The 226,413-nt window shown below is 73.2% G+C and carries 185 protein-coding genes, 1 tRNA gene and 3 pseudogenes (1 of these 189 cut by a window edge); 99 read left to right on the plus strand and 90 right to left on the minus strand.

What is annotated here, in order from left to right; translation table 11 throughout:
* The 4 genes from D3A60_RS00250 to D3A60_RS00265 all read right to left on the minus strand — a co-directional run.
* Positions 1–1,098 carry the 5' portion of a DUF4129 domain-containing protein gene (locus D3A60_RS00250; RefSeq protein WP_119716731.1) on the minus strand. 477 nt of this gene lie to the left of the window's left edge, so only the first 1,098 of its 1,575 coding nucleotides appear in the window; it begins with the start codon at positions 1,096–1,098; its stop codon lies beyond the left edge, outside the window.
* On the minus strand, positions 1,088–2,128 hold the full coding sequence (locus D3A60_RS00255; protein WP_119716732.1) for a stage II sporulation protein M: 1,041 nt from the start codon (positions 2,126–2,128) through the stop codon (positions 1,088–1,090). Before D3A60_RS00255 ends, D3A60_RS00250 begins: the two co-directional genes overlap by 11 nt.
* On the minus strand, positions 2,125–2,805 hold the full coding sequence (locus D3A60_RS00260; RefSeq protein ID WP_119717462.1) for an RDD family protein: 681 nt from the start codon (positions 2,803–2,805) through the stop codon (positions 2,125–2,127). The genes D3A60_RS00255 and D3A60_RS00260 overlap by 4 nt, the downstream gene beginning before the upstream one ends.
* Before the next feature lie 145 nt (positions 2,806–2,950).
* Entirely contained in the window at positions 2,951–3,490 is a 540-nt protein-coding gene (locus tag D3A60_RS00265) for a gamma carbonic anhydrase family protein (RefSeq protein WP_119716733.1), read from the minus strand.
* 101 nt (positions 3,491–3,591) lie between these two features.
* Here D3A60_RS00265 and D3A60_RS00270 point away from each other — a divergent pair, with 101 nt between their 5' ends.
* From D3A60_RS00270 to yfcC, 3 genes are all read left to right on the plus strand, one after another.
* Complete coding sequence (locus D3A60_RS00270) at positions 3,592–5,028, plus strand: coniferyl aldehyde dehydrogenase (RefSeq protein WP_119716734.1); 1,437 nt, start codon at positions 3,592–3,594, stop codon at positions 5,026–5,028.
* 373 nt (positions 5,029–5,401) lie between these two features.
* Positions 5,402–6,853 carry a pre-peptidase C-terminal domain-containing protein gene (locus D3A60_RS00280; RefSeq protein ID WP_119716736.1) on the plus strand — a complete coding sequence of 484 codons (1,452 nt, stop codon included), beginning with the start codon at positions 5,402–5,404 and terminating at the stop codon, positions 6,851–6,853.
* Between the two features lie 286 nt (positions 6,854–7,139).
* A complete protein-coding gene (gene yfcC, locus D3A60_RS00285; protein ID WP_119716737.1) occupies positions 7,140–8,606 on the plus strand; it encodes a putative basic amino acid antiporter YfcC in 1,467 nt (488 codons plus the stop codon).
* A 10-nt stretch (positions 8,607–8,616) separates the two neighbouring features.
* Here the strand turns inward: yfcC and ltaE are convergent, their stop codons facing one another.
* The gene (gene ltaE, locus D3A60_RS00290; protein ID WP_119716738.1) at positions 8,617–9,675 is read right to left on the minus strand and encodes a low-specificity L-threonine aldolase; all 1,059 of its coding nucleotides are present in this window, start codon (positions 9,673–9,675) and stop codon (positions 8,617–8,619) included.
* 117 nt (positions 9,676–9,792) lie between these two features.
* On the opposite strand from ltaE, the gene xth reads away from it, so the two are divergent.
* Complete coding sequence (gene xth / locus D3A60_RS00295; RefSeq protein ID WP_119716739.1) at positions 9,793–10,578, plus strand: exodeoxyribonuclease III; 786 nt, start codon at positions 9,793–9,795, stop codon at positions 10,576–10,578.
* Positions 10,579–10,663: 85 nt separating this feature from the next.
* On the opposite strand, the gene D3A60_RS00300 is transcribed toward xth, so the two are convergent.
* A complete protein-coding gene (locus D3A60_RS00300) occupies positions 10,664–10,936 on the minus strand; it encodes a GlsB/YeaQ/YmgE family stress response membrane protein (protein WP_119717463.1) in 273 nt (90 codons plus the stop codon).
* 114 nt (positions 10,937–11,050) lie between these two features.
* Complete coding sequence (locus D3A60_RS00305; protein WP_231120391.1) at positions 11,051–12,391, minus strand: AMP-binding protein; 1,341 nt, start codon at positions 12,389–12,391, stop codon at positions 11,051–11,053.
* 113 nt (positions 12,392–12,504) lie between these two features.
* Here D3A60_RS00305 and D3A60_RS00310 point away from each other — a divergent pair, with 113 nt between their 5' ends.
* The 10 genes from D3A60_RS00310 to D3A60_RS00355 all read left to right on the plus strand — a co-directional run bounded on the left by D3A60_RS00310 (position 12,505) and on the right by D3A60_RS00355 (position 23,585).
* A complete protein-coding gene (locus D3A60_RS00310; RefSeq protein WP_119716741.1) occupies positions 12,505–13,098 on the plus strand; it encodes a 4'-phosphopantetheinyl transferase family protein in 594 nt (197 codons plus the stop codon).
* A 34-nt stretch (positions 13,099–13,132) separates the two neighbouring features.
* Entirely contained in the window at positions 13,133–13,807 is a 675-nt protein-coding gene (rsmG, locus tag D3A60_RS00315) for a 16S rRNA (guanine(527)-N(7))-methyltransferase RsmG (RefSeq protein ID WP_119716742.1), read from the plus strand.
* 131 nt (positions 13,808–13,938) lie between these two features.
* Positions 13,939–14,757, plus strand: coding sequence for a ParA family protein (locus tag D3A60_RS00320; RefSeq protein ID WP_119716743.1), 819 nt, complete (start codon positions 13,939–13,941; stop codon positions 14,755–14,757).
* Complete coding sequence (locus D3A60_RS00325) at positions 14,754–15,653, plus strand: ParB/RepB/Spo0J family partition protein (protein ID WP_119716744.1); 900 nt, start codon at positions 14,754–14,756, stop codon at positions 15,651–15,653. The genes D3A60_RS00320 and D3A60_RS00325 overlap by 4 nt, the downstream gene beginning before the upstream one ends.
* 145 nt (positions 15,654–15,798) lie before the next feature.
* The gene (locus D3A60_RS00330) at positions 15,799–16,539 is read left to right on the plus strand and encodes a glycosyltransferase family 2 protein (RefSeq protein WP_119716745.1); all 741 of its coding nucleotides are present in this window, start codon (positions 15,799–15,801) and stop codon (positions 16,537–16,539) included.
* A 13-nt stretch (positions 16,540–16,552) separates the two neighbouring features.
* Positions 16,553–16,894, plus strand: a complete 342-nt coding sequence (locus D3A60_RS00335) for a lipid-A-disaccharide synthase N-terminal domain-containing protein (RefSeq protein ID WP_119716746.1) — start codon at positions 16,553–16,555, stop codon at positions 16,892–16,894.
* 352 nt (positions 16,895–17,246) lie between these two features.
* Positions 17,247–17,483 carry a 50S ribosomal protein L28 gene (rpmB, locus tag D3A60_RS00340; RefSeq protein WP_119716747.1) on the plus strand — a complete coding sequence of 79 codons (237 nt, stop codon included), beginning with the start codon at positions 17,247–17,249 and terminating at the stop codon, positions 17,481–17,483.
* Between the two features lie 13 nt (positions 17,484–17,496).
* Positions 17,497–17,661: a 50S ribosomal protein L33 gene (gene rpmG, locus D3A60_RS00345; RefSeq protein WP_119716748.1), complete on the plus strand. Its 165-nt coding sequence runs from the start codon at positions 17,497–17,499 to the stop codon at positions 17,659–17,661.
* Positions 17,662–17,866: 205 nt separating this feature from the next.
* Positions 17,867–21,340, plus strand: coding sequence for a PAS domain-containing hybrid sensor histidine kinase/response regulator (locus tag D3A60_RS00350; RefSeq protein ID WP_119716749.1), 3,474 nt, complete (start codon positions 17,867–17,869; stop codon positions 21,338–21,340).
* Positions 21,341–21,401: 61 nt separating this feature from the next.
* Positions 21,402–23,585 carry a prolyl oligopeptidase family serine peptidase gene (locus tag D3A60_RS00355; RefSeq protein ID WP_119716750.1) on the plus strand — a complete coding sequence of 728 codons (2,184 nt, stop codon included), beginning with the start codon at positions 21,402–21,404 and terminating at the stop codon, positions 23,583–23,585.
* Positions 23,586–23,606: 21 nt separating this feature from the next.
* Here the strand turns inward: D3A60_RS00355 and D3A60_RS00360 are convergent, their stop codons facing one another.
* From D3A60_RS00360 to acs, 3 genes are all read right to left on the minus strand, one after another.
* Complete coding sequence (locus D3A60_RS00360; RefSeq protein WP_119716751.1) at positions 23,607–24,851, minus strand: alpha/beta fold hydrolase; 1,245 nt, start codon at positions 24,849–24,851, stop codon at positions 23,607–23,609.
* Positions 24,852–25,021: 170 nt separating this feature from the next.
* Positions 25,022–25,699 (minus strand): response regulator transcription factor, encoded by a 678-nt coding sequence (locus D3A60_RS00365; protein WP_119717464.1) that lies wholly within the window; start codon positions 25,697–25,699, stop codon positions 25,022–25,024.
* Between the two features lie 16 nt (positions 25,700–25,715).
* Complete coding sequence (gene acs / locus D3A60_RS00370; RefSeq protein ID WP_119716752.1) at positions 25,716–27,668, minus strand: acetate--CoA ligase; 1,953 nt, start codon at positions 27,666–27,668, stop codon at positions 25,716–25,718.
* 228 nt (positions 27,669–27,896) lie between these two features.
* On the opposite strand from acs, the gene D3A60_RS00375 reads away from it, so the two are divergent.
* Both D3A60_RS00375 and D3A60_RS00380 read left to right on the plus strand, forming a co-directional pair.
* Positions 27,897–29,327: a DcaP family trimeric outer membrane transporter gene (locus D3A60_RS00375; protein ID WP_231120343.1), complete on the plus strand. Its 1,431-nt coding sequence runs from the start codon at positions 27,897–27,899 to the stop codon at positions 29,325–29,327.
* A 12-nt stretch (positions 29,328–29,339) separates the two neighbouring features.
* Positions 29,340–31,001 (plus strand): MFS transporter, encoded by a 1,662-nt coding sequence (locus D3A60_RS00380; protein WP_119716753.1) that lies wholly within the window; start codon positions 29,340–29,342, stop codon positions 30,999–31,001.
* A 102-nt stretch (positions 31,002–31,103) separates the two neighbouring features.
* On the opposite strand, the gene D3A60_RS00385 is transcribed toward D3A60_RS00380, so the two are convergent.
* The 4 genes from D3A60_RS00385 to D3A60_RS00400 form a co-directional block, all read right to left on the minus strand.
* Positions 31,104–32,087 (minus strand): diguanylate cyclase domain-containing protein, encoded by a 984-nt coding sequence (locus D3A60_RS00385; protein WP_231120344.1) that lies wholly within the window; start codon positions 32,085–32,087, stop codon positions 31,104–31,106.
* Positions 32,084–36,589 (minus strand): PAS domain S-box protein, encoded by a 4,506-nt coding sequence (locus D3A60_RS00390; RefSeq protein ID WP_196778597.1) that lies wholly within the window; start codon positions 36,587–36,589, stop codon positions 32,084–32,086. Before D3A60_RS00390 ends, D3A60_RS00385 begins: the two co-directional genes overlap by 4 nt.
* 108 nt (positions 36,590–36,697) lie before the next feature.
* Positions 36,698–37,075 (minus strand): EF-hand domain-containing protein, encoded by a 378-nt coding sequence (locus D3A60_RS00395; protein WP_119716756.1) that lies wholly within the window; start codon positions 37,073–37,075, stop codon positions 36,698–36,700.
* Between the two features lie 10 nt (positions 37,076–37,085).
* Positions 37,086–38,309, minus strand: coding sequence for a DesA family fatty acid desaturase (locus D3A60_RS00400; protein ID WP_119716757.1), 1,224 nt, complete (start codon positions 38,307–38,309; stop codon positions 37,086–37,088).
* Between the two features lie 226 nt (positions 38,310–38,535).
* Here D3A60_RS00400 and mutM point away from each other — a divergent pair, with 226 nt between their 5' ends.
* The 3 genes from mutM (at position 38,536) to D3A60_RS00415 (ending at position 43,000) form a co-directional block, all read left to right on the plus strand.
* On the plus strand, positions 38,536–39,363 hold the full coding sequence (gene mutM, locus D3A60_RS00405) for a bifunctional DNA-formamidopyrimidine glycosylase/DNA-(apurinic or apyrimidinic site) lyase (protein ID WP_119716758.1): 828 nt from the start codon (positions 38,536–38,538) through the stop codon (positions 39,361–39,363).
* Positions 39,364–39,478: 115 nt separating this feature from the next.
* Positions 39,479–40,042, plus strand: a complete 564-nt coding sequence (locus D3A60_RS00410; protein WP_119716759.1) for an ECF-type sigma factor — start codon at positions 39,479–39,481, stop codon at positions 40,040–40,042.
* 150 nt (positions 40,043–40,192) lie between these two features.
* The gene (locus D3A60_RS00415) at positions 40,193–43,000 is read left to right on the plus strand and encodes a serine/threonine-protein kinase (RefSeq protein ID WP_119716760.1); all 2,808 of its coding nucleotides are present in this window, start codon (positions 40,193–40,195) and stop codon (positions 42,998–43,000) included.
* A gap of 15 nt (positions 43,001–43,015) precedes the next feature.
* Here D3A60_RS00415 and D3A60_RS00420 read toward each other — a convergent pair whose 3' ends face one another.
* The 3 genes from D3A60_RS00420 to D3A60_RS00430 are packed head-to-tail and all read right to left on the minus strand — an operon-like array spanning position 43,016 to position 45,270.
* Complete coding sequence (locus D3A60_RS00420) at positions 43,016–43,636, minus strand: thymidine kinase (protein WP_119716761.1); 621 nt, start codon at positions 43,634–43,636, stop codon at positions 43,016–43,018.
* Positions 43,637–43,667: 31 nt separating this feature from the next.
* On the minus strand, positions 43,668–44,432 hold the full coding sequence (locus tag D3A60_RS00425; protein ID WP_157981359.1) for an SEL1-like repeat protein: 765 nt from the start codon (positions 44,430–44,432) through the stop codon (positions 43,668–43,670).
* A 4-nt stretch (positions 44,433–44,436) separates the two neighbouring features.
* Positions 44,437–45,270, minus strand: coding sequence for an SEL1-like repeat protein (locus D3A60_RS00430; RefSeq protein ID WP_119716763.1), 834 nt, complete (start codon positions 45,268–45,270; stop codon positions 44,437–44,439).
* An 89-nt stretch (positions 45,271–45,359) separates the two neighbouring features.
* Here D3A60_RS00430 and D3A60_RS00435 point away from each other — a divergent pair, with 89 nt between their 5' ends.
* The gene (locus D3A60_RS00435) at positions 45,360–47,339 is read left to right on the plus strand and encodes a UvrD-helicase domain-containing protein (RefSeq protein ID WP_119716764.1); all 1,980 of its coding nucleotides are present in this window, start codon (positions 45,360–45,362) and stop codon (positions 47,337–47,339) included.
* A gap of 109 nt (positions 47,340–47,448) precedes the next feature.
* Positions 47,449–48,378 (plus strand): 5'-nucleotidase, lipoprotein e(P4) family, encoded by a 930-nt coding sequence (locus D3A60_RS00440; protein ID WP_119716765.1) that lies wholly within the window; start codon positions 47,449–47,451, stop codon positions 48,376–48,378.
* A gap of 205 nt (positions 48,379–48,583) precedes the next feature.
* Here D3A60_RS00440 and D3A60_RS00445 read toward each other — a convergent pair whose 3' ends face one another.
* The 5 genes from D3A60_RS00445 to D3A60_RS00465 form a co-directional block, all read right to left on the minus strand.
* A complete protein-coding gene (locus D3A60_RS00445; protein WP_119716766.1) occupies positions 48,584–50,569 on the minus strand; it encodes a carboxypeptidase-like regulatory domain-containing protein in 1,986 nt (661 codons plus the stop codon).
* Entirely contained in the window at positions 50,566–51,366 is an 801-nt protein-coding gene (locus D3A60_RS00450; protein ID WP_119716767.1) for a hypothetical protein, read from the minus strand. Before D3A60_RS00450 ends, D3A60_RS00445 begins: the two co-directional genes overlap by 4 nt.
* Positions 51,363–51,836, minus strand: coding sequence for a hypothetical protein (locus tag D3A60_RS00455; protein ID WP_119716768.1), 474 nt, complete (start codon positions 51,834–51,836; stop codon positions 51,363–51,365). The genes D3A60_RS00450 and D3A60_RS00455 overlap by 4 nt, the downstream gene beginning before the upstream one ends.
* On the minus strand, positions 51,833–52,462 hold the full coding sequence (locus tag D3A60_RS00460; RefSeq protein WP_157981360.1) for a hypothetical protein: 630 nt from the start codon (positions 52,460–52,462) through the stop codon (positions 51,833–51,835). Before D3A60_RS00460 ends, D3A60_RS00455 begins: the two co-directional genes overlap by 4 nt.
* A gap of 64 nt (positions 52,463–52,526) precedes the next feature.
* The gene (locus D3A60_RS00465; protein ID WP_119716770.1) at positions 52,527–53,135 is read right to left on the minus strand and encodes a hypothetical protein; all 609 of its coding nucleotides are present in this window, start codon (positions 53,133–53,135) and stop codon (positions 52,527–52,529) included.
* Positions 53,136–53,505: 370 nt separating this feature from the next.
* On the opposite strand from D3A60_RS00465, the gene D3A60_RS00470 reads away from it, so the two are divergent.
* From D3A60_RS00470 to D3A60_RS00480, 3 genes are all read left to right on the plus strand, one after another.
* On the plus strand, positions 53,506–54,486 hold the full coding sequence (locus D3A60_RS00470) for a hypothetical protein (RefSeq protein ID WP_119716771.1): 981 nt from the start codon (positions 53,506–53,508) through the stop codon (positions 54,484–54,486).
* A gap of 38 nt (positions 54,487–54,524) precedes the next feature.
* Positions 54,525–57,293, plus strand: coding sequence for a glycerol-3-phosphate 1-O-acyltransferase PlsB (gene plsB, locus D3A60_RS00475; RefSeq protein WP_196778598.1), 2,769 nt, complete (start codon positions 54,525–54,527; stop codon positions 57,291–57,293).
* Between the two features lie 146 nt (positions 57,294–57,439).
* Positions 57,440–58,918 carry a tetratricopeptide repeat protein gene (locus tag D3A60_RS00480; protein WP_119716772.1) on the plus strand — a complete coding sequence of 493 codons (1,479 nt, stop codon included), beginning with the start codon at positions 57,440–57,442 and terminating at the stop codon, positions 58,916–58,918.
* 8 nt (positions 58,919–58,926) lie between these two features.
* Here D3A60_RS00480 and D3A60_RS00485 read toward each other — a convergent pair whose 3' ends face one another.
* Positions 58,927–59,136 carry a YdcH family protein gene (locus tag D3A60_RS00485; protein WP_196778599.1) on the minus strand — a complete coding sequence of 70 codons (210 nt, stop codon included), beginning with the start codon at positions 59,134–59,136 and terminating at the stop codon, positions 58,927–58,929.
* Between the two features lie 66 nt (positions 59,137–59,202).
* Here D3A60_RS00485 and ttcA point away from each other — a divergent pair, with 66 nt between their 5' ends.
* The 3 genes from ttcA (at position 59,203) to D3A60_RS00500 (ending at position 61,966) form a co-directional block, all read left to right on the plus strand.
* Positions 59,203–60,126 (plus strand): tRNA 2-thiocytidine(32) synthetase TtcA, encoded by a 924-nt coding sequence (gene ttcA, locus D3A60_RS00490; protein ID WP_119716773.1) that lies wholly within the window; start codon positions 59,203–59,205, stop codon positions 60,124–60,126.
* Between the two features lie 102 nt (positions 60,127–60,228).
* On the plus strand, positions 60,229–61,134 hold the full coding sequence (locus D3A60_RS00495) for a recombination-associated protein RdgC (protein WP_119716774.1): 906 nt from the start codon (positions 60,229–60,231) through the stop codon (positions 61,132–61,134).
* 49 nt (positions 61,135–61,183) lie between these two features.
* The gene (locus tag D3A60_RS00500) at positions 61,184–61,966 is read left to right on the plus strand and encodes a YgjP family zinc-dependent metalloprotease (RefSeq protein ID WP_119716775.1); all 783 of its coding nucleotides are present in this window, start codon (positions 61,184–61,186) and stop codon (positions 61,964–61,966) included.
* A 24-nt stretch (positions 61,967–61,990) separates the two neighbouring features.
* Here the strand turns inward: D3A60_RS00500 and D3A60_RS00505 are convergent, their stop codons facing one another.
* Positions 61,991–62,875 (minus strand): alpha/beta fold hydrolase, encoded by an 885-nt coding sequence (locus D3A60_RS00505; protein WP_119717468.1) that lies wholly within the window; start codon positions 62,873–62,875, stop codon positions 61,991–61,993.
* A 23-nt stretch (positions 62,876–62,898) separates the two neighbouring features.
* Positions 62,899–63,915 carry a ferrochelatase gene (gene hemH / locus D3A60_RS00510; protein WP_119717469.1) on the minus strand — a complete coding sequence of 339 codons (1,017 nt, stop codon included), beginning with the start codon at positions 63,913–63,915 and terminating at the stop codon, positions 62,899–62,901.
* 236 nt (positions 63,916–64,151) lie between these two features.
* On the opposite strand from hemH, the gene D3A60_RS00515 reads away from it, so the two are divergent.
* The 5 genes from D3A60_RS00515 to D3A60_RS00535 all read left to right on the plus strand — a co-directional run bounded on the left by D3A60_RS00515 (position 64,152) and on the right by D3A60_RS00535 (position 67,316).
* Positions 64,152–65,018: a lipid-binding SYLF domain-containing protein gene (locus D3A60_RS00515; RefSeq protein ID WP_119716776.1), complete on the plus strand. Its 867-nt coding sequence runs from the start codon at positions 64,152–64,154 to the stop codon at positions 65,016–65,018.
* Positions 65,019–65,111: 93 nt separating this feature from the next.
* Complete coding sequence (tatA, locus tag D3A60_RS00520) at positions 65,112–65,342, plus strand: Sec-independent protein translocase subunit TatA (protein ID WP_119716777.1); 231 nt, start codon at positions 65,112–65,114, stop codon at positions 65,340–65,342.
* A 27-nt stretch (positions 65,343–65,369) separates the two neighbouring features.
* Positions 65,370–65,843, plus strand: a complete 474-nt coding sequence (tatB, locus tag D3A60_RS00525) for a Sec-independent protein translocase protein TatB (protein ID WP_119716778.1) — start codon at positions 65,370–65,372, stop codon at positions 65,841–65,843.
* Positions 65,830–66,603 (plus strand): twin-arginine translocase subunit TatC, encoded by a 774-nt coding sequence (tatC, locus tag D3A60_RS00530; protein WP_119716779.1) that lies wholly within the window; start codon positions 65,830–65,832, stop codon positions 66,601–66,603. Before tatB ends, tatC begins: the two co-directional genes overlap by 14 nt.
* Complete coding sequence (locus D3A60_RS00535; protein WP_119716780.1) at positions 66,600–67,316, plus strand: RDD family protein; 717 nt, start codon at positions 66,600–66,602, stop codon at positions 67,314–67,316. The genes tatC and D3A60_RS00535 overlap by 4 nt, the downstream gene beginning before the upstream one ends.
* Before the next feature lie 19 nt (positions 67,317–67,335).
* Here the strand turns inward: D3A60_RS00535 and D3A60_RS00540 are convergent, their stop codons facing one another.
* Both D3A60_RS00540 and D3A60_RS00545 read right to left on the minus strand, forming a co-directional pair.
* Complete coding sequence (locus D3A60_RS00540) at positions 67,336–68,241, minus strand: hypothetical protein (RefSeq protein ID WP_119716781.1); 906 nt, start codon at positions 68,239–68,241, stop codon at positions 67,336–67,338.
* Between the two features lie 67 nt (positions 68,242–68,308).
* Positions 68,309–69,002 (minus strand): annotated as a pseudogene (locus D3A60_RS00545) (glutamine amidotransferase); the annotation flags it as partial.
* 178 nt (positions 69,003–69,180) lie between these two features.
* Between D3A60_RS00545 and glyQ the strand changes: the two are divergent.
* The 4 genes from glyQ to D3A60_RS00565 all read left to right on the plus strand — a co-directional run bounded on the left by glyQ (position 69,181) and on the right by D3A60_RS00565 (position 78,170).
* Positions 69,181–70,110, plus strand: a complete 930-nt coding sequence (gene glyQ / locus D3A60_RS00550) for a glycine--tRNA ligase subunit alpha (RefSeq protein WP_119716782.1) — start codon at positions 69,181–69,183, stop codon at positions 70,108–70,110.
* The gene (gene glyS / locus D3A60_RS00555; RefSeq protein ID WP_119716783.1) at positions 70,110–72,242 is read left to right on the plus strand and encodes a glycine--tRNA ligase subunit beta; all 2,133 of its coding nucleotides are present in this window, start codon (positions 70,110–70,112) and stop codon (positions 72,240–72,242) included. Before glyQ ends, glyS begins: the two co-directional genes overlap by 1 nt.
* Positions 72,243–72,372: 130 nt before the next feature.
* A complete protein-coding gene (locus tag D3A60_RS00560; RefSeq protein ID WP_157981361.1) occupies positions 72,373–74,286 on the plus strand; it encodes an autotransporter assembly complex protein TamA in 1,914 nt (637 codons plus the stop codon).
* A 29-nt stretch (positions 74,287–74,315) separates the two neighbouring features.
* Positions 74,316–78,170 carry a translocation/assembly module TamB domain-containing protein gene (locus D3A60_RS00565; RefSeq protein ID WP_407062751.1) on the plus strand — a complete coding sequence of 1,285 codons (3,855 nt, stop codon included), beginning with the start codon at positions 74,316–74,318 and terminating at the stop codon, positions 78,168–78,170.
* Positions 78,171–78,234: 64 nt separating this feature from the next.
* Here the strand turns inward: D3A60_RS00565 and D3A60_RS00570 are convergent, their stop codons facing one another.
* The gene (locus D3A60_RS00570) at positions 78,235–79,179 is read right to left on the minus strand and encodes an integron integrase (RefSeq protein ID WP_231120392.1); all 945 of its coding nucleotides are present in this window, start codon (positions 79,177–79,179) and stop codon (positions 78,235–78,237) included.
* Between the two features lie 493 nt (positions 79,180–79,672).
* On the opposite strand from D3A60_RS00570, the gene D3A60_RS00575 reads away from it, so the two are divergent.
* Entirely contained in the window at positions 79,673–79,987 is a 315-nt protein-coding gene (locus tag D3A60_RS00575; protein WP_119716786.1) for a DUF5076 domain-containing protein, read from the plus strand.
* A 494-nt stretch (positions 79,988–80,481) separates the two neighbouring features.
* Positions 80,482–80,886, plus strand: a complete 405-nt coding sequence (locus D3A60_RS00585) for a hypothetical protein (protein WP_119716788.1) — start codon at positions 80,482–80,484, stop codon at positions 80,884–80,886.
* A 3,361-nt stretch (positions 80,887–84,247) separates the two neighbouring features.
* On the opposite strand, the gene D3A60_RS00600 is transcribed toward D3A60_RS00585, so the two are convergent.
* From D3A60_RS00600 to D3A60_RS00610, 3 genes are all read right to left on the minus strand, one after another.
* Positions 84,248–85,609: a sialidase family protein gene (locus D3A60_RS00600; RefSeq protein ID WP_119716791.1), complete on the minus strand. Its 1,362-nt coding sequence runs from the start codon at positions 85,607–85,609 to the stop codon at positions 84,248–84,250.
* Between the two features lie 202 nt (positions 85,610–85,811).
* A complete protein-coding gene (gene mnmG, locus D3A60_RS00605) occupies positions 85,812–87,716 on the minus strand; it encodes a tRNA uridine-5-carboxymethylaminomethyl(34) synthesis enzyme MnmG (RefSeq protein WP_119716792.1) in 1,905 nt (634 codons plus the stop codon).
* Between the two features lie 562 nt (positions 87,717–88,278).
* A complete protein-coding gene (locus D3A60_RS00610) occupies positions 88,279–88,842 on the minus strand; it encodes a hypothetical protein (RefSeq protein ID WP_119716793.1) in 564 nt (187 codons plus the stop codon).
* A 180-nt stretch (positions 88,843–89,022) separates the two neighbouring features.
* Between D3A60_RS00610 and D3A60_RS00615 the strand changes: the two genes are divergently transcribed.
* The 4 genes from D3A60_RS00615 (at position 89,023) to D3A60_RS00630 (ending at position 93,141) form a co-directional block, all read left to right on the plus strand.
* Positions 89,023–90,000: a DMT family transporter gene (locus D3A60_RS00615; protein ID WP_119716794.1), complete on the plus strand. Its 978-nt coding sequence runs from the start codon at positions 89,023–89,025 to the stop codon at positions 89,998–90,000.
* Between the two features lie 49 nt (positions 90,001–90,049).
* Positions 90,050–91,093 carry a pyridoxal-phosphate dependent enzyme gene (locus tag D3A60_RS00620; protein ID WP_119716795.1) on the plus strand — a complete coding sequence of 348 codons (1,044 nt, stop codon included), beginning with the start codon at positions 90,050–90,052 and terminating at the stop codon, positions 91,091–91,093.
* The gene (locus D3A60_RS00625) at positions 91,090–91,515 is read left to right on the plus strand and encodes a ketosteroid isomerase-related protein (protein ID WP_119716796.1); all 426 of its coding nucleotides are present in this window, start codon (positions 91,090–91,092) and stop codon (positions 91,513–91,515) included. Before D3A60_RS00620 ends, D3A60_RS00625 begins: the two co-directional genes overlap by 4 nt.
* A gap of 111 nt (positions 91,516–91,626) precedes the next feature.
* Positions 91,627–93,141, plus strand: coding sequence for an ArnT family glycosyltransferase (locus tag D3A60_RS00630; RefSeq protein WP_119716797.1), 1,515 nt, complete (start codon positions 91,627–91,629; stop codon positions 93,139–93,141).
* 9 nt (positions 93,142–93,150) lie between these two features.
* Here the strand turns inward: D3A60_RS00630 and D3A60_RS00635 are convergent, their stop codons facing one another.
* The 5 genes from D3A60_RS00635 to bioB all read right to left on the minus strand — a co-directional run bounded on the left by D3A60_RS00635 (position 93,151) and on the right by bioB (position 98,323).
* Positions 93,151–94,164, minus strand: coding sequence for a multidrug resistance efflux transporter family protein (locus D3A60_RS00635; RefSeq protein ID WP_119717472.1), 1,014 nt, complete (start codon positions 94,162–94,164; stop codon positions 93,151–93,153).
* Between the two features lie 8 nt (positions 94,165–94,172).
* Entirely contained in the window at positions 94,173–95,111 is a 939-nt protein-coding gene (bioC, locus tag D3A60_RS00640; RefSeq protein ID WP_119716798.1) for a malonyl-ACP O-methyltransferase BioC, read from the minus strand.
* On the minus strand, positions 95,108–95,914 hold the full coding sequence (gene bioH, locus D3A60_RS00645) for a pimeloyl-ACP methyl ester esterase BioH (protein WP_119716799.1): 807 nt from the start codon (positions 95,912–95,914) through the stop codon (positions 95,108–95,110). Before bioH ends, bioC begins: the two co-directional genes overlap by 4 nt.
* Positions 95,915–95,981: 67 nt before the next feature.
* The gene (gene bioF / locus D3A60_RS00650; protein ID WP_119716800.1) at positions 95,982–97,202 is read right to left on the minus strand and encodes an 8-amino-7-oxononanoate synthase; all 1,221 of its coding nucleotides are present in this window, start codon (positions 97,200–97,202) and stop codon (positions 95,982–95,984) included.
* Between the two features lie 2 nt (positions 97,203–97,204).
* A complete protein-coding gene (bioB, locus tag D3A60_RS00655; RefSeq protein ID WP_119716801.1) occupies positions 97,205–98,323 on the minus strand; it encodes a biotin synthase BioB in 1,119 nt (372 codons plus the stop codon).
* Here bioB and D3A60_RS00660 point away from each other — a divergent pair.
* Positions 98,322–99,149 carry a ComF family protein gene (locus D3A60_RS00660; RefSeq protein WP_231120345.1) on the plus strand — a complete coding sequence of 276 codons (828 nt, stop codon included), beginning with the start codon at positions 98,322–98,324 and terminating at the stop codon, positions 99,147–99,149. The genes bioB and D3A60_RS00660 overlap by 2 nt on opposite strands.
* A gap of 3 nt (positions 99,150–99,152) precedes the next feature.
* Here D3A60_RS00660 and D3A60_RS00665 read toward each other — a convergent pair whose 3' ends face one another.
* Both D3A60_RS00665 and ubiA read right to left on the minus strand, forming a co-directional pair.
* Positions 99,153–99,725: a Rid family hydrolase gene (locus D3A60_RS00665; RefSeq protein ID WP_196778600.1), complete on the minus strand. Its 573-nt coding sequence runs from the start codon at positions 99,723–99,725 to the stop codon at positions 99,153–99,155.
* Between the two features lie 161 nt (positions 99,726–99,886).
* On the minus strand, positions 99,887–100,792 hold the full coding sequence (gene ubiA, locus D3A60_RS00670; protein ID WP_119716802.1) for a 4-hydroxybenzoate octaprenyltransferase: 906 nt from the start codon (positions 100,790–100,792) through the stop codon (positions 99,887–99,889).
* A 127-nt stretch (positions 100,793–100,919) separates the two neighbouring features.
* Between ubiA and D3A60_RS00675 the strand changes: the two genes are divergently transcribed.
* The 4 genes from D3A60_RS00675 (at position 100,920) to zapE (ending at position 103,654) form a co-directional block, all read left to right on the plus strand.
* Positions 100,920–100,996 (plus strand) — tRNA-Arg (locus tag D3A60_RS00675).
* A 120-nt stretch (positions 100,997–101,116) separates the two neighbouring features.
* Positions 101,117–101,632: a c-type cytochrome gene (locus D3A60_RS00680; RefSeq protein ID WP_119716803.1), complete on the plus strand. Its 516-nt coding sequence runs from the start codon at positions 101,117–101,119 to the stop codon at positions 101,630–101,632.
* Between the two features lie 128 nt (positions 101,633–101,760).
* Entirely contained in the window at positions 101,761–102,432 is a 672-nt protein-coding gene (locus D3A60_RS00685; RefSeq protein ID WP_119716804.1) for an alpha/beta hydrolase, read from the plus strand.
* Positions 102,433–102,481: 49 nt separating this feature from the next.
* On the plus strand, positions 102,482–103,654 hold the full coding sequence (gene zapE, locus D3A60_RS00690; protein WP_119716805.1) for a cell division protein ZapE: 1,173 nt from the start codon (positions 102,482–102,484) through the stop codon (positions 103,652–103,654).
* 34 nt (positions 103,655–103,688) lie between these two features.
* Here zapE and D3A60_RS00695 read toward each other — a convergent pair whose 3' ends face one another.
* On the minus strand, positions 103,689–105,020 hold the full coding sequence (locus D3A60_RS00695; protein WP_157981363.1) for an APC family permease: 1,332 nt from the start codon (positions 105,018–105,020) through the stop codon (positions 103,689–103,691).
* 97 nt (positions 105,021–105,117) lie between these two features.
* Here D3A60_RS00695 and D3A60_RS00700 point away from each other — a divergent pair, with 97 nt between their 5' ends.
* The 4 genes from D3A60_RS00700 to D3A60_RS00715 all read left to right on the plus strand — a co-directional run bounded on the left by D3A60_RS00700 (position 105,118) and on the right by D3A60_RS00715 (position 108,292).
* Entirely contained in the window at positions 105,118–106,440 is a 1,323-nt protein-coding gene (locus tag D3A60_RS00700; protein ID WP_119716807.1) for an amidohydrolase, read from the plus strand.
* A gap of 49 nt (positions 106,441–106,489) precedes the next feature.
* A complete protein-coding gene (gene queF / locus D3A60_RS00705) occupies positions 106,490–107,311 on the plus strand; it encodes an NADPH-dependent 7-cyano-7-deazaguanine reductase QueF (protein WP_119716808.1) in 822 nt (273 codons plus the stop codon).
* Between the two features lie 111 nt (positions 107,312–107,422).
* Positions 107,423–107,743 (plus strand): LysM peptidoglycan-binding domain-containing protein, encoded by a 321-nt coding sequence (locus tag D3A60_RS00710; protein ID WP_119716809.1) that lies wholly within the window; start codon positions 107,423–107,425, stop codon positions 107,741–107,743.
* 45 nt (positions 107,744–107,788) lie between these two features.
* A complete protein-coding gene (locus D3A60_RS00715) occupies positions 107,789–108,292 on the plus strand; it encodes a hypothetical protein (RefSeq protein ID WP_119716810.1) in 504 nt (167 codons plus the stop codon).
* A 117-nt stretch (positions 108,293–108,409) separates the two neighbouring features.
* Here D3A60_RS00715 and D3A60_RS00720 read toward each other — a convergent pair whose 3' ends face one another.
* On the minus strand, positions 108,410–108,823 hold the full coding sequence (locus tag D3A60_RS00720; RefSeq protein WP_119716811.1) for a YchJ family protein: 414 nt from the start codon (positions 108,821–108,823) through the stop codon (positions 108,410–108,412).
* A 74-nt stretch (positions 108,824–108,897) separates the two neighbouring features.
* Here D3A60_RS00720 and D3A60_RS00725 point away from each other — a divergent pair, with 74 nt between their 5' ends.
* Positions 108,898–109,605, plus strand: a complete 708-nt coding sequence (locus D3A60_RS00725; RefSeq protein ID WP_119716812.1) for a UPF0149 family protein — start codon at positions 108,898–108,900, stop codon at positions 109,603–109,605.
* A 55-nt stretch (positions 109,606–109,660) separates the two neighbouring features.
* Positions 109,661–110,047, plus strand: coding sequence for a YkgJ family cysteine cluster protein (locus D3A60_RS00730; protein ID WP_119716813.1), 387 nt, complete (start codon positions 109,661–109,663; stop codon positions 110,045–110,047).
* An 18-nt stretch (positions 110,048–110,065) separates the two neighbouring features.
* Here D3A60_RS00730 and D3A60_RS00735 read toward each other — a convergent pair whose 3' ends face one another.
* Positions 110,066–111,154, minus strand: a complete 1,089-nt coding sequence (locus tag D3A60_RS00735) for a COG3904 family protein (RefSeq protein WP_196778601.1) — start codon at positions 111,152–111,154, stop codon at positions 110,066–110,068.
* A gap of 353 nt (positions 111,155–111,507) precedes the next feature.
* Here D3A60_RS00735 and D3A60_RS00740 point away from each other — a divergent pair, with 353 nt between their 5' ends.
* On the plus strand, positions 111,508–113,739 hold the full coding sequence (locus D3A60_RS00740; RefSeq protein WP_119716814.1) for an NADP-dependent isocitrate dehydrogenase: 2,232 nt from the start codon (positions 111,508–111,510) through the stop codon (positions 113,737–113,739).
* Positions 113,740–113,879: 140 nt separating this feature from the next.
* A complete protein-coding gene (locus D3A60_RS00745) occupies positions 113,880–115,484 on the plus strand; it encodes a TolB-like translocation protein (protein WP_196778602.1) in 1,605 nt (534 codons plus the stop codon).
* 12 nt (positions 115,485–115,496) lie between these two features.
* Here the strand turns inward: D3A60_RS00745 and D3A60_RS00750 are convergent, their stop codons facing one another.
* Together D3A60_RS00750 and D3A60_RS00755 are read right to left on the minus strand one after the other, a co-directional pair.
* Positions 115,497–116,537: a DUF4344 domain-containing metallopeptidase gene (locus D3A60_RS00750; protein ID WP_231120346.1), complete on the minus strand. Its 1,041-nt coding sequence runs from the start codon at positions 116,535–116,537 to the stop codon at positions 115,497–115,499.
* A 150-nt stretch (positions 116,538–116,687) separates the two neighbouring features.
* Complete coding sequence (locus D3A60_RS00755; RefSeq protein ID WP_119716816.1) at positions 116,688–117,065, minus strand: hypothetical protein; 378 nt, start codon at positions 117,063–117,065, stop codon at positions 116,688–116,690.
* Between the two features lie 138 nt (positions 117,066–117,203).
* Here D3A60_RS00755 and D3A60_RS00760 point away from each other — a divergent pair, with 138 nt between their 5' ends.
* The 4 genes from D3A60_RS00760 (at position 117,204) to D3A60_RS00775 (ending at position 120,465) form a co-directional block, all read left to right on the plus strand.
* A complete protein-coding gene (locus D3A60_RS00760; protein WP_119716817.1) occupies positions 117,204–118,181 on the plus strand; it encodes a LysR substrate-binding domain-containing protein in 978 nt (325 codons plus the stop codon).
* On the plus strand, positions 118,178–118,738 hold the full coding sequence (locus D3A60_RS00765; RefSeq protein ID WP_119716818.1) for a DUF7010 family protein: 561 nt from the start codon (positions 118,178–118,180) through the stop codon (positions 118,736–118,738). The genes D3A60_RS00760 and D3A60_RS00765 overlap by 4 nt, the downstream gene beginning before the upstream one ends.
* 72 nt (positions 118,739–118,810) lie before the next feature.
* Positions 118,811–119,671 carry a class I SAM-dependent methyltransferase gene (locus D3A60_RS00770; protein WP_119716819.1) on the plus strand — a complete coding sequence of 287 codons (861 nt, stop codon included), beginning with the start codon at positions 118,811–118,813 and terminating at the stop codon, positions 119,669–119,671.
* 254 nt (positions 119,672–119,925) lie between these two features.
* The gene (locus D3A60_RS00775) at positions 119,926–120,465 is read left to right on the plus strand and encodes a pseudouridine synthase (RefSeq protein ID WP_119716820.1); all 540 of its coding nucleotides are present in this window, start codon (positions 119,926–119,928) and stop codon (positions 120,463–120,465) included.
* Positions 120,466–120,553: 88 nt separating this feature from the next.
* Here the strand turns inward: D3A60_RS00775 and D3A60_RS00780 are convergent, their stop codons facing one another.
* The 4 genes from D3A60_RS00780 to D3A60_RS00795 form a co-directional block, all read right to left on the minus strand.
* Positions 120,554–121,741: an ABC transporter permease gene (locus D3A60_RS00780; protein WP_119716821.1), complete on the minus strand. Its 1,188-nt coding sequence runs from the start codon at positions 121,739–121,741 to the stop codon at positions 120,554–120,556.
* On the minus strand, positions 121,738–122,484 hold the full coding sequence (locus D3A60_RS00785) for an ABC transporter ATP-binding protein (protein ID WP_119716822.1): 747 nt from the start codon (positions 122,482–122,484) through the stop codon (positions 121,738–121,740). Before D3A60_RS00785 ends, D3A60_RS00780 begins: the two co-directional genes overlap by 4 nt.
* 25 nt (positions 122,485–122,509) lie before the next feature.
* Complete coding sequence (locus D3A60_RS00790; RefSeq protein WP_119716823.1) at positions 122,510–124,054, minus strand: alpha/beta hydrolase; 1,545 nt, start codon at positions 124,052–124,054, stop codon at positions 122,510–122,512.
* A gap of 113 nt (positions 124,055–124,167) precedes the next feature.
* Positions 124,168–124,932 carry a ferredoxin--NADP reductase gene (locus tag D3A60_RS00795; RefSeq protein ID WP_119716824.1) on the minus strand — a complete coding sequence of 255 codons (765 nt, stop codon included), beginning with the start codon at positions 124,930–124,932 and terminating at the stop codon, positions 124,168–124,170.
* 150 nt (positions 124,933–125,082) lie between these two features.
* Here D3A60_RS00795 and D3A60_RS00800 point away from each other — a divergent pair, with 150 nt between their 5' ends.
* The 3 genes from D3A60_RS00800 (at position 125,083) to D3A60_RS00810 (ending at position 130,309) form a co-directional block, all read left to right on the plus strand.
* Positions 125,083–126,084 carry an ABC transporter ATP-binding protein gene (locus D3A60_RS00800; RefSeq protein WP_119716825.1) on the plus strand — a complete coding sequence of 334 codons (1,002 nt, stop codon included), beginning with the start codon at positions 125,083–125,085 and terminating at the stop codon, positions 126,082–126,084.
* A 50-nt stretch (positions 126,085–126,134) separates the two neighbouring features.
* Positions 126,135–126,917, plus strand: a complete 783-nt coding sequence (locus D3A60_RS00805; protein WP_407062752.1) for an ABC transporter permease — start codon at positions 126,135–126,137, stop codon at positions 126,915–126,917.
* 281 nt (positions 126,918–127,198) lie between these two features.
* Positions 127,199–130,309 (plus strand): TonB-dependent receptor domain-containing protein, encoded by a 3,111-nt coding sequence (locus D3A60_RS00810; RefSeq protein ID WP_231120347.1) that lies wholly within the window; start codon positions 127,199–127,201, stop codon positions 130,307–130,309.
* Between the two features lie 78 nt (positions 130,310–130,387).
* Here the strand turns inward: D3A60_RS00810 and D3A60_RS00815 are convergent, their stop codons facing one another.
* The gene (locus D3A60_RS00815; RefSeq protein WP_119716827.1) at positions 130,388–132,460 is read right to left on the minus strand and encodes a winged helix-turn-helix domain-containing protein; all 2,073 of its coding nucleotides are present in this window, start codon (positions 132,458–132,460) and stop codon (positions 130,388–130,390) included.
* A gap of 187 nt (positions 132,461–132,647) precedes the next feature.
* Between D3A60_RS00815 and D3A60_RS00820 the strand changes: the two genes are divergently transcribed.
* Positions 132,648–132,989, plus strand: a complete 342-nt coding sequence (locus D3A60_RS00820; protein ID WP_119716828.1) for a hypothetical protein — start codon at positions 132,648–132,650, stop codon at positions 132,987–132,989.
* 172 nt (positions 132,990–133,161) lie between these two features.
* Positions 133,162–133,509: a hypothetical protein gene (locus D3A60_RS00825; RefSeq protein ID WP_119716829.1), complete on the plus strand. Its 348-nt coding sequence runs from the start codon at positions 133,162–133,164 to the stop codon at positions 133,507–133,509.
* Positions 133,510–133,539: 30 nt separating this feature from the next.
* Here D3A60_RS00825 and D3A60_RS00830 read toward each other — a convergent pair whose 3' ends face one another.
* From D3A60_RS00830 to D3A60_RS14750, 4 genes are all read right to left on the minus strand, one after another.
* Positions 133,540–136,614, minus strand: a complete 3,075-nt coding sequence (locus D3A60_RS00830) for an efflux RND transporter permease subunit (protein ID WP_119716830.1) — start codon at positions 136,612–136,614, stop codon at positions 133,540–133,542.
* Positions 136,611–137,777, minus strand: coding sequence for an efflux RND transporter periplasmic adaptor subunit (locus D3A60_RS00835; protein WP_231120348.1), 1,167 nt, complete (start codon positions 137,775–137,777; stop codon positions 136,611–136,613). The genes D3A60_RS00830 and D3A60_RS00835 overlap by 4 nt, the downstream gene beginning before the upstream one ends.
* Positions 137,778–137,842: 65 nt before the next feature.
* The gene (locus D3A60_RS00840) at positions 137,843–138,652 is read right to left on the minus strand and encodes a TatD family hydrolase (RefSeq protein WP_119716831.1); all 810 of its coding nucleotides are present in this window, start codon (positions 138,650–138,652) and stop codon (positions 137,843–137,845) included.
* Positions 138,643–138,771: a hypothetical protein gene (locus D3A60_RS14750; protein WP_269203654.1), complete on the minus strand. Its 129-nt coding sequence runs from the start codon at positions 138,769–138,771 to the stop codon at positions 138,643–138,645. Before D3A60_RS14750 ends, D3A60_RS00840 begins: the two co-directional genes overlap by 10 nt.
* A gap of 70 nt (positions 138,772–138,841) precedes the next feature.
* Here D3A60_RS14750 and hrpB point away from each other — a divergent pair, with 70 nt between their 5' ends.
* Complete coding sequence (gene hrpB, locus D3A60_RS00845) at positions 138,842–141,376, plus strand: ATP-dependent helicase HrpB (RefSeq protein WP_119716832.1); 2,535 nt, start codon at positions 138,842–138,844, stop codon at positions 141,374–141,376.
* Between the two features lie 145 nt (positions 141,377–141,521).
* Complete coding sequence (locus D3A60_RS00850) at positions 141,522–142,550, plus strand: hypothetical protein (RefSeq protein ID WP_119716833.1); 1,029 nt, start codon at positions 141,522–141,524, stop codon at positions 142,548–142,550.
* A 66-nt stretch (positions 142,551–142,616) separates the two neighbouring features.
* Here the strand turns inward: D3A60_RS00850 and D3A60_RS00855 are convergent, their stop codons facing one another.
* A complete protein-coding gene (locus D3A60_RS00855) occupies positions 142,617–143,282 on the minus strand; it encodes a Fe2+-dependent dioxygenase (RefSeq protein ID WP_119716834.1) in 666 nt (221 codons plus the stop codon).
* Between the two features lie 133 nt (positions 143,283–143,415).
* Between D3A60_RS00855 and D3A60_RS00860 the strand changes: the two genes are divergently transcribed.
* Positions 143,416–143,799 carry a hypothetical protein gene (locus tag D3A60_RS00860; RefSeq protein WP_231120349.1) on the plus strand — a complete coding sequence of 128 codons (384 nt, stop codon included), beginning with the start codon at positions 143,416–143,418 and terminating at the stop codon, positions 143,797–143,799.
* 127 nt (positions 143,800–143,926) lie between these two features.
* Here D3A60_RS00860 and D3A60_RS00865 read toward each other — a convergent pair whose 3' ends face one another.
* Positions 143,927–145,024: a hybrid sensor histidine kinase/response regulator gene (locus D3A60_RS00865; protein WP_196778603.1), complete on the minus strand. Its 1,098-nt coding sequence runs from the start codon at positions 145,022–145,024 to the stop codon at positions 143,927–143,929.
* A gap of 225 nt (positions 145,025–145,249) precedes the next feature.
* On the opposite strand from D3A60_RS00865, the gene D3A60_RS00870 reads away from it, so the two are divergent.
* Positions 145,250–146,182 (plus strand): DMT family transporter, encoded by a 933-nt coding sequence (locus D3A60_RS00870; RefSeq protein ID WP_119716836.1) that lies wholly within the window; start codon positions 145,250–145,252, stop codon positions 146,180–146,182.
* Positions 146,183–146,271: 89 nt separating this feature from the next.
* Here D3A60_RS00870 and D3A60_RS00875 read toward each other — a convergent pair whose 3' ends face one another.
* The 5 genes from D3A60_RS00875 to rpmH form a co-directional block, all read right to left on the minus strand.
* Positions 146,272–147,303: an energy transducer TonB gene (locus D3A60_RS00875; RefSeq protein ID WP_119716837.1), complete on the minus strand. Its 1,032-nt coding sequence runs from the start codon at positions 147,301–147,303 to the stop codon at positions 146,272–146,274.
* 132 nt (positions 147,304–147,435) lie between these two features.
* A complete protein-coding gene (gene mnmE / locus D3A60_RS00880) occupies positions 147,436–148,776 on the minus strand; it encodes a tRNA uridine-5-carboxymethylaminomethyl(34) synthesis GTPase MnmE (RefSeq protein WP_407062753.1) in 1,341 nt (446 codons plus the stop codon).
* A gap of 111 nt (positions 148,777–148,887) precedes the next feature.
* Complete coding sequence (gene yidC / locus D3A60_RS00885) at positions 148,888–150,573, minus strand: membrane protein insertase YidC (protein WP_119716839.1); 1,686 nt, start codon at positions 150,571–150,573, stop codon at positions 148,888–148,890.
* Positions 150,574–150,618: 45 nt separating this feature from the next.
* Positions 150,619–151,044 (minus strand): ribonuclease P protein component, encoded by a 426-nt coding sequence (gene rnpA / locus D3A60_RS00890; protein ID WP_119716840.1) that lies wholly within the window; start codon positions 151,042–151,044, stop codon positions 150,619–150,621.
* A 73-nt stretch (positions 151,045–151,117) separates the two neighbouring features.
* Entirely contained in the window at positions 151,118–151,258 is a 141-nt protein-coding gene (rpmH, locus tag D3A60_RS00895) for a 50S ribosomal protein L34 (protein ID WP_031374044.1), read from the minus strand.
* Positions 151,259–151,628: 370 nt separating this feature from the next.
* On the opposite strand from rpmH, the gene dnaA reads away from it, so the two are divergent.
* The 11 genes from dnaA (at position 151,629) to D3A60_RS00950 (ending at position 163,532) form a co-directional block, all read left to right on the plus strand.
* Entirely contained in the window at positions 151,629–152,978 is a 1,350-nt protein-coding gene (gene dnaA, locus D3A60_RS00900) for a chromosomal replication initiator protein DnaA (protein WP_119716841.1), read from the plus strand.
* A 264-nt stretch (positions 152,979–153,242) separates the two neighbouring features.
* A complete protein-coding gene (dnaN, locus tag D3A60_RS00905; protein WP_119716842.1) occupies positions 153,243–154,343 on the plus strand; it encodes a DNA polymerase III subunit beta in 1,101 nt (366 codons plus the stop codon).
* Between the two features lie 96 nt (positions 154,344–154,439).
* Positions 154,440–155,543, plus strand: a complete 1,104-nt coding sequence (gene recF, locus D3A60_RS00910) for a DNA replication/repair protein RecF (protein WP_119716843.1) — start codon at positions 154,440–154,442, stop codon at positions 155,541–155,543.
* Positions 155,544–155,673: 130 nt separating this feature from the next.
* Complete coding sequence (gyrB, locus tag D3A60_RS00915) at positions 155,674–158,154, plus strand: DNA topoisomerase (ATP-hydrolyzing) subunit B (protein ID WP_119716844.1); 2,481 nt, start codon at positions 155,674–155,676, stop codon at positions 158,152–158,154.
* Positions 158,155–158,321: 167 nt separating this feature from the next.
* Entirely contained in the window at positions 158,322–159,128 is an 807-nt protein-coding gene (locus tag D3A60_RS00920) for a M48 family metallopeptidase (RefSeq protein WP_119716845.1), read from the plus strand.
* 103 nt (positions 159,129–159,231) lie between these two features.
* Complete coding sequence (locus tag D3A60_RS00925) at positions 159,232–160,446, plus strand: tetratricopeptide repeat protein (RefSeq protein ID WP_119716846.1); 1,215 nt, start codon at positions 159,232–159,234, stop codon at positions 160,444–160,446.
* Positions 160,447–160,602: 156 nt separating this feature from the next.
* Positions 160,603–161,268, plus strand: coding sequence for an energy transducer TonB (locus D3A60_RS00930; protein WP_119716847.1), 666 nt, complete (start codon positions 160,603–160,605; stop codon positions 161,266–161,268).
* 82 nt (positions 161,269–161,350) lie between these two features.
* Positions 161,351–162,115, plus strand: coding sequence for a MotA/TolQ/ExbB proton channel family protein (locus tag D3A60_RS00935; protein WP_119716848.1), 765 nt, complete (start codon positions 161,351–161,353; stop codon positions 162,113–162,115).
* Positions 162,116–162,142: 27 nt separating this feature from the next.
* On the plus strand, positions 162,143–162,562 hold the full coding sequence (locus D3A60_RS00940; RefSeq protein ID WP_119716849.1) for an ExbD/TolR family protein: 420 nt from the start codon (positions 162,143–162,145) through the stop codon (positions 162,560–162,562).
* Positions 162,563–162,572: 10 nt separating this feature from the next.
* On the plus strand, positions 162,573–162,992 hold the full coding sequence (locus D3A60_RS00945; RefSeq protein WP_119716850.1) for an ExbD/TolR family protein: 420 nt from the start codon (positions 162,573–162,575) through the stop codon (positions 162,990–162,992).
* A 138-nt stretch (positions 162,993–163,130) separates the two neighbouring features.
* Positions 163,131–163,532 carry an ExbD/TolR family protein gene (locus D3A60_RS00950; RefSeq protein ID WP_119716851.1) on the plus strand — a complete coding sequence of 134 codons (402 nt, stop codon included), beginning with the start codon at positions 163,131–163,133 and terminating at the stop codon, positions 163,530–163,532.
* A gap of 125 nt (positions 163,533–163,657) precedes the next feature.
* Here the strand turns inward: D3A60_RS00950 and D3A60_RS00955 are convergent, their stop codons facing one another.
* The 3 genes from D3A60_RS00955 to cls all read right to left on the minus strand — a co-directional run bounded on the left by D3A60_RS00955 (position 163,658) and on the right by cls (position 166,298).
* Positions 163,658–164,431 (minus strand): pyridoxine 5'-phosphate synthase, encoded by a 774-nt coding sequence (locus D3A60_RS00955; RefSeq protein WP_119716852.1) that lies wholly within the window; start codon positions 164,429–164,431, stop codon positions 163,658–163,660.
* Positions 164,432–164,462: 31 nt separating this feature from the next.
* The gene (locus D3A60_RS00960; RefSeq protein WP_119716853.1) at positions 164,463–164,732 is read right to left on the minus strand and encodes a hypothetical protein; all 270 of its coding nucleotides are present in this window, start codon (positions 164,730–164,732) and stop codon (positions 164,463–164,465) included.
* A 132-nt stretch (positions 164,733–164,864) separates the two neighbouring features.
* On the minus strand, positions 164,865–166,298 hold the full coding sequence (gene cls, locus D3A60_RS00965; protein WP_119716854.1) for a cardiolipin synthase: 1,434 nt from the start codon (positions 166,296–166,298) through the stop codon (positions 164,865–164,867).
* Between cls and D3A60_RS00970 the strand changes: the two genes are divergently transcribed.
* Complete coding sequence (locus D3A60_RS00970; protein ID WP_407062754.1) at positions 166,281–167,495, plus strand: PA0069 family radical SAM protein; 1,215 nt, start codon at positions 166,281–166,283, stop codon at positions 167,493–167,495. The two genes, cls and D3A60_RS00970, sit on opposite strands and share 18 nt — an antisense overlap.
* Before the next feature lie 25 nt (positions 167,496–167,520).
* Here D3A60_RS00970 and D3A60_RS00975 read toward each other — a convergent pair whose 3' ends face one another.
* A complete protein-coding gene (locus D3A60_RS00975) occupies positions 167,521–169,311 on the minus strand; it encodes an SLC13 family permease (protein ID WP_119716856.1) in 1,791 nt (596 codons plus the stop codon).
* Positions 169,312–169,405: 94 nt separating this feature from the next.
* On the opposite strand from D3A60_RS00975, the gene D3A60_RS00980 reads away from it, so the two are divergent.
* The 3 genes and pseudogenes from D3A60_RS00980 to D3A60_RS00990 form a co-directional block, all read left to right on the plus strand.
* Positions 169,406–170,548, plus strand: a complete 1,143-nt coding sequence (locus tag D3A60_RS00980) for a sensor histidine kinase (protein ID WP_196778604.1) — start codon at positions 169,406–169,408, stop codon at positions 170,546–170,548.
* The gene (locus D3A60_RS00985; protein ID WP_119716858.1) at positions 170,541–170,975 is read left to right on the plus strand and encodes a response regulator; all 435 of its coding nucleotides are present in this window, start codon (positions 170,541–170,543) and stop codon (positions 170,973–170,975) included. Before D3A60_RS00980 ends, D3A60_RS00985 begins: the two co-directional genes overlap by 8 nt.
* A 5-nt stretch (positions 170,976–170,980) precedes the next feature.
* Positions 170,981–171,514 (plus strand): annotated as a pseudogene (locus D3A60_RS00990) (HAD-IB family phosphatase); the annotation flags it as partial.
* A gap of 111 nt (positions 171,515–171,625) precedes the next feature.
* Here the strand turns inward: D3A60_RS00990 and D3A60_RS00995 are convergent.
* From D3A60_RS00995 to D3A60_RS01020, 6 genes are all read right to left on the minus strand, one after another.
* Complete coding sequence (locus tag D3A60_RS00995; RefSeq protein WP_119717478.1) at positions 171,626–172,354, minus strand: 2OG-Fe(II) oxygenase; 729 nt, start codon at positions 172,352–172,354, stop codon at positions 171,626–171,628.
* 590 nt (positions 172,355–172,944) lie between these two features.
* Entirely contained in the window at positions 172,945–174,345 is a 1,401-nt protein-coding gene (locus D3A60_RS01000) for a sigma-54 dependent transcriptional regulator (protein ID WP_119716859.1), read from the minus strand.
* Positions 174,346–174,467: 122 nt separating this feature from the next.
* Positions 174,468–175,508 (minus strand): class 1 fructose-bisphosphatase, encoded by a 1,041-nt coding sequence (locus D3A60_RS01005; protein ID WP_119716860.1) that lies wholly within the window; start codon positions 175,506–175,508, stop codon positions 174,468–174,470.
* A 125-nt stretch (positions 175,509–175,633) separates the two neighbouring features.
* Positions 175,634–175,951, minus strand: a complete 318-nt coding sequence (locus D3A60_RS01010) for a hypothetical protein (RefSeq protein WP_119716861.1) — start codon at positions 175,949–175,951, stop codon at positions 175,634–175,636.
* Positions 175,952–176,140: 189 nt separating this feature from the next.
* Positions 176,141–176,788, minus strand: a complete 648-nt coding sequence (locus D3A60_RS01015; RefSeq protein ID WP_119717479.1) for a response regulator — start codon at positions 176,786–176,788, stop codon at positions 176,141–176,143.
* Positions 176,785–177,927 (minus strand): sensor histidine kinase, encoded by a 1,143-nt coding sequence (locus tag D3A60_RS01020; protein WP_119716862.1) that lies wholly within the window; start codon positions 177,925–177,927, stop codon positions 176,785–176,787. The genes D3A60_RS01015 and D3A60_RS01020 overlap by 4 nt, the downstream gene beginning before the upstream one ends.
* A gap of 144 nt (positions 177,928–178,071) precedes the next feature.
* Here D3A60_RS01020 and D3A60_RS01025 point away from each other — a divergent pair, with 144 nt between their 5' ends.
* A complete protein-coding gene (locus D3A60_RS01025; RefSeq protein ID WP_119716863.1) occupies positions 178,072–178,785 on the plus strand; it encodes a hypothetical protein in 714 nt (237 codons plus the stop codon).
* Positions 178,786–178,797: 12 nt separating this feature from the next.
* Here D3A60_RS01025 and phhA read toward each other — a convergent pair whose 3' ends face one another.
* Positions 178,798–179,691 carry a phenylalanine 4-monooxygenase gene (gene phhA, locus D3A60_RS01030; protein WP_119716864.1) on the minus strand — a complete coding sequence of 298 codons (894 nt, stop codon included), beginning with the start codon at positions 179,689–179,691 and terminating at the stop codon, positions 178,798–178,800.
* Positions 179,692–179,825: 134 nt separating this feature from the next.
* On the opposite strand from phhA, the gene D3A60_RS01035 reads away from it, so the two are divergent.
* A complete protein-coding gene (locus D3A60_RS01035) occupies positions 179,826–180,302 on the plus strand; it encodes an Lrp/AsnC family transcriptional regulator (protein ID WP_119716865.1) in 477 nt (158 codons plus the stop codon).
* A gap of 11 nt (positions 180,303–180,313) precedes the next feature.
* Here the strand turns inward: D3A60_RS01035 and D3A60_RS01040 are convergent, their stop codons facing one another.
* Positions 180,314–181,354, minus strand: coding sequence for a patatin-like phospholipase family protein (locus tag D3A60_RS01040; RefSeq protein ID WP_119716866.1), 1,041 nt, complete (start codon positions 181,352–181,354; stop codon positions 180,314–180,316).
* 135 nt (positions 181,355–181,489) lie between these two features.
* Here D3A60_RS01040 and D3A60_RS01045 point away from each other — a divergent pair, with 135 nt between their 5' ends.
* Positions 181,490–181,723, plus strand: a complete 234-nt coding sequence (locus D3A60_RS01045) for a hypothetical protein (protein ID WP_119716867.1) — start codon at positions 181,490–181,492, stop codon at positions 181,721–181,723.
* Positions 181,724–181,736: 13 nt separating this feature from the next.
* On the opposite strand, the gene D3A60_RS01050 is transcribed toward D3A60_RS01045, so the two are convergent.
* The 5 genes from D3A60_RS01050 to D3A60_RS01070 form a co-directional block, all read right to left on the minus strand.
* Entirely contained in the window at positions 181,737–182,756 is a 1,020-nt protein-coding gene (locus tag D3A60_RS01050; RefSeq protein ID WP_119716868.1) for a TIGR00266 family protein, read from the minus strand.
* A 108-nt stretch (positions 182,757–182,864) separates the two neighbouring features.
* Complete coding sequence (locus D3A60_RS01055; RefSeq protein ID WP_119716869.1) at positions 182,865–183,560, minus strand: aspartate/glutamate racemase family protein; 696 nt, start codon at positions 183,558–183,560, stop codon at positions 182,865–182,867.
* Complete coding sequence (locus tag D3A60_RS01060; protein WP_119716870.1) at positions 183,557–185,314, minus strand: M28 family metallopeptidase; 1,758 nt, start codon at positions 185,312–185,314, stop codon at positions 183,557–183,559. Before D3A60_RS01060 ends, D3A60_RS01055 begins: the two co-directional genes overlap by 4 nt.
* Positions 185,315–185,416: 102 nt before the next feature.
* Positions 185,417–186,196 (minus strand): rhomboid family intramembrane serine protease, encoded by a 780-nt coding sequence (locus tag D3A60_RS01065; protein ID WP_407062744.1) that lies wholly within the window; start codon positions 186,194–186,196, stop codon positions 185,417–185,419.
* A 73-nt stretch (positions 186,197–186,269) separates the two neighbouring features.
* Complete coding sequence (locus D3A60_RS01070) at positions 186,270–187,232, minus strand: TerC family protein (RefSeq protein WP_119716872.1); 963 nt, start codon at positions 187,230–187,232, stop codon at positions 186,270–186,272.
* A 333-nt stretch (positions 187,233–187,565) separates the two neighbouring features.
* On the opposite strand from D3A60_RS01070, the gene D3A60_RS01075 reads away from it, so the two are divergent.
* The 3 genes from D3A60_RS01075 (at position 187,566) to rmuC (ending at position 191,535) form a co-directional block, all read left to right on the plus strand.
* A complete protein-coding gene (locus D3A60_RS01075; RefSeq protein WP_119716873.1) occupies positions 187,566–188,765 on the plus strand; it encodes a GGDEF domain-containing protein in 1,200 nt (399 codons plus the stop codon).
* A 64-nt stretch (positions 188,766–188,829) separates the two neighbouring features.
* The gene (locus D3A60_RS01080; protein WP_119716874.1) at positions 188,830–190,002 is read left to right on the plus strand and encodes a class I SAM-dependent rRNA methyltransferase; all 1,173 of its coding nucleotides are present in this window, start codon (positions 188,830–188,832) and stop codon (positions 190,000–190,002) included.
* A gap of 108 nt (positions 190,003–190,110) precedes the next feature.
* Complete coding sequence (rmuC, locus tag D3A60_RS01085; protein ID WP_119716875.1) at positions 190,111–191,535, plus strand: DNA recombination protein RmuC; 1,425 nt, start codon at positions 190,111–190,113, stop codon at positions 191,533–191,535.
* A 122-nt stretch (positions 191,536–191,657) separates the two neighbouring features.
* On the opposite strand, the gene D3A60_RS01090 is transcribed toward rmuC, so the two are convergent.
* The 6 genes from D3A60_RS01090 to D3A60_RS01115 form a co-directional block, all read right to left on the minus strand.
* Complete coding sequence (locus D3A60_RS01090) at positions 191,658–192,740, minus strand: MlaA family lipoprotein (protein WP_119717480.1); 1,083 nt, start codon at positions 192,738–192,740, stop codon at positions 191,658–191,660.
* A 212-nt stretch (positions 192,741–192,952) separates the two neighbouring features.
* Entirely contained in the window at positions 192,953–193,231 is a 279-nt protein-coding gene (locus tag D3A60_RS01095) for an STAS domain-containing protein (protein ID WP_119716876.1), read from the minus strand.
* Between the two features lies 1 nt (position 193,232).
* On the minus strand, positions 193,233–193,880 hold the full coding sequence (locus D3A60_RS01100; RefSeq protein WP_119716877.1) for an MlaC/ttg2D family ABC transporter substrate-binding protein: 648 nt from the start codon (positions 193,878–193,880) through the stop codon (positions 193,233–193,235).
* Positions 193,881–193,914: 34 nt separating this feature from the next.
* Positions 193,915–194,475 (minus strand): outer membrane lipid asymmetry maintenance protein MlaD, encoded by a 561-nt coding sequence (mlaD, locus tag D3A60_RS01105; protein ID WP_119716878.1) that lies wholly within the window; start codon positions 194,473–194,475, stop codon positions 193,915–193,917.
* 85 nt (positions 194,476–194,560) lie between these two features.
* On the minus strand, positions 194,561–195,310 hold the full coding sequence (locus D3A60_RS01110) for an MlaE family lipid ABC transporter permease subunit (protein WP_119716879.1): 750 nt from the start codon (positions 195,308–195,310) through the stop codon (positions 194,561–194,563).
* Positions 195,310–196,113 (minus strand): ABC transporter ATP-binding protein, encoded by an 804-nt coding sequence (locus D3A60_RS01115; RefSeq protein ID WP_119716880.1) that lies wholly within the window; start codon positions 196,111–196,113, stop codon positions 195,310–195,312. Before D3A60_RS01115 ends, D3A60_RS01110 begins: the two co-directional genes overlap by 1 nt.
* 179 nt (positions 196,114–196,292) lie before the next feature.
* On the opposite strand from D3A60_RS01115, the gene recC reads away from it, so the two are divergent.
* From recC to folE, 4 genes are all read left to right on the plus strand, one after another.
* The gene (recC, locus tag D3A60_RS01120) at positions 196,293–199,760 is read left to right on the plus strand and encodes an exodeoxyribonuclease V subunit gamma (RefSeq protein ID WP_119717481.1); all 3,468 of its coding nucleotides are present in this window, start codon (positions 196,293–196,295) and stop codon (positions 199,758–199,760) included.
* Positions 199,757–203,380, plus strand: a complete 3,624-nt coding sequence (locus tag D3A60_RS01125) for a UvrD-helicase domain-containing protein (RefSeq protein ID WP_119716881.1) — start codon at positions 199,757–199,759, stop codon at positions 203,378–203,380. The genes recC and D3A60_RS01125 overlap by 4 nt, the downstream gene beginning before the upstream one ends.
* Entirely contained in the window at positions 203,377–205,299 is a 1,923-nt protein-coding gene (recD, locus tag D3A60_RS01130; RefSeq protein WP_119716882.1) for an exodeoxyribonuclease V subunit alpha, read from the plus strand. The genes D3A60_RS01125 and recD overlap by 4 nt, the downstream gene beginning before the upstream one ends.
* Before the next feature lie 137 nt (positions 205,300–205,436).
* Entirely contained in the window at positions 205,437–206,027 is a 591-nt protein-coding gene (gene folE, locus D3A60_RS01135) for a GTP cyclohydrolase I FolE (protein ID WP_119716883.1), read from the plus strand.
* Between the two features lie 76 nt (positions 206,028–206,103).
* Here folE and D3A60_RS01140 read toward each other — a convergent pair whose 3' ends face one another.
* Positions 206,104–207,633 (minus strand): FAD-dependent oxidoreductase, encoded by a 1,530-nt coding sequence (locus D3A60_RS01140; RefSeq protein WP_119716884.1) that lies wholly within the window; start codon positions 207,631–207,633, stop codon positions 206,104–206,106.
* Positions 207,634–207,790: 157 nt separating this feature from the next.
* A complete protein-coding gene (gltB, locus tag D3A60_RS01145) occupies positions 207,791–212,272 on the minus strand; it encodes a glutamate synthase large subunit (RefSeq protein ID WP_119716885.1) in 4,482 nt (1,493 codons plus the stop codon).
* A gap of 333 nt (positions 212,273–212,605) precedes the next feature.
* On the opposite strand from gltB, the gene D3A60_RS01150 reads away from it, so the two are divergent.
* A complete protein-coding gene (locus D3A60_RS01150) occupies positions 212,606–213,892 on the plus strand; it encodes a TCR/Tet family MFS transporter (RefSeq protein WP_119716886.1) in 1,287 nt (428 codons plus the stop codon).
* A gap of 56 nt (positions 213,893–213,948) precedes the next feature.
* A complete protein-coding gene (locus D3A60_RS01155; protein WP_119716887.1) occupies positions 213,949–215,046 on the plus strand; it encodes a DNA topoisomerase IB in 1,098 nt (365 codons plus the stop codon).
* A gap of 10 nt (positions 215,047–215,056) precedes the next feature.
* Here the strand turns inward: D3A60_RS01155 and D3A60_RS01160 are convergent, their stop codons facing one another.
* The 6 genes and pseudogenes from D3A60_RS01160 to D3A60_RS01185 all read right to left on the minus strand — a co-directional run bounded on the left by D3A60_RS01160 (position 215,057) and on the right by D3A60_RS01185 (position 220,353).
* Positions 215,057–215,509, minus strand: coding sequence for a barstar family protein (locus tag D3A60_RS01160; RefSeq protein WP_119716888.1), 453 nt, complete (start codon positions 215,507–215,509; stop codon positions 215,057–215,059).
* On the minus strand, positions 215,506–215,982 hold the full coding sequence (locus D3A60_RS01165) for a guanyl-specific ribonuclease (RefSeq protein WP_119716889.1): 477 nt from the start codon (positions 215,980–215,982) through the stop codon (positions 215,506–215,508). Before D3A60_RS01165 ends, D3A60_RS01160 begins: the two co-directional genes overlap by 4 nt.
* A 52-nt stretch (positions 215,983–216,034) precedes the next feature.
* Complete coding sequence (locus D3A60_RS01170) at positions 216,035–216,382, minus strand: I78 family peptidase inhibitor (protein ID WP_119716890.1); 348 nt, start codon at positions 216,380–216,382, stop codon at positions 216,035–216,037.
* Positions 216,382–216,681 carry an I78 family peptidase inhibitor gene (locus D3A60_RS01175; RefSeq protein ID WP_119716891.1) on the minus strand — a complete coding sequence of 100 codons (300 nt, stop codon included), beginning with the start codon at positions 216,679–216,681 and terminating at the stop codon, positions 216,382–216,384. The genes D3A60_RS01170 and D3A60_RS01175 overlap by 1 nt, the downstream gene beginning before the upstream one ends.
* 91 nt (positions 216,682–216,772) lie before the next feature.
* Positions 216,773–217,573, minus strand: a pseudogene (locus D3A60_RS01180) (ribonuclease H-like domain-containing protein); the annotation flags it as partial.
* A 128-nt stretch (positions 217,574–217,701) separates the two neighbouring features.
* Positions 217,702–220,353, minus strand: a complete 2,652-nt coding sequence (locus D3A60_RS01185; RefSeq protein ID WP_119716893.1) for a DEAD/DEAH box helicase — start codon at positions 220,351–220,353, stop codon at positions 217,702–217,704.
* 216 nt (positions 220,354–220,569) lie between these two features.
* On the opposite strand from D3A60_RS01185, the gene D3A60_RS01190 reads away from it, so the two are divergent.
* From D3A60_RS01190 to ligD, 4 genes are all read left to right on the plus strand, one after another.
* Complete coding sequence (locus tag D3A60_RS01190) at positions 220,570–223,002, plus strand: heavy metal translocating P-type ATPase (protein ID WP_119716894.1); 2,433 nt, start codon at positions 220,570–220,572, stop codon at positions 223,000–223,002.
* Between the two features lie 27 nt (positions 223,003–223,029).
* A complete protein-coding gene (gene cueR / locus D3A60_RS01195; RefSeq protein ID WP_119716895.1) occupies positions 223,030–223,506 on the plus strand; it encodes a Cu(I)-responsive transcriptional regulator in 477 nt (158 codons plus the stop codon).
* A 76-nt stretch (positions 223,507–223,582) separates the two neighbouring features.
* Complete coding sequence (gene ku / locus D3A60_RS01200) at positions 223,583–224,512, plus strand: non-homologous end joining protein Ku (RefSeq protein ID WP_119716896.1); 930 nt, start codon at positions 223,583–223,585, stop codon at positions 224,510–224,512.
* A gap of 71 nt (positions 224,513–224,583) precedes the next feature.
* Positions 224,584–226,413 (plus strand): non-homologous end-joining DNA ligase (gene ligD, locus D3A60_RS01205; protein ID WP_196778606.1); only part of this gene is annotated, 1,830 nt, incomplete at its 3' end.

The following is a 226,413-nucleotide window of genomic DNA, read 5'->3' on the forward strand; positions in this document are numbered from 1 at the left end:
CGCCTTGGCGATCGCCTCGAGGAAGGGCGGCGGCTTGGACTCCGACGGCTTGTCCGGGTTGCGTTCCTTCCAGCGCACGACCTTGCGCGTCGGCTTCAGCGCGGGGCCGGCGTAGGCCTCGCCGACCGCACGTTCGAAGTCCGCGGTCGGCGCGCGCTCGGGGCCGAACACGTCGTCGGGCGTGACCGCGGGCTGGCCGTCGCGGAGGTCCTCGGTCGCCCGGCCCGCGCGTTCGGCCGCGCGCTGCGCGCGTGCGGCCTCGTCGGCGTCCTGCGCCTGCGCGACCGGCGCGGCCGTCCACGCCAGCGCGCACAGCAGCGCGAGGGCGAGCGGCCGCGCCTGCTCGAGCAGCCGCGTGCGCAGCCGCCGCAGGCCCAGCTCGATGTCCCAGCCTTCGATCTCGGTGCGCCGGTTGAGGTACAGGCCGAAGCCGGCGGCGACGAAGAACGGCTCGATCACCGCGGTCGCCAGGTACGCGATCGCGTTGTAGCTGAACTGGATCCACGGCGGCTGCGCGACCAGCAGCTCCCACAGCCCGCGCGCGGCGTCGACGAAATGCTCCGGCGGGATGAACACGAACGCCAGCGACCCGAGGCCGGCCATCAGCGCCAGTTCGAAGTTGACGCACACCAGCGTCAGCAGCGCGGCCACGCCGTAGACCGGTCCGCCGAGCGCGCCGCGCCGCGCGCGGGCCGCGGCCGCGTCGGCGCCCTCGAGCAGGTCGACCGGCAGGTACAGCGAGCGCACCGGGCTCAGGCGTCGCCAGGTCAGGCCCGCCAGCAGCGATGGCCGGGCGAAGCGCGGCAGCGCGCGCAGCGTCGCGCGCGGCGCCGGCACGTCGCCGAACACCGCGCGCGACAGCACGTATAGCGGCACGCGGTCGAACAGCGGCTTCAGCCACCACATCAGCGGCGCCGCCAGCCACAGCAGGTCGACCGCCCACAGGGCGAGGTTCAGCAGCGCGAACAGCGGCAGCGTCAGCGCCAGCCACGGCCGCCACACCGCGCCGGCGTGCGCGCGCAGCAGCGCGCCGCCGAGCTCGACCGCCTCCCACGCGCTGCGCGGGCGCAGCGCCACCGTCAGCGCGTCAATGCGCATCGGCGCGCCCCGGGGCGGTGCCGTCGACGTCGACCCCGCCGGCGTGGCCGCGGCCGCCGAGCAGCAGCCAGCCCAGCACCAGCGCCCACAGCGCGCCGCCGACGCTGTACTTGATCCACGCCGGCATCCACGCGATCGACGACCAGAACGCCTCGACGAACGCGGCGAACACCAGCATCGCGAAGATGCCCGCGCACAGCAGCGCGCCGCGGCGGCCGCCCTCGACCAGCGCGTCGATGCGCCGGCGCCGGCCCGGGGCGACGAGCCGCAGCCCGAGCTGCAGGCCGGCGCCGCCGGCGATGACGATCGCGGTCAGCTCCGGCGCGCCGTGGCCGACGACGAAGCGCCAGAACGGGTCGCCGTGGCCGACCGCCTGCAGGTGCCCGGCGACGCCGCCGATGGTGACGCCGTTGAACAGCAGCACGACGATCGTGCCGACGCCGGCCAGCAGGCCGCTGGCGAACGTGCGGAAGCCGATGCTGACGTTGTTCCACACGTAGTGGCCGAACATCGCCAGATCGGTGCCGCTCTCGCGGCCAAGCTTGCGCGCCGGGTCGTCGGGGTCGTACATCGCCTCGAACTGCGCGAGCTGGCCCGGGTCGAACAGCGCCGACGACAGCTCCGGATCGAACTGGATCGCGGCGAAGATGACGGCCAGCGGCAGCGCGAACAGCGCCAGCGACGCGAGCATGCAGCCGCGCTCGGCGCGCACCAGCCGCGGGAACCCCGCCAGCAGGAACTCCGCCGCGCGGCGCCAGCGCGGCGGCGGCGTGCGGTACAGCACCGCGTGGCCGCGCTCCATCAGCACCTGCAGCCGGTCGGTGACGACCGGGCTGTAGCCGCGCCGGCGCGCCAGCGCCAGCTGCTGGCACAGCCGGCGGTAGCGTTCGGGCATTTCGGGGTCGGCCAGCCCGCGCCAGCCGCGGCGCTCGGCGCGCGCGCGTCGCGCGCTGCCACCGCGCGCGTCGAGCCACTGCTCGAGCGCCTGCCATTCGGCCTGGTGGCGCTGGACGAAATGCTCCTGCTTCATCGCCGCCCCAGCAGCCAGTTCGCCACGCCGTGCAGGCGGCGCACGGCGGGCTCGCCGCGTGCGCCCACCAGCGGCTCGGCCAGCTCGGCCAGTTCGACCTGGCGCGCCGGCGTCAGCAATGGCGCGCGCTCGCCGAACGCGATCACCGCGGCCTGCTCGCCCGGACGCAGCGGCACCGGCGGCGCCAGCGCGTCGCCGATGCCGGCGGCGTGCACGGGGTTCGGCCGGTCGGCGTGGACCACCAGCGTGCCGGCGACCAGGTCGCCGAGCCGGCGGCCCCACGGGTCGGCGAGGCTGGTCAGCAGCCCCGCCGCGTAGCCGAACGGCAGCATGTCGACGACGCGCAGCAGGTTGCGGGTGAACGCGGCCAGCCAGCCGACCGGCGCGCCGTTGCCGGCGACCACGCGCAGGCCGAGCGCGCGCTTGCCGGGCGTCTGCCCGCGCCACGCGGCCTCGAACACCACCGGGTACAGCCAGAACACCGCGAACAGCACGACCAGGTACAGCCCCTGCCCGCCCGTGCCGAGCAGCGCCAGCACCATGCCGAGCACCGACAGAAGCGCGAACCGGATCGCGAAATCGATCGCCCACGCCAGCGCGCGCGGCACCGGGCCGGCCGCCGGCAGCCGCAGCGCCACGCCCTCGGGCGTGACCACCTCGCGCCGCGTGTCGAGCATCAGCGGCGGTTCCCCGCCCGCCACGCACTGCGTGGCGCGCGGCCGTCGTTCCCGGTCGCATCCGTGTGCACTGGTCCCTCGAATCGTCGTGCGTCCCCGCCGCCGAGCGTACGCGCAAGGCGCCGGGGCTGGCCAGCCGCGGGCGTCACGCGTCGGCGTCGAGGTAGTGGTCCTTCAGGCGCACGTAGTGACCGGCGCTGTACTGCAGCTGCTCGATCTCGCGGTCGGTCAGCCGGCGCACGAACTTCGCCGGGCTGCCGAGCCACAGCTCGGCCTCGCCGACGACCTTGCCCGGCGCGACGACCGCGCCGGCGCCGACGAAGCCGTAGCGCGACACGCGCGCGCCGTCGAGGATCTTCGCGCCCATGCCGACCAGGCAGAACTCGTCGAGCGTGCACGCGTGCAGGATCGCCGCGTGGCCGACGGTGACGTCGTTGGCGATCACCGTCGGCAGCCCGCCGGGCCGGGTGAACGGGCCCTCGTGGGTGACGTGGACGATGGTCCCGTCCTGCACGTTGGTGCGCGCGCCGATGTGGATTGAATTGACGTCGCCGCGGACCACGCAGCCGGGCCAGATCGAGACGTCGTCGCCGAGGCTCACTGCGCCGATCACGGTCGCGGCGGGATCGACGTAGACGCGTTCGCCGAGGGTCGGGGCGATGCCGAGGTAGCTGCGCAGGGTCATGGCGGCAGTTTAGGCGCTCGCCGCCGGGTCGCGGCCGGTCGGTGCGCTCGCGTCGGCGTCCCGAAACGTGGAGGCGCGCAACGCGCCGTAGACTCGGACGCATGGATGCCCTCGCCGACACCCCCATCGACGACCTCGCCGGCACGCGCGAACGACTGCGCATCGCCTGGCAGGCCCGCAAGCCCGACCTCGCCCAGCGCCGCGCCGACCTCGAGCGCCTGCGCGACGCGTTCCGCGCCGCCATCCCGGCGATGGACGCGGCGATCCGCGCCGACTTCGGCCACCGCTCCAGCCACGAGAACCTGATTTCCGAGGCGATGGTGACGCTGGCCGAGATCGACCACGCGCTGGACAACCTGCGCCGCTGGATGCGGCCGCGACGGGTCGGGGTCGGCTGGAAGCTGTGGCCGGCGACCGCCGAGCTGCGCTGCGAGCCGGTCGGCGTGGTCGGGATCATCGCGCCGTGGAACTACCCGGTGAACCTGGCGCTGGTGCCGCTGGCCTCGGCGATCGCCGCCGGCAACCACGTCTTCCTCAAGCCGTCCGAACACACCCCGCGCACCAGCGCCTGGCTGCGCCAGCTGCTGGCGTCGGTGTTCCCCGCCGACCGCGTCGCCGTCGCGCTCGGCGGCGCCGACGTCGGCGCGGCGTTCTCGGCGCTGCCGTTCGACCACCTGCTGTTCACCGGCTCGACCGCGGTCGGCCGCAAGGTCATGGCCGCAGCGGCGCCGAACCTCACGCCGGTCACGCTCGAACTCGGCGGCAAGGCCCCGGCGCTGGTGTGCGACGACTTCCCGCTCGACGTCGCCGCCGCGCGCATCGCCAGCGGCAAGTGGTTCAACGCCGGGCAGACCTGCATCGGCGTCGACTACGTGCTGGTCGACGCCGCGCGCCGCGACGCGCTCGTCGACGCGCTCGTGGCCGAGCTGCGCCGCCGCTACGGCGACGACTTCACCCAGGTCGAGGATTACACCCGGGTCATCAACGACAGCCAGTACCGCCGGCTGCAGGGCTACGTCCGCGACGCGCGCGAGCGCGGCCACCGGGTCATCGAGCCGTTCGCCGGCGCGGCCGACCGGCACGCGCGGCTGATCGACGAGGAGCACCTGTTCCCGCCGGTGCTGGTGGTCGAACCGGCGGCCGACGCCGAGGTCATGCGCCACGAGATCTTCGGTCCGATCCTGCCGGTGCTCGCCTACGCCGACCTCGACGACGCGATCGCGCGGATCAACGCGCTCGAGCGGCCGCTGGCGCTGTACCCCTTCAGCCACGACCGCGCGCGCGTCGACCACATCCTCGCCAACACGCTGGCCGGCGGCGTCACCGTCAACGACACGCTGCTGCACTTCGGAGCGCACAACCTGCCCTTCGGCGGAATCGGCGCCAGCGGCATCGGCGCGATCCACGGCCGCCACGGCTTCGAAACCTTCAGCAAGCAGCTGCCCGTGCTGCGGCAGCGCCGCTTCGCCGCCAGCGACTGGCTGAAGCCGCCGTACACCGGGCCGATCGACCGGATGATCCGCTGGCTGGCGCGCTGAGCGGCGTGCCGCGCGCGGCGGTGATGCGGCGCGGCACGGACGCCGCCGGGACCACGACGCACGTCACGCCGACGCGCCCATCCGCACCCGTCCGCGCCGCTTCGCTGCAGCGCAGCTTGACGCCGCGTTCGTCGGGGGCGTACTCACGGCGCACCGTCGAACCCGGCTGCGTGATGCCCAAGCCGCGCTTCCATGTCCGCCACCTGTGCCGGACCTACTACCTGAGCGAATGGTGGGACGAATAGCGTCCCGCTGAGCCCTCCCGGCCGCGCCGGGCACGCCGGCGACGCCGCCGGCCGATCGCTGCATCGCATCCAGACCCCACGCCCCGCGGCGCCATGCGCCGTGGCGGCGACCGCATCGGAGACCGTCCATGTCCGGTTTGCTTCCGCGCGCCGCGTCGCGCGCCGTTTCGCCGACCCGCCGCTTCGCACCGCTCCAGCGCACCGCCGTCGCCGCCGCCCTGTGCGGCGCCCTGCTCGCCCCCGCGTGGGCGTCGATCACCACCGAGTCCGAGGACAACAACACCGAAGGCCGCGCCGACGGGCCGATCGCGTCGGGCGTGCCGGTGGCCGGCAGCCTGTCGACCCGCCGCGACGTCGACTGGTTCTACGCCGACGTGCCGGCGCCCGGCACGGTCTCGGTGAGCCTCGGCCACGCAAGCGGCCGCGACTTCGACTGGGCGCTGTACCCGGCGAGCGGGTCGGCGGTCGCGACCGGCGCGAGCAGCTCGATCCCGGAGACCGGCAGCTACACCGCGCCGGCGGCGGGCCGCTACTTCGTCAAGGTCACCGCGTACAGCGGCAGCGGCGCGTACTCGCTGTCGATGAGCCTGCCCAACGGCAGCGGCGGCGGCGGCACCGACCCGCGACCGACCAAGCCCGGCAACCTGCAGAACTGGCTCACCGGCAGCGCCGCCGACTCCGGCCGGCAGCCGGTCAACGGCCCGGCGCTGCTGCTGATGGGCGGCGGCGTCGAGAACGACGAGGCGTTCACGCTGCGCGCGTTCCCGGTCGCCAACGGCGGCGACGTGGTGATCCTGCGCACCAGCGGCAGCAACGGCTACAACGACTACCTGTACAACCTGACGACCGGCGCGACCCGGCCCGACTCGGTCGAGACGCTGCTGCTCGACACCCGCGACAAGGCCAACTCCGACTACGCCGAGTGGGTCATCCGCAACGCCGAGCTGGTGTTCATCGCCGGCGGCGACCAGTCCGACTACCTCAACCAGTGGCAGGGCACGCGCGCGCAGACCGCGCTGCAGGCGGCGTACGACCGCGGCGCGGTGGTCGGCGGCACGTCGGCGGGCCTGGCGGTGCAGGGCGAGTTCGTCTACGACCCCGACGGCGTCACCGCGGTCACCAGCGCCGAGGCGATCGCCAACCCGTATCGCGGCAGCATCCTGTTCAACAGCGGCTTCCTCGACACGCCGCTGATGGAGGACGTGATCACCGACAGCCATTTCGCCCAGCGCGACCGCATGGGCCGGCTGCTGGCGTTCATGGCGCGCCTGCGGCAGGACAACACCACCGGCCGCATCGTCGGCGTCGGCATCGACGAGACCACGTCGCTGTTCGTCGACCGCACGGGGCTGGCGCGCGCCGACGGCGACGGCGCGGTCTACGTGGTCGAGGAAGACGCCGCGACCCTGCGGACCCAGGTGGTGTCCGGCCAGCCGCTGGTCTATCGCGACCTGCAGCGCACCAAGCTGGTCGAGGGGCAGACGTTCCACTTTTTCACCGGCGCGCACACCGGCACCCGCGCGGTGATCGGGGTCGACGGCCGCAACGCGACGCCGTTCACCCCGCCCAACCCGTACTGACCCGCCGCGCGTCGCGCGCGGTCCGGCACCGCCGGGTCGCGCGCGGGACGTCCGATTCGCGCAACTTAACGGCCGCTGGCCGCAATCGCGCCGCTGCCGTCGGCGCGCCGGGCCTGCGATGCTTGCCGCTGGCGCGCGGCGGCCCCCGGTCGCCGCCGACACCGACCGAACCCACGTGCCACGCGGCTGCCGCGAGAACCTCCCGCCATGATCCGTCCCTGCCGCTGTCACGATCACGATTCCGCCGCGCCGCGCGCGCGCCGCCGCGCTGCAGGGGCCTGAGCCCGTGTCGTCGGCCGAAGACGCCCTCGCCGCCGGACGCGCCGGCGCCCCCGCCCGCAGCCCCGACACGCTGCTGATCCTGCTCGCGGCCGCACTGCTCGCCGCGGCGATCGTGCCGTTCGTCCCGGCCGGCTACTTCACCCCGGGCGCGGCGGTCGCGCTCGACACCTTCCACTACGCCGACGCGCGGGTGCCGCTGCAGCTGTTTGCCAGCGGCGACGGAGAGGTCGGCCTGCTGAACCTGCTGTTCGACGGGCTGACCTCGGGCAACCGCAGCGCGGCCGCGGTCGGCGTGATCGCGTTCGTGCTGATCGTCGGCGGCGCGTTCGGACTGGTCCAGGCCAGCGGCGCGGTCGACCGCGGCCTGACCCAGCTGGTCACCGCCACCGGCGACCGCCCGACGCTGCTGCTGTCGGTGCTGTTCGTCGCGTTCTCGCTCGGCGGCGCGGTGTTCGGCATGGGCGAGGAAACGATCGCGTTCCTGGCGCTGCTGCTGCCGCTGGTGCGCAAGCTCGGCTACCCGCCCGAGGTCGGGGTGATGGTCACCTACCTCGCCAGCCAGGTCGGCTTCGGCACGTCGTGGATGAACCCTTTCAGCGTCGCGGTCGCGCAGAACCTCGCCGGCCTGCCGCTGCTGTCCGGCGCCGGCCTGCGCATGGCGATGTGGGCGACGTTCACCGTGGTCGGAATCGCCTACACGCTGCACTACGCGCGCCGCCACCGCGCGCCGCCGGCCCTGCGCGGCGAGGCATCCGCGCCGGTCGCGTCGACGGTCGAGTCGACAGTCGCGGCGGCGCCGCTCGAGCGCGCCGACTGGCTGGTGCTGGCGGCGACGCTCGCCACGGTGGCGTGGATCGTCTGGGGCGTGGTCGCCGGCGGCTACTACATCGCCGAGATCGCCAGCCAGTTCTTCGCGCTGGGACTGTTCGCCGGCGTGGTCGCGGTCGCGTCGGGCCGCATCACCGCCAACGGCGCCGCCGAGGCTTTCGTCAACGGCGTGCGCCAGCTGGTGCCGTGCGCGCTGGTGATCGCGCTGGCCAAGGGCATCCTCGGCCTGCTCGGCGGCTCGGACCCGCACGCGCCGTCGGTGCTGAACACGCTGCTGTTCTCGCTCGGCAGCAGCCTGCAGGGCACGCCGGAGCTGCTCGCCGCGCAGGGCATGCTGGTCGCGCAGAGCGTGTTCAACCTGTTCGTGACGTCGGGCTCGGCGCAGGCAGCGATCACGATGCCGCTGATGGCCGGCCTTGGCGACCTCGTCGGCGTCACCCGGCAGACCAGCGTGCTCGCGTTCCAGCTCGGCGACGGCCTGACCAACGTGCTGATCCCGACCTCGGCGGCGATGATGGGCGCGATCGGCGTGGCCGGGCTCGGCTACACCCAGTGGCTGCGCATCGTGTGGCGGCTGGCGCTGCTGATGGGGCTGCTGGCGATGGCGTTCGTCGCGCTCGCGGTGCTGACCGGCTACCGCTGAGCGGCCCCGCTCAGCCGGCGGCGAATGCGCGCAGCATCGCGACGGTGCGCGCGATGCCGTCGTCGTCGACGTCCAGGTGCGTGACCAGCCGGATCGACGGCGTGTAGCCGATCGACAGCCGCACGCGCGCGGCGTCGGCATGGGCGCGCAGCGCGTCCAGGCGCGCCGGGTCGACCTCGATGAACACCATGTTGGTGTGCTGCGACGCGACGCGCACGCCGTCGAGGCCGGCCAGCCCCGCCGCGAGCGCGGCTGCGTGCGCGTGGTCGTCGGCCAGCCGCGCGACGTGGTGGTCGAGCGCGTGCAGCGCGCCGGCCGCGAGCAGCCCGGCCTGGCGCATGCCCCCGCCGCAGACCTTGCGCCAGCGGCGCGCGCTTTCGATCAATGCGGCCGAACCGAGCAGCACCGACCCGACCGGTGCGCCGAGCCCCTTCGACAGGCACACCGACACGCTGTCGAAGTGCCGCGCGATCTCGCGCACCGGCACGCCGCATGCGACCGCGGCGTTGAACACGCGTGCGCCATCGAGGTGCAGCGCCAGCCCGCGCCGGTCGCACAGCGCGCGCGCGGCGGCGAGGTAGTCCAGCGGCAGCGGCCGCCCGTGCCAGGTGTTCTCCAGGCACAGCAGCCGGGTGCGGGCGAAGTGCGGGTCGATCGGCTTGATCGCGCGCTCCACCGCATCGAGCGGCAGCGTGCCATCGGCCGCGTGCACGATCGGCTGCGGCTGGATCGAGCCGAGCACCGCCGCGCCGCCGCCCTCGTACTTGTAGGTGTGCGCGTCCATGCCGACCAGGTACTCGTCGCCGCGCGCGCAGTGCGCGATCAGCGCGAGCAGGTTCGACTGGGTGCCGGTCGGCACGAACAGCGCGGCGTCGAAGCCGAGCTCGTCGGCCAGCCGCGCCTGCAGCGCGTTGACGGTCGGGTCCTCGCCGTAGACGTCGTCGCCGACCGCCGCGCGCGCGATCGCCTCGCGCATCGGCGCGGTCGGCCGGGTGACCGTGTCGCTGCGCAGGTCGACCCAGCCGTCGCCGGCGTCGCGGTCAGCGGAAGCGATGGAGGTTGCGGGCATCGGGCGGGCTCGGTCGGGCGCGGGCCGACAGCATGCCATCCCGCCTGCCGGCGACGGCGCGGAGCGCCTGCGCGCCAGAGCGCCAGAGCGCGAGGGGGCTGCCTTAGACTGCGCGGCATGAAGATCGCCAGCTGGAACGTCAACTCCCTCAACGTGCGCCTGCCGCACCTGCAGCAGTGGCTGGGCACGTTCGCGCCGGACATCGTTGGGCTGCAGGAAACCAAGCTCGACGACGAGCGCTTCCCCGACGACGTGCTGCTCGAGGCCGGCTACCGCAGCGTATTCGCCGGGCAGAAGACCTACAACGGCGTGGCGATCCTGTCGCGCGAGCCGATCAGCGACGTGCAGGTCGGCATCCCCGGGTTCGAGGACGAGCAGAAGCGGGTCATCGCCGCGACCGTCGGCGCGCCCGGATCGCCGCAGGCGCTGCGCATCGTCAACCTGTACGTCGTCAACGGCCAGGACGTCGGCACCGACAAGTACGCGTACAAGCTGCGCTGGCTCGAGGCCGTGCGCGGCTGGCTGGCCGACGAGCTGCAGCGGCATCCGCGCACGGTGGTGATGGGCGACTTCAACATCGCGCCCGACGAGCGCGACGTGCACGATCCGGCGGTGTGGAACGACGCGCACATCCTGACCTCGCGCGCCGAGCGCGACGCGCTGCTGGCGCTGCAGGGCCTCGGCCTGCACGACGGCTTCCGCCTGCACCACGACGACGCCGGCGTGTTCAGCTGGTGGGACTACCGGCAGGCCGCGTTCCGCCGCGACCTCGGCCTGCGCATCGACCTGACGCTGCTGTCGGACGCGCTGCGCGCCGAGTGCCGCGCCGCCGGCATCGACCGCGAGCCGCGCACCTGGGAGCGGCCGAGCGACCACGCGCCGGCGTGGGTCGCGCTGGGCTGACGCGCGGACCGGCGCGTCCGCCTGGAGCCCGCAACGAAGAAGGCCCGGCGATGCCGGGCCTTCTTCTGTCCGTTCGGATCGCGTCTTAGCGGACGCGGCCGCGACGGAACAGGTTGACGATCGCGAGCAGCACGATCGCGCCGACCAGCGACATCAGCAGGCCAGCGATGCTGAAGTTGCCGTCGTTGATGTCGCCGCCGCCCAGACCCAGCATGCCGCCGATCCAGCCGCCGAGGAAGGCGCCGATGATGCCGACGATGATGTTGAGGAAGATGCCCTGCTGGCCATCGGTCTTCATGATCATGCTGGCGATCCAGCCAATGATGCCGCCGACGATCAGCCAAATGATGAAACCAATCATGTCGCTCTCTCCTGTCCTGGGGTGAAATTCCGCTCCCGTTGTTGGGAGGCGGGACGGAGTGTGTATAGGGCCCCGTGACGGAGACGTGCCCGGGACGTGAGCACTACGTGATCAGGCGCCGAGCAGCGCCAGCAGGGCCTGGCGCGGCAGCTTGCCGGTCTCGTTGCGCGGCAATTGCGCTACGCAGCGCACCCGGCGCGGCAGGAATACCGGGTCGACGTGCGGGCGCAGGCCGCTGACGATCGCCGCCGCGTCGAGCCCCGGGGCGACGGCCAGCGCGGCGATCCGGCGCACGCCGCGGTCGTCGGGCTCGAGCTGCACCACCACCCCGTCGACGACGCCGGGCACCGCCAGCAGCCGGCGGGTCAGGTCGCCGAGCGACGCGCGCTTGCCGGCGATCTCGAGCAGGTCGGCGCTGCGGCCGCGCAGCGCGAACCGGCCCAGGGGGTCGAGTTCGACAAGGTCCGCCAGCACCACCGGCGCGGCCAAGTGCGGCGCGTGCACCGCGGTGCCGTCCGGCTGCGGCGCGATGCGCACGCCCGGCAGCGGCGTCCACGCCGCGTCGCGCGCGGTGCGGCGGATCGCGAACACGCAGGTTTCGGTCGAGCCGAACATCTCGCGCACCTCGCAGCCGTAGCGCACCTCGGCCTCGGCGGCCAGTTCGCTCGACAGCGGCGCGGTCGCCGAGACGATGCCCGCCAGCGGCGGCAGCGCGACGCCCGACCCGAGCAGCGCGCGCAGGTGCATCGGCGTGGTCACCAGCAGCGGCGGCCGCGTCGCGTCGCGCAGCGCGGCGGCGATGTCCTCGGGGAAGAACGGCCGCGCGGCGTGCACGGCCACGTCGGCCAGCAGCGGCAGCAGCACCGACAGCTCCATGCCGTACATGTGCTGCGGCGGCACGGTCGCGACCACTTCGGTGCCGCCGTCGTGCAGCAGGCCGGCCAGCGCCGCCACGTTCTGCGCGGTGCTCGCGCGGAAGCTGGCCCAGGTCTTCGGGTTCGGCTTCGGCTGGCCGGTGCTGCCGGACGTAAAGCCGATCGCGACCAGCGCGTCGTCGCCGATGCGCGGCGACACGCCGTCGGCCTGCGGCAGCGCATCGGGCAGCTCGTGGTAGCGCGGCGGCTTCGGCGCGTCCGGCGCGTGCGCGGTGTCGCCGAGGCAGTAGCTGTCCGGGTAGTGGTCGACCACGTGGCTGACCTCGGCCGGCGCGCGCGACGCCGGCAGCAGCGTGGTCTGCCCGCGCATCGCCGCCGCGCAGAACCCGACCAGGAAGTCGTAGCGGTTCTCGCACAGGTTGATCGCGTGGCCGGCCGCCGGCAGCCCGGCGGCGACGGCGCGGACCTCGCGGACGAAGCGCTCCAGCGTGACCGGGCCGTCGGGGCCGAACGCGACCGCGCGCGCCGGCGCGCCGGCGACCAGCGCACTGCAGCCCGACGCGCCTGCGCCGGACATGAGCTGCGCCGTTTCGATCACTGCCGACATGGACTGCGTTTCCCCGGCCGGACTGCGGCCGCTCCCCCAACCGGTAGCTTACGCTGGGGTGCCGGACCGAGACCAAGCGCAGCATGCCCGCGAACCCGTCGAGCCACCGTCACGGCCCCGTCGCGTGGGGCTGGCTGCCACACGCGCCGCGCGCGCCGGGCGAGGCGCTGGCGCGCGTCTGGCTGGCGGCGCAGCTCGGCCTCGACGACCCCGCTGCGCTGGCGCTCGTCCGCGACGCACGCGGCAAGCCGCGGCTGGCCGGACCGCACGCCGGCCTCGACTGCAACTGGAGCCACAGCGGCGACGGGCTGGTCGTCGCGCTGGCCGATGGCGTCGACGTCGGCGTCGACCTCGAGCGCGTGCGCCCGCGGCCGCGCGCACTGGAGCTCGCCGGCCGCTTCTTCACCGCGACCGAACGCGACTGGCTCGCGGCGCAGCCCGATGCCGGCGCGCGCGAACGCAGCTTCGTGCGGCTGTGGTGCGCGAAGGAGGCGGTGCTGAAGGCGCACGGGCACGGGCTCGCGTTCGGCCTGCACCGGCTGCGCTTCGCCGAGCGCGACGGCGCGCTGGCACTGGTCGAATGCGATGCCGCACTCGGCCCGGTGGCGCGCTGGACCCTGCACGAACTGCGCCCGGCCGACGGCTACGTCGGCGCGCTGGCCTGGCGCGCGCGCTGAGCCCCGCGGCGGCATCGGCGATACTGCGCGCCGCATGAGCACGCCGACCTCCGCCGCCGCCCTTCCCGCCGACCTGCGCCCGACCCTGGAGGCCGGCCTGCGCGAGCTGGCGCTCGACCCGACGCTGGCCGCGCCGCTGCTCGACTACCTCGCGCTGCTGGCGCGCTGGAACGCCACCTACAACCTGACCGCGATCCGCGACCTGCGCGAGATGGTCGGCAAGCACCTGCTCGACTCGCTGGCGATGCACCCGTTCGTCGACGGACTCGTCGCCACCGGCGGCGCGCTGGCCGACCTCGGCACCGGCCCGGGCCTGCCCGGCATCCCGCTGGCGATCGTCAAGCCGGGCCTGAAGGTCACGCTGGTCGAGAGCAACGGCAAGAAGGCGCGGTTCCTGCGCGAGGCGGTGCGCCAGCTCGGCCTGCGCGACGTGCGCGTGGCCGAGTCGCGGATCGAGGCGCTCGACGAGCCCGGCGCGTTTGCGGCGATCACCGCGCGCGCGCTGGCGACGCTGCCGCTGATCGTCGAGCTCGGCGGCCATTTGCTCGCCCCCGGCGGCCGGCTGCTGGCGATGAAGGGCGTGCACCCGGCCGACGAGATCGCCGCGCTGCCGGCCGGCTGGGCGGCGACCGGATCGAACCCGCTGCGGGTTCCGGGGCTGGCCGCCGAGCGGCACCTGGTCGTGGTCGAGCGCCGCGACGGCGCCTGAGCGCGGCACGGCGTTTACGCGACCCCCCGTTCGGACACCGCGGCGACCCAGCGGGCATAATCCCCGGTCCGGCCCCGGCCGGCACCCGCCTTTTTCCGCACCGCCCGCTCAACTTCAGGGGATCGCGCCGCATGGCCCGCATCATCGCCGTCGCCAACCAGAAAGGCGGGGTCGGCAAGACCACCACCGCGGTCAACCTGGCCGCCGCGCTCGCCCGCGCGCCCAAGCGCGTGCTGCTGGTCGACCTCGACCCGCAGGGCAACGCCACGATGGGCAGCGGCGTCGACAAGCGCGAGATCGGCAACTCGATCACCGAGGTGCTGATGGGCGAGGCGACGGTCGCCGACGCGATCGTGCGCACCGGCGAGGAGTTCGACCTGCTGCCGGGCAACATCGACCTGACCGCGGCCGAGATCCGGCTGATGGGCGAGGACGCGCGCGAGCAGCGGCTCAAGGACGCGCTGGCACCGCTGCACCGCAACTACGACTTCATCCTGATCGACTGCCCGCCGGCGCTGTCGCTGCTGACCCTCAACGCGCTGACCGCGGCCGACTCGGTGATCGTGCCGATGCAGTGCGAGTACTACGCACTGGAGGGCATCAGCGCGCTGGTCGACACGATCGAGGCGATCAAGGGCCGGCTGAACCCCGCGCTGGAAATCGAGGGCGTGCTGCGGACCATGTTCGACGTGCGCAACAACCTCGCCAACGCGGTGTCGGCCGAGCTGACCAACCACTTCGGCGAGCGCGTGTTCCGCACGATCGTGCCGCGCAACGTGCGCCTGGCCGAGGCGCCGAGCCACGGCCAGAGCATCGTCGGCTACGACCGCGCCAGCCGCGGCGGCATCGCCTACCTCGGGCTTGCCGGCGAGGTGCTGCGCCGCCAGCGCGAGCGCGAGCAGGCGGCGAAGGCCGCCGCCAAACCGGCGACGTCGGAGACCGCGGCATGAGCACGGCGAAGAAGCGCGGCCTCGGCCGCGGGCTGGAAGCGCTGCTCGGCCCCAAGGCCGCCGCCGAGGCGCCGGTGTTGGAAGCCACCGAGCACGACAGCCTGCGCGTGCTGCCGGTCGACGCGCTGTCGGCCGGCAAGTACCAGCCGCGCAAGCACTGGGACGACGAGAAGCTCGCCGAGCTGGCCGAGTCGATCAAGGCGCAGGGCGTGATCCAGCCGATCGTCGTGCGCGACGTCGGTGGCAAGCGCTACGAGATCATCGCCGGCGAGCGTCGCTGGCGCGCCAGCAAGCTGGCCGGGCTGGCGGACATCCCGGTGGTCATCCGCGAGGTCGACGACCGCACGGTCGTGGCGATGGCGCTGATCGAGAACATCCAGCGCGAGGACCTCAACCCGCTGGAAGAGGCCACCGCGCTGCAGCGGCTGATCGACGAGTTCGACCTGACCCACGCGCAGGCCGCCGAGGCGGTAGGGCGTTCGCGCGCGGCGGTGTCGAACCTGCTGCGCCTGCTCGAGCTGCCGCCGGAGATCCGCACGCTGGTGGAGACCCGCGCGATCGAGATGGGCCACGCCCGCGCGCTGCTGGCGCTGGCGCCGCAGGCCGCGATCGCGCTGGCGCGCCAGGCCGCCGAGTTCGGCTGGTCGGTGCGTGAGGTCGAGCACCGCGTGCAGCAGCTCAGCGCCGGCGTGATCCCGACCAACGGCAAGGCCAAGCCGGCCAAGGCCAAGCCGCAGGCCGACATCGTCACCCTCGAGCGCGAGCTGGCCGAGACGCTTGGCACCAAGGTCAACGTGCTGCACGGGCGCGGCGGCAAGGGCCGGCTGGTCATCCATTACAGCGACCTCGACTCGCTCGAGGGCGTGCTCGAGCGGCTGCGCAACCGCGCCGAATAAGCGGCTCCGCCCGCGCCGGCTGAGCGGAACCCAACGCCGCGCGCGCCGGCCGTCGCCGAAGCGCGCGCGTCGGCGCACAATGCGCCCCCATGACGAACCCGCACACCGGCGTCGCTGACGCCTCTGCCGCCACTGGCCACCGCGCATGACGGCACTGCCGCAGCTGTCGGTCGTCGTGCCGGTGTTCAACGAGCGCGACAACGTCGCCCCGCTGGTGCACGAGATCACCGCCGCGCTGCGCGGCCGCGCGCCCGGCGACGGCGGCGCGTTCGAGATCGTCTACATCGACGACCGCTCGCGCGACGACACGCTCGCGGTGCTCCGGCAGCTGCAGGCCGAGGTGCCCGAGCTGCGCGTGCTGCACCACGAGCGCCAGAGCGGCCAGAGCACCGCGATCCGCAACGGCGTCAAGGCCGCGCGCGGCGCGTGGATCGCCACGCTCGACGGCGACGGCCAGAACGACCCGGCCGACATCCCGAAGCTACTGGCCGAACGCGCCAGGTCCCCGGACGCGGTCAAGCTGTTCGCCGGCTGGCGCGTGCAGCGCCAGGACTCGGGCAGCAAGCGCTGGGCATCGAAGTGGGCCAACGCGATCCGCGCGCGGATGCTGCGCGACGACACGCCCGACACCGGCTGCGGGATCAAGCTTTTCGAGCGCGAGGCGTTCCTCGACCTGCCGTACTTCGACCACATGCACCGCTACTTGCCGGCGCTGATGCAGCGCGCCGGCTGGACGACGGTCAGCGTGCCGGTCAACCACCGCCACCGCACCTCCGGCGTGTCGAAGTACAACAACCTCAACCGCGCGCTGGTCGGACTGCGCGACCTGCGCGGGGTCGCATGGCTGATCGCGCGGTCGCGGCGCACCGCGGTGCGCGAGCTCTGACGCGGAGGCGCCGATGGCCGTCGACTTCATGAACACCCCGATCGCCTGGCTCGAATGGACCGGCCTGCACATGTCGCCGTGGAAGGTGATCGGCCTGACCGGCGCGCTGATGTTCGGCGGCCGCTGGCTGGTGCAGTTCGTCGCCTCGCGCCGGCAGGGCAAGCCGGTGATCCCGCGCCTGTTCTGGTACATGAGCCTGGTCGGCAGCGCGATGACGCTGAGCTACTTCGTGTTCTCGCAGAAGCAGGACTCGGTCGGGGTGATCCAAAACCTGTTCCCGGCGTTCACCGCGGCCTACAGCCTGTACCTGGACATCAAGCACCGCGGCTGGCACCGGGACCGGGCCACGCACTGACGGCGCACCGGGTCCGACGACCTCGGCTTCGACCTGCGGGCTGCAGGGTCGGGCCGCCGGCGGGAGCCGCATCCGTCGCACGGGCCGCCGACCCCGGCAAGGCGCCGCGCGGGCCCGCCCGCCCCTGTGGATAAGTGCTTGCCCGGCTCGCGGCCGGCGTGCATAATGCGCGGCTCGCTGCGTCCGGCCTGCCTGTGAGGGCACCGCCGGGCGGACCCGGAAGCGCGATTCCGGCCCGCCTCGTGCAGCGAGGGACGTCCACCCGCATCGCGCATCGCCACGTGCACCCGCACCGGCGCTGGGGCCGCCGCCTCCCAGGCCATGGGAAGCCCAACTACCTTTCGAGGTGCGTATGTCCCGAGTTTGCCAAGTAACCGGCAAGCGTACGACGACCGGCAACAACGTCTCGCACGCCATGAACAAGACCCGCCGCCGTTTCCTCCCGAACCTGCACGAGCGCCGGTTCTGGGTTGCCAGCGAGAACCGCTGGGTGAAGCTGCGCGTTTCCACCGCTGCCCTGCGCACCATCGACAAGAACGGCATCGACGCCGTGCTCGCCGAGCTCCGTGCCCGCGGCGAGAAGATCTGAGGAGGACTGAACGATGGCTTCCAAGCGCGACAAGATCCGCCTCATCTCGACGGCCGGCACCGGTCACTTCTACACGACCGACAAGAACAAGAAGAACACGCCGAACAAGATGGAGGTCAAGAAGTACGACCCCGTCGTGCGCAAGCACGTGCCGTACAAGGAAGGCAAGATCAAGTAAGCCGCCCGCGGCTCGCCTGATCGCTGCATCCCCGAAGCCCGCCGCAAGGCGGGCTTCGTCGTTTCCGGGTTCCGCGCACCGGCGGCGGGCCGTCGCGCCCGACGCGCGCGCCGCCTGCGACCTTGGTCGACCCGCGCCCCCGCCGGACCCGTGCGCGGCCGGCCCGGCCGTACACTCGGGCCATCGTGACGCGGCGGGGGCCGACGTGATCCCAGGCTGGGTGCTGCTGCTGGTGTCGGCCGGCTACGTCGGCGTGCTGTTCGCGGTCGCCTACTACGGCGACCTGCGCGCCGCTTCGCCGCGCTGGCCGTGGATGCGCCCGGCGATCTACTCGCTGGCGCTGGCCGTGTACTGCTCGTCGTGGACGTTCTACGGCGCGGTCGGCACCGCCGCGCGAACCGGGCTGGGCTTCCTGCCGATCTACCTCGGCCCGATGCTGCTGCTGCTGTTCGCCTGGCGCATCCTCGAGCGGCTGGTGCTGATCTCAGGTGAGCAGCGCATCGTGTCGATCGCCGACTTCCTGTCGTCGCGCTACGGCCGCGCGCCCGGGCTGGCCGCCCTGGTCGCGGCGGTCGCGCTGACCGCGGCAGTGCCGTACGTCGCGCTGCAGTTCAAGGCGGTGGCGATGAGCGTGCAGGTGCTGGCCGGCGCGCCGGCCGACCCCAGCGTGCTGTCGGACCCGGCGCTGTACGTGGCGCTGCTGCTGGCGGTGTTCGCGATCCTGTTCGGCACGCGCCAGATCGACGCGACCGAGCACCACCGCGGCATGGTGCTGGCGGTGGCGCTGGAGTCGCTGGTCAAGCTGCTGGCGTTCGTCGCGATCGGCGTGTTCGCGCTGTTCCACCTGCCCGGCACCGGCGGCATGGTCGACCGCGTCGTGCAGGCCGCGCAGGTCGTCACCGCGCCGGGGCTGCCGGCCGGCTTCCTCGCCCAGACCCTGCTCGCGTTCGCGGCGATCGTGTGCCTGCCGCGGCAGTTCCACGTCGCGGTGGTCGAATGCCAAGACGCCGGCGACCTGCGCCCGGCGCGCTGGCTGTTCGGCGGCTACCTGGCGCTGATCTGCGTGTTCGTCGTGCCGATCACGCTGGCCGGGCAGACCGTGCTGGCCGGCACCGGCGCCTCGCCCGACACCTACGTGCTGGCGCTGCCGCTGGCGCTGGACCGCGACCTGCTCGCGCTGATGGTCTACATCGGCGGCTTCTCGGCGGCGACCGGCATGGTGATCGTCGCCAGCGTGGCGCTGTCGACGATGGTCAGCAACGACCTGGTCGTGCCGGTGCTGCTGCGCGGCGGCGCGCTGAAGGACGGCGTCGGGCTCGACCGCCGCGTCGTGTGGGTGCGCCGGGCGACCATCGTCGCGCTGGCGCTGATGGCCTACGCGTGGCACCGCGGCTCCGGCGGCGACACCCTCGCCCAGCACGGCCTGCTGGCGTTCGCGGCGGTCGCGCAGTTCGCGCCGGGGCTGATCGGCGGGCTGTACTGGCGCGGCGCCAGCCGTGCCGGCGCGTTCGCCGGGCTGTTCGCCGGCGCGTCGGTGTGGCTGTACACGCTGCTGCTGCCGGCGCTGGCGCGCAGCGCCGGGCTGGCCACGCAGTGGATCGACGACGGCCCGCTCGGCATCGTGTGGCTGCGCCCGGAGCAGCTGTTCGGCCTGACCGGCTGGGACGCGCTGACCCACGGCGTGTTCTGGTCGCTGCTGTGCAACGTCGGCGCGTTCCTGTTCTTCTCGGTGCGCCAGCGCCCGCGCATGCAGGACCAGCTGCTGGCGGCGCCGTTCCTCGACCCGTACGTGCGCCGGCCGCCGCTGGGCCCGGGCGGCTGGGCCGGCAGCGTGCGCGGCGGCGAGCTGCTGGCGCTGGCCGAGCGCATCGTCGGCGAGCGCCACGCGCGCCGCGCGTTCGAGGACTACGCCCAGCAGCAGGGCGGCGCATGGCAGCCCGATCAGCCGGCCGACCGCGCGATGGCGCAGTTCACCGAGCGCCTGCTGGCGTCGGCGATCGGCGCGGCGTCCGCACGCTTGACTCTCACCAGCGCGCTGCGCGGCTCGGGCATGGAGCTCGGCGAGGTCGTCGCCCTGCTCGACGAGGCCAACCAGGAGCTGCGCTTCAACCGGCAGATCCTGTCGACGACGCTGGAGAACATCAGCCAGGGCGTCAGCGTGGTCGACCCGGAGATGCGGCTGGTCGCGTGGAACCGCCGCTACCAGGAGCTGTTCGGCTACCCCGACGGCATGCTCTACGTCGGCCGGCCGGCCAGCGACCTGATCCGCTGGAACGCCGAGCGCGGCGAGCTGTCGGCCGCGGCCGGCGGCGGCGCGCTGAGCGAGCGCGAGATCGACGAGCAGGTGCGCCGGCGGCTGGGCCACATGCGCGCCGGCACGCCGCACGTGTTCGAACGCATCCGCCCGAGCGGCCAGGTGATCGAGATGCGCGGGCAGGCGCTGCCCGGCGGCGGCTACGTGACCAGCTACAGCGACGTCACCGACTACAAGCGCGCCGAGCAGGCGCTGCGCGACGTCAACGAGACGCTCGAGCAGCGCGTCGAGCAGCGCACGCGCGAGGCCGAGGCCGCGCAGCAGTCGAAGACGCGCTTCCTCGCGGCGGTGTCGCACGACGTACTGCAGCCGCTCAACGCCGCGCGGCTGTTCACCTCGGCGCTGCGCGAGAGCGACAGCGCGACCGAGCAGTCGCACCTGGGCGAGCGCATCGACGCCTCGCTGCGCGCGGCCGAGGACCTGCTCGACGGCCTGCTCGACATCTCGCGCCTCGACGCCGGCGCGCTGCAGCCGGAGGTCAGCGACTTCGACGCGGTCGAGCTGCTGCGCGAGCTGGCCGCGCAGTACGCGCCGACCGCGTCCGGCCGCGGCCTGCAGCTGCGCGTGCGCACGCCGCACCCGACCCTGCCGGTGCGCAGCGACCGCCGGCTGCTGCGCCGCGCGCTGCAGAACTTCCTCGCCAACGCGCTGCGCTACACCCGCGAGGGCGGCGTGCTGATGGCCGCGCGCGTGCGCGACGGCGCGGTCGAGCTGCAGGTGTGGGACACCGGCCCGGGCATCTCCGAGCACCACCTCGGCCAGATCTTCGAGGAGTTCCGCCGCTTCGAGCCGCCGGCGGCCAGCGGCGAGCGCGGCCTCGGGCTGGGCCTGTCGATCTGCCAGCGCATCGCGCGCACGCTCGACCACCCGCTGTCGGTGCGCTCGCGCGTCGGGCGCGGCAGCGTGTTCTCGATCGCGGTGCCGTTCGGCCGGGCGCAGTTTGCCGCAACGCCGCACGCGGCCGACGCGGTCGAGCCGATCCCGGATTCGCTCGCCGGCCTGCGCGTGCTGTGCGTCGACAACGACCACGAGATCCTCGAGGGGATGCGCGCGCTGCTGACACGCTGGCACGCGGTGACGTTGACCGCCGCGACCGCCGACGAGGCGATCGCGCTGCTCGCGCAGCAGCCGGACGTCGCGCTGGTCGACTACCACCTGCACGACCGCCTCGACGGCCTCGGCGTGATCGACGCGCTGCGCGCGCAGCTCGGCTTCGCGCTTCCGGCGCTGCTGCTGACCGGCGACGGCAGCGACGCGGTCAAGCTGGCCGCACGCGAGCGCGGCTGCCGGGTGCTGACCAAGCCGGTCAAGCCGGCGTCGCTGCGCGCGTGGCTGGCCGCGCAGCGCAACGCCGTGCAGGCGTAGGGCCACTGTCCGGCGCGCGGTTCGCGCCGCGTTTCGCAAGGGAACGCACGGGGATGACTGCATGAACGACGCAAGCGCACGCCGGCTTCGCCACGCCCTCGCCGCGACGCTGGCGTGCGGCCTCATCGCCGGCGTCGCGATCGCCGCGCCGCCGCGGCCGCCGCCGCCGCGCGTCGAGGCGGTCGTCGACACGGTGCACGGCGTACGCATCGCCGATCCGTACCGGTGGATGGAAGCGGGCGGCGCCGACTTCGACGCGTGGACGCGCGCGGAGGCGGCGCATGCACGCGCCGTGCTGGATACGATCGACGGCCGCGTCGCGCTCGGCGAGCGCATCCGCGGGCTCGACCGCCCAGGCCGCGCGATCCAGGACCTCCAGGTGCGCGGCGACCGCTGGCTGTACCGGCGCGCGGATGGCGACGGCGCGCTGCAGCTGCTGGTACGCGACGGCGCGCAGGGGCGCGAGCGCGTCGTCGACCTGATGGCCGCCCTCCCCGCAGCCGACGGGCCGTGGTCGGAGGTCGCCGCCGCGCGCGTGCTGTCGCCGGACGGCCGCCACCTGGCGTTCGGCACGACGCAGAAGGGCGAAGAGTTTCCGACCCTGCGCGTGTACGACCTCGTCGCGAACCGGCTGCTGCCCGACGCGATCCGCTGGCCGCTGTGGGCCGACTCCAACGGCTTCCGCCCGCGCTGGCTCGCCGACGGCTCCGGCTTCTTCTACGTGCGTCGGCCCGACGCCAGCGACGCGATGGACAACACCGCGCGCGCGCGCCGCGGGCAGGTGTTCGTGCACCGCCTCGGCACGCCAGTGGCCGACGACCGCGCGCTGTTCGGCCACGGGCTCACCGCCGGCATCGACGAAGCCGACACGCTGTACGTCAACGGCGAGCCGCACCCGCGCTGGCTGTCGATCTGGCGGCGTAAGCCGTCCGGGCTGGAGCTGTGGATCGTCGACCTCGACGCCGCGGGGGGCACCGCGCCGCCGCCGTCGCGACGGGTGTGGTCGTCCGACATCCGCGTACCGGGCTTCGGCGTGCGCGGCGATTTCCTCTATACCGCCGACGCCGCGGGCAGCCCGCGCTTCCGCGTGGTGCGCTACGACCTGCGCGAGGCCGCGCCGCAGCCGCAGGTGGTGCTGCCGCAGCAGGAGGGCGTGCTGACCCAGCTGGCCGTTGCGGCCGACGGCGTGTACGCGGTCGAGTCGCTGCTGAGCCAGGCGCGGCTGCACGTGATCGACGACGCCGGCGCGCGCGCGATCGCGCTGCCGGCCGGCGTGGTCGAGTCGCTCGCCGTCGGCGTCGAGGGCCGCGGCGCGTGGCTGTCGCAGGTCGACTGGCTGTCGCCGCGGCGCGGGTGGCTGGTGGACCCGGGCGACCGGGCGCCGCGTGCGTCCGCGCTCGATGCCGGCAGCGACGCGACGCCACTCGACGCGCGCACCGAGCTGCGCTGGGCGATCGCCCGCGACGGCGAGCGCATTCCATACACGCTGGTGCGCACGGCCGGCGCGCGCGACGACGGCGGCGCGTTCGTGATGATGGACGGCTACGGCTGCTTCGGGGTCAACAACACCCCGTTCTACTGGCCGTCGCTGCAGGCGTGGCTCGAACGCGGCGGCGCGTTCGTGCGCGTCGCGCTGCGCGGCGGCGGCGAACTCGGCGCCGACTGGCACCGCGCCGGCCGCGACCGCAACAAGCCGGCCGCGTTCGAGGATGCGATTGACGTGGCCAAGGACCTGGTGCGCACCGGCGTCACCCGCCCCGGCCGCATCGGCGCGACCGGCGGCAGCTGCGGCGGCATGACGATGGGCATGGCCGCGCTCGAGGCGCCGCACCTGATCGGCGCGGCGGTGCTGTCGGTCGGCGCGTTCGACCAGCTGCGCATGGCCGACCGCTCCGCCGCGGGCGCGCGCAGCATCCGCGACATCGGCGACCCGGCCACGGCCGAGGGCGTGCGCCGCATCACCGCGCTGTCGCCGTACCAGCAGGTGCTCGACGGCGCCCGCCGCCCCGCGTTCCTGATCGGCAGCGGCGCCACCGACTACACGATCCCGCTGTGGGTCGGCGGCAAGTTCGTCGCCCGGCTCAACGCCGCCGCGCCCGACGGACCGCCGGTGCTGTGGGACATCAAGTGGGAGGGCGGGCACAACGCCGGCGTCGACTACGTGCAGCTCGACACCGACCAGTTCGCGTTCCTGCTCTGGCAGCTCGGCCACCCGGATTTCCAGCCGCGGGCCGCCGCGCGCTAGCGACGACGTGCGCCGGGCGGCCTAGCGCGCGTCGAGCCCCGAGCACGTTGCCGGCGCGGGCTTGCCGGCGAAGCGGTCGCGCGTCCACGCCATCAGGTCGGCGGTGTACGGCGAGTCGGGCGCGACGACGCTGAGGTGGTCGCGCCCGGGGTAGCGGCGGTAGTCGATCGCCTGGCCGGCCGCGCAGCGCCGGGCGACGAACGCGCGCTGCACGTCGGGCAGCACCAGGTCGTCGGCGTCGCCCTGGGCCAGCAGCACCGGCACGCCGATGCGCGCGTCCGGCGTGTTCTGCGCGAGCCGCTCGCCGAGCGCGCCGCCGGCCGGGTCGCGGGCGAAGATGCTGCCGCCGGCGGCCATCGCCTCGGCCACCGACAGCAGCGACTGGCGACCGGCCAGGCAGCGGCCGGCCATGTCGCGCGCGAGCCATCGCGCTTCGGGCCGCGTGTACGCGTCGAAGTCGACGTCGTCGTAGTGCGCGTCGTAGGCCTGCAGCACGTACGAGGTCATGATCCGGCCGACCGGCGCGTCGGCGATGCGGCGGATCATCGCGCGCAGGTCGCTGGCCGGCGCGACCGCGGCGACCGCGACGACGCCGGCATCGGGCGCATAGCCGGGCGCGCGGATCGCGGTCCACAGCGCGGCGTTGCCGCCCTGCGAATGGCCCCACACCACCGTGACCGCGCCAAGTGCGGCCGACTCGACGGCGCGCGCGGCGCGCACCGCGTCGAGCGCCGAGCGGGCCTGGCCCTCGCCGATCAGGTACGGGTGCGGCCCCGGCGTGCCCTGGCCGACGTAGTCGGTGGCGACGATCGCCCAGCCGGCGGCAAGCGCCGGCTCGAACGCCGGCACGTTGGCGAACGGTGCGTCGAGCAGCGATGGCGCGCAGCCCGGCATCACGCCGGTGGTGCCGTGGGTCCACGCGACGACCGGTCGCGGCGTCGCCGCGGGTGCGGCCGGGACGACGACGATCGCGCTGGCAATCGCCGGCGCGCCGGCGTCGCGGGTGGTCGTGTACAGGATCCGCCACGCCTGCGCCCTGGCCGGCACGCCGCGGGTGAACGGCTCGCTGCGCAGCAGCGCGCCGGGCCGCGCGGGCACGTCGTCGGGCGGCACGTAGAACGCTTCGGGCGCGACCGGGCGCGAGTAGAACCACCACGCGGCGAGCAGCACCACGATCAGCGCCAGCAGCGACAGCAGCGCGCGGCGCAGCGATCGCGGCAGGCGGGCGTCGGCGCGCAACGGACGGGCGGTCGGCTTCGTCTGCATCGTCGGGTCCCCGGGGCGTAGGGGTCGGCCGGAGGACGGTCCGGCGCGCCTGCGCCGATGCTGAACCGGGAGCGCCAGCGCAGCAAGCGGGCGGCGAAGGATCTGCTGGCGCCGTCGCAGCGTGCGCCGCGGGAGCGCGACGGGCGGCGCGGCACGGCGGCCCGGCGGCGCTACTCGGCGTCTTCGGGCGGCAGCACGATCGCGCCCGGGTCCAGCGCCAGGCGGCCGGCGATCAGCACGGCCTGGGTGCGGTTGTTGGCGCCGAGCTTGCGCAGGATCGCGGTGACGTGGGCCTTGACCGTCGCCTCCGACACGCCGAGCTCGTAGCCGATCTGCTTGTTGAGCAGGCCGGCCCCGAGCATCTGCAGCACGCGGAACTGCTGCGGGGTGAGGTCGCGCAGCCGCTGCGCGGCGTCGTGCTCGTCGGCGGCCGCGGCCGGCGCGGTGAACGCGGCCGGCGGAGCCCAGCGGTCGCCGTCGAGCACGCGCTCGATCGCCTCGCCCAGCTGCGCCGAATCGGCCGACTTCGGGATGAAGCCCATCGCGCCGTGGTCGAGCGCGCGGCGCATCACCGCCGGCTCTTCGCGCGCGGACACCACGACGATCGGCAGCTGCGGGTGCAGCGCGCGCAGGTGCACCAGCGCGCTGAACCCCTGCGCGCCGGGCATGTTGAGGTCGAGCAGCAGCAGGTCGGCGTCGGGCTCGCGCTCGACCAGCGCGTGCAGCGCGTCGACGCTGTCGGCCTCGTGCAGGCGCGCGTCGGGCACCACGCGCGCGACCGCGCCGCGCAGCGCCTCGCGGAACAGCGGGTGGTCGTCGGCAACGAGGATCACGGGCGAGGACAGCATCGGCATGCGCCCGAGGCTACGGGACCCGGCGCTCGCGCACCAGCGAATCGACCACCGACGGGTCGGCCAGCGTGCTGGTGTCGCCGAGCTGGTCGGGTGCGTTCTCGGCGATCTTGCGCAGGATGCGCCGCATGATCTTGCCGCTGCGCGTCTTCGGCAGGCCCGGCGCCCACTGCAGGTGGTCCGGCGTGGCGATCGGCCCGATCTCCTTGCGTACGTGCGCGACCAGTTCCTTGCGCAGTTCGTCCGACGCCGGCTCGCCGGCGATCAGCGTCACGTACGCGTAGATGCCCTGGCCCTTGAGGTCGTGCGGGAAGCCGACGACCGCGGCCTCGGCGACCTTCGGATGGCTGACCAGCGCGCTTTCCACCTCTGCCGTGCCGATGCGGTGGCCGGACACGTTGATGACGTCGTCGACGCGTCCGGTGATCCAGTAGTAGCCGTCGGCATCGCGGCGGCAGCCGTCGCCGGTGAAGTACGTGCCCGGGTACGTGCGGAAGTAGGTGTCGATGAAGCGCTCGTGGTCGCCGTACACCGTGCGCATCTGCCCCGGCCACGAGTCGAGCAGCACCAGGTTGCCCTCGGCCTCGCCGTCGAGCACGCCACCGTTGGCGTCGACCAGCGCCGGCTGCACGCCGAAGAAGGGCTTGGTCGCCGAGCCGGGCTTGAGGTCGATCGCGCCGGCCAGCGGGGTGATCAGGATGCCGCCCGTCTCGGTCTGCCACCACGTGTCGACGATCGGGCAGCGCGAATCGCCCACCACCTCGTGGTACCAGCGCCACGCCTCGGGGTTGATCGGCTCGCCGACCGTACCGAGCAGCCGCAGCGACGCGCGCGAGGTGCGCTGCACCGGCTCGTCGCCGTCGCGCATCAGCGCGCGGATCGCGGTCGGCGCGGTGTAGAAGATCGTCACCTGGTGCTTGTCGATGACCTCCCAGAAGCGCGACACCGTCGGGTAGTTCGGCACGCCCTCGAACACCACCGCGGTCGCGCCGTTGGCCAGCGGTCCGTAGACGATGTAGCTGTGGCCGGTGACCCAGCCGACGTCGGCCGTGCACCAGTACACGTCGTCCTCGCGCAGGTCGAACACCGACTCGTGGGTGTAGCTGGCATAGACCAGGTAGCCGCCGGTGGTGTGCAGCACGCCCTTGGGTTTGCCGGTGGAGCCGGACGTGTACAGGATGAACAGCGGGTCCTCGGCGCTCATGCGCTCGGGCTCGCAGGTCAGCGGCTGGCCCTCGACGACGGCGTCGTACCAGCGGTCGCGCGGCATCTGCATGTCGACCGCCGCGTGCGTGTGGCGGACCACCAGCACGGTCTCGACGCTGTGGGTGCCGGGCATCTTCAGCGCGGCGTCGACGTTCGCCTTCAGCGGCACCTTCTTGCCGCCGCGCAGGCCTTCGTCGGCGGTGATCACCAGCTTGCTTCCGCAGTCGGCGATGCGGTCGGCGATGGACTGCGGCGCGAAGCCGCCGAACACCACCGAATGGATCGCGCCGATGCGCGCGCACGCCAGCATCGCGACCACGGCCTCGGGGATCATCGGCAGGTAGATCGTGATGCGGTCGCCCTTGCGCGCGCCGAGCGCGCGCAGCGCGTTGGCGAGCCGGCACACGCGCGCGTGCAGCTCGCGGTAGCTGATCGCCTGCGCCGGCTGCGCCGGGTCGTCGGGCTCGAACAGCAGCGCGGTCTTGTCGCCGCGGGTGGCCAGGTGGCGGTCGAGGCAGTTGACGCTGGCGTTGAGCTCGCCGTCGGCGTACCAGCGGATGTGGAAGTCGTCGAGCGCGAAGCTGACGTCCTTGACCTGGGTCGGCTTGCGCATCCACTCCAGACGCTCGCCGACGCGGCCCCAGAACTTGTCCGGGTGCGCGACGGACTCGGCGTACATGCGCTCGTACGCGGCCGCGTCGATGCGCGCCTGCGCGGCGAACGTGGGCTGGACCGGGTAGACGGGGGACGACGGGCTCATGGCGCACTCCAGGACGCGACGGGCGCCGCCTGCGCGGCGCGGATGGAACCCCGAGTGTGCCGCATCGCCCGCGCGGCACGCCGTCCGCGCCGCTAGACCTTGGTCGTAACCCGCGGCGGCTTCGACCAATGGCTAGGTTCGACCAATGGCGAATGGTTGTGCAGCGCAGTGCGGTCCCAGTCTCCGTCGGACCGCGCGATCGGCGTGGCGTTCCTTGGGAGGGGATACATGACCACCAGCACGACATCGACCCGGGCCTCGACCACCGCGCGCCGACGGCCGCTCGCGGCCGCGATGCTGGTCGCACTCTGCCTGCCCGGACTGGCGTTCGCGCAGACGGCGAAGGAGCGCGAACTCGAAGCGCGCATCGCCGAACTCGAGAAGATGGTCCAGCAGCTCGCCGCGCAGCAGCAGCAGACCCAGGGCCAGGTGACCGAGGTCAGGGCCGCGCAGGCCGCGGCGCCCGCCGCGCCCGCCGCAGCGACCGCACCGGCGGCCGCACCGGCGGCCGGCAAGGCGATCCAGCCGACCACGATCATGACCGCGGCCAATCCGAACACCGCGTTCTCGTACGGCGGCTTCATCAAGCTCGACGCGATGGCGACCGACACCAGCGACGGCAAGATCGCCGACGGCTCGTCCGGCCGCCTGTTCTACCTGCCGTCGGCGATCCCGGTCGGCGGCGCCACGGCCGAGGGCGGCGACGCCTACACCGATGTGCACGCGCTGTTCTCGCGCTTCTGGTTCTCCGCCGACCACACCACCGAGGGCGGGCAGAAGGTCAAGGCCTACATCGAGGCCGACATGTTCGGCGGCGGCAGCAACGCGCTGGTCGGCAACGAGACGGCCACCAACACCTACGCCGTGTCGCTGCGCCAGGCCTACGTCAGCTACGGCAAGTGGCTGGCCGGCCAGACGTGGTCGAACTTCATGGACACCGCCGCGCTTCCGGACGCGGTCGACTTCGTCGGCCCGACCGACGGCACGATCTTCGTCCGCCAGGCGCAGCTGCGTTACACCACCGGCGCGTGGTCGTTCTCGGCCGAGAACCCGCAGACCACGGTCACGCCGTTCCAGAACGCCGGCGCGCGCTTCAACACCGGCGACAACTTGATGCCCGACCTCACCGCGCGCTGGATCACGCGCGGCGACTGGGGCCACTTCACCGTCGCCGGCATGGCGCGGCAGTTCAAGTACGAGAACCTCGTCACCGGCGTCGAGGACACCTCGACCGGCGGCGCGGTCAGCGTCTCGGGCAAGTTCAACCTCGGCAAGAGCGACGACCTGCGCTACGCGGTCAACGCCGGCAGCGGCATCGGCCGCTACCTCGCGTTCGGCCTCGGCAGCGACGTGGTGCAGGCGGCCGATGGCTCGCTCGAACCGCTCGACGGCTACGGCGGTTTCGTTTCGTGGCGGCACGTGTTCAACCCGAAACTGCGCACCAACCTGATGTACTCGGCCGCGCACTTCGACAACGACAAGGCGCTGACCGGCTTCGGCGTGACCGAGCGCGCGCAGTCGATCCACGCCAACGTCATCTACTCGCCGTTCCCGAAGCTCGACGTCGGCGCCGAGCTGATCTATGGGCAGCGCTCGCTGGAGGACGACCGCGAGGGCGACCTGCGCCGCCTGCACACCACCGTCAAGTACAGCTTCTAAGGGGCATACCTCATGGCAACCACTGCAGCTTCCGCGCCTTCGAGCGTGCCCCTGACCCAGGGGCACAAGAAGGTCATCTTCGCGTCCAGCCTCGGCACCGTGTTCGAGTGGTACGACTTCTACCTGTACGGTTCGCTGGCGGCAATCATCGCCAAGCAGTTCTTCAGCGGCGTCAACGAGACCACCGGCTTCATCTTCGCGCTGCTGGCGTTCGCGGCCGGCTTCGCGGTGCGTCCGTTCGGCGCGCTGGTGTTCGGCCGCCTCGGCGACATGATCGGGCGCAAGTACACGTTCCTGGTCACGATCGTGATCATGGGCTTCGCGACGTTCCTCGTCGGCATCCTGCCCAACTACGCCACGATCGGCATCGCCGCGCCGATCATCCTGATCGTCCTGCGGCTGCTGCAGGGCCTGGCGCTCGGCGGCGAGTACGGCGGCGCGGCGACCTACGTGGCCGAGCACGCCCCGCACGGCAAGCGCGGCCTGTACACCAGCTTCATCCAGACCACCGCGACAATCGGCCTGCTGCTGTCGCTGATCGTGATCCTCGGCGTGCGCGAGACCGTCGGCGTCGAGGCGTTCGAGGCGTGGGGCTGGCGCATTCCGTTCCTGCTGTCGATCGTGCTGCTCGGCATCTCGGTGTGGATCCGCCTGCAGCTGTCCGAGTCGCCGCTGTTCCAGCAGATGAAGAACGAGGGCAAGCTGTCGAAGGCGCCGCTGACTGAGAGCTTCTTCTCCAAGAACGGCCGCATCGTGCTGCTGGCGCTGCTCGGCGCGACCGCCGGCCAGGCGGTGGTCTGGTACGCGGGCCAGTTCTACGCGATGTACTTCCTGACCCAGTCGCTGAAGGTCGACGCGACCACGACGTGGCTGCTGATCGGCGGCGCGCTGATCATCGGCACGCCGTTCTTCGTGTTCTTCGGCTGGCTGTCGGACAAGATCGGCCGCAAGAAGATCGTCATGGCCGGCTGCCTGATCGCGGCGCTGACGTACTTCCCGCTGTTCAAGGCGCTGACCCACTACGCCAACCCCGCCATCGGCGAGGCCAGCGCCAGCGCGCCGGCGCGCGTGATCGCCGACCCGGCCACCTGCTCGTTCCAGTTCGACCCGATCGGCAAGAAGGTGTTCAACAGCTCGTGCGACATCGCGACCTCGGCGCTGGCCAAGGCCGGCGTGCCGTACACGGTCGAGTCCGCACCGGCCGGCAGCATCGCCCAGGTCATGATCGGCGACGTGCAGACCGCCAGCTACGAGGGCGCCGGGCTCGACAAGGCGCAGGCCAAGGTCGCCGCCGACCGCTTCCTCGGCGAGCTCAAGCCGGTGCTGACCGCCGCCGGCTACCCGGAGAAGGCCGACGGCGCGCGCATCAACAAGCCGATGGTGCTGCTGATCCTGACCATCCTGGTGCTGTACGTGACGATGGTCTACGGGCCGATCGCGGCGTGGCTGGTCGAGCTGTTCCCGACCCGCATCCGCTACACCTCGATGTCGCTGCCGTACCACATCGGCAACGGCTGGTTCGGCGGCTTCCTGCCGACGATCGCGTTCGCCTTGGTCGCGGCCACCGGCAACATCTACTACGGCCTGTGGTACCCGATCGTGATCGCGCTGATGACGTTCGTGATCGGCTCGCTGTTCCTGCGCGAGACCAAGGACGTCGACATCACCGAGTGAGTGCGCTCCCCGCGGGCCTTGGCCCTCGCGACGACGCCGGCGCAAGCCGGCGTCGTCGTTTCGGTGGGTCGGGATCGCGCGGCGTGCGGCGGGTTTCCCGGATCAGTCGCCGGCGACCGCGATCCGGGCGCGGCCGTCGCGCTTGGCCGAGTACAGCTGCGCGTCGGCGGCCTTGAGCAGGTCGGCCGGCTTGCCGCCGTCGGCCGGCGTCGCCACCGCGACGCCGATGCTGGCCGACACCGAACCGTGCGGGCTGGCAGGGTGGCCGATGCGCAGCCGGCCGATGGCCTGCTGCACGCGTTCGGCAACGCCGAGCGCACCGGCGGACTCGGTCTCCGGCAGGATGCAGCCGAACTCCTCGCCGCCGAGCCGCGCCGCGAGGTCGCCGGGCCGGCGCATCGCGCTGTCGATCGCGACGGCGACCGCGCGCAGGCAGTCGTCGCCGGCGAGGTGGCCGACGCTGTCGTTGAACGCCTTGAAGTGGTCGATGTCGATCATCAGCAGCGCCAGCCGGGTGCCGCTGCGGCGCGCGCGCTGCCATTCGGCTTCCATGCGCTCGTCGAACTGGCGCCGGTTCGGCAGCCCGGTCAGGCCGTCGGCGGTGGCCAGCCGGCGCAGCAGGTCGGCCTGGTGCTTCAGGGTCAGGTGCGCGCGCACGCGGTTGCGCACGGTGCGCGCGTTGATCGGCTTGGTGATGAAGTCGACGGCGCCGACGTCCCAGCACGCGGCTTCCTCGTCGGGGTTGTTCTGGCCGGTGACGAACACCACCGGGATGCCGCGCAGCTCCGGATCGGACTTGATCCGCCGGCACACCTCGAGCCCGTCCATGCCGTGCATCACGACGTCGAGCAGGATCAGGTCGGGCGGGGTCTGCTGGCAGAACGCGAGCGCCTGCTCGCCGCTGGTCGCGGCGAACACGTCGTGGTCGTCGGCGAACACCGAGAACAGCGCGTGGATGTTGACCGGCTGGTCGTCGACGACCAGCAGGCGCGCGCGCGGCGGCGGCGAGAACGCGGCCACCTCGGCTCCGCCGGCGGCAGCGGCGGCGGGGTCGGGCTTCGGGTCGATCACCGGGGGCGGCATCATCGGGATGTGGCGTCGCGTCGTTCGAGCATCGGGGTCAGCGCCGATCGTGCCGCACTGAAGTCCATCCGGCCAATCGCCTCGCCGACCGCGCGCGCGGTGCCCGGATCGTGCGCGGCGACGACCGGCTCCAGGTCGCCCCACAGGGCCAGCGCGCGCAGGTTCGAGTCGGCCAGCAGCGCGGCCAGCGACTGCAGCGCGGCCGGGTCGAGCGTGTGCGTCGAGGCCGCCGGCGGCGGCGCCGCTTCGGCATGCGCGTCGCGCCAGCCGTCGATCGCCGCGCGCAGCGCGTGCATTTCCCCGCGCAGGCGCTTGACCCGCGCCAGCACGACTAGGCCGCCGCTGGCCTGGGGCGCCTCGTGTTCGATCTCGGCCGCCGCGCGCGCCAGCCGCGTGCCGCCGATCGTCGCGGACACGCCCTTGAGCGTGTGCAGCTCGCGCGCGGCGACGTCGTGCGCGCCGCCGGCCAGCGCCTTGCCGTACGCGTCGAGCCGCGCGGCGACGTCGTCGTCGAAGCGGTCCAGCGCGGCGCGGAAAGTGGCCACCTTGCCGCCGAAGCGCGCGATCGCCGCATCCGGCTCGAACACCGGCGCGTCGGCGGCCGGCGGCGGCGGCTCGACCGGCTCGCTCGGCGCGGGCGACGGGCTCGACGCCGCGGCGCCCGGTGCGCGCCCGGTCCAGCGCTGCAGCAGCGCGACCAGCGCGTCGAGGTCGAACGGCTTGCCGATGTGGTCGTTCATGCCGGCGGCGAGCGCGGCGTCGCGGTCGGACGGGCGCACGTTGGCGGTCATCGCGATGATCGGCAGCGTGCCGATGCCGAGCCGGCCGCGGATCTGCCGCGTCGCGGTGTAGCCGTCCATGCCGGGCATCTGGATGTCCATCAGGACCACGTCGAAGCGGTGCGCCTCGCCGACCAGCGCGCGCAGCGCGGCGTGGCCGCCGTCGGCGATCTCGACCCCGGCGCCCTCGCCGGTCAGCAGGTCGCGCACGACCAGCTGGTTGACCGGGTTGTCCTCGACCACCAGCACGCGCAGGCCGTCGAGCCTGCCGGTGCGCAGCGTGCCGGTGGCCGCGATCGCAGGCTCGCCCGCCGGATCGGGCGTGGCCGCCGTGCGCGGGGCGTGCACCGACGCGGCGAGCATGCTCGCGGTGATCGGCTTGACCAGGTAGCTGTCGAGCGGCGACGGCTCGTCCTCGGCGCGACGGTCGAGCAGTTCGCGGCCCTGCGCGGTGACCATCGCGACCAGCGGCGCGTCGCCCTGCAGGCCGCGCTCGCGGATGCGTTGCGCGGTCTCCCAGCCGTCCAGCCCGGGCATGCGCCAGTCGAGGAACACCACGTCGAACGTCTCGGCCGACATGCGCGCGCCCTCGAGCCGCGCGAGCGCACGCGCGCCGCTGTCGACGGTCTCGACCGTCCAGCCCAGCGCGCGGCCGAGTTCGCTGATCGACTCGCGCGCGGTGCGGTTGTCGTCGACGACGAGCACGCGCAGGCCCGGGGTCGCCGCCAGCAGCGCAGCCTCGGTGGCCTCGGCCGGCACCGCGACGGGACTCGCGTCGCGCTCGAACGGCACCTCGAAATGGAAGCGGCTGCCGCGCCCGCGCTCGCTGTCGACGCGCAGCTCGCCGCCCATCAGCTGCACCAGCCGGCGGCTGATCGCCAGGCCGAGGCCGGTGCCGCCGAAGCGCCGCGTGGTCGAGGCTTCGGCCTGCGAGAAGCCCTCGAAGATCCGCTCCAGGTGCTCGGGCGCGATGCCGATGCCGGTGTCGCGCACCTCGATGCCGACCGTCACCCGTTCGCCGTCGTCGGCGACCTGGCGCAGGCACACGACGACCTCGCCGAACGCGGTGAACTTGATCGCGTTGCCGGTCAGGTTGATCAGCACCTGCTTGAGCCGCATCGCGTCGCCGACCAGCCGCGGCGGCAGCGCCGGGTCGACGTCGAACACCACCTCGATGTCCTTGTCGGCGACGCCGGCGCTGACCAGCACCGAGATTTCGTGCAGCAGCGGCTGCAGCTCGAACGGGTGCGGGTCCAGCACCTGCCGGCCGGCCTCGATCTTGGAGAAGTCGAGGATGTCGTTGATCAGCCCGAGCAGCGCGCGCGCGGCGGTGTCGGCCTTGTCGGCGTAGTCGAGCTGGCGCGGCTGCAGGCCCGAGCGCTGCAGCAGCTGCAGCATGCCGATGATCGCGTTCATCGGCGTGCGGATCTCGTGGCTCATGTTGGCCAGGAAGTCGCTCTTGGCCGCGCTCGCGCCCTCGGCCGCGGCCAGCGCCTGGCGCATCGCGTCCTCGACCTCGCGCTGGCCGGTGATGTTCTCGACCAGCGACCAGAAGTGCAGGCGGCCGTTGAGGCGCAGCGAGACGCCGTTGAGGCGCACCGGCACGCGGGTGCCGTCCTTGCGCATGTACTGGGTTTCGTACGGGCCGTAGCGCCCGGTGCGGCGCGCCTGCTCGATCGCCGCGCGCTCCTTGGCCTCGAGCCCCGGCACGGTCAGCGCCTCGTAGTCGCGCTGGCGCAGCTCGTCGTCCTCGTAGCCGACCAGCGCGCGGAACGCCTCGTTGAACTCGACGAACCGGCCGCGCGCATCGGTCAGCGCGATGCCGACCGGCGACAGTTCGAACAGCCCGCGCAGCTTGCGCTCGCTGACCTCCAGCGCCTCCTGCCGGGCCAGCGCGTCGCGCCGGTCGACGGCAATGCCGACGTAGCCCAGCAGCATGCCGTCCTCGGCGCGCATCGCGGTGACCGTCAGCAGCACCGGCACGCGCGTGCCGTCGCGGGCGATGAACGTCCACTCGCTGGTCTCGTAGCCGCCCTGCTGCACCCGCGCGACGAACACATCGAAGCCCGGCTGCACCGGGCGCCCGAGGTCCAGGCTCAGGCGGGTGGCGCGCTCGGCCATCTCGGCGCGGTCGTGGAACAGCGCCGGCGTGTCGCGGCCGACCACTTCGGCCGCCGCGTAGCCTAGGATCGCCTCGGCGGCCGGATTGAACAGGGTGATCGTGCCTTCGGTGTCGGTGGCGATGATCGCGTAGCTGGCGCTGTCGAGGATCGCGCGCTGCAGCGCGCCGACCGATGCAAGTTCCTCGTTGCGCTGCAGGACCTCGTCCTCGAGCGCGGCCTGCTGCTGCTGCAGGCGCGCCTCGGCGTCCTTGCGCTCGCCGATGTCGCGCAGCGTCATCGCGATCACGTCGCCCTGCAGGCCCGCGCGCAGCACGCTGGCGTTGAGGTCGACGTAGACGAGCCCGCCGCCGCGGTGGCGGCGGATCGTCTCGAATCCGGTGATGCGCTCGCCGGCGCCGGCGCGCGCGAGCAGGAACGCGTCCTCGGCGACGCGCTCGGCCGGCACGACCAGGTCGACCAGCGAGCGGCCGATCGCCTCGTCGGCGCTGTAGCCGAACATCCGCGCCGCGGCGGGGTTCCATTCGAGCACGCGGCCGGCGGGCGTCACGCCGATGATCGAGTCGGCCGAATCCTCGACCAGCGCGGCCAGCCGCTCGCGGTGCTCGCGCAGCCGCGCGCCGCCGGCGCGCAGGCCCAGCGCGAACGCGACCAGCACCGCCAGCAGCAGCGCGAACAGGCCGGTCGACAGCGCGGTCCGCCACACCGGTGGGCCCACCTCGCGCATCAGGCCGGGCGTGGCGAACACCTCGAGCTGCCAGCGGCGGCCGTACAGTTCGATCGTCACCGCGTTGCCGATCGTGTCGGGCGCCTGCGCCGCGCCGTACAGCAGCACGGCCGCGCCGTCGGTCACGTCGCTGATGCGCAGGTCGGGCGCGTCGGCCTCGCGCGCCCCGGTCGCGAGCAGCTCGTCGACGACGATCGGCGTGTATGCCCACCCGACCGTGCGGCGCAGGCGCGCCTCGCGCGTGGCGGGCGCGTCGGATCCTTCGTAGACCGGCAGCAGGAACAGCAGCCCGCGGTTGCGCGCGCCGGAGGCCTGCACCAGCGTGATCGGGCCGGTCAGCCGCGGCTCGCCGCTGGTCATCGCCTCGATCGCCGCCTGCCGCCGGTTGGGTTCGGAAGCGATGTCGAGCCCGATCGCCTCGGTGTTGGGCGCCTGCGGCTCGATGTACTGGATCACGAAGTGCTCGCCGTCGTGCGGCGCCAGCTCGCGGATGCGGAAGTCGCGCCAGCCGTCGCGGCGCGCGGTGGCGGTGAACGACGGCCCGGCCCCCTCGGGCAGGCGGCGGATGAAGCCGAACCCGCGCGATCCGGGGAACTCGCGTTCGAAATCGCGCGAGCGCGCGTAGCTGCGGAACCGCTCGCGGGTGATCGCGCGCGGCGTCGCGGCAATCAGTGCGCCGCGGGTGCCGCGCAGCCCGGTCTCGAACGCGGCGACGCGGCGGACGATGTCGCTGGTGACGGCGCGCGTGTCCCGCTCAAGGTGGCGCTGGGCGGCGTCGCGGTTCTGGATCGCCTGCCACGCCGCGCCGAGGCCCGCGCCCACGAGCGCAGCGCCGGCGACCGCCAGCAGCGCATTGCGTCCCAGGAATCGACGTGCCACGGATCGCCCCGTCGCGGCAGAGGACTGCAATCTAGCAGAGGCCGCCGGCCCGGGCCGTGGACGCCGTCACTGTGGCCACCCGCGCCGTGGCTGCCGAGCCGCTGCGCGCTACTGCGGCGGCGCGGCCAGTTCGCGGGCGTCGAGCCAGCCGTCGCGGTTGCGGTCCTGGCGGCCGAACGTGACCGCCAGCGCGGCGCGGTGGTCGGCCAGCGCGATCGGCTTGCCGCGCCCGCCCGGCAGCTCGGCCGCAGAGAGCACGCCGTCGCCGTCGCGGTCCATCCGCGCGAACGCGTAGCCCATCCAGTCCTGGAACTCGGCCAGCGAGACGCGGCCGTCGCGGTCGGCATCCATCCGTGCGAGGTACTCGCCGGTCGCGGTCACCTGCGCCGGCGAGGCGAGCGGCAGCAGCGCGCCGACGGCCGCCAGCGCGATCCACAGCGCGCGCGCGCCGTGCGGCGCGGGGCGGATGCGGCCGGTGGCGGTCATCGGCACGGGGTCACGCCGGCATCGGCGCCAGCGCGTAGCCCTTCATCCGCGCCGAGAACGCCTGCAGCGAGCGGATGCCGCTGGCTTCGGCCTCGGCGCACCACGCGTGCAGGCGCTGCAGCGTGGCCTGGGCGTCGTTGGAGCGGTCGTCGAGGACCTGGGCCAGGCGGGCACGGAACTCGGCGACCTGCGCCATGCGCGGGCGCTCGGCCATCCACGCCTGCAGCCGCGCGCGCTGGTCGTCGTCGAGCCAGCGGCCGTCGTCGGCCAGGCCCTTGCGCAGCTTCCGCGGCAGCAGCGCGCGCATGCGCGCGCCGGCCGACGCGGCCTCCTCGCGCAGCGCCGGCAGCGTGACGCCGCGGTAGTAGTCGGTCATCGCCTGGAAGCGGATCGCCAGCAGCGCGCGCAGCGTCTCGCTGTCGGGCATGGCGATGTTCGGGCGCACGTCCAGCGTCGGGGCCACGCGCAGCACCTTGGCCAGGCGGACCTTCTCGAGCAGCTTGATCACGCTCCAGCCGATGTCGAACTCGAACCGGCGCAGCGCGAATTTCGCCGACGACGGGAACGCGTGGTGGTTGTTGTGCAGCTCCTCGCCGCCGATCCAGAACGCCCACGGCGTCAGGTTGGTCGCCGTGTCGGTGGTCTCGAAGTTGCGGTAGCCCCACCAATGGCCGAGGCCGTTGACGACGCCGGCGGCCCAGAACGGGATCCACGCCATCTGGATCGCCCACACGGCCACGCCCTTGAAGCCGAACAGCGCGAAGCTGATGAACAGCAGCAGGGTCGGGCCGAGCGTGGCGTGCGGGGTGTAGACCTTGCGCTCGATCCAGTCGTCCGGGCAGCCCTTGCCGTACTTCTCGATCGACGCGCGGTCGGCGCGCGCCTCGCGGTACAGCTCGACGCCGCGCCAGAACACCATCCCGATGCCCTTGACCTGCGGGCTGTGCGGGTCTTCCTCGGTCTCGCACTTCGCGTGGTGCTTGCGGTGGATCGCCGCCCACTCGCGCGTGATCATCGACGTCGTCAGCCACGTCCAGAAGCGGAACACGTGGGCCACGGCCGGGTGGAAGTCGACCGCGCGGTGCGCGGCGCTGCGGTGCAGGTACAGGGTGACGGCGAAGATCGTCAGCTGGGTCGCGGCCAGCAGGTAGACGAGCAGCGCGCCGACGCCGGCCTGGGTCAGGCCGCCGGCGAGGAAATCGACCAGGGACAACTCGGAAGAAAACAGGGGCATCACGGACTCCGGGAGGAAAGGCCGCCGCGGAGACAGACTCGATCCGGGCGCGGGCGCCGCGCGCGCGGGCCCCGTCGCATGATGCCACGCGCGGCCCGCCCTCGACCTCGGCGTCATCGGGTTCGTGATGCGGGTCGTGAAGGTCGAATGCAAGCGTGGCGGCGTTCAGTTTGGTGCGCCCGTTCATCGCGCGCGGACGCCGCGGCGCCGGCGCTAAGCTGGCGCGATGCCCGAGCTGCCCGAAGTCGAAACCACCCGCGCCGGCCTGGCCCCGCACCTGGTCGGCCGCCGCGTCACCGGCGTGGTGCTGCGCCGCCCGGACCTGCGCTGGCCGATCCCGTTCGACGTCGTCGAGACCCTGCCCGGCCAGCGCATCGACGCGGTGCGCCGGCGCGCGAAGTACCTGCTGATCGACACCGCGGCCGGCAGCGCGCTGCTGCACCTGGGCATGTCCGGCTCGCTCCGGGTGCTGCCCGCCGACACCCCGGTGCGCGACCACGACCACGTCGACCTGCAGCTGGACGGCGACGCGGACGCCGCCGGCCGGGTGCTGCGCTTCAACGACCCACGCCGTTTCGGCTGCCTGCTGTGGCAGCCACCGGGCACGACCCACCCGCTGCTCGCCGGCCTCGGCCCCGAGCCGCTGTCGGACGCGTTCGACGGCGACTACCTGTTCGCCGCCAGCCGCGGCCGGACCGCATCGGTGAAGACCTTCCTGATGGACCAGAAGACGGTCGTCGGGGTCGGCAACATCTACGCCGCCGAGGCGCTGTTCAGCGCCGGCATCGCGCCGCTGCGCGCGGCCGGGCGCGTGTCGCGCGAGCGCTACGGCGCGCTGGCCGACGCGGTGAAGGCGATCCTGCGCCACGCGATCACGCGCGGCGGCACCACGCTGCGCGACTTCCTCAGCCCGGACGGCGCGCCGGGGTACTTCGAACAGGAACTGTCGGCCTACGGGCGCGGCGGCGAGCCGTGCCGGCGCTGCGGCCGGCCGCTGCGCCAGGCCGCGGTCGGCCAGCGCACGACGGCGTGGTGCCCGTATTGCCAGCGCTGACCTGGCTGGCGGGGCCGCCGCGTCCGCCGGTCGCCGGTCCGTTTCCGGTCGTGACCCGCGCCGCCGTCGCGACCGGATGATCGCGCTATAGTCGGGCGCACTTTGGGGGCACCTGATGTCGGACACCGCGGAAATCACGGTACTGCTGGATGCAGCGCGGGACGGGGACCGCGGCGCGCTCGACCGCGTGCTGGCCACCCTGTACCAGGAACTGCACACGATGGCCCGCCGCCAGCTGGCCGGGCAGCACGGGCACACGCTCGATGCGACCGCGCTGGTGCACGAGGCCTACCTGAAGCTGATCGGCCGCCGCGAGGCGCAGTTCGACGATCGCGCCCACTTCTTCGCCTACGCTGCGTCGGCGATGCGCAGCGTGGTCGTCGACTACGCCCGCCAGCGGCTGGCGCAGAAGCGCGGCGGCGACCTGCACCGCGTCACCGAACTGCCCGAGGACCTCGAGGGCGGGCTGCGGCTGGACGAGGACACCCTCGGGCTGGACACGGCGCTGACGCGGCTGGCCTCGGTCGATGCGCGGCTGGCGCAGGTGGTCGAGCTGCGCTACTTCGCCGGCTTGTCGGAGCTGGAGATCGCCGCGCTGCTGCAGCGCTCCGAGCGCAGCATCCGCCGCGACTGGCAGAAGGCGCGCCTGTTCCTGCTCGCCTCGCTGAAAGACGCCTGACGGCGGAGCCGCCGCGGCGACGGAAAGTCGCCGACGCCGGCGTGGCGGAGCGGTCCGCCGGCGGGGACCGCTGTCCGCCCCGGGCGGCGCACCGCGTGACGTTGTGACCGACCGCCGAAACCTGACCCCGGGACCGACCGCTCCTCGCCGATGGACACCGAACGCTGGCAACGGCTGTCCCCGCTGCTCGACGAGCTGCTCGAGCTCGAGCCCGACGAGCGCGCGCAGCGCCTGCACGCGCTGCGCGAAGACGACGCGGCGATGGCGGCCGAGCTGGAAACGCTGCTGGCGCTGGAGGACGGGCAGGAGGACTTCCTCGCCGAGCCGCTGGTCGCGCCGATGGCGGGCACCCGGCCGGGTTCGGCGATCGGGCCGTACCGGCTCGAGCGGCTGATCGGCGAAGGCGGCATGGGCCAGGTCTGGCTCGCCGCGCGCGCCGACGGGCTGTACCAGCGCCGGGTCGCGCTGAAGCTGCTGCGCCCCGGGCTGGCCGACAGCAGCCTGCGCCTGCGCTTCTCGCGCGAGCGCCAGATCCTCGCGCGGCTCGCGCACCCGCACATCGCCCGGCTGCTCGACGCAGGCGTCAGCGGCGACGGCCTGCCGTACCTGGCGCTGGAGTACGTCGACGGCGAGCCGATCACCGACGTCTGCCGCCACCGCAACGTGCCGGTCGCGGCGCGGCTGCGGATGTTCCGGCAGATCTGCGACGCGGTCAGCCACGCCCACGCGAACCTGATCGTGCACCGCGACCTTAAGCCGTCGAACATCCTGGTGACCCCGGCCGGCGAAGTGCGCCTGCTCGACTTCGGCATCGCCAAGCTGCTCGACGGCGAGCTGCCGGTGGTCGAGCAGACCCGCACCGGCGTGCGCACGTTCACGCTCCACTACGCGGCGCCCGAGCAGATCCGCGGCGAACCGGTCACGACGATGACCGACGTGTACTCGCTCGGGGTGGTGCTGTACGAGCTGCTGACCGACCTCAAGCCGTACCGGCTCAAGCGCCAGACCGATGCCGAGTGGGAGGAGGCGATCCTCGCCGCCGACCCGATGCGCCCGTCGCAGGCGGTGCTGCGCCCCGACGAGGCGACCGGCACCGACCGCAGCGCGCAGCGCCGGCGCTCGCGCTGGCTCGCCGGCGACCTCGACAACATCGTGCTGAAGACGCTGTCCAAGCGCCCCGAGCAGCGCTACCCGTCGGTCGAGGCGCTGGCGCTGGACCTGGAGCGTTTCGAGGCCGGCCGCCCGGTGCAGGCGCGCGCGCAGAGCTGGACCTACCGCACCCAGAAGTACCTGCGCCGCCACCGCTGGGCGCTGGCCACCGGCACGCTGGTGACCGCGGTGCTGGCCAGCGCGCTGGCGATCGTCGGCTGGCAGGCGCGCGAGGCGGTGCAGGAGGCCAGCCGCGCGCAGGCGATGCAGGACTTCCTCGCCGGGCTGTTCGAACAGGCCGGCACCGCCTCGCAGAGCGGCCAGGCGCTGGACCTGCGCGGCCTGCTCGACACCTCGGTCGAGCGCGGCAACCGCGAGCTGGCGCGCCAGCCGCGCGCGCGCGCCGAGCTGCTCGGCGTGGTCGCGCGGATCCGCACCGGGCTGGGCGACTACCGCCAGGCGCAGTCGCTGCTCGACCGCCAGGCGCTGATCCTCGACGCGCTCGACGACGTGCCGTCGAGCCTGCTGCTCGAATCGCTGGCCCAGCGCGGCCAGGTGCTGGCGCGGCTCGGCGACCCGCGCGCGTGCATCGACCTGATGCGGCCGTCGCTCGACCTCGCCCGCCGCGAGCAGTCGCAGCTGCCGCTGCAGGCGGCCGAGTTCTATTCGCAGCTCGGCCGCTGCCACCGCGGCAACGGCGAGCGCGCGGTCGCCCGCCAGCTGTTCGAGCGCGCGCTGGAGCAGCAGCGCGACCTCGGCGATTCGCCGGTCGGCGAGGTCGAGAGCCTCATCGACCTGGCCGACCTGCGCGGCGACGCCGGCGACCTCGCCCAGGCGCAACAGGGCTACGACGCCGCGCGCGCGAAGCTGCGCACCGAGGCCAGCGACCGCCACCCGCTGCTGGTCGACATCGGGCGCAAGCTCGGCGATCTGCAGCGCGCGGCCGGCCAGCCCGCCGCGGCCGAACGCGAACTGCGCGATGCGCTGGCGATGTCGATCGAGCTGCACGGCCCGTCGCACCCGGACACCCTCGCGCTGCGCCGCACGCTCGGCGAGGTGCTGATCGACCAGGGCCGCTACGGCGAGGCCGGGCTGATGCTGCGCGAAGCCCAGCGCCTGCTGCTGGCGCGCAGCGACGGACGCGATGCCGAACTGCGCACCGGCTACGCGCTGGTCGCGCGGGTCGAATGGGAGCTCGGCGACCTGCCGGCGGCGCTCGCCGCGCAGGGCAATGCGCTGGCGCTGGCCCGCGCCGGCGGCGACGAGGGCGACATCGCCGACGCCCTGCACGCGCTGGCGCAGCTGGAGCTGGCGCGCGGCAACGCCGCCGCATCCCAGCCGCTGCTCGAGGAGGCGCGCGCGCTGCGCGAGCGCCGCTACGGCGCCGACCACCCGTTGGTCGGCGACACCGACCGGCTCCTGGGCGAAGTGCTCGTCGCCCGCGGCGACCGCGACGGCGGCCGTGCGCGGCTCGAGCGTGCGGTGCAGCTGACCCGCCGCGGCTATGGCCCGGAGGCGGCCAGCGCGCGCAGCGCCGAGCTGGCACTGGCCGCGCAGCGCTTCGACGACGGCGAGGCCGGCGCCGCGCCGCAGCTGCGCGCCCTGGCCAATCGCCCGGCCGGCACGCCCGCGCAGCGCCAGGTGAGCTGGCGCGCGCGCGCCTATGCCGCGGTGGCCGGCTGCGACGGCGACGACGTCGACGCCGCGCGTCGCCAGCTCGACCAGATCGCCGCGATCGTCGGCCGGGCCCAGCCCGACGGCGGCGTCGTCAACCGCGAGATCGAGGCGCTGCGCGGGCGCTGCCGCTGAGCCCGGCGCACGCGGCTACAGCGGCAGCGGCACCTGCAGCGGGTCGATCGCGCCTTCGCCGCGCATGACCTTCTTGAACTCGGCGCGCGACACCGACACGTAGCGCTCGTTGCCGCCGATCTCGACCTGCGGGCCGTCCTGCACCGCGCGGCCGCGTTCGTCGACGCGCACCGTCATCGTCGCCTTGCTGCCGCTGTGGCAAATCGTCTTGATCTCGCTGAGCTCGTCGGCCCACGCCAGCAGGTACTGGCTGCCCTCGAACAGTTCGCCGCGGAAGTCGGTGCGCAGGCCGTAGCACAGCACCGGGATGCGCAGCGCGTCGACGACCTCGCTCAGCTGCCACACCTGCGCGCGGGTCAGGAACTGCGCCTCGTCGACCAGCACGCAGTGCAGCCGGCCGTGCGCGGCGACGTCGGCGCGCACGCAGGCCTCGAGGTCGGCGTCGCGGTCGAACGCAATGCCGTCGGACTGCAGCCCGATGCGCGATGCGACCGTGCCGCTGCCGGCGCGGTGGTCGAGCTTCGGCGTCAGGATCGCCGCGCGCATGCCGCGCTCGCGGTAGTTGTACGCCGACTGCAGCAGCGTCGTGGTCTTCCCGGCATTCATCGCCGAGTAGTAGAAGTAGAGCTTGGCCATGCGCGGATTCTACCGACGGCCGCGCGGCCGCTCAGTCGTCCTGCGGCGCGGTGCGCTGCACCGGCCCGACCTCGACCTGGCCCTGCTTCCACAGCGCGTCCTCGACCGCCCAGTAGCGCTCCGGGTCCCAGCGGTTCTCGTGCAGGTAGGTCGCGATGTCGGCGCCGCCGACGCCGCCGAGCGCGTCGCCGTCCGCGCCGGGCGCGTTGACCTGCAGCTTGCCGATGTTGCCGACCCGGCTGCCGGTGATCGCGCGCTTGGCGCGCGAAACCGCACGGGCCAGCCGCGGCTTGGCGGTTTCGTCACCGAACTCCCGATGCAGCGCCGGGCCGTCGCTGCGCACGCGCGCCTGCTCGGCCGGCGACAGCGTCTCCCACATCTTTTCGCGCAGCGCGACGAATCGCGGGTAGCCTCGCTCGGCGGCCAGGTCGGCCCAGATGTACGCCAGCACCGGGTCGCGGGTCACGCCGGCGCCGTGCCAGTACAGCAGGCTGATGCGGTGCTGCGAATACTTGTCGGCGTACTGTGCGGCGTTGCGGAAGTGACGGAACGCGTCGCGCCACTGCCCCGCCGCGGCCGCTTCGGCGCCATGCAGCCGCCACAGCTCGTTCGGATGGCTCGCGGCGATACGCAGCGCGGCTTCGCGCTGCTGCCAGTGCTGGCGGTCGGTCGGCGACGCGGCGCCGGTCGCTGCATCGGCAGGCACGGGCTCCGCGCCGGTGGCGCTGCCGATACACGCGAGCGCCGCGAGCAGGAGCGCGGCCGTCGCGCGCGGGCGGATCGGCGCGGCGTCCACGCGCTCAGCCTGCCGGACGGCCACCGCCGGCCGCGGCCGGCGCGCGCGCGCCGGGGGCGTCGCCGTCGGGTTCGGGCACGTCGGGCTCCGGCGCATCGACCTGCGGCGCCGTTTTCGGGATGCGCGCGTCGGCGTCCAGCGTCTCGATCGCGCCGACGTCGACGCGCCCGACCAGCGGCTTCATCCAGATCTGGTCCTGCCACGCGAAGTACTTGTCCGGGTCCCAGTAGCGCTCGTCGAACATCTTGCTGCCGTCGATCGTCTCGTAGCCGGCGAGCGTCGGCACGCTGACCTGCACGCTCTGCGTCGACGAACCCAGCCGGCTGCCGACGAACTGGCGCTGCGTCGCGCGCAGCCGCACCGCGTAGCGCGGGCGCGCCGCGTCGTCGCCGTAGCGCGCGTACAGCGCCGGGCCTTCCACGGCGACGCGCGCGCGCTGGGCTTCGTCGAGCCGGTCCCAGTAGTGCTCGCGCAGCCGCAGGAACCCGCGGTAGCCGCGCTCGGCGGCCAGGTCCATCCAGATGTACGCCAGCACCGGATCGCGTGGCACGCCGTCGCCGTTCCAGTGCATCTCGCCGAGCATTCCCTGCGACGGTTTGTCGGCGTAGTACGCGGCGCGGCTGAAGAAGCGGCGCGCATCGTCGAACGACTTCGCGCGGTACGCGTTCATGCCCTTGATCCGGTAGTCCATGTCCGGGTGCGCGGACAGGAATCCGGCCGCGCTCATCAGCGCGTCGTCGGCCGGATCGGGCGGCGGGGCGACGCGGGACTGGGCCGCCGCGCCTCCGGCGATGACGGCGGCGAGCAGCAGCGCGGACGGGCGCAGGCGGAGGTTCATGGCGGACAATCCATATCGACGCGGGGAGCCACAGCGTAGACCGTCGGACGCCGCGCCGCGGGTAAACTGATGGGCTACACGGAAGCCCCATGCACGGTCTGAATCCTCCCCAGCGCGCCGCCGTCCTGCACACCGACGGTCCCCTGCTCGTGCTCGCCGGCGCGGGCAGCGGCAAGACGCGGGTGATCGTCGAGAAGATCGCGCACCTGATCGCCTCCAGCCGCATGCCGGCCAAGCGCATCGCCGCGATCACGTTCACCAACAAGTCGGCGAAGGAAATGCGCGAGCGCGTCGCCAAGCGCATCAAGGGCGATGCCGCCGACGGCCTGACGGTGTGCACGTTCCACGCGCTGGGGCTGAAGTTCCTGCAGATCGAGCACGCGCGCGCCGGCCTGCGCCGCGGCTTCTCGATCTTCGACAGCGACGACAGCACCGCGCAGTTCAAGGACCTGCTGCCGCCGGGCACCAAGCCCGACGGCATCGAGCAGGTGCGCAACCTGGTATCGCGGGCGAAGAACGCCGGGCTGTCGCCGGAGGAGGCGCTGGCAAGGGCGCAGAGCGCGCGCGAGATGGAGGCCGCGACGGTCTACGCGCGCTACCAGGCGCGGCTGGCGACGTTCAACGCGGTCGACTTCGACGACCTGATCCGGCTGCCGGTGCAGCTGCTCGAGGCGGAGGAAGAGCTGCGGCTGGCGTGGCGCGAGCGGATCGGCTACCTGCTGGTCGACGAGTGCCAAGACACCAACGACGCGCAGTACCGGCTGCTGAAGGCGCTGGCCGGGCCGAAGGGGCTGTTCACCTGCGTCGGCGACGACGACCAGTCGATCTACGCCTGGCGCGGTGCGAACCCCGACAACCTGCTGCAGCTCGGCGTCGACTACCCGTCGCTGCAGATCGTCAAGCTCGAGCAGAACTACCGCTGCTCCAACCGCGTGCTGCGCACCGCCAACGCGCTGATCGCGCACAACCCGCACGCACACCCGAAGACGCTGTGGTCGGAGCAGAAGGACGGCGAGCGGATCCGCGTGTGGGAGTGCCGCGACGCGTCGCACGAGGCCGAGCGCGTCGCTGGCGAGATCCACTTCCTCGCCACCGCGAAACAGGTGCCGTGGAGCGACTTCTGCATCCTGTTCCGCGGCAACTTCCAGAGCCGCGCGCTGGAGAAGGCGCTGCAGCTGCTGCGCGTGCCGTACCACCTGACCGGCGGCACCGCGTTCCTCGACCGCGGCGAGGTCAAGGACGCGCTGGCGTGGTTGCGGCTGGTCGCCAACCCGGAGGACGACGCGGCGTTCCTGCGCGCGGTGCAGTCGCCCAAGCGCGAGGTCGGCGCGACGACGCTGGCCAAGCTGGCCGAGATCGCCCAGCACGCCGGCCTGCCGATGTCGCGCGCCGCCGGCGAAATCGGCGCGCTCAAGCAGCTGGCGCCGCGCGCGGCGAACGCGCTCGACGGCTTCACCACGATCGTCCGCGGCCTGCGCGGCCTCGCCCACCAGGCCACGCCGGCCGAGCTGGTGCGCGTGCTGGCCGAGAAGAGCGGCCTGCTCGCGGCGATCCGCGCGCAGTGCAAGGACGAAGGCACGTTCCAGCGGCGCAAAGCGAACCTCGAGGAGCTGGCCGACTGGTTCGACGGCGGCAAGGGCAGCGGGCCGGGCGAACTCGCCGCGCAGCTGGCGCTGCTGTCGCATGCCGACAAGGGCGACGCCGGCAACCAGGTCCGGCTGATGTCGCTGCACGCGGCCAAGGGGCTGGAGTTCCGCTACGTGTTCATCGTCGGCATGGAAGACGGCACGCTGCCGCACGAGATGGCGCTCGAGGAGGGCTCGCTCGAGGAGGAGCGGCGGCTGCTGTACGTCGGCATCACCCGCGCGAAGGAGCAGCTGTGGCTGTCGCACTCGCGCGAGGCGCAGAAGTGGGGCGACAAGCTGCGGCTGCAGCCGAGCCGGTTCCTCGACGAACTGCCGGCGGCCGAACTGCAGCGCGACGGCGCCGACCCGGCCGCCGACGCCGAGCGCAAGCAGGAGCGCGCCGCGGCCGGGTTCGCCGCGATCCGGGCGATGCTCGAGGGCTGACGCGCCGCGCCGCGGCGACGCCGCGTGCTGGCCGCAGGGACCGGACTGTCGCAGGCGCGTCGCCAGCATTGGCTACACTCGGCCGTTCGCTCTCCCGACCCGGTCCCGCATGCGCCCGACTTCCCGCACCCTCGCTTCCGTTCCGCTCCTCGCCGCCGCGCTCGCGCTGGCCGCGTGCAAGCCCACCGCGCCGACCGCACCGGCCGCCGACGCGGCCAAGCCCGGCGCCGCCGCCCCGGCCGCGCCCTCCAAACCCGACGCCGGCAGCGCCGACGACAACCTCAACGCGGTGCTGTGGGTGCAGCGCTCGGCCGAGTACCGCGCGATCAGCGCGCAGACCTACCGCGCCGCCGCCGACCACCTGGACAAGGCCCTGGCCGAGGCCAACTGGGACGCGCTGGTGCCGGCCGAGCGCGGCAACGCCAGCGCCGGGCTAAAGCCGGCGGTGATCCTCGACGTCGACGAGACCGTGCTCGACAACTCGCCGTACCAGGCGCGCCTGGTGCGCGACGGCGCCGAATACGACGAGGTGACGTGGGACGCGTGGGTCGCCGAAAAGAAAGCCAAGCCGCTGCCGGGCGTCGTCGACTTCGCCCGGGCCGCGACCGCGAAGGGCGTGACCCTGCTGTACATCTCCAACCGCGCCGAGCACCTGCAGGCCGCGACGATCGCCAACCTGAAGGCCGTCGGCCTGCCGGTCGCGAGCGACGACGTGTTCCTCGGGCTGGGCACGTTCGTGCAGGACTGCGAGCAGAACGGCAGCGAGAAGCTGTGCCGCCGCCGACTGGCCGGGCAGCAGTACCGCGTGCTGATGCAGTTCGGCGACCAGCTCGGCGACTTCGCCGAGATCACGGCCAACACGCCCGACGCGCGCGCGGCGCTGTACGAGGAGCACCGCGACTGGTTCGGCGAGCGCTGGTGGATGCTGCCGAACCCGACCTACGGCTCGTGGGAGCCGGCGGTGTTCAACAACGACTACAAGCAGCCGCGCGAGGCCCGTCGGGCCGCCAAGCGGGCCGCACTCGACGTCGCGCCCTGAGGCAGGGCGGCGTGATCGTTCATACGAATCAATAGGTTATATCGATCAGCTGAGGCATTGCCTCAGCTCGCCGATCCGCGTAGGCTCGTCCCGTCCGGCTTTGGCCGGCGCCATGCCACAACTCACGTCCTCCGGCCCCGGCCGGATTTGAAGGAGGCCCCGGCCTCCTTTTTCTTTGTCCGCGGCGGGCGAGCGCGCTGGGCGGTCAGCGCGGGCGCAGCGCGCCGACGTCGACGCGCGCGTCGTCGCGCACGGTGACCTCGACGGTGCGTTCGGCCGCGGGCCCGTCCAGCCGCCACGGCAGCGGCAGGTTGTCCGGCACCACGGTCAGCCGGTGGGTGCCGGTGGCCACGCGCGGGAACGCGAATTCGCCCTGCGCGTCGGTGCGCACCGCGTAGCGTCCGTCGAGCACCACGGTCACGTTCGCCGCCGGCTGCTCGGACGCGGCGCGCTGGCCGTCGCCGTTGTCGTCGAGGTAGACGCTGCCGCGCACGCCACCGACCGCGGCGCCGGGCGCCCCGCCGATTACGCCCTGCGGCCGGCCGGCCTGGCGCTCATAGCGCACGGTCAGGAACACCGAGCGGTCGCGCGGCAGCGTCACGAAGCCCGGGTCCGGCACCAGCGGGTCGAGCTGGAACGGCGAGCGCCGCGAGCCCTCGCTCTGGAACACCGACGCGGCCAGCGTCCAGCCGCGGGCGACCTGCCAGTTCAGCGAGACGTTGGCGTCGCGCGTGCGCGCCGCGTCGGGCCCGTCCCCGTAGGCCCAGCGCACGCTGCCGTCGAGGCTGACGCGGTCGCCCAGCGCGCGGCCGCCGTACGCGGCCAGCAGGGTCGTGCGGGTCGGCGCGGCGCCGTCGTACGACAGCTCGCCGTGCGCGATCGACGTCGACAGGCGGTTGCCTTCGCTGGCCGGCCACGCCTGGTCGACGCCGAGCTGCCAGCTGCGCCGGCCCGCGCTGTCGGCCTGGTCGAACTGCACCCGCGTGGTGCCCCACGCACCGGCGCGGTCGACGAACAGCTGCGCCGCCCACGCGCGCGCGTCGGCGTCGCGCACGCTGGCGCTGCCGCCGTAGCCGACCGTGGTGCTGGCCTGGTAGCGCAGGTAGCCGGTCGCGTAGGCGCCGTCGAAGCCGGCGCCGCTCGGCGAGCCGACGACGTCGATGCCGGCGTTCCACAGCCAGCGGCCGTACTGATACGCGGCGCGGTAGTACGCGCCCTGCGCGTCCTGGTTGATCGGCAGCGCGCCCCACGCCAGGCCCGGGTCGAGCCGGAACGCGCCGTAGTGGTGGACGAAGCGCCCGCGCCGCGCGGTGGCATCGATCCACGCGCCTTCGGCCCGGCCGTCGTCGCCGTCGCTGGACAGCAGGTTGAACTGGACCTCGTCGGCGTCGCCGCGCCACTGGGTGGCCGCGTGCACGGCCTGCGCGTCGCGCGGGTCGAACACCCCGCCGCCGAACCCGTCCGGCACGATCCGCCCGCGCGTGGCCAGGAACGACAGCGCGCTGCTCCAGCGCGGGTCCCAGTCGGCCTGCAGGCCGAACGTGGCGACGTGGCCGTCGGCGACGTCGAACCCGACCAGGCGCGAACCGGTGTAGCTGCCCGCGCGCCCGTACGCCGCCTGCAGGCGCAGGCCGCTGCCGGCGTGCAGCCAGTCGCCGGCGGCGCCGGCCAGCGGCGTGGTCGGCAGGAAGAACCGGTACTGGTTGCGCTGCAGCGGCAGCGACGGGGTGTTGAGCACGCCGACGCCGTGGTCGGCGCGCCAGCCGCCGGGCAGGTGCAGGTTGCGCTGCCACAGCGTCGCGCTGCCGGTGCGCTCGCCGCTGCGGCCGTCGAGCCCGTCTCCGCGGTCGAACACGCTGGCGTCGAGCGAAAAGCTGCCGTGGCCGGCCGTTTCCCAGAAGCCGCCGGCGGACAGGCCGCCCTCGCGGCGGTCGCTGACGTCGTGGTCGCTGCGGCTGGCGTCGAGTTGCACCCACAGCGAGCGCGGCAGGCCCTGCGCGTCGTAGTCGGCGGCGGCGTCCTCGTCGGCCGGCAGCGGCGCGAGCCGGTCGGGCGCAATGATCCGGTCGGCGTACGGCTGTACTGGCGCCGGAGCCGGAGCCGGAGCTTGGGCCGCGACCGCCGCGGCCGCGAGCGCGGCGGCGACGCCGGCCGCGAGCGCCAGCCGGCGCGGACCGCCAGCGGCGCTCACGGCGCCAGGGTCGCGTCGAGCGGCAGTCGCTCGGTGCCGGCCTCGAGCCGCCCCTTCAGCGCCAGCGGCCAGGCGATCGGCGGCGGCGCGGACTGCGCGTCGTCGGCGCGCGGCGTCAGCACGATCTCGCGCGTCTCGCCGGGCAGGATCGGCAGCGACGCCGGCTCGAACACCGCCGTGCGTCCGCGCGCGTCGACGCCGTCGACCAGCCCGAGCAGGCGGCCGTGCGCGTTGCCGCCGTTGCGTACGCGCAGTACCGGCAGCGGCCGGCCGTCGACCGTCCGCACGCGCTGCTCGAGCAGTTCGAGCCGCGGTCGCGCATCGCCGACGGTGACGTAGACGATTACCCCGATGCGCCCGGCCACCGGCAGCGCGACGTTGCCGGGCGCCGGCTGCGGGTCGCCTTCGATCATGATCGCGAAGCGGCACTGGCCGTCGGGCGCGTCGGCCGGGACCGCGACCTCGAAGCGGTAGCGCACGCGGCCGTTGCCCGGCACGTGGATGTCGGCGGCCTCGATGCCGACCCACGGCCGGCAGCTGCCCGGCGCGAGCGCGTCAGAGAACGACGGCGCGCCGCCGGCATCGAGCGTCCAGTCCGCGGTGCGCACGGTGAAGTGCGCGCGCTGCGCGGTGACGTTGTTGATCTCGATGACGTCGCGGTAGGTCGTGCCGGCGCGCGCGGTCGCCTCGAAGCGCGGCGGCGACACCAGCGCGGCGAACTCCTGCGCGCCGGCCAGCTGCGGGCACGCACAGGCGAGCGCCGCCAGCAGGCGGACGGGGAAACGTGGGGCATTCATTCGACGTCGATCTCGAAGTGGAACTGCAGCGACTCGGCGCGCTGCAGGCGGGTGCCGTCGATCTCCAGCCGCAGCCGCAACGTGTCCTCGAGCCGGTCGTCGACGACCGGACCGGCGAACACCAGCGCGCGCTCGCCGGCGCGGACGAGGCCCGGCTGCAGCCGGCCGCGGGTGCTCCACGACGCGCCGACCGGGCCGAACGGCTGCGCCGGCAGCACCAGGTACAGCCGCGCGCTGCGCCCGCGCCACGGCGAGAGGTCCAGCCGGGCCAGCACGGTGACCTCGCCGGACATGGTCTGCGCGCGTCCCGGCCCGGGCGCGCCGCTGTCCCAGCGCATCGGCACCGCGCCGCCGAGCACCGTGCTCGCGCTGTCGTCGACCCGCGCGGACTGCGCGTGCGCCGATGCGACGGCCAGCAGCAGCGCCAGCGCGGGCGCAAGCAGCGTCACGCAGGCACGCGCCGCCGTCATGGCGCGGTCAGCGTGTAGGTGACCGTGCCGCGGTACACGCCGGCGGGCCGCACGAGCGTGTTCGCGTAGCGGAAACTGAGGCAGCTCTCGCGCCAGCTGTTGGCCGGAAACGTCGCCAGCGCCTGTGCGCCACCGGTGAACGTGCCGCCGGGAATCGGCTGGGCGCCGGTGTCGCCGATGCCGCTGCTGGTCCAGCTGATCTGCGAGAACGGAATCGGATCATTGCTGCCGCTGGTCAGTGCGGACGGCGCGGCGACCGTCAGCGACGCGCTGCCGCCCTGGCCGTTGCGGCGGTAGAACCCGCCGACGTAGATCTGCCCGGCCGCGCAGAACGCGAAGCCGTCGTAGTTGCTGATCAGCTGGCTGGCGTTGCCGCTCATCGCCAGCGCCGTGCCGCTGCCGATCTGGCCGGCCGGCACGGTGACCGACACCGTGTTGACGGTGCCGAGGGTCCCAGGCTGGCCGCCCGAGTCGAAGTTGCCGCCCGAAAACGCGCCGTCGCCGACGCGCAGGTACAGCGTGCGCGGGTTGCGCGGGGTGATGTCGACGGTGAACGCATGCGCGCAGCCGGCCCAGCCCGCGGCCAGGGCCAGCGCGATCACCAGTAGCGGGCGGGCGGTAGCCATCGCAGGACGACGCGCGCCCGTCCACCCCGCGCGGGCGGGGCGGGGGCGCGGCGTCAGGCGCCGATCAGGGCAGCGACGCGGTGTAGGTGACGCGGCCGTTGTTGAGGTTCTGGCCGCCGTAGGTGCCGGCCGCCGGAATCACGGAGTTGTCGTACGCGTAGCTCCACGTCGCGGTCTGGTTGACGACGCGGTTGCTGGCGTTGACCGTCACCGAGGTCGACGCGCCGTCCACCAGCGCGGGCACCGGCAGCGCGGTGTTGCTGGTCTCCGACTTGATCTGGGTGAACGAGATCGTGTCGCCGGCGCCATTGGCCAGCGCGCCCAGCGTCGAGGACGCCAGCGTGATGTTGCCGGCGTTGCCGATCAGGCGGGCGGTCACGCCGCTGGCGCCGTTGCCGCCGGTCGCCGCGACGTCGGTGCCGTCGCCGAGCGTCGCGCCGGGAACGGTGAAGGTCAGCAGGTCGACGGTGGCCACGTCGGTCAGCGAGGTGCCGGTACCGACCTGCAGGAACAGCACCTTCGGCACGACCACCTGGAAGTCGAGGCTGGCCTCGGCCGTCAGGGTCGGGTTGCCGTTGGTGGCGTCGATGACGACGTCGGACTCCGCGTGCGCGGCGAGCGGGAGGGCGGCGACGAGCGCGAGGGCAAGCAGGCGGGACGTGGAACGGTTCATCAGGACGGCTCCGGCAGGCAGGTGGACGGACCGGCACGCGCCGGACCCGGACCGGGGTCGCAAAAGTTATGCCAACCTCGTCACGGTTAGACCAAAGTCGCGGCCTATGGGGCTTGCGGAATCGGTCGCAAAACTGAATGGAGGCAAAAGCGGCCACCTCCTGTCGTCAAAAGGTGCCGCTCATCGGCAGGTTTGGGCACATTGGTTCAGCTGCCGTTAGGCCTCGGCCGGGGGGTCGCCCTTGGCCAGCCCCCGGCGGGGTCGGCCAAAGCTTGCGCCCGGTTCCAGACCGGGCATCGCGCGTCGGCGCGGCTTGCCCCCGCCCGCGCCGGCCCGCCAAGATGGCCGCGCGACTGGGGAGCCGCCCGCAATGCCATCGATCCACCCACTGCGCCGCGCGACGTGCCGGGGTGCCCTGCTCGGGGCGCTCGTGCTGGTCGCGTGCACGCGCGAGCCGCCGCAGCGCGCCGCGCCGACGCCGCCGGAGCCGGCCGCGGCGGTAAGGCAGCTGGTCGACGACCTGCGCCGCCACGACTTGGTCGCCTACACGCGCCACGCCGTGCCGCCGGCGCTGCACGCCCGGCTCGAGCAGGCCTGGCGCGAGGACCGCAGCCGCTGGCCGCTGACCGAGCTGCCGCTGCACGACCGCCTGCCCGGCTTCCTCGCGGCGCTGTCGGCGCCGGGCGCCGACAAGGCGCTGCAGGCGACCTACCGCCAGCAGTTCGCCGGCGCGCACGGCGAGCTGCGCTCGGCCGCGACGACGATCAGCCTGTTCGCGGTCAAGTACGTGCGCCAGGAAGGCGACTACAGCGCCGACACGCGCGACCACTACGTCCAGATCATCGAAGCGCTCGGCCGCTGGGGCCAGCGCGCACCGCTCGGCGACCCGCAGCGGGCGCAGGCGACGCTGCCGCAGCTGGTCGCCGCCGCCCGCACCACCGGCCTGGGCGCGCCCGGGGCGATGCGCGAGGCCGGCATGGAGGGCAGCCTCGAGCGACTCGGCCCGTTCTTCGCCCGGCTGCAGCAGGTGGCCGCCGCGTACGGGCTGGACGTCGGGGCGGCGCTGGCGAGCGTACAGGCCGAACGGGTCGCGCTGGACGGCGACCGCGCCCGGGTGCGGCTGCGCTACACGCTGGCCGGCGAGCCGATCGATGCGCACGTGCAGCTCGAGCGCCGCGACGGGGCCTGGTACCTCAGCGACATCCTGCGCCACGCCGAGGCGGCGGTCGCCCCGCCGGCCGACGCCGCGGGCACCGCCGTGGCGGGTGCGGCGGCGGGTCCTCCGGCGACGACGCCCGGCGTTCCCGCAACGAAGGCCGCGCCGGCCGAGGCGCCTGCCGCCCCGCGCTGAGCCCGGCCCACGCCGGGCGTCGGGGCCGAATCGGCATAATGCCGCCGATGCCCAACCAGCCCCCCCTTCCCTTCCCCGGCGCCGACGCCGGCGCGGACGCCGCGGCCGACGCGCGGCGCGCGCCGCCGGCCGGAACGCCCGACGCGGCCGCCGATGGCCGCGCGGACGGTGCGCTGCACGGCCCGGCCACCGCGGCGCCGGAACCGACTGCGTTCGCGCCCGAGCCCGATCCGGCCCAGCCGGAGCTGCCCATGCCGCCGCCGGCGGCCGCCACGGCCGCGTCGCGCCCCGACCTGCGTGCCTTGCGCCGCCGCCCGTGGTGGTCGCGCGTGCTCGGCCGGATGATGGCGCCGTGGGTGTCGCTGACGATCGAGCCGGCCGACCCGGCCCAGTTCGACGACGGCAGCGGCCGCCCGGTCTGCTACGTGCTCGAGGACTACGGCCTGTCGAACGCGCTGATCCTCGAGCGCGCGTGCCGCGAGGCCGGGTTGCCGTCGCCGCTGCAGACGCTGCCGGGCGACCCGGTCGGCCGCAAGCGGGCCTACCTCGCGCTGTCGCGGCGCAACGTCAACACGCTGGCGCAGCTGCAGGCGCTGACCGCCGAGCCGCCGTCGCCGAAGACCCATTCGGGCTCGCTGGCGCGGCTGCTCGCCGCGCACCGCGCCGATCCGGCGCTCGACGTGCAGCTGGTGCCGGTGTCGATCTTCGTCGGCCGCGCGCCGGACAAGACCAGCGGCTGGTTCTCGGTGCTGTTCTCCGAAAACTGGACCCTGGTCGGCCGCTTCCGCCGGCTGCTGGCGATCGCGCTGAACGGTCGCGACACCCTGGTGCGGTTCTCGCCGCCGGTGTCGCTGCGCGGCGTGATCGACGAGGGCCTGCCGCCCGAGCGCACGGTGCGCAAGCTGTCGCGCGTGCTGCGCGCGCACTTCCGCCGGATCCGCGCGGCGGTGATCGGCCCGGACCTGTCGACCCGGCGGCTGCTGGTCGACCGCGTGCTCGGTTCCGAATCGGTCCGCGAAGCGATCGTCGACCAGGCCCGCCGCGACAACAGCAAGCCGGCCGATGCGTGGAAGAAGGCGCACGCCTACGCCTACGAGCTGGCTGCCGACTACTCGCACCCGGTGGTGCGCTCGCTGAGCTTCATCCTGACGCCGGTGTGGAACCGCATCTACCGCGGCGTGCTGGTCCACCACCTCGACCGCCTCAAGCAGGACGCGCCCGGCCACGAAGTGGTCTATGTGCCGTGCCACCGCAGTCACATGGACTACCTGCTGCTGAGCTACCTGCTGTACTCGCGCGGCATCGTGCCGCCGCACATCGTCGCCGGCATCAACCTCAACCTGCCGGTGGTCGGCAGCCTGCTGCGCAAGGGCGGCGCGTTCTTCATCCGCCGCAGCATCCGCGGCAACATGCTGTATTCGGCGGTCCTGAGCGAGTACGTCGCCCAGCTCGTCGCCGGCGGCTACTCGATCGAGTACTTCATCGAGGGCGGGCGCTCGCGCACTGGCCGGCTGCTGCCGCCGAAGGGCGGCATGGTCGCGATGACGCTGCGCGCGTACCTGCGCCAGCCGACCCGGCCGGTGCTGTTCCAGCCGGTGTACATCGGCTACGAAAAGCTCATGGAGGGCAACAGCTACCTCGACGAGCTGACCGGCAAGCCCAAGGAGAAGGAATCGATCTGGCAGCTGCTATGGGGCATCCCGAAGGTGCTGCGAAGCAACTACGGCCAGGTGGTGGTCAACTTCGGCGAGCCGATCCGCCTGACCGAGGTGCTCGCCGAGCAGGCGCCGGACTGGGACGGCCGCGCCGTGCCGGAGGAAGAGAAGCCGGCGTGGCTGGCCAACACCGTCGACGTGCTGGCCGAGCGCATCCAGGTCAACGTCAACCGCGCCGCCGACGTCAATCCGATCAACCTGCTGGCGCTGGCGCTGCTGTCGACGCCGAAGCACGCGATGGGCGAGTCCGACCTGCTCGAGCAGATCGCGCTGAGCAAGACGCTGCTGGCCGAACTGCCGTACTCCGACCGCATCACGGTGACCCCGCACACGCCGCGCGAGATCGTCGCCCACGGCGAGGAGATCAACGTGCTGCAGCGCACGCCGCACCCGCTCGGCGACGTGCTCGGCGTGTCCGGCGACAACGCGGTGCTGCTGAGCTACTTCCGCAACAACGTGCTGCACCTGTTCACCGCGGCGTCGTGGATCGCGTGCTGCTTCCAGAACACCAGGCGCATGTCGCTGAACTCTGTGCTGCGCGTCGGCCGCAGCGTGTACCCGTTCCTGCAGGCCGAGCTGTTCCTGCCGTGGAGCGAGGACGAGTTCGCGCAGCGGCTCGAGCGCACCGTCGACGTGTTCGTCCGCGAGGGCCTGCTCGAGCACGTCAGCGACGACGACGGCGGCATCCTCGGGCGCAATGCCGGCCAGACCGACGAGGTGTTCCGCCTGCGCGCGATCGGCCACTCGCTGCAGCAGGCGTTCGAGCGCTATTACATCGCGATCTCGGTGCTGGTGAAGAACGGCCCGGGCACGCTGTCGTCGGGCGAACTGGAAAGCCTGTGCCAGCTCGCCGCGCAGCGGCTGTCGCTGCTGTACGCGCCGGCCGCGCCGGAGTTCTTTGACAAGACCCTGTTCCGCGGCTTCATCCAGAAGCTGCGCGAACTCAAGCTGGTGTGGCCGGACCAGAACGGCAAGCTGGCGTTCGACCAGCGCCTCGACACGTGGGCGCGCGACGCCAAGTTCATCCTCGGCCGCGAGCTGCGCCACACGATCGAGAAGGTGAGCCCGGAAGCGGCACCGCCGGCGGCCTGACCGGCCGCACCCGGCCGCACGACTGGCCGGTCGACCGGGTCCGCGACCGCGCGGGCCTGGCGCCATCGCGCCCCACGCCGCCGCGCCCATTCAGGCGCGCGGCGGCAAACGCGATACGCTCGCCTTCGCGTCAGGGGGCGCGCCGCATGACCGATCGCACCACGCCATCCGCAACGGACCGCGGCGACGACGCCGCACGCTCGCCGCGCTGCATCGCGTGGCCGGCGCTGTGCGCGCTGCTCGGCGCGAGCCTGCTCGCGATGACGGCCGCGTACGTGTCCGCCGAGCGCGGCCGCGACCGGGCGCAGGCGACGGCGACCCAGCGCGAGGCCGCGCTGCGCTTCGTCGCCGACGAGATCCTTGGCCAGGCCGATCCGTACGCCCCGCGCGCCGTCGAGCGCGACCCGAGCGTGCGCGCGGCGATCGACCGCGCCGCCGCGACCGTCGACCGCCGCGCCGAGGTCGACCCGGCCGCCGCCGCGACGATCCACGCGCTGGTCGGCGACGTCTATTTCGGCCATGACGAACACGCCGCCGCGATCGACCACTACCGCCGCGCGCTGGCGCTGTACCGGCGCGCGCGGCCGCTGCAGTCCGACGCGATGGTGCGCGTCGAAACCTCGCTGTGCGACGTGCAGCGCATCGCCGCGCGGCTGATCGAGGCGGAGGCGGCATGCACGGCGGCGCTGCGGCGCGCGCGCGAGGCCGGCACCGGCGTCGCGCTGGCGACGCTGAAGCTCGGCCAGCTGCGGGGCGAGCAGGGGCGCTACCGCCAGTCGCAGGCGCTGCTGCAGCCGCTGCTCGCCGACACCGCGCTGCTCGGCGACCGCAAGGCGCGCGGCGAGCTGCACTGGGCGCTCGGACTGGCGGCCCGCGCGCTCGGCCAGTACCCGCAGGCGCGCGCGCACTTCGAACAGCTCGCCGCGGTCGCGCACGAGCTCGGCCCCGACAGCACCTGGATCGGCTGGGCCTACAACTCGCTCGGCAGCGTGCTGGTCGAGACCGGCGAGTACGAACGCGCCGACGCGATGCTGGTGCGCGCGCGCAGCGCCTTCGCGCGCAGCCAAGGCCCGAACCAGATCGAGACCTACATGCCCGACGCGTGGCGCGCCGAGATCCGGCTGCAGCGCGGGCAGTGGGACGAGGCGATCGCGATGCTGCGCGGCATCCTCGCCGGCTGGGGCGGCAAGCTCGCCGCCGACCACCCGCTGCGGCTGCGGATCGAGGCCAACCTGGCGTGGGCGCTGGCGATGGACGGGCAGCGCTCGCTGGCCGGCGACATGCTCGAGGCCACGCTGCGCGCCGAACTGCTCGAGCGCCGCGACGACCGCACCGCGGCGTACCGCACGCTGCGCTGGACCCGCACCGCGCTCGCGCTCGACCGCGTGGCCCAGGCCGACGAGCTGCTGCGCGCGTTCGACGCCGCCGCGTCGCAGCTGCCCGATCCGCACCCGCTGCGCGCCGAGGCGACGTGCCTGCGCGCACGCTGGCTGCGCGTGGCCGGCGACGGCGAAGCCGCGCGGCGCGAATCGCGCACCTGCGTGCAGCGGCTGGCGGCGTTCTATCCGCCGGGCCACCCGCTGCAGCGCGAGGCCGCGGCGCTCGGCGGCGGCGCGTCCGGCTGACCCCGGCCTCAGGCCGGTTCGTCGGGGATCAGCGCGCTTTCCAGCCGCGAGATGCAGTCCTTCAGCAGCAGCCGGCGCTTCTTCAGGCGCTTGACCGAGAGCTCGTCGGCGTCGGCATCGCGGACCAGCCGGTCGATCGCCGCGTCGAGATCGCGATGCTCCATCCGCAGCTCGGCCAGCTTGCGCGCGATCTGGGCGGGGTCGAGGTTCTCGATCATCGTTCGAGCTTAACGCGCGGCCGCGGCGCCCGACACCGTGGCGCGGGCCGGTAGAATGGCCGGTCGATGAGCACCGTCCTGCCCCTGCCCACGCTGTCGCCCGCATTGCCGCTGGCCGAGCCCGCACCGCACGCGCGCAGCGAACGGCGTCGCGCGACCGAGCTGAACCGGCTCGCCAAGCGACTGCGCCACCAGGTCGGCCGCGCGATCGCCGACTTCGGCATGATCGAGGACGGCGACAAGGTCATGGTGTGCCTGTCCGGCGGCAAGGACAGCTACACGATGCTCGACATCCTGCTGCAGCTGCAGAAGAAGGCGCCGGTGCGCTTCGAGCTGGTCGCGGTCAATCTCGACCAGAAGCAGCCGGGTTTCCCCGAGCACGTGCTGCCGGCGTACCTGGCCTCGATCGGGGTCGAGTACCGCATCCTCGAGCAGGACACGTATTCGGTCGTCACCCGCGTCGTGCCCGAGGGCAAGACGATGTGCTCGCTGTGCTCGCGCCTTCGCCGCGGCGCGCTGTACACGTACGCCGAGGAGAACGGCTTCACGAAGATCGCGCTCGGCCACCACCGCGACGACCTGGTGGCGACGTTCTTCCTGAACCTGTTCTTCCACGCCAAGCTCAGCGGCATGCCGCCGAAGCTGCTCAGCGACAACGGCAAGCACGTGGTGATCCGCCCGCTGGCCTACGTGCGCGAGGACGACATCGCCCAGTACGCCGCGCTGAAGGATTTCCCGATCATCCCGTGCAACCTGTGCGGCTCGCAGGAGAACCTGCAGCGCAAGCAGGTCAAGCGGATGATGGACGCGTGGGAGGCCGAGTCGCCCGGGCGTATCGAGACGATCGCGCGCGCGCTCGGCGACATCCGGCCGTCGCAGCTCAGCGACCCGAAGCTGTTCGATTTCCTCTCGCTCGGCGCGCGCGCCGACGCGCCGCCGCCGGCCGCGCACGACTGGCTCGCCGGCGACCCGCACGACCAGCACGACTGACCCGAACCCTTCCGCCCTGCCGACGCGCGCCGCGCCCGGCGCGGCGTCCGCCGTCGCGCCGCCCCGCGCCGCCCGGCCCCGACATTCGAGAGACCGCACTGCATGTTCTTCCGCAACCTGACCCTGTTCCGCTTCCCCACCTCGATGACGTTCGACGCGCTCGACGCCGGCCTGGGCGAGTGCGAGCTCACGCCCGTCGGCCCGCTGGAGCTGTCGACGCGCGGCTTCATCCCGCCGTTCGGCCGCGACACCGAGGCGCTGTCGCACCGCCAGTCCGACGCGATCTGGCTCAGCGTCGGCGGCGAGGACCGGATCCTGCCCGGCGCGGTGGTCAACGACCTGCTGCAGAAGAAGCTCGCCGAGATCGAGCGCAAGGAAGGCCGCAAGCCCGGCGGGCGCACGCGCAAGCGGATCAAGGACGAACTGGTCACCGACCTGCTGCCGCGGGCGTTCGTGAAGCCCAGCCGCACCGACGCGATCCTCGACCTCGGCCACGGCGTGGTCGCGGTCGACACGTCGAGCCGCAAGACCGGCGAGTCGGTGGTCAGCGAGATCCGCCGCGCGCTCGGCAGCTTCCCGGCGCTGCCGCTGAACGCCGAAGTCGCGCCGCGCTCGGTGCTGACCGGCTGGGTCGCCGGCGAGACGATGCCCGACGGCCTGTCGCTCGGCGACGAGTGCGAGCTGCGCGACCCGATCGACCAGGGCGCGGTGGTGAAGGTGCAGCGCATGGAGCTGCAGAGCGACGAGATCGCCAAGCACCTGGAGTCCGGCAAGCAGGTCACGCGGCTGGCGCTGAACCTCGACGACCACGTGTCGTTCGTGCTCGGCGAGGACCTGGTCGTGCGCAAGTTCAAGCTGCTCGACGGCGCCGTCGACGAGCTCGAGTCCGGCGAGCGCGACGACCTGCGCGCCGAGCTCGACGCGCGCTTCATCCTGATGGCCGGCGAGTTCAAGCGGCTGTTCACCGTGCTCGAGGCCGCGCTGAAGCTGTCGAAGGTCGACGGCTGACGCGCGCCGCGCGTTATCCTGACGGCCACGCCCCCGCGTCCGCACGCCCTTGTTCCGATTGCTAGCCGGCAAACCGCGCGCGCGCGTCCGCACGATCGCGCGTGACTCCCTGTCGATCACCCTGCCCGACGGCCAGTGCGTCGAGCTGCTGCGCGTGCGCCACCCGCGCGCGCGCCGGCTGCGGCTGAGCGTCGACGAGCGCGGCGCGCGGCTGACGCTGCCGCCGCGCGCGAGCGACGCCAGCGGCGAGCGCTTCGTGCTCGAGCACGCCGACTGGCTCAGCGCCCAGCTGGCCGGCTTCGGCGCCGCGCCGCCGCCGCTGCAGCCGTTCGTCACCGACGCGGTGCCGCTGCGCGACGCGCTCCTGCCGCTGGCGTGGCGCGAAGGCCGGTTCCTGCGCCTGGACCACGACGCCGACGGCCTGCGCATCACCGCGCCGGCGGACGTGCGGCTGCCGTCGCTGCGCCGCGCGATGCGCGACTTCTACGAGGCGCAGGCGCGCGCCGACGTGGGCCGCTGGATGCCGCGCTACCTGCCGGGACTGCCGCGGCCGCCGTCGCGGGTGCGGCTGGGGATGACCTCGTCGCAGTGGGGCTCGCTGTCGCCCGACGGCGCGCTGTCGCTGGACCTGGCGTTGGTCGTCGCGCGGCCGAGCGCGTTCGAGTACGTGCTCGTCCACGAGCTGTGCCACCTGATCCACGCCGACCACTCGCGGCGCTTCTGGCGCGAGGTCGAGGCGCGCTTCCCGGCGTGGCGCGAGGAGCGCGACTACTTCAAGGCCGAGGGCCGGCGGCTGAAGGCCTCGCTGCGCGTGCTGCTGGCGGCCAAGTAGCCGCGCGGGCGCCGCGCATGCGGGTCACGCGGCGGTCGCGCCCGCCGTCGCCGGCGCGGTGAAGAAATCGCCGATCAGCGCCGCGACCCGCTCCGGATCTTCCATGTGCAGGTGGTGGCCGCCGTCGACGACGACCAGTTCGCCGCGCGGCAGCAGCGCCGCGCGCTCGCGCCGCAGCGCGTCGGGCAGGTACGGCTGGGCCGGGTCGGCGAAGATCACCCGGGTCGGGCACTCGATGCCGGCGACCAGGTCGCGCACCTGCGGCTCGGTCATGCGCTGCATCGTCGGCAGGGTCAGGCGCGGGTCGCTCGACCAGGTGAAGCCGCCCTCGACCGGCACGACGCCGCGCTCGACCAGCCGCCGCGCGGCGTCCTCGGACAGCCGGCTGCCGACCATCGCGCCGGCCGCGGCGCGCGCGCGCACGGCGACGGCGAGGTCCGGAAACACGCGCAACGACTTGCCCGGCAGCGTGCGCGCGGCGGCGATCGCATCGCGCAGCCGCGCCACCGTGCGCTCGGGCACCTCGGCCAGCGCGCCGAGCGCCTCGATCGCGACCAGCCGCTCGACCCGCTGCGGGCACGCGGCGGCGACGAGGCTCGCGATGCCGGCGCCCATCGAGTGGCCGAGCAGGCTGAAGCGCTCCCAGCCGAGCGCGTCGGCGATATTGAGCACGCCGTTGACCGCCGCGGCGAACGAGTAGTCCGCACCGGGCGGCAGGTGCGCGCTGGCGCCATGGCCGGGCAGGTCCGGCGCGACCAGATCGAGCCCGGGCAGCAGCGGGGCGATCGGCACGAAGCTGGCGGCGTTGTCGAGCCAGCCGTGCAGCGCGAGCACGCGCACGTCGCCGGGCTTGCCCGCTCGCAGGCCGGCGATGCGGCCGCCGCGCGTGTCGAGGCTGAATTCGCGCATCGCCGCCGCGACCGGCGCCGCGCTCATCGCGCCGCGCCCAGCGCGCGAGCGGCGACGTCGGCGATCGCTCGCGCGTGCGCCGGGCTGTCGTTGAGGCACGGGATGTAGCGCAGCGTGCCGCCGACCGCGTGGAACTCCTCGGCCAGCTCCATCGAGATCTCCTCGAGCGTCTCGATGCAGTCGACCGCGAAGCCGGGCGCGACCACGTCAACGGTGGTGATGCCGCGCGCGGCGAGGACTTTGAGCGTGTCGCTGGTCGACGGCTCCAGCCACTTCTCGCGGCCGAAGCGCGACTGGTAGCTCAGCGTCCAGGCGTCGTCGGCCAGCCCGAGCGCCGCGGCGATCGCGCGGGCGCCGGCCACGCACTCGGTCGCGTACGGGTCGCCGCGGTCGACGAAGCGCTGCGGCAGGCCGTGGAACGAGAACAGCAGGTGGCCGTCGTCGCCGTTGGCGGCGCGGTGCGCGCGGATCGAGCCGGCGACGGCCTCTACCCAGCCCGGATCGAGGTGGTAGTCGCGCACCAGCGCAACGTCGATGCCGCCGAGCTTGGCCGCGGCGTCCTCGACCGACGCGGTGGTCGACGTCGAGTACTGCGGGTACAGCGGCAGCACCTGCACGCGCGTGACGCCCTCGCCGCGCAGGCGCTCGACCACCGACGCCATCGACGGGTTGCCGTAGCGCATCGCCGATTCGACCCGCACGCCGGGCAGCTCGCGCTGCACCGCGCGGGCCAGCCGGCGCGTGTACGCGGCCAGCGGCGAGCCGCCGTCGTCGCCGGGCAGCCAGATGCTGGCGTACTTGCGCGCGACCTTCGACGAGCGGATCGGCAGGATCACGAAGTGCAGCAGCGGGCACCAGAGCCAGCGGCTCAGGTCGACCACGCGGTAGTCGTGCAGGAACTCGGCCAGGTAGCGGCGCACGGCGGGTGCGGTCGGCGCGTCGGGCGTGCCGAGGTTGACCAGCAGCACCGCGATGTCGGGGCGGTCGGGCGTCGCGGCGGCGGAGTCGTCGGTCCGGCGGGTGATCGGCAGGCTGTTCATCGGCATAGGATGACAGCGCGGGTCGGCGCCCGCGCGGCGCACACCGCAACGGGGCGTCCCGCGCGCGATGCGCATCCGTGGCGCGGGTCGTCCGCGGTGCGGTCGGGTTCCGTCCCGATTCATCGCCGCGTTACTAGCCTGAACGCCGAGCGGTCGAACCCACGACCGCCGCCCGCGCTCGATCACCGCCGCGTGTCGACCGCACCCCTGCCGCCGCTGCCCCGCCGGAGTCCGCCATGCCCCTTGCCCCCCCGCCCCGCCGTCCGCGCGCCGCGCGCCTGGTTGCGCCGCTGCTCGTCGCCCTCAGCCTCGCCGCCGGCACCGTGGTCGCCGGCCCGGTGCAGGACGAGCGCGCCCGCAACGCGGTGCGCGTGCTGACCGACATCCAGCAGATCCCGGAGTCGGCGATCCCCGACAAGCTCTTCGACGAGGCCCGCGCGATTGTCGTGGTGCCCGACGCGGTCAAGGTCGGGCTGGTGCTCGGCGGCCGGCGCGGCCACGGGCTGGTCTCGGTCAAGTCGCCCGACGGCACCTGGTCTAACCCGAGCTTCGTGACCCTGACCGGCGGCAGCATCGGCTTCCAGGCCGGCGTGCAATCGTCCGACATCGTGCTGGTGTTCCGCAGCGAGCGCGGGCTCGACTCGATCGTCAACGGCAAGATCACCCTCGGCGCCGATGCCGGCGTCGCCGCCGGCCCGGTCGGCCGCAACGCCGGCACGATGACCGATGGCCAGCTCAAGGCCGAGATCTGGTCGTGGTCGCGCGCACGCGGGTTGTTCGCCGGCGTCGCGCTCGACGGCGCGGTGCTGTCGATCGACGACGCGGCGAACGAGTCCGTCTACGGCCGCGACACCACGCCGCGGATGATCTTCGAGGGCCGCGCCGGCGGCGCGCCGTCGAGCGCGATCGTCGACTTCCGCGACCGCCTCGAGGAGGCGACCAGCGTCGCCCGCGCGCGTCGCACCGACGAGCCGGTCACGCGTCCGGCCGCGCGCCCCGCGCCGGCCGCGACGGCGCCGCAGCCGGCAGCCGCCGAGCCGCAGCCGCAGACCCAGGGCTTCGAGACCGTCGAGAGCCCGACCCAGGTCGAGCCGCTGCCGTGACCGCCGACGGCGCCCGCCGCGCGCGGGCGCCGTAACGATTCCGACCCGGGCGCTGCGGTATCCTGCCGGCCCTGATTCCTACCGAGCGTCCCGATGGGCAGCTTTAGCATTTGGCACTGGCTGGTCGTGCTGGTGATCGTGGTGCTGGTGTTCGGCACCAAGCGCCTGGGCAGCGTCGGCAAGGACGTCGGCGAAGCCGTCAAGGGCTTCAAGAAGGGCATGCAGGACGACGACAAGCCGGCCGGTTCGCTGGCCGACGAGTCGCGCCGCGAGGACGCGGCCAAGCCGAGCGACGTCCGCAACGACGACCACGCGCCGCGCTGACCGCGCGCCCGCGCGCGCCGACCGGCCATGTTCGACATCGGCTTTTCCGAGCTGTTCGTGATCGCGGTCGTCGCGCTGATCGTGCTCGGTCCCGAACGCCTGCCCAAGGCCGCGCGCTACACCGGCCTGTGGGTGCGGCGCGCGCGCGCGCAGTGGTACGCGGTCAAGGCCGAGTTCGAGAACGAGCTGGCCGACGACGAGCTGCGCCGCAGCCTGCGCGACACCGGCCAGCAGCTGCGCGACGCGCGCGACGCGGTGCACGGCGAGGGCGAGCGGATGATCCGGGACGTGCGCAGCGCGGTCGCGCCGGCGGCGACGGTGGGCTCGACGACGCGCGACGTGCACGACGAGGACGCGGCGTGGGCCGCGCCCGACGCGATGGCGCCGCCCGCCGCGACGCCGGCTCCGGTCGACGGTGCGCCCGCAGACTCCCGGCCCGCCGACTCCGGGCCCGCCGATACGCCCGGGTCGCTGGCGCAGGATTCCGATGAGCGCCGCTGACCGTTTCGGGCCGGAGCCCGACGCGGCGGTCGAGCCGCGCCTGATCGACCACCTGATCGAACTGCGCGCGCGCCTGCTGCGCTCGGTGATCGGGCTGCTGGTCGTGTTCGCGGCGCTGATGCCGTTCGCGTCGGAGCTGTACGGACTGTTCGCGCAGCCGCTGCTGGCGACGCTGCCGTCGAACGGCCAGCTGGTCGCCGTCGACCCGGCCGGCGGCTTCTTCGTGCCGGTCAAGCTGGCGTTCTTCACCGCACTGCTGATCTCGGTCCCGTGGCTGCTGTACCAGGCCTGGGCGTTCGTCGCCCCCGGACTGTACCGGCGCGAGAAGCGCCTGGCGCTGCCGCTGCTGGCGTCGGCGGTGACGCTGTTCTACGCCGGCTGCGCGTTCGCGTTCTTCCTCGTGCTGCCGATGGTGTTCGGCTTCCTCGCCAAGTTCACCCCCGAAGTCGTGGCGATGACGCCCGACATCGCCAAGTACCTCGACTTCGTGCTGGTGATCTTCCTGGCGTTCGGCCTGAGCTTCGAGCTGCCGGTGGCGCTGGTGATCCTGGTGCTGCTGGGCTGGGTGACGCCGGCGCAGCTGCGCGAGTGGCGCGGCTACGCGATCGTCGGCGTGTTCGTGATCGCCGCGGTGATCACCCCGCCCGACGTGGTCTCGCAGCTGATGCTCGCGATTCCGATGTGCCTGCTGTACGAGGTCGGCATCGTCGCGGCCAGCTGGCTCAAGGGCCGACCCGACCCCAACGCCGCCGCGGAATGACCGCGCGCGCCGGCGACGCGTCGGCCGCGGTGGCGGCCGGTTTCTGGCACCGCTACGCGGCCTGGTCGCTCGACGCCGCGCTCGCGGCGCTGCCGGCGTGGGCGCTGGTCGCCGGGCCGGCGACGCGCGCGTTCGCCGACGCCGCGGCCTCGTTGCAGCGGGTGCTCGACGCGCAGATGCAGGCGCTGGCCGCCAGCGCGCGCGACGGCGACCCCGTGCTCACCGCGATGCTGCGCCTGCTGCGCGACCCGGCGGTGCACGCGGCAAGCACGGCGCTGCAGGCCGATGCGGTGCGCGCCGCTGCATGGCCGCTGGCCGCGTTCGCGCTGGTGCTGGCGGTACTGCACGTCGCCGGCGAACGGTCGCGCTGGCGCGGCAGCCCGGGCAAGCGGGCACTCGGGCTGGTGGTGGTCGATGCCGACGGGCGCCGGCTCGGCACCGGCCGCGCGCTGGGCCGGTTCGTCGCCGGCGGCGCGTCGTGGCTGACGTTGAACATCGGCCACCTGCTCGCATTGCGCGGGCCCCGGCACCTCGCCCTGCACGACCGGCTCAGCGCGACGCGCGTGCTGGCGACCGCGAATGCGCCGATGCCCGGCTGGGCGCGCGGGTGGATCGCGCTGCAGCTGGTGCTGGGGGTCGTCGCCGGACTGTTCGCCGCGCGCGGGCTCGCCGCGGCGATCGTCGCGGCGACCGCGCGCGCGATGCCGTACTAGACAGCCCCAGCGCGCCCGCTCAGGCCGCGACTTCGCCCGGGTTCGCGGGCGGCGGCGGCACGTCGCCGCAGACGTCGCGCCACAGGAAGTACATGACCCCGAACAGCACCACGTACAGCACCAGCAGGAAGCCCAGGTACACCGGCAGCGCCAGCGCCGCGCCGACCAGCGGATGGACCAGCGCGCCGACGACGCCGAGCACCGCCAGCACCATGCCCAGCACCAGCGCGATCACCAGCATCGCCGCCATCGCGACGATCGCCAGCACCAGCAGCGGCAGCAGGTTCTTCAGCGTGCCGACGATGCCGTCGCCGATCGCAGCGCCGACCCGGCGCGCGCCGAGCGCGACCTGGCCGAAGCCGATCGCGTAGACGCCGCCGAGGAACAGCGCCAGCAGCGACACCAGCCCGAGCACGCGGCCGAAGCCGTCCGGCGGCGCCGGCAGGTCCTCCGGCTCGACGGGCGGGCGCTGCGCCAGCTCGGCCACCTGCTGGTACCAGGTCAGCAGCCCGTCGCCGAAGATCGAAACGACCGCCCACGCCATCAGCAGGTAGAGGCCGGTGATGAGCAGGCCGAGCGAGATCAGCCGTCCGGCGCCCTGGCCCTGCTTGAACGGCGCGAACACGTCGGTCGACCGCGCCGGCAGGCCGCGCTCGCTGGCGTCGATCACGCGCAGGTAGCCGCCGATCAGCGGCGGCATCAGCACCAGCGACAGCAGCGTCGCGGCCAAGGCGACCGCCATCGCGCCTTCGCCGCCGGGCTGAACCGCGCCGAGCAGCAGCACCTGCACGATGCTCGGTACCAGCGCGACGCCGGCCAGCAGCGCGGCGCCGCCGAACACCGCGCGCGGGTTGCGGCGGCCGAGATTGATGCTGCGTCGCAGCCAGTGCAGGCCGGCGAGCGGGCCGAGGGAGCGGGTGGTCATGGTGGGCAGGGTCCGTCGAAGGGGGCCGGGCGCGCGGGCGCGCGCCGATCGGTGGCGGGAACTCGGGGTGGTCGGCGGGCCGCGCGTCAGCGCGACAGCGCGCGCGCGTGGCGCACGAAGCGGCGCAGCACCCGGCGCGCATGCGGCGTCGCGCTGACCTTGCGCGCCAGCGTCGACGCGCACGTGCCCTCGTCGCGCAGCGCGTCGCGGCGCGCGTGGACGTAGCCGCGCATGTGGGTCGCGCTGAACTCCGGGTGGAACTGCACGCCCCAGGCGCGGTCGCCGACCCGGAACGCGTGGCAGTCGTCCTGCGCCGAGCGCGCCAGCACCGTCGCGCCGTCCGGCGCGCGCAGCACGCTCTGCAGGTGGGTCGCCTGCGCGGCGAAGCGCGGCGGCAGGCCGGCGAACAGCGGGTCGTCGCCGGCGTGGTCGTGCAGGTCGATGTCGACCGTGCCCATCTCGCGGCCGGCCGGGTTGTAGTCGACCTGGCCGCCGAACGCGTGCGCGATCAGCTGGTGGCCGTAGCAGATGCCGAACACCGGCAGGCCGGCGTGCACCGACTCGCGCAGCCAGTCGGCGCTGCGCTCGCTCCAGTCGTGGCGCTCGGTGACCATCGCGCCGGAGCCGGTGACGATCGCGCCGGCGAAGCCCTCGCGGGTCGGCAGCGGGTCGCCGGCCTGGACGTTGACGACCACCGCGTGGTCGGCCGGCAGCGCGGCGGCGACGCGGATCCAGTGCGGGAAGCCGCGATGGCGGCGCATCGACGCGACCGGCTGGCCGGTTTCGAGGATCAGGAAGGGCTGGGTCACGACGGCGGGCGACGGGGTCCGGGGCGGCGGGAACGGCGGGAAAATCGCGCCCCTGCAGCGGCGCGCAGGCCAGGAACCGCAAGGCCCGTCGCTATACTAGCGCGCTTTGCTGCAGTGCAAGAGCGAGCCCATGGACGCCTCCCCGCCGACCACCGCCCCGACCTTCCAGGAGCTGATCCAGCGGCTCAACGCCTACTGGGCGCGGCAGGGCTGCGTGCTGATCCAGCCGCTCGACCTGGAGGTCGGCGCCGGCACGTTCCACCCGGCCACGTTTCTGCGCGCGCTCGGCCCGGAGCCGTGGAACGCCGCCTACGTGCAGCCGTGCCGCCGGCCGACTGACGGCCGCTACGGCGAGAATCCGAACCGCCTGCAGCGCTACTACCAGTACCAGGTGGCGATGAAGCCGTCGCCGGACAACATCGTCGAGCTGTACTTCGACTCGCTCAAGCAGCTCGGCATCGACCCGCTGGTGCACGACCTGCGCCTGGTCGAGGACAACTGGGAGTCGCCGACGCTCGGCGCGTGGGGCCTGGGCTGGGAGGTCTGGCTCAACGGCATGGAGGTCACCCAGTTCACCTACTTCCAGCAGGCCGGCGGGCTCGAGTGCCGGCCGGTGCTCGGCGAGATCACCTACGGCCTCGAGCGCCTGTGCATGTACCTGCAGAACGTCGACAACGTGTTCGACCTGGTCTGGACGCACGGCCCGGACGGCACCCCGGTGACCTACCGCGACGTCTACCACCAGAACGAGGTCGAGCAGTCGGCCTACAACTTCGAGCACGCCGACGTGGCCGAACTGTTCCACCGCTTCGACGCGTGTGAGAAGGAGTCGCTGACATTGATCGAACTCGGCCTGCCGCTGCCGGCGTACGAGCAGGTCTGCAAGGCCTCGCACAGCTTCAACCTGCTCGACGCGCGGCGCGCGATCTCGGTCACCGAGCGCCAGCGCTACATCCTGCGCGTGCGCCGGCTGGCACAGGGCGTCGCCGAGGCGTACGCCGCGCAGCGCGAGAAGCTCGGCCACCCGGGCCTGAAGCGCGACGCACGGGAGGCCGCGTGATGGTGCGCGCCGACATGCAGCCGCTGCTGGTCGAACTGGGCACCGAGGAGCTGCCGGTCAAGGCGCTGCCCGCGCTCGCGCAGGCGTTCTTCGACGGGGTGATCGACGGCCTCGCGCAGCGCGGCATCGCGTTCGACCGCGACGGCGCCAAGCCGCTGTACTCGCCGCGCCGGCTCGCGGTGCTGCTGCCGGGCGTCGCGCTCGAGCAGCCGGAGCAGTCGTCCGAGGTGCTCGGCCCGTACCTCAACATCGCGCTCGACGCCGACGGCCAGCCGACGCGGGCGCTGCAGGGCTTTGCGGCGAAGGCCGGCATCGACTGGACACAGCTGCAGCGCGCCACCGACGCCAAGGGCGAGCGCTTCGTGCACCGCTCGGTGACCCCGGGCGCACGCACTGCCGCCCTGCTGCCGGAGATCGTCAACGCCGCGGTCGCCGGCATGCCGATCCCCAAGCCGATGCGCTGGGGCGCGCACGCGCACGGCTTCGCGCGGCCGGTGCACTGGCTGGTGCTGCTGCTCGGCAAGGACGTCGTCGACGCCACCGTGCTCGGCGCGCGCAGCGACCGCATGAGCCGCGGCCACCGCTTCATGCACGACAAGCCGGTGTGGTTCAGCACGCCGGACGACTACGTCGCGTTCCTGCGCGGCGCCAAGGTGCTGGTCGACCCGAACGAGCGCCGCGCGCGCATCGTCGCCGAGGTCGAAGGCGCCGCGCGCGCCGCCGGCGGGACCGCGCGCATCGACGCCGGCATCCTCGAGGAGGTCAACGGCCTGGTCGAGTGGCCGAAGGCGATCGCCTGCGGGTTCGAGCGCGAGTTCCTCGCCGTGCCGCAGGAAGCGCTGATCGCGACGATGGAGGCCAACCAGAAGTTCTTCCCGGTGCTCGACGCCGACGGCAAGCTCAGCGAACGCTTCGTCGGCATCGCCAACATCGAGTCGAAGGACGAGGCCGCGGTGCGTACCGGCTACGAGCGGGTGATCCGCCCTCGCTTCGCCGACGCGAAGTTCTTCTTCGTCGAGGACATGAAGCAGGGGCTGGCGTCGATGAATGCCGGCCTAGCCACGGTGAAGTACCAGGACAAGCTCGGCACCGTCGCCGACAAGGTCGCGCGCGTGGCGGCGCTGGCGAAATCCATCGCCGCGCAGGTCGGCGTCGACCCGGTGCAGGCCGAACGCGCCGCGTCGCTGGCCAAGGCCGACCTGCAGTCGCGCCTGGTCAACGAGTTCCCCGAGCTGCAGGGGATCGCCGGCCGCTACTACGCGGCGGTCGAGAACCAGCCGATCGACGTCGCGCACGCGATCGACGAGGCGTACATGCCGCGCTTCGCCGGCGACGCGATCGCGCCGTCGAAGCTCGGCCAGGTGCTGGCGATCGCCGAGCGCCTCGACACGCTGGCCGGCGGGTTCGCCGCGGGCCTGAAGCCGACCGGCAACAAGGACCCGTTTGCGCTGCGGCGCAATGCGCTGGGGCTGGCGCGGACGCTCTTGGAAGGGAAGATCGACATTGCTCCTCAGGACGCCATCGACGGCGCACTTCTCCGGGTGCAGGCCGACATGGCCCGCCTCGGCACCGCGAAGGTCGACGTCTCCGGCGATCTGTCGCTCGAGAACATCCTGCTCGGCAAAGAGATCCTCGACTTCATCAAGGAGCGGCTGCGTGCGTATTACGCCGATCGTGGCGTGTCGCCCCAACAGTTCGATGCGGTGTCGAGCGTCGAGCATGACTCGCTGCTCGACTTCGACCGCCGCCTGCAGGCGATCGGCGAGTTCGCCAAGCTGCCCGAGGCCGACGCGCTCGCCGCGGCCAACAAGCGCATCGGCAACATCCTGAAGAAGGTCGACGGCGCGCTGCCGACCGCAATCGACCCGCGTCTTTTCACCGAGACGGCCGAGCGCGAGCTGCACGAGGCCGTCGACGCCGCGATCGCCGACACCGACCCGCTGCTCGCGCAGCGCGACTACGTCGCCGTGCTCGGCCGGCTGGCGCGGCTGCGCCCGCAGGTCGACGCGTTCTTCGACCAGGTGCTGGTCAACGCCGACGACGCCGCGGTGCGCAACAACCGGCTGGCGCTGCTCAAGCGCCTGTCCGACCGGCTCGGCGGCGTCGCCGCGATCGAGCACCTGTCGATGTGACCGTCCGCGCGCCGCGCCGGCGACGGCGCGGCGTAGGCACGTGCACCCGCCACGACCCCGCCGACCGGGCCGCGCCCCTCCGTCGCGGCGCGGTAACGACGCACGAACGGGCGGCAGGTATCCTCGCCGCATGACGGCCCTCCCCCGACTGCTCATCGCGGTGTCGCTGTGCCTGCTCGCCGCCGGCACCGCGCACGCCGCGAAGATCAGCAGCGTCGAGATCCGCGGCCTCGACGAGGCGATGGAGCTCAACGTGCGCACCGCGCTGTCGGCGGTCGACGCGATCGGCCGCGAGACCTCGGGACGGCGCATCGGCTACCTGCTGCGCGAGGCCGAGCGCGAGACGCGCGAGGCGCTGGAGCCGTTCGGCTACTACTCGCCGACGATCACCGTCGAGCGCACCCGCGACGGCGTCACCACCGTGGTCGGCGACGAACCCGCTGCCGCCGCACCCGGCGACGCCGCGACCACCGACCCCGCGACCGCTGACGACGCGGCGCGCACGCGCGCGGCGAACACGTCGCCCAACACATCGCCCGTGGCGGTGACCATCACCGTGCAGCTCGGCGAGCCGGTGACCGTGCGCCGCGCCGACGTCGGCATCGACGGCGAAGGCAGCCGCGACCGCTACCTGCGCGAGGACCTCGCCGCGTTCGAACCCGACGTGGGCGCGGTGTTCGACCATGCGCTGTACGAAGCGAGCAAGACGCGCATCACCCGGCGGCTGGCCGAGCGCGGCTACTTCGACGCCGACTTCCTGACCCGCCGGGTCGAGGTCACCCGCGCCGAGCGCGCCGCCGACATCGACCTGCGCTGGACCAGCGGCCCGCGCTACGACATGGGCGAGATCACCATCGTGCAGTCGCCGCGGCGCGTGCTGCGGCCGGGCATCGTCGACCAGCTGGTCTACTGGGAACAGGGCAGCTACTACCACCAGGGCAAGCTCGACCGCTTCCGCGAGTCGCTGGCCAAGCTCGACTACTTCAGCAGCATCGACATCGTCCCGCACCCCGAGGATGCGGTCGACGGGCAGGTGCCGGTCACCGTCACGCTGACGCCGGCCAAGCGCAGCATCTACACCGCCGGCCTGAGCTACGGCACCGACAGCGGCGCCGGCGTGCGGCTCGGGGTGGAGCGCCGCTACGTCAACGACCGCGGGCACAAGGCGCTGGCGCAGATCGACTACGCGCAGCGGCGCAAGACCGCCACGCTGCAGTACCGCGTGCCGGCGTTCGCGTGGCTCGACGGCTGGTACACCGCGAGCCTGCAGTTCGCCGACGAGCAGACCGACTACATCGACACCCGCCGCATAGCCCTCGTCGGCAGCCGCAGCGGGCAGATCAACCGGCGGCTCAACGCGGTCGCGTCGGTGACCGCGCTGCGCGAGCGCTGGAGCTACGTCGACCGCGTGCAGACGCTGCCGTTCCCGGCGCCGCCGGTCGAGTACCGCTACGCGACGTTCCTGTACCCGTCACTGCGCGGCGAGTACATCGACGCCGACGACCGGATCTTCCCGCGCGACGCGATCGGCGTGACCGCCGAGGTCAAGGGCGGGCTCGAGGGCGTCGGCTCCGACGCGAACTTCCTGCAGACCCACGCGATCGGCCGCTGGTACCAGGGCATCGGCGCGCGCAACCGGCTGATCGTGCGGGCCGAAGCAGGCAGCACGTGGACCAACGCGCTGGTGCAGATGCCGCCGAGCCTGCGCTTCTTCGCCGGCGGCGACCGCAGCATCCGCGGCTACGGCTACCGCGAGGTCGGCCCGAGCAACGTCGGCGCCGACGGCAAGCGCTACGCGCTCGGCGCGAAGAACGTCGTCACCGCCAGCGCCGAGTTCGAGCGCTACTTCAACGACAGCTGGGGCGCGGCGGTGTTCGTCGACACCGGCGACGCGTTCGACGACACGCCCGACCTGCGCACCGGCGTCGGCGTGGGCGCGCGCTGGCGCTCGCCGGTCGGGCCGGTGCGCATCGACATCGCGCGCGGGCTCAACGACCCGGACTCGGCGTTCGAGCTGTACCTCAACATCGGAGCGGACTGGTGATCGGCCGCATGCGACGCACGCCTGCGCCGGTGCCGGCGCCCGACCCCGCGCGCGACGCGCGCATCGCCGAGCTGCGTGAGCGCCGGCGCGCGCGCGTGCGCTGGCTGGTCGTGCGCGGCAGCCTGCTGACCGGCGCGCTCGGCGTGCTGCTGGTGCTGGCGCTGTACTGGCTGCTGACGACCGTGGGCGGGCGCGACCTGCTGCTGGCGCAGATCGTCGCGCGGCTCCCGGCCAACGCCACGCTGACGTGGAGCCGCGCCGAGGGGCCGGTGTCGGGGCCGATGACGCTGACCGACGTGCGCTTCGCGATGGACCACCTGGTGTTCACCGCGCGCCGCGTGCACCTCGACCCGGCGCTGCGCCCGCTGCTCGGCCGGCGCCTGCGGCTCGACGCGCTGCACGTGTCCGGCGCGCGGCTCGCGCTGCCCGAGAGCGACGAGCCGTTCGAGCTGCCGCGCTGGCCCGACGTGCTGCCCGACATCAACCCGCCGCTCGGCCTGCAGGCCGACGACGTGCGCGTCGACGGGCTGGCGATCACCCGCGGCGGCGAGCCGCTGCTCGACATCCGCACGCTGCGCGCGGGTGTCGACGCGCGCCGGGGGCGGCTGCACGTCGACCGGCTCGAGCTCGACAGCGACCGCGGCCGGCTCAGCGCGCGCGGCGACTACGTGCCGGCCGACAACTACCGCACCGATGTGACCGCGCGGCTCGAACTGCCGGCGGCGACCGGGCGCACGCGGCCGGTGCTGGGCTTCGTCGCGCGCGGCGACCTCGCGCGGATGGACGTCGCGGCGGCCGGGAACGCGCCGGCCCCGACGCGCATCACGCTGGCGCTGCGCGGGCAGGACGACCCGCGCTGGCGCCTGCGCGCGCGCAGCGAAGGCCTCGACGTCGGCTTCCTGACCGGCGCGCCGGCCGGCGAATCGCCGGTGCCGATGACGTTCGCGTTCGATGCCGACGGCGTCGGCGGGCAGGCCGACCTGCGCGGCACGTTCGCCCAGGGCGAGCTGCGCGCGACGGTGCTGCCGTCGAAGGTGCGCGTCGAGGACCAGGTGCTCGAGGTCGCGCCGCTCGCGCTCGAACTGCTCGACGGCCGCGCGACGCTGCGCGGCCGCGCCGACTTCACCGACCCGGCCAACGCGCGTTTCCGCTTCGCGGTCAACGCGCGCGGGCTGACCTGGGGCGGCGCATCGACGACCGCGACCACGCCGGCGCGCGCCGCGAACGACATGCCGGCCGTCACCGGCGATGCCGACCTCGGCGTCGCCGGCACGCTGCAGTCGTGGGCGGCGATCGGCCAGGCGCGGCTCGCACGCGACGGCCAGGACGCGACGCTCGACTTCAACGCGCGCGGCAACGACCGCCGCGCGACGCTGCGCACGCTGAAAGCGACGATGCCGACCGGCACGCTGGCCGGTCAGGGCACGGTGACGTGGGACCCGGCGCTGGCGTGGACGTTCGACGCGCGACTGGCCGGCTTCGACCCGGGCTACTTCGCGCCGGACTGGGGCGGCGCGGTCAGCGGCCAGCTCGCCAGCGACGGCCGCACCCGCGACGACGGCGGGCTCGAAGCGAGCCTCACCTCGCGCGACCTCGTCGGTCGCCTGCGCGGCCGGCCGCTGCGCGGCAGCGCGCGCGTCGCGATGCACGGGCCAGCGCGCGCCGGCGCGAACGCGTCGTACGACGGCGAGGTCGCGCTGACGCTCGGCGGCAGCCGCCTCGATGCGCGCGGCCGCGTCGCCGACGTGCTCGACATCGACGCGCGCTTCAGCCCGGTGGTGCTCGGCGACCTGCTGCCCGACGCCAGCGGCACGCTGCGCGGCACGCTGCGGCTGCGCGGGCCGCGCACCGCGCCTGACGTCGACGCCGACCTGTCCGGCAGCGCGCTGCGCTACGGCGACTACGCCGCCGAGACCCTGTCGCTGCGCGGCCGCCTGCCGTGGGCGCGCGGCAGCGGCGCGCTGGCGTTGCGCGCCAGCGGGCTGTCGGCCGGGCTGCCGTTCGACACGCTGGCGCTCGACGCGCGCGGTGCGGTCGAGAACCTGCAGTTCGACGCCGACGCGCGCGGCGACGTTGGCACCCTGGCGCTGGCCGGCAGCGCGCGCCGCAGCGGCGCGACGTGGCAGGGCGCGCTGGCGTCGCTGCAGCTGGCGCCGAGCCGCGGCGCGACGTGGCGGCTGCAGCAGCCGGCGACGTGGCGCTGGGACGGCCGAAGTGGCGCGCTGTCGAGCAGCTGCCTGGCCGCGAGCGACGGCGGCACGCTGTGCGCGAGCGCCGACTGGCCGCGGCGCGGGCTCGAGGTCCGCGGCGAAGGCCTGCCGCTGGCGCTGGCGATTCCCTATCTTCCCGAGCGCGACGACCGCCGGCCGTGGCTGCTCAACGGCGAGGTCGCGCTGGACGCGCAGGTGCGTCCGGTCGGCAACGCGTGGCGCGGCACCGCGACGCTGCGCTCCGCGCACGGCGGCCTGCGCAACAGCGCGCGCGCGCGGCGCGAGCTGCTCAGCTACGACAACCTCACGCTCGACGCGACGTTCGATCCGAACCGGCTCACGCTGCAGCTGGCCAGCGCATTAAACGAGGACGGACGGCTCGAAGCGCGCATCGCCACCGGCTGGGACGGCTACGCGCCGCTGGCCGGCGAGATCGCGCTGAACACCGACGAGCTGACGTGGATGGAGCTGCTGTCGCCGGACATCGTCGAGCCCAAGGGCCGGCTCGACGGCCGCATCTCGCTGGCCGGCACGCGCGCGCAGCCGCAGCTCGGCGGCCAGGCGCGGCTGACCGGCTTCACCACCGAGCTGCCGGCGCTGGCGATCGTGCTCGAGGACGGCGACGTGCGCCTCGATGCGCAGCCCGACGGCAGCGCGCGCATCACTGGCAGCGTCCGCTCCGGCGACGGCGTGCTCGCGGTCGGCGGCGCGCTGAACTGGCGGAATGCCGACGCGCCGCTGCTGCTGACGCTGCGCGGCGACAACGTGCTGGTGTCGGACACTCGCGACCTGCGCGCGGTCGCCAGTCCGGACCTGCAGGTGCGCTACGCCGCCGGCCAGCCGATCACGGTGACCGGCACCGTGCGCGTGCCGTCGGCGGTGATCGACCTGGAGCGCCTCGACCAGGGCGTGTCGGCGTCGCCGGACGTGGTCGTGCTCGATCCGGTCGACCCGGAGCGCACGGCCGACTCGCCGCTCGACCTCGACCTGGCGCTGGTGCTCGGCGACGACGTGCGGCTCAACGGCTTCGGCCTGACCGGCGCGCTGACCGGGCAGCTGCGCGTGCGCGCGCGGCCCGGGCGCGAGATGGTCGGCAACGGCCAGCTGGACGTCGAGGGCCAGTACGAAGCGTACGGGCAGGACCTCGACATCACCCGCGGCCAGCTGACGTGGTCGAACAGCCCGATCTCCGACCCGCGCCTGGACGTGCGCGCCGAGCGCGAGGTCGGCGACGTCACCGCCGGCGTCGACATCCGCGGCCGCGCCAGCGCGCCGACCGCGACCGTGTGGTCCGACCCGGCCACGTCGCAGTCCGAGGCGCTGTCGTACCTGACGCTCGGCCGCCCGCTGTCGACGCTGACCGGCGACGAGAGCCGCCAGCTCAACGCCGCCAGCGCCGCGCTGTCGGCCGGCGGCAGCCTGCTGGCGTCGCAGATCGGCGCGGCGATCGGGCTCGACGATGCCGGCGTCAGCGAAAGCCGCGCGCTCGGCGGCAGCGTGCTCGGCTTCGGCAAGAAGCTCTCGCCGCGCCTGTACGTCGGTTACGGCGTCTCGCTGCTCGGCACCGGCCAGGTGCTGATGCTGAAGTACCTGCTGCGCAAGGGCTTCGACATCGAGATCGAATCGAGCACGGTCGAGAACCGCGCATCGCTGAACTGGCGGCGGGAGAAGTAGGCGCCGCGATTTGCGATTCGTGTGCATTCACGATTCGCGATTCGCGATGGGCGCGCACCGGCGGTCAGCGGTCGAGCGGACTGAGCACGCCGCCGGCGCCGCGGTTCAGCACGTGCGTGTAGATCTGTGTCGTGGCCACATCCTGGTGCCCGAGCAGCTCCTGCACCGTGCGCAGGTCGTAGCCGGACTCAAGCAGGTGCGTGGCGAAGCTGTGGCGCAGCGTGTGCGCGGACACCGGCTTGACGATGCCCGCGGCGCGGCACGCGCGCTTGAGCGCGCGCGACAGCGCGGCGTCGTCGACGTGGTGGCGCCGGGTCGCGCCGTCGAGCGGGTCGATCGAACGCGACGCGGCCGGGAACACGTACTGCCAGCCGAGCTCGCGCGCGGCGTTCGGGTACTTGCGCGACAGCGCGTGCGGCAGCCACACCGCGCCGAGCCCGGCGGCCAGGTCGGCCTGGTGCAGCACCCGCGCGCGCTCGACCTCGCGCAGCAGCGGCTCGGCCAGCGATCGGGGCAGCACGGTGCGCCTGTCCTTGCCACCCTTGCCGCCGCGCACGGTGATCTCGTTGCGCGCAAAGTCGACGTCCTTGATCCGCAGCCGCAGCCCTTCCATCAGCCGCATGCCGGTGCCGTACAGCAGCGCCGCGACCAGCCCGAGGCGCCCGTCCATCGCCGCGAGCACGCGCTGGACCTCGTCGCGCGACAGCACCGTCGGCACCCGCGCCGGGCGCTTCGCGCGCACCACCGACTCCATCCACGGCAGCTCGATGCCGAGCACCTCGCGGTACAGGAACAGCAGCGCGGACAGCGCCTGGTTCTGCGTGCTCGCGGCGACGTTGCCGCGCACCGCCAGGTCGCTCAGGAACGCCTCGACCTCCGGCCCGCCCATGTCGCGCGGGTGGCGCTTGCCGTTGGCGAGGATGTATCGCCGGATCCACCCCACGTAGGCCCGCTCTGTGCGCAGGCTGTAGTGCTTCACCCGCAGCCGGCGCCTGACCTCGTCGAGCAGGCGCCGCGGCTGAGCTGAATCGCCGTCACGACGCTCGCCCCGCTCCGCCTCGCTTCCGCGCGTCGATACCACCCCGCGTTCGCGTTGATACGCCATACCACCCGGCCCGCGTAGATAACTCCGGGCAGGATCGAGCGCCGCACGCGCGACCGGAATCGGGTACCCGCGCGTGGCTGCGTAGGATTCTGGCTTGACGGCCGCCGCGCGGGACGATGAACATCGGGTACATAGCCCCGCTTTTGGGGTCTACTAAGTGTTAGGCCGCGTTGGAAGTGGGGAGTGTCGTGGGTCAAGCGCGGATCGATCGCTGCGTCCACGTCCGACCCTGCTTCGCCTGACACCACGCATCAAGCGCTTTCGGTAAGGCCCGCGGTAGAGTCTTTGGGCAAGGCCACCGTCGGTAAGTCCATCGCCGCCGCGGTCTAACTATTCATTCAAGCCGAACACCAATCGCTGCGCGCTTGGCGTCGGCTTAATTCAGGTGTTAGGTGCCATGGAAAGAGAACTATCGCTGCCAGATGGGGCTGCCGAGGACGCGGATGCCATTGAGGTCGCTCGTGTCTGGGTGACGCGCCAGGATCTTCTGGTGTCACTCAACGTCGGTCTTTACCCGCCAGAGGAGAGTGCCGGCGAGACCACTGCATGGGGAGACATCCTTGCAGATACAGTGAAACACCTCGCAAAGGCCCTATCCCTCCGTTACGACCTCAGCCCGGCCGTGCTTGAGCAAGAGATCATGGCTAGATGCAACCAGTCACTTTGTGAGTACAGCAAGAGCTTCTCGGGTGGACTCACGGATGGCACCTAACAATTCATTCAAGCCGAAGCCGCTTCGCGGCTCGGCTTAATTCCGGCGTTAGGCATACCAGTGACACAACACGTGATCTTGTATTTGTGCAGAGCGCAGTTCGCTGGTGGCAGCGCCATTCCGTACGCGACACCACCAGAGATTGGCTCGTCGCACGATTGCATCCTGTTCGTATCGCAGGACGCTCCAGACCACGACTTCGAGGCGGCGCGCGCCCTGCTTGCCAAACATGGCTGGTCGGACTCAGAGATGAGGCGCGCCGGGCCTTTCCAGTCCGAGAGCATCAACCCACAGCAAATGAGGGTGTTCCAGCACCACTACGAGGAGTGCTTAGAGCATGGTGACTCCCTGGTCTGGTATGCCTAACAATTCATTCAAGCCGACCCCGCTTCGTTAGACGGTTCAGTTGTGTCGTTGGTCCATCACAACCATTCACCGCCTACCGCGTTGCGGGTCGGCTTAATTCAGGCGTTAGCCAACAAAGGAGAGTACGCATGAGCATGAGCACAACGAAAGCCGTAGCCCTTGCAGTCGTGTCGTTTGCAGCCGGCCTAGGCATTGCCAACCTGCCCACTGCCAGCGCCTCGGCAGAGCCTGCGCTTGATCTTTCCAAGCGCAAGTTCACCGTGTTCATCGACGAGGTGAAGCAAAACCACGTCTTCGGGGATACCTTCTCCGGCTCCTACTCAAAGACGATCACCCTTTCGGATGGTTCCAGGCGCGAGATCACCCTGACCCCGACTGCGCACAAGGGTATGCAGCTCGTGGAGCTCAAGGACACCGGCGGGCTCACCTACATGTCGCTGAGTGGCACCACGACCAACGGCACGCTAATGATCCAGGTGAAGGACGACGAAGCGTCTAAGGCCGCATTGAAGGCGCAAGGTTGGAAGTGGTAGTTGTTGGCTAACAGTTCGTCCAAGCCGACGCCGCTTCGCGGCGCGGCTTAACTCAGGTGTTAGGCATCAAGAGACAGTTCCATGCGCGTTGACCTAGCCCTCTTTGACGGCGACGAGTTACTGAGCCGCAATGAGTTTCGCGTCGGCGCCGCGGAACTTGTAAGTACGTTCCCGCTCTTTGATGCCACGTACAAGTTGGGCCAGGAAACGGCCGACATTGTTCTATTCAACTTCCCGGCTCACGTTGACCTAAAGACAGTAAGCCTTGACATGCCAATCCATGAGTCCTCAGATTGGGAGTCAATAGGCCTCGGCAGGTACACGCTGGCCTTCTGGTGCCGGCTTGATGCCTAACAATTCATTCAAGCCGAAACCGCTTCGCGGTTCGGCTTAATTCAGGCGTTAGACCGCGCAAGGTTCCTATGCAGCCAAAGTCGCCCATCTCCAGCCGCTACGCAGCCATCCTCATGGGCCTCGCTGCGATCATGCATTCCCTAGTTGCACTTGACCTGGTCCTGCAGTTCTTCCCCGACACACCCGAGTTCCAGGTTTTGTGGGCTACTAGCTCACTAGTGAAAGGCCTATGGCTTGCTTTTGTGGCGTTGGGTTTCGCTACTGCCTTTCTGCTTTATCGTGCTCCACGCGTGGGATTCGCATTGTCCTTGGTAGCAACCGCATGCCTCTACTTCGCCAGCTCCGGGCTCTGGCATGAGATCAAAGGTGGCTTTTGGTTTGCCGTAGCCGCCAACGTGCTCGCAGCGCTTGGGGCATGGCAGGCGCGGTCTAACAATTCATTCAAGCCGAAGCCGCTTCGCGGCTCGGCTTAATTCAGGCGTTAGGCGGCAACGGAGACTCCATGTGCATCCATAGCGTGTCCGAGCTCCTACACGCCTTTGCACTTTGGCGCTTCTTCTTGGCTTCGGCTGTTGGCGTTGCCGTTGGTCTCTTCGTGTACTACGCAGCCGGTCAGGACCCTGCCTCCGCCGCCATCGCTTTTGCCGTGTGGCTGACTGGGCTGTGCTTCGGCCTCGTTTGGCACCTCGTTTCCAAGGCACGGCGGTGACCTGTCTGCCGCCTAACAGTTCATTCAAGCCGAAGCCGCTTCGCGGCTCGGCTTAGTTCAGGTGTTAGCTTGCTTTGAGGTCTCAGCAGCTCCCGCGTGCAGTACACGGCGTCCCTGCGTTTTTTGGGGGGCTGCCGGCGGCTCTGCTCGCCGGCATGACGGTAAACGGGGCAGCAGCTGTAGCTGGCGGTGAGCCGTTGCTTGCTACGCTCGTAGTCACTCTCGGTGTCGCGCTTCTGGCTGCACTTACGTTCGGACCGCTCGCCGCAATCGCCTTTCTACCCGTGTTCCTTTTCCTGCGCGCCGCCCACGCCTACCGGCCGAGTCTGGCTGCCACAGTGTTCGCATGCCTTGCTCTAGCACTGGGCATCTACATGCAGAGTGGCCCTACTGGCCTCCTTGCCTTCGGCGCGTCTGGACTGGCGTTCGGTTGGGTCTCGGCTACGGTGTTTGCGTGGGCCGCAGCACGTGACGCAAGCTAACAATTCGTCCAAGCCGACGCCGCTTCGCGGCGCGGCTTAACTCAGGTGTTAGGTGCGCATGACACAGTTGGGTCGCCGAATCACCTATCTCACAGCTGGCGCTGCTCCAGCTTGCTTCGGCGTCCTGATGGCATCGGCGCTGGGCGGTGTCTTTCTCCTCGGGGCCCTCGCAGGCACTACCGGGCTGTTGCTCGCTACAGCTGCGTGGTTTCCTGTTGCTAGACCAGTTTACTGGTCCATCGCAGTCCTCTTGGGTGCCGGTCTTGTCGCAATCCTCCCGTACTCCTTGGCAATCGGTTATGGCACGGCGGCTGACCTAGTTGCTGGCACAGCCGGCGTCCCATTGCCTGTGGCGCTTGGCGATCTGACAAAACGCGCATGGGTGTTCTACGGGCCGGTATTGTGCGCAGTTCACTTCTTGTGGAAAGCTCGCTGCGCACCTAACAATTCATTCAAGCCGAACCCGCTTCGCGGGTCGGCTTAATTTAGGTGTTAGGCATATGAGATCGAGTCCGCCGCTGCTAATGGTTCTATTGGCCGGCTGCGCGAATGGTCCCGCCCAGACCTCGTCTGTCACGTCACTCGTCAGTACCTCTGCGGAGAGCTGCGAACTCTTTGCCAAAGAGCAGTCCGTCCTACTCACAGTCCGCAACTCCGGGCCGGGCAAGCTTCGCATCAAGGCGCAGGGCCAGTTGGGCCCGCCATTCCGGATGGGCTGGCCCTACTACTCAGTGCTCAGCGGTACATCTGATCCCGCGCAAACCTACCAAAGCCCTGCCGGGCATGGGCCACTGCCTCTGGCAACGGTCTCTATCGGGCCTGGTGATCAAACGCAGTTCTTGATCTATCTGCCGGAGCGCACGCCAATCTCTGGTGCGCTGCGCTACCGCTTGCAGTTTGAGGATCTGGCGGGTCAGGTGCATTACTCTGCGCCCTTCAGTTTGTGTGTCCCGGGCTCAATGCCTAACAATTCATTCAAGCCGAAGCCGCTTCGCGGCTCGGCTTAATTCAGGCGTTAGGCGCCATGGCGGAGTCTGTGTGGAACCTCTTTCCTGTGGTGTTTGGTGTAGGGCTCGCGATCTGGCTCTTGCACGACCTTGAACATTGGGCCGGAGGATTCTTTGCCGTTCTTGTGGGCCTTGCCCTAGCCGGCGCAAGCCTATTGGCGAGTGCGCTCACTGCATTCTTCGTTCTTTGCAGTTGTTGCCGGTTCAACAGTCGCGGCGTGTGGTGCGCTGTTCTCGCTCGGGCATGGCATTCGTAGCATTCGCAATTGGGCGTCACGCAAGAATGGCGCCTAACAGTTCGTTCAAGCCGACGCCGCTTCGCGCCGCGGCTTAACTCAGGTGTTAGGCCTCATGCCGCAGCCACTCAGCGAGTTTGAGAGAACACTTCTCGACGAGTTCTGCTTCCACCGTCCGGCCGAACGGGAGCAAATCGCTCGGCTTGCTGTAGAGCGCCGCGAAGCATACTCCCGCGGCGTATGGACCACGTTCGAGAATGTTCCGGTAGGCCCTGAGTACAGTCTGTCGCTGGACTCGGAGATTGAGCTAGCCAGTGGCGTTCCGGTGGATGCGGAGCTGTGGTTTAGGGGAGATCACCTGTGGCGTCTCCATGTCTGGTGTCCCGTGCACGAATGGGACGGCAACACGTCTGCGGGCTTCACGCTCCATGAGGCCTAACAATTCGACCAAGCCGACGCCGCTTCATCGAGCTCGACCTGTCCCAGGCGCTGTCGTCGCCCGCCCACCCACCGCTGCCGCCGATCCGCTTCGTCCCGCGGCGCTGGCGCGTCGGCTACACCTGAGGCCTCGCCTCAGTTGACGACGACCGCCGCGGCGAGCGGCTCGGCCGCGCCCGCTTGCAGGCGCGCGCCGCGCAGCCGCGGCGTGCCGTCGATGAGCTCGGTCCACACGGCGTAGGTGCCGGCGGCGTGCTGGGCGAGCTTCGGGAAGCCGGTGCCGCGGCCCTTGCCTTCGATGCGCGCGACCTCGATGCGCTGCAGCTCGCGCGCGAGGTCGGGGGTCCAGCGGCCGAGCCACAGCGCCTGGCCGTCCGGGCCTTCGCGCAGCCACAGCGCGGTCGCCGCGCTGGCGTCGAGCGCGAGGTCGATGCGCCCCTGCACGTGCGCGCCGGAATCGACCAGCACCGGCGCGGCGAACGCGTCGCCGGCGTTCGGACTGGCCGCCAGCCACAGTGTCGGCTCGCCCTGTGCTTCCGGCTTGGCAGCGCCGCCGGCGGCGGTGTACCAGCCGACGACTGCCTGCGCGCCGCGCGCCGCGACCGCCGGCCCGTTGACCGGGCACGCCGGCATGCGCCAGCCATCGGCGTGCACCGCGCGCGCCGGCGTCCACGCGCCGGCCTGCCAGCGCGTCGTGTAGACGTCGCGGATCTCGCCCTCGGTGCGATCGCGGTACACCAGCAGCGGGCCACGCTCGGTCAGCGCCGCGTCGGTCTGGCAGCAGTCGCAGGTCGATGCGTCGACCTCGGTTTCGTCGCTGCGCGCCAGCGCGGCATCGAAGTGCGCGGTGCGCAGCGTCATCATCGCCATCGTGCCGGCGTCGTGGCCCTGCGCGTGGCCTTCGTGGCCGCCGCCAGTCTTGCGCCCGTCCAGCCAGGCGATGCCGATGCGGTCGTTTGCGGCCGGCCACATCGCGACGAAGCCGTGCTCGGTCGGGGTACCGTCGTCGTTGACTTCCAGCGGCGTCGACCACGTCGCGCCGCCGTCGGCCGAGCGCGTCAGCACGACGTCGTACGCGTACGGCGCAGCGGCGGACTTGCGCAGCCAGTGCGCCCACAGCGCGCCGTCGGGCGTCGCGCGCAGGTGCGGGGTGTCGGCCCAGTTGACGAACCAGTCGTCGCCGCGGGCGATCTCGCGCGGCTCGCTCCATGCGTCCGCTTCCCAGCGCGCGAACTTCAGCGCGTGGCCGCCGCCGTCGCGCGGTTCGATCCACGACAGCAGCACCTGCCCGTTGTCGAGCGCGATCAGGTCCGGCTGCGCAGCGCCGTCGGGCGCGGGCAGCGTCCACGGCGACGCCGTCAATGCCGGCGCGGGGGTCGGCGCAACCGGAGCGGCCGTCGACGCGGCCGGGTCGACCGGCGGACGATCGGCGCTGCACGCGGCGATCGCCATCAGCAGGCAGGCGAGCAGTGCGTTACGCGGCGGCGAAAACGGCATGGGGCGAGGTCCTGGACGAGGCGCGGCGCGCGCGTGGAACGTGCACGATGCGAGGCGCGGACGATGCCGTCAAATCGAAGGCGCTGCGCGTGCGTCGTTCACCCGAATGAATGCGCAGCTGCGCCAGTTCGCGTCGCTGCGCTCTCGCGTGGTCTCCCGCGATCGCCCGTCCTGCGCGACGCCGCCGCGCGAACGCGCTCGATCAGGCGACGCGGCTGCGCTTCGCGCGCGTCAGGTGCACCAGCAGCAGCGACACCGCGGCCGGCGTCATCCCGGGAATCCGCTGCGCCTGGCCGACCGTTTCGGGACGCACGCGCTCGAGCTTCTGCCGCACCTCGGCCGACAGCCCGCTGACCACGGCGTAGTCGAACGACGCCGGGATCGCGGTGTGCTCGTGGCGCTGCTGGCGCGCGATGTCCTCGCGCTGGCGCTCGAGGTAGCCGGCGTACTTGGTCTCGATCTCGACCTGCTCGGCCACCGCCGCGTCGTCGACGCCGGGACCGATCGCCTGCACGCGCATCAGCGCGGCGTAATCGAGCTCCGGCCGCCGCAGCAGCTCGGTCGCCGAGGTCTCGCGCGAGACCTCGACGCCGAGCGCGTCGGCGACGGCGCGGCCGAGCGCGTTGTTCGGCGCCGCCCACAGCGCGGCCAGGCGCGCGGATTCGCGCTCGATCGCCTCGCGCTTGCGCGCGAAGCCGTCCCAGCGCGCGTCGTCGACGAGGCCGAATTCGCGGCCGAGCGGCGTCAGCCGCAGGTCGGCGTTGTCCTCGCGCAGCTGCAGACGGTACTCGGCGCGCGAGGTGAACATCCGGTATGGCTCGGTGGTGCCGTGCGTCGTGAGGTCGTCGACGAGCACACCCAGGTAGGCCTGGTCGCGCCGCGGCGTCCAGCCGTCGGCGCCGCGCACGAAGCGCGCGGCGTTGAGGCCGGCCAGCAGCCCCTGCGCGGCGGCCTCCTCGTAGCCGGTGGTGCCGTTGATCTGGCCGGCGAAGAACAGGCCGGCGACCGACTTGGTTTCCAGCGTGGTCTTCAGCCCGCGCGGGTCGAAGAAGTCGTACTCGATCGCGTAGCCGGCGCGGGTGATGTGCGCGCGCTCGAAGCCGCGGATCGAACGCACCAGCGCGAGCTGCACGTCGAACGGCAGCGACGTCGAGATGCCGTTCGGGTAGATCTCGGCGACGTCGAGGCCTTCGGGCTCGACGAAGATCTGGTGCGACGCCTTCTCGGCGAAGCGCACCACCTTGTCCTCGATCGACGGGCAGTAGCGCGGGCCGATGCCTTCGATCTGGCCGGTGTACAGCGGCGAGCGGTCGAGCGCGGCGCGGATGATCTCGTGGGTGCGCTCGGACGTGTGCGTGATCCAGCACGAGACCTGGCGCGGGTGGTCGTCGCGGTGGCCGGTGAACGACATCACCGGGCGCGGGTCGTCGCCGGGCTGCTCCTCCATCACCGAATAGTCGAGCGAGCGGCCGTCGATGCGCGGCGGCGTACCGGTCTTGAGCCGGTCGACTACGAACGGGCCGTCGCGCAGGCGCTGCGCGAGCGCTATCGATGGCGGGTCGCCGGCGCGGCCGGCGGCGTACGTGGTGTCGCCGACGTGGACCTTGCCGGCGAGGAAGGTGCCCGCGGTCAGCACCACCGCCGGCGCGTCGAAGCGCAGGCCGGCCTGGGTCAGCACGCCGGTCACCCGGCCGGCCGCGGACGGACCGTGCAAGAACAGGATGTCGTCGACCGCGGACTGGAACAGGGTCAGGTTCGGCTGCGATTCGACCGCGCGCCGGACGAACGCGCGGTACAGCGAGCGATCGGCCTGGCAGCGCGTCGCGCGCACGGCCGGGCCCTTGCTCGCGTTCAAGTGGCGCCACTGGATGCCGGCGGCGTCGGCCGCGCGCGCCATCACGCCGCCGAGCGCGTCGATCTCCTTGACCAAGTGGCCCTTGCCGATGCCGCCGATCGCCGGGTTGCAGCTCATCGCGCCGACGGTCTCGACGTTGTGGGTCAGCAGCAGCGTGCGCGCACCGGCGCGCGCCGACGCCAGCGCCGCCTCGGTGCCGGCGTGGCCGCCGCCGATCACGATCACGTCGTACTGGTAGAAGGAATCGCTCATCACATCCTGGCCATCGCGCCGTTGGCGCGCGCGCATTCTAGGCCGTTCGGACCGGGGCCGCCGGCGACAGCGCGGGATCGGCCCGCCAAAGTTGGCACGGTTCCTGCGACATACTCCTTGCACCCAGCGGGGCAGGCGCTAAGCGCCGGTCGGAATTGGAACAGGGGCTGGCCAAGCGCTCGCATGGGGAAGCACGGGGGCCGAATGTCGGGGGACGTTCGGCCCCTTTTTTTGTCTGCCCGATCCGCATCGCCGGTTCGACGATGCGTCGATCCCGACGCCGCGGTGACCCATCCGCGATCGACACGCGAATCGGTGCCAATGCGCTGGGCGCCAGCGTGGGCGCGGTCTGCAGGGTTTCGGGCTGGAGGTGCCGGCGGTGGTCGCGGCACGGGGCCGGCGAGGCGCCGACGCCCGACAAGGACGGAACAGGGGGGATCCGTGAATTCCTCGCCGGGCGCCGACATGGGCACTTGCCGGTCGCGGTTTGCGTCACTTGCCGACGCAGACCGTCAGTGGCCCTACTGTGAGGTGACGAGGCGCGTCGCGCAAGAGACTTCGGTCACGGCTCCTGCTCTTGGACCGTGCGGCGGCGCGGCGCCTCCTGTGCCTGGCGGATGCGCTGGCCCAGTCCCGAGTCGTCGCGGCGCGGCGCCGGCGACGAAATCACCGGGCGCGGCGCGGCGCCGCTGATGCCCGACGGGGCCGGACGCAGCGCGCCGCCGTCGGCCTGCTGGCGCCGGCGCAGCTGGTCGAGGTTGCGCCACGGCGAGCCGTCGCGATCGCGCGGGCGGTAGTCGGGGTTCGGGTTCGGCGTGCCGGTGACCGGGGGTCGCGGGTAGTGCGGCCGATACGGGTGCCCGTAATACGGGTAGCCCGGCCGGTAGTAATACGGGCGCGTCGGATAGCCGTAGCCGTAACGGTACGGGTAGCCGTAGCTGCCGTAGCCGCCGTAATAGGGATAGCCGCCGACCCCGCCGTAGTACGGGTAGCTGCCGTAGTAGCGGTACTGGGTGCTTGGCTGACCGTAGTAGTAGTCGCCGGCGCCGGCGCGGTAGCCGTAACCGGTGACGCAGCCGCCCAGCAGCAGCGCGGCTGCGAGCGGGACAAGGAGTTTGCGGATCATGGCGGAGCCCCCCAGGGTCGAGACCGCAGCTTCGGTCCGGCGGATTGAACTCGTGCTTAACCCTGCCGTCACGGCCACGCGTACCGCTGAAGGGTTCAGCGGCCGCGCTGCCTTTGCCGGGCGCATTGCCGACGGGAGCGCGCGGTGCCAGCATGCGCCGCCCCGCCCTCGGACGCCACGATGACCCTGCACCGCGCGTCCGGCCACTGGCGGCTGGGCCTGACCCTGTCGCTGATCACCGCGCTGTCGTGGGCGACGCTGCCGATCGCGCTGAAGCTGGTGCTCGACTCGCTCGATCCGCTGACGCTGACCTGGTTCCGCTTCCTCGTCGCCGCGCTGGTGACCGCGGCGTGGCTGGGGCTGCGCGGCAAGCTGCGCGGCTACGGCGCGCTCGGGCGGCGCGGGTGGACGCTGCTCGGCGTCGCCGCGCTGATGCTGGTCGGCAACTACGTGTTCTACCTGCTGGGCGTGCAGCACACCTCGCCGGCGAACGCACAGCTGCTGATCCAGCTGGCGCCGCTGCTGATGGCGCTGGGCGGGATCTGGGTGTTCGGCGAGGTCTTCCACCGCGGGCAGTGGCTCGGCCTGGCGGTGTTGGTGGCCGGCCTGGGCCTGTTCTTCCACGACCAGCTGGCGCTGGCGTCGGCGGCCGAGTCGCTCGCGTCCAGCGCGACCCGCCCGGGCGCCTACGTGTTCGGCTCGGCGCTGGTGCTGGTCGCCGCCGTGGTGTGGGCGGTGTACGCGCTGGCGCAGAAGCAGCTGCTGGTGAAGCTCGGCTCGATGCAGGTGCTGCTGGCGATCTACGCGTTCGCGGCGCTGGCGCTGTGGCCGTTCGCGACGCCGTCTGCGCTGCTGCGGCTCGACGGGGTGCACTGGGCGCTGCTGCTGTTCTGCGCGTTCAACACCGTCGGTGCGTACGGCGCGTTCGCCGAGGCCCTCGCCCACTGGGAGGCCTCGCGCGTGTCGGCGGTGCTGGCGACGACGCCGCTGCTGTGCCTCGGCGCGGCCGCGGTCGTGCACGCGCTGTTCCCGCAGTGGCTCGCGGCCGAACGCATCACGTGGCTCGGCTGGCTCGGCGCGCTGCTGGCGGTGGCCGGCTCGGCGGCGGTCAGCCTGCTCAACCGCCGTCCGGCCGCGCCGGTCGCCGAGCCCGGCTGACGTCGCGCGCGCGACGCGGGCGGCGACGGCAAGCGGCTACCATGCCGCGATGAGCGCCGCCCTGACCGATCCGTCGTCCGCGTCCCACCCCGCCCACCCGCCGAAGGGCGAGCCGCTGGCGGTCGACTTCAGCGACATCCTCGCCGCGGCCGCGCGCATCGCGCCGCAGGCGCGGGTGACCCCGGTGATGCGCTCGCGCTCGCTCGACGCGCTGGCCGGCTGCGAGCTGCACTTCAAGTGCGAGAACCTGCAGCGCATCGGCGCGTTCAAGTTCCGCGGCGCCAGCAACGCAGTGCTGTCGCTGAGCGACGACGAGGCCGCGCGCGGCGTGGTGACGCAGAGTTCCGGCAACCACGGCGCCGCGATCGCGCTGGCCTGCCGCCTGCGCGGCATCGCCGCGACCGTGGTGGTGCCGCACGACGCGCCGCGGATCAAGCTCGCCGCGATCGCCGACTTCGGCGCCCGCATCGTCCACTGCGATCCGGGCCAGGCCGCGCGCAACGCGGTGACCGCGCAGGTGCTGGCCGACACCGGCGGCGTGCTGGTCCACCCGTTCAACGATCCGCGCGTGATCGCCGGCCAGGGCACCGCGGCGCTCGAGCTGCTGCAGCAGGCGCCTGGCCTCGACACGGTGATGGCGCCGGTCAGCGGCGGCGGACTGCTGTCGGGCACCGCGATCGCCGCGCACGGCATCGACGCGTCGATCCGCGTGCTCGGCGCCGAGCCCGAAGGCGCCCGCGACGCGCACGATTCGCTCGCCAGCGGCACGCGCGTCACCGGCCGCCCGGTCGACACGATCAGCGACGGCCTGCGCGCCGAGCTCGGCACGCTGACCTTCCCGATCCTGCGCGCGCACGTCGACGACATCCTGCTGGTCGACGACGCCGAAACCGTCGCGGCGATGCGGCTGGTATGGGAGCGCCTGAAGGTGGTGATCGAGCCGTCGTGCGCGGTGCCGCTGGCCGCGGTGCTGCGCTACCGCGAACGCTTCGCCGGCCGCCGCGTCGGCATCATCCTGTCCGGCGGCAACGTCGACCTCGACGCGCTGCCCCGCCTGCTCGCGCTCGCCACCCCCGCCCAGGACACCCCATGAAGATCGACGGCACCCGCACCCACGACCGCGCGACCGAGCTGCTGCTCGGCTACTACGCCGCGTTCAACCGCGGCGACTGGGACGGCATGCTCGCGCTGCTGGCCGACGACGTCGTCCACGACCTCAACCAGGGCCCGCGTGAAGTCGGCCGCGACGCGTTCGCCGCGTTCCTGCAGCGGATGGCGGCGAGCTACCGCGAACAGCTGCGCGACATCGTCGTGATGGTCTCGCCCGACGGCACCCGCGCGGCGGCCGAGTACGTCGTGCACGGCCAGTACCTCGCCGACGACGCCGGCCTGCCGCCGGCGCGCGGCCAGGCGTACGTGCTGCCCGGCGGCGCGTTCTTCGCGATCCGCGACGGCCGCATCGCGCGGGTCAGCAACTACTACAACCTCGAGGACTGGCTCGCGCAGGTGCGCTGAGCCGCGATGCGGCCGCGCGCATCGACCTTGGTCGGGGGGCGCGGCAAGTAACGTATTTCTTACCGGTCGCGCCGCTACCCTGCGCCGCACCTCTTGCGCGACCCCGACGGCATGCCGCGACCGCTGCGCTCTCCCCTGCCGTGGATCGCCGGCCTCGCGCTGGTGCTCGCGCTGGCGTTCCTCGGCAGCCGCGGCATCTGGGACCCGGACGAGGGCCGCTACACCAACGTCGCGCTGAACATGCTCGACAGCGGCGACTGGCTCAATCCGCGCCGCAGCCACGAAGTCGGCCACTGGACCAAGCCGCCGCTGACGTACTGGGCGATCGCGACGAGCGTCGCCGCGTTCGGCGCCAACGCGTTCGCCGCGCGGCTGCCGGCCGCGCTGGCGTACCTGCTGTCGACCTGGCTGGTGTGGCGGCTGGGCCGCCGGCTCGCGCCGGGCCACGCGCCCGTCGCCGCGCTCGCCTACGCGACGATGCTGCTGCCGTTCGGCGCGTCGCAGCTGATCACCACCGACTACCTGCTCGCGGCGTTCTCGACGCTGGCGATGTGGGGGTATGTCGAGGCGCGCTTCGGCGCGGCCGCCGCGGCGCCGCGCGTGGGTGCGCGTGAACTGGCGTGGGTCGCGCTGATGTGGGTGGGCTTCGCGCTGGCGTTCCTGACCAAGGGGCCGCCAGGTCTGCTGCCGCTGCTGGTGGTCGTCGCCGCCGACGCGCTGGTGCCGGGCCCGCGCACCCACCGGGTGCTGCAGTGGTCGGGGCTGGGGCTGTTCGCGCTGCTGGCGCTGCCGTGGTACGTCGCGGTGATCCACGGCAACCCGGGCCTGTTCGCGTACTTCATCGGCGACGAAGTCGTGAACCGGGTGACGACGAACGAGTTCGGACGCAACGGCGAGTGGTACGGATGGCTGAAGGTGTACGCGCCGACGCTGCTGGTCGGCACGCTGCCGTGGACGCCGACGCTGCTGCGCTGGGCGCACGGACTGCCGGCGCAAGCGCGCGCGTGGCGGCGCGACCGCGCGCGGCGCGCCGACGACGCGCCGTGGCTGCTGCTGGCGCTGTGGGTGCTGCTGCCGCTGGCGGTGTTCTGCGCGTCGCGCTCGCGCCTGCCGCTGTACCTGCTCCCGCTGTTCGCGCCGCTGGCGCTGCTGGTCGCGCTGCAGCACGGCCGCGAGGGCCGCGCGCTGCCGCGCTGGCCGTGGCTGGCGGCGTGGGCGGCGCTGCTGCTGGCGCTGAAGCTCGGCGCGGCGGCGTGGCCGACGCACAAGAACGCGGCAGCATGGGCCGAGGCGATCCGCGCGCGCGCGCCGGAGCGCATCGAGGAGGTGGTGTTCGTCGAGGACATGGCGCGCTACGGGCTGCACGTCCACCTCGGGCGCGGGGTGCAGATCGAGAAGGTCTCGCTCGGCGATGCACCGCAGGCGCGCTTCAATCCGGCGTTCGACGAATCGCTCGCCGCCGAGCTGGCCGAGCGCGAGCCGCACGTGGTGTGGGTCTGCAAGCAGGCGCAGTGGCCGGCGCTGGCCGCGCGGATCGGCGCGCTCGGCTACCGCGCGTCGCCGCTCGGCGCGCCGTACGAGGGCCGCGTGCTGTTCCGCGTCGAGCCGGTCGCGCCGCCGCGGTAGCGCGCGGCGTCACGCGCCGCGGTCGCCGCGCAGCTCCTGGGTCGCGTGGCGATCGCCCGACGCGGCGCGCGCGGCGACGATGCTGAAGGCGACGATGCCGACCACGACGACGCCGGCCCCGAGCAGCGCGCGGCCCTGAGGCCACGCCTCGCCCAGCCACAGCGCGCCGATCACCGTCGCGAACAGGATCTCCGCGGCCTGCATCGCCTCGGCCGCGGCCAGCCCGGTCGGGTCGTGGCGGACCATGCCGGTGGCCTGGAAGAACAGCACCGTCGCGATCACGCCGGCGCCGAGCGCGACCCCCGCGGCGAGCCACACCTGCCCGGCCGGCGGCGGCCCGAGCTGCGCCCACGCGACCGCGGCGATCGCCCACCACAGCGGCTGGCTCGCCAGCGTCAGGCCGAACACGCGCTGGGTCGCGTTGAGTTCGGGCTCGCCGGCCGGGTGGTGGCGCTCGAGGTGCAGCAGCAGCCCGCGGTTGCCGAGCGGGTACGCGAACGCGGCGATCGCGCCGAACAGCAGGCCGAGCCACGCGCCGCGGTCGAGCGCGCCGCCGGCGTGGCCGACCTGCATCAGCAGCACGCCGGCGACGACCACCAGCCCGGCCGCCATCGCCGCGCGCGGGATCCGCGCGCGGTGGTCGCGCGCACCGGCGCCGCGGTACAGCAGCGGCGCGACCAGCATCCCGGCGATCACGGTCAGCTGGAACGTGCCGGCGACCAGCCACGCCGGGCCGCTCGCGGCGGCGTAGCTGAGCCCGAGGTAGAACACGACGAAGCCGATGCCGCTCCACAGCAGCCACGCGCCCGGGTGCCGCGCGATCGCGCGCCACACCGGCGCGACGCCGCCCTGCCAGCGCATCACCGCCAGCAGCAGCGGCAGCGTGATCAGGTAGCGCAGCGCCGCCGTCCACGCCCAGTGCCCGCCGGCGTTGACCGCGGCGCGGTTGAGCACGTAGGTGCAGGTGAAGAACAGCGCCGACAGCAGCGACACGCCGACCGCGACCAGGGCGACGCGGCGCATCGGCGCGTTCACCGCCGGCGCACCGGGATCGCGCCGACCGGCACGCGGACCTCGTCGACGCCGCCGACGCGGATCGGCGCGCCCGGCGGCGGCCCCCAGGCGTGCGCGTAGATGACCTCCCACGTCGCCGGCAGCAGCCCGCCGAGCGGTTCGCCGGGCGGGCGGCGCAGCGGCTCGTACGCCTGGGCCGCGCGGGCGAAGCGCGCGCGGCCGGTCAGGCTGCGCCGCCGGCCGCGCATCGCGTTGGTCGCGCCGAGCGTGCGCAGCTCGCGCATCAGCGCGCCGAGGTCGGCGTGGCCGAGCGTGAACTCGTCGCGGTCGAGCACCGGGTCCTTGAAGCCGGCGGCGATCATCGCGTCGCCGAACTGCGCGATCGACGCGAACGGGCTGACGTGCGGCGCGTCGTCGGCCTGCCCGAACGCGCCGCGCAGCTCGAACAGCGTGTCCGGCCCGAACGTCGACACCAGCAGCAGCCCGCCCGGCCTGAGCACGCGGCGGAAGCCGGCGAACACCGCCGGCAGGTCCTCGACCCACTGCAGGCACAGGTTCGAATACAGCACGTCGACGCTCGCGTCGCGCAGCGGCAGCGCGCGCGCGTCGGCGCACAGCGCGCGCGGCCGGCGGCCGAAGTCGAACAGCCCGCGGCGCGCGCCGGCGTTGCGCTGCGCGGCCTGCGCCATGCCCGGCGCGAGATCGATCGCCAGCACCTGCGCCTTCGGCCAGCGCTGCTGCATCGCGAGCGCGGCGTGGCCGGGGCCGCAGCCGAGGTCGACGACGACCGCCGGCGGCGCCGCGCCGCGCGACGGGTCGTCGTAGTAGTCGAGCGATTCCGACAGCCGCGCGCCAACCTCGCGCTGCAGCGCGGCGGCATCGTCGTAGTGCGCGGCCGCGCGCGAGAACGCGCGGCGCACCTGGCGGTGGTCGAACAGCGGCGGCGATGCGCTCATCGCGCGGCCCCGGCGGCGCGCGCGGGCTGCGACGCCGGCAGCGCGTCGACGAATTCGACGATCGCGTCGGCAACGGCGTCGGCGGCGCCGAGGAACGGCGCATGGCCGGCGTCGGCGATCACGACGCTGCGCGCATCCGGCGCCAGCGCGGCCGCGGCCGGCATCGCGCCGGACGGCACCAGCTTGTCGCGGCGGCCGGACACCCACAGGCTCGGCACGCGCAGCCCCGGCAGTTCGCCGCGCAGGTCGAGTCGGTCGAGCAGTACCAGGCCCTGCAGCAGCGCGTGCTCGCTCGGCTCGCCGCGCTCGAACGCCTGCGCGCGCAGGCGCCGCAGCTCGTCCTGCGCGTGCGCCGAGCCGAGCGCCTCGAGCGCGAGGAAGCCCTCGAGCGTGCCGCGGAAGTCGCGCCGCAGCGCGTCGCCGAACTCGCGGAACAGGCTGGAGCGCACGCCGTGCGGCCAACCGTCGGCGGCGTCGCCGACGAAGCGCGGCGACGAGGCGAGCATCACCAGCCCGCGCACCGCGTCCGGATGGTCGAGCGCGGCGCGCAGCGCGAACTGGCCGCCGAGCGACCAGCCCAGCCACACCGCGTCGGGCACGCGCGCGACCAGCGCGGCGGCCAGCGTCGCCGGCTCGAGCGCGGTGTCGCTGTCGCGCGCGTGGCCGTGGCCGGGCAGGTCGACCAGGTGCAGCGTGTAGCGGTGCTCGAGGCGTTCGACCAGCGGCGCGAACAGGCCGCCGTGCATCGCCCAGCCGTGGATCAGTGCCAGCGCCGGGCCGCGCCCGCGCGTTTCGATGTGCATGCGATGTCTGCTGCGTGGGGGACGGCGCGGCCGCGGCCGCGTCGACGGGGGATCGGGTGCGCGCTCGTCAGGCCGAGGCCAGCAGGCCCATCTCGGCGACGCGCGCCTCGGCCTCGGCGCGATCGCGCGCGCGCGCGATGGTCTCGACCAGGCCGTCGACGTCGGCGACGCCGTGCAGCGCGCTGAGCGTGACGCGCAGCCGCGCGCGGCCTTCCGGCACGGTCGGCGGGCGGATCGCCGCGACCCAGTAGCCGGCGCGCTCGAGCGTGCCGGCCATCGACAGCGCGCGCGCGTTGTCGCCGCACAGCACCGGCTGGATCGGCGTGTCCGACGGCAACCGCGCCAGGCCGACGCGGTCGGCGCGCTCGTGGAAGCGCGCGACCAGCTCGGCCAGGCGATCGCGTCGCCAGTGCTCGCCGCGCGCCAGCTTGACCGCGGCCAGCGTCGCCGCGGCCTGCGCAGGCGGCAGCGCGGTGGTGTAGATGTACGGGCGCGCGCTCTGCGCGAGGTGGTCGAGCAGGTCGGCGTCGCCGACCAGCGCCGCGCCGTAGCCGCCGAGCGCCTTGCCGAGCGTGACCAGCTGCAGCGGCACCTCGGCGGTGGACAGCTTCGCCGCGGCGACGCTGCCGCGACCGTCGGCGCCGACCACGCCGACGCCGTGCGCGTCGTCGACGTACAGCAGCGCCTTCTGCACGCGCGCGACCAGCGCCAGCTCCTTCAGCGGGGCGATGTCGCCGTCCATGCTGAATACGCCGTCGGTGGCCAGCAGCGCGAGCCCTTCGGGCTGCGCGCGCAACTGGCGCAGCGCGCCCTCGGCGTCGGCGTGCGGGTAGCGGCGCAGCTTGCAGCCGGCCAGCCGCGCGGCGTCGACCAGGCTGGCGTGGTTGAGGCGGTCCTGCACGCAGACGTCGTCGTCGCCGAGCAGGGCCTGCAGCACCGCGAGGTTGGCGAGGAAGCCCGATCCGAACAGCAGCGCGCGCGGCGCGCCGAGCCAGTCGGCCAGCTCCTTCTCGAGCGCGTCGTGCAGCGCGTGGTGGCCGCAGACCAGGTGCGAGGCAACGCCGCCGGCGCCCTCGCGCGCGGCCGCGTCCTGCAGCGCGCCGACCACGGCGTAGTGCTGGGACAGGCCGAGGTAGTCGTTGCCACAGAAGTTCAGCAGGCTGCGCCCGTCGACTTCGACCCGGGCGCCGTCGCGGTGTCCGACGCTGCGGCGCGAGCGCACGCGCGCGGCGGCGACGCGCTCGGCCGCGGCCGCCTCGATCCGCTCACGCCACTGCGCGCGGGCCATCGTCAGGCCTGCGCGGCAGCCGCGCAGGACGCGGACGGTGCGGCGTCGGCGACGCCCGGCCCGTCGATCGCGGGCAGTTCGATGATGTCGGCGTGCACGGTGCCCCCCCGGCCATGTGCAGGTGACTCGATCACCTGCATGGGGCGCAGGCCGAGACGTGCAAACAATGCCATGTCGCGCTCGGTGTCGGGGTTGCCGGTCGTCAGCAATTTCTCGCCGTAGAAGATGGAATTGGCCCCGGCCAGGAAGCACAGCGCCTGCAGCTCGTCGCTCATCGCCTCGCGGCCGGCCGACAGCCGCACCATCGAGCGCGGCATCAGCAGGCGGGCGACGGCGATCGTGCGGACGAACTCGAACGGGTCGAGCTCGGCGGTCCCGTTCAGCGGCGTGCCCTCGACCTGGACCAGCCGGTTGATCGGCACCGAGTCCGGGTGCGCCGGCAGGTTGGCCAGCGCCTGCAGCAGGCCGGCGCGCTGGTCGCGGGTCTCGCCCATGCCGACGATGCCGCCGCAGCAGGTCTTCATGCCGGCGTCGCGGACGTGGCCGAGGGTGTCGAGGCGATCCTGGAACTCGCGCGTGTGGATGACCTCGCCGTAGAACTCCGGCGCGGTGTCGAGGTTGTGGTTGTAGTAGTCGAGGCCGGCGTCGCGCAGCGCGCGGGCCTGGTCGCCCGACAGCATGCCGAGCGTGGCGCAGGTCTCGAGCCCGAGCGCCTTGACCTCAGAAATCATCGCCGCGACCTTCGGGATGTCCCGGTCCTTCGGCGAGCGCCACGCCGCGCCCATGCAGAAGCGCGAGGCGCCGGCGGCCTTGGCCTGGCGGGCCTTCTCGAGCACCGCCTCGGTGCTCATCAGCTTCGTGGCGTCGACGCCGGTGTGGTAGCGCGCCGCCTGCGGGCAGTAGCCGCAGTCCTCGGGGCAGCCGCCGGTCTTGACCGACAGCAGGGTGCTGACCTGGACCTCGGCGGGGTCGAACGTCGCGCGGTGCACGGTCGCGGCGCGGTGCAGCAGTTCCGGGAACGGCAGGTCGAACAGCGCGCGGACCTCGGCACGCGACCAGTCGTGGCGCAGCGCGTCGGACTTCTCCGACCCGGCGGCGCGGGGGGCAACAACAGCGGACATGGGGGACTTCCGACAGACCGGACCGGCCGAGGCCGGCAGTCTGGAAACCATGCCCGGCCCTGTCAACCAAGCTCCCCCGACGAAAGTTGACGGCCGCCGCGCGCGGCTGGCGTTCTGGCTGCGCCACGACGCCGCGCGGCTGCTGTGGCCGGGCACCTGCCTGCTGTGCGACGCGCCGGCCGGCGACGGGCCGGACCTGTGCGCACCGTGTTTCGACGCGCTGCCGTGGCTGGCCGACGCGTGCGCAGGCTGTGCGCTGCCGCTGCCCCCCGGCGCGCCGGTCGACGGCGGCGAGGGCGCGCGGCTGTGCGGCCCATGCCAGTCCGCCCGCTCACCGCTCGCGACGGTGCGCGCGGCCTGCCTGTACGCCGCGCCGCTCGACCGCCTGCTGCCGCGCTTCAAGTTCCACGACGACCTGACCGCCGGCGCGCTGCTGGCCGAACTGATGGCCGAAGCGCTGGCCGATGCGCCGCGACCCGACGCGGTGGTGCCGCTGCCGCTGCACCGCGCGCGGCTGCGCGCCCGCGGCTACGACCAGGCGCTGGAGCTGGCCCGGCCGCTGGCGCGCGCGCTCGGGCTGCCGCTGCTCGCCGAGGCCCTGGTGCGCACCCGCCTGACCGCGCCGCAGTCGCGGCTCGACGCGGACGCGCGCCGGCGCAACGTCCGCGACGCGTTCGCGGTCCGTCCGGGCGCGGCGCTGCCGGCGCACGTGGCGCTGGTCGACGACGTCATGACCACCGGCGCGACGCTGCGCGCGGCCGCGCATGCGCTGCGGCGGGCCGGCGTCGCGCGGATCGATGCCTGGGTGTGCGCGCGGGTGCCGTGACGCTCAGCCGCCGCCGGCGGGCGTCGGTGTCGGTGCCGGTGCCGGAGCGGGCGGCGGCGGGGCCGGGCGCGCCGTGGGGCGCGCGATGTCGGCGCGCGGCGCCCGGCCCGACCCGATCACCGCGACCGCGCGCAGCTCGACCGGTGCGCCCGGCTGCAGCAGCGCGGTGGTGCCCACCGCCGACCACGCCGGGTAGTGGTCTGGGAAGAACTCGTGGTGGATCGGCGCGAAGCGGGCGAATTCGGCGCCGAACGTCGCGCTGTCGGTCGCGCCGGCGTGGAAGCTGGTCAGCTCGACCACGTCGGCCAGCGTCGCCCCGGCGGTCGCCAGGTGCGCGCGCAGCGACTCGAACATCGCGCGCACCTTGGCTTCGTAGGTGTCGCCGCGCCCGGCCGGAATGCCGGACACGATGACCATGTCGCCGACGCGCACGACCGGGCTGTAGTGGTAGTCGTGGTAGCTGCGCTCCATGCCGCGCGGGGCGAAGTGCTCGCGCGACGGGGCGGCGTCCTGCGCGGCGGCCGGCGACGGCAGCAGCGCAAGCAGGGCGGGCAGTGCGAAGGCGATCCGGGGCATGGCGGCACGGGCGATGGGAGACCGCGCGCATTGCAGCAGCGGGCGGCGCGGCGCGCGCGCGGCGCAAGTCACGGTGACTTCCTCCCCGTCACGCGAATGCCGGTCGCAGGAAGCCCGGAGGCCCCCAACGGTCGCGACCGTTCGGCCGGCGCGCCCAGCAGCTACGCGGCCGGACGCAGCGCCAGGTCCGCGGCCAGCCCGGCGAACACCGCCAGCCCGACCCAGTGGTTGTGCAGGAACGCGCGGAAGCACGCGTCGCGTTTGCGGTGGCGGGCGATGCGGAACTCCCAGGCGACGAGCAGCGCCGCGACGCCGAGCCCGATCCACCAGTACAGGCCGAGCGCGCCGCGCTGGCCGACCAGCCCCAGCGCCGCGAAGAACAGTGCGTACAGCACCGCCTGCGCGGCCAGGTCGAGCTCGCCGAACAGGATCGCGGTCGACTTGCTGCCCATCCGCAGGTCGTCGTCGCGGTCGACCATCGCGTACCAGGTGTCGTACGCGGTCGCCCACAGGATGTTGGCCACGTACAGCAGCCACGCCACCGCCGGCACCTCCCCGCGGACCGCGGCGAACGCCATCGGGATGCCCCAGCCGAACGCCAGCCCGAGGTAGACCTGCGGCAGGTAGGTGTAGCGCTTCAGGTACGGGTAGCTGGCGGCCAGCAGCACGCCGACCACGCTCATTGCGATGGTGAGCCGGTTCAGCGTCAGCACCAGCGTGAACGCCACCAGCATCAGCACCGCGAACACGATCAGCGCTTCGCGCCCGGACACCGCGCCGGTCGCCAGCGGGCGATTGCGGGTGCGCTCGACGTGCGGGTCCAGCCAGCGGTCGGCGTAGTCGTTGATCACGCAGCCGGCCGAGCGCGTCAGCCACACGCCGAGGGTGAACACCAGCAGCGGCCACCACGGCGGCACGCCGCCTGCGGCCAGCCACAGCCCCCACCAGGTCGGCCACAGCAGCAGCAGCCAGCCGATCGGGCGGTCTCCGCGCACCAGCTGCCAGTACGCCGCCAGGCGCTCGCGCCAGTGGCGGCGCGCGGGGGTTTCGAAGCGTTCGTAGCTCATCGATCGGCCGGAAGGGGAACGGCGCGGGGCGCGCGGGGCGGCAGGCAGCCCGCTGCCGCGCATTTGCCGCTAGAATGCCAGCCCCGCGAGGCCCTGCACGTGCTGCACGGACCGCGGGAATCGCCAGGCGCCCGTAGCTCAGCCGGATAGAGTAGTGGCTTCCGAAGCCATTGGTCGGGGGTTCGAATCCCTCCGGGCGCGCCATCTCCGTGCCTCGGCACCGGGGCCGGTCCTATAATGGCGGGCGGTCGCGCCGGCGGCCGGCTCAATTGGCTTTCGACTGTCGAACGCGTCCGGTCCGCGGACGTGTCCTAAAGGTGGATCGTGCGTAATTACGACCTCGAGTTCCTGAAGAAATTCTCGCTGGTGATCGTGTTCCTGATGGTCGTGACCGTCGGCCTGATCATCGGCTCGATCGTGATCAACGGACAGATCCCGCGCGAGCCCAGCGTGGCCGCGGCCAAGGCCACCGAACGCCGCATCGCGCCGGTCGGCGCGGTCTACGCCGGCAGCACCGGCGCCGCCCAGCAGGCCGCCGCGGCCGCTGCCGCCATGGCGGCCGCCGCCTCGCAGGTCGCCTACGGCGGCACGCTCGACGGCGCGGTGATCTACGACAACCTGTGCGCGGGCTGCCACAAGTCGGGCGCCGGTGGCGCGCCGATGCTGGTCGCCTCGGCCTGGACCGCGCGCATCGCGCAGGGCAGCGAGACCATGCACCGCCACGCGATCGAGGGTTACACCGGCGCCGCCGGCGTGATGCCGGCCAAGGGCGGCAACCCGGCGCTGACCGACGAGCAGGTCATCGCCACGGTCGACTGGATGGTCGCCAACCTGCAGTAAGCGCCGTCGACGCGCCGATTCGCGAACGCCGCCTCCGGGCGGCGTTTTCGTTGGTGTGGGCCGCCTCGACCGGCAACGCGGCCGGTGCGCGGTCACGGCGCGTGAACGCGGCGCCGTATCATGGCGCGATGGCCGTCCCCGACTTCCCCACCGCCGATGCGACCGTGCTGCTGCCCGGCCCCGCCGGCGCGCTCGAGGCCAGCGTCGAGCTGCCCGAGTCCGCCCCGCGCCCGCTGGTGGCGATCGTCTGCCACCCGCTGCCGACCGAGGGCGGGACCATGCACAACAAGGTCGTGACGATGGCCGCGCGCGCGCTGCGCGAGTCCGGCGCGACCACGGTGCGCTTCAACTTCCGCGGCATCGGCCAGTCCGAGGGCGCGTTCGACGAGGGCCGCGGCGAAGCCGAGGACCTGCTCGCGGTGGTCGCGTGGGTGCGCCGGCACCGCCCGGACGCGCAGCTGTGGCTGGGCGGCTTCAGCTTCGGCGCGTACGTGTCGCTGAAGTGCGCGGGCGACGTCGAGCCGGACTTCCTGCTGTCGATCGCGCCGCCGGCCGGCCGCAGCTGGAACATCGAAGCGCTGCCGCCGCCGCGCTGCCCGTGGCTGGTGATCCAGGGCGATGCCGACGAGATCGTCGACGCGCAGGCGGTGTACCGCTGGCTCGAGGCGCTGCCGGAGCCGCCCGAGATCGTGCGCATGCCGGACACCAGCCACTTCTTCCACCGCCGGCTGATCGACCTGCGCGGCGCGATCAAGCACGGCGTGCACGCCTACCTGCCGCCGGAGTCGCCGGCCGCATGAGCCGACGCGCCGGCCATCGCGCGCCGCCCCGCGCGGCGCGGCCGCGCGCATGAGCGCGACCCTGCGTCCGTCCGCGGCCTACGCCGCCGGCGTGCAGCGCGGCGACTGGAGCTTCGATGCGGCCCAGCAGCCGGCGCTGGTCGAGCTCGACCGCCTGCACGACGCGCTCGTCGCCGCGCCGCCGCGCGGATTGCTGTCGAACCTGTTCGGAAAGCCCCCCGAGGCCCCGCGCGGCCTGTACCTGTGGGGCGGCGTCGGCCGCGGCAAGACCTTCCTGATCGACTTGTTCTTCGACGGCCTGCCGCTGGCCGACGTCGGCGCCGGCCACGCGACCGCGCCGATCGGCGTCGGCGCGAGCGCGCAGCGCCCGGACCCGCGGTTGGGCGGCAAGCGCCGCATCCACTTCCACCGCTTCATGCGCGAGGTGCACGCACAGCTGCGCGCGCACGCCGGCGAGCGCGACCCGCTGGCGACGATCGCGCGGCTGTGGCGCCGCGAACTGCGGGTGCTGGTGCTCGACGAGTTCTTCGTGATCGACATCGGCGACGCGATGCTGCTCGGCCGGCTGATGGAGCGGCTGTTCGCCGAAGGCGTCGCGCTGGTGACCAGCTCCAACGCCGCGCCGGGCGACCTGTACAAGGACGGCCTGCAGCGCGACCGCTTCCTGCCGGCGATCGCGCAAATCGAAGCGCACTGCGCGGTCGTGCACCTCGACAGCCCGAACGACTACCGGCTGCGCGCGCTGACCCGCTCGCCCGTCTATCGCGCGCCGCTCGACCCGCAGTCGGATGCGTGGCTCGACGAGCGCTGGCGCGAGCTGACCGCAACCTGCCCGCGCGACGCCGCGACCGTCTGGGAGATCGACGGCCGCACGATCCCGGTGCGCGCGCTGGCCGAAGGCCACGCGTGGTTCGACTTCGCCGCGCTGTGCGAAGGCCCGCGCGCGGCGAGCGACTACATCGAGATCGCGACCGAATGCCACACGGTGCTGGTCGGCGGCATCCCGGTGTTCACCGACGCGGCCAACGGCGACGCCGCGCGCCGCTTCGTGCACCTGGTCGACGAGCTGTACGACCGCCACGTCAACCTGGTCTGCACCGCGGCGGCGGCTCCCGTCGAGCTCTATGCCGGCGGCAAGCTGGCCGGCGCGTTCGAGCGCACCGCCTCGCGCCTGATCGAGATGCAGAGCGCCGAATACCTCGCGCTCGAGCACCGCGGCTGATCGGCGCGCCGTCCCGAATCAGCGGGCAGGTGAATCAGCCGGCGGCGCGCCGGCGCGCGGCGACGAACCCGTACACCGCGACCAGCACCGCCAGCGCGACGCCGATCGCGAGCCACTCCTGCGCCTTCAGCGTGGTCACGATCGCCAGCATCGCCGCCAGCGCGAGCGCCGGCACCGCCGCGCCGCCGGGCAGCACGAACGGCGTGCCGCGCTCGCGCAGGTCCAGCCGCTGCGCGCGCCACGCGGCCAGGCTGACCAGCCCGTAGACCACACAGATCGCGCCGCCGGAGATCAGCGCCAGCGTGTCGAAGTTGCCGAGCAGCGCCAGCACCCATGCCAGCGTGGCGTGCGCGGCCAGCGCGAGGATCGGCACGCGGTGGGTCGCGGTGACGTTGCCGAACACGCGCGGCAGGTAGCCGTCGCGGCCGAGCGCGAACACCAGCCGCGAGGTGCCCAGCAGGTTGCCCATCAGGAAGCCGGCCATCGAGATGCACGCCGTGACCAGCAGCAGGGTGCGCCCCGGCGCCCACAGCGCCGCGGCGGTGTCGGCGACCGGCACGCCGCTGTCGGCCAGCCGCGCGCCGAGCAGCCCCTGGCCGACGATCTGCAGGCCCAGGTACAGCAGCACGACCAGCAGGATCGCGGCGATCGTCGCGCGCGGCACGCTGCGCGCCGGATCGGTGACCTCGCCCGACGGCACCAGCGCGGTCTCCATGCCCGAGTAAGCGAACATCACCAGCACCATCGACGCGCCCAGCGCGCCCCAGCTGGGCACGTCGCCGACCGCGAAGCTGACCTGCGACCAGTCGACGAAGAACACGCCGATGCCGGCGAGCAGGAACAGCGGCGTCAGCTTCAGCGCGGCCAGCACCGCGATCGCGCGCGCGCCGAGCTTCACCCCGAATGCGTTCAACGCGAACAGCGTCGCGTACACCGCGGTGATCAGCAGCGCGCGCGGCAGCGGCGGCGCGAACGCCGGCACCAGGTTGGCGACCTGCACCGACAGCGCGGCGGCGACGCCGGCGCTCGAGGTGAAGTTGCTGATCCACAGCAGCGCGCCGCCGAGGAAACCGGCGAACGTGCCGAACGTCGCGGTGAGGTAGCTGTACGGCCCGCCGGTCGCCTGCACGCGGCTGCCGACCGCGGCGAAGCACAGCGCGATCGGGATGATCGCCAGCGCACCGGCGACCAGCGCCAGCGGCGCCGCCGCGCCCATCTGCGTCGACAGCGCCGACGGCATGCGGAAGATCCCGCCGCCGACGATGACGTTGATCACCGCCGCGGCCAGCGCGAACGAGCCGATCGCGCGCACCAGCGCGGCGTCGCCGTGCAGCGGCGCAGTGGCAGGGCGTGCGGCGTCGTTCATCGGCGGGTTCGACCTGGGGCGGAGGCCGGAGCGTCGCACGCGGCGCGAGCGGCGCGCTAGCATCGTCGGCCATACGCTCATTCCCACGGAACCGACCATGCGCGCACCGCACCCCTCGCTGCTGTCGCCGCTGCTCGCCTGCGCCGGCCTGTTCGCGTTCTCCGCCGCCGCGCAGTCGAGCGTGCGCCCCGAGGTCGACGCCGCGGCCCGCCGGGTGCAGGCCGACGTGGTCGCGCTGCGCCGCGACTTCCACCAGCACCCGGAGCTGTCGAACCGCGAGCAGCGCACCGCGGCGAAGGTCGCCGAGCACCTGCGTGCGCTCGGCCTGACGCCGAAGACCGGCATCGCCCGGCACGGCGTCGTCGCGATCATCGAGGGCGGCAAGCCCGGCCCGCGCGTCGCGCTGCGCGCCGACATGGACGCGCTGCCGGTGACCGAACAGACCGGCCTGCCGTTCGCGTCGAAGGTGACGACCACGTTCGCCGGCCAGACGACCGGGGTTATGCACGCCTGCGGCCACGACGCGCACACCGGCATCCTGCTCGGCGTCGCCGATGCGCTGGTCGCGATGCGCAAGGACCTGCCCGGCTCGGTGATGCTGGTGTTCCAGCCGTCCGAGGAGGGCGCGCCGGTCGGCGAGACCGGCGGCGCGTCGGTGATGCTGGCCGAAGGGTTGTTCAAGGACTTCAGGCCCGACGCGATGTTCGGGCTGCACGTGTTCTCGACCCTGCCGGTCGGCACGATCGGCGTGCGCCAGGGCCCGCTGATGGCCGCCTCGGACCGCTTCAACATCGTCATCAAGGGCCGGCAGACGCACGGCTCGCGGCCGTGGGGCGGGATCGACCCGATCGTCGCGGCGGCCGACCTGGTCTCCAGCGCGCAGACGATCGTCAGCCGCCGCACCGACGTGTCGAAGCTGCCGGCGGTGGTCAGCTTCGGCTCGATCCACGGCGGCATCCGCTACAACATCATCCCCGACCAGGTCGAACTGGTCGGCACGATCCGCACCTTCGACGAGGGCGTGCGCGCGGCGATCTTCAAGGACCTGAAGAACGTCGCCGAGCACGTCAGCGCGGCGCACGGCGCGACCGCGGTCGCCAGCGTGCCCGACGGCGAGGGCAACCCGGTGACGGCCAACGACCCGGCGCTGACCGCGCGGATGCGGCCGAGCCTGGAGGCGGTGGTCGGCGCGGCGAACGTGGTCGAGCCGTCGCTGCAGATGGGCGCCGAGGACTTCTCGTACTACGCGCGCGAGGTGCCGGCGATGTTCTTCTTCGTCGGCGCGACCGGGCCGGGCATCGACCCGGTGGCCGCGCCGAGCAACCATTCGCCGAAGTTCCTGCTCGACGAGACCGCGCTCGACGTCGGCCTGCGCGCGATGCTGCAGGTCACCCTCGACTACCTGCACGGCGACGGCTGAGCGGGCAGCCGGCGAGGCGGTGGCGGCGACGGCGCGCGATAATGCTGTAATGAACCCGACCGACCTCCCGCTGGGCCGCCACGTCGACTACCCGACCGGCTACGACGCCGCGCTGCTGTACCCGATCCCGCGCGCGCTCGGCCGCGCCGCGATCGGCGTCGACGACGCGGCGCCGGGCTTCGTCGGCGTCGACCGCTGGCACGCGTACGAGCTGAGCTGGCTCGACGGCCGCGGCAAGCCGCGCGTGGCGACGGCGACCATCACCGTGCCGGCGCACTCGCCGAACCTGGTCGAATCGAAGTCGCTGAAGCTGTACCTCAACTCGTTCAACGCCACCCGCTTCGGGTCCGACGACGAGGTCGCGGCGCGCATGGCCGCCGACCTGTCGGCGTGCGCCGGCGCACCGGTCGACGTCGCGTTCGGGCTGCCGCCGATCGACGAAGCCGAGGCGCACGCGCGCGCGGAATCGATCGACGGACTCGACGTCGACATCGACTGCTACGGGCCGCCGGACGCGGCGCTGCTGGCGATCGAGGCCGACGCGATCGTCGACGAGACCCTGACCAGCGCGCTGCTGAAGTCGAACTGCCCGGTCACCGGCCAGCCGGACTGGGCGCGCATTTCGATCGCCTACCGCGGCCCGCGCCTGGATCGCGCCGCGCTGCTGCGCTACCTGGTGTCGTTCCGCGACCACGCCGAGTTCCACGAGCAGTGCGTCGAGCGCGTGTTCACCGACCTGCGCGCGCGCGCGCGGCCGGAGTCGCTGTCGGTCGAGGCGCGCTACACGCGCCGCGGCGGACTGGACATCAACCCGTGGCGCGCGACGGCGGACCGCGCCGCGCCCACGCCGGGCCGCGACGAGCGCCAGTAGCCGCACCGCCGCGACGCGCGTGACGGCCGGGTTTCACGCGCGCGCCATCTCGCCTTAACACGGGCCGTGCCATGGTCCCCCGCGTCGACACCCGACGGGGAGACCCCACGCATGAGCAGCGACAAGAAAGCCGATTTCTCGAACGTACAGGGCAAGGTGACGAGCACCGAGCAGATCCGCCCGCAGGCGGACTTCGGCAACGTGCAGGGCAGCGTGCGTTCGACCGAGGAAATCACCGGCGGCGCCCCGTCGGAGCAGATGTACACCGTCATCAAGGGCGACACGCTGTCGCACATCGCCCAGCACTTCTACGGCAAGGCCGGCCGCTGGCGCCGGATCTTCGACGCCAACCGCGACCAGCTCGACGACCCCGACCGCATCCAGCCGGGGCAGGTGCTCAGGATCCCGGCCGACGACGACTTGCACGACTGAGCCGACACGCACCCGCCCCACCCCTTCCCTGGACAGGAGACCCCCATGAACCCGATGCACCTCAACCGCCGCACCCTGCACACCGCCGTCGCCGCCGCCCTGCTGGGCTCGATCGCCCTGGTCGGCTGCAAGAAGAAGGAAGAGGCGGTCGTGACCCCGCCGGTCGCCACGACTCCGGCACCGGCGCCGAGGATGCCGACCCCGGCCGCGTCCGCCTCGGTCACGTCGGTCGACCTCGGCACCGCCGTCGGCGCCGACATGAAGGTCACCGCGCCGTCGACGACGTTCAAGCCGACCGACAAGATCATCGCCGCGGTGTCGACCTCGACCAGCGATCCGGCCGCGACCGTGCCGGGCAAGCTGTCGGCGAAGTGGACCTACCAGGACGGCCAGACCGTGCACGAGGAATCGCGCGACGTGAACCTGACCGGCACCGGCGTGACCAACTTCGAGATCAGCAAGCCCGACGGCTGGCCGGCCGGCAAGTACACGCTGGCGGTGATGATGGACGGCATGACCGTCCAGACCCGCGAGTTCGAGGTCAAGTAAGCGCAGGGCCGCGCGGCGCGCTCCCTCTCTCCCCCGCCGCGCGGCGGGCACGCATCGGCGCGATGGCGACATCGCGCCGTTTTTTTGCACGGTGCCCGCTCCGGCGCCGCGCGTGGATCAGCGCGCCTGGACCTCGCCGTCGATGTACAGCCAGCGCCCCTCGACGCGCGCGAAGCGGCTGCGTTCGTGCAGCCGCACTGCCGGCGCGCCGCCGACGCGGTAGCGGGCGACGAACTCGACGGTGGCGTGGTCGGCGTCGTCGATCGCGTGGCGCCTGACGTCGAGCCCCAGCCAGCGCGTCGCCGCGGCGTCGGACAGGTCGAGTTCGGCCGGGCAGGTGTCCGGGTGCCAGCTGGCGCGCAGGTAGTCGGCGTCGCCGAGCACGTAGGCGCTGTAGCGCGAGCGCATCAGCGCCTCGGCATCCGGCGCGGCGGCGCCGGCGTGCAGCGGGCCGCAGCAGCGCGCGTAGTCGGGGCCGCGGCCGCACGGGCACGCGGCGCTGGGGTCGGGTCGCTTGACGGGTCGCTTCATCGGCGCATTGTCGCGCCGCCGTACGCGCGCAGGGACTACCATGCGCGCCTGCCCCGCCCAGCGAAGTGCCCCCGATGCCCGCCTCCCCGTACCTCGACGACGCCCAGATCGACCGCCTGTCCGACCTGCTCGACCAGCGCGCGGTGCCGTTCAAGGGCTTCAACCTCGAAGCGCTGGACGGCTTCCTGTCCGCGCTGGCGGTCGGCCCGACCACGGTGCCGTTCGAGCAGTGGCAGCCGATCGTGTGGGGCGGCAAGGCGCCGCGCTGGGGCGACGACGCCGAGCGCGCGTCGGTCGAGGACCTGCTGCTCAGCCACTGGAACATGGTCGCCGCGCGCGTGCGGTATGGCGACGACGATCTGCCCGACCACCTGGCCCCGCTGCTGTGGCTGCCCGAGGAGGCCGAGGCCGAGCAGCCCGACGAACTCGACGTCGGCCGCGACTGGGCGATGGGCTTCTTCACCGGGGTCGGCCTGGCCGAGGCCGAGTGGGACGCGTGGCTCGACGACAACGACTGGATCGACGAGATCTTCGGCCGCTTCGACCAGCTCGCCAGCGGCGAGGTGGTCGGCGAGGACCCCGCCGAGCCGGGCACACCGGTCGGCTACCGCGAGCGGCTGGAAGTGATCGCCGGGCTGCCGGGCATGCTCGCCGACCTGCACCTGCACCGCATCGACGCGCTGACGCCGCGCGAGCCGATCCGCAAGGAGGCCACGCCCGAGCGCAACGAGCCGTGCCCGTGCGGCAGCGGCAAGAAGTACAAGAAGTGCTGCAGCGCCTGAGCGCGCCGTCCCGCCCCGGGCGCCGCGCGCCCGACGTACCGCCCGACGCGCCGTGATGTCGACCCACCCCTGCCTGCGCTGCGGCGCCTGCTGCGCCGCGCTGCGCGTGGCCTTCCACTGGTCCGAGGCCGCGCCCGAGCTCGGCGGCGCGACGCCGCCGGCGCTGACCGAGCGGCTCGACCCGCACCGCGTCGTGATGCGCGGCACCTACGCGCCGCCGCTGCGCTGCGTCGCGCTCGCCGGCGCGGTCGGCGTCGACGCGCACTGCACGATCTACCCGCTGCGGCCGTCGCCGTGCCGCGATCTCGCCGCGGCGTGGGAGGACGGCAGCGCGAGCCCGCAGTGCGACCGCGCGCGCGAACGCCACGGGCTGGCCCCGCTGCAGCCGTCGGACTGGGTGGAGTTCGCGAACGCGCCGGGCGACGCCTGCGCCGGCGCCTGAACTGCGCCGATTGCTGAACTACTCGGCCGCGCCGCGCCCGCCGGCCGGCGTCGCAAGCGGCGCGGCGCCCGCGCGCGATTTCGGCAGCGCGGCCAGCGGCGCGTCGTCCGGGCATTCCGGATCGGGGAAGCCGAAGCGCGGGTACAGCGCGAGGCCGCACGACGCCATCGCGCCGTAGGCCTTGCCGGTCGCCATGCAGCGCTCGTCGAACGCGCGCTGGAACGCATCGCGTCGGCGGGCGAAGTCCTCGCCGCACTTGCGCGCGACGCGGATGCGATTGAGGTCGTCCTCGACCGGGTTGGTGCCCTGCAGGCCGTACAGGTCGAGCTCTTCGGGCTTGAGCAGGCGCAGGTTGCGGTTCGGCACCGTCATCATCAGGTCGGCAAGGGTCTCGGCCGCGCCGTTGCGCGCCAGGTACTGGCGCAGCTCGCCGTTGACCTGGGCGAGTTCCGCGCTGAGTTCAGCGCGGGTGCTGGCGGTCGAGCGGTCGCGCATCAGCCGGTGGATGCCGACCTTGCCGTCGACGGTGCGCTGGTCGCCGGCGGCCAGGATCAGCACGCAGGCGCTGTGGCACAGCGAGTCGCGGCGCACCCAGACCGTCCAGTCGGACTCGCCGATGCGGTCGCCGGCCTTGATCGCCTCCTCGACGTGGCCGCCGGCGGAGTCGAGGTCGAGCAGGCGGGTGCCGATCTCCATGCGGTCGGCCACCTCGGCCACGCGCTGCACCAGCGCGGTGAAGCCGGCATCGATGCGGCCCTCGTAGCGGACGCGGACCAGGCCGAGCTCGCGGCAGTCCTGCAGCGCTTCGACGACGCCGAAGAACTCGAGCGTCGCCAGCGGTTCGCCGTCGCCGTGCGCGGCGTAGTCGTACTCGCAGCTGATCCGGGCACGGCCGCCGTCGAGGCTGACCGGGGGCCAGTAGGTGACGTCGGGGTAGTAGGTCGGCGCGTCGCCGGCCACGCGGCGGCGGGTCGCCGCACCGCTGCGCACGGGCGCGTCGGCATCGGCCAGGGTCACGGTGGGTGCTTCCGCGTCGTCGGCCGCCGGGCCGCCGCCGCATGCGGCCAGCGCCAGGCACATCGCCAACGGGAAAAGCCACCTGCCCACATCGGTCTCCGGTCGCGGCGCCGCGGCCCTCGCGGCACACGGGAGCATTGTGGCGCCTGCGCACTGAATTGCAGCGGTCTGCGATGACCGGTCCAACGCATCCGCGCGTGCGCGGCGGACGTGCCGCGTGGGCGTGCGCCCCGGCCCACCGTACGCCTGCGTGCGTCGCGGTGCACGCGCCGCGCGGGGTTCCGCGCTCCCGGTGAAACCGCGACAATGCAGGGCTGCGCGGCCGATCCGGCGCGCTGGCGACCGGTCCGCCGCCCACGTGCGCGTGCCGCTCGACCGCGGTCCCGGCCCCGCGCCGGCCCCGCCCGTCCCGCCCTCCCGTCCCCCTGCGAGCCGACGCCACCATGCCCAACACGCCGAAGATCCTCTACACGCTGACGGACGAGGCCCCGTACCTGGCCACCCAGTCGCTGCTGCCGATCGTCGAGGCGTTCACGGCCCCCGCCGGCATCGCGGTCGAAACCCGCGACATCTCGCTCGCCGGCCGCATCCTGGCGCTGTTCCCCGAGCGCCTGACCGACGCACAGAAGGTCGCCGACGACCTGACCGAGCTCGGCCAGCTGGCGACCACGCCGGAAGCGAACATCATCAAGCTGCCGAACATCAGCGCCTCGGTGCCGCAGCTCAAGGCCGCGATCGCCGAGCTGCAGGCCCACGGCTACGCGCTGCCGGACTACCCGGAGGAGCCGCGCGGCGAGCAGGAGCAGGAGATCAAGGCGCGCTACGCGAAGGCGATGGGCAGCGCGGTCAACCCGGTGCTGCGCGAAGGCAACTCCGACCGCCGCGCGCCGGCGTCGGTCAAGGCGTACGCGCGCAAGCACCCGCACCGCATGGGCAAGTGGGGCGCCGACTCGAAGTCGCACGTCGCGCACATGGACGGCGGCGACTTCTACGGCAGCGAGCAGTCGGCGCTGATCGAGAAGGCCGGCAGCGTCAAGATCGAGCTGGTCGGCCGCGACGGCCGCAGCAGCCTGCTCAAGAGCAGCGTCAAAGTCGGCGCCGGCGAGCTGATCGACGCGGCGGTGATGAGCGCCTCGACGCTGTCGGCGTTCGTCGACGCGCAGCTGGCCGACGCGCGCGATCGCGGCGTGCTGTTCTCGCTGCACCTGAAGGCGACGATGATGAAGGTCTCCGACCCGATCATGTTCGGCATCGTCGTCAAGCGCTTCTACGCCGACGTGCTGGCCAAGCACGCCGCGGTGCTCGACGAGGTCGGCTTCGATGCCAACAACGGCATCGGCGACCTGGTCGCGCGCCTGCCGCAGCTGCCGGCCGACGTGCGCGCGCAGGTCGAGGCCGACCTCGCCGCGCAGTACGCGTCGCGCCCGGCGCTGGCGATGGTCAACTCCGACAAGGGCATCACCAACCTGCACGTGCCCAGCGACGTGATCGTCGACGCGTCGATGCCGGCGATGATCCGCGACAGCGGCGGCATGTGGAACGCCGACGGCCAGCTGCAGGACGCCAAGGCGGTGATCCCGGACCGCTGCTACGCCGGCATCTACCAGGTCGTGATCGACGACTGCAAGGCGAACGGCGCGTTCGACCCGGCGACGATGGGCTCGGTGCCGAACGTCGGCCTGATGGCGCAGAAGGCCGAGGAGTACGGCAGCCACGACAAGACCTTCCAGATCCCCGCCGACGGCACGGTGCGGGTGATCGACGAGGCCGGCACCGTGCTGATGGAGCACGCCGTGCAGGCCGGCGACATCTGGCGCATGTGCCAGACCAAGGACGCGCCGATCCAGGACTGGGTCAAGCTCGCGGTCAACCGGGCGCGCCTGTCGAACACGCCGGCGGTGTTCTGGCTCGACGCCGCGCGCGCGCACGACCGCAACGTGATCGCCAAGGTCGAGCGCTACCTGCAGGACCACGACACCGCCGGGCTTGACCTGCGCATCCTCGCGCCGGTCGACGCGATGAAGTTCTCGCTCGAGCGCATCCGCCGCGGGCAGGACACGATCTCGGTCACCGGCAACGTGCTGCGCGACTACCTGACCGACCTGTTCCCGATCATGGAGCTGGGCACCAGCGCGAAGATGCTGTCGATCGTGCCGCTGATGGCCGGCGGCGGCCTGTTCGAGACCGGCGCCGGCGGCAGCGCGCCCAAGCACGTGCAGCAGTTCGTCGAGGAGAACTATCTGCGCTGGGATTCGCTCGGCGAGTTCCTTGCGCTGGCCGCGTCGCTCGAGCACCTGGCCGACACCACCGGCAACGCCCGCGCGCGCGTGCTCGCCGACGCGCTCGACGCGGCCAACGCGAAGTTCCTCGACACCGACAAGTCGCCGTCGCGCAAGGTCGGCGGCATCGACAACCGCGGCAGCCACTTCTACCTGGCGATGTACTGGGCGCAGGCGCTGGCCGCGCAGGACGCCGACGCCGGGCTGAAGGCGCGCTTCGCCCCGCTCGCCGAGGCGCTGACCGCCAACGAGGCGACGATCGTCGCCGAGCTCGCCGCGGTGCAGGGCAAGCCGGTCGACATCGGCGGCTACTACCAGCCGGACATGGCCAAGCTGTCGGCGGCGATGCGACCGAGCGCGACGCTCAACGCGGCGCTGGCGGCGCTCGCCGGCTGAGCGCCGCCGGCTGAGCGCGGCCCGCGCGCCCGGCCCGGCGCGCGCCGGGTCGTGCCGACGCACGATCCCCTGACATTCCGCACATGCGGCCCCACCGGGGCCGCGGCAGCGTGGGCGCTCTTCCGTACGTTGGGCCGACCATGCACCGCACCGCCCCGCTGTCGCTGCTGCTGTGCCTCGCCGGCGCGGCGGTTCCCGCCGCCGCGCAGGACGCCGTCGCCCAGCGCGGCAGCGATCGAGACGCTTCCGCGCAGGCGCGCGTGCGCGGCGCGTTCGGCGGCGACGCCGCCGCTGCGGTGGCCCGGTTCGACTACCGTCTCGTGGTGACCGACGCCGCCGGCCGCGTGCGCCGCGACGCGCGCTACGCGCTGCTGCCGCGCACCCGCGCGCTCCACGTGCACGACGCGTCGGCGGACACCCGCGTGTGGTCCGGCGAGGACGGCAGTTGGCGCTGGTCCGGCGGGCAGTGGGACGTGCTCGGCCCGGCGCTGGCCCAGCCGTACCGCGACCACGTCGCGTACCACTTCCTGCCGATGCTGCAGGACCCGGGCACCGGCTACGAGGCGGCGCCGGGCAATGGCGATCGCGTGCGCGTGTCGCCGCGCGGCGTGGCGCCGTTCGAGGTGCGGCTGGATCCGGCCAGCGGCCGCGTCGTCGAGAACCGTTTCGACGGCGGCACGGTGGTGCGCGAGCTCGACTACCGCGACGTCGCCGGCGTGCCGTGGCCGATGGCGTTCGAGGTGCTCGGCGACGGCGGCGTCGCCCAGCGCGGGCAGTTCTCGGACGTGGTCGCGTCGACCGCCGCCGACGCGGCGCTGCCCCCGATGCCGGGCGCGCCATCGATGCCGGTCGGCGACGCGGAACGCGTGCTGCCGACGACGCCGGACGGCGCGGCGCGACTGGTCGGCGCCGGCTGGCTGTCCGGCGCGCGCAACGACTACAACCTGAGCGTCGACGCGCGCGGCGAACGGCTGGTGTTTGCGCGGTCGGGGCCGGACTTCGACGGCGCGGTGATCCTGGCCGCGCGTCGCGACGGCGCCGGCTGGACCGCGCCTGAGCCGGTGCCGTTCACCGATCCGCGCTACAGCGACTCCGACCCGTGGCTGACGCCGGACGGCCGCACGCTGTACTTCGTGTCGAACCGGCCGCTGCGCGGCGACGCGCCGCGCGCCGACCTCGACGTGTGGCGCGTGGCGGTCGACGAAGGCGGCTTCGGCGTGCCCGAGCACCTGCCGGCGCTGTCGAGCCCCGGCGTCGAGCTCGGCCCGGAGCTGCACCGCGGCTGGCTGTACTTCAACAGCACCCGCGGCGGCGGCCCCGCGCCGCTGGCGATCTACCGCGCGCGCGTCGGCGCCGGCGGCATCGGCGCGCCCGAGCCGCTCGGCGCGCCGTTCAACGACGGCCGGCAGCAGGGCGATTTCACCCTGTCTCCGGACGGCCGCACCGCGGTGTTCTGGAGCCAGCGCGACGGCATCGCCGACGGCGACCTGTTCGCGGTGCGGCGCGACGGCGACGGCTGGTCGCGCGCGGTGCGCCTGCCGTCGCCGCTCAATGCCGCCGGCCTGGACTTCACCCCGTCGTTCTCGGCCGACGGCCGCACGCTGCGCTTCGCCAGCCGGCGCAAGCCGGCATGGCTGGCCGAGGCCGGGCACCTGTTCAACGGCCAGGCCAACGTGTTCGTCGCGGCGGTGTCGACGATCGATGCGGCGCTGGACGCGGCGCTCGGCGCCGACGCGCCGCGCTAGCCGCGGCGGGCCTCAGCGCACGTACGGCGCCTCGGCGCCCTTGCTGCGCTCTCGCTCGCGCTGCTCGAAGTAGCGCTGCGCCTGCTGCTCGGTCATCTGGAACTTCGGCGCGATGTGCGGCAGCAGCAGCCGCAGCCATGAGCGCTCGACGCGCTCGACCTCGGCCGGGCAGCGCGCCGCGCGCGCCTCGGGCAGGTCGCCGTCGCTGACGATGCTGACGAAGCCGACCGGGTCGTGGCCGTAGATCAGGCACTGCAGGTTGAAGTAGCGCTGCTCGCCGAGCGCGTGCTCGTCGGCGTACGCGTCGAGGTTGTACTGGCCCTTGCTGCGCTGCAGGAACCAGTTCGCCGCCATGCGCAGGTTCTCGGCGGTCTGGGTCGGGGTCTCGTCGACGCTGGCGAACTTCTGCATCAGCACGGTGGCGAGCTGGTCGACGGCGTCCTCCTCGCGGCCGGTGATCGGCAGCTCGAGCAGGTCGACCAGCGCGTGGCCGGTCTCGTGCAGCAGGATGAAACGCACGTTGGCGAGCACGTACTGCTCGGGGAAGTCCTTGCCCAGCTCGCTCGCCGCCGCGGTGGCCTCGCCCTGGGCGTACAGCATCTCCAGCGTCTCGTAGCACAGCACGATTTCGCGCCGCTCCGGCTCGTAGAACGCGTCGACGCTCTTGCACTCGGCGGTCAGGAAACGCAGCGGCGCCGGCAGCGTCAGCAGCCCGTCGATCGACTGGATCTCCGGCAGCTTGCGCAGCAGGTCGCGGTCGCGGACGGTCGCGAAGGTGTCCTGCAGCGATGCGTTCTTCGGCGGCACGTACTCGTACGCGAACGCGGTGCCGCCGGGCTTCTCGGCGGAAACCACCGCCGACTTCGACACGATCGGGCCGGCGGTCAGCGGCGCCAGCGACGCCGCCACCGGGGCCAGGAAGCGGCTCGCGGCGGCGCCGGGCGCGACCGCCGCCGGCTGCACCGCCTTCGGCGCCCACAGCGAGAACGCGAACGCGCCGCCGACTGCGGCGAGCGCCAGCGACAGCACCGCGATGATGATCTTCTGCAGCATGCGCCCCCCGTGGCACGACGCCGGCGCCGGGACTTCGCAGCGGGCGCGCGGCGGGCGCGATCGCGTGGCGGTCAGCGCCCGGCGGCGGTCGACGCGTGGATGGTAGTGCGTCGGCGTGTGCGCGGGGTAACGGCGCCGCGACGCCCGCGGTCAGCGGTAGGCACCGGCGGCGCAGGCGTCGAGGTCGAAGCGGTCGACGCAGCGGGAGCGCTCGGGCGCGGGCGGCAACGGCGCCGGCGCGGCCGGTGCGCGGCCAAAGCTGCGCTCGGCGGCGACGCGGTTGCCGTAGGTCGGCCCGAACGCGTCGTCCGGCTCGTCGATGCGCAGGCTGACCGACTCGAGGCCGCCGAGGTACATCAGGCTCTTGAACAGGTTCATCGTGGTGCTCCGGAGGGCGGTGAGCGCGTCCGTGCGCGGGGCGGTGCGCGGCGTCGGCGACGGCTGCGCCGCGGGGGCGGGCGGGCCGTCGGCATCGCGCGGGTGGGCGAAATGGCCGTGCAGGAACATCAGGTTCTTGTAGACGTTCATGGCGTTGCTCCGTGGCGGTGCGCGGTCCGTCGCGCGGGGTCTTCCTTGAATGGTTCGCAGGTTATTCCCCGCCTTTCGGCTGAAAAAGCGATACTTCTGCAAGCCAGTGTTGAATATGATTCAAGCCAAGGAGCCCGGATGAGCCGCCCGCCGCTGCACGCCCTGCAGGGCTTCGTCGCCGCCGCGCGCGCCGGCAACCTGTCGCGCGCCGCCGAGTCGATGCACCTGACGGTCAGCGCGCTGAGCCACCAGATCCGCGCGCTCGAGGAGCGCGTCGGCCACCCGCTGTTCGTGCGCGCCGCACGCGGGGTGGCGTTGACCGACGACGGCCGCGCGCTGTTCGAGCGCGTGGCTCCGCACCTGGACGAGATCGAGGAGGCACTGCGTCCGTTCCGCGTGCGCCGCGACGACATGCTGACGCTGACCGTGATGCCGTCGTTCGCGTCGAGCTGGCTGCTGCCGCGGCTGCCGCGCTTCCTGGCCGCGCAGCCGCAGCTGCAGATCAACCTGCAGTCGACGATCTCGCTGGTCGACTTCGAGCGCGACGCACGCGTCGACGCCGGCCTGCGCTACGGCCGCGGCCAGTGGCCGGGGCTGGTGGCGGTGCACCTGTTCGACGACTGGGTGATTCCGACCGCGAGCCCGGCGCTGATCGCCCGGCTCGGCCGGCCGACGCTGGCCACGCTCGGGCAGTTCCCGCTGCTGGGCGCGCCCGGCGGGCGCTGGAGCGCGTGGTTCGAGCGCTTCGGCGGCGCCGCGCCGGCGCGCTACGTCGCCAGCTTCGACGACTCCGAGACGCTGCACCGCGCGGCGGTCGAGGGCCTGGGCATCGCGCTCGGCCGGCTCAGCCTGACCCGGCCGCTGGTCGAGGCCGGCCTGCTCGAGTCGCTGTTCCCGCAGCGGCTCAAGGCCGAGTTCGCCCACTACCTGGTGTACCCGCCGCGCAGCGAGCGCCACGCCGGCCTGGCCGCGCTGCGCGGCTGGCTGCTCGACGAGGCGGCCGCCTACCAGGCCGCGACCGACGACACGGGCGCGGGCGGCACCGACCGCGCTACCTTCGGCGTCCCCGGCCCACCCGCGCCCGCACGCGCCACCCGACGGAAGCCCGCCCGATGACGGAAATCGACCTGCTGCGCGAGCAGCTCGCCCGAATCACCCGACGCGGCATCGGCATGCCGATCGCCGGCGGCGTGTACTGGCTGGTGATGGCCGGCCTCGGCGCCTATTCCGGCTGGGGCGACCGACTGCTTTCGCTGGCGCTGTTCTTCGGCACCGGTGCGATCTTCCCGCTCGGCTGGGCGCTGACCCGCGCGTTCGGCGGCGACCTGATGGAGAAGCGCCACCCGCTGGCCGGGCTCGGCATGACCTTGAACTTCGTGCAGCTGGCGTACTGGCCGGTGGTGATCGCGGTGTTCGCGCGCGACCCGCGGCTGGTGCCGCTGGCGATGGGCGCGCTGTTCGGCTCGCACTTCCTGCCGTACGGGTGGCTGTACCGCTCGCGCGGCTACGCGGCGCTGGGCATCGGCAGCGTGGTGGTTGCCACCGCGCTGCATCTGCTCGCGCCCGCGTCCGTATTCACCGTGATCCCGCTCGGCATGGCCGCGTGCTACTTCGTCGCGGCCGTGCTGATCGCCGCGGAGAACCGCCGCACCGCCGCGCTCGCGCCCGGCTAACACGGCCGCTGCGACGGTGGGCGCTGCATCCCCGCCTCCCTCCATCCGCTTTCTCCAGACAAGGCCACCGCCATGCGTTCGACCCTCCTGCTCGCCGCCGCCCTGACCCTCGCCGTGTCCGCCTGCGCCACGACCGCCCCGTCGATCGACGCCAGCGCCGGGGCTTCGGCCTCCGCCGCCGCCGCGTCGCTCGACGCTGCCATCGCCGGCAGCTGGCGCACGCCGGCCAACGTCGCCCGCGACGGGTTCCGCCACCCGAAGGAGACGCTGGGCTTCTTCGGCGTCGAGCCGGACGACACCGTCGTCGAGATCACCCCGGGCGCCGGCTGGTACACCGAGATCCTCGCGCCGTACCTGCGCGAGCGCGGCCGCTACGTCGCCGCGATCGTCGACCCGATGGCCTTCGACGCCGGCCGCCAGCGCGACTACTACGCCAAGGCGCGCACCGACTTCGAGGCCAAGCTCGCCGGCGGGCCGGCGCAGTACGACCGCACCGCGATCGTCGCGTACAACCCGAAGGCGCCGGTGTTCGGCGCGCCGGGGTCGGCCGACGTGGTGCTGACGTTCCGCAACGTGCACAACTGGCGCTCGGGCGGCACCGCCGAGGCGATGTTCAAGGGCTTCCATGACGTGCTCAAGCCCGGCGGCACGCTCGGCGTGGTCGAGCACCGCGCCAAGGCCGACGTCCCGGCCGACGACCGCTCCGGCTACGTCGGCCAGGCGCAGGTGATCGCGCTGGCGCAGGCCGCCGGCTTCGTGCTCGACGGCCAGAGCGAGGTCAACGCAAACCCGAAGGACACCAAGGACCACCCGAACGGCGTGTGGATGCTGCCGCCGGTCAACCGCCACGAGCCGGCCGATGCGGCCAAGTACAAGGCGATCGGCGAGAGCGACCGGATGACCCTGCGGTTCAAGAAGCCCCCCCAGGCATAAGCCCGGCGTGGGGTGAGGTCGGGGCCGGCGCGGCCTGCGACCTCGTGCTGCAGCGCGTTCTCGATGGAAGTGGCGCGCTTGCAGGCACGCGAAGTCATTCTCCAGCAATGCCGTTGCCTTCGCGCAGAAGCCAACGGCTTTCGTGCGCTTCGCGCCCGAGTCACGTCTCGTTGCGGGTCCAAAGGTGACCCGCGCGCGCAGCGCGTGGAAGCCCTTGCTTCAAACTCGAGCAACCCAAGGCGACAGCCACCCCCATGCTCATCGCCCTCAACAAACCCTACGGCGTCCTGTGCCAGTTCACCGACCGCAGCGATCCGCCGCGGCCGACGCTGGCCGGCCTCGGCCTGCCGCCGGACGTGTACGCGGCCGGGCGGCTCGACCACGACAGCGAGGGGCTGCTGCTGCTGACCGACGACGGCGCGCTCGCGCACCGGCTGACCGACCCGCGCCACAAGCAGCCCAAGACCTACTGGGTGCAGGTCGAAGGCGAACCGGCGGACGCGCAGCTCGACGCGCTGCGCCGCGGCGTCGTGCTCAACGACGGGCCGACGCGGCCGGCCACGGTCGAGCGCATCGACGCGCCGGCGCTGTGGCCGCGCGATCCGCCGGTGCGGTTCCGCAAGACCGTGCCGGACGCGTGGCTGGCGATCACGATCGGCGAAGGGCGCAACCGCCAGGTGCGGCGGATGACGGCCGCCGTCGGGCTGCCGACGCTGCGGCTGGTGCGGGTGGCGATCGGCGAGCACGCGCTCGGCGACCTCGCGCCGGGCCAGTGGCGGGTGCTGCAGCGGTAGCCGCGCGGCCACGGCAGAGGGGGCCGAACCGTCCGAGAAAAAGCCCGGCCGAAGCCGGGCTTTTGCGTTGCGGCATCCGCGCTGGCGGTCAGCCGGAGATCGCCAGCTTTTCCTGACCGTAGCGGTGCACCGCGGCGAACCACAGCACCGCGGCCAGGCCGAAGCCTGCGACGAGGTAGACGATCCACATCTGCGCGGTGATCGGCTCTGCGCGGATCACCTTCAGCAGCATCTGGTTCTGCGCGAGGAACGGCACCGCGAACTGCCACAGCTGCGTCTTCAGCGGATTGATCGCCAGCACCAGCGTCGGGATCATCGGCATCAGCATCAGCCAAGTCATGTGGCTCTGCGCTTCCTTGGTGCTCTTGGCGCCGGCGGCCAGGTAGGTCAGCAGTGCGGTGCCGACGAACAGCATCGGGACCAGGATCAGCAGGATCGTCGCGATCGCCGGGAAGCTCACGTCGAGCGAGCGCGCACTCGCGCCGCCGAGCTGCGCGCTGACCTTGAACGCGAGCATCGTCAGCACCAGCGACGCCAGCCCGAGCGCGCACGCCGCGGCGATCTTGCCGCTGACGATCGCGCCGCGCCGCGCCGGCGTGGCCAGCAGCGGCTCGAGCGACTGCCGCTCGCGCTCGCCGGCGGTGGCGTCGAGGATCAACGCCGCGCCGCCGATGAACGACGAGAAGATCAGCAGGTACGGCAGGATGAAGGCCAGGACCTGGCCGCGCTTGGCCTCCGGCGTGGCCAGGTCGCGCGCGGCGACGTTGACCGGCTCGACCACCGTCGGCGCGATGCCGCGGGCGAGCAGGCGCAGCGCGCCGACCTGGCGGCCGTAGGCGTCGAGCGCCGCGCGCAGGCGCGCGCTCGGGATCTCGGCGTCGCGGCGGGTGCTGTCCTGCACGATCTCGATCAGCGCGGGCCGGCCGGCGCGCCAGTCGTCGGCGAAGTCGGCGCCGACCTGCAGCGCGACGTCGACGTCCTGGCGGACGATGGCCGCGTCGAGGTCGGCCGGCGGCGCGACCGCCTTGATCCCGCGCGTGGCCAGGAACGCGACCAGGTTCGGCGCGCGCTCGGCGCCGAGCACCGGCACCTCGAGCACGGTGTCGAGCTGGGTCTTGGCGCGCTTCTCGGCCAGCGAGCCCATGCCGAGCATCAGCACCGGGTACAGCAGCGGGCCGAGCAGCAGCGCCAGCGCCAGCGTGCGCCGGTCGCGGCCGATGTCGCGCAGCTCCTTGCGCATGACCGCCCAGGTGGCGGCGAAGGTGGACGTCTTCATGCGTGCAGGCCCTCGTCGCTGCCGATCGCCTTGACGAAGGCGTCTTCCAGGTTGGCTTCGCCGGTCTGCGCGCGCAGTTCGTCGGCGGTGCCCGACGCGACCACGCGGCCCTTGGCGACGATGACGATGCGGTCACACAGCGCGGCGACCTCCTGCATGATGTGGCTGGAGAAGATCACGCAGCGTCCTTCGTCGCGCAGCTGGCGCAGGAACCCGCGCATCGCGCGCGTGGTCATCACGTCCAGGCCGTTGGTGGGTTCGTCGAGGATCACGTTGCGCGGGTCGTGGACCAGCGCGCGCGCGATCGCGGTCTTGGTGCGCTGGCCCTGGCTGAAGCCCTCGGTCTGGCGGTCGAGGATGTCGTCCATGTCGAGCGCGGTCGACAGCGCCCGCGTGCGCAGCGCGATCGTCGCCTTCGACAGGCCGTGCAGCTCGCCGAAGTACGCGATGTTCTCGCGCGCGGTCAGGCGCTTGTAGACGCCGCGCGCGTCGGGCAGCACGCCCAGTGCGCGGCGCACCGCCTCGGGGTCGCGCGCCGCGTCGACGCCGTCGACGACGACCTGGCCCTGGTCGGGCTGCATCAGCGTGTACAGCATCCGCAGCGTGGTGGTCTTGCCGGCGCCGTTCGGGCCGAGCAGCCCGGTGATCTCGCCGTCGCGCGCCTCGAAACTGACGCCGTCGACGGCGTTGACCACGCCGGTCTTGGTCTTGAACTGCTTGTGCAGCTGGTGAGCGGTAATCATCGGGTCGATCCTTGTCGGGGGCGCCTCACGGCTCCCAACCGTTGAAGCCGGTGAACGGGGGCACGTAGCCGACGCTGTCCAGGCACGCGGTGTCGAGCGCCTTGGCGTCGGTGGTGTCGATGAAGCGCGCCAGCAGCTTGGGCATGCAGCCGACGCCGAACGTGCCGTGGCCCTGGCCCTGCAGCACCACGTGCCGGCCGTTGGCGAGGGTCGCGACGACCTGCTCGCCGTAGCGCGGCGGCGTCACCGGATCGAACTCGCCCGACAGCAGCAGCGTCGGCAGGTCCGACTTGAACGGCGCGTGGAAGTCGGCCGGCCGCTTGCCGTGCGGCCATGCCTTGCACTGCTCGATCAGCACGTCGGCCAGGGTGTTACCGAGCACGGTGTCGTCGTCGGCCGGGTCCTTGACCAGCAGGTCGGCGTCCTCGGCGCAGATCACCGACAGCTGCATGCCGTGCATGATCTGCTCGCTGACCTGGCCCTGGATCATCTGCGCCAGCGCCATCAGCGGCGCGTAGCGGCCCTGGTCGGCCTCGTTGAGCACCAGCGGCAGCAGCGCGGCGGCCTGCGGCGCGTACGCGAACATGCGGGTCAGGCCGGCGACGGTGTCGGACGTCAGCGTCTCGGTGCGCGGCGCGCCGGTGCCGGGGTCGCGGTACTCGACCTCGACCGGCGCCTGCTCGAGCCGCGCCATCAGCGCGCGCAGGCTTGCGCGCGGGTCGCTGCCGAACTTCGATGCGCACGCCGGCAGCTTCTGGCAGCGGGCGAACTGCAGTGCCAGCGACGCGTCGAGGTTCTTGGCGTGGTCGTTGCCGAGCGCGAGTTCGTTCGGCACCACGCCGTCGAGCACCACGCTGCGCGTGTGCTGCGGGTAGCGCGCCGCGTACTGCTGGGCGACGCGGGTGCCGTACGAGCCGCCGACGAGGTTGATCTTCTCGGCGCCGAGCGCCGCGCGCACGCGGTCGAGGTCGGCGATCGCGTCGCTGGTCGAATAGAAGCGCGTGTCGGCCTTCAGCGACGCGGCGCAGCGGCGCGCGAACTCGATCGCGGCCGACGCGTCGGGGGTGGCCTCGGGGTCCATGACCGCGCTGTTGCCCTGGGCGTCGCGGCAGACCAGCGGATTCGACTTGCCGGTGCCGCGCTGGTCGACCAGGACCACGTGGCGGTGCTTGCGCACCTCGGCGAACGCGGCGTCGAGGATCGGCCACACCTCGGTGGCGGCCTGGCCGGGTCCGCCGGCGAGGAAGAACACCGGGTCCTCTGCGGTGGCGCTTTCGTCGGTCGCCGCCAGCCACGCGATGTTGAGCTCGATCGTCCGGCCGCCCGGCGCGGCCGGATTCTCCGGCACGGCGAAGCGCGCGCACTGGGCCGGAATGCTCGCGGTGCTGAAGTCGTTCGCGAGCGTGCACGGCTTGAACGCGATGTCGCCGTACGCGCGGGTCGCGCCCGCGGCGGCGGCCGCGTCGGGCGCTGCGGTGCGGTCGCAGCCGGCCAGCAGCAGCGCGGCCGCCAGTGGCGCCAGCGCCCAGCGCGCGGCCGGGCGTCGGCGGGTGGATCGAGTGGTGCGCATGTGTCCCTGTCCGTGTGTGGCCATCCAGCCGTCAGGATGTCAGACGGAGGCGACACGCGGAATGTGACCGACGACCTGTGCGGCCGGCGGCGGGGACGCGTTGCGGGCGCCGGCTACTTGCTGCTCACGTACTTCTCGCGCCGGACCTGCGGCACCGGCAGGCCGAACGCCTTCAGCGCCTCGAAGCACGCGTCGACCATGTTCGGGTTGCCGCACAGGTAGGCGATGTCGCCGGCCGCGTTCGGGCCGAACTCGGCAAGGAAGTTCTGCACGTAGCCGTGGCGCACGTCGGCGTGCGCGTGCGGCGAGCCGGCGGCCGGCAGCTCGCGCGAGAAGCACGGCACGAAGCGGAAGTTCGGGTGGGCGTCGGCGAAGGCGCGGAACTCGTCGCCGTACAGCAGCTCGTCGGGCGTGCGCGCGCCGAACAGCAGCACCACCTCGACGTTGCGCTGCGCGATCAGCTTCGCCAGCTCCGGCAGCATCGCGCGGTACGGGGTGACGCCGGTGCCGGTGCCGATCAGCAGGTAGCGCGCGTTGGTGTCGCCCGGCATCAGGCAGAAGCGCCCGAACGGGCCGCTGGCCTCGAGCGTGCCGCCGATCTGCAGCCCTTCGAACAGCGCGGTCGCCGCGCCGCCGGGCACGTAGCTGACCGCGATCTCGACCGCCTCGCCCGGGCCCATCGCGTGGTCGTGCTGGGTCGCCAGCGAGTAGCTGCGCTTGGTCGCGCTGCCGTCGGCGTAGGTGAAGTGGACCTGGATGAACTGCCCCGGGATGTAGTCCAGCGGCTGGCCGTCGTCGCGCACGAACACGTAGTGGCCGACCGACGGGGCGATCATGCGGCGCGAGGCGAGCTTGAGCGGGAAGTGCTGGATGGCCATGCGGGGGTTCGGTCTCGATCGCGCCTTCGGGCGCGGTGGGGCGCGGCGCACGGGTCGGCCGCGGCTGCAACGCTGTGTGGCGGAGGGGCCGCCAAACCGGCGCCTATACTACCGGGGTTCGCCGCGCGCCTCGCGGCACGAGCCCGTCCGATGAATGACACCCGCCCGGTCGCCGGCGCCGCGCCGGCCCTCAGCGTGCGCGACCTGCGCAAGACCTACGACAGCCGCGGATCCGGCGGCGGCGTCGAAGCGCTCAAGGGCGTGTCGCTGGACGTGGCCGAGGGCGACTTCTTCGCCCTGCTCGGCCCCAACGGCGCCGGCAAGAGCACGTTGATCGGCATCGTCAGCTCGCTGGTCAACCCGACGTCGGGGCAGGTGTCGGTGTTCGGCACCGACCTGCAGCGCGACCGCTCCGGCGCGATGCGCCTGGTCGGGCTGGTGCCGCAGGAACTCAACTTCAACATGTTCGAGAAGCCGCTCGACATCCTGTGCAACTACGCCGGCTTCTACGGCGTGCCGCGCGCGGTCGCGCGCCAGCGCGCCGAGGAGGAGCTGCGCCGCGCGCAGCTGTGGGACAAGGCCGAGAAGATGTCGCGCACGCTGTCGGGCGGCATGAAGCGGAGGCTGATGATCGCCCGCGCGATGATGACCCGCCCGCGCCTGCTGATCCTCGACGAGCCCACCGCCGGCGTCGACATCGAGATCCGCCGCGGCATGTGGAAGACGCTGAAGGAGATCAACGCCGCCGGCACCACGATCATCCTGACCACGCACTACCTCGAGGAAGCCGAGAGCCTGTGCCGCAACGTGGCGATCATCGACCGCGGCCGGATCGTCGAGGCCGGGCCGATGAAGACGCTGCTGGCCAAGCTCGACGTCGAGGGCTTCGTGCTCGACATCGACGGCACCCTGCCGGCCGCGCTGCCGGCGATCGAGGGCACCGTGCTGGTGGCCGCCGACGACCACACCCTCGACATCGAGATGCCGCGCGCGATGGACCTCAACCGCGTGTTCGCCGCGCTCGGCGCAGCCGGCATCCGGGTGCGCTCGATGCGCACCAAGAGCAACCGGCTGGAAGAACTGTTCGTACGCCTGACCGGCGAGAACGCCCAGGACAGCACCGTGCAGCCGCTGCCGGAGCAGGTCGCATGAGCACGCCGATGCAGCCGTCCCGGCCCGCGGTCACGCCGGCCAATGTCGACATGCCCGCCACCGCCGCGCGCCGCAACTGGGTCGCGCTCGGCACGATCGTGCGCCGCGAGATCAACCGCATCCTGCGCATCTGGGGCCAGACCCTGGTGCCGCCGGCGATCACGATGACGCTGTACTTCCTGATCTTCGGGGGGCTGATCGGATCGCGCGTCGGCGAGATGGACGGCATCCGCTACATGGACTTCATCGTCCCCGGGCTGGTGATGATGAGCGTGATCCAGAACAGCTACGGCAACATCAGCTCGTCGTTCTTCGGCGCCAAGTTCGGCCGCCACGTCGAGGAGCTGCTGGTCAGCCCGATGCCGAACTGGGTGATCCTGGCCGGCTACGTCGCCGGCGCGGTCGCGCGCGGCCTGGCAGTCGGCGCGATCGTGCTGGCGATCGCCCTGCTGTTCACCGACGTGCGCGTGCCGCACCCGTTCGTGACCCTGACCACGGTGCTGCTGGGCGCGACGATCTTCTCGCTGGCCGGCTTCGTCAACGCCGTCTACGCGAAGAAGTTCGACGACATCGCGATCGTCCCGACCTTCATCCTGACCCCGCTGACGTACCTGGGCGGCGTGTTCTATTCGGTCAAGCTGCTGCCCGACTGGGCCGAGGCCGCGACCCACCTGAACCCGATCTTCTACATGGTCAACGCGTTCCGCTACGGCCTGCTCGGCGTGTCCGACGTGCCGCTGTGGGTCGCCTATGCGCTGATGCTCGGCTTCGTCGCCGCGCTGGCGGCGCTGGGCCTGTGGCTGCTGCGCAAGGGCGTCGGCCTGCGCAGCTGAGCGACGGCGGCCAGCCCGGCCGCCGCCCCCTGTCGGTCCGCTGCTGATACGCGCTGGGCGCCCCGCCGTCGCGGACGGACTCGACCCCGGTCACGGTTCCGGGAAATTCCCGCGGCCGGCGCATCCCGCCGCGGCGATGCGCCGTAACGGCAAGGCTGACCCTCCAGTGTCCCAGGCGACTGTGACACCCGCTCGGGCGGTCAGCGGGGTCCATTCCGCGGGGCGGCTGTCTGGCCACCGTGCGGGTCTTGCCTGAACAGCCAACCGTTGGGGAAAACACCATGGGTATCCGTCCCGCCATGCCGGTGCGCAAGGTCCGCGCGCCGTTGGCCGTCGCCGTCGCGATGGCGCTGTCGTTCCAGATCCAGGCGCAGGAAGCCGCCACCACCCCGGCGACGCCGGCGACCGAGGCCGCCGCCGACGACGAGGTCAGCGAACTCGAGGCGATCGTCGTCACCGGCTCGCGCATCCGCCGCGCCGGCTTCGACACGCTCGAGCCGGCCACGGTCGTGTCGAAGGAGTACATCGACGCCCGAGGCCTGACCAACGTCGCCGACGCGCTCAACGAGATCCCGGGCTTCGGCGCCGGCGTGACCCCGGAGGGCGGCCAGTCGTCGTTCGGCGTCGGCGTGAACTTCGTCAACCGCTTCGGCCTCGGCAGCAACCGCACGCTGACCCTGGTCAACGGCCGCCGCTTCGTGTCGAGCAACGCCTCGACGATCTTCGGCCCGGCCGCGCCCGGCCTGCAGGTCGACCTCAACGTCATCCCGACCCAGATGGTCGAGCGCGTCGAGAACCTCGCGATCGGCGGCGCGCCGACGTACGGCTCCGACGCGATCGCCGGCACCGTCAACCTGATCCTGCGCCGCAACTACGAGGGCGCCGAGTTCGGCACCACGTACGGCATCACCGAGCAGGGCGACAACCAGCGCATGAACGCCTACGCGCTGATCGGCGCGAACTTCGGCGAGGACGACCGCGGCAACGTCACGTTCTCGATGTCGTACGACAACTCCGACGGCGTGCTGCAGAGCAAGCGCGACTACTTCGCCGACGCGTTCTTCAACACCACCAACCCGAACGCCTCGCTGCTGGCCACCACCCAGCCGGGCCGCACGCCCGGCAACGACGGTCGCTTCGACCCGAGCGTGCCGTTCAACACCAGCAACACCGACGGCATCCCCAACGCGGTGCTGATCCGCAACCGCCGGATCTTCTCGACCCCGCCGGGCGGCCTGATCTACCCGACCACGGGCCCGTTCCGCGCCGGCACCGGCAACCTGCTGCTCAACGGCTACGGCCCGACGTTCCAGCCGTACGCGTTCGACGGCAACGGCAACCTCGTGCCGTACAACCAGGGCAATGCGTTCAGCGCGGTCGACGCCAGCGGCGGCGACGGCCTCGACCTGGTCGAGCAGGGCCAGATCATCTCCGACCTCGAGCGCATGACCGTGTTCACCACGGCGCGCTGGCGCTTCAACGACTACGTCGAGGCCTTCTTCGAGGGCAGCTTCTACACCGCCGAAAGCACCGAGCTGACCGACCAGTCGATCTACAACTCGCCGCTGTTCGCCGCCGCCAGCGGCGCGATCCGCTTCCCGAGCACGTACGCGCTGCTGACGCCGCAGGCGCAGGCGACCCTGGCCGGCTTCGGCCAGACCGGCTTCTTCCTGTCGCGCGCCTCGCGCGACCTGGTAGAGAACAACGCCAGCGGCACCACCGACGTCGGCCGCGCGGTGGTCGGGCTCGAGGGCAGCTTCGACGCGGCCAACCGCACGTTCTTCTGGGAGGCGTCGGCCAACTACGGCCGCAGCGACGCGCGCTTCTTCGGCACCTCGCTGATCCAGCAGAACTTCATCAACGCGCTGAACGTCACCCGCGACGCGGCCGGCAACGTCGTGTGCACCACGACGCCGGTGGCCGGGCTGGTGATCCCCGGCGGCGGCGCGCCGGTCGCCGACCCGAACTGCGTGCCGCTGGACCTGTTCGGCGAAGGCCGACCGAGCGCCGCGGCGCGCAACTACGTCACCGAGCTGACCCAGTCGCAGGCGCTGCAGGAGCAGGAGGTGTTCAACGTCAACATCGCCAGCACCTTGGTCGACCTGTGGAGCGGGCCGCTGCAGTACGCGCTCGGCTACGAGTACCGCAAGGAGAGCGGCCTGTTCGACCCGGGCCCGTTCCTCGCCGCCGGCCTCGGCCGCGCGGTGCCGATCACGCCGACCCGCGGCAGCTTCGACACCAACGAGTGGTTCGGCGAGTTCGTGCTGCCTCTGGTCAACCCCGACAGCGACATCCCGCTGCTCGACAAGGTCGACGTGATCGGCAAGTACCGCCAGGTCGACAACAGCATCAACGGCAAGTTCGACACCTACACCTACGGTCTGCAGTACAAGCCGTACGGCGACCTCGAGTTCCGCGGCAACTTCACCCGCTCGCTGCGCTCGCCGTCGATCACCGAGCTGTTCACGCCGACCGCGAGCATCTTCACCTTCGTCAACGACCCGTGCGACACGCGCCTCGTCGCCGGCGGCGCCAGGCCGGCCACGCGCGCGGCGAACTGCGCCGCGTTCTACCAGTTCTACGGGCTCAACCCGGCGTCGTTCACGTCGAACGCGGTCAGCGCGACCGTGCAGGGCGTGACCGGCGGCAACACCGGGTTGGATAACGAGGCGGCCGACTCGCTGACGTACGGCTTCACCTGGTCGCCGTCGTTCCTCGAGGGCCTGGTGGTGGCGGCCGACTACTACAAGATCGAGATCGACGGCGTCATCGCCAACCTCGGCCAGGCCGACATCGCCACCGGCTGCTTCGACAACGACAACTTCAACGCCGCCGACGTGCCGAACGCCAACCAGTTCTGCAGCCGCATCACCCGCGACGCGAACGGGCAGGTGACGAGCATCCGCACCGGCTTCGTCAACGGCGAGTTCCTGAACTACGAGGGCTATTCGGCCGAAGTCCGCTACCAGCTGCGCACGGACGGGTACGGCGACTTCAACTTCGCGTGGATCGGCAACTTCCCGAAGAGCCTGGAAGGGTCGAACAACGGCGTGGTCAGCGACGAGGGCGTCGGCGAGATCGGCAACTCCGAGCGCCAGTACCAGTTCAACACCGCCTGGCAGCGCGAGAACCTCGGGCTGACGTTCTCGGCCAACTACCTCAGCGGCGCGGTGTTCGACCTGCTGAACACGGTCGAGAGCCGCGACATCCTGTCGGTCGACAGCTACTGGTCGTTCAACGCCGGCGCGTCCTACCGGTTCGGCGAGAAGGCGATGCTGCGCTTCGCGGTGACCAACCTGACCGACGAGGAGCCGCCGTTCCCGGCGATCGGCGTCGGCACGTACGACCTGCTCGGCCGCCGCTACGCGGTGTCGTTCGAATACAAGTACTGATCGGATCCACCGCGGTTCGCGACACGGACGCCCCGGCCACCGCCGGGGCGTTCGCGTTTGCGGGGCCGGCGCGCGCGGTCACTCGCAGCGCGCGCCGTCGCCCTGCGGGCGGCACTGCGGCGGGAAGCCGTGGCGGCGCCAGTACGCGAGGATGCCGCTGTCGCGCAGGTAGCGCTGGAACGCGGGGTCGCGGCGCAGGAACGCGTAGTCGCGCGTCCACAGCAGCAAGTCCCAGCTCGAGTAGCCGCGCCGGCGCACCTCGTCGAGCGTCGCGATCAGCTGCGCGGCGCGCGACGGCGCGTCCGGGCGCAGCACGTCGAAGAAGTTCGGGCGGTCGGCGACGCGGTCGAAGCGCGCGAACGCGTCGATCGCCTGCGGCCACAGCGCCGGGTCGGCGAACGCGCGCGACGCGGCGGCGTAGCCCGGCGCCAGCCGCGCGGCGTACGGATCGGGGTGGTCGGGCGCGCCGATCTCGCGCTCGGCGATGCGCAGCGCGGCGGCGTAGTCGCGCCGCCACACGGCGTTGAACCAGCGCGCGTAGGCGCCGTCGATCGCGGTGCGGTCCAGGTGCGCGCGCGCCTCGTCGTGGCGCCCTAGCGTGTCGAGCAGGCGGCCGAGCTGGAAGTGGCCGACCGGGTTGATCGGGTCGCGGCGCAGCGTCTCGCGCGCGATCGCCTCGGCCCGATCGAGGTAGCCCAGCCGCGCCAGCGCCGACGTGTACAGGTAGACCAGCCCCGGCTCGCTCGGCGCCAGCGCGCGCGCACGCTCGAGCAGGGTCACGCAGCGCTCCCAGCGGTTGGCGATGCAGTCGGCCGAGCCGAGCACCGCGTACGGCTCCGGCAGCCGCGGGTCCAGGCGCAGTGCGATCGCCGCCTCGCGCGCGGCGTCCTGCCGCAGCACCGGCGCCACCGACGGGCGGCGCTGCGCGCGGATCTCCAGCGCGAGCGCGAGCGCGGCGTGCACGCGCGCGTCGTCGGGACGCTCGCGCAGCAGCGCGCGCAGCTCGCTCTCGGCGGTCTCCGACGACGATTCGACCGTGAGGTCGCGGCGGCCGATCAGCGCGCGCGCGGCGAGGTAGCGGCGCAGGAAGTCCGCATCGCCGCTGCGCGCGGGCGCGGCGGCCAGCCCGAGCTTCAGCGCCAACGACGCCGCGACGGCCTCGGCGATCTCGCGCTGCAGCAGCAGCACCTCGGCGGCGTCGCGATCGAAGTCGCGCGCCCACAGCGCGCGGCCGGTGTCGGCCTCGACCAGCCGCAGGCGCACGCGCAGCCGCTGGTCGGCCTGCTGGAGGCTGCCTTCGAGCGCATGGCTGACGCCGAGGCGGGCGACCAGATTGGCGCGGTCGCCGGCCGCGAGGCTGGACGATTCGCGCGCGATCACGCGCAGCCCGTCGATGCGTGCAAGGTTCCCGATCAGCTCCTCGCTGAGTCCCTCGGCGAGCACGCGCGCGCCGGCATCGTCGCCGATCGCCTTCAGCGGCATCACCACCAGCGTCGGCTCGGCGGTCGCAAGGGACGCGGCCGCGGGCGCGCGCGCGGCGGGCCGTTCGTTCGGCCACCAGCGTGCGGCGACGACGGCGACGGCCACCGCCACGGTGAGTGGCACCAGCAGCCACGCGGCGCGATGCGTCCGCGGCGGCGGCGCGCGGTCGGCGGCGCGACGGTGGAACGGCGCGGCGCCGGAATCGCCCGAGGCGGCGTCTGCATCGTCGGCTGCCGGGCCGGCCGACGTCGGCGAACCGGTGCCGGACGAACCGGTGCCAGACGGGCCGGCATCGACGCCCGGCGCGTCGACGCCGACAGCCGTCGCGGCCGCATCGCCCGCAGGCGCGCCCTGCGGCAGGTCGAAGCGGTAACCGACCCCGTGCACCGTGTGCAGGTAGCGCGGCGCGTGCGCGTCCTCGCCGAGCGCGTGGCGCAGCAGGGTCATCACCCGGTTCAGCACGCCGGGGGTGACGTGGCGGTGGCCCCAGACCGCGTCGAGGATCGCGTCGCGCGGCACCGCGACCCCCGGCGAGCGCGCGAGCAGCGCCAGCACGCCGAACGCTTTCGGCTCCAGCGGCTGCTCGACGTCGTCACGCAGCAGCCGGCGGCCCGCGAAATCGATCACGACGTTGTCGAACGACAGCCGGCTGGGCTCGGGCGCGGCCATGCACTCACCTCGATGCCGGACTCGCCGGAGCAAACGCGGTGCCCGCCGGCGGGCGGCCCCAAGCTTTCCCCAAGCTTCCGCAGCGAACCCTCAGCGCGGCCTGCGAAGCCCCTCAAGACCTCGGGCGCGGCGCGGCGCACGGTGGCGGCACCGGACCGCTGCGTCCGCCACCCCGCCGGAGAACGCCATGCGCACCCTCGCCCCCCTCGCCGTCGTGCTGCTCGCCGCCGCCTCGCCCGCCGCCGCGCAGGAGCCCGGCACCACCCTGCCCGCGGTCGAAGCCCGCGCCATGCACTACCTCGTCGACTGCGACGACCGCGCGCTGCCGAGCCAGCGCGAGATCGGCGAATGGACCGGCCAGCACAACTTCGGCCAGGTCTACGCCGCGCGCCAGCGGCTGATGGTCACCGTCTCGCGGGCCTGCCAGCGCAGCGGCATCGAGCAGGTCGGCCTAGTGCTCGAGCGCCGCCCGCCCGCCGCCGGCGCGCCGATGCAGGCGCTCGCCCGGATCGAACGCGCCCTGCGCTGAGCCACGCGCACCGCGACGCGCACCACGCGTGCCCCGTGCCGGATGTCCTCGTGACCGGCGGCACCGCGTCGAAAGTCACGCCGACCGACGGCGCATGCGCCCGCGGGCGCGACGGCCGCCTACTCGTCGCACGCCGCGAACGGTTCGCGGCCCCATCGCCGGAGCCTCCCCCATGAAGCCGATGCTGATCGCCCTGTCCCTGCTGTCCGCGCTGGCGCCGCTGTCCGCAGCCGCCGCCGCGCCCGAGCCGACGCGCTCGACCGTCGTCAGCTGCGCCCACCCGAACTGGCCGACCGCCGGCGAGCTGCGCACCGCGCTGCACGGCCCGACGGTGATCGTCGGCACGCGCAGCTACCCCGCGCGCGACGCCGCGCCGGCCGGCGCTCAGGCGGTGGCCAGCGCCGAGGACGCGCAGCGCCACATCCGCCGCGCCGGCCGCGACGAGTGCTGGAGCGGCGCCACCCACGTGCGCATCGACGTCTACGCCGCGCCGGCCGCGCGCCGCGACGCCGCCGGCTGATCGCGCGGCGGCCCCGGCCCGCGCGGCGCGTCAGCGCGCGTGTGCGGGCCGGCGCGACCACTTCGCGGCGAACCAGTCGCCGAGGTCGTGCAGCACGGTGTACGCGGCCGGGATCACGATCAGGCTCAGCGCGGTCGAGGTGATCAGCCCGCCGATCACGGCCCACGCCATCGGCGCGCGGAAGCTGCTGTCGCCGGAGAAGCCCAGCGCCAGCGGCAGCATGCCGGCGCCCATCGCGATCGTGGTCATGATCACCGGCCGCGCGCGCTTGTGGCACGCGTCCACCAGTGCGTCGTGCTGGCTCATGCCGTGCTGGTCCTCGGCCATGACCGCGTAGTCGACCAGCAGGATCGAGTTCTTGGTCGCGATGCCGATCAGCATCAGCAGGCCGATCAGCGCCGGCAGCGACAGCATGTTCTGGGTGATCAGCAGCGCGCCGAACGCGCCGCCGGCGCACAGCGGGATCGCGGTCAGGATCGTCAGCGGCTGCATCGGGTGCTTGAACAGCAGCAGCAGCACCATGTAGATGCACGCGATGCCGGCCGCCATCGCCAGCAGGAAGCCGGTGAACAGCTCGACGAAGATCTCCGCGTCGCCGGTGTTGATGAACGACACGCCGGCGGGCACGCCGGTCACCGACGGCAGCTTCTCGACTTCGGCCATCACCTCGCCGAGCGGGCGGCCGTTGAGCTCGGCGGTCAGGGTCACGTTGCGCTGGCGCTTGTAGCGGCTGATCACCGACGGCCCGCTGCCTTCGCGCACGTCGGCGACCGCGGTCAGCGGCACCGGCCCGGCCTTGCCCGGCACGCGCAGCCCGGCGACGGTCGCCGGGTCGCGCAGCGCGTCGCGGTCGAGGCCGACGCGGATCGGGATCTGCCGGTCCGGCAGGTTGAGCTTGGCCATGCGCTGGGTGTAGTCGCCGGCGGTGGCGATGCGCGCGGCCTCGGCGATGGTCGCCGTCGACACCCCCAGGTCCGCGGCGCGCGCGGCGTCGGGCAGGATCTGCAGCTCCGGCCGCAGCAGCGACGCCGACGACGACACGCTGCCGAGGCCCGGCAGCCGGCGCAGGTCGCGCTCGACCGCGCTGGCGGCGGCGTTGAGCGTGGCCGGGTCGTCGCCGGCCAGCACCAGCTGCAGCTGCTCGCCCGGTTCGCTGCTGATGAAGCTGGTGCGCACGCCGGGCAGGTCGGCCAGCGCCGCGCGCGCGGCCTGCTCGAGCTCGCGCTGGCTGCGCGACCGGTCGTCGGCCGCCCCCCAGTCGAGCGTCAGCACCGCCTTGCGCGCGTCGCCGGAGCCGGTCTTGCTCGGGTCGCCGAGGTCCGGGACGCTGCCGATCTGGGTGAACACCTGCTCGAGCTCGGGGATCGCCTCGAGCTGCGCGCGCGCGCGCTCGGCCACGCGTGCGGTCTGCTCGATCGCCGCGCCCGGCGGGAGCTCGAGCGACAGCATGCTGCGGCCCTGGTCGGTGACCGGGATGAACGTCGTCGGGATGAACGGGATCAGCGCGAGCGAGGCGAAGAACAGCGCGGTCGCGAGCCCGAGCGTGCGCCAGCGGTGGCGCAGCGCGGCGTCGACCCAGCGCAGGTAGCGGGTCATCAGCGCGCTGTCCTTCGGCGTCTCGCCGTGCGGCTTCAGCAGGTACGCGGCCATCATCGGCGTCAGCAGGCGCGCGACCAGCAGCGAGAAGAGCACCGCGGTCGCCGCGGTCCAGCCGAACTCGCGGAAGAACTTGCCGGCGATGCCGGGCATGAACGCCACCGGCACGAACACCGCGGCCAGCGTCACCGACGTCGCGATCACCGCGGTGCCGATCTCGTCGGCCGCGTCGCGCGCCGCGTCGATCGGCTCCTTGCCCATGCCGAGGTGGCGGACGATGTTCTCGATCTCGACGATCGCATCGTCGACGAGGATGCCGACGACGACGCTCAGCGCCAGCAGCGTGATCATGTTCAGCGAGAAGCCGAGCCAGTGGATCACCGCGAACGTCGGGATGATCGACAGCGGCAGCGCGATCGCCGACACCCACGTCGCGCGCCAGTCGCGCAGGAACCACCACACCACCACCAGCGCCAACAGCGCGCCCTCGACCAGCATCAGCATCGACGAGTCGTACGAGCGCTCGGTCTCCTCCGACATGTCGGTGACCAGCCGGAACTCGGTGCCCGGGTGCGCGGCGCGCAGCGTGTCGAGCGCGTCCTTGACCGCATCGCGCACCTTCAGCTCGTCGGCGCCGCGGGTGCGCGCCAGCGAGAACCCGACCACCGGCGTGCCGTCGAGCAGCGCCAGCTGGCTCGGGTCGGCGGCGCCGTCGGTGACGGTCGCCAGCGCCGACAGCCGCACGCTCTGGCCGTTCGGCAGCGCGATGCTGAAGTCGCGCAGCGACGGCGCGTCGGTCACGGTGGCGATCGTGCGGATCGTCTGCTGGCCGCCCTGCAGCTCGGCCTTGCCGCCCGGCCGCTCGACCTGGGTCTGCGCCAGCTGCTGGTTGACCTCGCCGGCGGTGACGCCGTGCGCCTGCAGCGCCTGCGGGTCGAGGTCGACGCGCACCTGGCGGTCGACGCCGCCGATGCGATTGACCGCGGCGACGCCGTCGACGCCATACAGCGCGCGGGTCACGTGGCGGTCGACGAACCACGACAGCTCGTCGTCGCGCAGGCCCGGCGCGCTGACCGCGTAGGTCAGCAGCGAGCCGCCGATCTCGACCTTCGAAATGATCGGCTCCTGGATGTCCTGCGGCAGGTCCATCCGGATCCGGGTGACCGCGTCCTTCGTGTCGTTGAGCGCGACCATCAGGTCGCTGTCGAGGTGGAACTCGATCGCGGTGGTGCTGGCGCCCTCGACCACGGTCGAGGTCACGCGCTTTACGTTGTCGAGCGTGGCGACAGAGTCCTCGACCCGGCGCGTGACCTCGGTCTCCAGCTGCGACGGCGACGCGCCCGGCTGGGTGATCGTCACCGTCGTCATCGGGAACGCGACGTCCGGGAAGCGCGCGACCGGCAGCTCGCGGAAGCCCCACAGGCCGGCGACGCACAGCACGAAGAACAGCATCACCGCGGGCACCGGGTTGCGGATGCCCCACGTCGACAGCGAGCCGCCGCCGCTCATCGCGCGGGCGCCGCGTCGGCGGCCGGGCGCGCCGGCGTCGCCGCGGTGGCCTCGACCACGCGGACCGCGTCGCCGTCGGCGAGGAAGCCGGCCCCGTCGACGACGACGCGCGCGCCGGCCGGCAGCCCGCTGGCGACCACGACCTGGTCGCCGTCGCGGCTGCCGGCGACGATCCGCCGCTGCTTGACCGTGTTGTTCGCCTCCACCGTGAACACGGTCGCGAAGCCGTCGCGCAGCACCACCGCCGCGGCCGGCAGCACCGTGGCGGGGCCGCGGCCGGTGCTGATCCGGCCTTCGAGGTAGGTGCCCGGCTGCAGTGCGCCCGGCTGCGGCAAGTCGGCGTAGACGGTGCCGGTCCGCGTGGCGCTGTCGACGCCCGGCGTCACCGCGCGCACGCGGCCGTCGACGGTGGTGCCGTCGCGCGCGGTCAGCGCGATCACGTCGCCGGGCGACACCGCGGCCAGCTGCTCGGCCGCCAGTTCGGCCCGCCACTCGAGCCGGCCGTCCTTGATCAGCCGCAGCAGCTCGCTGCCGGCGGCGACGACCTGGCCCGGCTGCACCAGCCGGCGGCTGATGATGCCGTCGGCCGGCGCGCGCAGCTCGGCGAAGCTGCGGCGCAGCGCGACCGCATCGCGCGACGCGCGCGCGGTGCCGACGCGGGCGTCGGCCTGGGTGCGCGCGGCGCGCAGCTCGTCGACCTGCGACGCGCTGACGAACTGGCCCTGCGCCAGGCGCTCGGCGCGCGCGAGGTTGCTGCGCGCCAGCGCCGCGCTGGCCTCGGCCTCGCGCAGCGCGGCGTTGGCCTGGGCGAGGTCGGCGTCGAGCAGGCGGTGGTCGAGGGTCAGCAGCACCTGGCCGCGGCGCACGGTCTCGCCGACGTCGACGTCGAGCGAGGTCACGCGCTGGCCGGACAGCTCGACGCCGAGCTGCATCTCCTCGACCGCGGCGACCGGGCCGGACACCGTGATCGTGCGCGCGACCTCGCGGGTCTGCGCGCGCACGGTGGTCACCGCCATCGCCGACACGGCCGCCGCGGCATCGCCGTCGGCGGCGGGTTCGTCGCCGCCGCAGGCGGCAAGCAGCGCGCAAGCGAGCACGAGCGCAAGGAATCGGACGGGGGCGTGCGCACGGGGCGCGTCGGAGGCAAGGATCGTCGCGGCCACGCGGCGCTCCGCTGGATGGGGGCCGCTAGTGTACTTGCCGGTTCAGTATTGGCTTAACGCCGGTTTCACCGGGCCGGCAGCCCGAAGAACGTCCGCGCCGCGGCGGTGCTGTGGGCAGCGGTCGTGGCGACGTCCTCGCCGCGGTCGCGGGCGAGCTCCTCGACGATGTGCGCCAGGTACATCGGCTCGTTGCGGCGGTGGCTCGGCGCCGGCCTGACCGTGCGCGGCAGCAGGTACGGCGCGTCGGTCTCGATCATCAGCCGGTTGGCCGGGATATGGCGGACCAGCTCGCGCAGGTGCTGGCCGCGGCGCTCGTCGCACAGCCAGCCGGTGATGCCGATGTACCAGTCGCGGTCCAGGCACGCGAACAGTTCTTCGCGCGTGCCGGTGAAGCAGTGCACGACCGCCGGGCCGAGCCGGCCGTCGAAGTTGGCCATCATCGCGACGAAGTCGTCGTGCGCGTCGCGCTGGTGCAGGAACAGCGGCTTGCGCACGCCGTTGACGGCAAGTTCCGAGGCGAGCTGCAGCTGCTGCTCGAACGCGCGCCGCTGCGCCGGGCGCGGCGAGAAGTCGCGGAAGTAGTCGAGCCCGCACTCGCCGACGGCGACGACTTCCGGATGGGCGTGCAGCGCGCGCAGTTCGGCGTCGCACTCGGCGGTGTACTCGGCCGCGTGGTGCGGATGCACGCCGGCGGTCGCGAACAACACCCCCGGGTGCGCGCGGGCCAGCGCCAGCGCCTGCGGGTTGTGCGCGCGGCTGGCGCCGGTGATCACCATCTGCACGACGCCGGCGTCGCGCGCGCGCGCCAGCACCGCGTCGCGGTCGGCGTCGAACGATTCGTGGGTGAGGTTGGCGCCGATGTCGATCAGCTGCACGGGCCGGCTCCAGCAAGGTCGAGGATGGCCGGCGTTCGCAGCGCGCTGCGGCGCGTTCCAGCCGCGTCGCGCGTCGGGGTGCTCGCGGCGCGATTGGCGCCAATGTCGATCAGTTCCATCGGTGCATTTTAGCCGGCGCGTGCCGCGCCACCGCGGCGGCGCGCGCGCGGCAGCCCGTATCCTTGCGCGGTGAATCGCCCCGCCTTCCCGATCGACGCGCTGCTGCCGGACGTCCGCGCCTCGCTGGCCGCGCACCCGCGGCTGGTGCTGGAGGCGCCGCCCGGCGCCGGCAAGACCACCCAGGTGCCGCCGGCGCTGCTCGATGCGCCGTGGCTGGCCGGCCGGCGGATCGTGATGCTCGAGCCGCGCCGCGTCGCCGCGCGCGCGGCGGCGACGTTCATGGCGCGCCAGCGCGGTGAGGACGTCGGCGACACCGTCGGCTACCGGATCCGCTTCGAGAGCCGCGTGTCGGCGCGCACGCGGATCGAGGTCGTCACCGAAGGCATCCTGACCCGGATGCTGCAGGACGATCCGCTGCTGGAAGGCGTCGGCGCGCTGCTGTTCGACGAGTTCCACGAGCGCCACCTCGCCGCCGATCTCGGCCTGGCGCTGGCGCTGGACGTGCAGGCCGGACTGCGCGAGGACCTGCGCATCGTGGTGATGTCGGCCACGCTCGACGGCGCGCGGCTGGCGCAGTTCCTCGACGCGCCGCGGCTGTCGAGCGCCGGCCGCAGCTTCCCGGTCGCGGTCTCGCACTTCCCGGCGCGCCGCGACGAGGCGCTCGAGCACCAGGCGCGGCGCGCGATCGAGCACGCCGTCGCCGCGCACCCCGGCGACGTGCTGGTGTTCCTGCCCGGACAGCGCGAGATCGCGCGCGTCGACGCGGCGCTCGCGACCAGCGATGCGCTGCGCGGCGTCGAGGTGCTGGCGCTGCACGGCGAGCTGCCGGTCGAACAGCAGTCGCGCGTGCTGCAGCCCAGCGACGACGGCCGGCGGCGCGTGGTGCTGGCCACCAACGTGGCCGAGTCGAGCGTGACCCTGCCCGGCGTGCGCGTGGTCGTCGACAGCGGTCTGGCGCGCGAACCGCGCTTCGACCCGAACTCCGGCTTCGCCCGGCTCGACGTGGTCGCGATCGCGCAGGCGTCGGCCGACCAGCGCGCCGGCCGCGCCGGCCGCGTGGCCGACGGCTGGGCGTACCGGCTGTGGCCCGAGTCGCAGCGGCTCGAGCCGCAGCGGCGGCCGGAGATCGCGCAGGTCGAGCTGTCGGCGCTGGCGCTCGAGCTCGCGGCGTGGGGCAGCGACGCGCTGCGCTTCGTCGACCCGCCGCCGGCCGGCGCGATGGCCGCCGCGCGCGACCTGCTGCAGCGGCTCGGCGCGCTCGACAGCGGGCCGGGCGGCGAGCGCACGATCACGCCGTTCGGCCGCCGCGTGCTCGCGCTCGGCACCCATCCGCGGCTGGCGGCGATGCTGCTCGCGCCGAGCGCACCGGAAGAGCGCGCGCTCGCCTGCGACCTCGCCGCGCTGCTCGAAGCGCGCGATCCGCTGCTGGCGCGAGGCGGCAGCGGCCGCAGCGATGCGTTGGCCGCACGCTGGCAGGCGCTCGCCGCGTTCCGCGCGGGCCGGGTCGGACCGGATGCGTCGCGCAGCGCGCTCGCCGCGATCGACCAGGCCGCGAAGCAGTGGCGCCGGCGGCTGCGCGTCGACGCGGCACCGCCGTCCGCCGCGCCGCCGCACGCGCTCGGCGACCTGCTGCTGCACGCGTTTCCGGATCGCATCGCGCGCCAGCACCGCAGCGACCCACGCCGCTACGCGCTGGCCAACGGCCGGATGGCCAAGCTGTTCGACGACAGCGCAGTGTTCGGCGAGTCGTGGCTGGTCGCGACCGAGCTGCGCTTCGACACGCGCGGCGACGCGCTGCTGCTGCGCGCCGCGCCGCTCGACGAGGCGCGGCTGCGCCGCGAGTTCCCGGCGCGCTTCGTCGAGGAAGACGCGGTGCGCTGGGACGAGGCGCGCCGCGCACTGGTCGCCGAGCGCGTGCAGCGCTTCGACGCGATCGTCCTCGACGCACGCCCGGCCGGCCGCGTCGACCCGGCGCACGCGGCGCGCGCGCTGACCGACGCGGTGCGCACGTTGGGCCTCGACGCGCTGCCGTGGAGCGAGTCGGCGCGGCAGTGGCGCGCGCGCGTGGTCGCGCTGCACGCGTGGCTGCCCGAGCTCGGCCTGCCCGACCTGCGCGACGACGCGCTGCTGGCCACGCTCGACGACTGGCTGCGCCCGGCGTTCGCCGGGAAGACCCGGCTCGACGCGCTCGACGAGCACGAACTCGCCGAGGCGCTGCGCAATCGCGTCGACTGGGCCGCGCGCCAGCGCATCGACGCGCTCGCGCCGACGCGCATCACGGTGCCGTCCGGAATGGAGCGGCGGATCGAATACGGACTCGAGCACGACGGCACGCCGACCGCGCCGGTGCTCGCGGTCAAGCTGCAGGAGCTGTTCGGCCTGGCCGACACGCCGCGCATCGCCGACGGCCGCGTGCCGCTGACGCTGCACCTGCTGTCGCCCGGCGGCAAGCCGCTGCAGATCACCCGCGACCTCAAGGGCTTCTGGGACCGCACGTACCCGGAAGTGAAGAAGGAAATGAAGGGCCGCTACCCGAAGCACCCGTGGCCCGACGATCCGTGGAGCGCGACCGCGACGCACCGCGCGAAGCCGCGCGGTACCTGACCTGGCGTTTGATGGCGATGTCCGGATGCAATGGATCCGACACGGGGCCGCGCACCGGCTTTCGTCCGCATAGCCCGTATCGTCGCGACCCGTGTGGCGCGGGCCCGTCGCCTACACTGCGCGCTGATCCGCCCACCGATCCCGCATGTCGCCGCTGACCGATCCGTCGTTCCTGCCGTTCAAGCTCGACCCGGTCGGCCGCCGCGTGCTGTGGCTGCGCCTGGACGCGGCGCGGCGGCGCGAGGCGGCGTTCCTCGACGAACGCGCGATCGGCGCCGACGACGCCGGCGGCTGGCTGCCGCTGGAGGCGCTCGACGCGTTCGCGGCCGGGGACGCGCCCAGCGCCGACGGCGTGTTCCACATCGGCCACTGCGGTTCGACCCTGCTGAGCCGGCTGCTGGAGGCGTGGCCCGGCGTGCAGGCGCTGCGCGAGCCGCTGCCGCTGCGCACGGTGGCCGAGGCCTGGCCGACGCGCCACGGTGCGCTGGCGCGGCTGTCGGCGGACGAACTCGACGGCGCGCTGCAGGCGCTGTGGCGCGCGTGGTCGCGACCGCTGCCGCCGGCGACGCGGACCGTCATCAAGGCCACCAGCAGCTGCAACGCGCTGGCCGCGCCGCTCCTCGACGCGCAGCCGGGGATGCGGGCGGTGCTGCTCGACGTCGCCCTGCGGCCGTACCTCGCCGCGCTGCTGAAGTCGCCGGCAGCCACGCTGGACGCCGCCGTGGCTGCGCCCGAACGGCTGGCGTCGCTGATGGACGCCGGCGTCGGCGACGGCCTGCGGCTGCACGCGCTGTCGCTGCCCCAGCAGTGCGCGATGGGCTGGGTTGCCGAGCGGCTGCGCTTCGCGCGGCTGGCCACCGGCGCGCTGGGCGACCGCATGCTGCGCGTGGATTTCGATGCGCTGCTGGACTCGCCGCGCGACGTGCTCGCGCGCGTCGCCTCGCACCTGTCGCTGCCCGTCGACGGCGTCGACGCCGCGGTCGCGGCGCCGGCGTGGGGCCGCTATGCCAAGGCGCAGGACCACGGCTACGGGCGCGACGACCGCGCCCACGACCTCGCGCTGTCGCTGCAGCGGCACGCGCCGCAGGTCGAGGAAGGCGAACGCTGGGTGGCGGAGTTCCTCGCGCGCCACCCCGACGTGGCCGCGGCGGTGCTGGACGGCGACGCCGGCTGAGGCCCGCGGCGAGCAGTCGCTCGGCGACGAACGACACTCCGCCGCGCGGCCGTCAGCGGTGCGCGCTCAGGTGTCGGCCCACATCCGGAACAGGTTGGTGCGCAGCGACTCGAGCAGCACCTGCAGGCGCTCGTCGTTGAGGTTGGTGCGCGCGCGCGCCTCGGCCAGCTGCACGAGCAGTTCGCGCTGCTGCGCGTCGGCGATCCAGCTCTGCAGCCAGGTGATCGCCGCGATGCGCACGCCGCGCGTGACCGGGGCGACGCGGTGGATCGTCGTCGACGGGTACAGCAGCGCGCTGCCGGGTTCGAGCTTGTACGCCAGCTCCTGCTCACCGAGCTGCATCGTCAGTTCGCCGCCGTCGTAGTCGCCCGGCGGGTTGAGGAAGATCGTGCACGACAGGTCGCTGCGCATCGGCGGCGTCGACGGGAACAGCGCCTCGTCGACGTGCCAGCCGTAGGTCATGCCCGGCTCGTAGCGCACGACCGTCGTGCGCGCCATGTTGCGCGGCTGCGCGTAGGTGCGCAGGTCGGGGTGGCGCACCAGCGCGTCGCGCGCGATCTGGGCGATGCGCTGGTTGGCCGGGTCCTCCTGCGGCGCCTGCAGGTTCTGCTTGATCCGCGAGTCGGGGTTGGTCGCGCGGCCGTCGGCGAACCCGACCTGCGGCAGCAGCTCGCGCACGGCCTGCAGGTCGGCGGCGTTGAGCACGTTGGGCAGCAGGCGGATCATCGTCATTCCCGGCAGGCGCGGCCGCGACGCGGCCGCTGCCGCATGATCGGCATTCAGCTGCGGGCGGGCAACCGCTCACGCTGCTTCAACGGCGCCGCACCGACACTGCGGGCCTTCCGACCCCACCCGTGGACCCGACATGAGCAAGCTGACCGATCTTCCCGAGCGAGCGCTGGAACTGGCGTCCAGCATGGGCGACAACCTGCGCCACGTGGTGCCGAGCGCCGGCAAGTGGCTCGAGACCGGCGCCAAGCTCGGAGCGCTGCGCGGCGGCGTGCGCGTGGCGACCGCGGTGGCACGCCGCAACCCGGTGATGGTCGCCGCCGCCGCCGCCGGCGCCGGCCTGCTGTGGTACGCGGCGCACCGCCGCGCCAAGCGCGCCGAAGCCGGCGAGAACGCCGACGGCAGCATCAACGGCAGCGCGCGCCGCGTCGATGCCCGCGCCGGCAACGGCCGCACCGCGCCGCGCAAGACCACCGCCCGCAAGCGGACCTCGCGCACGACCCGCGCGACCGCCGAGTAACTGCGCACCGCAGGCGGCCATCAGGACGCCGCGCCCCGCGATCACGCGATCGCCGGGACGCGGCGTTTTTCGTCCGGAGGAGTCGGTCGCGGACGGCGCCGGCAGGCGCGTCGGGGTTGCGCCCCGATCACGCCGCGCGCGGCGGTTCCGGCAGCTCGACGATGAAGCGCGCGCCGCCATGCTTGCGCGCCTCGTGCCACAGCTGGCCGCCGGCGTTGTCGATGATCCGGCGCGCCAGCGACAGGCCGAGCCCGCTCGACAGCGCTTCCTCGGCGTCGCCCTCGTGCAGGCGCACGAACGGCTTGAACAGCTCGCGCTCGCGCGCCTTCGGAATGCCCGGACCGCGGTCGGCGACGACCAGCTGCCAGTAGCCCGGCGCGCTCTGGCGGCCGGCCAGCAGCAGCGGCGCGCCTGGCGCGTACTTCATCGCGTTGGTGACGAGGTTCTCGCTGACCTGGCGCAGCACCCGCTCGTCGATCGCGACCCGCGCGTGGGCGGGCGCATGCACCACCTCGACGGCGATCCCGCGCGCCTCGAGCTGCATCTCGTAGCGGGCCAGCAGCCAGTCCAGCGTGTCGTTGACGCTGGCCTCGGCGGCCTCGAGCCGGGTGCGGCCGGCCTGCGCCTCGAGGTAGTGGCGGATGTAGCCGATCGCGTCGTTGGCGCTCTCGTAGATCATCTCCAGGTAGCGCGGCACGCGTTCTGGCTTGCAGCTGTCGGTGCGCAGCACGTCGCTGGCGAACAGCACGCTGGTGAGCGGATTCTTGAGGTCGTGCGCGACCAGGTTGACCAGCTCCTCGCGCTCGCGCGCGACGCGCTCGAGCCGGTCGCGCGTCAGCTTCAGGCCGACGTGCGCATTGACGCGCGCGATCAGCTCCTCGGGCAGGAACGGCTTGGTGACGTAGTCGACCGCGCCGGCCTCGAACGCGCGCAGCAGCAGGTCGCGGTCGTGCGCGGCGGTGACGAACACCACCGGCGCGCGCAGCGGCACCGGCTGCTCGCGCAGCGCCTGCAGCACTTCGAACCCGTCCTGCCCCGGCATCATCATGTCGAGCAGCACCAGGTCCGGCGCGCGCTCGTTGTAGCGGGCGATCGCTTCCTCGCCGCCGGACGCGGTGATCACTTCGTAACCCTGGCGGGTCAGCAGCATCGCAATGACGCGCAGGTTCGCCGACTGGTCGTCGACGACGAGGACGGTCCCCGCGCTGGTCGTGGTGGTGGTCATCGGTCCCCGGTGGCGCAATGCGGGCCCGGCCCGTGGACGCATCGCAAACGCCGCTGGCACGTTAACAGAAAGGGCGCGGTTTCCTGAATACGCGATAGGCGCCGTCGATGAATGGTTCACGCCGCGGCGCCGGCGCGCAAGCACCCCCGCGGGAGGTCACCCGCCCGGGTGCTGGCGGTGCGGCGCGGCTACCATCGCGGGCCCCGCAACGGATCCGCCGCCTGCATGCTGCCCGACCCCTCCGCACGGCGCCTCGGACTGCTGCTCGCCGCGACCGGCGCGGTGCTGTTCTCGGCCAAAGCGATCCTCGCCAAGTACCAGTTCCGGTACGGGCTGGACGCGCTCGACGTGATGGCGCTGCGGATGGCGTTCTCGCTGCCGCTGTTCGTCGCGCTGGGCGTGCGCGAGGCCCGGCGGGATCCGGGCCGCGCGCCGCTGTCGCGCCGCGACGCCGGCCTGCTGCTGGTGCTCGGCGTGCTGGGCTACTACCTGTCGAGCCTGCTCGACTTCTGGGGGCTGCAGTACGTGCCGGTCTCGCTGGAGCGGCTGATCCTGTTCCTCAACCCGACCTTCGTGCTGCTGATCGGGCTGGTGGCGTTCGGCCGCCGGGTCGCGCGGCGCGAGTGGACCGCGCTGGCGGTCAGCTACGCCGGCGTCGCGCTGGTGTTCGTCGAGAACCTGCGGCTGGACGGGCCTCACATCGGCTTCGGCAGCGCGCTGGTGCTGATGGCCGCGGTCAGCTACGCGCTGTACCTGGCGCTGTCCGGGCAGATGATCGCGCGGCTCGGGCCGCTGCGGCTGGTGGCCTACGCGATGGTGGTGTCGACCGCGGCGACCGCGGTGCACTACCTCGCGCTGCGCGACGTCGCCCCGCTGCTGTCGCTGCCGGCGCCGGTGTACGTGCTGGCGCTGGCCAACGCGGTGTTCTGCACGTTCCTGCCGGTCACCTTCACGATGGGCGCGGTGGCGCGGCTCGGCGCCGGGCAGACCGCGCAGCTGTCGGCGCTCGGCCCGGTGTCGCTGCTGTTCCTCGGCGGCTGGCTGCTCGGCGAGCCGATCACGCCGGTGCAGGTGCTCGGCACCGCGGTGGTGCTGGCCGGCGTGTGGCTGCTGGCCCGCCCGGCGGCGAACTCGCTGCCGCTGCCGGGGCGCGGCTGAGCGCGCGCTTTGACTTCCCGGAACTCGACAGCTGAAATAAAGAGAGCCCGGCGATGCCGGGCTCCCGATGACGCCAACCGCGCGGGCGATCAGCCGCCCGGGTTGAAGCCGATCGTGCGGCGCGTGGTGACCGGCGCGGCGACCGGCTGGAAGCGCCAGCGGCGCACCGCGTTGACTGCCTCGCGGTCGAACACGCGCGGCGGATTGGCGCGGACCACGCGGGCGGCGGTGACCGAGCCGTCGGTGCCGACGGTGAACTCGACCTGCACCTCGCCCGACTGGTTCGCGCGCAGCGCCTCCGGCGGATAGCGGGGGGCCGGCGTCGACAGCGCGCGCAGCTCGCTAGCGGCTGGCGCGGCGGCGGCGGTGGTCGCCGCGGCGGCCCGCTGCTCGGCGGCCCGCTGCTCGGCGGCGCGCTGCTCGGCGGCCTGGCGTTCGGCTGCCTCGCGCTCGGCGGCCTGGCGGGCGGCGGCCTGCTGGCGCTCGCTGGTCTGGCTCGCGGCCAGCTGGCGCGCGGCCTCGTCCTGCTGACGCTTCTGGTCTTCGAGCCGCTTCTTCTCGAGGTCGGCCTGGCGCTTGGCCTCTTCCTCGGCGGTCAGCGTCTGCTGCGCGGCGCGCGCGGCGACGGCCTGCTGCTGCGCGGTGATGCTGGTCTCCAAGCGGGCGAGCGCCGGATGCTGCGCATCGGCTTTCTCGAGCAGCGCGGCCAGGCGCTGGGCTTCGGTGAAGTCCTCGCGGTTGACGCTCTGCTCGATCGCGATGACGGTCATCGGCAGCAGGTCGGTCAGCGCGCTGGCCACGGCGGCGTCGCCGGGCTGCTTGTCGCGCAGCGCGAGGTAGTACTCGACGGCGTTGTTCTCGGCCGGCGCGTACAGGCGGTTCTCGGCGTACGCCGTGCGGGCCGCCTCGCGGAGCTGGTCGACGCTCATGCCGGCGACCTTCGCCGAGACGGCGGTCTCGGCGGTCACGGCGGGCGTGGCGGCGGCCGGCGCGGTGGCCGCGGTCGGTGCCGGCTCGTCCTTGCCGCACGCGGCGACGGCCGCGCCGAGGGCGAGGACCAGCGCAATGCGGGCCACGGTGGCGACCCGGCTCCCCGGCCGGGCGTTCGAATTCAGAATCATTGGTAACACTCTCCCCTGTAGTGCGGCGACGTTCCCGCACGCGCGTAGTGAGGCCGCTGCCGCGGGGGTTTGTCAAGCCGGTGCGGCTGAACGCGCGTGCGGCCGGTCGCGGCCACGCGGCGACCGGCGTCGCTACTTGCCGATGCAGAAGCTGGCGAAGATGTGGCCGAGCAGGTCGTCGGCGCCGACGTGGCCGGTGATCGTGCCGAGCGCATCGTGCGCGCGGCGCAGCGCCTCGGCCGCGAGGTCGAGCGCGTCGTGGTCGAGCTGCGCGCGCGCCTCGGCCAGCAGCGCCGCCGTCGCGGCGAGCGCCTCGACGTGGCGCGCGCGCGCAGTGAACTCGCCGCTTCCTTCGGCGCCGACGTCCGCGTGCGCCAGCGCGTGCAGCCGTGCGTGCAGCGCGTCCAGTCCGGCACCGGTGCGCGCCGACACGTCGACACGGTCTGGCTCGGCGCCCGGCGTCGCGACGACCAGGTCGGACTTGTTGTGCACCCACAGCACCGTGGGCACGCCCGCGACCGCGTCGGCCACCGCGGCCCGGCCGGCCGCCGGATCGCGCGCGTCGACGATCGCGATGGCGAGGTCGGCGCGACCCAGTTCGGCCTGCGCGCGGCGCATGCCCTCGCGCTCGATCGCGTCGCCGCCGTCGCGCAGGCCGGCGGTGTCGACGAGCGTCAGCTCGACGCCGTCGATGCGCACCGTCTCGTGCAGCAGGTCGCGCGTGGTGCCGGCGATGTCGGTGACGATCGCGCGTTCGCGCCCGGCCAGCGCGTTGAGCAGCGAACTCTTGCCGGCGTTCGGCGGGCCGACCAGCACCGCATGCAGGCCGTCACGCAGGCGGCGGCCGCGCTCGGCGGCGTGCAGCAGCGCATCGAGGTCGCGCGTCGCGTCGTCGAGACGGACGCGCAGCTGCGCCCCGCCGAGGGTCTCGAGCGGCTCGTCGGCGAAATCGATCGCCGCCTCGACGTGGATACGGATCGCCAGCAGCGCGTCGGCGAGGGCGTCGACGCGATCGGAGAACGCGCCGTCGAGCGCGCGCCGCGCCGCCCGCGCCGCGCGCGCATCGCCGGCGGCGATCAAGTCGGCGATCGCCTCGGCCTGGGCGAGGTCGAGCTTGCCTTCGAGGAAGGCGCGCTCGCTGAACTCGCCGGGGCGCGCGCGGCGGGCGCCGAGTGCGACGCAGCGCGCGACCAGCGCCTGCAGCACGGCCGGGCCGCCGTGCGCCTGCAGTTCGACCACGTCCTCGCCGGTGAAGCTGGCCGGCGCGGCGAAGTACAGCGCGATGCCGTCGTCGAGCGTGCCGCCGTCGCCGTCGCCGAAGCGCGCGTAGTGCGCGCGCCGCGAGGCGAGCGCACGCGCACACACGGCCTCGCCGATCGCGTGCGCGCGCGGGCCTGACAGCCGCACGATGCCGACGCCGCCGGCGCCGGGCGCGGTGGCGATCGCGACGATCGTGTCGCGGTCGGGCGGCAGGGCATCGCGTTCGTTCATCGCCGCCAGTTTCTCACGCACGCAACGGCGCTTCCGCTGCCGCAACGAAAAAGCCCGCCGGGTGGCGGGCTCTTCGTTGCGTGCGCGATGCGGTCAGACCTTGACCGGCTCCTCGCTGTAGCGGCGGATCATCCACCACTGCTGCAGCAGGCCGATCGCGCCGTTGGTGACCCAGTACAGCACCAGGCCGGCCGGGAAGAACGCGAACATCACGCCGAACACCAGCGGCATGAACTGCAGCATCTTGGCCTGCATCGGGTCCATGCCGGTGGTCGGGTTGAGCTTCTGGGCAAACCACATCACCGCGATGTTGAGCACCGGCAGCACGAAGAACGGATCGCGCGCGGTCAGGTCCTGGATCCAGCCGATCCACGGCGCGTGGCGCAGTTCGACCGACTCCGACAGCATCCAGTACAGCGCCAGGAACACCGGCATCTGCAGCAGGATCGGCAGGCAGCCGCCGACCGGGTTGATCTTCTCCTTCTTGTACAGCTCCATCATCGCCATCTGCAGCTTCTGGCGGTCGTCGCCGTAGCGCTCCTGCAGCTGCTTGATGCGCGGCTGGAACTTGCGCATCTTCGCCATCGACTTGTACTGCGCGGCCGACAGCGGGTACAGCGCGATCTTCAGCAGCACCACGAGGCCGACGATCGCCCAGCCCCAGTTGCCCACGAGCGCGTGGATCTTCTCGAGCACCCAGAACAGCCAGCCGGCCAGCGTGGCGAACAGGTCGTAGCTGCTGAAGTCGACCGCGCGCTCGAGCCCCGGCACGTTCTCGGCCTCGATCTGCTTGACCAGCTTCGGCCCGACCCACAGGCGCGCCTGGGTCGTCGCCTGGGTGCCCGGCGCGACGGTGAACGCCGGGCCGCGGGCCTCGATCGTGTAGCGGCCGTCGGCCTGGCGCAGGGTGAACAGCGCGGCCTGGTCGGCCTGCGGGATCCAGCTGGCGAAGAAGTGGTGCTGCAGCATGCCGATCCAGCCGCCGGTGACCTGCTGGTCGAGCGGGCCGTCGTCGACGAAGTCGTCGTACGGACGCTTGGCGTACTTCTCCTCGCTGCTGAACCACGCCGCGCCCTGAAAGCTGTACTGCTCGGCGCTCATCGGGCCGCCGCTGACCAGCGCGCGCGGCACGCGCGTCAGCTCGCGGCTGACGTACGCCGACCACGGCGCGGCGCCGCGGTTGACGACCTCGTCGCGCACGTCGACCACGTACTGGCCGCGGCGGAAGGTGTAGGTGCGGCGGACGGTGACGCCGTCGGCGCCGGTCCACGTGAACGGCACGCTCAGCTCGTTGGCGCCTGCGGCCAGCGCCACGGTGCCGGCCACGCCGTCGGGCTGGAACGCACCGGCGCCGGGGGCGGCGACGCCCTGCCCGACCCAGCCGCTGCGGGCCACGAAGTAGTTGGCGGGGTCCTGGGCGAGCAGGCGCACCGGGGGGCTATTCGGATCGCGGGTGCTCGGGTAGCCCAGCAGGTCGGCCTCGCGCAGCTCGCCGCCGTCGAGCACGACGCGCAGGACGTCGGTGGTCACGGTGACCGGCGCGGCGGCCGCCGGCGTCGGCGACAGGCCGGGGGTGGCGGGCGTCGCCGACGGCACGCCGGCCGCGGGTACGCCGCTGGCGAGCGGGACGCCTGCGCTGCCAGGGGCCGCGGGCCCCGGCGTGACGGCGGACGCAACGGCCGGTGCGCGCGCGGCGACCTGCTCCTTGTTCCATTCCATCCACAGGAAGGTCGCCACCATCAGCCAGGCGATGAGCAGGAGGGCACGGGTCTGGTTCATGGGCGGCAGGCGGGCTCGGCCGACGCGGGGGGTCGGCGCACAGGATCAGTGGGATGGGGGCGAGGCGCCCGGCGGGCAATCGCCGTCCGGGCGATCGGCGGGCATTGTGCCGGCGGGCGTCGGCAGCGGCAACGCGCCGGCGCGGCGCAGCAGCTGGTCGAACGCGTCGCGCAGCTGCGCCGGCGTGCGGCGGGCGGCCTCGGGCCGAGCCACGAGCACGTAGTCGCCCGGCGCGAGCCGGTCGCGGCAGTGCCGGAAGTGATCGCGCAGGATCCGCTTGATGCGGTTGCGTCCGACGGCGTGCGGATCGACCTTGCGCGAGACCGCCAGCCCGAGCCGCGCCGGTGCCTGCCCGAGCTGGAAATGCAGCGCGAGCACGGGCAGCGCCACGCGCCGTCCATGCTCGAAGATGCGGTCGAAGTCGGATTTCTCTCGCACCCGCGCGGTGCGCGGGAAGCGGAAGCTGACCATCGGTGGTGCGGGGCGGGCCGGACGAACGCCGGCGGGCGCCGAACGGCCGCCGGCGGCGGCCGCGGTCAACTGCTTAGGCGCAGAGACGCTTGCGACCCTTGGCGCGGCGACGCGCCAGGATCTTGCGGCCGTCGGCCGTCGCCATGCGGGCACGGAAGCCGTGGTCGCGCTTGCGCTTGAGGTTGCTGGGCTGGTAGGTGCGCTTGGTGGCCATGGCGGCGTCTGCGTTTACGGCGGAAAAGACCGCGGAGTCTAGCGAGCCCGGCGGGGTCGGGTCAACCCGACCGCGGCCGAGGGGCAAGCGGGGCGTCGTCCGCCGGGGCGCAGACGGGTCTGCCGGCGGTGCCGCCACGCGATGGCCGATGCCCGTCGCGGCTTGGTCCGCGCAGGCCGCGCGCTGTGGACTACCGGTCGGACGGCCTGTGGACAAGTCCTGTTCGGTCCTCCGGTGCGGTGGTAGTCTGCCCCCCTCCACCCGCCACGACCTGGCCATGTCCGCCGCGATGCGTGCATCGCGCGGCGGGCCGCTTTTTCGTCCGCCGTCGCCGGCCGGACGCATCGAACAAGAAGAACCCGCCCGACCCATGGATGCCTGGCCCCGCTGCCTCGAACGCCTTGAAGCCGAACTGCCGGCCGAGGACGTCCACACCTGGCTGAAGCCGCTGCAGGCCACCCGCCGCGACGACGCCACCGTGCTGTACGCGCCCAATGCGTTTGTCGTCGAGCACGTGCGCGAGCGCTACCTGGCGCGGATCCGCGAGCTGCTCGTGCACTTCGCCGGCAGCGGCGAGGTGAGCCTGGAGATCGGGTCGATGCCGCGCGCGGCCGCGCCGCCGCGGGAGTTCGAGCCGGTCGCGTCCGCGAACCCGGCCCCGGCGATCCCGCGCGCCCCGGCCTCGAACGTCCCGTTCAACGGCAACCTCGACAGCCACTACAGCTTCGACAACTTCGTCGAGGGCCGCAGCAACCAGCTCGGCCGCGCCGCGGCCTGGCAGGCCGCGCAGAAGCCCGGCGACCGCGCCCACAACCCGCTGCTGCTGTACGGCGGCACCGGGCTGGGCAAGACCCACCTGATGTTCGCCGCCGGCAACGAGATGCGCCGGATCAACCCCGGCGCGCGCGTCCTGTACCTGCGCAGCAACGAGTTCTACAACGCGTTCTTCCGCTCGCTGCAGGAAAAGACCGCCGACCAGTTCAAGCGGCAGTTCCAGCAGATCGACGCGCTGCTGATCGACGACATCCAGTTCTTCGCCGGCAAGGACCGCACGCAGGAGGAGTTCTTCCACACCTTCAACGCGCTGTTCGACGGCAAGCAGCAGATCATCCTGACCTGCGACCGCTACCCGCGCGAGGTCGAAGGCCTCGAGCCGCGGCTGAAGTCGCGGCTGGGCTGGGGCCTGTCGGTGGCGATCGATCCGCCCGACTTCGAGACGCGCGCGCAGATCGTGCTGTCGAAGGCCCGCGAGCGCGGCGCGCAGATCCCCGAGGAAGTCGCCTTCCTGATGGCCAAGAAGATGCGCAGCAACGTGCGCGACCTCGAGGGGGCGCTGAACACGCTGGCCGCGCGGGCCAACTTCACCGGCCGCCCGATCACCGTCGAGTTCGCCCAGGAGACCCTGCGCGACCTGCTGCGCGCGCAGCAGCAGGCGATCGGCATTCCCAACATCCAGAAGACCGTGGCCGACTACTACGGCCTGCAGATGAAGGACCTCCTGTCCAAGCGCCGCACCCGCTCGCTGGCGCGCCCGCGCCAGGTCGCGATGGCGCTGACCAAGGAGCTGACCGAGCACTCGCTGCCGGAGATCGGCGACGCCTTCGCCGGCCGCGACCACACCACCGTCCTGCACGCCTGCCGCCAGATCCGCACGCTGATGGAGACCGATGGCAAGCTGCGCGAGGACTGGGACAAATTGATCCGTAAACTCAGCGAGTAACGTGCGCTGTCCACAGGCCCCCACCGACAACCGGTGGGCGCCGGGCGCACAAGCTGTGGACAGTTCGGCGACGCGGGGGCTGCGGTAAAGTTGTCCACAGCTTGTCCGGGATCTGCCGGGGCGGTTGTACCGGGGTTTGCACGGCAATAAAAACGTTAATAATCAAAAGCTTGAGCGAGTTTTCCCGGGTTTTTCGGCCCTCCACCGCCACAAAGCTTTTGATTTATTCCACATCTTGAAGCATAGGGAAGGGGACCGGTTCGCATGCGTTTCAGCCTCCAACGCGAAGTCTTTCTGAAGCCGCTCGGGCAAGTCGTCAATGTCGTCGAACGCCGCCAGACGCTGCCGGTGCTGGCCAACCTGCTGGTGCAGGTCCAAGGCGGGCAGCTGTCGCTGACCGGCACCGACCTCGAGGTCGAGATGATCTCGCGGGTCGCCGTCGACGACGCCCAGGACGGCGAAACCACGATCCCGGCGCGCAAGCTGTTCGAGATCGTTCGCGCCCTGCCCGACGGCAGCAAGGTGACCGTGTCGCAGACGGCCGAGAAGGTCACCGTCCAGGCCGGTCGCTCGCGCTTCACGCTGGCCAGCCTGCCGGCGAACGACTTCCCGTCGATCGACGAGGTCGAAGCCACCGAGCGCGTGCGCGTGCCCGAGTCGGCGCTGAAGGAGCTGATCGAACGCACCGCGTTCGCGATGGCCCAGCAGGACGTGCGCTACTACCTCAACGGCCTGCTGTTCGACCTGCGCGAGTCGAGCCTCCGCTGCGTGGCGACCGACGGTCACCGGCTGGCCCTGTGCGAAGCCGCGTACGAAGGCAGCGCCCAGACCAAGCGCCAGATCATCGTGCCGCGCAAGGGCGTGCAGGAGCTGCAGCGCCTGCTCGAGGGCGGCGACCGCGAGCTCGAGCTCGAGATGGGCCGCGGCCACCTTCGGGTCAAGCGCGACGATGTCACCTTCACCAGCAAGCTGATCGACGGGCGCTTCCCGGACTACGAGGCGGTGATTCCGATCGGCGCCGACCGCGAGGTCAAGATCGACCGCGAGACGCTGCGCGCCTCGCTGCAGCGCGCCGCGATCCTGTCGAACGAGAAGTACCGCGGCGTGCGCGTCGAGGTGTCGCCGGGCCAGCTGAGGATCAGCGCGCACAATCCGGAGCAGGAAGAGGCGCAGGAAGAGGTCGAGGCCGACACCAAGGTCGACGACCTGGCGATCGGCTTCAACGTGAACTATCTGCTCGACGCGCTCAGCGCGCTGAAGGAGGAGCACGTGATAATTGCCCTGCGCGACGCGAACTCGTCGGCGCTGGTCCGCGAGGCGTCGAGCGACCGCTGCCGGCACGTGGTGATGCCGCTTCGGCTTTGACCGGCGGGCTGCACCACACGGCGCTGTTCCACGTGGAACAGTAGCGGTTTTCTTCAACACGCCCGGTCCGACCGGGCGTGTTCGTTTCCGGACCCCATGCACGTCATCCGACTCGACCTCCGCCACGTTCGCCGCTTTCGCGAGGCCCGGTTCACGCCGGCCGCGGGGCTAAACCTCATTACCGGGGACAACGGCGCCGGCAAGACCAGCGTGCTCGAAGCACTGCACCTGATGGCCTACGGCCGCAGCTTCCGGGGCCGGGTCCGCGACGGCCTGGTCCAGTCGGGCGCCAGCGAACTCGAGGTGTTTGTCGAATGGCAGGAGTCGGGAGCGGGTGCGCCGCGGCTTCGGAAGGCCGGCTTGCGGCACTCGGGCCAGGCGTGGACCGGCCGCCTGGACGGCGAACCGGTCGCCCAGCTCGGCGAGCTTTGTGCGGCCTTGGCTGTCGTCAGCTTTGAGCCCGGCAGCCACGCGCTGATCACAGGAGGCGGGGAATCGCGACGCCGCTATCTGGATTGGGGCCTGTTCCACGTGGAACACGAGTTCATGCCGCTGTGGCGCCGGTACACCCGGGCCCTGAAGCAGCGCAACGCCCTGTTGAAGGGTCGCGCGCGCGATGCCCAGCTGGACGCGTGGGACCACGAGTTGGCCGAGGCCGGCGAGCCGCTGAGTCGCCACCGAGCCGGCTACCTCGACGCGCTGGCGCCCCGCTTCGTTGCCCTCGCCCACGCGCTGGCTCCGGCGTTGGGCGCCCGCACCCTGGACTACGCCCCCGGCTGGCGGCACGACGAGCTGTCGCTGCTCGACGCCCTGCTGCTGGCGCGCGACCGCGACCTCGCGGCGGGGTTCACCTCGGTCGGGCCCCACCGAGCCGACTGGCGGATCGGGTTCGTGACGATTCCCGGCCGAGACGCGCTGTCGCGCGGCCAGGCCAAGCTCGCGGCGCTGGCCGCCCTGCTCGCCCAGGCCGAACACCATGCGGCGGCGCGCGGCGAGTGGCCGGTGATCGCGCTCGACGACCTGGCATCGGAGCTGGACCGGTCGCACCAGCGCCGCGTGCTCGAGCACCTGCTTGCAGGAGGCGCGCAGGTCGTGATCACGGGGACCGATGCCCCGCCGGCGCTCGCCGGATTGGGTGCAGCGGTGGCACGGTTCCACGTGGAACACGACCAGATCCGACCGCTCGAACCCGCCGAGTGAGCGGGCCGGCCGGGCCGTCACGGGCCCCGGAACGGACGGGGGACGGCCCCGCGCGGTATACTCGGGCACCCCTCGCCAATGCGTCCGATGCGCCCGTCCTGCGGGTCGCGTCCCCGGAGTCCGCTGCCGAATGACCCCCGAAAACGACCACGTCGAACTCGATCCCTCGCTCGCGCCGTCCGCGGAGGTCCCGACGGCCAACACGGCCTACGATTCCAGCAAGATCACCGTGCTGCGCGGCCTCGAGGCCGTCCGCAAGCGCCCGGGCATGTACATCGGCGACGTCCACGACGGCACCGGCCTGCACCACATGGTGTTCGAGGTCGTCGACAACTCGATCGACGAGGCCCTCGCCGGCCACGCCAACGACATCTACGTGACCCTGCACGACGACGGTTCGGTATCGGTGTCCGACAACGGCCGTGGCATCCCGGTCGACATCCACAAGGAAGAAGGCGTTTCCGCGGCCGAGGTCATCCTCACCGTGCTGCACGCCGGCGGCAAGTTCGACGACAACAGCTACAAGGTTTCCGGCGGCCTGCACGGCGTCGGCGTGTCGGTGGTCAACGCGCTGAGCGAGCACCTGTGGCTCGACATCTGGCGCGACGGCGGCCACTACCGGCAGGAGTACACGCTTGGCGAGCCGATCTACCCGCTCAAGCAGCTCGGCGAGTCGGAGAAGCGCGGCACCCTGCTCCGCTTCAAGCCGGCCGCCGAGATCTTCAGCGACGTCGAGTTCCACTACGACATCCTGGCCAAGCGCCTGCGCGAGCTGAGCTTCCTCAATTCGGGCGTGCGCATCACGCTGACCGACGAGCGCGGCGACGGCCGCCGCGACGTGTTCGAGTACGAAGGCGGCATCCGCTCGTTTGTCGAGCACCTGGCGCAGCTGAAGACCCCGCTGCATCCGAACGTGATCTCGGTGACCGGCGAGCAGAACGGCATCACCGTCGACGTCGCCCTGCAGTGGACCGACGCCTACCAGGAAACGATGTTCTGCTTCACCAACAACATCCCGCAGAAGGACGGCGGCACCCACCTGATCGGGTTCCGCGCCGCGCTGACGCGCACGCTGACGAACTACATCGAGCAGAACGGCATCGCCAAGCAGGCCAAGGTCTCGCTGTCGGGCGACGACATGCGCGAGGGCATGATCGCGGTGCTGTCGGTCAAGGTGCCGGACCCGAGCTTCTCGTCGCAGACCAAGGAAAAGCTGGTCAGTTCGGACGTGAGGCCGGTCGTTGAGCACACGTTCGGTGCGCGTTTGGAGGAGTTCCTGCAGGAAAACCCGCAGGAGGCCCGTGCGATCGCAGGCAAGATCGTCGACGCCGCCCGCGCCCGCGAGGCCGCACGCAAGGCGCGCGACCTCACCCGCCGCAAGGGTGCGCTCGACATTGCCGGCCTGCCCGGCAAGCTCGCCGACTGCCAGGAAAAGGACCCGGCGCTGTCGGAGCTGTTCATCGTCGAGGGCGACTCGGCCGGCGGCTCGGCGAAGCAGGGCCGCAACCGCAAGACCCAGGCGATCCTGCCGCTGAAGGGCAAGATCCTCAACGTCGAGCGCGCGCGCTTCGACCGCATGCTCGCGTCGGCCGAGGTCGGCACGCTGATCACCGCGCTCGGCACCGGCATCGGCAAGGACGAGTACAACCCGGACAAGCTGCGCTACCACCGCATCATCCTGATGACCGACGCCGACGTCGACGGCAGCCACATCCGCACGCTGCTGCTGACGTTCTTCTACCGGCAGATGCCGGAGCTGATCGAGCGCGGCCACGTCTACATCGGCCTGCCGCCGCTGTACAAGATCAAGCAGGGCAAGACCGAGCTGTACCTCAAGGACGACGCGGCGCTCGACGCGTACCTGGCCGGGAATGCGGTCGAGGGCGCGAGCCTGGTGCCGGCCACCGGCGAGCCGCCGATCGAGGGCGCGCAGCTCGAAAAGCTGCTGCTGGCCTACGCCGGCGCGCGCGACGCGATCGCGCGCAACGCGCACCGCTACGACCCGCAGGTGCTGCAGGCGCTGATCGACTTCACCCCGCTCGACGCCGCGTCGCTCGCGGCCAACACCGACGAGCACCACGAGCTGGCTGCCCTCGCCGCCCGGCTCAACCAGACCGGCCTCGGCAAGCCGCGCTACGCGCTGGAGTTCCACGCCGGCGGCGAAGCGCGCCAGGCCGCGCTGCTGGTCAAGCGCACGCACATGGGCCAGGAGCTGACCCAGGTGCTGCCGCTGTCCGCGTTCGAAGGCGGCGAGCTGCGCGCGGTGCGCGAAGCCGCGTCGCTGCTGCACGGGCTGATCCGCGAAGGCGGCCAGATCATCCGCGGCAACCGCGCGCAGCCGGTGACACGGTTCGCGCAGGCCCAGGAGTGGCTGCTCGAGGAGGCCAAGAAGGGCCGCCAGATCCAGCGCTTCAAGGGCCTGGGCGAAATGAACCCCGAGCAGCTGTGGGACACGACAGTGAACCCGGAAACGCGCCGCCTGCTGCAGGTGCGGATCGAGGACGCGGTCGCGGCCGACCAGATCTTCAGCACGCTGATGGGCGACGTGGTCGAACCGCGCCGTGAGTTCATCGAGGACAACGCGCTCAAGGTCGCCAACCTCGACGTCTGATCGCAGCCCTGCCCCGCGCGCGGTCCACGCAGCTCCGGCTGGCGCGTGTGGGGTGACCCGCGCGCGCATGAACGGGACGGAACCGCGGCCGCAGGCGCGATGTTCAGATTGACGGCCCGTTGATCGGGCGGCCGCTACAACCGGTCCACTCGCCTTTGGGAACGACCATGAAAGCCCTCCTCCTCGCCACGGCCATCGCGGCCGCCGTTGTCGCTTGCGCCACGACCACTTCCCCGACCGGCCGACGCCAGTACGTCGGTGCCGTATCGCAGCAGCAGCTCAACCAGCTCGGTGCCCAGGCCTTCGCCGAGGCGAAGGCGAAGACGCCGCAGAGCAGCGACGCGCGTCAGACCGGCTACGTGCGCTGCGTCGTCAATGCCGTCGTCGCGCAGCTGCCGCCCGCCCAGCGCAGCGTCGGCTGGGAGACGGCCCTGTTCGTCGACCAGCAGCCCAACGCGTTCGCCCTGCCCGGCGGCAAGGTCGGCATCTACACCGGCATCTTCCGCGTCGCGCAGAACCAGGACCAGCTGGCGACCGTGATCGCCCATGAGATCGGCCACGTCGTGTCGAACCACCACGACGAGCGCATCACCCGCCAGCTGGGCGCGCAGACCGCGCTCGGCATCGGCGGCGCGCTGCTCGGTTCGCGGGTCGGCGCCGGCGCCGCGCAGACGGCCGGCCAGCTCGGCGGCGCGCTGCTGCAGAGCACCTTCCTCCTGCCGGGTTCGCGGCAGCAGGAAAGCGAAGCCGACGTGGTCGGCCAGCGCCTGATGGCCGAGGCCGGCTTCAATCCCGAGCAGTCCGTGGCGCTGTGGCAGAACATGATCGCCGCGAGCGGTTCGCGCGCGCCCGAGTGGCTGTCGACCCACCCGGACCCCCGCGCCCGGATCGCGGAACTGCAGGCCCGTGCCGCCGGTCTGATGCCGGTGTACCAGCAGGCGCGCGCCGCCGGCCGCCGTCCTGCCTGCGGGTGAACGGCGCCACGCAACCCCGTTCCCGGCGGCGGCGCGTTTCTGTTAGCGTGACCGCCCCCCGGGCCCGACGTGTCGTGCAGGCCCACGATCCAAGGTGAAACCGATGAAGAACTCCGCCTCCCGTCGCACCGTGCTGACGGTTGCCATCGCCACCGTGCTCGCGTTCGGCGTCGTCGCCGAGGTCAGCGCGCAGGCCGCCGCCCGCGCCCAGGAGCGTCGCGCGCGCGCCGACCAGCAGCGCGGCGCCAAGGCGGAGAAGGTCGAGGCGAAGTACCCGGAGGCCACGCGCACGTCGCCCGACGCCAAGGCGTCGGCGAAGGTCACGCCGAAGCTGCAGAAGATGGTCAAGGCGTACGACGACGCCAAGGCCGACGAAGCGCGTGCGCTCGCCGACGAGATCATCGCGACCGCGACGGCCAATGCGTACGACCGCTCGTTCGCCGCGCAGATCGGTGCGCAGGCGGCCTACGATGCCGACGACACCGCGACCGCGATGAAGTACCTGAAGCAGGCGATCGAGTTCAACGGACTCGACAACAACGCGCACTTCGACGCGATGATGATGCTCGGCCAGCTCCAGCTGCAGGAAGACCAGTACGCCGAGGCGCTGGCGACGTTCGATCGCTTCCTCGCCGAGAGCAAGTCCAGCAAGCCCGAGCAGCTGGTGCTCAAGGGCAATGCGCTGTACCGGCTGGAGCGCTTCCCGGAAGCGTCCGCGGTGCTGAAGCAGGCAGTCGATGCGTCGCCCGAGCCGAAGGCCGACTGGCTGCAGCTGCTGATGGGCACCTACTTCGAGATGGGCAAGTCGGCCGAAGCCGCCAAGCTCGCCGAGAGCATCGCCGCGAAGAATCCGGCCGACAAGCGCTCGCAGTCGAACCTGGCGGCAGCGTATCTGCAGGGTGAGATGTACCCGCAGGCCGCGGCGGTCATGGAGAAGATGCGCGCCGCCGGACTGTTCACCGAGGAAAAGGACTACCGCCAGCTGTACGCGACCTACGCGAACATGGACGGCAAGGAAAAGGAAGTCACGTCGGTGATCAAGGAAGGCCTCGACAAGGGCATCCTCAAGCCGGACTTCCAGACGTACCTGGCGCTCGGCCAGTCGTACTACTTCTCCGAGCAGGTGCCGCAGGCGATCGAGGCCTACCAGAAGGCCGCCCCGCTGGCGCCGGACGGCGAGGCCTACCTCAACCTGGCCAAGATCCTGTGGCAGGAAGACCGCATTCCCGAAGCGAAGGAAGCCGCGCGGCAGGCGGTCGCCAAGGGCGTCAAGAAGCCTGAGGACGCCCGCAAGATCATCGCGCTGCCCGGCAAATAAGCGGGCGTCAATACACGCAAACCGCCAATCCGCGCTTGGAACGAGGCGCGGCGTTTGGTATATGCTAGGAGGTTCCCGCGACTGTAAACGGTTGCAGGAATCGAACGTTGGCCCGCGGCGCCCAGGCGTCCGGAAACACCCCCCGAGCTACGGCGCATGACGCAAGACCTCAACCACGTTAAACACGACGAGCGCGAAGAGCTGAACTGGACGCGCATCGCCGGCATCACGTTCGTGATTGCGCTGCATGCGGCGGCCCTGCTGCTGCTGCTGATCCCGGCGCGTCCGCCGGCGGCCGAACAGGACCAGGAGGACGTGATCACGGTCAGCGTGATCAAGCCGCCGCCGCCGCCCCCGCCGCCGCCGCCGCCGCCGCCGGAACCGCCGCCGCCGCAGCAGATCCGCCAGTTGGCCGCGCCGCAGCCGACCCCGCTGCCGCCGCCGCCGGAGCAGCCGCCGGTCGAGTTCCCGGACCCGAGCCCGGTTGACCTGCCGCCGGTGCCGCCGTCGCCGCCTTCACCGCCGGCTCCGGCCACGACGATCCAGTCGGGCGTCGATCCGTCTTCGCGCGCAATGAATCCGCCGCGCTACCCGCCGACGGAACTGCGTCAGGGCGTGGGCGGCACCGTGGTGCTGGTGATCAGCATCGACGGCCAGGGCAACGTGCTCGACGTGTCCGTCGAGAAGTCCAGCCGCAACCGCAACCTGGACCGCGCCGCGATGGACGCGGCCCGCAAGTGGCGGTTCAACCCGGAAATGCGCGGTGGCGTCGGCGTGCCGAGCCGCGTGCGCGTCCCGGTCGATTTCGTCCCGCCGACCTGATCGGGGTCACGGGACGTCTGCAAGGCTTCATCCAGTACCCAACATTTCGTAACACCCACTTCCACGACTAAAGGTAAGCGTCATGCTGCAGGAAACCACCGCCGCCACCGGAGGCGGCAATGCCTCCGCGCTCAGCCAGATGGGCTTCGGCCACTTGCTCAACGAAATGCTTTCCGCGCCGGGCGAGTTCGCCGTGTCGTGGATCGTGCTCATCACGCTGGTGATCATGTCCGCGATGTCCTGGTACTGGATCATCATCAACTTCGTAAAGAACATGCGCCTGAAGGGCACGTCGGACCGCGTCACCAGCACGTTCTGGGAAACCCCGAACGCGCAGGACGCAATTCGCTTCATGGAAGAGCAGTCCAAGAGCGAGCCGTTCTCCAAGATCGCCCTTGACGCTGCCCAGGCCGCCGCGCACCACCAGCGTCACGAAGGCTCGCGCCTGGTCGAGTCGCTGAACCGCTCCGAGTTCGTCGACCGCGCGCTGCGCCAGGGCGTCACCCGCGAGAGCTCGCGCCTCGAGTCCGGCCTGACCGTGCTCGCCACCGTCGGTTCGACCGCGCCGTTCGTCGGCCTGCTCGGCACCGTGTGGGGCATCTACGGCGCGCTGATCAAGATCGGTGCGACCGGTTCGGCGTCGATCGATGCAGTGGCCGGCCCGGTGGGCGAGGCGCTGATCATGACCGCGCTCGGCCTGTTCGTCGCGATCCCGGCGGTGCTCGCGTACAACTTCTTCGTGCGCCTGAACCGCGTGACCAACAACAAGTTCGACACCTTCGCGCACGACCTGCACGACTTCTTCGCCACCGGCTCGCGCGTTGGCGAGCTGGCCGTGAAGCGCTAAACCCGTCGTACAGCCCGGAGTTCCGAGATGGCCTTCAGCACAGGCAATGAAAGCGGCGGCCCGATGGCCGAAATCAACGTCACGCCCCTCGTGGACGTGATGCTGGTGCTGCTCATCATCTTCATGATCACCACGCCCCTGATGTCGCACAAGGTGCAGGTGAAGCTGCCCGAGGCCAACCTGGAGCGGAAGGACGAGAAGGCACCGCCGGTCCCGCCGATCACGGTGGCGGTGCAGGAGGACGGCTCGTTGTTCTGGAACGACGAGCCGATCACCAAGAACGTGCTCGAGAGCCGTCTCTCGAGCGAGGCCCAGAAGACCCCGCAACCGCAGGTCAACGTGCGCGGTGACCGGACGACCAAGTACCGGATCGTCAACGAAGTCGTGAAGACCGCGCAGGCCCAGGGCATGCGCAAGGTCGGCTTCGTGGCCACCAAGGAACGCTGAGGAGACCGACATGGCATTTACTTCGAACTCCGCGGCCGGCTCGCCGATGGCCGACATCAACGTGACGCCGCTCGTCGACGTCATGCTGGTGTTGCTGATCATCTTCATGGTGACCGCGCCGATCATGTCGTACCCGATCGACGTCAACCTGCCCCAGCGCACCACGACCCCGCCGCCGCCGACGGCTCCGCGCGAGCCGATCCGTCTGCGCATCGATGCTTCGGGCCAGATCTACTGGAACGAGGCGCCGCAGCCGATCACCGCGCTGCGCGGCATGATGGACGCCGAGGTCGCCCGCGACCCGACGAACCAGCCGATGCTCGAGATCGACATGAACAACGAGGCGGACTACGGCGTGTTGGCCAAGGTCCTGGCCCATGCGAAGAACGCCGACATGCAGAAGATCGGCTTCGTCCAGGCCACGCAGTAACACCGCTTACCTGTCGTGAAGACGCCGCCTCCGGGCGGCGTTTTTTTTGCCGCAGCGCGCAGGTCGGGAGACGCTTGCCCCTTCACCGGGGCCGGCGTAGCGTCGAACGCGGGCATCGGGCCCACGAGGAGAGTGCGCATGGCCGTCTCCCTCTACGCTTCGCCGGCGCGCGAGCGCGCCATGGCCGAGATCAACATCACCCCGCTGGTCGACGTGATGCTGGTTCTGCTGGTGATCTTCATGCTGTCGATGCCGATCGTGACCCGCACCCTGCCGCTGCAGCTGCCCGCCGCCAGCCCGCCGCAGCCGGTCCAGCCGACGCGGCTGACGCTGGACATCAGCGCCGCCGGTGAGCTGCGGCTCGACGGCGCCGCGTTGCCGGCCGCGGCGCTCGACGCCGCGCTGGCCGAGCGCCTCGCGCGCGAGCCGGGACTCGTGCTGCAGCTGCGGACGAGCAGCGACAGCGACTACCAGGCCTTTGCCGCGGCGCTGGCGCAGGCCCAGCGCAGCGGCGTGCGCCACATCGCGCTGGCGGAGTGAGCTGCCGCAGACGGGTCGGCGGACGTCGTTCGACAGCCGTGCCCGCCGGTTCCCGTTGAGGTGCGGAGCAGTGCGGACCAGCAGTTGCCGACATGGTCGCCACGGCCGCCGCGATCCGGGGGCGCTCAGCTCGCGGCGCGGTCCGTGATCGCCCGGTAGGCGCGCACCGTGGCGTCGAGTCCGTCGTACAGCGCCTCGCTGATCAACGCGTGGCCGATCGATACCTCCAGCACCTGCGGCACCGCCGCCAGGAACGCGCCGAGGTTGGCTTGGCTGAGGTCGTGGCCGGCGTTGACGCCGAGCCCGGCGGCCTGCGCCCGTCGCGCGGCCGCAGCGAACGTCTGCAGCATCGCCGTGCCGTCGCCGCGCGCGAACGCCTCCGCGTACGGGCCGGTGTAGAGCTCCACGCGGTCGGCACCGAGCTGGGCGGCGACCTCGAGCCCAGCACCCGGCGCGGCTTCGACGTGCGCGTCGGCGAACACGCTGACCCGGCAGCCAAGCGCCTTCAGCGCGGCGACCCGCGGTGCGAGCGCGTCAGAATCGCGGACAAAATCGAACCCATGGTCCGACGTGAGCTGGCCGTCGCCGTCCGGCACGAGGGTGGCCTGCGCCGGGCGCACCTGCTCGCACAGCGCCAGGAAGCCCGGGTACCCGGGGCGGGGCGGGGCGAACGGATTGCCTTCGAGGTTGAACTCGACGCCGCGCTCGCGGGTCAGCGCCGAGAGCGCGACGACGTCGTCGTGGCGCACGTGGCGCGCATCGGGTCGCGGGTGCACGGTGATGCCGTGCGCGCCGGCGTCGAGGCAAGCGCGCGCGGCGCGGACGATGTCGGGCTCGGCCCCGCCGCGCGAGTTGCGCAGCACCGCGATCTTGTTGACGTTGACGCTGAGGACGGTCATCGCGACAGCTTAGCGCGCCGCCGCGACCGGATCAGTTCGACGGTTCGCTCGGCGGCGCGGCCTGGGCGGCCGCGAGCTTGCGCGCTTCGGCCTGCTCGCGCAGGCGGCGCAGCTCGGCGGGGTCGAGCATCAGGCCCTCGTCGCGGGCGCGGCTGCCGACCCGCTGCGCCAGCAGCCCGAGCACCCAGGCCAGCAGCAGGCCGAGTGCGGCCAGCAGCGCGACGGCGAGCACGGCGACCGACGTGGTCTTGAACGCGACCGCCAACGCGGCCAGGGCCAGCAGCAGGTACAACCAGTGCATCGCGGCGACTCCGGACAGGCTCCCGGTGCGGGAGGCGATGCGAGTGTAGCGTGGCGGCCGCGCCGCGCATGCCCGGCGCGCGACCGCCCGTCGCAGTTTCGCCAACGCGCCCCGCCGCCCCGGCGGCCGCGACTACAGCAGCGGCGACACCAGCCGCGCCAGCGCCTCGGGCAGCCGCGCGCGCCACAGCGGCCGCGCCCGCTGGTGCTTCACCTGCGGCGCCGACTCCAGTTCCGACGCCACCAGCGCCGCCAGTTCGCCAGCGAGCCCGCGGTCGCGGAACAGCAGAGACAGCTCGAAGTTCAACCGGAAGCTGCGGTGGTCGAAGTTCGCGCTGCCGATGATCGCAACCTCGTCGTCGCACAGCAGGGCCTTGGTGTGCAGCATCCGCGGGCCGTACTCGTGGATCTTGACCCCGGCCGCGAGCAGCTCGTCGAAGTACGAGCGGGCGGCGAACGTCACCAGCCGGCTGTCGCTGAGCTTGGGCACCAGCAGGCGCACGTCGAGCCCGCCGAGCGCGGCCGAGGTCAGCGCCATCCGCGCGGCCTCGCCGGGCACGAAGTACGGCGTCACCAGCCACACCCGCCGGCGCGCGGCGTGGATTGCGCCGACGTGCAGGCGGTGGATCGCCTCCCACGACGAGTCCGGACCCGACACCAGCACCTGGGTGACGACGGCCCCGGCGGTGCTGCGCGCGCCGGGCAGGTCGGTCGGCACGACCCCGGTCGCGTAGGCCCAGTCCTCCGCGAACACCAGCGCCAGCGCCTGCACGACCTCGCCCTCGACGCGCAGGTGCAGGTCGCGGTACGCATCGTCGCGCAGGCGCTCGTCCTCCTCGTCGGTGATGTTGATGCCGCCGGTGAAGCCGACTTCGCCGTCGATGACGACGACCTTGCGGTGCGTTCGCAGGTTCAGCCACGGCCGGTGCCAGAACCAGTGCAGGCGCATCGGGTGGAACCACGCGACCTCGCCGCCGGCATCGAGCAGCGGCTGCAGGAACCGCTGCTTCGTCTGACCCGACCCGACCGCGTCGAGCAGCAGCCGCACCTTGACCCCGGCGCGCGCGCGCTCGATCAGCGCGTCGCGCAGCGCGGTGCCGGTGCGGTCGGGCAGGAAGATGTAGTACTCCAGGTCGATGCGGGTCCGCGCGCGCGCGACGTCGTCGAGCAGCGCGGCGTACTTGGCGCCGCCGTCGATCAGCAGCCGCACCGCGGTGGCGGTGGTCGGCGGCAGCCCGGTCACGGCCTGCGCGAGCCGCGCCATCTCGACCGCGTCCGGGTCGGTGCTGAAGCCGGCCGGGGGCGGCAGCGCCGCGCGGTTGCGGCCGCGGCGCAGCCGCTGGCGCTCGATCCGCTGCGGGCCGAAGAAGTGATAGATGACGAAGCCGACGTACGGCAGCGCGGCCAGGCTGATCAGCCAGCTCAGCGTGGCCACCGGCTCGCGCTTCTGCAGCACGATCCACAGGCCCAGACCGATGACGTACGCGACCCAGCCGAACACCAGCAGCGCGGTCAGGTACGGCCAGCCGGACACGGTCGTCCACAGCGACTGCAGCGACAGGAACATCCGGGCTCCGGGGCGGGAAGGGCGCGGCCGTCGTCGCAATCCGTGCGATGCCGCTGGCGTAGCCTAGGGCGCATGGACGACGCCCGCAAAGCACAGGCCCCGATCAAGGGCCGCGGCGCGGCTTCGCGGATCGCGGGCCGCTTCGAGAAATCGACGACCCACGGCGTCGACGACGGCTGGGGCTCGGTCTACGAGGAGCTGGCCGACGCGCCGCGGCCGCGCACCCAGGTCACCGAGGAGCGTGCGCGCAGCATCATCAGCCGCAACGATTCGCCGGACATCGGCTTCAGCCAGTCGGTCAACCCGTACCGCGGCTGCGAGCACGGCTGCGTGTACTGCTTCGCGCGGCCGTCGCACGCGTACCTCGACCTGTCGCCGGGGCTGGATTTCGAGACGCGGCTGTACGCCAAGACCAACACCGCCGAGCAGCTGCGCCGGGAGCTGTCCAGGCCGGGCTACGTCCCGTCGACGATCGCGCTGGGCATCAACACCGACGCCTACCAGCCGATCGAGCGCGACCACCGGATCACCCGCGACACGCTGGAGCTCCTCGCGCAGTGCCGGCACCCGGTGAGCTTCGTCACCAAGAGCGCGCTGATCGAGCGCGACCTCGACGTTCTGGTGCGGATGGCGGGCCAGCGGCTGGTCAACGTCTACTTCTCGGTGACCACGCTCGACAACCGCCTGTCGGGGAGGATGGAGCCGCGCGCCGCGGCCCCGCACGCGCGGCTGCGCGCGATGCGCGCGCTCGCCGACGCCGGCGTGCCGGTCGGCGTGCTGGTCGCGCCGGTGGTGCCGATGATCACCGACGCCGAGCTCGAGCACATCCTCGAGGCCGCACACGCCCACGGCGCGCGCAGCGCCAGCTACGTGCTGCTGCGCCTGCCGCACGAACTCAAGGACCTGTGGCGCGAGTGGCTGCAGCTGCACTACCCGGAGCGCGCCGCGCACGTGATGAGCCTGGTCCAGCAGATGCGCGGCGGCCGCGACTACGACAGCACGTTCGGCAAGCGCATGCGCGGCGAGGGGCCGTTCGCCCAGCTGATCGCGCAGCGCTTCGCCAAGGCGCACGCACGTTTGGGCTTCGGCCGGCTGCCGCCGCTCGACGCCAGCGCCTTCGTCGCGCCCGACGCGCCGCCGCGCGCGCCGAAGCCGCCGAAGGCCGCGCCGCCGAGCCCGCAGGGCCAGCTGTTCTAGCGTTTGCGCGCGACCCCGCCGGCGTTCATGCCCACAGCGGCCCGCCGAGCCACAGCCATCGCGCCATCCACGCGCTGACCGCGCCGATGAGCACGGTCAGCGGCAGCCCGACCCGCAGGAAGTCGCCGAATCGGTAGCCGCCCGGGCCGAGGATCAGCAGGTTGCCGTGGTGGCCAATCGGGGTCAGGAACGCGACCACCGCGCCGAGCGCGGTGCACACCACGAACGGCGTTGCCGGCAGGCCCAGCGCCTGCGCCAGCTCGACTGCCACCGGCCCGAGCAGCACCGTCGTCGCCGCGTCGGACAGGATCTGGGTCATCAGCGCGGCCACGGCGAACATCATCATCAGCACCGCCAGCGGTGGCCAGCCCTGCACGACGAACAGCAGGCCGTCGGCGAGCAGCTGCGCGGTGCCGGTCTGCTCCATGGCGATGCCGAGCGGGATCACGCCGGCGATCATCACGAAGATCCGCACGTCGATGCCGCGGTAGGCCTGGTCGATGTCGACGCAGCGGGTCGCGACCATCGCGACCGCGCCGAGCAGGAAGGCCACCGGCGCCGGCAGCCACTCGGTCGCCGCGGCGAGCACGGTGGCCGCCAGCACGAACAGCGCCAGCGGCGCGCGGATGCGGCGGTGCGCCTGGCCGGCGAACGGCACCAGCATCAGGAAGCCGTGGTGCGCGGCCAGCTCGGAGAACCGCGCCGGCCGGCCCCACAGCACCAGCAGGTCGCCCTCGCGCAGGCGCGCGTCGGCCAGCCGCGGCGTGACCTCGGCATCGCGTCGCCACAGGCCGGCGATCACCGCGCCGAACCGGCGGGCGAAGTCGAGCTCGCGGATCGAATGGCCGATGAACTCCGAACCGGGCGCGACGACCGCCTGCACCAGCTGCGACTCGCCGTCGCCGTCGGTGCGCGCGCCGAAGCGGGCGATCGCGTTGAGGTCGAGGCCGGCGTCGTCGTGCAGCGTCGCCAGCGCGTCGGCCGACGCCTCAACCAGCAGCACGTCGCCGCCGAGCAGCACGCTGCTCGCGGTGAGGTCGTCGCGCCGGACGCCGTCGCGCAGCCAGCCGACGAGCCGGAACTTGTCGCCTTGCGCCTTCTGCAGCTCGGCCAGCGGCCGCGTGCTCCAGCGCGAGCCGTCGACGATCACCAGCTCGGTGCGATAGCGGTCCAGCCGCAGGTAGCCGTCGTCGCCGTGCTCGCCCGGCCGACGCGGCAGCAGCCAGCGCGCCAGCCACATGTAGACGACGCCGATCGCGATCAGCGCCAGCCCGATCGGCGTGATCGAGAAGATCCCAAGCCCGTCCTCGCCGGCGCGCTCGATCAGGTTGTCGGCCAGCAGGAACGCCGGCGCGCTGACCAGCGTCAGCGTGGTGCCGAGCGACGCGGCGAACGACATCGGCATCAGCAGCCGCGACGCGGACAGGCCGCGGTCGCGCGCGAACCGGCTGACGATCGGCAGCATCATCGCCGTCACCATCACGTGGTGGGTGAACGACGACAGGGCGGCGACCACCGGCATCACCACTGCGATCGCGCGGCCCTCGCTGCGGCCGGCGGCGCGCTCGACCCACTGGCCGATGCGTTCGGTGATGCCGGTCGCGGCCAGCGCCCCGGAGATCACGAACACCGCCGCGACGATGATCGCCGGCTCGCTGGCGAACCCCGACAGCGCCTGGCGCGCGTCGAGCACGCCGGTCAGCACCAGCGCGAGCAGCGTGAGCATCGCGGTCACATCGACGCGCAACCGTTCGCTGACGAACAGGTACAGCGCGCAGGCCAGGATCAGCAGGAACAGCAGGGCGTGGAGCTCCATGCCGGCATTGTGGCGCATCGCAAACCGTGGACCCGTGCACGATGTGGTCACGCCACGCGGCTACACTGCGCCGGACTTCCGCTAGACCATGGGCATGGGCGAGACACGACCGCCACTGGGCGAACACGACCGCTTCCGGTTGGCCATGACGGCGGCGGGCATCGGCATGGCCATCGTCGACCTCGACGGGCGCTGGCTCGAGGTCAATCCCGCGCTCGAACGCATGCTCGGGTACACGGCGGCCGAGATGCTCGGCCGCACCGCCGCCGAGTTCACCCACCCGGACGACCTCGAGGCCTCGCGCGGCTACCTGATCGGGCTGGTCGACGGCTTCATCCCGGTGCTCGACGTGCGCAAGCGCTACGTGCACCGCGACGGCAGCGAGGTCTGGGTGCAGGCCAACGTCGCGACGATGCGCGACGCCAGCGGCGCGCCGCTGTACCTGGTCGTGCAGCTGCGCGACATCGGCGCGGAGATCGCCGCCGAGCGCGCGCTCGAAGCGCACGGCCGCGAACGCGCCGAAGCGGCCGACCGCTCGAACCGCCAGCTGCAGCTGTTCACCGATGCCGTATCGCACGACCTGCGCGCGCCGCTGCGGGCGATCGAGAGCTTCTCGCGGCGGCTGGCCGAGCGCGCCGGCGAGCGCCTCGACGACGAGGAGCGCGAACACCTGCAGCGCATCCGCCAGGCCGCCAAGCGCATGACCGCGCTCCTCGACGCGCTCAACGAACTCTCGCACGCGACCCGGACCGAGCTGCGCAGCAGCCGGGTCGACCTGAGCCTGCTGGCCGAATGGGTCGGCGCCGAACTGCAGGACGCCGATCCGGCGCGCGCGGCGCAGGTGCGGATCCAGCCGGGCCTGACCTGCTGGGGCGACGAGCGGCTGCTGAAGGTGATGCTCGCCCAGCTGCTCGACAACGCGTGGAAGTTCACCGACCCCGCGCAGCCGGTGCGGATCGAGGTCGACGGGGCCGTCGACGGCAACCGCCTGCGCGTGACCGTGCGCGACCACGGCACCGGCTTCGACATGCGCTACGTGCACAAGCTGTTCGAACCGTTCCAGCGCCTGCACGGCCCGGACCAGGGCGGCGGGCACGGGCTCGGCCTGACCGTGGCGCAGCGCATCGTGCAGCGCCACGGCGGCGCGATCCACGCGCAGTCGCACGTCGGCGAGGGCGCGGCGTTCACCCTCGACCTCCCGGCGGGCTCGCCGCGGGAGGCTGCGGCGCATGCATAAGGAAATCCTGCTCGTCGAGGACAACCCCGACGACGTCGAGCTGACCCGGCTCGCGTTCGACGAGGCCAAGATCGCCAACCGGCTGGTCGTCGTCGGCGACGGCGTCGAGGCGCTCGACTACCTGTTCGCGCGCGGCCGCCATGCCGACCGCGATCGCGACGCGCTGCCGTCGATCGTGCTGCTCGACCTCAACCTGCCCAAGCTCGACGGCCGCGAGGTGCTGCAGGCGATCCGCGCCGACGAACGCACGCGCACGCTGCCGGTCGTGGTGCTGACCACCAGCGCCGAGCCGTTCGACGTCGACGCCAGCTATGCGCTCGGCGTCAACAGCTTCATCCAGAAGCCGGTGGACTTCGAGCAGTTCGTCTGGGCGGTGAAGCAGGTCGGGCTGTACTGGCTGGTGCTGAACCAGCCCGCGCGCCCCTGAGCGGCATGCACGACGGCCACGACGCGGCGCCGCGCGCGCTCGCGCTGTTCGATTTCGACGGCACCCTGACCACCGCGGAGACCTTCGGCCCGTTCGTGCGGCGCGCCGCGCCGCGCGCGCGGGTGCGCGTCGGCGCTCCGCTGCTGGCGCCGCTGGTGCTGGGCTACCGCGCCGGGCTGGTGTCCGGCAGCAGCGTGCGCGCGGCGATCGTGCGGGTGGCCTTCGCCGGCGTGCCGGAGGCGGACGTCGCCGCGCACGGCGCGGGCTTCGCGCGCGACGTCATCCCCGGCCTGCTGCGTCCGTCGGCGATGGTCTCGCTCGACCGGCACCGCGAACGCGGCGACACCGTCGCCGTCGTGTCCGGTGCGTTCGATGCGTACCTGGCACCGTGGTGCGCGGCGCAGGGGATCGAACTGCTCGCTTCGTCGCTGGCGTCGCGCGACGGCGTGCTGACCGGGCACTACCGCGGAGCGCAGTGCGTCGGCGCGGAGAAAGCCCGGCGCGTGCGCGAGCGTTTCGCGCTGCACGCGTTCGCTGCGGTGCACGCCTACGGCGACACCGGCGAGGACGCCGCGCTGCTCGCGCTGGCCGACCACCCACCTACCGCGGCCGGCCGCTGCCGGCCTGAGTCCGCGCGCCGCCGGCGCGGGCTAGCCGCTGTGCCCGCGGTTGGCGCCGAACAGCGCCTCGGCACGCTGGAACAGCACCCAGCTGGTCGCGATGTACTTGTCGCCGCCGCTCGGCCGGTTGCCGCGGTGGGTGTGGGTGAACGCCGCCGGCGCGATCAGCAGCGAGCCGGCGCGCGGCGCGATCTTGCGCTGCTGGTACAGGAACTCGGTCTCGCCGTCGCCGAACCCGTCGTTGAGGTACAGCGTCCACAGCAGGTGCCGGTGCAGCGTCTCGGCGCCGGGGTCGCGCGGGTACAGCTCGCAGTGCCAGTACGGGTAGCCGCCGCGGCCGCCGGTGTAGCGCTGCAGGTTGATCGCGCCGGGGCGCAGCACCGCCTGGACGATGCCGGACAGCTGCGCATCGTCCATCGCGGCGATGCGCTCGGGCGTCAGCCGGTGGCGCTTGCCGTCGGCCGCTGGCACTTCCAGCATCAGCGGCGCGATGATCGTGTGCGGATAGCGGCGCAGGTACGCCATCAGACCCTTGAACAGCGCGCTGTTGAGCGCGGCCTCGGCGTCGCGCCACGCCGCGTTGCCGGAGATCGTCAGGTCGAGGCTGTCCTTGAGGTCGGTCATGACCCCGCCGCCGACCCGGCCCGGGTGGGTGTCGGGGCTGGCGTCGAATCGCGCGACCAGGGCCGCGCACGTCGCCGCATCGAGCGCGTCGTCGTAGACCTCGATGAAGTCGGGCAGGGCGGCGGGTTCGCTCACGGTCGTCTCGGCTGGCGGCCCGGGCGCGTCGCCGCGGGCGGAGGCGGCCATCGTCGCACGGGCAAAACGCGTTACGGAACTGCAACGTCGCGCGCCGGAGGCCGCCACCGGCGCGCGCGCGACCCGCGGGCCTAGCGGGTCGCGGGCGCGGGCGCGGGCGTCCCGCGGCGGGCGGCGGCCGCGACCGCGTCCCCCGAACGGGTGAGTTACCGCGATGCAACGTTTCCGGCCGCCGCGCCCGCGCAGGCGCAACGGCGCGGCGGAATTCTCCCGCCGATTCAAGCGCTTGCGCGATTGGCACGGAACCGGCGTGGTGTCGTCTGTCCGCGGCGTCCGTGCCGCGGCGCCCCGAGTCGCTGCCATGCCCCGTTCCGCCGCCGCCGCCCGACCGCCGCGCGTCCCGCACGCACGCAGGGCCTGCCTGCACGGGAAACCGCCGTGCCCGGCGGCGTCGGCGGAACCGCCGCGATCGGGTCCCGTGCGCGCGCGGCGTTCCCCCGCGCCGCGCGCGCCCTCCGTGCGCCGCCACGTCCGGCCGCGGAGTGCTCTGCGTCCACGGATGGACGCGCCTTCCCGGCGGTGTCCGCCGGTCAGGCGATGTCGAGCCGCTCGGCCTCGGCCTCGCGCATGCCGTGGCGGACCATCAGCCGGTACAGCGTGACGCGCGACACCGCGAGCTCGCGCGCGGCATCGACCAGCCGGTGGCGGTTGCGCTGCAGCGCGCGCTCGATCGCCTCGCGCGTGGCGGCGTCGCGCGCCTCCTCGAGCGTCGGCGGCGCAGTGCTTCCAGCCTCGTCGATGTGCAGGTCCGCGGCGGTCAGCAGCCGGCCTTCGGCCATCACCACGGCCTGTCGCACGCGGTTGATCAGCTCGCGCACGTTGCCGGGCCACGCGTAGGTGTGCATCGCGTGGCGCGCGCACGGCGCGAATCCCTTGATCGGGCGCTGGCCCTCCTGCGAGTAGCGCTGCAGCGCGTGGTCGGCGAGCCGGTCGATGTCGGCGCCGCGCTCGCGCAGCGGCGGCTGGCGCAGCCGCAGCACGCACAGCCGGTGGAACAGGTCGGCGCGGAACCGGCCCTGCGCGATCGCGTCGTCGAGGTCGTGGTGGGTCGCCGAGATGATCCGCACGTCGACCCGGATCGACTCGTGGCCGCCGAGGCGTTCGAACGTGCCCTGCTGCAGGAAGCGCAGCAGCGCGGCCTGGCTCTCCATCGGCAGGTCGCCGATCTCGTCGAGGAACAGCGTGCCGCCGTGGGCCATCTCGATGCGGCCGATCTTGCGCGCCTGCGCGCCGGTGAACGCGCCGCGCTCGTAGCCGAACAGCTCGGACTGCAGCAGGTTGGCCGGGATCGCGCCGCAGTTGATCGCCACGAACGGCTGGTCGTGCCGGCGCGAATGCCGGTGCACGGCCATCGCGGCCAGCTCCTTGCCGGTGCCGGTCTCGCCGGCGATGAACACCGGCGCCTCGGTCATCGCCGCCTTGCGCAGCACCCGCGAGAGTTCGCGCATCGCCGCGCAGTCGCCGATGATCCCCTCCAGCCGCACCTCGGCCGCGTCGGCGCCGTCGTGGCAGGCCAGCCGCGCCATGCCATGCGCGTGGCCGATCACGGTGTCGATCACGGCCTCGGGACACGGCAGGGTCACGTAGTCGTAGCAGTAGTCGCGGACCAGCCGGCGCACCGCGTCGTCGTCGAGCTGGCCGGGCTCGACGGCCGCGACCCAACCGACGTTGGCCGCCGACAGCGCCGGGCCGAGCGCGGCCAGGTCGTGCTCGCCGAAGCCGTCGCGCAGTTCGATCAGGCCGGCGTGCGGCAGCGAGGCGTCGCGGTGCAGCAGCTTCAGCACCGCGCGCACGTCGGGCGCGCGGTGCACGTGCCAGCCCAGCTGGCTCAGCCGCGCGAGCGGCAGCGCGCGCGACGGCGCGGTGCCGCGGGTCACGTGGATCAGTTCGCGCGTGTCGCGGGTCCCTCGGTCGCCATCGTCCATCAACATCGCCTGCTCCTCGCCTGCCGCGCGGGGGGAGCGCTCCAGCAGGCAAGAACTACAACGCGACGGCGCCGCGCCGCAGGTCAGCGGCGCGCGGTCGAATCAGGGGATGGCGGGCGGATCCGCGTTCAGGCGGCGGCGTCGTGCGCGCGGTGGTACTCGACGGCGGCCTCCACCTCGCGCCTGGAACCGAGGAACACCGGCACGCGCTGGTGCAGCCCGGTCGGCGCCACGTCCATCATCCGCTCGCGCCCGGTGCTGGCCGCGCCGCCGGCCTGTTCGACCAGGAACGCCATTGGGTTGGCCTCGTACATCAGCCGCAGCTTGCCGCCCTTGGCCGCGCACTTGCTGTCGAGCGGGTACGAGAAGATCCCGCCGCGGGTCAGGATGCGGTGCACGTCGGCCACCATCGACGCGACCCAGCGCATGTTGAAGTCCTTGCCGCGCGGGCCCTCGCGGCCGGCCAGCAGGTCGCCGACGTAGCGCTGCATCGGCGCTTCCCAGAAGCGCTGGTTCGACATGTTGACCGCGAACTCCCTCGTCTCCTCCGGGATCGTCATGCCGCGCGTGGTCATCACGAAGCCGCCGACCTCGCGGTCCAGCGTGAACGAGTGGGTGCCGTGGCCGACGGTCAGCACCAGCATCGTGCTCGGCCCGTACGTGCAGTAGCCGGCCGCGACCTGCGCGCTGCCCGGCTGCAGGAAGTGCTCGTCCTGCGCGCGGGTGACGCCGTCGGGGCAGCGCAGCACCGAGAAGATCGTGCCGACCGAGATGTTGACGTCGATGTTGCTCGAACCGTCGAGCGGATCGAACAGCAGCAGGTAGTTGCCGCGCGGGTAGACGTCGGGGATCGGGTGCGAGGTGTCCATCTCCTCCGACGCCAGGCCGGCGAGGTGGCCGCCCCAGGCGTTGGCCTCGAGCAGGATCTCGTTGCTGAGCACGTCGAGCTTCTTCTGCGCCTCGCCCTGCACGTTGATGCTGGCTTCGCCGGCGCTGAGCGCGTCGCCGAGCACGCCGCCGAGCGCGCCCTTGCCGACCGCGATCGAGATCGACTTGCACGCGCGCGCGACCACTTCGATCAGCAGCCGCAGGTCGGCGTTGATGCGCCCGGCGCGCTGCTCCTCGATCAGGTAGCGGGTCAGGGAGATCGACGACGACGGACTGGTCATGGGGACGAAGGGCGGGCCAAGGAGGGCGCCATTCTAATCGGCCGCACGCGCGGCGCCGGGGCGGCCCATGCGTCCGGGCGAGCAGGAGAGGCGAAGCCGGGCGGGCGTGGCCGCGCCCGCGTGCGTCAGGCGACCTTGTGGAACGTCGTGGCCCGCGCCGCGTGGCGACGCACGACCGCGCCGAGGGTGTCGCGCGCCATCGACAGCATGCGCAGCGGCGCGGCCGGCTCAGCGGTGTTCAACGCGCGCTTGGCGGCGTCGATCGCGTCGGTGGCGACTTCGCCGCCGTCGCTGCCGAGCAGCGCGCGCAGGTGGCGGGCGTGCTTGTCGAGCACGCGCTCCAGGTCCGGATTGCCGCCGTCCCCGGCGGAGGCGACCACGTGCGCCATCGTGGCGTCGAGTCGGGCCAGTTCTTCGAGCAGTTCGTCGGCGTCGGGGTGCATGGCGGCAGGATCGTTCTCGTGGGTCGCACCGGATGAGACCGGCGCGTCTGGAATCATTCGCACGCCCCCGTGAGTGCGCGGTGAGGCCGGGCGGCGGTCGCTGTGGAATACGGGCCGGCGCGGGCGAAGCGGCCGGCGGCGTGGCTGAACACGCTGAACGGACCAGGCACTGGCGGCCCGCGCGAGCGTTCAGATCACCCGCAGCGTGATCGCCTTCAGCACCGCGCGGGTGCGGTCGCGGGTGCCGAGCTTGTCGAGGATCTCGGACACGTAGTTCTTCACCGTGCCCTCGGACAGGAACACCGCGCGCGCGATCTCCTTGTTCGAGTAGCCGCCGGCGAGCAGCCGCAGGATCGCGACCTCGCGCTCGCTGAATGTATCGGTCGGTGCGGCCTGGTCGCGGTACGCGTAGCGCGCGCGCACCGGGTCGGTCGGCACCGGTGCGAGCAGCGTTTCGCCGGCGGCCACGCGCGTGATCGCCTCGCACAGGTCCTCGGGCGAGGCGTCCTTGAGCAGGAAGCCCTGCGCGCCGGCCTCGGCCGCGCGCAGCGGCAGCGCCTCGTCGTCGAACGTGGTCAGCAGCACGACCGGCGTCGCGTCGCCGCGCTCGCGCAGCCCGCGCACCACGCCGAAGCCGTCGAGGCCGGGCATGCGGATGTCGGACAGCACCACGTCGACCGCGGTGCCGGCGAGCGCGTCGAGCAGGGCCTGGCCGTCGCCGGCCTCGAGCACGACCTCGAGCGTGGCGAAGCCGGACAGCAGCGCCTTGAGGCCGCCGCGGACCAGCGCCTGGTCGTCGGCCAGCGCCAGCCGCAGCACGCGCGGGGACGCGCTCATGCGGCCGCGGCCGGCAGCCACGCGCGCAGGTGCACGCCGCCGGTGTCAGTGCGGCGCACGTCGAGGCCGCCGCCGACGCCCTCGAGCCGCTCGCGCATGCCGCGCAGGCCGTTGCCCGGCTGCAGCGCGCCGCCGGCGCGGCCGTCGTCGCGGATGTCGAGCCGCAGCTCGCCGCCGTCGCGCCGCAGCACCACCCACAGCGTCTGCGCCTGCGAGTGCCGCGCGGCGTTGACCAGGCCCTCCTGCACCGTGCGCAGCACCGCCTCGGCCTGTGCCAGCGAGCCGGCGCGCGCATCGGCGTCGACCTGCAGCTGCAGCGCCGGGCGCGGGAACGGCGCGGCCAGCGCGGCCAGCGCCGGGCCGAGCTCGAGGCCGTCGTCGTGGCGCATCTGCTCGACCACGCCGCGGATGTCGGCCAGCAGCTCGTCGGCCAGCCGCGCGCACAGCGCGACCTGCGCGTCGCCGACGTGGCGCGGGTCGCGCTGCAGCGCGCCGAGGTTGAGCTTCAGCGCGGTGAGCTTGTGGCCGGCGACGTCGTGCAGCTCGCGCGACAGGCGCAGGCGCTCGGACTCGCGGCTCGACTCGGCCAGCAGCTCGCGCGTGGCGCGCAGGTCGGCGTTGACCGCCGCCAGCTCGTCGCGCGTGGCTTCGGCGCGGAACGCGAACCACGCCGTCAGCGCGGCGAAGCCCTGGAAGCTCATCTGCATCAGCGTCGAGACCCACGGCGAGTTCAGGTCCCACACGTACTGGTACACGCCGTACGCCAGCACGTTGCCGAGCACGAATCCGACCACCAGCGCGCGCGTCGACCACAGGTGCACGGCCTGCACCAGCACCAGCAGCAGCAGGATCGGCAGCGTGCTGCTGCGCGCCATCGCCATCAGCGCGAAGGCGATGACCGCCTGCGCCAGCACCAGCGCGCGCTTGTGCGCGTTCGGCCGCTCGGTGCCGGTGGTGAGCATGAACATCGCCAGGAACGCCAGCAGCAGCGCCGCCAGCAGCGGCGTCGGCGGCTCGCGCCCGGCCAGCCAGTCCGGCGGGTCCCAGCGCGAGAACAGCAGCTCCCAGCCGATGCCCGCCCACGCGAGGTAGCCGGCGAAGTTCAGCGGCGACAGCAGGGTGCGGGTGGTCGTCGACATGCGCGCAGCTTGGGCCTGCGCCCGGCGCGCCTCAAGCGCCGCGGCGCAGAAAGTGACTTCCGGCAGGTCGATCCGATGACGGCCGGCACCTGAGCGGCGCGCCGCGCCGGCCGAAAGTGGCCGCACGTTCCCGGGAGCCGCGCCATGTCCGCCTATTCCATCCTCGTCCTCGTCCACGCCGGCCTCGGCACGCTCGCGCTGGCCACGTTCTGGACCGCCGGCCTCGCGCGCAAGGGCAGTCCGGTGCACGTCGCCGCCGGTCGCATCTACCTGCTGGCGATGGTGGCGCTGCTGCTGATCGCCGTGCCGCTGAGCATCGCGACGCTGGTCGAACGTCCGGTCGCCGGCGCGTTCCTGCTGTACCTGCTGGTGATCACCGGCACCGCGGTGTGGACCAGCTGGCGCGCGATCAAGGACAAGCGCGACTGGGCCCGCTACACCGGTCGCGCCTACCGCGCCCTGATGTGGGCGAACCTGGCCAGCGCGCTCGCGATCGGCGCGGTCGGCGTGCTGCTCGCGCAGTTCGCGCAGGTGGTGATCGTGTCGTTCGCCGGGATCGGCCTGGCGACGTTCGTGCGCATGTGGCGCTTCTCGCGCGCCGCGCCGGCCGCGCCGCGCTGGTGGATGCGCGAGCACCTGCTGGCGATGCTCGGCAACGGCGTGGCGACGCACATCGCGTTCCTCAGCATCGGCCTGCCCAAGCTGCTGCCGATGCTGGCCGGCCCGACCCTGCAGAACCTCGCGTGGCTCGGCCCGGTGGTGGTGGCGACCGCCGCGGCGGTGGTGCTGACCCGCAAGTACCTGCCGTCGGGGCCGCAGCCGCGCCCGGCGCCGTCGCGCGGGCTGTCGGGCGCCTAGGCCCGCGACGGACTAGACGTCGCCGTCGGTCAGCCAGCCCTCGCCGCTGCCGCGCTGGTAGACCGTGTCGGTCGCCAGCACGTCGCCGGCGGGGATCGACGGCTGCTCGGCCAGGCGCGCGTAGATCGGGGTGAAGTCCGGCGCCGTCGCCTCCATCAGCTGCTCGTAGCTGTCGATGACGAAGTAGGTCTTCTGGTACGTGTCGATGCGGTAGCGCGTGCGCATGATCCGCTCCAGATCGAAGCCGATGCGGTTCGGCGCCGCGCTCTCGAGGCAGTGGATCGACTCGCCCTTCGAGCTGACGATGCCGCTGCCGTAGATGCGCAGGCCGTCGGCCTGGCGGATCAGGCCGAACTCGACCGTGTACCAGTACAGGCGGGTGAGGTTGACCAGCGCGTCGGCGCCGATCGCGTGCGCCTTGACTCCGCCGCGGCCGTACGCGGCCATGTAGTCGGCGAACACCGGGTTCATCAGCAGCGGTACGTGGCCGAACAGGTCGTGGAACAGGTCCGGCTCGGACAGGTAGTCGAGCTGCTCGGGCGTGCGGATCCACCACGTCACCGGGAAGCGGCGGTGGGCGAGGTGTTCGAAGAAGTCGAGCTCCGGCAGCAGCCCCTGCACCCCGATCAGCTCCCAGCCGGTGGCCGCGCGCAGCACCCGGTTGAGCTCGTCGAACTTCGGGATCTGGTGCGCGCTCATGCCCATCGCGCGCTGCTGGCGCAGGAACTCGTCGCTGGCGCGCCCCTGCAGGATGTCCTGCTGCCGCGCGAACAGCTGCGCCCACACGGCGTGGTCGCTGGCGGTGTAGCTCGACCACGGCTGCTCGACCACCGCCGTGGTGTAGACCGGCACATAGCCCTTGTCGGTGAGCTGGTGTTCGACGCGCTGCGGGCTGGCGGGGGTCATGGCGGCTCGATCGGGCGCACGGGACGATTCCGTCACCCTATCGGTCAAGCCGCGCAATGGGATTGCGTTGTTGCGCTCCAGGCGGCGCATGGCGCACGATTATTGCGTATTTGACAGCCGAGTCACACGAAACCATGGCCAGCGTCGAGCTCGACCGCACCGACCTGCAGCTGCTCGCCGAACTCCAGCGCGGCGCCCGCCTGACCAACGCCGAGCTGGCCGAGCGCGTGCACCTGTCGGCGTCGGCGACCCTGCGCCGGGTCCAGCGGCTCGAGCGCGAAGGGGTGATCGCCGGCTACCGCGCCGAGCTCGACCCCGAACGCCTGGGCCTGGGCCTGCAGGCGTTCGTGCGGATCCAGCTCAGCCGCCACGATGCCGACGCGATCGAGGCCTTCAGCGCATTCGTGAACCAGTGGGACGAGGTCGTCACCTGCCACGCGCTGACCGGCGACATGGACTACCTGCTGCAGATCGTCGTGCGCGACCTCGAGCACTTCTCGCGGTTCCTGCTCGACCGCCTCCTCAACCAGGCCGGCGTCGCCGACGTCAATTCGAGCTTCGTGCTGCGCACGGTCAAGGCGTTCGGCGGCATGCCGCTGCCGCCGCGCTAGTCCGATCGGTCTCAGCAGTCCGCGTCGCGCCCGAGCAGCTTGCCGACGCGGCCCTGCTGCGCTTCGCATGCGGCCTTCGCCCGGGCGGCGCGGGCGCGCGCGGCGTCGGCGGCGGCCGCGTCGGCCTTGGCCTGCGCTGCGGCCTGGCGCTGGCGCTGCAGCGCGGCGATCTTCGCCTTGATCTGCGGCAGCGCGGCCAGCGCGGCGCGCTCGCCTTCGAGGATCGCGTCGTTCTTCAGTTCGAAGTCCGCCGCGCCGATGTCGCGCACGGCCGGGCGGATCACCGCGTCGGCGCGGGCCAGCTCGAGCGCGCCGAGCTTCTGGCCCATGATCGTGATCGACTGGTTGACGTTGCCGAGCAGGCTGCCGGGCGACTTGCCGCTGGCCTTGCTCGAGATGTCGACGGCGATGACGAAGTCCGCGCCGAGCTCGCGCGCGGCGTCGACCGGCACCGGGCTGACCACGCCGCCGTCGACATAGGTGCTGGCGCCGATCCTGACCGGCTCGAACACGCCGGGGATCGAGCTCGACGCGCGCACCGCCTGGCCGGTGTTGCCGCGCCGGAACACCGTGCGCTGGCCGTCCTCGAGCCGGGTGGCGACCACCGCGAGCGGGCGCTTCATCGCCTCGAGCTTGCGCTGGCCGACCAGCTGGTTGACGTAGTCCTGCAGCTTCTGGCCCTTCACCACGCCGCCGGAGAACAGGCTGACGTCGCGGATCGATTCCTCGTCCAGCGCGAACGCCTGCTTCTGCATCGCGAACGCGTCCATGCCGCTGGCGTACAGCGCGCCGACGACGCTGCCGGCGCTGGTGCCGGACACGACCACCGGCTGCACGCCGTTGGCCTCGAGCATCTTGATCACGCCGATATGGGCGAAGCCCTTGACCGCGCCGCCGCCCAGGGCGATGCCGACCTTGACCGGCGGCACGGTGACCGGCGCCGCGCGCACCGCCGGCGGCGGGTCGGAACGCACCGCGTCGGGCCCGCCGCAGCCGGCGAGGGCGAGCGTGGCGGCGAAGGTCAGCAGCAGGCGGGTCGGCGTCGGGCGCATGGCGGGAAGGACTCGGTCGAACGCGGAAGAGGAGGGCGGATGGCAGGATACCGGCCCGCCCTGAACGCCGGACTTTGCCGCGGGCGCCGGACCGGGCACCCTGTGTGCGGGGGATCGCCACGACAGGAGTCGCGCATGCGCCGGACCACTTTCTTCGTGCTGCAGGTCGGCGACCGCTGGACGGTCTCGTGCTCGCTGCGCGGCGCGCACGAGTCAGGCCATCCGGACCGCGCCAGCGCACGCGCGGCGGCCGACGCCGCGGCGCTGGCGATGTGGCAGCAGCAGCGCGTCGCCACCCAGGTGATGGTCAGCGAGGACGACGGCGGCTGGCACACCGCCGCCGAGTACGGCGACCTGCTGGGTTCCTGAGCGCGCCGCGACGCTAGAAGCTGTTGTCGCCGTCGAGGATGCGGCCGAGGCCGCCGAGCACCGAGCCCTCGCCGCGGTTCTGCCCGCCGCCCTGTGGCGCCGCGGCGAGCATGCGCCCGGCCATGCGCGAGAACGGCAGCGATTGCAGCCACACCTTGCCCGGTCCGGTCAGCGTGGCCAGGAACACGCCTTCGCCGCCGAACAGCATGCTCTTGATGCCGCCGACCGCGCGCACGTCCATCTGCACGGTGTCGTGGAACGCCATCACGCAGCCGGTGTCGACGTCGAGGCGCTCGCCGGCGCGCAGTTCGCGCTCGACCACGGTGCCGCCGGCGTGCACGAACACCCAGCCGTCGCCCTCGAGCTTCTGCATGATGAAGCCCTCGCCGCCGAACAGGCCGGTGAGGATCTTGCGCTGGAAGAAGATCCCGACCTGCACGCCGCGCGCGCCGGCCAGGAAGCTGTCCTTCTGGCAGATCAGCCGGCCGCCGTGCTCGTCGAGCTTCATCGCCAGCACCGTGCCCGGGTACGGCGCGGCGAACGCGACCTTGGCCTTGCCGGTGCCGGTCTGCGTGTAGACGGTGGTGAACAGGCTCTCGCCGGTGACCACGCGCTTGCCGGCGCTGAGCAGCTTGTCCATGAAGCCGCCGCCCGGCCCGCTGGCGCGCCCGTCGCCGAACACGGTGTCCATCTGCACCGACGCGTCCTTGAACATCAGCGCGCCGGCCTCTGCAATCGCGCTTTCGCCCGGGTCGAGTTCGATCTCGACGAACTGCATGTCCTGGCCGACGATCGTGTAGTCGATGTCGTCGCTGCGCGCGCGGCCGCCGGCGGTCGACGACAGCGGCGGCGGCATCGCCGGCGCGCCGTCGGCGCCGAACTCGGGCACCTCGCGCACCGGCTTCCAGCCGGAGAAGCCCTCGCGCCAGCACTGCGCGTTCGGGTTGCGCAGCGCGTGCTCGCGCGCGGCGTCGTCGTCGAGCGGGCCGACGCGGGTCTGGTCGGAGCCGGCGTGGAAGTACCAGTGGTTCATGTCCGTGTCCTTGCGATGGGGGAATGGCGTGGTGCGTGACTCTTGGATCGTGTTTTGGAATTCGTGGTGCGCGCAGGGTGACCCGCGTGCGGCGCGTGCGGGGCCCGCTCAGGCGGCGTCGAGCGCCCAGCGCGCGGCGTAGCGCGCGTGCAGCGCGGCGGTGTCGAACAGCGGCACGCTCGCGTCGGCGTCGCCGACCAGCAGGCCGATTTCGGTGCAGCCGAGGATCACGCCCTGCGCGCCGTCGTCGACCAGCGCCGCCATCACCGCGCGGTAGCCGTCGCGCGAGGCGTCGCGGATCTCGCCGCGGCACAGCTCGTCGTAGATCACCCGGTGCACCAGCGCGCGCGCGTCGGCGTCGGGCACCCGCACGCGCAGGCCGTGCGATTCGAGCCGCTCGCGCAGGAACGGCTGCTCCATCGTGAAGCGGGTGCCGAGCAAGCCGACGGTGTCGAGGCCCTGCGCGCGCACGGCGTCGGCGGTCGCGTCGGCGATGTGCAGCACCGGCAGTTGGGCGGCGGCTTCGACCGCGTCGACGACGATGTGCATCGTGTTCGCGCAGATCACCACCGCGTCGGCGCCGCCGGCGCGCAGCGCGCCCGCGGCATCGGCCATCAGCCGGCCGGCCGCGTCCCAGTCGCCGGCGCGCTGCAGCGCCTCGAGCTCGGCGAAGTCGATGCTGGCCAGCAGCAGCTTCGCCGAGTGCAGGCCGCCGAGCGCCTGCTTCACCGTCTCGTTGATCACGCGGTAGTACGGGATCGTCGATTCCCAGCTCATCCCGCCGATCAAGCCGAGCGTCTTCATCGCGCGGCGCCGGCGGCGGCGTCCCCGGCCGGGGCGACCGCGGGCGTCGGCGCGGCGTCGGCCGGCTTGCGCCCATAGCGCTCGCCGAAGAAGTCGCCCGGGTTCCACGCCGGCCGGTCCTTGGCGTCGGCGATCAGCTGGCCGATGCGCGCGTTGAGCCGCGCCAGCCGCGCCGCGTCGGCGTACTGGATCGGCAGCGACGTCTCGTCGCTCGGGCGGTGGTAGTGGCCGCGCAGGAAATCCTCGAACGCCGCCTTGCCGTCGACGCTGCCGGTGCCGACCACGCCGCCGTCCAGGTACACCGCCGGGATGCCGGCGCGGATGAACGAGAACTGGTCGCTGCGCACGAACACCACCTCCTCCGGAAACGGATCGGGCGACAGCTGCACGCCGATGTCCTTGGCCGCCTGCGCGACCAGCGGCTGCAGCGTCGAGTGCTCGATGCCGATCGGCACCACGTCGGTGGTCGGGGTCAGCAGCACCGGCATGTCGAGGTTGACGTTGGCGACCAGTGAATCGCGCGGTACGGTCGGGCGCTGGGCGAACCAGTCCGAACCGAGCAGGCCCTTCTCCTCGGCCGTCACCGCGACGAACAGCAGCGAGCGCTTCGGCCGGGACTCGGCGCGCGCGAGCTGCTGCGCGGCCTCGAGCATCACCGCCACGCCGAGCGCGTTGTCGAGCGCGCCGTTGTAGATCGCGTCGCCGTCGACCGGCGCGCCGATGCCGACGTGGTCCAGGTGCGCGCTGTAGGCGATGTGCTCCTTGCCGAGCGCGTCGTCGGCGCCGGCGAGCCTGGCGACGACGTTGTGCGATTCGGCGTTCTCGATCCGCGTGGTCGCGGCCAGCGTCAGCGTGCCCGGCAGGTCGAACGCCTGCAGCGTGCCGGACTTCAACGCGGCGAACAGCGCCGCCGCGGTGCGCCCGCTGCCGCCGAGCACCGCCTCGACGCTGTCGGCGTTGGCCGACGCGGCGACCTGCAGCTGCGGCCAGGTGTCCAGCCCCTTGCCGTCGTCGCCGCGCAGGCGCATACCCGGGCGCTGCCAGTTCTCGGCGCCCTGCGCCCACGGCGAGCGCTTCTCGTCCTCGGGGTTGCCCAGGTACAGCACGCCGATGGCGCCGCGTTCGGCCAGCGCCTGCATCTTCTGCCGGCCGGACGAATAGAACGCGCGGCGGTCGTTGTCGAAGCGCTCGGGCGCGCCGCCGAACAGCACCGCGATCTTGCCGCGCAGGTCGACCCCGGCGAAGTCGTCGTGCTTGAGCTCCGGCGCGTGCACGCCCTGGCCGACGAACACCGCCGGCGCGGTGACGGTCGCGCTGGCCGCGTTGAAGTTCAGCGACGGCAGGAACTGCTCCTTGAAGCGCAGCTCGGTGGTCGTGCCGTCGCGGGTGATCGCCAGCCGCGCGCCGTCGGCGACCCGCACCGCGCGCAGCAGCGGCACGCGCTGCAGGTAGCCGCCGTCGTCGCCGGCGGGCGCCAAGCCGATCGCGCGGAAGCGCTCGGCGACGTAGCGCGCGGCCAGGTCGTAGCCGCGGGTGCCCGCTTCGCGGCCCTCGAGCAGGTCGTCGGCGAGGAAGCGCACGTCGGCTTCGATTCGGCGCGCGTCGGCGCCGGCGCTCGCATCGAACGTGTCCGCGGCGGCCGTGGCCGCGGCCTTCGGCGCGGCCGGCGGCGCGTCCTGGCGCTGGCACGCGGCGATCGCCACGGTCAGGGCGGCGAGGGTCAGGCAGGTGCGAACGCGGTGGTGCTGGCGCATCGGCGGGTGCTCACGGGGTCCGGGACGGACGGAAGCCCCGGACGCTAGCACCGCGCGCGCGGCGCCCACAAACGCCGGTGGTCATGCGACGCGCGACGTCCCTCAATCGTCGCGCCGCGGCCGGAACGGCAGCACCGCGCCGCGATCGTCGGTCGTGCCCGGCCGATGCCACAGGACCGGCACGTCGCGCGGGGCGGGCGGTTCGAGTTCGTCGTGCGCCGGTACCGCTTCGAGCTCGTCCTCGAGCTCCCAGCTGTAGCGCTTGCGCGGCGGCAGCGGGTCGGCGAGCCGCCACAGCAGCGCGCCGAGCACGCCGCCGGCGGCGCCGCCCATGTGCGACTGCCACGACACCCCGGCCTCGTGCGGCAGGATCGTCAGCAGCATGCTCCCGTGCAGCAGGAACGCGATCATCGCCGCGGCCACCGACGGCCGGTCGCGGCGCAGCAGCCCGAGCACGAACACCAGGAACATCAGTCCGTGGGTCACGCCGCTGGCGCCGAGGTGGAACGTGCCAGGCGCTCCCAATAGCCACGCGCCCAGCCCCGAGCCCAGCCACATCAGCGGCAGCGCGCGCAGCGTCGCACGCGGGTACAGGCCGCCGGCGAGCGTGCCCAGCGCCAGCAGCGACAGCGCATTGGCGGCGACGTGCTCGAACGAGCCGTGCAGCAGCGGCGCGGCGAGCAGCCCGCGCCAGCCGTCCCACGCCCACGGCTGCAGCGCCCACGCGCGCACGTCGAACCCGCCCTGCGCGCTGTAGACCGCGGCCAGCAGCAGCACGAATGCGAGGCTGGCGTTGAATGCGCGGCGCCAACGGTGCAGGTCGGCGGCGCGCTGGGCCGGGGTGTCGGGGACGGGTTCGGGGGTCGGCAGGTGCATCGTCATCACGTGGCGCCGCCGGCCGGCCGTTGCAAGGCCGGCGGCGGCGCGCCCTACGCAACGCAGCGGTGCCGGTGGGCTACCACGACGCCTTCTTGTCCGGGGCCGGGCGCAGCAGGCTCAGCACGACCGTCGCGCCGATGATCGTCGCGACCACCGCCAGCGACACCAGCACCGGGATCTTGACCACGTCGACGATCAGCATCTTGGTGCCGATGAACATCAGCACCAGCGCCAGCCCGTACGGCAGCAAGTGGAAGCGGTCGGCCATGCCGGCGAGCAGGAAGAACATCGCGCGCAGGCCGAGCACCGCGAACACGTTCGACGTCAGCACGATGAAGGGGTCGTCGGTGATCGCGAAGATCGCCGGGATCGAATCGACCGCGAAGATCAGGTCGGTGATGCCGACCATGACGATCACGATGAACAGCGGCGTGTACAGGCGCTTGCCGGCCTCGACCACCGACAGCTTGCCGCCGACGTAGCCGCGCGTCATCGGCACGTGCCCGGTCAGCCAGCGCAGGATCGGGTTGTTGTCGAGGTCGGGCTCCTTGCCGGCGGCCCACAGCATCTTCAGGCCGGTCAGCAGCAAGAACGCGCCGAACACGTACAGCACCCAGTGGAACTTCTGCAGCAGCAGCGCGCCGGCGAAGATCATGATCGCGCGCAGCACGATCGCGCCGACCACGCCGATGATCAGCACCTTCTGGCGCTGCTCCTCCGGCACCGCGAAGTACGTGAACAGCATCAGGAACACGAAGATGTTGTCGACCGCGAGCGACTTCTCGACCAGGTAGCCGGTCAGGTACTCGAGCGCGACGCGCTGGCCCTCGTCGGGCCCCGACTGGCCGGACACGTGCCACCACAGCCAGCCGCCGAACGCGAGCGCGAGCGCGACCCAGCCGACGCTCCACCACGCGGCTTCGCGGAACGTGACCTTGTGTGGACCGCCGTGGCGCATCAGCACCAGGTCGATGAGCAGGGCGACGACGACGAGCGAGGCGAACACGCCCCACAGCAGGGGACTGCCGATGGACTGCATGGAATGGAAACTCCCGGTTGGCGCGACGTGGCCGCGGCCCGGGGCGTCCGATGGACGCACCTTCGCCGCGGGGCGGCGAAGGTCTTGCTCGCAGTCGTGTGACTGCCGCCGGACCGGAGCGGACCCTGGCGGGTGCGCTCGAAATGACGATCGCGACGAGGTGGGAGCTACTCCCCTTCGAGGCGAAGCTTAACCCATCCGGGCCGATCCAGGCCCATGCGTCCAGGCCCATGCGCGCCGGCGGTCGGGTGGACGCGCGCATCCGGACGCCGGTCCGGGAGCGTTCACGGCCGGCCGTGCTAGCGTCCGGCGATCCCCGGGCCGGAGCCGGAAGTGACCACCGTCGGCGTGCTGTTCACCGCCTACCTGCTGCTTCTCGCGGCCATGCTGGCCGGCACCCTGGGCCTGGCCTCGCGCGGGGCCTCCCGTGGCGCGCCGGACCGCGCCACGCTGAGCTGGGCGACGGCGCTCGGGCTGCAGCTGCTGGCCTGGCTGCTGCTGGCGGCGCGCTGGCTGCTGCCGATGCCGTGGCTGGAACCGCTCGCCTGCGGCGTGCTGCTGGCCGGCTACATCGAGATGGCGCGCGCCCTGGCGATCGAAGCCGACACGCCCGTGCCCGGCCCGCTGGTGCACCTGCCGCCGCTGCTGGCGGTCATCGTCCTGGCGATCGGCCACCTGCACGGCTGGTCGATCGAGGCGCGGCTGCTGGCGTTCTGGTGCTGCGCGCTGGGGGCGATGCTGGTTGCGGTGTGGACGGTGCGCGGGCTGCGCCAGTCGCCGCGCTGGTGGCCGGAGCGGTCGATGGCGCTGATCTTCCTGCTGGCCGCGCCGCTGGTGGTGTGGCGCGCGTTCGACCAGCTCACCGCGCCCGCCGACGGCCCGGCGCTGCGCGACGGCATGAGCGCGGTGCAGGCGGTGGTGCTGGTGTACTTCGTGCAGGTGCCGGTGCTGGCGACGTTCGGCTTCCTGCACATGCAGTACCGCCGCCGCAGCGCGCAGATCCGCTACCTGGCGATGCACGACCCGCTGACCGGGCTGCCCAACCGCGAGTCGTTCCTGGCCGACGCGCACCGCGCGATGCGCGAGGCCGCGCGCCGACGCCGGGCGATGTCGGTGCTGATGCTCGACGTCGACCGCTTCAAGGACATCAACGACCGCTACGGCCACGCCGCCGGCGACGACGCGCTGCGCGGCGTCGCGGCCGCGCTGCTCGGCGCGGTGCGCAGCAGCGACGTGGCCACCCGCTACGGCGGCGACGAATTCGCGGTGCTGCTGCCAGGCGCCTCGCCGGAGGCGGCGCTCGAGATCGCCCACCGCATCGTCGAGCGGGTCGGCGCGATCGACCTCGGCGGCGCGGCGCCGGGCCTGCGCGTGACGCTGTCGGTCGGGATCGCGTCCGCGCAGCGGCCGGGCGAGCCGCTCGACGCGGTGCTGCGCCGCGCCGACCTGCGCCTGTACGAGGCCAAGGACGCCGGCCGCAACCGCGTCGTCGACGCCGCCGGCGATGCCGGGTCCGGCGCCGTTCCGGCCTGAACGCGGCACGGGTCCGACCCCGCGCGCCGCCGGGCGCCCGCATGGCGGCCGGTAGAATGGCGCGATGACTGCCGACTTCCCCCTGGTCCGCCTGCGCAACGCGTGGCGCTCGACCCACCCGTGGATTTTCCAGAAGCTCGTCGAGAAGCCCGCGCAGAAGCCGCGCCCGGGCACGATCGTCGACATCGTCGGCCCGGAGGGCGAATGGATCGGCCGCGGGTTCTACAACGGCCACTCGCGCATCGCGCTGCGGATCCTCGAGACCGACCGCGACGTGCCGGTCGACGCCGGCTGGTTCGCGCGCAAGATCGCCGCGGCGGTGTCGCTGCGTCGCGACGTGCTGCGGCTGGACGAGACCACCGACGCCTGGCGCGTCGTGCACAGCGAAGGCGACGGCCTCAGTGGCCTGGTCGTCGACCGCTACGGCGACCTGCTGGTCGTCGAGTACTTCAGCGCCGGCATGTTCCGCCACCGGGAGTGGATCTACGAGGCGCTGCGCGCGCAGTTCCCAGGCTGCCGCTTCCACGCGTTCGCCGACGAGCACGTGCAGAAGCAGGAGTCGTTCGACTTCCGCGGCTCCGAGCCGGCCGCGCCGGCGGTGATCACCGAGTACGGGGTCAGGTTCCGCGCCGACCCCGCGGGCGCGCACAAGACCGGCTTCTTCGCCGACCAGCGCGAGAACCGCGAATGGCTGTCGCGCCAGGTCGCCGGCAAGCGCGTGCTCGACCTGTGCTGCAACACCGGCGGCTTCGGCGTCTACGCGATGGCCAAGGGCGGCGCCGACGAGGTGGTCGGCATCGACATCGACGAGGACGTGCTGGCGATCGCGCGCGGCAACGCCAAGCTCAACAACGCCCAGGTCAAGTTCGTGCAGGCCGACATCTTCCCGTGGCTGCGCGACGCCGGGAACCGCGGCGACCGCTTCGACGTGGTGATCCTCGACCCGGCGAAGATGACCCGCGACCGCGAGCAGGTGATCCCGGCGCTGAAGAAGTACCTCGACATGAACAAGCTGGCGCTCGGCGTGGTCAAGCCGGGCGGCCTGCTGGCGACGTTCTCGTGCACCGGGCTGGTCAGCGAGGAGCAGTTCCTCGACATGCTGCGCCGCGCGGCGTTCTACGCCGGCCGCACCGTGCAGGTGCTGAAGGTTGCCGGCGCCGGCCCGGACCACCCGTGGCTGGCGCAGGTGCCGGAGAGCCGCTACCTGAAGGCGGTGTTCTGCCGGGTGCTGGACTGAGTCCCGGCCGATCCACGGCGGCCTGACCCGCGTGGATCGAGCGCGCGCGACTGAGCGCGCGCAGGGCCGCATCGCAGCCGCTGCGACCGGCCCGACTACACTGGCGCCATGCCCGACGCCTCCGTTCTGCTCGTCCTCCTCCTCGTCGCGACGCTGGTCGCGATCGCCCTGCTGGTGGTGCTGCTGCTGCGCCGTCCCGACGCCGCGCTCGACGCGCTGCGCGAGCGGCTGGCGGCGACGCTGCGCGACGAGCAGCGCGACGGCCGCGCCGAGCTGCGCGGCCAGCTCGACAGCCTGTCGGCCGCGCAGGCGCTGCGCATCGACGGCTTCGGCACCCAGCTGCAGGCGGTCGCCGCGCGCACCGACCAGCGCCTGGACGAATTCACCGTGCGCACCGACGCGCGGCTGGACACGCTGCGCGAGGCGCTGACCGAAGACGCGCGCAAGTCGCGCAGCGAGGGCGCGGCACTGCAGCAGCAGTTCGCCGAATCGCTCGGGCAGAAGCTGGCCGAGCTGACCCAGCGCAACGAGCAGCGCCTCGGCGAGATGCGCGCGACGCTCGAGCAGCAGCTGCAGCGGCTGCAGGCCGACAACGCCGCCAAGCTCGAACAGATGCGCGCGACCGTCGACGAGAAGCTGCACGCGACGCTGGAGACGCGCCTGACCGAGAGCTTCGGCAACGTCACCACGATGCTCGCGCAGGTGCACCAGGGCCTCGGTGACATGAACAAGCTCGCCGCCGACGTCGGCGGCCTGCAGCGCGTGCTGACCAACGTGAAGTCGCGCGGCGTGTTCGGCGAGGTCCAGCTGGCCGGCCTGCTCGAGCAGGTGTTCGCGCCGGACCAATACGCGTCGAACGTCGCCACGGTGCCCGGCAGCAGCGAGCGGGTCGAGTTCGCGGTGCGCTTCCCCGGCTCCAGCGGCGAGGCGCCGGTGTGGCTGCCGATCGACGCCAAGTTCCCGCGCGAGGACTACGAGCGGCTGCTCGACGCGCAGGAGCGCGGCGAGCCGGAGCTTGCGCGCGCCGCCGGCGACGCGCTCGAGCGCCGCGTGCGGCTGGAGGCCGCGCGCATCCGCGACAAGTACGTGGCCGCGCCGCACACCACCGAGTTCGCGATCCTGTTCCTGCCGACCGAGGGGCTGTACGCCGAGGTGCTGCGCCGGCCGGGCCTGGTCGACGCGCTGCAGCGCGACGCGCGCATCGCCGTCGCCGGGCCGACCACGCTGCTGGCGCTGATGACCAGCTTCCAGATGGGTTTCCGCACGCTGGCGATCCAGGAGCGTTCGAGCGAGGTCTGGCGCACGCTCGGTGCGGTCAAGACCGAGTTCGCGAAGTTCGGCACCGTGCTCGACGGGGTCAAGAAGAAGCTCGACGAGGCCAGCGCCAAGATCGACCAGACCAAGACCCGCACGAACGTGCTGACGCGCCGCCTGCGTGACGTCGAGGCGCTTCCGTCCGAACAGAGCCAGCGGCTGCTCGGCATCGACGCGGTGGCGGATGGCGACGCCGAGCCGGACGGCGACGACGACTAGGCGTCCGGCGCCCGTAGCGGCGCGCGAAGACGCGCGCGGTCATCGCTTAATCGCTGCCGCGGCCGCAGCGCACGGCGGGCCTTTTTCATCGAGGCGGCGATCATGTCGCCGCGCGAAGGACGTCAGCCGCCGCCGCCGAGGTCCTGCGGCAGCACCGGCATCGCGTCGACCGGCACCTGCGGGTTGCTGTCGTCGCGCAGGTACTCCGGCAGCTGGTCGTCGTCGGCGCGCATGCGGTCGCCGAAGATCTGGTAGTCGCGGCGCTGGGTCCACGCGTCGCGGACCAGCGTGTAGTCGTCCTCGGCGCCCTCGCGCAGGCTGTCGGTGCTGAGCAACTGCGCGCGCACGTCGACCAGCTGCAGGCCCTGCACCGGAATGCGGATCTTGTCGGCGTCGACCTGGCGCAGCGGGCTCAGCGGCGCGTCGGCGACCAGGCCGAACGAGTCGCGCACGGTGCGCGGGCCGAACAGCGGCAGCTCGACATAGCGCGAGCGCTTCCAGCCCCACACGCCCAGTGTCTGGCCGAAGTCCTCGCTGCGGTTCGGCAGCTGCGCGTCGCTGGCCGGGTCGAACACGCCGGCGATGCCGAGCGTCGAGTTCAGCGCGAAGCGGCCGAGCGACTGCGCGGCCTGCTTCGGCTTGCCCTGCAGCAGCGCGTTGACCGCCGACACCGGCTGGCCGAGGTTGTTGAAGAAGTTGCTGACGCCCAGCCGCACGGGGCGCGGCACGACCTTGACGTAGCCGCGCGCGAGCGGCCGCGCGACGCCACGGTCGATCGCGTTGTTGAAGCGGTGCATCGAGCGGTTGTAGCGCTCCCACGGGTCGTAGGTGCCCGGCACGTTCGCCGGCGACGGCAGCGACGGGTCGGCGACCGGGTCGTAGTCCTGGCCGCTGCCGTACAGCGCGTTGAAGTCGCGCTCGGCGTCGGTCGGTCCGGTCGGTTCGGTCGCGGCGCCCGCGTCTGCGGCGTCCGGCTCGCCGGGCGTGGGCTCCGCGTGGGCCGGGTCGGCTGTCTTGGCTCGCGTCGCGTCGGGCGCCGATGGCTGCGGCTCGGCAGGCTCGGGCGCCGGCAGCGGGTCGAAGGCGTCCGGTGCGGGCTCGCTGGCCGGCGGCGGTGCAGGATCGACCGGCGCCGCCGGTGCACCGTCCTCGACCGCCTTCACGCAGGCGCGGATGGCGGCCTCGTTGCGGCCGGCGGCGGCCATGCAGCGGTCGAACTCGACGCGCTGCGCGGCCGACATCGGCCGGGTCACGATCTGGGCGGTCGCGACCAGCGGCAGGGCCAGCAGCGCAAGGGCGAGGGCGGGGGCGTGGGGGCGCATGGTCGCAGTCTACGGGCCGGGGCTGGGCCGGGGCCACGCAACGCGTGGACCGGTGCGTGTCGGAAAGCGCGGGGAGCGATGGTGCGGAGCGCGGCTCAGGCCGCGAACGCGAGGGCCTCGTCGAGCCGGTACGCGGCGCGCAGTTCGGACAGTCCGGGCGGCGATCCGACCACGGCCGCGCGCGGCAGGCGCGCACGCAGCTCGACCAGCAGCGCCAGGCCGGCGCTGTCGACCGCCTCGACGGCGGTCAGGTCCAGCCGCGCGGTGTCCGCCGGTACGGCCTGCAGCTGCGGCCACAGACGCGCGACGGCGGCACGGTCGAGCGTGCCGCCGAACACCAGTGCATCGCCGTCCTGGCGCACGCTCGCGTCCATGTCAGTTGGCGCTGGCCTGCAGCTTGCCGGCGCGGATGTCGGCGGCGACCTGCGGGATCGACTTCTGCTTCAGCGGGGCGTCGAACTGGTTGCGGAACGTCTGCACGAAGCTGACGCCCTCGACCATCACGTCGAACACCTTCCACTGGCTGCCGCTCTTGCGCATCAGGTAGTCGACCGGGATCGGCTCGCCGCCCTGGCGCAGGAACTCGCTCGACACCTTGACGATCGCGCCGTTGCGCAGCGGGGTCTCGGACTTCACCCGCACCTTGAGGCGCGTGTTGAAGTCGAGCAGCGACGAGCCATAGCGCTGCATCAGGCTGTCGGTCAGCGCGTCGGCGAACAGCTTGACGTCGGCGTCGGCCGCGCCGCGGCCGTGCGCGCCCAGCACCAGCCGGGCCGCGTAGTCGCGGTCGAACATCGCGTTGAACTCGCCGCTGATGAATTGGCGCAGCTTCGACCGGTCCTTGGTGAACTCGGCGCGACGCGTTTCCAGCGTGGTCAGGATGCGGGTGCTGTTGTTGAGCACCAGCTGGCTCGGCGTCGCGGCGGCGGCCGTCGCGGCGGGGGCGGCCTGCGCCAGCACCGCGGCGGGCGCGGCGGCGAGCAGGGCGGCGCTGATCAGTACGGTCAGGGCGGAACGCTTCATTCGGGGGGTCTCGTCCGTGGGGGGAGGCGGGCGATTACTCGCCCTGCAGGTACGCGGGGGTGCCGTCGTCGGAGGCCGGGGCCTCGCTGTCCGGATCGGTCCCCTCGGCTGCGGCGCCAGTGTCGCCGGCCTTCTCGCCACCGCCGCTGAACATGTATTTGCCGACCAGCTGGATCAGGTCGACCGCCGGCTGGGTCAGCACCAGCTCGTCGCCCGGCTTCAGCGTGTCCGGGTCGCCGCCCGGGGCCAGGTTGATGTAGCTCTCGCCGAGCAGGCCGCTGGTCAGGATGCTGGCCGCGGTGTCGGCCGGCAGGGCGTCGTAGCGGCGGTTGATGTCGAGGGTCACGACCGAGTCGAACTTGACCGGGTCGAGCTCGATCCTGCCGACCTGTCCGATCGCCACGCCGCCGATCTTGACCGGGGCGTTGGGGCGAAGTGCGCCGATCGTGGCGAAACGTGCGGTGATCGGGTACGTATCGCCGCCGAAACCCCACTTGCCGTTGGTGGAGGCGAAGGCCAGCACCAGCAGCGAGGCCAGCGACAGCAGCAGGAACGCGCCGACGGCGAATTCGATACGGGGAGCGCGGATGCTCATGGCGGTGTCTTCCTGGATCTCGGTGCCCGGCGGATGCCGGAGCGGACGCCGGCGCGGGGTGCGCCGTCGCCGGGGGTGAAAGGGACTACTGGAACAGCAGCGCGGACATCACGAAGTTGAACATCAGCACCAGCAGCGAGGCGTTGACCACCGCGCGGGTGGTGGCGACCGAGGTGCCCTCGATCGTCGGCTCGGCATGGAAACCGACGTAGGCCGCGACCAGCGCCGCGGTCGCGCCGAACACCGCCGACTTCAGCAGGGCCACGCTGAAGTCGTCGATGAAGTCGACGTTGTCCTTCAGCCCCGGCCAGAAGTAGCCCGGGTCCAGGCCGATCACGTGCACGGCCTCTAGGTAGCTGGCGCTGATCGCGAAGCTGCAGAACAGCCCGGTCAGCAGCGGCACGCTCAGCACCGCGGCCCAGAAGCGCGGCGCGACCGCCTTGCCGACCGGGTCGATCGCCATCAGCCCGAGCGCGGTGATCTGGTCGGTGGCGCGCATCAGGCCGAGCTCGGCGGCGATCGAGCTGCCGGCGCGGCCGATGAACAGCAGCGCGGTCAGCACCGGACCGAGTTCGCGGTACAGCGACAGGCCGAGCAGGGTCGACAGCGAGTTGCTGGCGCCGAACGTCGCCAGCGTGCGGTAGCCCTGGAGTGTCAGCACCAGGCCGACGAACGCGCCGCCGACGGCAATGATCGGCAGCGAGCGCGCGCCGATCTTGTAGATCTCGCGGGTCAGCTCGCGGAAGAAGTCGGCGGTCGGCTTCGACGCGCGCAGCACGGCCAGCGTGAACAGGCCGGCGCGGCCGAGCGAGCGGGTGGCGGCGACGAACGGCATCAGGGCGCTCCGGCGACGGCGGCGTCCGCGCCGCGCGGGGCGGCGTCGAACGCGATGGGCCCGTCCGGCGCGCCGGTCAGGAACTGGCGGACGAACGGGTCGGACGTGCCCTCGAGCTGCGCCGGGGTGCCGGAGAACACGATGCCGCCGTTGGCCAGCACGATCGCGTGGTCGGCGATCGGCAGGGTCTCGTGCACGTGGTGAGTCACGACGATGCTGGTGAGTCCAAGCGTGTCGTTGAGCCGGCGCACCAGGCTCATCACCACGCCGCTGGCGATCGGGTCGAGGCCGGTCAGCGGCTCGTCGTAGATCATCAGCGGCGGGTCCAGCGCCAGCGCGCGGGCCAGGGCGACGCGCCGCGCCATGCCGCCGGACAGCTCGCGCGGGTAGGCGTCGGCGGCGGCGCGCAGGCCGACCGCGTGCAGCTTCATCAGCACCAGCTGGCGCAGCACCGCGTCGGGCAGCCGGGTGTGCGTGCGCAAGGGCAGCGCGACGTTCTCGGCGACGGTCAGGTCGGTCAGCAGGCCGTTGCCCTGCAGCATCACGCCGATGCCCTTGCGCAGCTCGAGCAGCGCGCGGCCGGCGCGCGGCACCGGCTGGCCGAGGACCTCGACGGTGCCGGCCGACGGTTCGAGCTCGCCGGTCAGCGCCGACAGCAGCGTCGACTTGCCGCAGCCGGACGGGCCGAGCACGGCGACCACCGCGCCGCGCGGCACGTCGAGGTCGATGCCGCGCAGCACGGCGCGGCCGCCGCGCTCGAGGCGCAGGCCGGACAGGCGGACGATGGGCGGGGCGTTGGTCATGGGCTCTCGGATGCCCACGCGCGCGGGCGAACAGCAGGCAAAAACGCGCGCGCAGCTTCGCGTACGGGGGCTGAACGGGGGGTGTCGCGCGGCCATTGTCGCAGGTCGTGCGCGGCACCGTCCGCGCGCGGCGGCGCGCCGTCTCGCGCAATGCGACGCGCGTCCGGCACCATGGCCGCATGCCCGCCGCCCCCGACCGACCGCCGACCGCCCCCGGGCAGCGCGGCGGTGCAGTCGGCGCCGAAGGTGCGATCGACGACGGCGCCGGCGCGACCGATTTCCGCCTGTACCACTCGAACTCGCTCGAGGTGCTCGCCGGCCTGCTCGCCGCCGAGCTGCGCGCGCCGGCGCCGGGACAGCCGCTGCTGGCGCCCGACACCGTGCTGATCCCGCAGGTCGCGATGCGCCGCTGGCTGCAGGCCACGCTGGCGGCGCAGTACGGGATCGCCGCGAACCTCGAGTTCCTGACCCCCGGCGAGTTCGTCGCGCGCGCGCTGCAGGCGAACGTGCCGGGCGACGGCGATGACCTCGACGCCCCGGCGCTGCGCTGGCGGCTGTACGCGGCGCTGACCGACGACGCCGTGCTGCGCGCGCCGGCGATGGCCGCGCTTCGCGGCTACCTGTCCGACCGCGACCCGGTCAAGCCGTGGGCGCTGGCCGGCGAGCTCGGCGGCGTCTACGAGAAGTACCAGGCGTGGCGCCGCGACTGGCTGCTGCGCTGGGAGGCCGGCGCCGACCCCGACGACCCGCAGGCGCGGCTGTGGCGGCACGTCGCCGGCGGCCGCGCGCACCGCGCACGGCGGATCCAGGACTATCTCGACCGCTTCGGTGGTGACGGCTCTGCGCGGCCGCGCGGGCTGCCGGCGCGGCTGTTCGCGTTCGCCACCCTCAACGTGTCGCCCGACGTGCTGCGCGTGCTGGCCACGCAGGCGCGGGTCGGCACGCTGCACCTGTACGTGCCGTCGCCGAGCCGCGATTACTGGGGCGACCTGCAGCGCGTGCGCGCCGCCGGCGCCGACGCCGTCACGAGCGAGAACCCGCTGCTGCAGGACTGGGGCGCGGCCGGGCGCGACTTCATGGCGGTGCTCGGCGGCTACGAGGTCGTGCATCCGGACCTGGAACTGCGCGCCGACGCCGACCCCGGCGACGGCGGCGGCGCGCTGCTCGGCAGCCTGCTGCGGCGGCTGCAGTCGGACCTGTTCCAGCGCCGCCCCCCGCCGCCCCTCGCGCCGACCGGCGACGACCCGCGCACGCGCCTGCCGGCGGTGCGACGCGACGACCCGAGCCTGCAGGTCCACGCCTGCCACACCCGGCTGCGCGAGCTGCAGGTGCTCCATGACCAGCTGCGCGCGCTGTTCGACGACCCACGCTTCGACCCGCCGCTGCAGCCGCGCGAGGTCGCGGTGCTGGCGCCGGACATCGACCCGTACCTGCCGTATTTCGACGCGGTGTTCGGCAGCCGCGGGCGCGACGACGCGATTCCGTACGCGCTCGCCGACGCCAGCCCGCTGGCCGGAGAGCCGCTGGCCGAGGTGTTCCTGCGCCTGCTGGCGCTGCCGGTCGCGCGCTTCGGGCTGGACGAAACGCTGGACCTGCTCGCCAGCCCGCCGCTGGCCGAGGCCGCGGGCCTCGACGCCGAGGCGTTCGCGCGGCTGCACGCGTGGCTGCACGCCGCCGGCGCGCGCTGGGGGCTGGACGCCGCGCACCGCGCCCGTCTGGATGCGCCCGCCGACGACGCCTACACCTGGGCGTTCGCGCTCGACCGGCTGCTGCTCGGCCACGCCAGCGGCAGCGACGCGCCGATCGCGACCGCCGCCGGCGACGTGGTCGCGCCGCTGCCGGAGCTCGAAGGCCGCGCGCTCGACGCGCTCGACACGCTGGTGCGGCTGCTGCGCGTGCTCGCCCGCCACGCGACCACGCTCGGCGATGCGCTGCCGCCGGAGGCGTGGCGCACGCGCCTGGTCGGCCTGCTCGACCAGCTGCTGCCGCGGCCGCCGTCGGCGCCGGCGACGCAGCGCGCGCTCGACCGCCTGCGCCAGCTGATCGACGCGTTCGCCGCCGACGCGCGCCGCGCGGGCTTCGACGCGCCGGTGCCGGCCGAGGCGGTGCGCGCGCACTTCGCCGCCGCGCTCGCCGAGGCCGACACGCGCGCGCCACTGCTGACCGGCGGCGTCAGCGTCGGCCGCATGGTGCCGATGCGGCTGCTGCCGTTCCGCGCAATCTGCCTGCTCGGCATGGACGACGGCGAGTTCCCGCGCCGCGATCCGTCGGCCGGGCTCAACCGGCTGACCGCCGAGCTCGGCGGCGATGCGCGCCGCCCTGGCGACCGCTCGACCCGCGACGACGACCGCTTCCTGTTCCTGCAGCTGTTCGCCGCGGCGCAGGACGTGTTCTACGTCAGCTACCGCGGCGTCGACCCGCGCGACGGCAGCGTGCGCGCGCCGTCGGTGCTGGTGACCGAACTGCTCGCCGCCGCGGCCGACCAGCACGCGCCCTGCGCCGACGCGGCGCGCGCGCTGGTCGTGCACCACCCGCTGCAGCCGTTTGCGCCGGCCGCGTTCGGCGCCGGCGACGAGCCGCGCCGGTTCTCGTACCGGCAGGCGTGGTGGCCGGCGGCGGCGCAGCGTGCGCAGCGCCGCGTGCCGCTGCCGGCGTGGTTCGACGGCGACGCGCTCGCCCCGGTCGACACCGATGTCGACGCCGCGCTGCCGCTCGACGCGCTGCGCCGTTTCCTGCAGGCGCCGGCCGACGCGTTCCTGCGCCAGCGGCTCGGGCTGCGGCTGGCCGAGGTCGACGGCGATGACGGCGACGCCGACGTCGAGCCGCTGCTGGCACCCGCACGCGGGCTGGCGAAGCAGGCGCTGCAGCGCGCGGTGTTCGACGCGTGCCTGCGCGGCGACGACGATGCGGCCACCCACGCGCTGCTGCGCGCGCGCGGCCTGCTGCCGTCGGGCCCGCTCGGCCGGCGCACGCTCGAGCAGGTGCGCGCCGACGTCGATGCGTACGCGCAGGCGTTCGGCGCGTGGCGCGGCGATGCGCTGGCCGACGCGCCGCGGCGCGAGGTCGACCTCGACGGCGTCGTACTGCACGGGCGCGTGGCCGACGTGTACCCGCACGGCATTGCCCGCATCCGCTTCGACGTGCCGAACGGTCCGTCGGCGATCCGCAACGGCCTCGACTGGCTGTTCGCCAGCGCGGCCGGCCTCGGCGCGCCGCTGGTCGAGTTCCACGACGGCGGCGACGCCGGGGTCGGGCCGCACGTGCGCGCGCCGCTCGCGGCGGACGCGGCGCGCGCGCTGCTGAAGCGGCTCGTCGCGCTGCGCGCGCGCGGCCTGCGCGAGCCGCTGCCGTTCGCGCCGTACGCCGGCTGGGCGCTGTACTCGGCCCCGTCGCTCGACAGGGGCTTCGACGCGGCCGCGAAGAAATGGCGCGGCAGCGAGCGCAGCTGGAGCGAAGGCGACGGCGAGGCGCTGCGGCTGGCGCTGCGCGGCCGCGACCCGTTCAACGACGCCGCGGCCCAGGTCGCGTTCGTCGACCTGGCGATGACGATCTACGGCGCACTCGTCGCCGGCACCGACTACGCCGGCACCGACGCCGCCGCGCTGCGCGCGATCGCCGCCGGCCTCGACGTCGAGGACGCGGAATGAACGACGCCGTCGCGCGCGACCCGTACCTCGCGCTGCCGCTCGACGGCGTGCGCGCGATCGAGGCATCGGCCGGCACCGGCAAGACGTTCACGCTGGCGACGCTGGTCGTGCGGCTGGTGGTCGAGCGCGGGCTGCGCATCGGCCAGATCCTCGCGGTGACGTTCACCGAGGCGGCGACGCAGGAGCTGCGCAGCCGCATCCGCGCGAGGCTGGTGATGGCCGCCGCGCTCGTCGGCACCGACGCGACGGACGTGGACGGACCGGAAGCCGCGCTGACCCGCGCGGTGCTCGACGCGCACCTGGCGCGCGGCACGGAGAACGCCGATGCCCTGCGCCGGCGCCTGCACGAGGCCGCGCGCGACGTCGACCTGGCCGCGATATTCACCATCCACGGCTTCTGCGCGCGCGTGCTGCGCGACCACGCGCTCGAGGCGGGACAGGGCTTCGACGCGCCCGAGCTGATGGCCGACGACGCGGCGCTGCGCGAGGCGATCGCCGCCGACCTGTGGCGATCGCACGGCGTGGACGCCGGCGCCGCCGACGACCTGCTCGCGCTGTGGAAAGGCGGCCCGCCGGCGCTGGGCGCCGACCTGTCGCCGCTGGTGCGCGAGCGCGCGCTGCGTCCGGCGCTGGCCGAGGTGCCCGACGACCCCGGCCCGCGCCTGCACGCCGCCGGCGCCGCGCTCGCCGATGCGCTGCGCGCGCACGGCGACGGCTTCCGCGCGTCGCTGCTGGCGGCGGTCGAGTCGAAGGTGCTGCACGGCGGCAGCTACCGCGCCGACTGGATTGCCGCGCTGTTCGACGCGCTGAAAGCGTGGTGCGACGCCGGCGACCCGCGCGTGCCGTTCGAGCACGCGAAGCTCGAGAACCTGACTCGCGCCACGCTGCAGCTGCGCACCAGCAAGTCCGGCGCCGGCCGAACGCCCGAATCGCCGGTGTGCGACGCGGTGCCGGCGTACCTCGACGCGCTGGCCGCGATGGCCGAGTGGCAGGACGCGCGCCGCGTCGGCCTGCTGCACCGCCTGCGCGACGACGCCCGCGTGCGCATCGCGACGTTCAAGCGGCAGCAGCGCGTGCAGACCTACGACGACCTGATCGACCGCGTCGCCGACGCGATCGACGGGCCGCACGGCGACGCCCTCGTCGCGCGGCTGCGCGCGCAGTACGCGGTCGCGCTGGTCGACGAGTTCCAGGACACCGACGCGCGCCAGTGGCGGATCTTCGAGCGCGCGTTCGGCGCCGGCAGCGGCGCGCCGGGGCTGTTCGTGATCGGCGACCCGAAGCAGGCGATCTACGGCTTCCGCGGCGGCGACGTCGAAACCTACCTGGCCGCGCGCGCGACCGCCGACGAGGCCCCGCCGCTGGCCGCGAACTTCCGCTCCCGCCCCGCCGTGCTGCGCGCGATCGCCGCGCTGTACGCGCAGGCGGAGTCCAACGGCAGGGCGCCGTTCGTCGACCCGCGCATCGCCTTCCGCGAAGTCCAACCCGGCGGCACCCGCGGCGACGACGACCACCTCCGCGACGGCGCCCCCGCGCCCGCGCTGACCCTGTGGCAGGCCCCGGCGCCACCGCCGGACGAGCGCGGCAAGGTCAAGCCGTACAGCGCCGCGCGTTCGCGTGAGCTGGCGACGCAGGCCTGCGTCGCGGCGATCCACCGCGTGCTGCTCGACGCGCGCGCGAGCCTGGCCACGATCGGCGGCCGACCGGTGCAGCCCGGCGACATCGCAGTGCTGGTGCGGTCGCACAGCGAAGCCACCCGCATCCGCACCGCGCTGGCGCTGGTCGGCATTCCGGCGGTCGCGGCCGGCAAGCAGAGCCTGTTCGCCACCGGCGAGGCGCGCGACGTGCACGCGCTGCTGCTCGCGCTGCTGCACGGCGCCGACGACGGCCGCCTGCGCGCGGCGCTGGCAACGGTGCTGGTCGGCGTCGACGCCCGTGGGATCGCCGCGCTCGACGCCGACGGCGACGCGCTGCGCCACTGGCAGCTCGCCGCGCTCGGCTGGCGCGAGCGCCTGCAGCGCGGCGGGCCGCTCGCGCTGGTCACCGGGCTGTGCGCCGAACACGCCGAACGCCTGCTCGGCCTGCTCGACGGCGAGCGCCGCCTGACCAACTACCTGCAGCTGGCCGAGCTGCTGCAGGAGGCGCAGGCGCAGGCGCTCGGCCTGCACGGGCTGGTCGACTGGCTGGCGCGCGCGATCGCGTCGGCGAGTGCCGACGACGACCGCCAGCTGCTGCGCCTCGAATCCGATGCGCGAAGGGTGCAGGTGGTCACGCTGCACAAGAGCAAGGGGCTCGAGTACCCGCTGGTGTTCCTCCCGTTCGCCGGCATCGTCGGCAAGCCGCCGACGCCGGGCCATCGCGTCACCGTGGCCGGCGACGACGGCCGCGCGCTGCACTGGAAACTGCTGCCGTCGGTGTCCGGCTGGGAGGACGCGAAGCAGCGCTGGATCACGGCGCAGCAGGCCGAGGATGCGCGCCTGCTGTACGTCGGCCTGACCCGCGCGCGCGACGCGCTGTGGCTGGCCGGTGGCGCGTTCTGCGGCCACGACAAGTCGGCGATCGCCGGCATGATCGCGGACCCGTCGGCGCTGGCCGACGCGCTCGGCGGCGACGTGCGCATCGACGACAGCGTGCCGCCGGCGACGCTGCCGTGGCTGCCGCCCGAGCGCGAGGACGCGGTGCCGGCCGCGCGCGTGGCGACCCGCGCGATCGCAAGCGACTGGTGGGTGTACAGCTTCACCCAGCTGGCCAACGCCGACGGCCACGGCGACGCGACGAGCGCGGCGACGCAGCCGGCGCCCGGCGGCCACGACGAGCCGGGCGCGACGCCCGACGGTGAGGACCCGGGTTCGGCCGGCGATGCGTTCGACCCGCGCTTCGCCGGCGCGCGCTTCGGCGTGGTGCTGCACGACGTGCTCGAGCGCGTCGACTTCGCCGGGTGGGCGCGCTGGCGGCCCGGCGACGTGGCGCCGGCAGCCGATGCCGACGTGATCGTCGAGCGCCTGCGCGCGGCCGGCTACGCGGGCGCGGACGTCGACGACGGCGCCGCGGCGCTGACGCCGCTGGTCGGACAGACGCTGACCGTGGCCCTGCCCGAAGGCGTTCGGCTGGCCGACGTGCCGTCCGACGCGCGGCGCGCGGAGATCGAGTTCCAGTTCGCGCTCGCGCCGACCCGGGTCGACGCGCTGCTCGCGCTGCTGCACCGCCACGGCCTGCTGGCCGCGCGCCAAGGCTTCGGTGCGCGGCGCCGGCTCGAGGGGCTGATGACCGGCCTGATCGACCTGACCTACGTGCACGACGGCCGCTGGTACGTGCTCGACTACAAGTCCAACCGCCTGCCCGGCTACGCGCCCGCGCAGCTGGCCGAGGCGATGGCCCACAGCGAGTACGAGCTGCAGGCCCTGATCTACACGCTGGCGCTGCACCGCTGGCTGCGCTTCCGCCTCGGCGACGGGTACGACTACGCGCGCGACTTCGGCGGCGCGCGCTACCTGTTCTGCCGCGGGCTCGACGCGACCCGCGCCGACGCGCCGGGCGTGCACGCGTGGCGCTTCGACCCCGGGCTGGTGCACGCGCTCGACGCGCTGTTCGCCGGCCGTAGCGCGGAGGCCGCGGCATGAGCGTGCTGCAGGCCCTCGTCGAGGCCGGCGCGCTGCGCACGCTCGACCAGGCGCTGGCGCGTACGCTGCGCCGGCTCGACCCGCAGACGCCCGACAGCGTGCTCGCCGCCGCGGCGCTGGCGTCGCTGGCGGTGTCCGCCGGCCACGCCGGCTTCGATCCGGCCGACCCGCGCGTGCTCGTCGACGCGCCGATCGACTGGCCGGACGCGGCGGAATGGCGGGCCGCGCTCGAGGCGTCGCGCTGGGTCGCGCGGCCGATTGCCGGCGACGACGCCTCGGCCGCCGACGCGCCGCTGGTGCTCGAGCGCGGCCTGCTGTACCTGCGCCGCTACCGCGAGTACGAGCGCCGGCTCGCGCTCGGGCTGCGACGCATCGGCGCGCAGGCGCCGAAAGAAAGCGTGTCCGGCGCGCAGGCGCCGAAGGAAGACGTGCCCGGCGCGGCCGACGCGCTGCCGGCGCTCGCGCCGCTGTTCGCGCGGCTGTTCCCCGACGCCGGGAGCGGCGACCGCCAGGCGCGCGCCGCCGCGGTCGCGCTGCGCCACGCGCTGGTGCTCGTCTCCGGCGGCCCCGGCACCGGCAAGACCACGACGGTCACGCGCCTGCTGGTGCTGCTGGTCGCGCAGGCGCGGCTGGCCGGCCGGCCGGCGCCGCGCATCGCGCTGGCCGCGCCGACGGGGCGCGCCGCCGAGCGCATGGCCGAGAGCGTGCGCTCGGCGAGCCAGGCGCTGCTGGATGCGGGCATCGACGCGGCCGACGTTGCCGCGCTGCCGGCCAGCGGCACCACGCTGCACCGGCTGCTCGGCACCATTCCCGACGCGCCGCGCTTCCGCCACGACGCCGAGAACCCGCTGCCGTTCGACGTCGTCGTCGTCGACGAAGCGTCGATGATCGACCTGCCGCTGATGGCCAAGCTGGTCGAGGCGGTGGCGGACGGCGCGCGGCTGCTGCTGCTCGGCGACCCGGACCAGCTGCCGTCGGTGGAGGCCGGCGACGTGCTCAGCGGCGTGCTGCGCGCCGCCGGCGATGGCGGCGCAATCGTGGTCGACGATGCCGTCGCGCTGCAGCCGCTGCTCGGCCCCCCCGGCGCCGACGCGCTGCCGCGCGCGCCGGCGTTTGCCGGCCGCCACGTGCACCTGACCCGCGGCTACCGGCAAAGCGCCGCGCTGCAGCTCGCGCCGCTCGCCGCCGCGGTCCGCGACGGCGACGCCGACGCCGCGCTGGCGCTGCTGCGCGGCGGCGCGCTGGGCGGCGTGCAGTTCCACGACGGGCTCGCCGACCCGCTGCAGGCGCGGCGCGACGCGCTGATCGCGCACTGGTCGGCGCTGGCCGACGCCGACGACCCGGCGCGGGCGCTGGCGCTGGCCGGCCGGTTGCGGGTGCTGACCGCGGTGCGCGACGGCCCGCAGGGCGCGCGTGGGCTCAACGCCCGCATCGAGGCGCTGCTGTCGGCGCGCGCCCAGTCCGCGGCGGCCGGCGTGGCGTCGCGTCGTGCGGCCGCAGGCGAGCGCTACTTCCACGGGCGGCTGCTGCTGGTCACCGAGAACAGCTACCGCCATCGCCTGTTCAACGGCGACATCGGCGTGTGCCTGCAGGACGACGACGGCGCGGTCGCCGCGTGGTTCCCGGGCACCGACGCCGCCGCGCCGCGCGCCTTCCACCCCGCGGCGCTGCCGGCGCACGACAGCGCGTTCGCGATGACGGTGCACAAGGCGCAGGGTTCGGAGTTCGACCGCGTGTGGCTGCAGCTGCCCCGGCAGGACGCGCGCGTGCTGTCGCGCGAGCTGGTCTACACCGCGATCACCCGCGCGCGCGCCGAGCTGCACGTCTGCGCGTCCGAGCCGGTGCTGCGCGCGGCGCTGGCCCGCCATGCCGGCCGCGTATCGGGGCTGGCGTGGCGGCTGCGCACGCCGATCGACTGACCGCCGGCTTGAACGCGCCCGCCGCGGTGCCCACCTTGGTGGAACGCGGCGTCGCGCCGGTCGTGCATCCCCGCGCCGCGCGCGGGCGTAAGGATCGATTGCAGTAGCATGCCCCTCCCCACCGAGACCCCGCCGCCATGGCCGACTCCACCAAGCCCTCCCGCGAACAGGCCGAAGCCGCGGTCCGCACCCTGCTGGCGTGGGCCGGCGACGATCCGACGCGCGAAGGCCTGCTCGACACGCCCAAGCGCGTGGTCAAGGCCTACACCGAATGGTTCGGCGGCTACGCGGTCGACCCGGGCGAGTACCTGCAGCGCACGTTCCAGGAGGTCGAGGGCTACGACGAGATGATCGTGCTGCGCGACATCGAGTTCGAGAGCCACTGCGAGCACCACCTCGCGCCGATCATCGGCAAGGCGCACGTGGGCTACCTGCCCAATGGCAAGGTCGTCGGCATCAGCAAGCTCGCGCGCGTCGTCGACACCTACGCCAAGCGCCTGCAGGTGCAGGAGAAGATGACCGCGCAGATCGCGCAGGTGATCCAGGAGGTGCTGCAGCCACGCGGCGTCGGCGTGGTGATCGAAGGCGCGCACGAGTGCATGACCACCCGCGGCGTGCACAAGCGCGGGGTCAGCATGATCACGTCGAAGATGCTCGGCACGTTCCGCGACGACGCGCGCACCCGCGCCGAGTTCCTGCGCTTCATCGACGTCGGCCCCGGCCGCTGATGCTGTAGCGCGCGGCCAGCGCCGCGACGCCGTTCGACCCGACGCCCGGCCCCACGTGGAGCCGGGCGTCGTCGCGTCAGGCCGCCGCGCTGGCGCCCGCGACCGCGCGCGCCGGCAGCGTCGCGAGGTAGCGGCCGATCCCCACGGCCGCCTCGCGCCCCTCGAACGCCGCGGTGACGACCAGGTCGGCGCCGCGCACGCAGTCGCCGCCGGCGAACAGCCGCGGGTGCGCCGTCTGGAACGGGAACGCGCCGCGCGCGCCGGACGTGGCGATCCGCCCGGCGTCGTCGAGCGCGACCCCGTGCGCGGCCAGCCACGCCGGCGGATCCGGCTGGAACCCGAACGCGATGATCACCACGTCCGCGTCGAGCACCGCCTCGCTGCCCGGCACCACCTCGGCGAGCCGGCGGCCGCGCGCGTCCGGTGCCCCCAGCACCGTCTGCGCGACGCGCACGCCGCGCACCGCTGCGTCATCGGCCGCGCCGTCGCCGAGCAGCGCCAGTGGCTGGCGGTTGAACAGGAACTGCACCCCTTCCTCGCGCGCGTTGGCGACCTCACGCGCGGAACCGGGCATGTTCGCCTCGTCGCGCCGGTACACGCACTGCACGCTGCGCGCGCCCAGCCGCACCGCGCTGCGCACGCAGTCCATGCCGGTGTCGCCGCCGCCGAGCACGACCACGCGGCGGCCGCGCAGGTCGGGCAGCTCGATGCGGTCCTCCCAGCCGGCGATCGGCCGGCCGGCCGGGTCCGCGCCGGTCACCACGCGGCCGTTCTGCACGAGGAACGGCAGCGCCGGCAGCACGTTCGCCAGCTCCTGGCCGGGCAGGCCGCCGTCGGTGTAGCGGGTCGCGCCGGTGGCGAGGAACACCGCGTCGAAGTCGTCGAGCAGCGCGTCGAGCGTGACGTCGCGGCCCACTTCCACGCCGAGACGGAACTCCACCCCCATGCCCTCGAGCACCTCGCGGCGCAGCGCGACGACGCCCTTGTCGAGCTTGAAGCCGGGGATGCCGAACTGCAGCAGGCCGCCGGCCTGCTCGTAGCGGTCGAACACCACCGCGTCGATGCCGGCGCGCGCGAGGCGGTCGGCGCACGACAGGCCCGCCGGCCCGGCGCCGACCACCGCGACGCGGCGGCCGGTGCGCGGCGCATGCGCGAGCGACGGGCGCCAGCCCTCGGCCAGCGCGCGATCGACGATGTACTTCTCGACCGCGCCGATCGTGACCGCGCCGAAGCCGTCGTCGAGGGTGCAGCTGCCCTCGCACAGCCGGTCCTGCGGGCACACGCGGCCGCAGATCTCCGGCAGCGGGTTGGTTTCGTGGCACAGCTCGGCGGCCTCGACGACGCGGCCCTCGCGCGCCAGCTCCAGCCAGCGCGGGATCGCGTTGTGCAGCGGGCACTTCCAGCTGCAGTACGGGTTGCCGCAGTCGAGGCAGCGGCCGGCCTGCTCCTTCGCCTCGGCCTCGCCGAAGCGGCCGTAGAGCTCGCCGAAGTCGCCGTCGAGGCGCAGCTGCAGCGGGATCCGCGCCGGCATCGCGCGCGGCGCGTCGCGGAAGAGAAAAGGCTGCTTGAAAGCGCCATCGCGCCGTGGATCGGTCTTCCGGCTCATGCGCTACTCTCTCCGCAGCTGCGCGCGCGCGGGGCAGCAACAGCCCCGTTCGCAAGGGGGCGCGCCACAGGCGCGGGGATGGAGAGCGCACGGCGGGGCCCGCGGTCGGCGACGCCGACCGTGGGGGTGTTCGTGCGCAGCAGGAAGAACGCAGCCCTCATGCGGCCCTCTTCAGCGTGTCGGCCAGCGACTCCAGGCTCGCCGCCTTGGGCTTCACCAGCCAGAACTTGCCGAGGTAGTCGCGCAGGTCGCTGAGCACGCGCAGCGCCCAGCGGCTGCCGGTCAGCGCGATGTGGGTCTCGAGCAGGCCGCGCAGGTGCGCGCGGTGGTGGTCGAAGCCGTCGCCGCCGATGCGCAGGATGTCGACCAGCTCGTGGTTGTAGCGGTCGACGAAATCGCGGTCGAGGTCGAGCACGTAGGCCATGCCGCCGGTGAAGCCGGCGCCGAAGTTCAGCCCGGTGCGGCCGAGCACGACCACCGCGCCGCCGGTCATGTACTCGCAGCAGTGGTCGCCGGCGCCTTCGATCACCGCGGTCGCGCCGGAGTTGCGCACTGCGAAGCGCTCGCCGGCGCGGCCGGCCGCGTACAGCGCGCCGCCGGTGGCGCCGTACAGGCAGGTGTTGCCGAGGATCGGCGACTCGTGCGGCACCCAGCCGGCGCCGGTCGGCGGGCGGATCACGATGCGGCCGCCGGCCATGCCCTTGCCGACGTAGTCGTTGGCCTCGCCCTCGAGTTCGAAGTGCAGCCCGCCGGCCTGGAACGCACCGAAGCTCTGCCCAGCGCTGCCGCGGAAGCGCACGTGCAGCGGCGACTCGGCCATGCCGTGGTTGCCGTGCGCGCGCGCGATGCGGCCGGACAGGCGCGCGCCGATGCTGCGGTCGGTGTTGCGGATCGGGTAGTCGAACACGCCGCCGGCGCGCTGCGCGATCGCGTCGGCGAGGTCGCGCTCGAGCGTCGCGGCCAGCCCGTCGGCCGCGGCGCGCGGCACCGGCGCGCCGCAGTGGCCGCCGTGCGCGAGGCCGTCGTGGGCGAGCAGCGGCGCCAGGTCGAGGTGGCGTCCGCGCGCGGTGTCGCCGGGCAGCTGCTCAAGCAGGTCGACGCGGCCGACGACCTCGCCGAGCGTGTGCGCGCCGAGCTGCGCCAGCCAATGCCGCACCTCCTCGGCGAGCAGGCGGAAAAAGTTCTCGACGCGCTCGGGCAGGCCGGTGAAGTGGTCGCGGCGCAGGCGCTCGTCCTGCGTCGCCACGCCGGTCGCGCAGTTGTTGAGGTGGCAGATGCGCAGGTACTTGCAGCCCAGCGCGATCATCGGCGCGGTGCCGAAGCCGAAGCTTTCCGCGCCGAGCAGCGCGGCCTTGACCACGTCGAGCCCGCTCTTGAGTCCGCCGTCGGTCTGCAGGATCACCCGTTCGCGCAGGCCGTTGCCGAGCAGCGCCTGGCGTGCCTCGCTCAGGCCCAGCTCCCACGGCGTGCCGGCGTAGCGGATCGAGCTGATCGGGCTGGCGCCGGTGCCGCCGTCGTGGCCGGACACGGTGATCAGGTCGGCGCCGGCCTTGGCCACGCCGGCGGCGATCGTGCCCACGCCGGCGTGCGAGACCAGCTTCACCGACACCAGCGCGTCGGGGTTGACCTGCCTGAGGTCGAAGATCAGCTGGGCGAGGTCCTCGATCGAATAGATGTCGTGGTGCGGCGGCGGCGAGATCAGGCCGATGCCGGGCCGCGCGTGGCGCAGCCGCGCGATCGTCGCGTCGACCTTGTGGCCGGGCAGCTGGCCGCCTTCGCCGGGCTTGGCGCCCTGGGCGACCTTGATCTGCAGCACCTCGGCATTGACCAGGTACTCCGGCGTCACGCCGAAGCGGCCGGACGCGATCTGCTTGATCTTCGACACCTTCGCGGTGCCGTAGCGCGCCGGGTCCTCGCCGCCCTCGCCGGAGTTGCTGCGGCCGCCGAGCCGGTTCATCGCGATGGCCAGCGCTTCGTGCGCCTCCGGCGACAGTGCGCCCAGGCTCATCGCCGCCGAATCGAAGCGGCGAACGATGTCCGCCACCGGCTCCACCGCGTCCACGTCGATGGCCGGGCCGGCGGGTCGGAGTTGAAGCCAGTCCCGCAGCGTCGACGGCGGGCGCTCGTTGACCGTCGTCGCATACGCCTGCCAGTCGGCCCAGTCGCCGCTGCGCACCGCCTGCTGCAGGCGAACCACCACGTCCGGGTTGAACAGGTGGTACTCGCCGTCGGGCGTGTAGCGCAGCAGCCCGCCGATCTCCGGCAGCGCGTTGCCGTCCCATGCCAGCCGCGCCAGGTGCGCGGCGTCGGCCTGCAGCGCGGCGAAGCCGGCGCCGCCGATGCGCGCGGCCGCGCCGGCGAAGCACAGGTCGACGACCTCGCGGTCGAGCCCGATGATTTCGAACAGCTGCGCGCCGCGGTAGCTGCCGATCGTGCTGATGCCCATCTTCGAGATGATCTTCAGCAGGCCCTTCTTGATCCCGCGCCGGTAGCTGCGGCCGATCTCGGTGACTTCGCCGTGCAGGGTCTTCAGGATCCCGCGCGTGCCCAGGTCGTGCAGCGTCTGGTACGCCAGGTACGGGTACACCGCGGTGGCGCCGAAGCCGATCAGGCAGGCGAAGTGGTGCGGGTCGCGCGCGGTGCCGGTCTCGACGATCAGGTTGCTCTCGCAGCGCAGCCCGGTGCGCACCAGGTGCTGGTGCACCGCGCCGGTCGCGAGCAGCGCGTGCGCCATCAGCCGGTCGCGCTGCGGCCGGCGGTCGGACAGGATCAGCAGCACGTGGCCGGCGCGCGCGGCGGCCTCGGCCTCGGCGCAGATCCGGCGCAGCGCGGCCTCGAGGCCTTCGTCCGGCGCGTAGTTCAGGTCGAGGTAGCGGTGCGCGCCGTCGAACGGGGCCATCGCGAGCAGCTGTTTGACCTTGCGCTGCGACAGCACCGGCGAGTTCAGCAGCACGTGGTTGGCGTTGCCGGGCCCGTCGGCGAACACGTTGCCCTCGCGGCCGATCTGGGTCGCCAGCGACATCACGCAGTCCTCGCGCAGCGGGTCGATCGGCGGGTTGGTGACCTGCGCGAACGCCTGGCGGAAGCCGTCGTACAGCGGCCGCACCTGCTGGCTCAGCACCGACACCGGAAGGTCGTCGCCCATCGAGCCGGTCGCCTCCTGCTCGGTCTCGGCCAGCGGCCGCAGCACCTGCTCGACCTCTTCGCGGGTCAGCTGGAACAGCTTCTGGAAGCCCGCGAGCGTCTCGCGCTCGAACGGGTCGGCGGTCAGGCTCGGGTCGATCAGCTCGGTCTGCAGGTAGGTCGTGCCCTGCTTGAGCCAGCGCTTGTACGGCGCGCGCTTGCGGTTGATCGCGTCGATCGCCTCGCTGTCGAGCAGCTCGCCGGCCGACAGGTCGACCGCGATCATCTCGCCCGGACCGAGCTTGCCCTTGGCCTCGATCTCGTCCGGCGGCAGCTCCCACACGCCGGCCTCCGACGCGATCAGGAAGTGGCGGTCGCGGGTGCGCAGCCAGCGAGCCGGGCGCAGGCCGTTGCGGTCGAGCGTGCACGCGGCGAAGCGACCGTCGAGGGTGACGATGCCGGCGGGGCCGTCCCACGGCTCGCAGTTCAGCGCGTAGTACTCGTAGAACGCGGCGAGGTCGGCGTCGCGGTACTCCAGCGACTGGGTCGCCGGCGGGATCAGGATCCGCATCGCCTTCAGCAGGTCCATGCCGCCGGCCAGCAGCACGCCGAGCATGTCGTCGAGGCTCTGCGAGTCGGAGCCGTCGACGGTGATCACCGGGTCGAACTCGCGCAGGTCGAGAGCCGGCGTGTGCCAGGCATGCGCGCGCGCCTGCGCCCACACGCGGTTGCCGGCGATCGTGTTGATCTCGCCGTTGTGCGCCAACAGCCGGAACGGCTGCGCGAGCGGCCAGCGCGGCGCGGAGTTGGTCGAGAAGCGCTGGTGGAACACGACCGCGCTGGTGGTGAGGTCGTCGCGCCGCAGGTCCGGGAACAGCTGCACCAGCCGGTCCGGCAGCACCATGCCCTTGTAGCCGAGCGTGGTCGCCGACAGCGACACGACGTAGAAGTCGGCCAGGTTGCGCAGCGCCTGCTCGGCCCGCCGGCGCGCGAGGAACAGCGCGCGCTCGAAGCCGGTCGCGTCGGCGCCGCCGGCAGCCGGTACCACGAACACCTGTTCGATCCGCGGCATCGAGTCGCGCGCGCGCTCACCGCACGCGCTCGCGTCGACCGGCACCGCGCGCCAGCCGGCAACGTCGACCTGCTCGCGTGCCAGCTGCGCGGCCAGCGTCTCGCGCGCGCGGCGCGCGCCGGCGTCGTCGTGCGGCAGGAACACCAGCCCGGCGGCGAACGTGCGCGGCAGCGGCAGGCCCGCCTCGGCCGCGAGCCGGCGCAGGAACGCGTCCGGCTGGCGCAGCAGCAGGCCGCAGCCGTCCCCGGTCAGGCCGTCGGCGGCGACGCCGCCGCGGTGGGTCATGCGCACCAGCGCCTCGATCGCGCGGTCGACGATCGCCCGGCTGGGCTGGTCGTCGAGCTGGGCGATCAGTCCGAACCCGCAGGCGTCGTGCTCGTCGCGCGGGTCCCACAGCGGGGCCGGCGGCGGGGACGGGGACGGGCGGGGCGGCGCTGCGGGCATCGCGGGGGTCCTCGACGGCGGGGTCGGGCTCCCGGGCGGGCGCGGGAGCGCGGCGCGCAGGACCCCCCGCCGGCCCGGCCGCACCGGGCGGCGCGGGGGCAGGCGATCGGTCCAAGCGTGGCCCGACTAGAGCACAATTTGTGCGCTGCGGCAAACCGGTAAACCGTTGAAAATGAAACGGTTTCCGCTGTAACCGTACGGCGGCGTGCGGGCCGCTCGGGCGGTGCGTGGAGACCGCCGCGAATCGGCGCGCGACCCGCCCGCGCAACGGCTCCGGGCCCCGCGCGACCTTGGCGCTAGACTGCGCGCCTGCCTGTTCCGCGCCGATCCCCCGTGACCGACTCCCCCTCGCCGGCCGCCCCGGCCGCCCCGGCCGCGCCCGGCCCGCGCCGCGCGGCGCTGGTCTTCATCTTCGTTACCGTGCTGATCGACGTGCTGTCGTTCGGCCTGATCATTCCGGTGCTGCCGCACCTGGTCGAACAGTTCGCCGGCGGCGACACCGCGCACGCGGCGTACTGGGTTGGCGCGTTCGGCACCGTGTTCGCGGCGATCCAGTTCCTCTGCTCGCCGATCCAGGGCGCGCTGTCGGACCGCTTCGGCCGGCGCCCGGTGATCCTGCTGTCGTGCCTCGGGCTCGGCCTCGACTTCGTGTTCATGGCGCTGGCGCCGTCGCTGGCGTGGCTCTTCGTCGGCCGGATCATCTCGGCGATGACGTCGGCCAGCTTCAGCACCGCGAACGCGTACATCGCCGACGTGACCCCGCCGGAGCAGCGCGCGAAGAGCTTCGGGATGATCGGCGCGGCCTTCGGGCTGGGCTTCATCGTCGGCCCTCTGATCGGCGGCCAGCTCGGCGCGATCGACCTGCGCCTGCCGTTCTGGTTCGCCGCGGGGCTGGCGCTGCTGAACTTCCTGTACGGCCTGTTCGTGCTGCCCGAGTCGCTGCCGAAAGAGCGACGCAGCGCGCGCTTCGACTGGTCGCACGCGAACCCGGTCGGCTCGCTGCTGCTGCTCAAGCGCTACCCGCAGGTGTTCGGCCTGGCCGCGGTCGTGTTCCTGGCCAACCTCGCGCACTACGTGTACCCGAGCGTGTTCGTGCTGTTCGCCGACTACCGCTACGGCTGGGGCCCCGGCGAGGTCAGCTACGTGCTGGCCCTGGTCGGGGTGTTCAGCGTGATCGTCAACGCACTGCTGGTCGGGCGCGTGGTCAAGGCGCTCGGCGAGCGGCGCACGCTGCTGTTCGGTCTCGGCTGCGGCGTGGTCGGCTTCTTCATCTACGCGCTCGCCGACCGCGGCTGGATGTTCTACGTCGGCCTGCCGATCAGCGCGCTGTGGGCGCTGGCCGCGCCGGCGACGCAGGCGCTGATCACGCGCCAGGTCGGCGCCGACGTGCAGGGCCGCATCCAGGGCGCGCTGATGAGCCTCGTCAGCCTGGCCGGCATCGCCGGGCCGGCGCTGTTCGCCGGCAGCTTCGGCTGGTTCATCCGCGATGCGGCGCCGCTGAAGCTGCCCGGCGCGCCGTTCTTCATCGCCTCGGCGGTGCTGGCCAGCGCGGTGCTGATCGGCTGGCGCTACGCGCGCGCGCCCGCGGCGTCGCCAGCGTCGGCCTCGCAGGCGGCCTGAGCCCGGCCGAGCGCAGCTTGCCGGCGCGTTGACGCGCGCGCCGCGATGCTCGGCGCATGCCTGCCCGCGCCGCGTCCCCGTCCGTCCCCGACGCCAACGCGCACGCCGCCCGGCAGGCGGGCCTGCGCTACGTCAGCGACGCCGACCCCGGGATCACCCGCGTGCGCCGCGGCAAGGGCTTCGGCTACCGCGACGCCGACGGCGCGCCGGTGCGCGACGCCGACACGCTCGCGCGGATCCGCGCGCTGGCGATCCCGCCGGCCTACGTCGACGTGTGGATCTGCGCGCGCGCCGACGGCCACCTGCAGGCGACCGGGCGCGACGCGCGCGGGCGCAAGCAGTACCGCTACCACCGCGACTGGCAGCACGTGCGCGGCGACGGCAAGTTCGAGCGGATCGTCGCGTTCGGCGAATCGCTGCCGCGGCTGCGCCGCACGCTGCGCCGCGACCTGGCGCTGCGCGGGTTCCCGCAGCCGAAGGTGCTGGCGATCGCGGTCGCGGTGATGGCGCAGACGCTGGTGCGGGTCGGCAACGACGCCTACGCGCGCGACAACGGCTCGTTCGGCCTGACCACGCTGCGCAACCGCCACGTCGCGTTCGTGCAGGGCGGGCGGGCGCGGCTGCAGTTCCGCGGCAAGGGCGGGCTGGTGCACGAGCGCGTGCTCGACGACCGCGCGCTGGTGCGGCTGCTGCGCCACTGCCAGCAGCTGCCCGGGCAGGCGCTGTTCCAGTACCGCGACGACGACGGCGCGGTGCAGCCGGTCGACTCCGGCCAGCTCAACGACTACCTGCGCGCGGCGATGGGCGAGGATTTCACCGCCAAGGACTTCCGCACCTGGGGCGGCACGCTCGAGGCGTTCCGCCGCTTCGCCGCGCGCCCGGCGCCGGAGCCCGACGCCTCGCAGACCGCGCGCGACCGCGCGGTGCGCGAGGTGATCGCCGAGGTCGCGCAGACGCTCGGCAACACCGTCGCGGTGTGCCGCAAGGCGTACGTCGACCCGGCAGTGCCGGCCGGCTGGCTCGACGGCTCGCTCGCGCGGGCCGCGGCCGACGCGCGCGGTGCGCGGCAGTGGGAGCAGGCGGCGCTGCGGTTCCTGCGCCGCGCGCACCGGGCGCCGCGCACGCGCGCGCCCGCAGCACCCGCGGCGCGCTGAGCGGCCGCGGTCAATCCCGGTCGTCGTCGGCGTCGACGGCGAGCCGCTCCGGCGGCACCGTCAGCAGCGACCACAGCGCCACGTCGCGGTCGGCCCAGTCGAACGCGGCCTCGTCGAGGATCGCCAGCAGCGTGTCGAACTCGTCCGGCTCGGCGTCGCGCCACGCGTCGGCGTGCTCGAACAGCAGCACCCGACCCGGCGCCGGCGGCGCCCACGACAGGTCGCCGAGCGCGTCGGCGAGCGCGTCCCAGTTGTGGCCGAACCAGTCCGGGAACGCGAGCGCGGCGGCGATCCGCGCCAGCACGTCGGCCTTCGTCGTCGCCCCGGCCAGGTCGACGCGCGCCACGGCGAAGCCGAGCGTGCGCGCGGCGGCGAGCATGCCGTCGCGGTCGTCGTCGCTGACGAAGTACGCGCCGGCGTGACCGGCGTCGGCGAGCTGGGCGGCGAGCTCGGCGGCGCTCATCGCGTCGCCCCCGGCGGATCGAAGCGGCGGAAGCTGCGGTAGTGGTCGGCGGTGTACCAGTACTCGGTCGGCGGGTCGCCGCCGGTCACGATCCTGCGCGCGCCGCGGTCGTCCGACCCGGGCGTGTCGACGGTGTACTCGCGGTAGTAACCGCGCGGCCGCGCCGGCAAACGGCGCTCGCGGTTCTGGAACACGCCGCCGTCCTGGCGGTATTCGAACGGACCGCCGCGCTCGATCGCGGCGAGCACCGGGCCGGCTTCCGGCGGCAGGAAATCCGGTAGCGGCGCGGCGGGGCGCTGCGCCGGGGTCGGCGTCGACGCCGGCAGTTCCACGTCGCGCCCGGCGCCGGGCGCGGTGGCCGGTGCGGGGACGGTGGCGGGGGACGGGGGCGGCGAGCCGTCGCGCAGGCCGTGCGACCAGACCCACAGCCCGACCAGCACGAGCGCGGCGAGCAACCAGTGGTGGCGGCGCATGGCGGCGGCTCCGGGGCGGACGGTGCCGCCAGTCTATGCGCCGCGGCGCGCGTCAGCCGCAGCGCAGGTTGGTGATGACGTTCTTCGCGTCGACGTCGATGTTCAACCGCCCCTCGCGGTACTCCATCGTCACCATCTGGCCGGGCGAGAGCACGCGCGCCATCTGCGCGCCCGCGGCGAGCCGGGCCTGCTCGACGACCTCGGTCGAGGCGACCTGGCCGAGCACGGCGTCGCGGGCGGCGTCGGCGTTGCAGCTCAGGCCGGTGGGCGGGGTCGGGTCGGCCATGGGCGGGGTGCTCGTGGTGCAGGCGGAGAAGGCGATCGCGATCGCCGCGACCAGCCCGCTGGCGCGCAGGCCGCGCGGCAGCAGCCCGCGCGGGGCACGGTGCAGGCGGCGCATCAGCCGCAACGCGCGGTGGTTATCGCGCCCCGGTCGTTGGTGATCAGGTTCAGGCGGTCCGGACGGAAGTCCATCGTCGCTGCGTCATTCGGGCCGAGCACGCGCACCGTGGCGCTGCCCGAGCCGACCCGCGCGCGCTCGACCACGTCCGGCGACGGCGCCATGCCGATCGCGCTGCGCGCGCCGTCGGCGTTGCACACGCCCGACACCGGCGGCGGTCCACCGGCCGGCGGCATCGGCGCGCAGGCGGTCAGGGCAGTCAGCGCCGCGAGCGTCGCGGCAAGGGTCAGGGGGCGCATGGTCGGACTCCGGTGGACGGATGGCGGCACCGTCGCCCGGGCCGCGTGTGCGCCGCGTATACGCAGACCCGCCGCGCCCCGGCGCCCGGCCTCAGGCCTCGGCCAGTCGCAGCAGCAGCCGCGCCAGCGTGATCACGTCCTGGCGGTTGTGGGCCAGCACGCGGCGCAGGTTGCGCGCGCTGCCGCCGCGCAGGTAGGCCAGCCACGCGGCCGGCGCTTCCGACCCGGGCAGGTCGTCCTCGCGCACGATGCGCAGCAGTTCGCGCTCGACCGTCGCCAGCCGGCAGTTCTCCCAGACCCCGCGGTAGCGGCGCCGGGTCGGGAACAGCAGGTCGACGTGGTCGAGCGGCGCGACCGGGCACGGCTGCCGCGCCAGCCGGTAGCGGGTCTTCAGCAGCGGCGCGTCGTAGCAGCGGCCGTTGTAGCTCGACAGCACGGTGCCGGGGCGCAGCCAGCCGGCGAACGTGCGCAGCATCGCGTCCTCGGCGGCGAGCGTGGCGATCGTCAGCTGGCGCACGCGCAGCCCGCCGTCGTGCCAGTCGGCCGCGCCGACCATGAACGCGCGCGTGCCGGTGCCGCCGGCCAGCCCGGTGGTCTCGGTGTCGAAGAACAGCAGCGCGTGCGGGTCGACGGCGTCGTCGCGCCGGGCGAACGCGAGCGGCACCGGCGCGTCCGGCGGCGGCAGCGGCACGCGCTCCTCGACGTAGAACAGGCCCGGCGCGATCTCCTCGCCGGGCACGTGGCGGTCGACCGGGCCGTGCGGTCGCAGCGCCACCGCCGGGCGCTCGCGCACGCCGAGCAGCCGCCGCAGCGCCTCGATCGACGTCGCCGCGCGCGGCGCGGGCGTGGTGATCGGGGGCGTGCGCACCTCCAGCGCGGCAGGCGGCGGTGCGGTCGGGTCGCCCGCGCACGGCGACTCGACGATTGCCGGATGTACGGCCACGGCCACGGGTGCAGCAGGCGGCGGCGCGTGCCCGCCGGCCTCGCGCTTCAGCGCGCGCAGCCGCTCGAGGGTGACGCTCACGGCGCGACCGCGTGGCGCAGCGACTCCGGCCGCAGTTCGGCATCGGCCAGCAGCGCGAGCACGCGCCGCGCCAGCGCCTTCGGCGTCGCGTCGCCGTCGTGCTCGTCGGCGGCCAGCACCGGGCCGACGCAGGCCGGGCAGCCGGCGCGGCAGTCGCAGCGCGCGACCAGCTCGACCGCGCGCTGCACCAGCTCGGCCTGGCGCAGCCACAGCGGCTCGCTGAGGCCGACGCCGCCGGGGAAGTTGTCGTACAGGTACACGGTCGGCACGAACTGGCGACCCTGGTCGAGCTCCACCGCATCGGCGCCGGCAGTGGCCAGCGCGCGCCCGTCGAGCCCGCGCAGCTGGCCGCGGCCGCCGGCGTCGGGCGTCGCGAACCACGCGCCGTCGCCGTTGCCGACCGCCTTCTGCAGGTCGCGTGCGTCGGCCATCACCGCGACGGTGGCGACCACGTGCAGCGCGTACGCCGCGCCGAGGAACCCGTCGAGCGCCTCCTGCCGGCTGGCGAACCACGCCAGCAGCGTCGCGTGCGGCAGCTGCCACCACAGCGCGGTGGTGTGCAGCTCCTGGTCGGGCAGCGTGACCGGCCCGTAGCCGATGTTCTCGTGGGTGTAGTAGCGGATCTTCTTGTAGCCGGCGACGCGGCGGACCACGTGCACCTCGCCGTGGTGGCAGTCGCCGCGCCCGGCGGCGCCGCCGTCGAAGCGTTCGAGCACCTTCAGCTGGGTGTAGTCGATCGAGTCTGTGTAGTAGTCGACGAAGGTGCGCGTGACGTAGGCCTTGCGACCCTCCCAGTCGAGCCGCTCGACCTGGTACGGGGTGCTCTGGACCATGTGGATCGCGCCCTCGTATAGGGTCAGCGCGGCGGCCGAGTAGTCGACCTCGGCGATGATCTGCTGGCGTCCGTCGGTGCGGTCGACGACGACGAAGTTGCCGTCGGCGACCGAGCGCAGCGACACCGCGTTGGCCGGGTAGCTGTCGGCGATCCACTCCCAGCGCTCGCCCTCGCGGTGCACGACGCCGGTTTCGGCCAGCGCCTCCAGGTACACCGACGGCTCGATCGGGCCGAACATCTCCGCGACGCGGAACGGCAGCTCGAACGCGGCGCAGCGGATGTGGTCGAACAGGATCAGCGGCTGGTCCGGCGCGATCCGCGCGTGCTCCGGCGGCGCGCCGGCGAAGAACTCCGGGTGCCGCACCACGTACTGGTCGAGCGGCTGCGAGCTGGCCACCAGCACGCCGAGGCTGGGCTGCTGGCGCCGCCCGGCGCGGCCGAAGCGCTGCCACGTCGCCGCGACCGAGCCCGGGTAGCCGTTGAGCACGACCACGTCGAGCGCGCCGATGTCGACGCCGAGCTCCAGCGCCGAGGTGCTGACGATGCCGTCGATGCGGCCGGCGCGCATGTCGCGCTCGGCGGCGCGGCGCTCGGTCGGCAGGTAGCCGCCGCGGTACGCGCGGATGCGCGGCGGCTTGCGCGGGTCGGCGTCGAACACGTCCTTGAGGTACTTGGTCAGCACCTCGACCATCAGCCGCGACTGCGCGAACACCAGCGTCTTCAGCCCGGCCTTCACCGCGATCCGGGCGATGCGGTTGCTCTGCGAGCGCGCCGACGCGCGCAGGCCGAGGTCGGGATTGACCACCGGCGGGTTCCACAGCAGCACGTGCTTGTCGCCGGTCGGCGCGCCCGACTCGGTGATCGCGTGGACGCCGTCCTCGATCAGCGCCTGCGCGTGCTCGCGCGGGTTGCCGATCGTCGCCGAGCACAGGATGAACTGCGGGCGCACGCCGTAGAACGCGCAGATGCGCTTGAGCCGGCGCAGCACGTTGGTGACGTGGCTGCCGAACACGCCGCGGTAGGTGTGGACCTCGTCGATGACGACGTAGCGCAGGTTCTCGAAGAACTGCGCCCACTTGGTGTGGTGCGGCAGGATCGCCTGGTGGAGCATGTCCGGGTTCGACACCACGATGTCGCCGTGCTGGCGGATCGCCAGCCGCGCGTCGCCGGGGGTGTCGCCGTCGAAGGTGAAGGCCTTCAGGCCGAGGTCGCCGGCGCGGCTGAGCTCGAGCAGCTCGGCGACCTGGTCCTGCGCCAGCGCCTTGGTCGGGAACAGGTACAGCGCCTTGTGGCCGCCGCGCGCGGACGCACCGGCGTGGCCGGCCACGTCGAGGTCGCTGGCGGCCGGTCCGGTGCCGGACGCCTCGTCGACGCGATGCACATCGGCCAGCGGCGCGCGCGCCGCATCGCGCCGGGCCAGCGCCGCGGCGATCACCGGCAGCGTGTAGCACAGTGACTTGCCGGACGCGGTCGGCGTGACGATGGCCAGGTGCTCGCCGCGCTGCGCGGCTTGCCACGCCTGCGCCTGGTGCGCGTACAGCCGGTCGATGCCGCGCGCGCGCAGCGCCGCGGCCAGCGCCGGCGGCAGGTCGTCGGGCAGCGCGGCATAGTCTCCGGCGCGGCCGGGGATCGTGAAGTGGCCGGTGATGCGGTCGCCGTAGCGCCGCGCCAGCCGCGCACCAAGCTGCGCGCCGTCGGCGCGGTCGCGCACCGGCGCCAGCGAGGTGCTGCTTTCGGTCGCCGGCACGGCCTCGGCGCCGGCGCCGTCGTCGATCGCGCCGTGGGTGACGGGTACCAGCGCATGCTCGTTCATGGCGCGTCCTCCTGGGGGGCGCCAGTGGACTGCCGCGGCGTCTCACGCGGTGAGACCGGCGCGGTGCGGCGCGCGACGCCCGCGGCGCCGCGATCACCCGGGCACGGCGCCCGCCGGTCCACGCTCGCGGCGTGGACGCGGCTTGAGCGGGCGGCTTGACCTTCCCATGATGGGAAGGCGGACGCTACCCGCCTGTCCCGCACCCGGTCCCCCGCCATGAACGCTGTCGCCGCCCCCGCCCCGACCCGCCGCTTCGCGATCACCGGCATGACCTGCGCGTCGTGCGCCAGCCGCGTCGAGCGCGCGCTGCGCGCGGTGCCCGGCGTCAGCGACGCCAGCGTCAACCTCGCCACCGAGCGCGCCGACGTCGTCGCCGGGCCCGAGGTGACCAGCGCCGCGCTGGTCGCCGCGGTCGCCGGCGCCGGATACGGCGTCGCGCTGCGCACGGTCGACCTCGCGCTGTCCGGGATGAGCTGCGCGTCGTGCGTCGCCCGCATCGAGCGTGCGCTGGCCGCAGTGCCCGGCGTGGTCGAGGCCAGCGTCAACCTGGCGACCGAGCGCGCGCGCGTGCAGGTCGGCGACGACGTCGACGATGCCGCGCTGGTCGCCGCGGTGGCTGCCGCCGGCTATGCCGCGACGGTCGCCGGCGACGCCGCCACGCCGTCGACCGCGCAGCGCGACGGCCCGTCGTCGTCGGCGGCGCCGCGCGCCTCGCGCGAGGCCCGGCACCTGCTGATCGCCGCGGCGCTGTCGCTGCCGCTGGCGCTGCCGATGATCGGGCTGCTGTTCGGCGCGCACTGGATGCTGCCGGGCTGGCTGCAGCTGCTGCTGGCCACGCCGGTGCAGTTCTGGCTCGGCGCGCGCTTCTACCGCGCCGCGTGGGGCGCGCTGAAGGCGCGCACCGGCAACATGGACCTGCTGATCGCGCTCGGCACCAGCGCCGCGTACGGCCTGAGTGTCTATCACCTGCTGGTGCCGCCGCCGCACCACGGCGCCGCGCCGCTGTACTTCGAGGCGTCGGCGATCGTCATCACCCTGATCCTGATGGGCAAGTGGCTCGAGGCGCGCGCCAAGCGCCAGACCACCGCGGCGATCCGCGCGCTGCAGGCGCTGCGCCCGAGCGTCGCGCGCGTGCGCCGCGACAGCGTCGAGGTCGAGGTGCCGGTCGCGCAGGTTGCGGTCGGCGACGTCGTCGTCGTGCGCCCGGGGGAACGCTACCCGGTCGACGGCGAGCTGCTCGAGGGCCGCACCCACGCCGACGAATCGCTGATCACCGGCGAATCGCTGCCGGTCGCCAAGCAGGTCGGCGATCGCGTCACCGGCGGCGCGGTCAACGGCGAGGGCGCGGTCGCGGTGCGCACCGTCGCGGTCGGCGCCGAGAGCGCGCTGGCGCGGATCATCCGTCTGGTCGAGGACGCGCAGGCGAAGAAGGCGCCGATCCAGCGCGTCGTCGACCGGGTCAGCGCGGTGTTCGTGCCGGTGGTGGTCGCGATCGCACTGGTCACCGCGCTCGGCTGGGGCCTGGCGACCGGGGACTGGAACGCGGCGATCCTCAACGCGGTCGCGGTGCTGGTGATCGCGTGCCCGTGCGCGCTCGGGCTGGCCACGCCGACCGCGATCATGGCCGGCACCGGCGTCGCGGCGCAGGCCGGGATCCTGATCAAGGACGCCGAGGCGCTGGAGACCGCGCACCGCATCGCCACCGTCGCGTTCGACAAGACCGGCACGCTGACCGAGGGCCGGCCGCGGCTGGCCGAGCGCATCGCCGCCGACGGCGACGACCGCGCGCTGCTGGCGCGGGCCGCGGCGCTGCAGCGCGGCAGCGAGCACCCGCTGGCGCGCGCCGTGGTCGCCGCGGCCGACGCCGACGGGATCGCGGCCACCGCCGCGCGCGACGTGCAGGCGGTGTCCGGGCTCGGCGTGCGCGGGACGGTCGACGGCCGCGCGCTGCTGCTCGGCAGCGGCCGGATGATGCGCGAGGCCGGCGTCGACCTCGCCGCATTCGACGCGCGCGCCGAGGTGCTGGCCGCGTCCGGCCACACCGTGTCGTGGCTGGCCGAGCGCGGCGAACCCGCGGCCGGCGCGCGCCTGCTCGGCCTGCTGTCGTTCCGCGACCAGCCGCGGGCCGACGCGCGCGAGGCGGTCGCGCGGCTGCACGCGATGGGCGTGCGCACGGTGATGATCTCCGGCGACAACCGCGGCGCCGCCGGCGCGGTCGGCGCCGCGCTCGGCATCGACGCGGTGCGCGCCGAGGTGCTGCCCGGCGACAAGGCCGACGCGATCCGCGCGCTGGCCGCCGACGGCGTCGTGGCGATGGTCGGCGACGGCATCAACGACGCGCCGGCACTGGCCGCGGCCGACGTCGGCATCGCGATGGGCAGCGGCACCGACGTGGCGATGCACGCCGCCGGCATCACCCTGATGCGGCCCGAGCCCGGGCTGGTCGCCGACGCGATCGACGTGTCGCGCCGGACCACGCGCAAGATCCACCAGAACCTGTTCTGGGCGTTCGTCTACAACGTCGTCGGCATCCCGCTGGCGGCGTTCGGCCTGCTCGACCCGGTCGTCGCCGGCGCGGCGATGGCGTTGAGCTCGGTCAGCGTCGTCGCCAACACCCTGCTGCTGCGCACCTGGCACGCGCGCAGCTGACCCACCGTCCACCCGGAGCCAAACGCCATGCCCCGCAGCGACCGCACCCCGCGACCCGAACTGGCCGACGCGCGCGCCGACGGCCTGCACGAGATCGGCGCGTCCGCCGCGCTCAGCGGCGTCAGCGCCAAGATGATCCGCCACTACGAGGCGATCGGGCTGGTGCCGCCGGCGGCGCGCACGTTCGCCGGCTACCGGCTGTACGCCGATGCCGACGTGCACCGGCTGCGCTTCATCCGCCGCGCGCGCGGGCTGGGTTTCTCGATCAAGCAGATCGAGGCGCTGCTCGGGCTGTGGAACGACCGGTCGCGGGCCAGCGCCGACGTCAAGCGGCTCGCGCTCGCGCACGCGGCCGAGCTCGAAGCGCGGATCGCCGAGATGCAGGCGATGCAGCGCACGCTGCACGACCTCGCCCGCCGCTGCCACGGCGACGGCCGCCCGGAGTGCCCGATCCTCGACGGGCTCGACGGGCTCGACGGGCTCGACGGCGCGCAACCTGGCTGACCGGGCCCCCGGCGTTCACCGCCCGGCGACGGCGCCGGTCGGACAGTCGGGGACCCCCGCCTGTGGACGCGTCGCCATGGCCCGCCCGATCTGGACCGGAACGCTGTCGTTCGGCCTGCTCAACATCCCGGTCAAGCTGATGTCCGGCGAGCGCCGCGTCGACCTGCAGCTGCGCATGCTCGACAGCCGCGACAACGCGCCGATCCGCTACGAGCGCGTCAACGCCGAGACCGGCGAGGAAGTGCCGTGGAAGGAGATCGTCAAGGCCTACGAGTACGACAAGGGCAGCTACGTCGTGCTCGAGGAGGCCGACATCGCCGCCGCCGCGCCCGACCACAAGGAGTCGGTCGACATCGACGCGTTCGTCGACGCCGCGTCGATCGGCCCGGAGTTCTATGAGAAACCGTACGTGCTCGAGCCCGGCAAGAAGGCCGAGAAGGGCTACGTGCTGCTGCGCGAAGTGCTGAAGAAGACCAAGAAGGTCGGCATCGGCCGCGTGGTGATCCGCACCCGCGAGTACCTGGCCGCGGTGGTGCCGAAGGACGACGCGCTGCTGCTGCTGATCCTGCGCTTCGCCCAGGAGATCATCGACCCGGCCGACTACAAGCTGCCCGAGGGCAACCTGGCGAAGTGGAAGATCAGCCCGCGCGAGGTCGAGATGGCGCAGCAGCTGATCGATTCGATGGCGTCGAAGTGGGCGCCCGACACCTACAAGGACGACTTCCGCGACCGCCTGCACAAGGTCATCGAGCAGCGGGTCAAGACCAAGGAGGTCGTGCGCGCGCCGGTCGACGAGGACGCGCTGCCGGAGAACGCCGCGACCAACGTCATCGACTTCGCCGAGCTGCTGCGCCGCAGCCTCGAGAAGAAGGGCGGTGCGGCGCCGGCGAAGAAGGCTGCGGCCAAGGCGGCCGCGAAGGCCAGCAAGTCGCCGGCGAAGAAGGCGGCCAAGGCCCCGGCAAAGAAGTCGGCCGCCAAGAGCAAGCCCGCGCGGAAGGCGGGGTGATGCGCGGCGCGGGCGCCGACGTCCCCGGTCGCGCGGCGCCATTGCGCTTCGCCGGCGCGTAGGACGCGGCGATGGCGCTCGAGGAATACCGCCGCAAGCGACGCTTCGACCGCACCCCCGAGCCCGGCGACGACGCCCGCCCGCGCGCGCGCCGCGGCCGCCGCGAGCCGATGTTCGTCATCCAGCTGCACCACGCGCGCGCGCGCCACTACGACTTCCGGCTCGAGGTCGACGGGGTGCTGAAGAGCTGGGCGGTGCCGAAGGGGCCGTCGCTGCGCGCCGGCGAGAAGCGGCTGGCGGTCGAGGTCGAGGACCACCCGATCGCCTACGCCGAGTTCGAGGGTGACATCCCTGCGGGCCAGTACGGTGCCGGCCACGTCGACCGCTTCGACCGCGGCACCTGGTTCACCGACGGCGACGCGCTCGCGCAGATCGCCGCCGGCCGGCTCGACTTCACGCTCGACGGCGAACGGCTGCGCGGCCGCTTCACCCTGGTGCGCACCGGCAAGCCGGCGCGCCAGCCGCAATGGCTGCTGATGAAGCGCAGCGACGAGCACGTGCGCGACATCGACGCCGATGGACTGCTCGATGCGCCGTTGGATGCGCCCGTCGCCAAGCGCGCGGCGGCGCGCGCGCGAACGACGGCCGTTGCGGCGCAGTCGACTGCGGCAGGCCAGCGCGCGACCGCGAAGACGCGGTCTGCGGCATCGGCGTCGACGAAAGCGGCGACGAGGACGAGAAAGACCGCGTCAGCCGAGCCGTCACCGACGACACCGCGACCCACCAAGCGCGCCGCCGCCCGGCCCGCGCGCGGCGCCGGCTGGCGCGCGCGCGCGCTGGCCGTCGCCGGCAAGGGCGCGCTGGCGCCGCTGCCCGACGACGTCGAGCTGGCGCTGACCACGCTGCGCGAGCAGCCGCCGCCGGGCGACGGCTGGCAGCACGAGGTCAAGTGGGACGGCTACCGCGTGCTGGCGACCATCGCGCGCGGCAAGGCGCGGCTGCGCTCGCGCAACGGGCTCGACTGGAGCGGCGACTTTCCCGCGGTGAGCGCCGCGCTGGCGGCGCTCGGGCCGTCGACGCTGGTGCTCGACGGCGAGCTCGTCGCACTCGATCGCCACGGCCGCAGCGACTTCGCCGCGCTGCAGAAGGCGATCAAGGGCGGCCGCGTCGACGCGCTGCGGCTGGTCGCGTTCGACCTGCTGTACGTCGACGGCGTCGACCTGCGCGACGCGCCGCTGCGCGAGCGCCAGGCGCTGCTGCGCGACGTGCTCGACGCCGCGCCGTCGCCGGCGCTGGCGTTCAGCGAGCCGGTCGCCGGCAGCGGGCGCGATGCGTTCGAGGCGGCGGTCGCGGCCGGGCTCGAAGGCATCGTCAGCAAGCGCGTCGACGCGCCGTACCGCGGCGGCCGCAGCGGCCACTGGATCAAGGTCAAGCACGCGGCCAGCGAGGACTTCGTCGTGGTGGGCTACACCGCGCCGAAGGGCAGCCGCGGCAGCTTCGGCTCGCTGCTGCTGGCCACGCGCGAGGCCGGCGGCTGGCGCTACGCCGGCCGCGTCGGCAGCGGCTTCGACGACGCGACGTTGCGTTCGCTCGGCCAGCGCCTGCGCGCGCTGCACACCGACGCGCCGGCCGTCGCGCTGCCGGCACACGTGCCGTTCGCCGCGCGCAGCGTGCACTGGGTGACGCCGCGGCTGGTGGTCGAGGTCAACCTGCGCGGGCGCGGCAGCGAGGGCCTGGTGCGTCAGGCCAGCTTCGCCCGCGTGCGCGACGACAAACCGCTGCGCGACGTGGAGCCCGACATGCCGACCAAACCTGCGAAGCGCGCCGCGAAGGCCGCGCCGGCGACGAAAGCGACGAAAGCGACGAAAGCGACGAAAGCGACGAAAGCGACGAAAGCGACG

This window comes from Cognatilysobacter tabacisoli (genome assembly GCF_003586305.1).
Classification (GTDB): Bacteria; Pseudomonadota; Gammaproteobacteria; order Xanthomonadales; family Xanthomonadaceae; genus Cognatilysobacter_A; species Cognatilysobacter_A tabacisoli.

Bases quoted from the DNA above. Each gene is read 5' to 3' on its own strand.
- D3A60_RS00365 (WP_119717464.1), bottom strand. From the start codon at position 25,699: ATGCTGTCCTCGCCCGTGATCCTCGTTGCCGACGACCACCCGCTGTTC.
- rpmG (WP_119716748.1), top strand. From the start codon at position 17,497: ATGGCTTCCAAGCGCGACAAGATCCGCCTCATCTCGACGGCCGGCACC.
- rpmH (WP_031374044.1), bottom strand. From the start codon at position 151,258: ATGGCCACCAAGCGCACCTACCAGCCCAGCAACCTCAAGCGCAAGCGC.
- gyrB (WP_119716844.1), top strand. From the start codon at position 155,674: ATGACCCCCGAAAACGACCACGTCGAACTCGATCCCTCGCTCGCGCCG.
- D3A60_RS00870 (WP_119716836.1), top strand. From the start codon at position 145,250: ATGCTGCCCGACCCCTCCGCACGGCGCCTCGGACTGCTGCTCGCCGCG.
- D3A60_RS00455 (WP_119716768.1), bottom strand. From the start codon at position 51,836: ATGACGGCGGCGCGTGCCTGCGTGACGCTGCTTGCGCCCGCGCTGGCG.
- D3A60_RS00420 (WP_119716761.1), bottom strand. From the start codon at position 43,636: ATGGCCAAGCTCTACTTCTACTACTCGGCGATGAATGCCGGGAAGACC.
- queF (WP_119716808.1), top strand. From the start codon at position 106,490: ATGAACCCGACCGACCTCCCGCTGGGCCGCCACGTCGACTACCCGACC.
- D3A60_RS00465 (WP_119716770.1), bottom strand. From the start codon at position 53,135: ATGAACCGTTCCACGTCCCGCCTGCTTGCCCTCGCGCTCGTCGCCGCC.
- D3A60_RS00415 (WP_119716760.1), top strand. From the start codon at position 40,193: ATGGACACCGAACGCTGGCAACGGCTGTCCCCGCTGCTCGACGAGCTG.
- D3A60_RS00945 (WP_119716850.1), top strand. From the start codon at position 162,573: ATGGCATTTACTTCGAACTCCGCGGCCGGCTCGCCGATGGCCGACATC.
- cueR (WP_119716895.1), top strand. From the start codon at position 223,030: ATGCCCCGCAGCGACCGCACCCCGCGACCCGAACTGGCCGACGCGCGC.
- D3A60_RS00830 (WP_119716830.1), bottom strand. From the start codon at position 136,614: ATGAGCGGCGGCGGCTCGCTGTCGACGTGGGGCATCCGCAACCCGGTG.
- D3A60_RS01055 (WP_119716869.1), bottom strand. From the start codon at position 183,560: ATGAAGACGCTCGGCTTGATCGGCGGGATGAGCTGGGAATCGACGATC.
- D3A60_RS00810 (WP_231120347.1), top strand. From the start codon at position 127,199: ATGGGTATCCGTCCCGCCATGCCGGTGCGCAAGGTCCGCGCGCCGTTG.
- D3A60_RS00385 (WP_231120344.1), bottom strand. From the start codon at position 32,087: ATGATGCCGCCCCCGGTGATCGACCCGAAGCCCGACCCCGCCGCCGCT.
- D3A60_RS00955 (WP_119716852.1), bottom strand. From the start codon at position 164,431: ATGACCGTCCTCAGCGTCAACGTCAACAAGATCGCGGTGCTGCGCAAC.
- D3A60_RS00980 (WP_196778604.1), top strand. From the start codon at position 169,406: ATGGGCGAGACACGACCGCCACTGGGCGAACACGACCGCTTCCGGTTG.
- D3A60_RS00780 (WP_119716821.1), bottom strand. From the start codon at position 121,741: ATGAAGACGTCCACCTTCGCCGCCACCTGGGCGGTCATGCGCAAGGAG.
- D3A60_RS00855 (WP_119716834.1), bottom strand. From the start codon at position 143,282: ATGACGATGATCCGCCTGCTGCCCAACGTGCTCAACGCCGCCGACCTG.
- D3A60_RS01155 (WP_119716887.1), top strand. From the start codon at position 213,949: ATGCCTGCCCGCGCCGCGTCCCCGTCCGTCCCCGACGCCAACGCGCAC.
- D3A60_RS00815 (WP_119716827.1), bottom strand. From the start codon at position 132,460: ATGGCCGCGCCCGAGCCCAGCCGGCTGTCGTTCGACAACGTCGTGATC.
- D3A60_RS00700 (WP_119716807.1), top strand. From the start codon at position 105,118: ATGCGCGCACCGCACCCCTCGCTGCTGTCGCCGCTGCTCGCCTGCGCC.
- D3A60_RS00600 (WP_119716791.1), bottom strand. From the start codon at position 85,609: ATGCCGTTTTCGCCGCCGCGTAACGCACTGCTCGCCTGCCTGCTGATG.
- D3A60_RS01080 (WP_119716874.1), top strand. From the start codon at position 188,830: ATGACTGCCGACTTCCCCCTGGTCCGCCTGCGCAACGCGTGGCGCTCG.
- rnpA (WP_119716840.1), bottom strand. From the start codon at position 151,044: ATGGTCAGCTTCCGCTTCCCGCGCACCGCGCGGGTGCGAGAGAAATCC.
- D3A60_RS00800 (WP_119716825.1), top strand. From the start codon at position 125,083: ATGAATGACACCCGCCCGGTCGCCGGCGCCGCGCCGGCCCTCAGCGTG.
- D3A60_RS00745 (WP_196778602.1), top strand. From the start codon at position 113,880: ATGCACCGCACCGCCCCGCTGTCGCTGCTGCTGTGCCTCGCCGGCGCG.
- D3A60_RS00930 (WP_119716847.1), top strand. From the start codon at position 160,603: ATGACGCAAGACCTCAACCACGTTAAACACGACGAGCGCGAAGAGCTG.
- D3A60_RS00430 (WP_119716763.1), bottom strand. From the start codon at position 45,270: ATGAACCTCCGCCTGCGCCCGTCCGCGCTGCTGCTCGCCGCCGTCATC.
- D3A60_RS00685 (WP_119716804.1), top strand. From the start codon at position 101,761: ATGGCCGTCCCCGACTTCCCCACCGCCGATGCGACCGTGCTGCTGCCC.
- D3A60_RS01070 (WP_119716872.1), bottom strand. From the start codon at position 187,232: ATGCAGTCCATCGGCAGTCCCCTGCTGTGGGGCGTGTTCGCCTCGCTC.
- D3A60_RS00805 (WP_407062752.1), top strand. From the start codon at position 126,135: ATGCCCGCCACCGCCGCGCGCCGCAACTGGGTCGCGCTCGGCACGATC.
- tatA (WP_119716777.1), top strand. From the start codon at position 65,112: ATGGGCAGCTTTAGCATTTGGCACTGGCTGGTCGTGCTGGTGATCGTG.
- D3A60_RS00560 (WP_157981361.1), top strand. From the start codon at position 72,373: ATGACGGCCCTCCCCCGACTGCTCATCGCGGTGTCGCTGTGCCTGCTC.
- D3A60_RS00775 (WP_119716820.1), top strand. From the start codon at position 119,926: ATGCTCATCGCCCTCAACAAACCCTACGGCGTCCTGTGCCAGTTCACC.
- xth (WP_119716739.1), top strand. From the start codon at position 9,793: ATGAAGATCGCCAGCTGGAACGTCAACTCCCTCAACGTGCGCCTGCCG.
- D3A60_RS00305 (WP_231120391.1), bottom strand. From the start codon at position 12,391: ATGTCCGGCGCAGGCGCGTCGGGCTGCAGTGCGCTGGTCGCCGGCGCG.
- D3A60_RS00460 (WP_157981360.1), bottom strand. From the start codon at position 52,462: ATGGCTACCGCCCGCCCGCTACTGGTGATCGCGCTGGCCCTGGCCGCG.
- ltaE (WP_119716738.1), bottom strand. From the start codon at position 9,675: ATGCCCGCAACCTCCATCGCTTCCGCTGACCGCGACGCCGGCGACGGC.
- D3A60_RS14750 (WP_269203654.1), bottom strand. From the start codon at position 138,771: ATGGAACTGATCGACATTGGCGCCAATCGCGCCGCGAGCACCCCGACG.
- D3A60_RS00660 (WP_231120345.1), top strand. From the start codon at position 98,322: ATGGGGGACTTCCGACAGACCGGACCGGCCGAGGCCGGCAGTCTGGAA.
- D3A60_RS00960 (WP_119716853.1), bottom strand. From the start codon at position 164,732: ATGCACTGGTTGTACCTGCTGCTGGCCCTGGCCGCGTTGGCGGTCGCG.
- D3A60_RS01010 (WP_119716861.1), bottom strand. From the start codon at position 175,951: ATGCACCCCGACGCCGACGAACTGCTCGAAGAACTGGCCCGACTCGAC.
- D3A60_RS00920 (WP_119716845.1), top strand. From the start codon at position 158,322: ATGAAAGCCCTCCTCCTCGCCACGGCCATCGCGGCCGCCGTTGTCGCT.
- D3A60_RS00850 (WP_119716833.1), top strand. From the start codon at position 141,522: ATGTCGCCGCTGACCGATCCGTCGTTCCTGCCGTTCAAGCTCGACCCG.
- acs (WP_119716752.1), bottom strand. From the start codon at position 27,668: ATGAGCCCGTCGTCCCCCGTCTACCCGGTCCAGCCCACGTTCGCCGCG.
- D3A60_RS00630 (WP_119716797.1), top strand. From the start codon at position 91,627: ATGCCGCGACCGCTGCGCTCTCCCCTGCCGTGGATCGCCGGCCTCGCG.
- D3A60_RS00375 (WP_231120343.1), top strand. From the start codon at position 27,897: ATGACCACCAGCACGACATCGACCCGGGCCTCGACCACCGCGCGCCGA.
- D3A60_RS00355 (WP_119716750.1), top strand. From the start codon at position 21,402: ATGAACGACGCAAGCGCACGCCGGCTTCGCCACGCCCTCGCCGCGACG.
- D3A60_RS00730 (WP_119716813.1), top strand. From the start codon at position 109,661: ATGTCGACCCACCCCTGCCTGCGCTGCGGCGCCTGCTGCGCCGCGCTG.
- D3A60_RS00260 (WP_119717462.1), bottom strand. From the start codon at position 2,805: ATGCTCGACACGCGGCGCGAGGTGGTCACGCCCGAGGGCGTGGCGCTG.
- D3A60_RS00450 (WP_119716767.1), bottom strand. From the start codon at position 51,366: ATGAATGCCCCACGTTTCCCCGTCCGCCTGCTGGCGGCGCTCGCCTGT.
- D3A60_RS01100 (WP_119716877.1), bottom strand. From the start codon at position 193,880: ATGAAGCGTTCCGCCCTGACCGTACTGATCAGCGCCGCCCTGCTCGCC.
- D3A60_RS00725 (WP_119716812.1), top strand. From the start codon at position 108,898: ATGCCCGCCTCCCCGTACCTCGACGACGCCCAGATCGACCGCCTGTCC.
- D3A60_RS01190 (WP_119716894.1), top strand. From the start codon at position 220,570: ATGAACGCTGTCGCCGCCCCCGCCCCGACCCGCCGCTTCGCGATCACC.
- D3A60_RS01170 (WP_119716890.1), bottom strand. From the start codon at position 216,382: ATGCGCCGCCTGCACCGTGCCCCGCGCGGGCTGCTGCCGCGCGGCCTG.
- D3A60_RS01065 (WP_407062744.1), bottom strand. From the start codon at position 186,196: ATGACGATGCACCTGCCGACCCCCGAACCCGTCCCCGACACCCCGGCC.
- D3A60_RS00410 (WP_119716759.1), top strand. From the start codon at position 39,479: ATGTCGGACACCGCGGAAATCACGGTACTGCTGGATGCAGCGCGGGAC.
- cls (WP_119716854.1), bottom strand. From the start codon at position 166,298: ATGTTCCTGTCGCTGCAGTCGCTGTGGACGACCGTGTCCGGCTGGCCG.
- D3A60_RS00635 (WP_119717472.1), bottom strand. From the start codon at position 94,164: ATGCGCCGCGTCGCCCTGGTCGCGGTCGGCGTGTCGCTGCTGTCGGCG.
- D3A60_RS00860 (WP_231120349.1), top strand. From the start codon at position 143,416: ATGAGCAAGCTGACCGATCTTCCCGAGCGAGCGCTGGAACTGGCGTCC.
- hemH (WP_119717469.1), bottom strand. From the start codon at position 63,915: ATGAACAGCCTGCCGATCACCCGCCGGACCGACGACTCCGCCGCCGCG.
- D3A60_RS00395 (WP_119716756.1), bottom strand. From the start codon at position 37,075: ATGACCGCCACCGGCCGCATCCGCCCCGCGCCGCACGGCGCGCGCGCG.
- D3A60_RS00325 (WP_119716744.1), top strand. From the start codon at position 14,754: ATGAGCACGGCGAAGAAGCGCGGCCTCGGCCGCGGGCTGGAAGCGCTG.
- D3A60_RS01025 (WP_119716863.1), top strand. From the start codon at position 178,072: ATGTCCGCCTATTCCATCCTCGTCCTCGTCCACGCCGGCCTCGGCACG.
- D3A60_RS00615 (WP_119716794.1), top strand. From the start codon at position 89,023: ATGACCCTGCACCGCGCGTCCGGCCACTGGCGGCTGGGCCTGACCCTG.
- yidC (WP_119716839.1), bottom strand. From the start codon at position 150,573: ATGAACCAGACCCGTGCCCTCCTGCTCATCGCCTGGCTGATGGTGGCG.
- D3A60_RS00785 (WP_119716822.1), bottom strand. From the start codon at position 122,484: ATGATTACCGCTCACCAGCTGCACAAGCAGTTCAAGACCAAGACCGGC.
- D3A60_RS00255 (WP_119716732.1), bottom strand. From the start codon at position 2,128: ATGAAGCAGGAGCATTTCGTCCAGCGCCACCAGGCCGAATGGCAGGCG.
- zapE (WP_119716805.1), top strand. From the start codon at position 102,482: ATGAGCGCGACCCTGCGTCCGTCCGCGGCCTACGCCGCCGGCGTGCAG.
- D3A60_RS00720 (WP_119716811.1), bottom strand. From the start codon at position 108,823: ATGAAGCGACCCGTCAAGCGACCCGACCCCAGCGCCGCGTGCCCGTGC.
- D3A60_RS00400 (WP_119716757.1), bottom strand. From the start codon at position 38,309: ATGCCCCTGTTTTCTTCCGAGTTGTCCCTGGTCGATTTCCTCGCCGGC.
- D3A60_RS00770 (WP_119716819.1), top strand. From the start codon at position 118,811: ATGCGTTCGACCCTCCTGCTCGCCGCCGCCCTGACCCTCGCCGTGTCC.
- rmuC (WP_119716875.1), top strand. From the start codon at position 190,111: ATGCCCGACGCCTCCGTTCTGCTCGTCCTCCTCCTCGTCGCGACGCTG.
- D3A60_RS01060 (WP_119716870.1), bottom strand. From the start codon at position 185,314: ATGCGCCAGCACCACCGCGTTCGCACCTGCCTGACCCTCGCCGCCCTG.
- D3A60_RS00265 (WP_119716733.1), bottom strand. From the start codon at position 3,490: ATGACCCTGCGCAGCTACCTCGGCATCGCCCCGACCCTCGGCGAACGC.
- D3A60_RS00760 (WP_119716817.1), top strand. From the start codon at position 117,204: ATGAGCCGCCCGCCGCTGCACGCCCTGCAGGGCTTCGTCGCCGCCGCG.
- D3A60_RS01175 (WP_119716891.1), bottom strand. From the start codon at position 216,681: ATGCGCCCCCTGACCCTTGCCGCGACGCTCGCGGCGCTGACTGCCCTG.
- D3A60_RS00585 (WP_119716788.1), top strand. From the start codon at position 80,482: ATGAGCATGAGCACAACGAAAGCCGTAGCCCTTGCAGTCGTGTCGTTT.
- D3A60_RS01095 (WP_119716876.1), bottom strand. From the start codon at position 193,231: ATGGACGCGAGCGTGCGCCAGGACGGCGATGCACTGGTGTTCGGCGGC.
- D3A60_RS00665 (WP_196778600.1), bottom strand. From the start codon at position 99,725: ATGCCCCGGATCGCCTTCGCACTGCCCGCCCTGCTTGCGCTGCTGCCG.
- D3A60_RS00940 (WP_119716849.1), top strand. From the start codon at position 162,143: ATGGCCTTCAGCACAGGCAATGAAAGCGGCGGCCCGATGGCCGAAATC.
- D3A60_RS00875 (WP_119716837.1), bottom strand. From the start codon at position 147,303: ATGATTCTGAATTCGAACGCCCGGCCGGGGAGCCGGGTCGCCACCGTG.
- D3A60_RS00790 (WP_119716823.1), bottom strand. From the start codon at position 124,054: ATGCGCACCACTCGATCCACCCGCCGACGCCCGGCCGCGCGCTGGGCG.
- D3A60_RS00795 (WP_119716824.1), bottom strand. From the start codon at position 124,932: ATGGCCATCCAGCACTTCCCGCTCAAGCTCGCCTCGCGCCGCATGATC.
- D3A60_RS00740 (WP_119716814.1), top strand. From the start codon at position 111,508: ATGCCCAACACGCCGAAGATCCTCTACACGCTGACGGACGAGGCCCCG.
- D3A60_RS00625 (WP_119716796.1), top strand. From the start codon at position 91,090: ATGAAGATCGACGGCACCCGCACCCACGACCGCGCGACCGAGCTGCTG.
- D3A60_RS00825 (WP_119716829.1), top strand. From the start codon at position 133,162: ATGAAGCCGATGCTGATCGCCCTGTCCCTGCTGTCCGCGCTGGCGCCG.
- D3A60_RS00950 (WP_119716851.1), top strand. From the start codon at position 163,131: ATGGCCGTCTCCCTCTACGCTTCGCCGGCGCGCGAGCGCGCCATGGCC.
- mutM (WP_119716758.1), top strand. From the start codon at position 38,536: ATGCCCGAGCTGCCCGAAGTCGAAACCACCCGCGCCGGCCTGGCCCCG.
- D3A60_RS01000 (WP_119716859.1), bottom strand. From the start codon at position 174,345: ATGTTGATGGACGATGGCGACCGAGGGACCCGCGACACGCGCGAACTG.
- D3A60_RS00280 (WP_119716736.1), top strand. From the start codon at position 5,402: ATGTCCGGTTTGCTTCCGCGCGCCGCGTCGCGCGCCGTTTCGCCGACC.
- D3A60_RS01015 (WP_119717479.1), bottom strand. From the start codon at position 176,788: ATGAGCGCGTCCCCGCGCGTGCTGCGGCTGGCGCTGGCCGACGACCAG.
- D3A60_RS00330 (WP_119716745.1), top strand. From the start codon at position 15,799: ATGACGGCACTGCCGCAGCTGTCGGTCGTCGTGCCGGTGTTCAACGAG.
- plsB (WP_196778598.1), top strand. From the start codon at position 54,525: ATGCCGCCGATGCCCAACCAGCCCCCCCTTCCCTTCCCCGGCGCCGAC.
- D3A60_RS00320 (WP_119716743.1), top strand. From the start codon at position 13,939: ATGGCCCGCATCATCGCCGTCGCCAACCAGAAAGGCGGGGTCGGCAAG.
- D3A60_RS01050 (WP_119716868.1), bottom strand. From the start codon at position 182,756: ATGAACCACTGGTACTTCCACGCCGGCTCCGACCAGACCCGCGTCGGC.
- D3A60_RS01115 (WP_119716880.1), bottom strand. From the start codon at position 196,113: ATGACCAACGCCCCGCCCATCGTCCGCCTGTCCGGCCTGCGCCTCGAG.
- D3A60_RS01005 (WP_119716860.1), bottom strand. From the start codon at position 175,508: ATGACCAGTCCGTCGTCGTCGATCTCCCTGACCCGCTACCTGATCGAG.
- D3A60_RS00505 (WP_119717468.1), bottom strand. From the start codon at position 62,875: ATGCGCGAATTCAGCCTCGACACGCGCGGCGGCCGCATCGCCGGCCTG.
- dnaA (WP_119716841.1), top strand. From the start codon at position 151,629: ATGGATGCCTGGCCCCGCTGCCTCGAACGCCTTGAAGCCGAACTGCCG.
- D3A60_RS01090 (WP_119717480.1), bottom strand. From the start codon at position 192,740: ATGGCCGCCGCCGGCCGCAACGAGGCCGCCATCCGCGCCTGCGTGAAG.
- recF (WP_119716843.1), top strand. From the start codon at position 154,440: ATGCACGTCATCCGACTCGACCTCCGCCACGTTCGCCGCTTTCGCGAG.
- D3A60_RS01185 (WP_119716893.1), bottom strand. From the start codon at position 220,353: ATGAACGAGCATGCGCTGGTACCCGTCACCCACGGCGCGATCGACGAC.
- D3A60_RS01035 (WP_119716865.1), top strand. From the start codon at position 179,826: ATGGCCAGCGTCGAGCTCGACCGCACCGACCTGCAGCTGCTCGCCGAA.
- D3A60_RS00765 (WP_119716818.1), top strand. From the start codon at position 118,178: ATGACGGAAATCGACCTGCTGCGCGAGCAGCTCGCCCGAATCACCCGA.
- D3A60_RS00715 (WP_119716810.1), top strand. From the start codon at position 107,789: ATGAACCCGATGCACCTCAACCGCCGCACCCTGCACACCGCCGTCGCC.
- D3A60_RS01125 (WP_119716881.1), top strand. From the start codon at position 199,757: ATGAACGACGCCGTCGCGCGCGACCCGTACCTCGCGCTGCCGCTCGAC.
- dnaN (WP_119716842.1), top strand. From the start codon at position 153,243: ATGCGTTTCAGCCTCCAACGCGAAGTCTTTCTGAAGCCGCTCGGGCAA.
- recC (WP_119717481.1), top strand. From the start codon at position 196,293: ATGCCCGCCGCCCCCGACCGACCGCCGACCGCCCCCGGGCAGCGCGGC.
- mnmG (WP_119716792.1), bottom strand. From the start codon at position 87,716: ATGAGCGATTCCTTCTACCAGTACGACGTGATCGTGATCGGCGGCGGC.
- D3A60_RS00335 (WP_119716746.1), top strand. From the start codon at position 16,553: ATGGCCGTCGACTTCATGAACACCCCGATCGCCTGGCTCGAATGGACC.
- D3A60_RS00310 (WP_119716741.1), top strand. From the start codon at position 12,505: ATGCCCGCGAACCCGTCGAGCCACCGTCACGGCCCCGTCGCGTGGGGC.
- glyQ (WP_119716782.1), top strand. From the start codon at position 69,181: ATGGACGCCTCCCCGCCGACCACCGCCCCGACCTTCCAGGAGCTGATC.
- D3A60_RS00710 (WP_119716809.1), top strand. From the start codon at position 107,423: ATGAGCAGCGACAAGAAAGCCGATTTCTCGAACGTACAGGGCAAGGTG.
- bioF (WP_119716800.1), bottom strand. From the start codon at position 97,202: ATGGCCCGCGCGCAGTGGCGTGAGCGGATCGAGGCGGCCGCGGCCGAG.
- tatC (WP_119716779.1), top strand. From the start codon at position 65,830: ATGAGCGCCGCTGACCGTTTCGGGCCGGAGCCCGACGCGGCGGTCGAG.
- tatB (WP_119716778.1), top strand. From the start codon at position 65,370: ATGTTCGACATCGGCTTTTCCGAGCTGTTCGTGATCGCGGTCGTCGCG.
- bioH (WP_119716799.1), bottom strand. From the start codon at position 95,914: ATGCACATCGAAACGCGCGGGCGCGGCCCGGCGCTGGCACTGATCCAC.
- D3A60_RS00865 (WP_196778603.1), bottom strand. From the start codon at position 145,024: ATGACCACCACCACGACCAGCGCGGGGACCGTCCTCGTCGTCGACGAC.
- bioB (WP_119716801.1), bottom strand. From the start codon at position 98,323: ATGTCCGCTGTTGTTGCCCCCCGCGCCGCCGGGTCGGAGAAGTCCGAC.
- folE (WP_119716883.1), top strand. From the start codon at position 205,437: ATGGCCGACTCCACCAAGCCCTCCCGCGAACAGGCCGAAGCCGCGGTC.
- D3A60_RS00540 (WP_119716781.1), bottom strand. From the start codon at position 68,241: ATGACCACCCGCTCCCTCGGCCCGCTCGCCGGCCTGCACTGGCTGCGA.
- ubiA (WP_119716802.1), bottom strand. From the start codon at position 100,792: ATGAGCTACGAACGCTTCGAAACCCCCGCGCGCCGCCACTGGCGCGAG.
- D3A60_RS00750 (WP_231120346.1), bottom strand. From the start codon at position 116,537: ATGCTGCAGAAGATCATCATCGCGGTGCTGTCGCTGGCGCTCGCCGCA.
- mlaD (WP_119716878.1), bottom strand. From the start codon at position 194,475: ATGAGCATCCGCGCTCCCCGTATCGAATTCGCCGTCGGCGCGTTCCTG.
- D3A60_RS00480 (WP_119716772.1), top strand. From the start codon at position 57,440: ATGACCGATCGCACCACGCCATCCGCAACGGACCGCGGCGACGACGCC.
- D3A60_RS00695 (WP_157981363.1), bottom strand. From the start codon at position 105,020: ATGAACGACGCCGCACGCCCTGCCACTGCGCCGCTGCACGGCGACGCC.
- D3A60_RS01045 (WP_119716867.1), top strand. From the start codon at position 181,490: ATGCGCCGGACCACTTTCTTCGTGCTGCAGGTCGGCGACCGCTGGACG.
- D3A60_RS01020 (WP_119716862.1), bottom strand. From the start codon at position 177,927: ATGTCGACGACCACCCGCACCCTGCTGTCGCCGCTGAACTTCGCCGGC.
- D3A60_RS01165 (WP_119716889.1), bottom strand. From the start codon at position 215,982: ATGCGCCGCCACCACTGGTTGCTCGCCGCGCTCGTGCTGGTCGGGCTG.
- D3A60_RS00975 (WP_119716856.1), bottom strand. From the start codon at position 169,311: ATGGAGCTCCACGCCCTGCTGTTCCTGCTGATCCTGGCCTGCGCGCTG.
- ku (WP_119716896.1), top strand. From the start codon at position 223,583: ATGGCCCGCCCGATCTGGACCGGAACGCTGTCGTTCGGCCTGCTCAAC.
- D3A60_RS00440 (WP_119716765.1), top strand. From the start codon at position 47,449: ATGCGCCCGACTTCCCGCACCCTCGCTTCCGTTCCGCTCCTCGCCGCC.
- bioC (WP_119716798.1), bottom strand. From the start codon at position 95,111: ATGAGCGCATCGCCGCCGCTGTTCGACCACCGCCAGGTGCGCCGCGCG.
- D3A60_RS00820 (WP_119716828.1), top strand. From the start codon at position 132,648: ATGCGCACCCTCGCCCCCCTCGCCGTCGTGCTGCTCGCCGCCGCCTCG.
- D3A60_RS01160 (WP_119716888.1), bottom strand. From the start codon at position 215,509: ATGAGCGCCGCCGAGCTCGCCGCCCAGCTCGCCGACGCCGGTCACGCC.
- D3A60_RS00435 (WP_119716764.1), top strand. From the start codon at position 45,360: ATGCACGGTCTGAATCCTCCCCAGCGCGCCGCCGTCCTGCACACCGAC.
- phhA (WP_119716864.1), bottom strand. From the start codon at position 179,691: ATGACCCCCGCCAGCCCGCAGCGCGTCGAACACCAGCTCACCGACAAG.
- D3A60_RS00610 (WP_119716793.1), bottom strand. From the start codon at position 88,842: ATGATCCGCAAACTCCTTGTCCCGCTCGCAGCCGCGCTGCTGCTGGGC.
- rsmG (WP_119716742.1), top strand. From the start codon at position 13,133: ATGAGCACGCCGACCTCCGCCGCCGCCCTTCCCGCCGACCTGCGCCCG.
- ttcA (WP_119716773.1), top strand. From the start codon at position 59,203: ATGAGCACCGTCCTGCCCCTGCCCACGCTGTCGCCCGCATTGCCGCTG.
- D3A60_RS00380 (WP_119716753.1), top strand. From the start codon at position 29,340: ATGGCAACCACTGCAGCTTCCGCGCCTTCGAGCGTGCCCCTGACCCAG.
- D3A60_RS00620 (WP_119716795.1), top strand. From the start codon at position 90,050: ATGAGCGCCGCCCTGACCGATCCGTCGTCCGCGTCCCACCCCGCCCAC.
- D3A60_RS00270 (WP_119716734.1), top strand. From the start codon at position 3,592: ATGGATGCCCTCGCCGACACCCCCATCGACGACCTCGCCGGCACGCGC.
- D3A60_RS00985 (WP_119716858.1), top strand. From the start codon at position 170,541: ATGCATAAGGAAATCCTGCTCGTCGAGGACAACCCCGACGACGTCGAG.
- D3A60_RS00755 (WP_119716816.1), bottom strand. From the start codon at position 117,065: ATGAACGTCTACAAGAACCTGATGTTCCTGCACGGCCATTTCGCCCAC.
- recD (WP_119716882.1), top strand. From the start codon at position 203,377: ATGAGCGTGCTGCAGGCCCTCGTCGAGGCCGGCGCGCTGCGCACGCTC.
- D3A60_RS00470 (WP_119716771.1), top strand. From the start codon at position 53,506: ATGCCATCGATCCACCCACTGCGCCGCGCGACGTGCCGGGGTGCCCTG.
- D3A60_RS00535 (WP_119716780.1), top strand. From the start codon at position 66,600: ATGACCGCGCGCGCCGGCGACGCGTCGGCCGCGGTGGCGGCCGGTTTC.
- D3A60_RS01140 (WP_119716884.1), bottom strand. From the start codon at position 207,633: ATGAGCCGGAAGACCGATCCACGGCGCGATGGCGCTTTCAAGCAGCCT.
- D3A60_RS00360 (WP_119716751.1), bottom strand. From the start codon at position 24,851: ATGCAGACGAAGCCGACCGCCCGTCCGTTGCGCGCCGACGCCCGCCTG.
- D3A60_RS00495 (WP_119716774.1), top strand. From the start codon at position 60,229: ATGTTCTTCCGCAACCTGACCCTGTTCCGCTTCCCCACCTCGATGACG.
- rpmB (WP_119716747.1), top strand. From the start codon at position 17,247: ATGTCCCGAGTTTGCCAAGTAACCGGCAAGCGTACGACGACCGGCAAC.
- gltB (WP_119716885.1), bottom strand. From the start codon at position 212,272: ATGCCCGCAGCGCCGCCCCGCCCGTCCCCGTCCCCGCCGCCGGCCCCG.
- D3A60_RS00575 (WP_119716786.1), top strand. From the start codon at position 79,673: ATGGAAAGAGAACTATCGCTGCCAGATGGGGCTGCCGAGGACGCGGAT.
- D3A60_RS00485 (WP_196778599.1), bottom strand. From the start codon at position 59,136: ATGATCGAGAACCTCGACCCCGCCCAGATCGCGCGCAAGCTGGCCGAG.
- D3A60_RS01110 (WP_119716879.1), bottom strand. From the start codon at position 195,310: ATGCCGTTCGTCGCCGCCACCCGCTCGCTCGGCCGCGCCGGCCTGTTC.
- D3A60_RS00935 (WP_119716848.1), top strand. From the start codon at position 161,351: ATGCTGCAGGAAACCACCGCCGCCACCGGAGGCGGCAATGCCTCCGCG.
- D3A60_RS01040 (WP_119716866.1), bottom strand. From the start codon at position 181,354: ATGCGCCCGACGCCGACCCGCCTGCTGCTGACCTTCGCCGCCACGCTC.
- D3A60_RS00925 (WP_119716846.1), top strand. From the start codon at position 159,232: ATGAAGAACTCCGCCTCCCGTCGCACCGTGCTGACGGTTGCCATCGCC.
- glyS (WP_119716783.1), top strand. From the start codon at position 70,110: ATGGTGCGCGCCGACATGCAGCCGCTGCTGGTCGAACTGGGCACCGAG.
- D3A60_RS00515 (WP_119716776.1), top strand. From the start codon at position 64,152: ATGCCCCTTGCCCCCCCGCCCCGCCGTCCGCGCGCCGCGCGCCTGGTT.